We start from the raw sequence: 230,686 nt of genomic DNA on the forward strand, positions 1-230,686 counted from the left end.
TGTTCATCACCAGCTTCAATCGCGTCGAGAAGCCCTGTGTGTTCATCTAGAGAGCAGTTAGAGTGACTGCCAGTTTCATATTGCGCAATCAGTAGTGATGTTTGCGACACAAGGCTACGCTGGAAGGTTAACAATGGCGCATTGTCTGCCATTTCAGCTAATTTTATGTGGAACTCGCCGGACAAACGCAGGCCCGAGCCATAGTCATTCACAGCAAAGGCTTTGTTTTCTTTGGCAACGAGTTTTCGACATTCGGCGATTTGAGCTGGGGTTGCGTTGTTGACTGCTAGCTCAGTGATTGCCAGCTCCATCACTTCTCTCGCCTTAAAGATTTGTTTTGCTTCATCGACAGTAGGCGCTGAAACAATAGCACCTCGATTGGGGCGAATATCGACCACTTTTTCCAATGACAAGCGGAGTAGTGCTCGGCGTATGATCGTGCGGCTAACACCAAAAATTTCGCCTAAGGCTTCTTCGTTCAACTTCGTCGCTGGTGGTAGGCGTTGTTCTAAAATGGCATCAAAGATATGGCAATAGACCACGTCATCTTGGGTTTGCCCCGCCACCTTGGTTTTAATGTTTGTGTTTACAGAGTTTTTCAGGCTTGCCATCAGGTAACAGTACTCGTTTACAAAATATGAACTAATAGAACAATAATACTTCACTTTGTATACAAGTATCTAGCTGAAACGAAAACTGTGATGAGTCGTGCAGAATTTATGAAGAACACCGTGTTAGCAACAAATCACAAAGGCGTGCATAGAATGAAGTAATCAAGCCGTCATGAATGACGGCTGATAATTTGAGCGTTATCTATCGGCGATATCTGAGTCCTCAGTGACTAAACTGTCGTCCAACACGTCATCTTGTTGGTAGTCGTCATCGTCGTCGCGATTCGCTTCAGCTTCAACTGGCTTTTTAGCGTTTAATGTGTGAAATCGTCGTCGATCGCGAGCTAAATGAATATACTTGACCCATGCTTTTTCGAGCTTAGTCTCAGCCTGTCTTTCATCTTGCATGACCAGCAAAAAGTGTTGTTCGACTACGCTTTCAGGTGCTACCTCACCTTGTTCGAGTTGATTCATAGTCGCACCATAACGAATTAAAATCTCTTCTTCGGCTAACGTAAAGTCACCAGATTTTGCAAAGCCACGGCGAAATTTGTTGTTGTCATAAAATGGCTTATTGCCAAGACGAAAATCTACATCAGACATAATAACCTCATGCAATCATGTTAACTGTTTGACACTGACCTAGTATAGAAAGTGTCGACGAAATTGCAGGTTTTTTAACCAGTATTTTCACCCCGATGAAACATAGATTTGCTAACATCTTGGCGAACCATTACTTTTCATTTTTATCGTTAAGAAAATATGATGCTGTGATGACATTTTTATGTTTGTCACGTTTCTATATTCAGTTCCGAAAATGGCGAGTGTAGATGAGAAGGTGCGTTACACTTATTGTACTGATCACGATGACAATTATTGGCATGGTCGTGCAGTACAAGGGAGTTTAACAACAAATGGCGGTATCTTTTAGCGATGTATCAACAGGTAAGTTGTCGATTGGTGAGCATGAAACGTGTGAATCAGAAACACGAGAGAGTGCCTATCATCGGCAATTGCGGTTGGAGCGGTTCCGAGCGGCTCGCTTATCTCGGGATAGTCGATTTGACGGTCAGTTTTTCGTGGCAGTGAAGACAACCTAAGCATATTTTGTCGCCCCATTTGTCCTGCGAATTTACCAAAAGAAAAGAACGTCGAGTATTTTGTTAATGCCCCGATGGCATTGCAGGCTGGATATCGTCCATGCCTGCGCTGTCGCCCAGATAGCGCGCCCAGTTCTTGGGCATGGCAAGGTGTTGAGACGACATTTCGACGAGCAATCCATTTGATCGAGCAAGGCGCGCTGCAACAAAGTAGTGTTGAGCAGTTGGCCGCGAGGCTTGGCATAAGTAGTCGTTATTTAAGGCAAGTATTTGAAAAGCATCTTGGCATGTCGCCAAAGCAGTATGCACAATATCAGCAGCTGATGTTTGCAAAGCAGTTACTACACTGCAGTTCTATGAGCGTAACGGATATTGGTTTTGCTTGTGGTTTCAACAGCACTCGCCGATTTAACGATGCCTTTCAAAAGCTGTTGAAGCTCAATCCGACGACTATGCGACGGCAGCAGCGTGTTGATGGTGTAAGTAACTCGTTGACACTTGCCTACCGCGGTGCTTATGACTGGCATCGGCTTCTGGCATTTTATCAATTTAGAGCGATTGATGGCATCGAGCGAGTGACTGAGCACTCTTATGAGCGTTATATCGAACTGGATGGCACGTTAGGATGGTTTAAAGTTTGGGCAGACTTCGAAAATAAGAAAACTGTTCGTGTCGAGTTCGATGTGGAAGATGCCAGACAGCTGTATTCTATGGTCAGTAATATTAAACGTATGTTCGATTTGAATGCGGATCTGTCGGCGATTGAAAGCCATCTATCAAGCGTTGACGCAAACCTCGTACGCCATAGCGGCATCCGTATCCCGGGGGTATGGTCAACATGGGAGGCAGGAGTCAGAGCGGTGCTGGGCCAGCAAGTTTCTGTGAAAGCGGCGATTGGGCAAGTTAATTTGCTTAGTGATACGGTAAATAAAACCTTATCAGGGCAGAAGGTGTTTCCTGACCCTAGCTCAATTATTCAACATGATTTGAGCTTTTTGCGAATGCCTCAGAGCCGAAAAGACACATTATCGCGGCTCGCTACTGCCCTTAACAATGATGTAAATCTCGCCCCTGATTTGTGGACTGAAATAAAAGGCATTGGCCCGTGGACGATTAACTATGCGAAGCTACGTGGCTTGTCTCAGCCTGACTTGTTACTCGCCACCGATCTTATTGTAAAAAAATACACAGACCTTCACCCATCGTGTGTCGCGAACCGAGTCTCACCGTGGGGAAGTTATGCCACTTTACATTGTTGGAGCCAACATTCATGACATTTTATGCGGTAGTAGATAGCCCATTGGGGCGAGTGACAGTTCAGGCTACGGAGCAGGGGCTCACTGGGTTGTGGTTTGAGGAGCATACCACGCAACCAGAAGAGTTGGGGGAGTTGCAAGCGGACCATCCAATTTTGTTACTTACAAAGCAACAGCTTAGTGAGTATTTTTCTGGTATTCGCAAGACCTTTGATATCCCGCTTGCGGCAAAAGGCACCCCTTTTCAGATGCAGGTTTGGCAAGCGTTATGTGATATTCCTTATGGACACTCAATGAGCTATCAAGAGTTAGCGGATTACATTGGTAACCCTAAAGCGGTGAGAGCCGTAGGTTCAGCAAATGGCAAAAACCCAATTTCAGTGATCGTGCCTTGCCATCGTGTTATTGGAAAAAGTGGTCAGTTAACGGGCTATGCCTAGCGGAGTGGCACGTAAAAAGGCGTTATTGAATCTCGAAAAGAGAGTATAAAAACGTCAGTGTGCAGCATGCTATGACCTCTACAGTGTCAGCTTGTGGTTATTTTATGGTGTCTATCTGTTAGTCATAGGTAATAACGCGGAGTTGCTTGGTGATAAGTTTCATATTTATTTTGCTAATATCGCTTTTTTATCGATTTGCAATAACCAGTGTTTGCATTTTGCTAAATAAATTGCATTATGCAAAAATTATATGAGTATAGTTTATTCAGTTAATAGGAAAACTAAGCAATAACAGTAAAAAAAGGAAGGTTTAAAAGTTGGCACGCTATCTGCATATATCAAAGTGACCCTTATTAAGCCGAGGGTCACCTAGCCAACTGACGTTGTTAGTGAACACCTCTTGTTCACACATGTATATAGCCAGTCACCTTATTTTGTGGCTGGCTTTTTTTCTTTCTAAAGGCTGCGTTATTCTAAAATTATCTCGTGTTGGTCGTCCGATTTTTCATAGCAACTAGGTTTGCGTGGGCAGCCTGCCCCTCGTGAACAAATCAACCGTGCTTCATTGTCTATTCCTCGTTCAATCCAGTTGATATTAAGGATTTTTGAAATAGTGGTGAGATCCTTTTTGATGCTTCTAGGTATTGTGGCACTGCCGCCGCTACTGACGCAAAGCCCTTTTAATTCGTTGGCGATATCCAGTGCATTTCCACCTTGTGCGTCAATGGCGGGGTTGAGATCAATGCCTGCGCAAAGGACTCGATTATTGCCCGCCGGATCGGTCATATTGACAGATTCACAGCAGTAAATTCTTGGTTCACCATTGACGTTTAAAATCGAGAGTTGCGCAGAAGAGCCATTTCTCGGCTCTGAAAGGCGTCTAAATACTGCCCAGTGTTGACATGGGTCATTCACCATTCGCATGTTTCCCCATGGAAGCGGAATTCCGTTTCCGCGATATACCGCTTTTAATTTGCCCGGTCCATAAGCATCGAAGTAATGCCAATGGGGGTAGGGTGATACCACGGTCATTCTACGCATGGCCACAGACGGTGAGACACCAGCATGCTTATGGGCATCAATTTCATAGCCACATCGGTCCAAAAGTTGTCGAAATGGGACTTTTGGACACAACAGAGCGCTTAGCAAAGAAGCTCGATTCAAAGTCTCGCCATGCTTGTAAAATATCTTGTGAGTTGAGCGCCGATGTAGACAGTGAATTCGTTGAATCCTCCCAACTGTTATGATGACCAACACTTAAGACACTCTTTAACCCCTCTTCGCTATGTAACACTCTATGACCAATGTAAACCGCGAGATCGTATTTGAGCCGAGTCGGGTATGCTTTTAAGATCTCATTGAGATAGATAGTGCCTGGAGGCTCAAAAAGGAGGTCACCAATTGCTTGGCATTGATACCCAACTCGTCAACCACATCTTTTGGGGTACGGTTTACCCATTGGACTCGTAGGCCTAAATTTTTAGCAATGTCGATAAGGTCTTCGACGGAAAGATTTAGGCGCTTCAATCCAACCTCTTCTGCAGCTCGCTCTAAATCAGGAAAGTGGTTTTGCAAGCTTTCTTGATGGGCACGAATTAGAAGGTGAGCAAACTGTCGCCCTGTGATCCCAGTTTGTGAGAGCATTTCAGGAATGGCAATTTGCAAAATGTCGTTAGAGAAAAGAAAACTGGGTTCCAGCGCCATGCCGCTGATACCGCCACGGTTTCCTCTAACCGGGGTGATCTCCTCTTGTTCTGGTTCACTGTCTAGAAACCAAGCTGGATTCTTCTGAAAAACCTCTGCGATGACTTCAAGCATATCGATACTTGGCACTCGCTTGCCTCGCTCTATCATCGATAGGTAAGAGACGGATGGCGCGCACTCAGGGTTAACCCGAATACAACGTGTAGAGAGGTCTTCCATTGTTAAATGGTTACGTTTTCTGAGGTTTCGAACTTTAGTCCCCAGAAAGTGAGACTGTCTAATTAGGCTTTTTGACAACGGCATTTTGTAAAATTCACACTGTAAAATTTTTGTTGTGAAATTGTAGTCAAAAAAGCGCTAGTCTACATAGTAAGCAAGATCACAAAACGAATATTAATTTAAACACTTGTTTAGTGTATTTGCTCTATTTGAGACTAGCGGCAGTAAAAGGAAGAGATTATGAACATGCTGACATTCGATAAGACAGAACTACATAAAAACCATTCAACGTTTATCGCAGAAGCTGTGTTCGCCGTAGAAATGGTCAAAGCCGATGAGCAAATTGAAAAACAAAAGATGGCGAAACAATTACTGGATACGTTATTTCCTTTAGACAATGGGTCTCATGAGGATGTCGTCAGCTATGAAATCGACTATAGGCATGTGCAAGCTTATTTTAAAAATGGACAGCATAGCGGGCTTAAGCGAGCGAAACAGTTCGTTGCTTACACGGGTGACAAATGTTCACCAGAGTCGATCCTCTTCAGGGATGAAAGTGGTACTCATGTTGAGGTGATGATTGGGCGTAGAAAAGGGACGGGTCGTTTGGAGTTGGTCGAAATCGATGATGTGCAGTTAGAAACGTGTACGACTTTTGGCCACAGCGAACAGGATAATGCTTCGGGTATTAGGCACTGGGTTAGCTTGGTACAAGGTGATGAGGAAGGTCGTCCAAGCGCGAGCAGCGAAGACAAAGAATATACGGCTAAGAATGGCGAGGACTACACGTTAGGGTTTAGTTTTTCATTTTAGGTACGAGTTAAATAAAAGCAGCAAATAGTGGTTTATCATGAAACGCCTGTGGTGCCACCAAGCTAGGCTGTTTCTCTAAATCCATATTATTGAGAGCATACTGCCTGTCACTCAATTAATGGCCTCCCAACTTTGGTGAGGTCTTTTTATTGGACACCGAAAGGTCAATGAACAAGCTACGTTATACGGTGAGTGAAATACTAGTATCAGCGACATAACTCTATCAGTGACATAACTCTATCGCTGCTTAACCTTACGCCTGCTCTCTCGTTCTTTTACACATCGAACCGTGAGAAGAATAGACGCTTTCTGGACGGTTTCTAGTCACCCGTCGAGCATAATTATCCATTTTTTACTGCCGTTTTGTAAAATTCACACTGTGAAATTTTTGTTGTGAAATTGTAGTAAAAAAAGAGGTAGTCTAGATAGTAAGCAAGTGAAGCGACGAATGTAAAATTGAAATAAGCGCTAGGGAATTTGCTTTAAATGGGATTTATTGCCGTAGAAGGAAAAGACTATGAACATGCAAGCATTTGATAAAAAAGAACAAAACAACCCGCTTTCCTTTATTGCTGAAGCTGTGTTTGCCGTAGAAATGGTCAAAGCTGATAAACAGTTGGAAAAACAAACAAAGGCGAAACAACTGCTGGATACGTTATTTCCTCTCGACAATGGATCTCATGAAGACGTGGTAAGTTACGAAATCGATTATCGTCATGTATTGGCTTACTTCAAAAATGGTCAACACAGTGGCTTGAAACAAGCGAAACAGTTTATTGCTTATGTGGGCGACAAGTGCGCTCCAGAGTCCATTTTATTTCGTGACGAGAGTGGTACGCATGTTGAAGTGACGATGGGATGTCGTCAAGGTACTGGGTATCTTGAGTTAGTTGAAATAGAGGATGTTCAACTCGAAACGTGTACAACGTTTGGTCAAATGGAATCAAGAATCGCGACAGGCATTCGCCATTGGGTGAGTTTAATCAAAGGTGACACTAAAGGTCGCTCTAGTGCTTGCAGCGAGGATAAAGAATATACCGCTAAAAATGGTGATGATTACCTGCTTGGTTTTAGTTATACAGGTTAAGAAAGGAAACAATGAAAGGTTACTGAGTCATGACTAGCTAAGGTTGATTATTGTGTACCACATGGTGCGGCGAGCAATACGTAGTATGTATAGCAATAGTGGACCAACCGATAGTGATGAAGAGTAAATTTGCCTCCCTGATTTAGGGGGCTTTTTTTTATCAATAAAACATTAATAGTAATGGTGGAAGGTTTGCTGTGTTTTTTATGTCAAATATCAATTGTTCTCTTCTCCTACACTCCGTTCTCAACTAGTCTTAGCTTGTGTTAATTCAATATGTTATCCATCATGCCGAACGCTCATAAAAATCAGAAAAAATGCGCCTTACCCCTTCATGTACACATGACGGCCATGTTCGTTATTTTGGTGGTGTTGGTTTGTGGCGTTCAGATTTGGATTACACAATCTAGCCTAAATAAAGTGCTATTGAATGCGAACGAAAATTTATTTGAGCGTATTGCTAGCGAGACTCGCAGTAATATGTCTTATCACTTTGGGCTGGCTTTTAGCATTGTTGATGCCTATTCCGCTGGCGAATTGATCCGAGAGCTTGACCCCAATAAACGCTTTGCGTTTGTACCTGAATTGGTTTCTCTACTCCGAGCGCATCGTCATATTTTTTCAATGAAAGCCGGATTTCCTGATGGGGAATGGTTGGCGGTAGCTCGGGTAAAAAATGATGCTATCCGAGAGAAAATGCAGGTGAATACGAATACTGAGTTCGCCGCCTTCAACTACAGTGTTGTGACTCAAGAATTGGTGGTTAAAAGTTACAATAGCCAATTAGTACTGCTCGAAACGAAGATTATTAACGATCTAAAGCTCGATCCAAGAAAAGGGGATTGGTTTCGCACATCGGTACTGACGACGTCTCAAGTATCGAAACCCTATTTTATGCCGATCTTAGGCCGAACCTAAGCATAACTTTACACAGGAAAGCCACGAATGGCGCTGTCTTTGGGGTGGATATTTTGCTCGACCAAGTTTCTACGGTACTACAAGATTCGGATGAAAGTCGCGATGCGTTAAGAGTTCTATATGACAATAATTATAATGTTTATGCGTATAGCCAACCTGAACTATTTCAAGTGAGAGACGCGTTACGACAAGCGATACCACTAAAACTGACCGACATTGCCCACCCATTAATCGCAAGTACTGCTAATGTGGTCGAATTTGGTGAACAAGCCAAAGAGATCACTTATAAAGGTGAGAAATGGGTAGTAAAAATCGATCGCCTAAAAGGAACCCGTGACCAATTATTTAACTTGGCGATGGCGGTAAAATCGGATCAATTACTTAAGGACGCAAACGCGGTGGCTCAGCGCTCCATTGCAGGTTCATTTTTTGCGTTATTATTGGTGTTACCTTGCATTTATTATATGTCACAGTGGTTAGCGAAACCAATACGTCAGGCGTCAGACAAAGCCAAATCGATACAGCATTTTAAGTTTAATGAGACAACGCAGGAACAAACCCAAGTTTCTGAAATTAAGGTAATGTCAGAGTCGCTCAGTGCGATGCAATTAACGATACAACGATTCTTGTCGTTGACCAATGCAATGGCAAAAGAAGACGATCTAGAGCGAATGCTAGCGCTAGTATGCAAAGAAACCGCGGAAGCGACACTGGCGAATAGTACTTATATATATTTGATCAGCGACGATGAAACTTTACTTGAACCAAGATACATAAACGTGAAAACGCAAGGGGAAGTGGATGTGTCGCAAGCAAGCGCTTTGCCATTAAATGATCCGCGTCTAGTCGAAGAGTCATACCAATTTTTCCAGATGAAACAGCTGGTTTACGTCCCATCAGAGGATGTTTTACCTTATATCACGCGTGAAAAAGACACCGACAATGTCTTATTTATCCCCTTAATAGATAGGCATAAAAACGTGATCGGTGGGCTGGGTTTAGGGTTTGATAGTGCTAATGAGCACCTAGTGCTTGAGGATAACCTTGAATATATTCAAACGCTTGCCGCTTATGCATCGGTCACCATTGAAACTCAGACAATGCTCGCTAAGCAGCGTGAATTGTTGGATTCCTTCATTCAAGTGATGGCAGAAGCCATTGATACGAAGTCACCTTATACTGGGAATCACTGCCAGCGAGTGCCGATTTTAACTGAGATGTTAACCAAAGCCGCAGAAAAGCAAACGACAGGTCCATTTACCGCATTCACAATGACGAAAGCTCAGTGGGAAGAGCTTCATATCGCAGCATGGTTGCATGACTGCGGTAAAGTGACGACACCAGAACACGTGATTGATAAATCGAGTAAGTTGGAAACCATTTACAACCGTATTCATGAGATTCGAATGCGGTTTGAAATACTCAAACGTGATGCAGAACTCAGTGTGTACCACTCTAAGCCAGAGTTCGCCTTAAGCACCGAGGAAAGGGCGGAACTTAAGCGAAGGAAACAACAAATAGATGAGGATTTCGCGTTGGTGGCAAAAGTGAATGTCGGTGAAGGGTATTTGGATGTAGGTACGCGAGATAAATTGGCGACCATTGCCAAGCAATCTTGGATGGCAACGATTAATCCTTATCTAGGGTTGTCATGGGAAGAGCGAGCGCGCTACGGGACGACAGTGTTTACTGGCGAAAAAGCTGAGTGCATTTTGAGTGATGGTGCCCAGCATTTGATAGCGTGGGGGAAAGCACCTGAAAGCGAGGAGCGCTTTGTACTTAAAGCTGGGAAATATCAGAATAATTTGGGCGAGTTGTATAACCTGTCCACCCAGAAAGGCACGCTGAATAAGGAAGAGCGTTATACGATCAACAGCCATATGATCGCGACAGTACGGATGTTAGAACGATTGCCTTTTCCTAAACATTTAAAGAATGTCCCTTTGTTGGCGGGTAGCCATCATGAGAGAATGGATGGAAAAGGATACCCGCTTGGGACAGTAGCCGAACAATTGCCAGTCGCAGCTAGGGCAATGGCGATTGCAGATGTGTTTGAGGCGCTGACGAGTCAGGACAGACCTTATAAGCAGCCTAAAACACTGTCAGAAACCTTAGCCATTATGAAGCATATGGCAAAGGGCGGACACCTAGATACGCAACTCTTTGAATTATTTCTCACTTCGAACGTTTACCTCGATTATGCGCATCAGCATATTTCGCCTCAGCAAATGGATGTTGATGATATTCAGCCTTATTTAATTACTAACACCATGTGAAATGAGCAAAGCTAACCTATTCTTGCTATTAGCATAATAAGAAATAGGGAAGTTGAATGACGGCAAAGCGAAACAATCGCAGTTGGTTCCGATATCCTTTACATATTCATATCTCAAGTTTGTTTTTAGTTGTGGTCTTATCGGTATGTGGGGTTCAAATTTGGTTGACTCAAAATGGTTTGCATCAAGTGCTGCTTGATGCAAATGAGCATCTTTTTGACCGTATAGCGAAAGAAACCCAAGCGAATCTGACGATTCATTATCAACCTGCCTTTGCTACCGTAGAAGCGTTATCTCAAGGCGAACTCGCTAGATACCTTGATGCTGACGATCGTGTGAAAGTCATGCCTGAAATCATTAGTATGTTGTCGTCTAGCCCTTATGTTCTGTCTTATTCCATTGTCTTCCCTGATGGGGATTTTTTGATGGCTTACCAACTTTACGGCCAGAAGATGCGTGCAGCGTTAAAGGTTCGCCCCCATACTGAGTACATTGTTTTTAATTATTCTAGTCATGATGAACGTTTGGTGAGCTATGAGTTTAATCATGTGCACCACTTAACGGTGACAGAGGAGAGAGAAAAGTTACACATTGCCCCGAGAAACCAGGCGTGGTATCAAGAGGCGGCGGTTGACCAATTGTCCTTATCAAACCCATATTACCTCTCTTTAGTTGATAAAATAGGCACAACAATTTCCAAAAGGGCGTCAAACGGTGCAGTTATTGCAGCGGATTTGACGCTAGAGCAAGTTTCTTATGTATTAGCCGAATCCGTAACCCGAGAGTCTTCGTTTAGAGTGTTATTTGATGGCAATAATCGGCTGTACGCCTACAGTAATCCAGCTCTCGTTCAAGTCCAAGAAGAGGTTAGAAGAAGCGCGAATTTACATATTGATGATATTGCCAATCCCATAGTAAAAGAAGCGGTCAGTAAAATCAGTTTGGCGTTAAAACGTTCAATAGAATTTGAAGCGCTAGGGGAGCGGTGGATTGGTCGTATAGAACCATCACCTCAGGCGTCAGGACATGATCTGTATTTGTTGATGGTCGTCAAGTCGAGTGAGCTATTGGGTAAATCGCAAGCTATAGCAAAAACATCGATTTACGCGTCGTTGATTCTACTGGCGGTGGCACTGCCGTTTGTGTATGTGATTGCGCAAAGAATATCGAAACCGATAAAAAGGGCGACGGAGCGTGCGCAGCGGATCGAGCAATTTGATTTTAAAGCGGTCAATGAATCATCATCGCATATTAAAGAGATTCATGACCTTTCCCAATCGCTTTGTGCGATGCAAGTGACGATCTCTAACTTTCTGACTTTGACGCGAAATATTGCCAAAGAGTACGACCTCGATAAATTGCTAGAGTTGCTGCATGTTGAAGCGTTAGCGTCGACTCAGTGCAAGTAAGGCATACATTTACTTATCTGACTCAGAGGAGACGTTAACGCCTCATTGCGCCATGTCTTCTAGTGGTGAAGCATTGTCGGTGGATGCGCTAAAAAGCATTAATTTGAATGAGTCGAATCTACAGGAATTTAGAGAAAAATTTTTGGTCGAGGACACAACACTGGTATACGGCTATCAGGACGCGGCTGAGTTTATTCAAGATATCCAGCCCGGTGAATCTTTCTTGTGCATACCATTGTTTGATAGGCGTGGTTCACTTTTAGGAGGATTTGGCTTAGCCCTAGCATCCGATCAGGTTAATGCGTTGCTTGAGCGCAAATTGCCCTATATTGAATCCCTAACGGAATACACCTCTGTGGCCATTGAAACGAGACAAATTTTGGCCGATCAGAAGGCGCTGATGCAATCTTTTATTGAGGTCATGGCTGGGGCGATTGATACCAAGTCGCCTTACACCTAGCAATCATTGCCAACGTGTTCCTGTTCTAACGGAAATGCTGACGAAAGCCGCCGTGGATACAGATACAGGTGAATTTGCACAGTTTACACTGAATAATGAACAGTGGCAGGAATTGCATTTAGCGGCTTGGTTACATGATTGTGGAAAAGTCACAACACCGGAATATGTCGTCGATAAATCGACGAAACTAGAAACCATTTATAATCGAATTCATGAAATCCGCACACGTTTTGAAGTATTAAAGCGAGATGCTCATATTGACGCATTGAGTCAAGCTTTAGACAAGCCATTAGCCGCTGAATCTATGCAACAGTTAGAAAAACAGTGGCAGCAGCTTGATGATGACTTTGCGTTTGTTGCCGAAACCAATATCGGAGGTGAATTTCTTGATGATAACGCGATTGCGCGAATTCACCTTGTCGCCCAACGACAGTGGGAACAAACGTTAGATCCGCGTTTAGGACTATCATGGGAGGAGCGTGCACGATATGACGATCATCCATTTACTGCAGGGATAAAAAATTCGGTATTAACTGACGCAGAGTCACAAAAAGTGCCGTGGCGAGCTTCACACAAGAATGATGAACGTTTTAAGTTAAAGCGCACTCAATATCAAAATAACCTGGGCGAAATTTATAACTTATCAATTCGACGGGGGACATTAAATGAAGAAGAGCGCTACATCATTAATAATCATATTGTCGAAACGATCCGTATGTTAGAGAGTCTACCTTTCCCGAGAAATATGACCGATGTACCGCGCATTGCAGGTGGGCACCATGAAAAAATGGATGGGACTGGCTATCCGTTGGGTCTAAAAGGGGAAGATATGCTTGATGACGGCGAGGGTGATGGCACTCGCGGACGTTTTTGAGGCACTAACGAGTGCAGATAGACCGTATAAATCGCCTAAAACGCTGTCTGAGTCATTACGTATCATGTCGTTTATGGTGAAAGACCATCATTTGGATGGGGATCTGTTTCGATTGTTCTTAGAGTCAGGGGTTTATCGTATTTTCGCTGAGAAGTTCTTGCTGCCAAGTCAAATTGACGAGGTTAACATCGCAGACTATTTCGTGGTGGAGTGATGTTTGTCAGTGAATGGTAATCGTACTTGAACGTAATGTTCCACTGAAGCGACACAACAGCAAGTTGTGTCAAACTTCTACGTTGTATGTATGGGGACAGGCAGTTTAGTAGGGCATTACACGATTACGCCCCGAGCGTTTGGCATCGTAGAGCTGTTTGTCAGCTTTGCCAACTAAGCTGTCATAGGTATCACCGTCAACAAACTCAGCGACACCAAATGAAGCGGTGACGTTACCCATTTTATTGCCGCTTTTACGATCTTTGATGGCCATTTTTTCAATCGATAACCTTATGGTATCGGCCATTTGACGTGCAACTCGTAGCGATTTGTTTGGGACAATTAGGGCAAATTCTTCACCACCAAATCGGTAAGCGCTAATACCACCACGACAGGCTTGCTTTAGGCGTTGTGCGATCCCTTTCAGTATGGTGTCGCCAAATAGGTGCCCTAGTTCGTCGTTAAATTTCTTGAAATGATCGATGTCGAGAAAGATGAGGCTCATTGGTTGCTTGGCGTCGCAGAACATGGTGAGGTCCGCATCGAATGCGCCGCGATTGTATATTGAGGTTAAGCTATCGAACATTGCATTACATTGTACTTTAGCCAGTTCGATTTTTAGACGACTAATCTCGTCACTGGCGCTTTTCAGCTGATTGTGAATAAAGTCGGTCGAGTGTCGAATGTCATTAGCTTCATCAACCAACTCTTGGATCAATGGCATGACCTCGTCCAAAGTTGGGTTATTGTTGCCCTCGATACTAGAACTTAATCCATCAAAACTCTTAGTGAGCACTTTCGAAAAGTCCGAGGTATCGGCTATCGCGTCTGTCATTGAGCTGGAAACCTCACTGACTAAAGCTTCCATATTTTGCTTAAGGTTGCCAAGATCCACTTCCGCCTTATTGGCAATATGCTCCCTATAAAGCGTATTCGCGTTAACAGGAGGAAGCACATCGTAGTCTTTAAGTAGTGCGTCAACTTGTTCGTTGAGCTCCGGAACGGTTTGATCGACGTACGTATACCATAGCGCATAGTTAGCAGGCGTGGCTGGAACATGATGCTTAACCATAAGAGGAACTGCTTTTTTTAGATTAGCTGCAGATTTCTGGAAATTGTTTTTTTTCATGGTTTTTGCATCCCTTGACTCTATATCAGTGAATGGCATGAACGTTGCCATCTAAGAGTATGTATTTAGTGTTCTTTAGGTCAATTATCTTATGAGTTGACCACATTGTCACTTTTGAAATCTTTGTTTTGTTCTATTGGTTATTGATTAACGTGACCATGCTCCCATTTACCGTGCGCTGTATTTACTTAGTGGATGAATGGATAGAAAAAATAATAACCCATCCTTGGATATTATTTAGCGATGAGTGGATGGTAGTCCCCCTGGTCTATTGTGAACGATCGATAAATCTTACTATGAAATAAACGATTAGGCTTAACCACTCGTACTTAAAGCTACGTTAAAAAAACAGGAAAGTTCTTATGGCGGAGCAAATCGGACTTTATTGGTTTCACAATGACATGCGGTTGCATGATAACCGTTTGTTGTTGCAAGCGAGTATTGAGATGACGAGGATTCATTGTGTTCATGTTGATACAATACGAACCCATTTTGAATCAAGGTTCTCGCCTATTATTTGTTCTGGCCAGGCTAAAGCTCAATTTATCCATCAATCACGAGCACAATTGTCAGCTTCATTGGTCGAGATTGGTCAAGTTCTCCATTTAATTCATGATAAGGATCTTAGCCAGATTATAGGTGAATTAGTCGCGATTATTTCTCGATATCGAGTGACTACCTTGTATGTTGCATTATCTTCGAGTTGGTATGTTGAGTTCATTGTCTCTCAGATTCGCATTCATTGTACCCACATTCATATTACTCGTGACGACAACGCGACTTTATTCCAGCAAGAGTTTCTACCGTTCGAATTTAATTCTTTTCCCGGTAGTTTTTCTCGTTTTAAAAAGCAAGTAGAAACCTTAGAAGTCAATGCGCCTAGCGCGACGGTGACCTTATTACCTCCACCAGTGCAAAGTGTGTTGTCTAGCTCATTGGAAAGGTTGCCAACCTCTTGTTATAACCAACTCGGGGAGTGGGTTTATGGCGGGGAAGACAGTGGGCTTCGACATGTCCAAGCTTACTTTGGCTCGCGTGCGGCATCGTCCTACAAGCAAACGCGTAATGAGCTTGACGATTGGGCGAGTTCAACGAAATTTTCGTTATGGTTGGCTAATGGCAATGTATCACCGAGAACCATTTTGGCACAGTTGCGTGCTTATGAGGCGCGTTACACCGCAAATGAATCGACATACTGGATTTTTTTTGAGTTACTTTGGAGAGAGTATTTCTTTTGGTATAGCAAGGTATACGGTACCAAGCTTTTTGCGTTTGAAGGGGTTCAAGGTAAAAAGCCTCTTACCACTTATAACGCCAGCCTCTTTCGACAGTGGGTCCATGGCACAACCGCTTTCCCTATCGTCAATGCATGCATGAAGCAACTTAACACCACGGGTTATATGTCTAACCGTGGTCGTCAGTTAGCTGCGAGTTGTTTGGTGCATGAACTACGAATTGATTGGCGTTTTGGTGCGAGTTACTTCCAACAAGCACTGATTGACTACGACGTCGGCGCAAATTGGGGGAACTGGCAGTACATTGCAGGGGTAGGTTCTGCTGCAAGAGCTAGTCACCGATTTGATCTATACAAACAGACGCAGCGTTATGATCCAGAGCGAGCGTTTATTATGAAATGGCGAGGCGATAGCAGTCAGAATGCAACCGATGTTGTCGATGCTAGCGATTGGCCAATTGGAGAGGTATAGGGGGGAGACATGAAAAGTAAGACGACGTTACGCCTTATTTTAGGTGACCAGTTGAACCACGAACATTCTTGGTTGGCACAACCTGAAGACAATGTGGTCTACGTGATAGCAGAGCTCAAGCAAGAGTCGGAATACACGACACATCACATTCAGAAACAAGTCGCCTTTTTTTGGCGATGATGTCTTTCGCCAAGCATTTACGCTCAGAAGGTCATCACGTCGACTATCTAGATCTCGATAGAACCGAATGCTTCGATAACCTGACAGATATGCTCACTTCGTTACTTATTCAATATGGTGCGAATGAACTTGAATATCAGCGTCCCGATGAGTTTAGGCTGCGGAAGCAATTAATGGAATTTGACGTCGAGGGCGTCACGGTTACTGAGGTCGACACCGAGCACTTTTTACTGCCATTTTCAGAACTTTCAGAATATTTTCATCCAGAAAAACATGTGGTTATGGAGCACTTCTATCGGAAAATGCGAAAACGCTTTGGGGTGCTAATGGAAGATGAACGTACACCATTGGGTGGGAAATGGAATTATGACGCGGAAAATAGAAGTAAGCTTAAAAAGAAAGACGTTGAAAAAATACCCTCTCCGTTACTGTTTGCGAACCCCACAAGCAACGTTATTGCCCGAATAGACAGACATCATTTAAAACATATCGGAGAAATAGGAGATCAACTTATTTGGCCAGTGGATCGTCCACAGTCTATTTCATTACTGAACCATTTTTGTCAGGTTTGTTTGCCTTTTTTGGGACAATTTCAAGATGCAATGACGGCAGACAGTGACAGTATGTGGAGTCTTTATCATAGCCGATTGTCTTTTGCTCTCAATTGCAAATTGCTTAGTCCTCATGAAGTGATTGACTGTGCTCTGGAAACATACCATCGCTCACAAGGAGCGATATCTCTAGCGCAAATAGAGGGCTTTATCCGTCAAATACTAGGTTGGCGAGAGTATGTTCGTGGTATGTATTGGGCGAATATGCCGCATTACCGTGAAAAGAATGCGCTCAATGCTGTTCGTCCGCTTCCCAATTTTTATTGGACAGGCAAGACCAACATGCGTTGCATGCAACATGCCATTTCACAGTCATTAGAGTGGGCATACGCTCATCATATTCAACGTCTGATGGTGACCGGAAATTTTGCGTTGTTGACCGAGTTGCACCCGAGTCAGGTGGATGATTGGTATCTAGGGATATACATTGATGCAATAGAATGGGTTGAAATGCCAAACACTAGAGGGATGGCACTCTACGCTGACGGCGGGTTAATCGCAACTAAGCCTTATTGTTCCAGTGGTAACTATATCAATAAAATGAGCGACTATTGTGCGGACTGCCATTACGACGTAAAAGCTCGCTCTGGAAAGCGAGCTTGCCCGTTTAACGGGTTTTATTGGCGGTTTATGCATAAACACCGTGACAGCTTGGCAACCAACCCACGTACAGCGATGATCTATCGGACATGGGATCGTATGGCACCTGAGGTGCAGGATGAACACTTGGTGACGGCGGAGTTTAACCTTAACCGTATTGACCGTATTGTAGTTCATTTTATTCGTTTCAGTGCCTATCACATATAAAGCGTAGCGCCTGGTTAGAGCACCTGTTCCGACGCTAGTTTTGACTTATGGAAGCGGGGTTGGCAGACGCGCAGCGTCGTGAGCAATATTTAACATGCTGCCAATTGAGTCGCCACCGTTTGCGCCAAACAAAAGGTTTTTGGCAGTAGGCGCATATCTTACTGGGAAGGTGACATTTCTTATGCATGTATTTTCCTTCGAATGTACTTTGTTGTTGGCGTTGTCAATTTGATACGCCAGCAGATGAAGTAAGATCATGATTCAAAATAATTTCTCCCCTCTCGAGCTATTATTATCTATCCTATAACTAATAGCAGTCACTAAGGAGTCGTTATGCAGTTAGATATCTACCAGGTTAATGCGTTTACTAGCGAGCCTTTTAAGGGAAACCCAGCTGGTGTGTGCATCACTCAAGACCCGCTGCCTGCTTCTTTAATGCTGTCGATTGCCAAAGAAATGGCAATATCGGAAACTGCTTTTCTATCTCTCGCAGATAGGCGCTTGCGTTGGTTTACGCCGCAGGTTGAAGTTGCACTGTGCGGACATGGAACATTGGCTACGGTAAACGTGATGGATGAACTCGGGTTGTTAGTGGATGGAAAAGGCTCTTTTCAAACGTTATCTGGGGAATTACATGCTCAAAAGAGTGGGGAGCGTATTTCGCTCGACTTTCCCTTGTATCGGGCAGAAAATTGCGATCGACCAAACCCCAAAAAATACGAAGCATTAGGTCTTAAAGAAGACGATGTAGCGTATTGGGGTGAGTTTGAAGGGGGCAAAGATTTTGTTGTATTAAAACACGAAGAAACGCTACGTCAACTGACCCCAAATTTTCATGAATTATTGGCGTGTGATGGACGAGCGATGGTCGTGACCGCGCAGTCTAGTCGCCCTGATATTGACTTTATTGCCCGCTACTTTGCTCCTTGGGTTGGTGTGGATGAAGATCCTGTTACCGGTTCAGCTTATTGCGCGCTTGCGCCTTATTGGGCAGAGCAACTTAACAAGTGTTCGTTGATTGGCTATCAGGCGTCAGAGCGCGGTGGCTATGTCGGCATGATGTTGAAAGAAGATCGCATAGAATTAACGGGACAAGCCGTAACTTTAATCAGGGGAACCATTAGTGTTTGAGAAAATATGGCGACCAAAGCTAGTTGAGTTTATACAGCAAGAAATGACCACAGACCCTGCGCATGATTTAAACCATGTTCTGCGCGTGGTGAACACCGCGACGCAACTTGCGGTGGCTGAGGGAGCTAATTTGGACATTGTACTGCCAGCCGCGTTTTTACATGACTGTTTTACTTACCCCAAAGATCATCCTGAGAGAAAGCAAAGTTCATTCATAGCCGCCAATAAAGCCAGCGATTTTTTGTCGACAATTGGCTATCCAGGTCACCATATCAGTGCTATTCATCATGCGATTGTGGCCCATAGTTACTCGGCTAATATTGAACCGACGTCTTTAGAAGCACGAGTGGTTCAAGATGCTGACAGGTTAGATGCTCTGGGCGCCGTTGGTGTGACACGCTGCATTCAAGTTTCGGCAAGCTTAGGGCGAACATTATACTCAGCGAATGATCCGTTTTGTGCAGAAAGGTCGCCAGATGATAGCCAATTTACAATCGACCACTTTTATACCAAGTTATTTTCAATCGCCAAAACGATGCGGACAGAGGCAGGTCGGAGTGAGGCGATGATGAGAATGAAGTTTATGCAGTCTTATTTAACGCAGTTAGAACGAGAGATATCATGATTGAACATCAAATCGAAAGAAAGCGCTTTGTGTACAGTAAAGACGGACAAGAGGGAGTGTTGGATTATAAATTGAATGGCAATAGCGTTAATTTTACTCATACTTTTGTTCCTGATGTTTTCCGTGGTCAAGGTGTCGCGAAACAATTGGTGGCCGAAGGGCTAAACTGGGCAAAGTCACAAGGATATGAGATAGAAGCCGATTGTTGGTATGTGGCGAAAGCACTCTCCTAGTGATTGGCTTGATTCATCGATGGGTAACAATCGTTGACAGGTAACAATCGTTGATGAATAACAATCGTTGATGAATAACAATCGTTGATGGGTAGGGATAAAAAAAGGGATGCTTAGCTGAGTGGCATCCCTTTTGAGTTTTATCCTTGTTGGCTATCTCTTAACTTAGGCAACAACGATAAAGAATAGAGTGGTCGCGATAATACCAATCAGAGCATATGGGAACTGAGTGGTTGCGTGCTGCATGGATGTACAGCCTGAGCCCTGAGCTGACAGTACGGTAGAGTCACTAAAGAAACAAGAATGACTACCTGCCGCAGAAGCGGATAGCATCGCTGCAATGGTCAAGTGCAATGGCACACCAATTTGATTTGCTAGAGGCAAAATGATTGGCATCGCGACTGCGAATGTGCCCCACGATGATGCTGATGCAAAGACAAGTCCACCCGTAATCAAGAAGATAAGAGCTGGAAAGTATTGCGGAGACAAATAAGGGCTCGCGGTATCAATAACAAACTGAGTTAGGCCAAGTGAATCATTGACATTCTTCAACATGAAACCGCCAATAACGGTTGCAAGTGGCAATAGCATGACTTTAATGCCATCGTAAACCGCATCAAATAGCTCATTCATCGTCACGAGTTTTTGGATGCCGTAAAAACAGATAGTAAAGATAATGGCAACAAATACCCCAGCAAGCAGGTCAATCCCAAAGTACCAACTTGCACCCACTAAAACCACCATAGGTAATAGGAAATTAATCAGTCCCATGGTTGGATTTGAGTGGGCTTTGATGTCGGCACCAAAGTCGATATCGGTCGCGCCATCGGGTTTTACTTGACCCGCTTTAGCACGGGCTTCTGCTGCTTTCATTGCGCCTAAATCAGGCATTTTTCCCATCGCGACTAAGAATACAATGATCAATGTTACCCAACCGTAAGCCATATAAGGAATGGCTTCGATGTAGGCGGCAATACCTTGTCCTGGTTCTGCGACGCCATTGGCTTCAAGCAGTGAACTAAAGAAGATTGCCCACGTGGAGATAGGGACTAAGATACAGATGGGGGCAGCCGTGGAGTCCACCATATAGGCAAGCTTCTCACGAGAAACCTGATAGCCATCGGTGATTTTTTTCATCGATGATGAGATGGCAATGGCATTAAGGTAGTCATCAATAAAAATTAAAATACCGAGGAAAAAGGTCATCAAAAGTGATTGATTACGGCTTTTAACTTTATTCACTAGCATGTCGCTGAAGCTAAGGATACTGCCGCCTTTTTCTAGCACTGCAATTAATCCGCCCATTAGGCCACAGACCAAAATGATCCAAGCAATGGTTTCATTCATCATGACATCCATAGAGATGCCAACGATTTGCTCAACAGCTTCAGTAGGATTAATGAGCAAGACACCTGCAATAGTGCCACTAAATAGCGCTTCTACGGTGCGGTGTGTCGTTAAGGCGAAGACCAAAACTAAACTTGTCGGTAATAAACTCATCCATCCATAACTTTCTCCTGGAACGTGATTCAGCCCAATGGTGGTAAAAGTAATGAATAGGAACACGATACTAAGGCTTACCGCCACGTGTTTACTGCTGAGCTTAAACGGCGCATCCAGCGCCTTGGTTTGGGTAGTCATAAAAACAATTTCCTTCTGTTATGCCGAGTGTAACATCCAGTCGATTTCTAGCGGCGTGATGATGCGCTCAAATTCGATGAGTTCACTTTGTTTGCAAGCAAGATAGAGATCGATGAAGTCCTTAGAAAAATACTCACCTAATTCACTGTTTTCGAGTTGAGTTAGGGCATCGGACATGCGCGTAGGCAAGTCGATAGCAGTATCGCTCAGAGCAGGAGGACATTGATCTTGGTTATAGTTATTACTCGCTAGTACTGCTGAGAGTACAACGGCAGCGAGGATGTAAGGGTTAACGTCAGCGCCAGCAATGCGGTGCTCTATACGTCGGTTTTTTCCATCACTGATTGGAATACGCAGTGCAACGCCTCGGTGGTTCTCACCCCAATCGGCTTTGGTTGGAACATAGGCTCCTGGAACAAAGCGACGGTATGAGTTGACGTTAGGACACAGCAGTGCCATCGAGTCAGAAATATGAGACAACATAGCGGTAAGAGTCTGATAAAAAAGCGGGCTGGCAGAGTCGTCTGGCTGAGAAAACAGGTTATTACCTTTATCGTCAACCAGACTGATGTGCATGTGTTGGCCATTGCCCGCTTCTTCAAGGAATGGTTTAGCCATGAACGTGGCATCAAAGCCGTGTTTATGAGCAATTTGTTTGATCAGGCGTTTTGAAAAGATGATTTCATCGCAAACACGCATTACATCTTGGGAGTGGTTGAAGTTAATTTCAAATTGCCCCGGAGCCGATTCAGACAGTGCCCCAGCGGTGTTCAATCCTTGTTGCGCTGCGGCATTGTTTAAATCTGAAAGGAAATCAGCATAATCATCAAGCCCATCGACGTCGTACACTTCGGTATCGCGTTCGCGACGGTTTTTAGTTGGATTAATGGCGGTCTGCAACTCACCGTTTTCACCGCGCACCTTGTCGATAAGGTAAAATTCAAGTTCAAGTGCCACGACTGGAAATTGATTGTTGCTGTGAAGCTGATTCAACATACGCTCGATAATATTGCGGATGAAAAGGTGGTGGGGAGTTTTGCCGTCATCTTCCATCATGCTGAGCAAAATTTGCCCGGTTTGCTCTTTTGCCGTCGGTAATAGGCTTCCTAGAACGGGAAAGCATAGATTGTCGGGTTCACCAAGGTCTTCGCCCAACCCTGCCGATTCAACCACGGCACCTTTTGTATCCAATGTGATAGTTGAAAGAGGAAGTGCGACGCCTTTAGCGAGCTTCTCCAGTGCATTAACTGGAATTCGTTTACCTCTTGGGGTTCCGTTTAGGTCGGTAAATATAAGGTCAACGTACTCAATTTCAGGCCACTTTTGGCGAAAATTTTTAACTTCCTGTAGATATGCTTCCATCTTTACTACTCCTGATAGCCACGTGTAATCAGTGATACTGAGGCTTGATTTAACAACTTCACTACAAAAACCATGCTTAAAATATGGTTAATGACCAAATATCAATTTAACCATTTGATTTTATTTGATATTGGATAAATTCAGTTTGTTTTGCATTTGTATTCTGTTAACTAATTTGTAACAGTTGATCGCCTTTTGCTCAATATTTCGAACGAAATTAGTGTTTTTTTTAACCAAAATAGGGATGGCAATCACATTTTGGCATCTATTTCGAACGAGGGTGTTGATAATTTCGCACATCGCTTGTAGTGTTTTTGTTAAATAAATCGAACATGGATGTGACAATGTCTGAAGTAAGAAAACCAATAATCGGACTCGTAAGTTGCAGGAAGTCACTTGCTGGTTACCAGATACAAGCGCTGAATGAGTTTTATCTTCAGGCAATCAAAGACTTTGGAGGAACGCCTCTTATTCTTCCTTCTTCTATTGAAGCCTCTGAACTTGATCAGGTACTCAGTATCTGCGATGGATTGGTGTTTCCTGGCAGTCACTCTAATGTTGCGCCTCACCGCTATAACGGGACACATGAAGAAGCAAAAAAAGATGAAGACCGAGATGAGTTAGCGATTATGTTGATACGTCACGCCATTGATAAAAACATACCGTGTTTAGGGATTTGTCGTGGTTTCCAAGAAATGAATGTCGCGTTGGGAGGCTCGCTTGATCCTGCGGTGCATGAGTCTGGCTACAACGATCACCGTGAAAACCCCGTTGAAGCATTTGATGAAAAGTATGCTCCTGCTCATCCTGTGTTGGTTGAGGCTGGTGGCGTTATTTCAAAATGGTTGCAGCAAGAACAATGGCAAGATACGTCCTCATTTGAAGTAAATACATTGCACAACCAAGGTGTAAAAAGGCTGGCAAGCGCGCTAAGAGTCGAGGCGAAAGCACCAGATGGTCTCGTCGAAGCATTTAGTTTACCTGGGCAGAAATACTTCGTAGGCGTGCAGTGGCACCCAGAATGGCAAGCAAAAACCAATCATTTCTCACAAATTTTATTTAAAGAATTTATTATGTCCGCTTCAGATTGATTTAAGGACTGAATAATGGACAACCAGCAAATTGGTAAAAATATTGCGCACCTAAGAAAAGAGCGTGGATGGTCACAACGAGAATTGGCAGAAAGAGCAGGTATAACGCACAGTGCGATTTCTTCTATCGAGAATGGCAAAGTCAGTCCATCGGTGAGTTCGTTGCAAAAAATAGTGAACGAATTTTCATTGTCACTTTCTGAGTTTTTTACATTAGAGCAGCAGAGTGACAAAAAAGTAAAAGTGCTGGTGAAGAGTGATGAATTGATTGAAATTGGCAGCAAGTTAGTTTCAATGAAGTTAGTCAGCAATGGCAGTAATAAACAAGAAATTGGATTCCTGATTGAAGAGTATGCACCACATAGCACAACAGGTTCGGCCAATATTAAACATGAAGGTGAGGAAGTCGGCACCGTCTTAGACGGTGAAGTTGAGCTGGAATACGATGGCGAAACTTATCTGATTAAAGCGGGTGAGTCTTACGTTATTGATACCACGATTCCTCACAAATTTACTAACCACTCCGATAAGGCATGCAGAATGATTAGTGCCCACACGCCTAAAGCATTCTAGCGCCTTGAGGTAAGCAAGGAGCGCGTATGAAAACGCAAGAGCAATGGATTGAATTTAAAGACGCATTAGCGATAGAGCAGCGAGCTTTCTTAAATGGAGAGTATCGTGATGCAATACAAGGTGAAACGCTAGAGGTCGTCAATCCAGCGACAGATGAAATTATAGCGACTATTCCTCGCTGTCAATCTGGCGATGTGGATCTTGCGGTTAAGTACGCGAGGCAAGCGTTTATCGAAGGTGAATGGAGCCAGAGTGCCCCTTCACATCGTAAAGCGGTACTAATGAGATTTGCCGCGCTCATTGATGCCAATACAGAAGAGTTAGCCATGTTAGAGACACTGGATACGGGTAAGCCGATATCACACAGTGTGTCTACGGACATTCCAGGCTCCGCCCAGTCCATTCGTTGGTACGCAGAAGCGATTGATAAAGTGTACGGTGAGGTCGCTCCAACTGAAAAAAATGTCCATGCGTTTGTTTCCCATCAAGCCATTGGTGTCGTGGCGGCGGTCGTGCCATGGAACTTCCCACTTTGGCTCGGAAGCTGGAAACTCGGTCCGGCGTTAGCAGCAGGCAACAGTGTCATTCTTAAGCCTTCCGAAAAGTCTTCGCTGAGTGCAATTTTCCTTGGGAAATTGGCCAACGAAGCAGGGATCCCAAGTGGCGTATTCCAAGTGGTCACCGGGTTTGGTCATGAAGCTTAGTGAAGCACTAGCAAGACATGATGATGTTGATTGTATTGCCTTTACAGGCTCGACTCGTGTTGCTGGGCATTTGATGATCAGCTCTGGTGAAACCAACCTCAAGCGAGTGTGGGCAGAAGCGGGCGGCAAAAACGCCAATATTGTATTTGAAGATTATCAAGACCTTGACAAAGCGGCGGCAGAAACGGCAGCGGGATGTTTCTATAACCAAGGTGAAGTGTGTGTTGCAGCCACTCGGTTGCTAGTCCATGAAAGCATTAAAGAGATATTTATTGATAAAGTGATGTCGGCAGCGCAACGCTTTATGCCAAAAGATCCCATGGATCCGTCTTCGTCTATGGGCGCGCTGATCGATCGTGAGCACAAAGAAAAGGTGTTAGGTTACGTAACACTGGCTCAAGACGAAGGGGCTGTTGTGCGTTGCGGTGGTGATGTAGAAGGTGTTGGTGCTTTTGTGGAGCCAATCATTATCGACCAAGTTGATAACAAAATGCGCGTGGCACAGGAAGAGATATTTGGTCCAGTACTGTGTGTGATTTCATTCAAAACTGAGCAAGAAGCCATTCAAATTGCCAATGACTCTAAATACGGACTGGGTGCCGCACTTTGGAGTGATAACCTAAATCGAGTTCACCGTGTTGCTAAGCAGCTAGAAGCAGGCTCTGTATGGGTGAACAACTACAACGAGGGCGATATGACCGTCCCATTCGGTGGATTTAAAATGAGCGGAAACGGACGAGATAAATCGATCCACGCCATTGAGAAGTTTACTGAAACCAAAACGACGTGGATACGTCTCCAACCTTAGGCCAGTAGCGCTTAGTACCGTCATGCTTAGCCCTATCGGGATAAAACAAGCCGTGGCAACAACAAGGAATTGAATAATGAATAAACATACAGATTCATACTACGCGGACTCAATCTTGAATGTAAGTGAGTACCCACAACTACGAGACAATATCGAGTGCGACGTGTGTGTCGTTGGGGCTGGATTTTCAGGTTTGTCGTCGGCGCTACATTTAGCAGAGAAAGGCTTTAAGGTTGTTATTTTAGAAAACGCAAAAGTGGGTTTTGGCGCATCGGGTCGTAACGGTGGACAAATTGTGAATAGCTACAGCCGTGACGTTGACGTAATTGAAAGTCGCTACGGTGAAAAACAAGCAAAAGCACTCTGCGATATGATTTTTGAAGGCGGCAGTATTATTCGCGGCTTAATTGATAAGCACAATATTGATTGCGACTTCAAGCAAGGCGGCATGTTTACCGCTCTAAACGCTAAGCAAATGAAAGGTCTAGAAGAACATAAAAAACACTGGGAACGCTATGGCAACGACCAACTCAGTTTGTTAGATGCAGGTGAAGTAGAGACAGCGGTTGGCACAAAAGCCTATAAAGGTGCGCTACTTGATATGAGTGGTGGTCACATCCATCCACTTAAACTTGCTCTAGGTGAAGCCGCGGCAGTAACGGCTTTAGGTGGTCGAATTTTCGAACAATCAGGGGTAACACGAATAGAGAAAGGCGCTAATCCAGTTGCGCACACCGAGCACGGCAGCGTAAAAGCAAAATATATGGTTCTAGCGGGCAATGCTTATTTAGGTGGCTTGGCACCAAACATCAGTAATAAAGCGATCCCTTGTGGTACGCAAGTAGTGGCAACCGAGCCATTAACTGACGCGCAATTGCAGCAAGTTCTACCGTCAGATTACTGCGTTGAAGATTGTAACTATCTATTGGATTACTTCCGATTGAGCGCGGATAAGCGTCTGCTGTTTGGTGGTGGTGTGGTATATGGCGCTCGCGACCCTGAAAATATTGAATCGTTACTGCGTCCGAAAATGGAGAAAATCTTCCCACAATTGAAAGGGATTGGTATTGATTATAAGTGGACGGGTAACTTCCTACTGACGTATTCGCGTATGCCTCAATTTGGTGCTTTCGCTGACAATATCTATTACCTACAAGGATACAGTGGTCACGGTGTTACGTGTACGCACCTAGCGGGCAAGTTACTGGCTGAAGCCTTAGCTGGCCATGCAGAGCGTTTTGATGCGTTTGCACAACTGACTCATATCGCCTTTCCTGGTGGCCGTCATTTTGCCATTCCAATGACGGCGATGGGCGCAGCGTACTACAACTTACGAGACAAATTAGCCATTTAATTACGCAATAACGAAATTAGTTCAACACTATGAACGACGAATGATGGCAAAACCATAGTCACCGTTCAATAACGTGAAACAAGAAAAAGAAGCGCCTGCAATGACGGGCGCTCATCAGCCAAAATCAACGATAAGATAAAGGAAGATCTCATGAGTAGAGTAGTTAAATTCGCCGCGCTTCAATTGTCCAAAACGTGGGACCTTGATGCCAATATGACCAAAATCAAAGGCGCTATCCGTGAAGCCGCAGCAAACGGTGCAAACGTTGTGGTTCCTCAAGAGCTGTTCGCTGCCCCTTATTTTTGCAAGAAGCAAGAATCGAAATATTTTGAACTGGCGGAAGAGTTTGATACCAGCCCTTTGATTCATACCATGAGTGAACTGGCAAAAGAGCTAAACGTTGTGATTCCGGTGAGCTATTTTGAGAAGGCAGGTAATACGTTTTTTAACTCACTTGTCATGATTGACGCTGATGGCACGATTTTGGAAAACTATCGCAAATCACACATCCCAGATGGTCCTGGTTATAGCGAAAAATACTACTTCAGCCCGGGTGATACTGGCTTTAAGGTTTGGAAAACCAAATTTGGTACATTTGGTGCGGGTATTTGTTGGGATCAATGGTTTCCTGAATTGGCACGTAGTCTTGCGTTAAATGGGGCAGAAGCGATTTTCTACCCAACGGCGATTGGCTCTGAACCACAAGATTTGACGCTTGACTCTCGCGATCACTGGCAGCGGACGATGCAAGGTCACTCTGCTGCGAACTTGGTGCCTGTTGTTGCGGCCAACCGTGTGGGTGTGGAAGTGGATGACGGCATTGAAACGACGTTTTATGGGTCATCGTTTATTACCGACCACACGGGTGGAAAACTGGCCGAAGCGCCACGAGAAGGCGAGACCATTGTTTATGCGGAAATCGATCTTCAGGCGACCACAAAAGCTCGTCATGCATGGGGCTTGTTCCGCGATCGTCGTCCTGATTTATATCAAGACGTAATGAGCATGGCGATATAGCGAGGTCACAATGAGACTCACAACAACACCTAAACAAGACGGGTTTTCTTTTCCAGCAGAGTTTGAGCCAGTGAGAGAAGTGTGGCTAGCGTGGCCCGAGCGAAAAGATAATTGGCGCAATGATGCCATTCCTGCTCAACAGACATTTGCTAATGTCGCGAACGCCATTGCTGATGTAGTACAGGTGACAGTAGCCGTGGCATCTGGGCATTATGAACGCGCTCGCACTTTACTGCATAGCTCAATTAAGCTGGTGGAAATGGATTATAACGACTCTTGGATGCGTGATATTGGACCAACGGTTGTTGTGAATGCATTAGGTGAGCGCCGCGGCGTGAGTTGGAAATTCAACGCGTGGGGTGGTGAGTTTAACGGCCTTTATGACGATTGGCGTGCAGATGATCAAGTGGCAGAGTCGGTGTGTGACGTTGCGGGTATGGATCATTATCGAGCGCCGATCGTGTTAGAGGGGGATCCATTCATACTGATGGGGAAGGCACACTCTACACTACGGAAGAATGCTTGCTTAGCCCAGGTCGTAATCCACAGTTAGAGCGTGAGGACATTGAGCACAACTTGTGTGAGTATTTAGGTGCCGAGAAAATAGTGTGGTTACCGAAAGGGCTTTATAACGATGAAACCGACGGTCATGTTGATAACCTGATTCATGTTATTGGACCAGCTAAGGTGGTACTGAGTTGGACAGATGACCCCTTTGATCCACAATTTAAACTCTCTCGTGAAGCTTATGCTGCACTAGCCAGCCAAAGAGATGCGAAAGGCAGAACGATTGAGGTCATTAAGATCCCTGTTCCAGGTCCCTTGTACTACACACAAGAAGAAGCGGAAGGGATCGAATCAAGTGACGGTATGGTGCGTCAAGAAGGCGAACGCTTAAGTGCCTCGTACGCGAACTTTCTCATGGTCAATGACCACGTATTTCTTCCATTGCTTGATGAACAATTTGATCGCGTGGCAATCGAAATATTAGAACAAGCACTACCCGGTTTTGACATCGTGGGTATCCCAACCAGAGAAGTATTACTGGGTGGTGGCAATATCCACTGTATAACACAGCAGATCCCTGCTTAATAATTTAGGTGTTTTCCGAACAAAGCGTATGGCCTAAGGAAGACAAAAAGAAGGTAAATCACCATGCAGCAAATACAGAATAAAAGCTTACTCTCTTTTATGACTTCTGCGGCTGAGCAGACGGTCACCGTGACAAATCCGGCAACAGGTGAGCTGGTAGGTCAAGCACCCGTGTCGAATGAAGCGGCATTAATGGACAGCATTGAACGCGCCCATGTGGCGCAAAAAGAGTGGGCGAAATTGCCAGCCAAAACTCGTGCTGGCATGCTTAATCGTTGGTATCAATTGCTTCTTGAGAACAAAGATGATCTCAGCGCGTATTATGACGCTAGAACAAGGTAAGCCATTAGCGGAAGCGGCGGGTGAAGTGCTTTATGGTGCCAGTTTTATTGAATGGTTTGCTGAGGAAGCGAAACGCACGTACGGTGAATCCATTCCAGGCCCAACGTCGGATAAGCGTTTGGTGACCATCAAGCAGCCTATTGGCGTAGCATGTGCGATTACCCCTTGGAATTTTCCTATTGCCATGATTACCCGAAAAGCTGGCCCAGCACTTGCGGCAGGCTGTAGTTTTATTGTTAAGCCGTCAGACTCGACGCCGTTGTCGGCATTTGCCGTTGTTGAACTGGCTTATCAAGCGGGCATCCCTCGTGATGCATTGCAGGTCGTTCTAGGTGAAAGTTCTCGTAAGATAGGTGCAATCTTCACATCCCATCCTCTAATTAGGAAATTGTCTTTCACTGGCTCGACTCAAGTGGGTAGCGTATTGATGGCGCAAAGCGCCAAAGACATTAAACGCACCTCAATGGAGCTGGGTGGTAATGCACCCTTTATCGTGTTCGAGGATGCGGACATCGACGCTGCGGTTCAAGGCGCAATGGCATCAAAATTTAGAAACGCAGGACAGACGTGTGTTTGTGCTAACCGTTTTTACGTACACGACGCCGTATACGATGAGTTTGTGACTAAATTTGATGCCGCCGTTCAACAGCTTAAAATCGGCAATGGTTTGGATGAAGGGGTCAATATCGGTCCCGTCATTAACGAGTCAGCAAAGAAAGGTATTCAAGCGCTAATTGATCGCGCAATTGAGCAAGGCGCAACACCGACAACAGAAATTAAGACGTTGGATGGGCTCTTTATGCAGCCCGTTATTTTGAAAGATGTGACGCACAATATGGACATCATTCAAGAAGAAATTTTCGGCCCTGTCGCGCCTATGGTGCGTTTTGAAACTGACGAAGAGCTGATTGAAATGGCTAACGATACGATTTACGGCTTGGCGTCGTATTTCTATAGCCAAAATATCCACCGTGTATGGAAGGTAGCAGAAGCACTAGAGTACGGCATGGTAGGCATTAATGAAGGCATTATATCAACAGAAGTCGCGCCGTTTGGTGGCGTGAAACAATCGGGTATCGGACGTGAAGGCGCAAGACAAGGGATAGACGAATATATGGACGTCAAATACCTATGTTTTGGTGGCAACTAAGAAGGAATGAACAATGAAAAATCAACAACTACACCAAAGAAGAAGCCAAGTGATTGCTCAGGGTATGGGCGCCCTCTATCCCCTTTACGTTGAGAAAGCAGACAATGCCTTTGTTTGGGATGTTGATGGCAACAAATACATCGACTTTGCGGCAGGCATTGCCGTGACGAATACAGGTCATTCTAATAAACGTATTTCAGAAGCCGTGAAAGCGCAGATCGATAATTTCTCGCATACTTGTGCCATGGTTACGCCTTACGAATCGTTTGTAGAGCTTGCAGAAAAGCTGACCGACATCGCCCCTGGCGATACACCGAAGAAAGCGATATTCCTAACAATCCTATGCTGAAGCGGTAGAAAACGCCGTCAAAGTGGCTCGCGCACATACGGGTCGTAGTGGTGTTATTGCCTTTAAAGGCGGATTCCACGGTCGTACCAATATGACGATGGGATTAACGGGTAAAGTTGCGCCTTACAAAGCAGGCTTTGGACCGTTTCCTAACGAAATTTTCCACGCACCTTACCCAAATGCCTATCACGGCATATCAACGGAGCAAAGTCTGCAGGCAATCCACGATCTCTTTGCTTGCGATATTGAACCAAGCCGAGTAGCGGCCATCATTTTTGAGCCAGTACAGGGCGAAGGTGGGTTTTATCAAGCACCGCCAGAGTTTGCTCAGGCATTACGTCAATTGTGTGATGACCACGGTATCATGCTCATTGCCGATGAAATTCAAACCTATTTTGCGCGTACTGGTAAAATGTTCGCAACAGAATACCTAGGTATTGAACCTGACATGATGACAATGGCGAAAGGCATTGCGGGTGGTTTCCCAATTTCTGCCGTAGTGGGTAAAGCGCATGTCATGGACTCGGCATTACCGGGCGGTCTGGGTGGTACTTACGCCTATTCCCCGCTTGGCTGTGTTGCTGGGTTAGAAGTGCTTAAAATTGTTGAAGAAGAGCAGCTTTGTGCGAAAGCGCAGGGCATTGGTGAGGTAGTGAATGCGCGCATTAATAAGCTGAAAGAAACCGTGCCAGCAATTGGTGAGGTTCGCACTATCGGCGCGATGATGGCGATTGAGTTTACCGACCCCTCGACTGGGCTACCAGGTCAAGATATTACGAAAGCTGTAATCAGTAAGGCGCAAGAAAATGGATTGATCTTGTTGTCTTGTGGCGTAAAAGCGAATGTGATTCGTTTGTTGCCACCATTGACGATTGAATCTGAGGTATTAGCGGAGGGTCTTGATAGGCTTGAAGCGATCATTCAAGAAGTGACAAAGTAGCTTTCCTTACACCCTGAGTTCCAATAAGCGGTATGCTATTTTAACTCAATGAGCATACCGCGATAAAGCCAGCCCCTCGATTCGAGCCCGAGGGGGCTTTTTACGCTTTGGGCATTTCTAGTCTCAAATCCGACCAATTATTACCCTGATACCCTCCCTATATCTCTTTGGTCATGCTTTCTAAGCTCTCGTTTCATTCATCACGATCGCCAATATCAGGACATGATAAACATCAGTGAAATCATGTGATATTTAATTTCATTTTGGTAATTAAATTTCATTAATGGCGTAAATAGGCTGATTATTACTCACTTCTGTCGCCATTGGTGTGCCGTTATTACGCTTGATGAGTCGTAATTTTCCTCAAGTGTGATCTCTATCACTAATTATTTTATGGTGGGACATATAGGTAGTGTGATCAATATCACTTGTTATTGATAGTTATTATCACTTGGTATGGCTTGTAATTTATGGACAGGTAAAAGATGTGATATTAATCACCATAAGTCATTTCTTGTGAGTTAATCTTATTGAGCTGCGTCACAAAATGTCGGGTGGTGGTCATTTTTTGAAATCTTGTGTTACTTTTATATGGACTTTTTCAAGACACATTTTTGTCAATAACGACATTGTTCAACGAATAATACAATAACGAGGACACCCTTATGTTATCTCCTGAAGCGAAAATCAAAGTGCAAAACTTTGGTCGTTTCCTATCCAATATGGTGATGCCAAACATTGGCGCATTCATCGCTTGGGGTTTGATTACGGCTCTATTTATTCCTACTGGTTGGATTCCAAACGAGACGTTGAGCTCAATGGTGGGTCCGATGATTACTTACATGCTGCCGCTACTGATCGGTTATACCTAGTGGTAAAATGGTAGCGGGCGACCGTGGTGCTGTTGTGGGTGCAATTACCACGATGGGTGTTATCGTTGGTACTGACATACCGATGTTTATGGGAGCGATGATTGTTGGTCCTTTAGGCGGCGTTGCAATCAAGAAATTTGATGAAGCAGTAGACGGCAAAGTTAAGAGCGGTTTTGAGATGTTGGTGAACAACTTCTCGGCAGGTATCATTGGTATGATCTGCGCTATTCTTGCCTTTATCGTTATTGGTCCAGCAGTAAAAATGCTGTCAACGGGTCTAGCTGGCGGCGTAAACTTCCTCGTTAACGCAGGTTTGTTGCCACTGACGTCAATTTTTGTAGAACCTGCGAAAATCCTGTTCCTAAATAACGCGATTAACCATGGCATATTCTCTCCACTGGGCATTCAGCAAGCAGAAGAAACGGGGCAATCCATCTTCTTCCTTATTGAAGCAAACCCAGGTCCAGGTCTTGGTCTTCTACTTGCTTATATGTTCTTTGGTAAAGGCAATGCAAAAGAATCGGCACCGGGCGCCGCTATTATCCACTTTTTTGGTGGTATCCATGAGATTTACTTCCCGTACGTATTGATGAATCCACGTCTTATTCTTGCGGTGATCGCAGGGGGTATGACGGGGGTATTTACACTGACAATGTTTAATGCAGGTTTAGTTTCTCCTGCGTCTCCAGGTTCAATTTTTGCGATTCTACTGATGACACCAAAAGCGTCGTTCATTGGTGTAATTCTATCGGTTATTGCTTCAACGGTGGTGTCATTCTTAGTTGCTGCGCTTCTGATGAAGACACAAGCTAAAAATGAAAATGAAGAAGATTCTTTAGAGAAAGCAGCAAGCCAAATGCAAGGCATGAAGGCTGCATCAAAAGGTCAAGCAAGTGCAGAACTGAATCTAGCAGAAGTACGAAAAATTATCGTCGCGTGTGATGCAGGTATGGGTTCAAGTGCTATGGGTGCAAGTTTGCTACGTAAGAAAGTTGATGCGGCGAACCTTGATATCTCAGTGACAAATCTAGCAATCAATAACTTGCCTCAAGACGCAGATATTGTCATTACACACAAAGACTTAACAGACCGTGCCCGCACTCATGCAGACACCGCGCATCATATTTCTCTGAATAACTTCTTAGATAGTGCTTTGTACGATGGTCTAGTGAGTGACCTTAGTGCGGCGCAACAAGCAAAAAAGTCTGAAGCGCCAGTAAACACAAGCTCTAGCAATAATGGAACGCTAAAGCTTTCAAATGAAAATATCTTCCTAGGCATGGAACTTAAGTCCAAAGAAGAGGTTATCAAGTTTGCTGGTGAGCAACTCGTGAAGCTTGGTTATGTTGAACCACAATACGTTGCTGGAATGCTAGCTCGTGAAGAATTGGTGTCAACTTACTTAGGCGAGTCTATTGCTGTCCCTCATGGCACGATTGAAGCAAAACAGTTTGTGAAGCAAACGGGCATCGTATTTTGCCAATTCCCTAAAGGTGTTCAATGGGGTGAAGATGAAGATGACGTCGCTAAGATGGTAATAGGTATTGCTGCTCAGGGGGACGAACACATCCAAGTCATTACCGCTATCACTAACTCTTTGGATGATGAAGAAGCTGTAGAGTTGTTGAAGTCAACGACTGACGTCTCTGATGTACTTCGTATTTTGAACGGTAAATAGGGCTATGTATCGCTCCTAAGTGAAAGAGACCAACACCCCCGTGTTGGTCTCATTTTGATTTTTTCTTTTTCTTTTTATTCGTATTTATTTAGGAAATATCTTATGAAAGCTCTCCATTTTGGCGCAGGTAATATCGGTCGTGGTTTCATTGGCAAACTTCTTGCTGACGCAGGTATCCACGTCACGTTTGCAGATGTAAATGAAACAGTGGTGAATGCCCTGATAGAGCGTCAATCTTTTCCTGTGAAAATTGTTGGTGAAGACTGCGTCGTTGAGACAGTAACCAACGTCACGGCGATTAATTCAACCAGCAGTGATGTGATTGATCTGATTGCTGACGTTGATATGGTGACGACCGCTGTTGGTCCTACAGTCTTGAAAATTATTTCCAAGTCGGTAGCACACGGTATTGAAAAGCGACTTGCTGTGGGAAATACTTCGCCGCTTAATATCATCGCGTGTGAAAATATGGTGCGTGGTACGAGTCAGCTGAAAGACATGGTATTTGAACATCTTTCGACACAGGCGCAGCAATTTGCTTCTCAGCATATTGGTTTTGTAGATTCTGCCGTTGATCGTATTGTCCCACTGCATGGGAAGCGGGTGAAACAGATCCACTTGCTGTAACTGTGGAAACGTTTTGTGAATGGATTGTCGATCAAACCCAGTTTGTTGGTGAAATCCCATCGATAAAGGGAATGGAGTGTACTGATAATTTAATGGCATTTGTTGAGCGTAAATTGTTTACCCTCAATACCGGGCATCTAATTACCGCGTATCTTGGTGTACTTGCGGGACATGAAACGATTAAAGAATCGATTGAAGATGCTGCCATTCTTGCTGATGTAACCGCGGCAATGCAAGAGAGTGGTGAAGTTCTGATTCGTCGATATGGATTTGATAAAGAAGCGCATGCCGCGTACATCCAAAAAATCCTTGGCCGTTTCGCTAATCCATATTTACGTGATGAAGTTGACCGTGTAGGGCGTCAGCCTATTCGTAAACTGAGCCCACAAGATCGTTTAATTAAACCGTTGAACGGAACATTAGAATACAATTTGCCGAATAGTCACTTGCTAAAAGGTATCGCCGCTGCGTTTCTTTATCACAACGACGACGATCCTCAGGCGGTAGAATTACAAGCAATGTTCGCCGAACAGGGGTTTGATAAGACATTATCCCATTATTCAGAGCTGAATGTTGACGCAGAAGTTGTTACACTTGCTCACCAAGCGTATCTCGCGCTTAAATGATGCAAGTAACGAGTGCCACTTCTGTGGCACCGTTCGTTTTAAGAGAACTTATGCCGTTACATCCACCTAACGAAACTGAACTATTAGAAGCGTTGTCTGAAGCGAAAGATGCGAGTGAGTGTCTAATGGCGGCTTACGATGCAATAGATGACACCCTTGATGCGCTAATCAATACTATTTTTCATAAAGATGACTACGCTGTGAAGTATGTGGTAGATCCACTATTGAGCGGAGATGGGCCATTAGGTGATATTTTAGTTCGAGCTAAATTGTTGCTAGGGTTGGGCGTTATTTCAAAAGAAGTCTACGATGACATTGATATCTTTGTGACTCTTCGAGAGTGGACTAAGCTTCAGGAAAATAACGTCAACTTCACTGAAGTTGACGTTATTTTTGAACTAAATAAAGTCACTGCAATTCAGAAAATGATGCCGATTGAATACGACGCCAGCATGGCGGAAGGATTAGATCCTGTTATGTTGAAAATGTATCTAGAACGCCATTATCAACGAGTCAAGTCAACGCTAATCCTCGCCATTACTGAGTTGGTGAGCACACTGTGTCGGGATAACCCTCTATTATAGTCACGGCTCTTTAAACAACGCTTTTACCCATATCTAATTGTTAACACTCAATGGCGGTTTATCTTAACCGCCATTATTTTGCCAATAATTCGAGCATTTTACCGCGTACTGGCGTCCTTCTTTTTTGCTCTTGTTGCTTCCTTACTGTGATTAGAAACCCCTCTAACTCCACCCATTCCTTCATGCCCCGTTGGCTTCATTAAGCATTAGGTGCTTGCTTCTTAATCTTATTCCCTTAGTACGACTCACTCTTTTGCACCCGGCTCATTGACAGTGAATAGGCTTGCTATGTTTCGTTTCGTAACTGAGACATAATAGGTAATCTGTAATAAAAATGAGACTTTGAAGGATGGTCAGCGGTTTGCTGCTATCTTGGTTTGCCAATTATCTTCCGTTGTGAAATAATTAATGCAGTTAATAAGTTTTGAAGTGAAACTAATGCGAAAGCGAAATACTCAAGTAAGGCGTCATTCAATTGCCCAGTTGGTGAAAGAGAAAGGACAAGTCAGTGTGGAAGAACTGTCTGCGCTGTTTGATACTTCAGAAGTTACGATTCGAAAGGACCTGACTTCTTTAGAGAATAATGGTCAGCTCTTAAGGCGATATGGCGGTGCAGTGGCGTTGCCACAAGAAGCGGTTGATGAAGTTTTGAACCATTCTATTGAAGATATCGCGGATAAAGAAGGCATTGCCAAAGCTGCCGTTGACTTAATTAGAGATCACAACCGAATCGTGATTGATTGCGGCAGTACGACAGGTGCATTGGTGTCGTGTTTAGGGAGTAAAAAGGGGCTCGTTATTATGACGAACTCGCTGGCGTTAGCCAATGCCGTCAATGAATTAGAAAATGAATCGACACTACTGATGACCGGGGGAACATGGGACAGTCATTCTGATTCATTTCAAGGCAAAGTGGCCGAGTCGGTACTACGATCGTATGACTTTGATCAATTGTTTATCGGTGCTGATGGCGTAGACCTGACTCGTGGAACCACGACGTTTAATGAGTTGACCGGGCTAAGTAATGTTATGGCGGAAGTCGCGCGTGAAGTCATTGTCATGATTGAGTCTGAAAAAATTGGTCGAAAGATACCTAATTTAGAGCTTGCGTGGGATGCCATTGATGTCTTAGTGACGGATAGCGGCTTATCACTTCAACAAAAACAACAAATAGAATCAAACGGTGTAAAGGTAATCTGCGCCTAAATCAAATTTACTCCTCCTAAATAATGACTGGCTTGCGTTCATAGGAGGAAAAAAATAAATGGAGAAATGCTATGTGTGGAATCGTAGGTGCGGTAGCGCAACGTGATGTCGCTGAAATTTTGGTTGAAGGGCTTCGTCGCCTCGAGTATCGCGGCTATGACTCAGCGGGTGTGGCTGTGGTCAATGAAAGCGCAGAACTGACGCGTGTTCGTCGTTTAGGTAAAGTACAAGAGCTTGCTGATGCTGTGAATGCACAAGATGTGATTGGTGGGACAGGTATCGCTCATACCCGTTGGGCAACCCATGGTGAACCTTCAGAAGCGAATGCGCATCCACACGTCTCTGGTGATATTGCCGTTGTGCATAATGGGATTATTGAAAACCATGAAGAACTGCGTAGCCTGCTGCAAGAGCGTGGCTATGTGTTCCACTCTCAAACCGATACAGAGGTTATTGCTCATCTTGTTGAGTGGGAGCGCCGCACGTCTGATACCTTAGTTGAAGCGTTGCAAAAAACCGCCGCTCAGCTGGATGGTGCATACGGCACGGTAGTCGTCGATCGTAAAGACCCAAGCCGCATTGTTGCTGCGCGTTCAGGTAGCCCAATTGTTATTGGCTTTGGGGTTGGTGAAAACTTCTTGGCTTCTGATCAACTGGCGTTACTGAGTGTGACTCGTCGTTTCATGTATCTTGAAGAAGGTGATGTGGCAGAGATTACTCGTCGTGAGGTAAAAGTACTGGATGTCGATGGACAACCTATTGAGCGTGAAATTACGGAATCGAACGCTGAGCATGATGCGGGTGATAAAGGTCAATATCGTCACTTCATGCAAAAAGAAATCTACGAGCAACCGCGTGCGCTTATTAATACAATGGAAGGGCGTATTACCGATAAAGCGGTAGTTACGGAAAGCATTGGTGTCAACGCTGTTGAGATCCTTAATAAGGTCCAACACGTTCAAATTATTGCCTGCGGCACATCGTACAATTCAGGAATGGCAGCGCGCTATTGGTTTGAGTCTATCGCTGGTGTGAGTTGTGATGTCGAAATTGCTTCTGAGTTCCGTTATCGTGATTTTGTTGTACGTCCAAATAGCTTACTGGTAACTCTATCTCAATCTGGTGAAACGGCCGATACATTGGCGGCATTGCGTCTCGCAAAAGAGAAAGGTTACATGGCGGCGATGACAGTATGTAACGTGGCGGGTTCTTCACTGGTGCGCGAATCTGATTTTGCCTTTATGACTCGTGCGGGAACAGAAATCGGCGTAGCATCAACAAAAGCGTTCACCACACAGTTAGCCGCGATGCTAATGATGGTGGTGTCTATTGCTCGTCTCCAAGGCCGTATGACGGAAGAACGTGAAGCGGAAATTGTTAAATCACTGCACGAATTGCCCGCAAATATAGAGAAAGCATTAGCGTTTGATAAAGAAATTGAAGCACTCGCTACCGATTTTGCCGATAAACACCATACGCTATTCCTTGGTCGTGGTGAATACTACCCCATCGCCATGGAAGCGTCTCTGAAGCTAAAAGAGATCTCATACATTCACGCTGAGGCTTATGCGGCGGGTGAATTAAAACATGGTCCTTTAGCATTGATCGACGCGGATATGCCAGTGGTCGTGGTCGCGCCAACGAATGATTTGTTAGAGAAGCTAAAATCGAACATTGAAGAAGTGCGTGCTCGTGGTGGCTTGCTCTATGTCTTCGCCGATGAAAAAGCAGGCTTTGAAGGTGATGAAAATATGAAGATCATCCAGATGCCACACGTCGACGATATTATTGCACCAATCTATTATACGGTGCCGATGCAGCTGCTGTCTTACCATGTAGCCCTTATCAAAGGGACCGATGTAGACCAACCTCGTAACCTGGCGAAAGCGGTGACAGTTGAGTAAGTATCTTGCGTTTAGGTACGTGGTTGTTCAAGAAGAATAATCACGTACCAAGAGCAATATCATAAAAGCGGCGCAGATATAATCAGCGCCGCTTTTTTATTGTGAGAGCAGTAGAGTTTGGTCTGTCGCGGTATTGTTTTTCCTAGCGTATCGTTATCTCTGCTGTCGCTAGGTGAGCAGATGGTTATTGGCGCACGGCTTGTTATATTTAATTTTCGCGCTGGATATAAGAAGATGATTAGTCAATGTCACATGTAATGATGTTTATAGGTGTTTCTGATTTAGTAAAACAGACGTAAGCGCTGCGGGGTTGACGTGGACCAATTTTGATATAGCTTACTTCGTAGCTCGTCTTCGTTGAAAGTGACAGAGCGAGAGGTGGCCTGTTTGCCGTCAAAGTAAGTGGCTTCAAAGGACTGGGCCATGGTATGAGCGACTCGATTGCGGGTATAGGCGGTGGAAAACGTAATGTTCGCACAGCGCATTGTCGCTTGTTGAGTCAATACGACTTGCCTATTTTGTTTGTCTACCAAGCTTTCTTGAATACTAGGCGTAATATCGACAGGTTGAAAAGCGTCAATACTGCAAGATGGTTTTGCTGTCGCGAGCGATGAAAACAGCGCTGTACTGGTTAGACCTAACGTTATTAAGAGGACTCTGAAATTCATAAGATTGTTATCGCTATTATTAGATGTGTTGTTTTTATATACGATATGTGAGTTTAACATTGAGTTCTTACGGAATGGTGTAAGAGTATGTATGGGAGCAAACCAAAGCGAGCAAGCAAAAGGACAGACACCAGAAGTATTTTATTTTTAAGGTTGTCTGTCCTTGTGTACTCGGTTGCTGTTTTGGATTCAGAAGTGATGAGCGAGCTATTTGACGTAACGGTGTTGAACACCGCTTGGACGGATTCAGCAGGCCCAGATACCGATGGTGTCGGCTCTATAGGGTTATTTTCTTGGCTATCAATGGGTCTTTTTGCATGGCTGCGTAGACGTCACGCATGGAAACAGGCATAACGGACAATACTTTACGCGAGACTGACTTATAGAAGGAATTGGCAGGGCGTCGCGCATGCCAGCTTTAATCGCGCTACGCCATTTTTCTCACTGTTAGTTGTCGATTGTAAAAGAGATAGACATCGAAAATATTTATTGAATATCTGTCATAAAACCGCTTGACAACTTACGGAACTCTAGTATTATCCACCTCGCTCTGTTGTTCAGAGTTATTAATGATACATCAAGTAAAGCAATCCTCAGAATTCTTCGTAATAGTTGTTATCCTCAGCGGTTCCCTTAGCTTCATCGTCACATTCAATAATTCAAGCTTTCAGCGCATCGCGAAATCGCGATATTTTTCTAATGAATTTAACTTTATAAGGGACACATTATGTCTACTAAAACAACTGGTATCGTAAAATGGTTTAACGAAGAGAAAGGTTTTGGCTTCCTAACTCAAGACAACGGCGGCGCAGACGTATTCGTACACTTCCGTGCTATCGCTTCTGAGGGTTTCAAAACTCTTGCTGAAGGCCAAAAAGTATCTTTCGAAGTTGAGCAAGGCCAAAAAGGTCTTCAAGCTGCTAACGTTGTAGCTATCTAATTTCGACGTTACCGCAAATGGCCGATGGTCATTTGCGGTAATATTTACTTTTACTCTCTATACTGGAATTTCGAACACAGAAAATACGCAACACCTGCCTTTCACGCATGTCACACGTTTTATTCACTTCGCAATATCAATATAAACACCATAATTTTCATAAAATCAGCAACTTAAAATATCTCATTCATGTGAGTGACGGTATCTTCGTTGCAAAATAATATTAAGGATCTTCTATGTCTCGTTCAATGGGTCGTAAGCGCTTTTGGTTTCAACACTGTAAAAATAATAGCAATAGCAATAGCAATACAAAAAAAGGTAATCAATGACAGTAAATTTTGTTTTATTTAAAAAACCAACTCTCTTGGAGTGTGTTAATACACCAGCTTAACGGCGATATTTTATCGCGCCATGTTATGATGAAAGATAATATGGGTAATGTTGGTATAGACTTTTCCTACTGCGAAAGAACTCAGCAAGGAAGTATTACTAACAGTCTAAATGAATGTATTGGTCGTTTTTCTCTATCCTCTTAACGTCATACAATATCATTCTACTTTTCGCTAAACTCTGAATCATAAATTTTAGAAACGTTGCACTAAAATACTTTTTGTATATGGCAATTACCCCATTATTCTTGCCATGTAGATTCAGACTTATCTTCTAAAATGACAGATTGTTCATTATCTTATGTATATGTTTAACCTAATAGTTAATAATAGAAAGGCAACCGCTTTGCTGCCTTTCTATAAATAAAATCATGGATACGCGTTATTGCTGAGCGTCGAGATTCAATATCGTTATAGCATTGGCTACACTGGTCGCCAAAATGTCTATGGCACCGGTTCGTAGTGCACCAACAATCGCTAATGGTTTGCTAGCTTCCGAAGCGATGGCGATAACTTGTGGGATTTTTTGATAATCGCTGATGGTAAGCCCAACGACTCGATTACTCATTTTTGTATCCTGAACTCTCCCTTTGATATCATAAAAATCATACCCCCCACTTCTCCTACCACGCCTTGTTGAATCCTTGCTTCTACCATTTCTTGAACTGAAAACCACCCTAAGTTCACCATATAACTGCTTTCGCTGAGATCACCTATACCCACCAGCGCGACATCTGCTTTCTTAGCGATATCCAATGTTTGCTGAACGGTTTCATCTTCCATTAGCGCTTGGCGTAGGTTTGGGTCTTTAATAAATGCTGGGGCGTAGAGCGTTTCACTCACTCCATCAAATGTTTTAGCAAAGCGACGTGATATGTGGTCGGCGTTTAGCATGCCTCCTCTTGGGTGGATGCCACCGATACTCGATACAAACGTACACTTTTTTGGATTCACAATGCCAATATGCTCAGATACGGAAGAGACATTTCGCCCTTGTCCTATTGAAACGACCATTCCATCTTTTAGGGTGGAAGAGAGATAGGTAGAGACAACGCTCGGCGAGTAAACTACGTTGCTCGTCTTCTGTCGGCTGGTCAAGGGCGATAAGCGCGCGTTTTAGACCGAATCGTTCTTTTAACTGTTCTTCTAATTTAGCGCCAAATACTGGATGGTATTTAACTTTTATTTCAACAATCCCTTTGTCTCGGGCTCTTTTTAGCAGCCGTCCGATCGTGACTCTGGATTGCCCAAACCGTTTAGAAATTTCTTCTTGAGTCGCTCCATCTTGGTAATACGCTACAGCGATTTCAGTGAGTAGATTATTTTCTTCTGTTTGTTCAATATTTGATAAATCCATATTCCCTTACCGCGTTATTGGGCGCAAATTAAGTTTGCGACAATTTAGGCTGATTTGGCGTGTAATTCACTATTAAGTAATGAAAAATCATGTGTAGATCGAATTTTTCTGATTATACGGCTTTGCCCATGAATCAATAGTGTTTCTGTCGTTAGGTTTTGGCTTCCGGCTTTTACTCCCTCTAGTAAATCACCTTTGGTGATACCCGTTGCTGAAAATATAACATTTTTTGAACTGGCCAGATCGTTTAGCTCGAGCTTGGTATTAGCTTTAACGTGCATTTCTACGCATCGTTGTTGCTCTATCTGTGCGTGCAACTGATTTTCGGTTGATTGGCCTTTAACTTGATCGCGAAAGAGTAGTTTGGCTTGCATGTCCCCACCCAAGGCCTGCATGGCTGCTGCCGTAATCACGCCTTCTGGGGAGCCGCCAATACAGTACATTAAATCAATATCACTTTCCGGCATACAAGTGAGAAGAGAGGCGGCGACATCGCCGTCTGGAAAAGCGTACACTCGCACACCCAGGGATTGCACTTGTTTAATAACGCCGTCGTGTCTAGGCTTGGCTAAAGTCGCCATGACTAACTCATTTATAGGCTTACTTAATGATTGGGCGATACGAGTTAAGTTATCTTCCAAGGATAAGTCCAAATCAATAGCCCCGTGAGATTTCGGTCCTACTACTAGTTTTTCCATATACATATCTGGTGCTTGCAATAAACTTCCTTGCTCGCTAGCCGCAAGCACGGCGATGGCGTTTGATTGCCCCATTGCTGTCATTCGCGTTCCTTCTATTGGATCAACGGCTATATCTATATTGGGGCCACCTTGTCCAAGTTCTTCGCCAATGAAGAGCATAGGAGCGTCATCAATCTCTCCTTCACCTATGACGATTTTTCCATTGATTGCTGCATTGCTTAGTAATAGGCGCATCGCCTCTACTGCTGCTTGGTCTGCATTTTCCTTGTTACCACATCCTAGCCATTGATAACCCGCTAGCGCGGCACCTTCAGTAACTTGGACAAATGTTAAAGCGATATCGGTATTCATAAAAGTTCCATAGTGATTGGGTTGTTCATCTGTTCACTATAAATATCATATGTACACCTACGTGACTGTTGCAGTGCTCTCATTTACGAGTGGCGCTTTTTATTTCTGCATTGAAATAAAAATGAAACACTAATGTGAAACGCTTTATAAAATAGAGTTTAAGCTCTATTTTATAAAGCGCCGAAGTGTATCTAAAATATTGATTTTAATTGTTATTGTGTTTTTTATTGTCTTTTTCAGATAAGAATTGGTTAAAACCTCGCTACCTTGTTTTTGTCATGTGAGGTTGTGGTTTGATCACATTAATGTTGCCAAAATGTAATCAAAGAGTGATTTGTATCTCGTTTGATATAGAAACGCATGTAATTGTTAAGGTGATAAGTGCATTATCATTTGTAACTTGTTTGGTCATATGTACATGGTAGGAGTAAGGAATGATAGCGATTGGATGTGATGATGCTGCCATTGAGCTGAAAGAATGTCTTAAGGCGCACATGCTCAAGAAGGGTATAGAAGTCGCAGATTATGGTGTCGATTCCGATAGTGAGGCGCTTTATCCCGATATTGCAAAGGCTGTCAGTGTGGCTGTGAGTGAGGGTAAACACCAAAGAGGGATCATTTTATGTGGTACCGGAATCGGCGTCTCAATAGTGGCGAATAAAGTTCCTGGTATTAGAGCAGCACTTTGTCACGACACATTCTCAGCTGAAAGGGCAAGAAAAAGTAATGACGCACAAATCATCACGATGGGTGCGCGAGTTATTGGCTCTGAGCTTGCGAAATCAATATTAGATACTTGGCTTGCATCAGAGTTTGTTGATGGGCCGTCAACCCCCAAAGTTAATCGAATTAAGGAGATCGAAAAAGAGTTCATTTCATAGCGAAAGAGACAAACCAACCATCTGATTAATGGAATAACGTGGAAATTTAACATGAAAAATAAAACGCTAACTTATACCAGTATCGCAATTGCAGTAATGATGTCATCTGCCGTAGCGGCAAAAGATCTTAAAGTCGCGACTAGTGCACAACTCGGTTCGTTGCAATACAACACTACGCAGCATTTTGCGGATTATGCCAACGAACAATTCAAGAAATCTGGTCTTGATTACAACCTAAAGTTCTTCGGTGCGGCTCAATTAGGAAAAGATAAAGATGTCCAACAAAAGCTAAAATTGGGCACCATTGATCTTGCATTATTGACGTCAACACTGCCAACTCATGTCCCTGAAATGGCGTTGTTTGAGTTACCTTTCCTCGTATCCGATCGTGAACATGTGGCAAAAATTGAACAGGATGTATTTTGGCCGTATATCGCACCTGCAGCAGAGAAAAAAGGCTACAAAGTGATAGGGTTTTGGGAAAATGGTTTCCGTAATATCACCAATGCACAACGTCCAATTAATACCCCTGCAGACTTAGAAGGTCTTAAGATTCGCACACCTAATAGTTCTTGGCGCGTAAAAATGTTTAAAAACTGGGGAGCAAACCCAACGCCAATGAGCTTCAGCGAAGTTTTCATTGGTTTGCAAACGGGGGTTATTGACGGGCAGGAAAACCCATATACCAATATTTATGCGGCTAAGCTACACGAAGTACAAGGCTACGTGAGTGTCACTAACCACGTGTATACCCCTGCTTACTTAACGGCTGGCGCTCGTCACTACAAAAAATTCCCTTCAGAAGTCCAAGACATTCTAGAAGCTTCGGCAGTAGAAGCTCAGCAGTGGGGCTACAAGGAAGCGGCTCGATTGGAAGGTGAGTTAAAAGACAAATTGGTCGCAGGTGGAATGAAGTTAAATGTGGCTAATCGCGATGCTTTCGTTAATGCCAGTCAACCGATTTACGATGACTTTGTTGAAAATGTAAATAACGGTTCTGCCATGTTAACGAAAGCCATGGCAAGCGCTAAGTAACGATATTGCCATGGCCGACGAGGTCATGGCTTTCTCAGGTGTTTTTACGAGGGATTATGATGTCTTTTCTAGCTGGCATAAATACCATTTCAAATGTACTAGAAAAAGTGCTTATCGCTATTTCATTAACGATATTGCTGTCTCTAAGTGCAATCATCATTGTTGCTGTTTTTTCTCGTTTTAGCGGTGCGTCTTTGTACTGGTATGACGAAGTGTCGGCGATTTTATTGGCCTGGTTAACATTCTATGGCTCGGCACTTTGTGCGCTAAAACGCTCCCACATGGGGTTTGGCGGACTCGTTGCAAGCTTATCGTTAGGGGTAAGAAAGCTGGTCTTCTTACTAAGTGAATTTATTGTCATTGCCTTCTTTGTGGTGATGGCGTGGGCAAGTTACTACCTTTTAGAAATTTTTGGTGATGAGACGCTGACTAGCTTGGAGTTTATTACCTTATCATTCGCGCAATCTGCTTTGCCAATCGGTGCTGTTCTTTTTGTGGTGGCGCAACTTTGCTCTTTTCCGAAAGCATGGGAAATGGTTTGCAAAGGTTCGACGCAAGAGGAAGAAGAAATTCAAGATGCAATTCGTGATGCCAAGAAAGATATGGCAGAAGTGATGGAGGTGGTAAAATGAGTGCACTAATTGTACTGGCCTGTTTAATTGCGTTGGTCATGATTAATGTCCCTATTGCTGTTGCGATTGGTGCGGTAGCGCTAGTAGGCATGGTGGCTACATCGGGTATTGATGCCATATATAATGGCGCCCTAGCGATGTTCGAAGGCGGCTCTAAATTTACGCTGCTATCGATACCTTTATTTGTCTTCGCAGGCGCGTTAATGAACACGGGCGGCATCTCGCTGAGACTGATAAACTTCGTTAGTGCGATTGTTGGTTTTGTTCGTGGCGGATTATCAATGGTCAACGTTGGCGTATCGATGATTTTCGCAGAGATATCGGGCTCAGCAGTCGCGGACGTTGCCGCATTGGGTTCTATTTTGATACCAGCGATGAAAAAACGGGGTTATTCAGCCAGTTTCTCCGCCGCTGTGACTTCTTCATCGGCTTCACTCGCCGTGATTATTCCTCCTTCTTTACCCATGATCATTTACGGTGCGATGGCAGATGTCTCGATCTCTCAGCTATTTGTAGCGGGGATTGTCTCGGGATTGCTTGGCGCTGCGGGTATGTTTGGTGTGTGTTACTACTATGCGGTGAAATATAACTTACCTCGCGAAAATGCCTTTAGTTTGCGTAAATTATGGATAGCGTTTAAAGATGCATTTTGGGCGCTAACCCTACCTTTTGCCATTCTTGGCGGGATATTGTCTGGCTTTATGACTGCGACAGAAGCGGCAGGTATCGCCGTACTTTTAGCGTTGGTGATCAGTGTTTTCATTTACCGAGAAATGGATCTGAAACTGTTTTATAAAGCTGCGATGGAAGGAGTGACAGGGACCTCTGTTGTGATGTTACTTGTTGCGACATCGGCTGTTTTAGGGTTATTCCTAACCGAGCAAGAAGTGCCTCAAACGATGGCCGCTCGGCATTCTGAGCATTTCAGAAAATAAGTATGTGGTATTGATGATGCTGAACGTCATGCTACTCATCGTCGGTATTTTTCTGCACGGTGCTGCCGCTATCATATTAACGGTTCCAATCGTATTACCACTTATTCATGAGCTAGGAATTGACCCTATTCATTTTGGCATCATGTTGGCACTTAATATTTCAATTGGGCAACAAACGCCTCCAGTCGCCAGTGTACTTATTACTGCCTGTTCTATCGCCAAGCGTGATATTTGGCAGGTGACAAAAGTGAATGCCTTATTTATCGGTGTTCTGTTTATCGTACTTCTGCTCGCGACCTACGTACCTGCTTTGTCTGTTGGGTTCGTGGATTACATTTATAACAAATAATTATCAAGGAATGAGAAAATGACGAAACCAACGATAGCTCTTGTATTAGGTGACCCATCGGGTATTGGTCCAGAAGTCGCGGCAAAAGTGCTTAATCAGCCGACCAGTCGGTCACTGGCAAATATTTTGATCATTGCGGATGAATATGAACTGCGAAAGGGTATGGACATTGCTCAAGCTTCTTTTGAATACGATGTGGTAAATACGTTCGAGCAGGCGGAATTTCAAGAAGGTAAGCCAGTGCTTCTTCAATTCAAATCGTCTCACGTTGATAGCATAGAGTATGGAAAAGCGACGCCGCAAGGTGGCACCTACGTTTTGGAAACATTAAAAATCGCCGTCGACCTAACGTTGGCGCATAAAACGCATGGAATTTGCTTTGCTCCGTTAAATAAGCAAGCCATGAGTATGGCCGGGTTAGAGCACAGAGATGAATTGTCATGGTTTGCTGAATTGACGGATTTCCATGACTTTGGCTGTGAGATTAATGTTGTCGATGATATTTGGGCAGGGCGAGTGACGTCTCATATTCCATTTAAAAATGTGGTTGAAAACCTATCCATAGACTCCGTTCTTAAAACCATCGAACTGATGAACAACACCTTAAAATCAGTCGGTTTTGAGGAACCGAGAATTGCCGTTCAGGCATTGAACCCTCACGGGGGGGAAGGGGGGCTGTTTGGCGATGAAGAAATTACCGTGATCACCCCAGCGATTGAAAAAGCCAAAGAAAAAGGCATTCAGGCATTTGGCCCTTTCCCTGGCGATACCACAATGTGGATCGTGGAAAAAGAGAAGATGAATTCGATCGTGTCTATGTATCACGACCAAGGTGCAACCGCCTTAAAAATGATGGGTTTTGATCGTGGTGTCACGGTTCAAGGCGGCATCCCATTGCCAATAGCGACCGCTAACCATGGCTCGGCATTTGATATCTATGGAAAAAATATTGCGGCCATTCCAGCGATGGAAAATGCGTTGAAGCTGACGGTGAAAATGGCCACCAGCTATCAAAATAACGTGTGCAAATAAACGTGAAATAACTGTTAAAAAATAAGTGGTGAACCCATGAGAAAACCAAAAAAACTGATTAATGAGCCGCTTAATGTGGCACAAGAACAATTTGAAGGTCTTCTGTCTGTCATGAGCGGAAAGTTGGAAGCACTTCCGGGTATTACAGCGGCCATTCGTACCGATCTTCCTTCGGATAAAGTGGCCATCTTGACGGGCGGTGGTGCGGGTCATGAGCCTTTATTTGCAGGGTATGTCGGGCATGGTTTAGCGGATGCTGCCGCACTAGGTGATATTTTTGCTGCGCCTCCACCTAATGTTATTTTGCAGACCACAGAAGCGGTAAATAACGGCAAAGGGGTTATCTATATATATGGTAATTACGCCGGAGACAATATGAATTTTGATATCGCCGCAGAGCTAGCAGACGACGATGATATTAAGACGCATACCATTCGAGTATGGGACGACGTGGCGTCAGCGCCGCTAGAAAAAATCACGGAAAGGCGCGGAACGGCAGGGGATGTTTATGTATTGAAAATTGCTGGTGCCGCTTCTTTATCGTATAGCTTCGAAGACGTTGTGAAGGTCACAGAGCGTGCACGAGACAATACGCGTTCAATAGGTGTGGCGTTATCAGCAGGTTCCGTGCCGCAAACCAATACCTTTAATTTTGAGTTACCAGATGATGAACTTGAGATTGGTATGGGGCTACATGGTGAACCTGGCGTGGCGAGAGAAAAAATGTCATCGGCAGATGAGGTTGTGACGAAGTTAATTGATCAACTGTGTGATGACTTACCGTACCAAAAGGGTGATGAAGTCTGTTTACTTGTGAACAACCTGGGCTCATCGACTTATATGGAGCTGTTAATCGCGAGCCGAAAAGCACACGCTTTGCTTGCTGAACGTGGTATTAGCGTTCACCACACGTTAGTGGGGAATTACTGTACATCGCAGGAGATGTCGGGTTATTCACTGACCATGCTCAAATTGGATGAAGAAATTAAATCACTTTACGACCTACCTTGTGACTCTTTTGCGTTAAGGAATTAAGAAATGGATGCATTAACAACGAAAAACATGATGGCTTATGTGGCAGATAAAATGATCGCAAGTGAGCCGGTATTAACCAAATATGACCAAGCCATTGGTGACGGTGACCATGGCATCGGTATGGAGCGTGGCTTTAAAGCGGTGGCCGAATTACTGGCAAGTGATTATCAGCCAGAAGATGTCAGTAAGTTATTACTCAAAATTGGCAGCACTATGATGGCATCAATGGGTGGGGCATCGGGCGCTATCTTTGGTACGTTGTATCGTTCTGGCGCAAAAGCCATTAAAGGGGCAACGGTATTAGATACCCAGACGTTGTCGGCGTTTTTAACCGCGGGATTAGAAGGTGTCTATGAACGTGGTGGTGCAAAGCCCGGTGACAAAACTATGATTGATGCTCTGGTCGCGGCGGTGAAAACATCAGAGTCACTGTCCGGTGATTTAGCGGAACATCTCCCCGCGATTGCAGCGTCAGCAAAACAAGGTGTTGAGGCGACAAAAGAGATGATCGCGACGACGGGTAAGGCAAAAACGTTAGGCGAGCGTTCCCTAGGCCACCCAGACCCAGGCGCCATGTCGATGGCCTTCATTCTTGAATTCATGAGTGAGTTTGCCTGTGAGCAGGTTCCGGCATGAAAAAAATATGGGTAGGGACAAGCTGGAAAATGAACAAGACCGAGTGAGACCGCACAAGATTGGGCTAATGCGGTGTCTACGTCGGTCAAAAATTGCAACGCTGGTGTTCAACCGTTTGTTATTCCTCCTTTTCCTTATATCACTAATGTGGTGAGCCATTTCAGTGATACGAAGATGAAAGTGGGCGCGCAAAATATGTGCTGGCAAGATGAGGGCGCTTTTACTGGAGAGGTTTCGCCAGTAATGCTTAAAGATTGTGGCGCGACGCTAGTAGAAATTGGGCATTCTGAGCGAAGAGGCTTGTTTGGCGAATCGGATAAAACGGTGAACCAAAAAGTACGCGCGGCGTTAAAGCATGGTCTGACACCGCTAGTGTGCGTAGGCGATAGTGCCGATGAAAAACAATGGGGTGTGTCGATTGAATCTGTTGTTAGACAGGTGAAAATCGCGTTGTTTCAAGTGCCGCTTGCCCAAGTTAGTCAGGTCATTATTGCTTACGAGCCTATTTGGGCCATCGGTGAAAATGGCACCCCGGCGACCAATGAGGAAGCGGAAGGTGTTCACCAGGCAATTCGAGAGGCGTTGAGTCGCCAGTATGGAGAGCCAATAGCGCAAGACATGACTTTGCTCTATGGAGGGAGTGTTAATTTGGATAATGCGTCGGAATTACTCGACCAGCCCAATATTGATGGCGTTTTTGTCGGGCGGACCGCATGGCAAGCCTCGGGCTACCTTGAACTGTTGTCTATTGCGCAAAGTAAAGCTAATAGTACCGTGAAGGAGCCTTGCTAGTTTATGGAGCAAGCCAAGTTAATGTCATGGATATTCCTTGGCTTCTTCATTGCTAAAACGGTTCCGCAAGTGACTCAGGTGCGGGTTGACTGGATTCGAAGCTTTGCTTTTAGTTACCTAACCCCGAGTTTGTTTTTTCATCTATTTATCGCGCGGATCTTAATTTACTGCCATCACTGAGCGTTATTGCCACTTACGGAGTTTGTGTCGGCACGCTCTTTTTTGGTTTACGCCATAGTCTGATGAAAAACAAGCTGAACACGGCCGCCAGCTCCAATATTAAAGCTATTTCAGCGATATACCCCAATGCTGTTGGCGTCGGTGTACCATTGATATTCACACTTTATGGCGCGGAAGCTGAACTCATTTTAATGGGTATTGTTGTCACTAACTTACTGGTTGTGCTTCCGTTATTTAACGTATTGATGATTCATTCTGGGGAATCAGGTTTTTATAGTTATCGTAAGGTAGCCACAGACCCCATTCTTATCGCGATTGTGAGTGGACTATTATTGAATTTGTGGGGGATGACGTTGAGCCCATGGGTCGTCAATGGTTTGTCTGCGGTGGGCTGGGTGGCCTTACCTGTTATTTTATGTGTACTTGGAGCCAGTTTAAGCTTCTACCAACTTAGATCGCTTGCCAAAGAAAAAGTGTTGTCACTGTTACTGGTTAAGATACTTTTTTCCCACTTCTAGTATTACTCATTGCCAATTACGTGATTGGTTTAAGTGTATTAGAAACCCAAGTCTTGGTTCTTCTATCGAGTTTGCCCACGGGCATTAATGTATACCTTCTATCGGAAAGGTATCACGTCGCCAAACAAGCCACCGCGAGCGTGATTTTATTTACGACCCTATTCTCCCTGTTATCTCTTTTGGGCTGGGAACGAGTGGTTGGATATATTGTGACTTAAATAAAGGATTATCGTTATGAGTATTATAGAAAGGTTAGCCATAAATACGGCCATATTTGATGGGCATGATTTGAAAACGTCACTGAAGACAATTAGTAAACTTGGCGTTCAATATGTTGAGTTTGCCTTTAATCAAGGGTATGTAGGGCAGCTTGATAGCGATATGTTTTCCAAAAATCATGCTCAGTACTTATTAACACTTTTGGAAAAAGAATCGCTGCAATCAAATGCGTTGGGGTGCACGATGAATTTAGCGGCTCCAAATGCAATCGCAGAGTTTAAAATGCGGATTGATTTTGCGAACCATTTGGGCGTTCGTTTTCTCAATACCTGTACTGGTCCTATCGCTGACCGTCAGGTTATTGTGGATAATTTGAAGATACTTGCGCCCTATGCGGAAGATCTCGGGTGTGTCATTTGTATAGAAAATGGCGGCGATCTTAATTTTAATGCTTTTGCCACTGCGCACGACGGCATAAGAATTTTACAAGAAGTGGGGCACCCTGCTTTAGCGCTCAATTTTGACCCCGGTAATTCGGTATCCCTCGTTCCGAATTTGAGTCCCAGTGAAGAAGCGAAAATAGCGATGCCGTTTTGCCGCCATTTTCATGTCAAAGATGTGCAAGTTCATGATGACAAGTTTACCTTTCCGGCACTGGGCGATGGCATTGTTAACTTTACGCCGATTATTGAGTCATTGGCCATGAGGAAAATGCCTTTTAGTATCGAGAAACCGCTTAGAATGTATCGTCGCAAAGATTCATTTCCCATTCGAGGACGCTCGCCAGAAAGCATTCAAATTATCGCAGACACGTTAGAGCAGAGTGTCTCTTTTATTAAAAATATTGAGAATCAGTAAGGTGTAAGTGCGATGGCAATTAGCAATATAGAAGACGTCATTGAAGATTACCGTCAAGGTAAAATGGTTATTTTGATGGATGACGAAGACCGTGAAAATGAAGGTGACATTATGATGGCGGCGGAAAAAATCACCGCTCAAGACGTCAACTTCATGGCCACCCATGGTCGTGGGCTTATTTGTTTAACAATGACCAAGCAGCGTTGCGACAGATTAAAGTTATTTCCGATGGTACAGAACCCAACAGAGCCGTGGGCAACAGCATTTACCGTTTCCATTGAAGCGGCGGAAGGGGTGACCACTGGAATTTCAGCAGAGGATCGCGCGGTCACCATACAAGCAGCGGTTAGTAAAGAGGCTAGACCGCAAGATTTGGTGCAACCAGGGCATATTTTCCCTCTTGCTGCGAAAGATGGTGGAGTCCTAGTGCGCGCTGGGCATACCGAAGCAGGGTGCGATTTAGCGAGGCTAGCAGGATTTGAAGCCTCTTCGGTTATCGTCGAAATTCTGAATGAAGACGGCACAATGGCGAGACGCCCTCAACTTGAAATTTTCGCAGAAAAGCATGGAATTAAGCTGGGTACGATCGCAGACCTTATCGAATTTCGGAATAATACAGAAACGACCATTGAACGAATCGCCGAATGTCGATTACCGACTGAATTCGGTGAGTTTAATATGGTGACCTATCGCGATACCGTGGACAACCTGGTTCACTTTGCGTTGCAAAGTGGCACCGTGACAGCAGAGCCCACCAATGTACGCGTCCATGTACAAGATACGTTTCATGATGTGTTACTTTCAGCTCGTGAACCTCGCCATATTTGGCCACTGCACAAAGCGATGCAAAAAATAGCAGAAGATGGTGGCGTGATGGTGATTCTTAGCCAACAAGAAAACCAAGAAACTCAGATCAATAAAGTGAAGCATTTTGCCGCGCTTGATAAAGGTGAGGTTTCTCAGAACAGTAAGAAGCTAGATACCTCAAGGCGAGTCGGTGTTGGTTCGCAAATCCTATCGGATATAGGGGTGACCAGAATGAATTTGTTGTCGTCTTCTGATAAGAAATATCATTCCTTGTCGGGATTTGGCTTGACCGTGGTCGATTACATTGAAAGTTAGCATTGGAGACTAGGTTTCCCCTCGTTTTTGGGTTAATGGAGCGAGTGTTTATTATTGGTTGACCTTCCCTAAGGGTAACCTTTATACTCGCTCCGATTATGTTTCTTTAGGTGTGGTATGCGTCTTTCAAATGCTCGCAGAATTTGGCTAACTCTTTTGAGTCTGGTGGCACTCGTTGTTTCAACGTTTGTCTCAGGTATGCCTGCGATGAGCATGATGGGAGGGATGGACGCTATGTCTGCGTCAATACCTTGCGAAATGAATCAAACTGCTATCACGCACCCAATACGTGGTGAGTCACACCATACTAGCCAAGTGGCAAAGACCCACGGTCTAAAACCCAATGTTTTGAATACTGACACTTCAGGCTCTCCTGCCGTGGTTTACCATGAGTCAAGCCGTGTTATGGTAGATTGCTCTGATAGCAGCGATATGGCTCATACGTGCTGTACGACGGCGTGTGGAAACACACTTGGTCTGTCTCCAATCGCACTGATTACCAACGGCCATAGTTCGCGTTTTTCGAAAAGAAACAGTGAGCACTTCCTTCCTATATTAACCCGCATTGAATCATTAGAGCGCCCACCGACCATTTAATCTGATCTGAATTTTCGTTGAACCCTTAGCCTAGCGCTATGGGTTGATTTAATCGTGCTTGTTTTTTAGCACGCAGATTGGAATTTATTGTGAATCAAAGCATTAATGTGGTTGCGCTTGCTGTGAGCGTAATTCTATTCGTGCCATCAACGGTGTATGCAAACCTACCCGTTGTGAGCAAACAGCAGATACAACAACCTTCAGTCACGCTTTCTGAGCTCATAGAGTATGCGATTGCTAATGATGCGAATCGTATGCAGTACTATGCGCAATCGCAGTCAATGCGGGAGTCGGGTATTGCCAGTTCAACGCTTAAGGATCCCGTGCTCAAAGTGGGAGTCGGTGGCTTACCTACTGACAGTTTTGCATTGGATCAAGACCCTATGAGTAACGTTTCGGTAGGGCTGATGCAGCAATTTGGGCGAGGTTCAACGCTTGACTTGCAGAACCAAAAAGCTCAACAACAAGCCAATGGTGTCGAGTATCAAGTGGCTGTGCGAGAACTTGAGGTCGCGAACAGCCTATCTCAGCTTTGGTATGAACTGGGTTTTCAACAACAGTCAGAACGTGTGTTGCGAGAAAATCAGCAACTGATGCGGGAAATGGAGCGGTTTATTCAAACCAATTACGCCATTGGCAATAGTGAGTCACAGGATCTGATTCAAGCTCAGCTACAAGTCAGTAAATTAGATGACAAGCTGCAAGCAAATCGTCAAATGCAGGCGCGTATTGTATCTCAGTTTTCTGAATGGCTAGGGCCTACATGGCTTGCGCAGCAACCTCAAATTACCGCCACCACTTCCTCCGATTGGTATGAGTTGGAGAGACAACTCTCGCTATCAAACCAGCGTGATTATTATCCATTACTCAATCGTCATCCGATGGCTCGCATCGCAGATGTTCAAATATCGGCCAGTGAGACTCAAGTTGCCATTGCGCAAGAGGCGTATAAACCTCAATTTGGTGTCGAGGCGATGTACGCGCATCGTCGAGCCAATAATATGCGTGGTGAACCTGCACCGGATCTATTAAGTGCCTATGTCACTATGGACATCCCCTTATTTACTGGCAACCGCCAAGATAAAAATCACACCGCTGCCGAGTACCAAGTGGTGGCATCGAAATCCAGCAAAGATGCGTTGCTTTCTCAGATGAATGCCAAAGTGAATGCGTTAATGATGGATAGGCAAAATCTCATGGAGCGTACAGAGCGCTATCGTCAGAATCTGTTGCCTCAAGCTCAGTCTAGGACCCAAGCCGTTGAACGTGGTTATCAGAATAATACCTCACAGTTTAGTGATGTGATTACTTCTGCCACGGATGAACTGGCGATGGAATTAGAGGCGCTGAGACTCGAAACAGACTTAAGTTTGGTCAATAGCAATTTGGCTTATTTCTTAGGTGGGTTCGCTTATCGCGTTGAGCAGCCCACGGTGTCGACATCGTCAAATACGAGTCAATAAGTCACCGTTAATAAGCAAAGGCTAATAAACGATAGCGCCAATAAAGTACAAATTCTGAGAAGGTAATGGATATGAAAACGAGAAATATAGCGCTACTTGCTTTAGTTATTGGAGCAGGGGTTGGGGGTGTCGGTAGCCAGTATTTAATCGGGCACGATATGGCTCTGATGCTTGGCAGTCAAAATGGCACCAGTAGTAATGGTAGCGGTGATAGTAATAATAACGGTAATAGTAACGAGCCGTTATATTGGGTGGCGCCAATGGATCCGAATTATCAACGTGATCAACCGGGTAAGTCACCCATGGGCATGGATTTAATTCCCGTTTATGCGACGGATGCAAGCAGTGCTAACGACAAGGCAGGAACGGTCATTATTAATCCTGCCGTAGAAAATAATCTTGGGGTAAAAACAGAACAAGTAAAGCAAGAGAAGCTTTCCCCTCGTATCGAGACCGTCGGGTATATCGCTTTTGATGAAAGTCGCTTATGGCAAACCAATGTACGTGTATCCGGTTGGGTGGAAAAGCTATACATCAATGCGGTTGGTGAGCGAGTCAATAAAGGGGACGTGTTGTTTAAGCTGTATTCACCTGAGTTGGTTAAAGCGCAGGAAGAGTTATTGAACGCTTATCGCACTGGACGAAAGACGTTAGTGACAGGCGCGACGGAACGCTTGCTGACTCTTGGGGTAGACAGGGCTCAAATCAACCAAGTGGTTAAGACGGGAAAGGCTTCTCAGACCATTGATATTAAAGCGTTCGGCAGTGGCATTGTTGCTAAATTAGACATTCGGGAAGGGGATATTTATCACCCGCGCAATGCTTGTGATCAGCGCAGGTCCAATCGATGAAGTGTGGGTCGATGCGGAAGTCTTTGAGCGTCAGGCGCAATGGATTCATGCCGGGAGTGAAGCGGTCATGACGCTTGATGCCCTATCAGGTAAAGAGTGGCGTGGAGCGGTTGACTATGTTTATCCCATTCTTGACCCTGCGACTCGCACCCTAAGAGTTCGCCTCAAATTTACCAACTCGGATTATCAGTTAAAGCCCAATATGTTTGCCAACATTGCGCTCCAGCCGACAAGCCAAGAGTCGGTACTCACGATCCCACGTTCTAGTGTCATTCGCTCTGGTGGAATGACGCGAGTGGTGCTGTCTGAAGGCGAAGGGAAATATCGCTCTGTACGAGTGGAGATTGGACGTGAAGCGAATGACAGGGTGGAAGTGTTAGCCGGGCTGACGTCTGCCGAGCGTGTGGTGACTTCTGCACAATTTATGCTGGATTCAGAGTCCAGCCAAAGTGCGGATCTAGCGCGGATCAATGGTGTTGAAGCCGAGCCAGAAACGGCGTGGGCAAAAGGAGAAATTAGCAGTGTTATGTCGCAGCACGCCATGGTGACGATTAATCATCAGCCTGTTCCTCAGTGGAATTGGCCCGGTATGACCATGGATTTTTCTGTGCAAGAAAACGTGGATCTATCGAAGCTAAAAACAGGTCAGCAGATTGAATTTGCAATGGAAAAGGCTACGTCAGGGCAGTATGTCGTGACGGAGATTAAGATCAGCAGCGACGCACTGGCAGAGCAAGTCTGGGTTGATGGCACGATCACAATGTTAATGGCGGACTTTGGCATGGTGACGCTTAGTCATGATGCGGTGCCAGAGTGGAACTGGGCGCCAGGAGAAATGAATTTCACGACCAATGGTGAAGTGGCGCTTAGCGATTTTTCTGAAGGGCAAAAGGTTCGCTTTTTAGTCAGTAAAAATGGTGCTGAATATGTGCTTTCTGAACTGCAAAGTGGGGAGGGAGCATTATGATAGGCGCGATTATACGCTGGTCGATCAGTAACCGATTTTTAGTGTTGGTTGCCAGCTGCTTATTAACGTTAGCAGGGTTATACAGCGTTAAAAATACCCCGGTTGATGCGATTCCTGATTTATCCGATGTGCAGGTCATTATTAAAACCAGCTATCCCGGTCAAGCCCCTCAAGTGGTGGAAGATCAGGTTACCTACCCGTTAACGACGGCGATGCTGGCTGTGCCGGGCGCAGAGACCGTGCGAGGGTATTCTTTTTTGGTGATTCTTACGTTTACATTATTTTTAACGATAAGACGGATATGTATTGGGCGCGTTCACGCGTGTTGGAGTATCTCAGCCAAGTAGCGCCGAACTTACCCTCACAAGCGAAACCCACGTTAGGGCCGGATGCAACGGGTGTGGGCTGGGTGTATAGCTATGTGCTGCAAGATAAAACCGGACAGCATGATCTCGCTGAGCTGCGAAGCCTTCAAGATTGGTTTTTGAAGTACGAATTACAGACCGTTGAAGGTGTCTCTGAAGTGGCGACCGTGGGTGGCATGGTGAAGCAGTATCAGGTGCAAATTGATCCCGCTAAACTTCGTGCTTATGACTTAACGTTACAACAAGTCAATATGGCGATCAGCAACGGTAACCAAGAAACGGGCGCGTCCGTTATCGAAGTCGGTGAAGCTGAACATATGGTTCGTACCACGGGCTACTTAACCAGTATTGAAGACATCAAAGCATTACCGCTCAAGGTCACAAGCAAAGGCACGCCATTACTTCTAGGGGACGTTGCCGATGTGAACCTTGGCCCACAAATGCGTCGAGGTATCTCTGAATTTAACGGTGAAGGCGAAGCCGTTGGCGGGGTTATCGTGATGCGCTTTGGCGAAAACGCCAGTCAGGTTATTGATAATGTAAAAAACAAACTACAGGCGCTACAAGGTGGGTTACCTGACGGCGTAGAAATTGTTGCGACCTATGACCGCTCAACGCTGATTAATGCAGCAGTAGACAACCTTTGGAAGAAGTTGGCAGAGGAATTTATCGTCGTCGCTGTGGTGTGCGCTTTGTTCCTATTTCATATTCGTTCGTCGCTTGTCATTGCCATCAGTTTGCCTATTGGGATTTTGTCGGCATTTATTGTCATGCATTGGCAGGGTATCAACGCCAACATTATGTCTCTAGGAGGGATTGCAATTGCCATTGGCGCGATGGTGGACGGGGCGATTGTTATGATTGAAAATGTGCATAAGCACATAGAGAAAACCCCGCTCACGGATAAAAACCGCTGGCAAGTGATTAGCAAAGCAGCGGAAGAAGTGGGCGCACCGCTTTTCTTCTCTTTATTAATTATTACTTTGAGCTTTGTGCCTGTATTTGCGTTGCAGGGACAAGAAGGCAAGATGTTCTCGCCCTTGGCGTACACCAAGTCCTACGCAATGGCCGCCGCCGCAGGCTTAGCGATTACGCTTGTGCCCGTACTCATGGGGTACTTTATTCGCGGCAACGTGTTACCAGAGAATAAGAACCCGGTAAATAGAGCGCTGGTGGCACTGTATCGTCCGATGCTGAATCTCAGCCTGCGTTATCCAAAGTCTATGATTTTGGTCGCCGTTGCGCTGATGGGGTCGGCGTATTACCCCACAAGCCAACTAGGCAGTGAGTTCATACCGCCTTTGGATGAGGGCGATCTGATGTACATGCCAACCACCTATCCAGGGATCTCTATCGGCAAAGCGCGCGAGTTATTGCAACAGACGAATAAGCTAATTAAAACCATCCCAGAAGTGAACACCGTTTGGGGGAAAATTGGTCGCGCGGAAACCGCAACGGATCCCGCACCGTTAACGATGATCGAAACCACGATTCAGCTCAAACCAAGAGAGGAATGGCGAGAAGGCGTCACTACAGAATCGTTGCGTAAAGAGTTCGATGACTTGATTCAATTCCCCGGTCTCACTAACGCTTGGGTCATGCCGATCAAAACGCGTATCGATATGTTGGCAATCAGGTATTAAAACACCAATAGGGATCAAGATTGCCGGACCTGATTTATCGGTTATCGAGAAGATTGGTTCGGACATTGAGCCAATATTGAATCGTGTGCAAGGAACGGTTTCTGTTTATGCCGAGCGGGTGGCGGGTGGACGTTATGTCACGATTGATATTAAACGCCTAGCAGCCGCACGCTATGGGCTGAATGTCAGTGATGTTCAGCAAGTCATTTCCACCGCGGTAGGGGGAATGAACGTTGGGGAAACCGTTGAAGGACTTGAGCGATACCCGATAAATGTACGCTACCCACAAGATTATCGAGACTCGGTGGTGAAGTTACAAAATTTGCCATTAGTCACGCCAAACGGGGCAAGAATTGCCTTAGCGGATGTCGCAGATATTCGTTATGAAGATGGGCCTCCGATGATCAAAACAGAAAATGCTCGTCCTAACGGTTGGGTGTTCGTGGACATCGCTGAACGAGATCTTGGTTCTTATGTCAGTGAAGCGCAGAGAGTGGTGAGCGAAGAACTCGTGCTGCCTGCCGGTTATTCGTTGGCATGGTCTGGGCAGTATGAATATATGGAGCGCGCCAAAGCGCGGTTAAGTGTCGTTGTTCCCGTGACGCTGGCCATTATCATGTTGCTACTTTACTTAAGCTTTAGACGATTAGGGGAAGTGTTCATCATCATGGGTACATTGCCGCTGGCGATGGTGGGGGGATTATGGCTGATGCACTTTCTTGGCTATAACTTCTCAATTGCCGTTGGGGTGGGTTTTATTGCCTTAGCGGGCGTCGCGGTAGAAATTGGTGTCATCATGTTGGTGTATCTCAATCAGGCATGGCATGCCCGAAAACTATCCGCTCAAGAACAGCGAACGCCATTGACCGCAGCGATGTTAACGGACGCGATTCAAGAAGGTGCTGGGTTACGTGTACGTCCGGTGATGATGACCGTGCTTACCGTGATCATTGGTCTTATTCCCATCATGTATGGCTCTGGAACAGGTTCTGAAGTCATGCAGCGTATTGCCGCACCGATGATTGGTGGCATGGCGTCGGCGTTGCTACTGACACTATTAGTGCTACCCGCGATTTATCAGCTTTGGAAGGCGAAAGAAATCCAGTCTGACAATATCGCGACAGCTGATGAAATTAACTCAAAGTAAACGATTGATATTATTTAAGAAAGAGGCCGCTTTGCTATCGGCTAGGCGGCAACATCACTATTATAAGGAACAGAACATGAAAAAATCACTACGCGCGTTAACTCACACTTTAACCATAACGATGACACTATTTTCGGCAAGCTCAATGGCTAATGAAATGGACCACTCCAAGATGAATCATGCGATGCCGATGGAGCATGGCTCTATGGATCATGGCTCTATGGATCATAGTTCGATGGATCATAGCAAAATGGATCACTCGATGATGGATGATGCGAAAATGGACCACGGCAACATGATGAACATGAAAGGGTTGTCGGCGGTAGGCATGCCAGCTAAAGGCGCGAAGCCGGATAAAGTGGTTCATGTAGTATTAGGGGATGATATGAAAATCACCTTCAAGCGAAGCGTTGATATTAAGCCGAATGATGTGGTGCAATTTGTCGTAATGAACACTTGATAAAGTCGAGCATCAATTCTCTATTGGCTCAGTGACGGAACAGCTTAAACAGCGCGAGATGATAAAATCGATGCCAGCGTCGCAAGAACTGCAAAAAATGGACAATGTTGTTTATGTGAAACCGGGTAAAGCAGGGCAGATACTGTGGCATTTTCACGGTGAAAAACAAGTAGAGTTTGCGTGTAATATCCCCGGTCATGCTGAAGACGGGATGACAAAAACCATCGAAGTACAGTAATACTGTAGTGCTGAGTGAGCTCTGAGTACGGAATGGCGCGATAGTGGTGAGAAATGTCCTATCGCGTCATTGTCCGGGGTTAACGTAACAAAGCGAGGTTAGCATTAATTGGTTATGTTAAGCTTGCCACGGATAATGGCATATCCACGATGCTTAAATGTCTAACTAAACCAACGAGGCGCGATGTGAAGTCCCTTTTTCTTACTGCAATGCTGATAGCGGCACCTATGTTGATAGTGGCACCTAGGTTGATAGCGGCACCGAGCTATGCAGGCTCTCTGTGTCAGTCGAATGAAGTGGATGTCACAGGCTGTGAACTGAGAAATGGAAAAACCGTCAGTTTCTGTGCTGATAGTGAAGGGTTGATCACTTACCGCTATGGCAAAGCAGCCAAGGTTGAACTGAGTGTCACAGAGCCTAGAGTTGGAGCCATGAAGATAAGCAGTGAGTCCTATTCTCGAGGCGCGGCCTCCGAGTATCAAGCCGTAAATGGTCAATATTACTATGACTTTGTCGATGCATTATATGGAAGCAATGACGCGAATTATTTGCTATTAGAATTGGACCATCGTGGCGTGAATATTCCTTGGTTGAATGAAGGGAGTATGTCGCACCATACCATCAATAAGTCGTTAACCGTGTCCCATGAAACCAAAGGTGAACTGGTTTCGTTGCTGTGTGTTGAAGATAGCCATTTTTACGGAGAGCCTCATAAGCAAGCTGACTATATTCATATTATGAGAGAGGTCAGCGAAAAGTATCGTTATCATTTGCCAGATTCCATCCCTCAATGCCAGGACGAATCCGACTCTTGTATCACCATTTATGAAGATGCCAAACAAGAATTTGTTTTGGTTTATTTTTTGCCGATTGAAAATAGTGCGTTTATAAACAACCGCGCTTATTTGATAAAAGCGGTAACAGGCGCTATCTCAGAAGTTTCATTGTCGCTTCTCACTGAAGTAAAAAAAGATGAAGCGCCGCCAATATTGTCATTGCCAAAGACGTTGCATTTAACGCTTGATAGGCAGCAAACGGTCGTGTCGATTGAAGCACGAAATGACTAAAGACTTCTCAACTAAGTACTTATACCCTCCTACGTTAGTCACACTGTATTAGCCAGAATATCCACGCAATGTTCACTTTATTTACATGATGCCTTGACCTCAACTTAGCTTGAGGTTTTATGCTTACCCCAACAACAACAACAACAACAACAACAACAACAACAACAACAACAACAACAACGAAAAGGGGTAGGTCATGCAAAATAATTATGTCAAAGCACTCGCAACAAAGACTTTTCAGGAAGATATTACCAAAGAGGTTCAGCGAGCACAGCAGCGTCCGTTTCATAGCCCGAGCTTTATTGCTTAGTCTCTTTACCGCAGTAATAGTCGTGAACCTACTTTGAGTCGAGACATTGGCTTGTTGTTATTTATTCCTTTAATTGGATTGACCTGAAACATTACGAGGCTCGTAAAAACGGCAGTGTTTAAATCCATTCGCCGATATTCACGGAGTCATTATGAATCGAATTAATCCAGCTAAGCTGCGCAATAGTAAATGGACAGCAACGAAACCACTGAATCGAGAAAAACATTTTTTGGTAACAGAAGTGGAGTTTGAAGAAGATGGCTCAGTTTTATCGTGTAAATTAGAAGCCGTTTTATCAAAACGCGAATACGCTATTGATTGGGTTATCTTGAAAAATCCTCAGGACTGGCTTCAAGGTTGGAAGTAATGAAGCTTACTCGTTGCACTTTCGCGAAATGTCTCTGTTCATAATTAGGGCAAAGAGAGCGTCATTGCCCTTGTTTCATAAGCTAATCCACACTAGTTTATTCTTTAAGGGCACATCAATAACAAGGCAGAAAGGGACGATGAAAGGATTTCATATTCGAGTGATGGCTAAGGACGAACTAGACGTTGCGGTTGCTTGGGCGGCTGAAGAAGGGTGGAACCCTGGGTTGAACGATGCGGCCAATTATTACTTAGCGGATCCTACCGGCTTTTTAGTTGGTGTGCTTGATGGTGAGCCCATTGCATGTATCTCTGTTGTGAAATATAACAATCGTTTTGGTTTCCTTGGCTTCTATATCGTCAAACCTAAGTATCGTGGTTTAGGCTATGGTTGGAAAATATGGCAACGCGGAATGGCGTATTTGGATGGCTGCAATATTGGCTTAGATGGTGTGGTTGAACAACAGGATAACTATCAGCATTCAGGCTTTGTTTTTTCCCATAATAACGTGCGATATGAAAGTGTCACTCGACGGTGCGACCTTAAGTTAGATGAGGTCATCGCGGCGAATCAAGTCGATGAGTCTACGCTGACTCGCTATGTCGAAGGCTTTTTCCCAGCAGCAAGAGCGGCGTTCTATCGCGCTTGGTTTACTCAACCCGACAGTGTGGCACTTGTTTATTATGATGGCAGTGATATCAAAGGTGTGGGGGTCATACGCGCATGCCACAACGGATATAAAATAGCCCCTTTGTTTGCTGATAATGTAGCGATCGCGAACCAGCTCTACCCTAGTCTCATCTCTGCGGTCAATGAGGGCATGCCGGTTTATCTTGATGTCCCCGAAAATAACAAAGCCGCAATTGAGCTTGCTCAGCAGTATCAGATGACGCCAAGTTTTGAAACGGCGCGCATGTATACAAAATCTTCACCAGATATACAGCTGGGTCGAACGTATGGTGTGACGTCATTTGAAATTGGTTAGTGAGGTTAAAAGCTCTAGCCATTACTTAAAATATTACGAGTCACCTCTCCAAATTAGTGAAACTCATTTCAACACTTGCACCAATATGCGGCGCATCACAATGGTGTGATGTGCTTAATTTGTGCGCCCGAAAAAATAAACCTAATCATTTCAAGTGCTTAAACCTATCTCTGCGCCATTTTTAAAAGTGGCATTTTTCTTGATGTATGAATATTGAATAACTATTCATAATAAGGAGATATCCAGCATGAACATGACGTTCAAACTTAAGCTTGCGGCAATCGGTGCATCACTTGCTTTCACCTCTGGCCTAGCGATGGCCGACGACACGATAAAGGTCGGTGTATTGCATTCACTCTCTGGAACCATGGCGATTAGTGAAACCACACTAAAAGACACGATCCTGATGTTGGTAGAGGAACAAAACAAAAAAGGTGGCTTGTTAGGTAAAAAGTTAGAAGCCGTGGTGGTAGACCCTGCGTCAAACTGGCCATTGTTTGCGGAAAAAGCACGAGAGTTGGTAGAGAAAGAGAAGGTAGACGTCGTCTTTGGTGGTTGGACATCCGTATCTCGTAAATCCATGCTGCCTGTTTTTGAAGAGCTCAACAGTATTCTTTTCTATCCGGTCCAGTATGAAGGTGAAGAGTCGTCTAAAAATGTTTTCTATACTGGTGCCGCGCCAAACCAGCAGGCTGTACCTGCTGTTGATTACTTAATGGAAGAGCTGGAGGTGGAACGCTGGGTGTTAGCTGGTACAGATTATGTGTACCCGCGTACGACCAACAAAATCCTTGAAGCGTATCTGAAAAACAAAGGGGTGAGTGAGCAAGATATCATGATTAACTACACGCCTTTTGGTCATTCTGATTGGCAGTCAATCGTGTCTGATATTAAGAAGTTTGGTTCAGAGGGTAAGAAAACGGCGGTTGTATCGACCATTAATGGGGATGCAAATGTACCTTTCTACAAAGAGCTTGGTGCACAAGGCGTCTCTTCAGAAGACATACCTGTGGTTGCATTCTCTGTGGGTGAAGAAGAGCTCTCCGGTATGGATACGTCCGCACTAGTTGGACATCTGGCGGCATGGAACTACTTCATGAGCGTTGATACCGAAAGCAATAATGAATTTGTTGAAACATGGCAGAAGTTTATTGCGAGTGAAAAACGTGTCACCAACGATCCAATGGAAGCACATTACATTGGCTTTAATATGTGGACTCAGGCAGTCACTAATGCCTGGCACCACAGATGCTGAAAAAGTACAAGACGCACTAATCGGCGTGTCAGTACCGAACCTTTCTGGCGGCTACTCCACCATGTTGCCAAACCATCACATTACGAAACCCGTTCTGATTGGCGAGATCCAAGATGATGGTCAATTTGATGTCGTATGGGAAACCACGGGTTTAGTGGCAGGCGATGCTTGGTCAAATTACCTCCCGGAATCTGCCAAGCTTTACTCAAGTTGGTCTAAGCCATTTTCTTGTGGTGCGTTTAACGTAGAAACCGGTAAGTGTGCAGGTAGCGCAAACTAATTCCTCGGTTATGTTGGTGCTTCTACATAGATATGTAGGAGCACCTTTTCGTTTCTGCCCAGATAAATGATGGATTGTGGGCAGTACAAAAGGACACATTTCATGAAAATTATCATACAGATGTTGAAAGCGGTGGTGTTCCTTATTTTGGGTACGCACGTTGCGTTCGCCAGCGTTAGTGACAGAGAGTCTTTTTCTCAAACGCTTATAGGAAAAAATAACCCCCAGAAAGAAACAGCGATGAATTGGATTATTGGTAACGAGTCAAATGACGTTGCTAAATCTGTTTTGACCGCCTGGTTACAAGGGGACTTGTTCTATTTTAACGACAGGAAAAGTGAACACTTTCAAAGTTTATATATTTCGACAGATATCAAGCAGGCTTCTCACGCACAAAGCGCCTGGAGTGACGACACTCTTGCGGTAGAAAAATCCCGTCTTTTTAAAAAAGTGCGAGTCAATAACAAGTTACGTGGTCTATTACGTTTAGAAATTGCGGCATTAGGGCTAGAACATAGCGACCCAAGTGTACGTTTAAGTGCGGTAAATGCTTTGTTGGGGCAAACCGATGAAGCGATGGTTGCTCGGTTAAGCACACAACTGAATGTTGAAAAAGACCGCGATGTTGCTCATATACTTAACCTTGCCGTAGCCATTGATAATGCGCTAACAGGGGTGACAATAGAACAACGGATATCTGCCATCGAGGTATTGTCTCATTACAAACAGTCTGTGGTATTACAGACGCTAAATAGCGTGCTGAAGTCGGAAGAAGACCCCGCTGTTATTGCTGAAGCCGAGCGAGCACTTGGCCGCTATCAACAAAGCCAGCAACTCTATTCGGGGGTAGAAACGGTCTTTTTTGGCTTGAGTTTAGGCTCCGTGTTGGTTTTAGCGGGTATTGGTCTTGCGATTACTTTTGGCGTCATGGGCGTTATTAATATGGCGCACGGTGAACTGATTATGATCGGTGCTTACACGACCTATGTGATGCAACAGCTTATGCCGAATCAGATTGGCCTTTCTTTGATTTTGTCTATTCCGATGGCTTTTGTTGTATCCGGAATGGTGGGTATTGCAATTGAACGAAGCGTTATTCGTCACCTCTACGGTCGACCTCTTGAGACTCTTCTTGCGACTTTTGGTATTAGCTTAATCTTGCAACAAGCGGTTCGATCTATTTTCTCGCCACTGAATCGCTCGGTCAGCACGCCTGAGTGGATGTCAGGTGCGTTACAACTCAACCCGATGCTGTCGCTAACATACAACCGCCTCTACATCATATTGTTTTGCATCATGGTGTTTCTTGGTCTTGTCATGGTGTTAAAGAAAACCCCTTTAGGGTTGCAAGTGCGCGCCGTTTCGCAAAACCGTGGCATGGCGAGAGCGATGGGTATTCGTTCTGAACGTGTTGATGCGCTGACATTTGGTTTAGGTTCTGGCGTAGCTGGAGTGGCGGGTGTAGCCCTATCTCAGCTGACCAATGTTGGACCTAACATGGGTCAGGCTTACATTATCGATTCGTTTATGGTGGTGGTGTTTGGAGGGGTTGGTAACCTCTGGGGCACGCTCGTTGCCGGGTTGTCTCTGGGCTTATTCAATAAAATCCTTGAACCATGGGCGGGAGCAGTACTGGCGAAAATTCTCGTGTTGGTATTTATTATTTTGTTTATTCAAAAACGTCCACGTGGGCTATTCCCGCAACGCGGACGAGCAGCAGAAGGTTAAGGGTAATTATCATGCAATCAAAATCTTTTGTACTGTCAGCCATGCGCGGCGATAAAGGTGGCCAGCTCACCGTCTTCGCTATTTTGGCCGCTGTAATACTGGTTCCGCTGGCCAATGTCATGTTACCAGTTGGTCACCCCTTACATGTAGAAACCTTTACCATCTCTTTAATGGGCAAGTATCTAAGCTATGCCATGCTGGCGTTAGCCGTAGATCTCGTATGGGGATATTTAGGTATTTTGAGCCTAGGGCATGGCGCTTTCTTTGCCCTTGGTGGCTACGCGATGGGCATGTATCTCATGCGTCAGATCGGCGATCGGGGAGTGTATGGCAATCCGATATTACCGGATTTTATGGTATTCCTGGATTGGCAAGCATTACCGTGGTTCTGGCAAGGGTTTGACCAGTTCTGGTTTGCGTGTTTGATGGCGGTGTTGGCACCGGGAATACTGGCGTATTTGTTTGGTTACTTGGCATTTCGCTCGCGGGTTTCTGGTGTGTATTTGTCGATCATGACTCAGGCATTGACCTATGCACTGATGCTGGCCTTTTTCCGCAATGAGATGGGTTTTGGAGGCAATAATGGGCTGACTGACTTTAAAGATATTCTGGGTTATAGCCTACAACAAGACGCCACTAAGATCGGGTTGTTTATGGTGACGGGCGTTGCGCTTGTTCTCAGTTATTTTGTTTGTCGTAGTGTTATCAGTAGTCGCTTAGGTAGGGTGTCAATGGCAATTAGGGACACGGAATCGCGAACGCGTTTCATGGGTTATGACGTCGATGGGATCAAACTGTGGATCTTTGTATTGTCAGCGGTCATTGCGGGTATTGCCGGGGCATTGTATGTCCCCCAAGTTGGCATTATTAATCCAGGAGAGTTCGCTCCGCTCAACTCCATTGAAATAGTGGTTTGGGTTGCGCTTGGCGGTCGGGCGACCTTGTTCGGTGCCATTGTCGGTGCGTTGGTGATCAACTATGCCAAGAGTTGGTTTACGGTTGAATTTCCAGAAGTGTGGCTGTTCGCCCTCGGTGGTCTATTTGTGCTGTCCACGATGTATTTTCCACAAGGTCTGATCGGTTTTATTTCTGACAAAACTCAATTAGCGAAAAACAAAATTGGTGCTAAAAGAAAGGCATCAGATAACGCGAATAGCAGCAAGGAGGCGACCGTATGACGACGTTAAACCGCGCCCAACAACTGAAGCACTCTGTTCAGGAATTCACTCGTCGCGATGAGGTGTTCTCTTTCTTAAAACCTGAACGTCACCCCCTAATTGATACTCGACACAATGTGTTGTTGTATGTCGAGGGGGTCAACAAAAGCTTCGATGGCTTTAAGGCGATTAACGATCTTAACCTGTATATCAAGGAGGGAGAATTACGCTGCATTATTGGCCCCAACGGTGCTGGAAAAACCACCATGATGGATATTATCACGGGTAAAACCAAGCCGGATACGGGACAAGTCTGGCTTGGCTCGAATATTAATCTTCTTGGTATGAATGAGTCAGAAATTGCGAACGCTGGTGTCGGGCGTAAATTCCAGAAACCGACGGTCATTGAATGCCTATCGGTATGGCAAAACCTTGAATTAGCTATGTCTGGGGTGAGAAGTGTTTGGGGGACGTATACCGCCAAGTTGTCGGGCGAGCAAAAAGACAAATTAGAGTCGGTATTGGAACTCATTCATCTGAAAAACCACGCAGCACTTCACGCTGGAAATCTATCGCATGGTCAAAAACAATGGCTAGAAATTGGCATGTTACTCATGCAAAACCCCAAGCTATTACTGGTGGACGAGCCAGTAGCCGGGATGACTCACCAAGAAATGGACCGAACCTCCGAGCTCCTTAATTCATTAGCTGGAAAGCATTCAGTGGTGGTGGTGGAGCATGATATGGATTTTGTTCGCTCTATCGCCAGTCATGTCACCGTGTTGCACCAAGGTCATGTACTGGCAGAGGGCACCATGGATCAAGTTCAGGCCCATCCAGAAGTCAAACAGGTTTACCTAGGGAATAACATGCTGCAGATCCAATCATTAAATCAATTCTATGGTGAGAGCCATACCCTATGGGATCTGGATATGTCTATTCCAGAGGGCAAATGCACGGTATTGATGGGACGAAACGGCGTCGGAAAAACGACATTATTGCAATGCATCATGGGCTTAGTGAAAGTGAAAAGTGGCGACATTCAATTGAATGGTGAGTCACTGCTCAAACACGATGCTGAATCCCGACCGCGCATGGGCATCGGTTATGTGCCGCAAGGTCGTCAAATTTTCCCAATGTTGACGGTTCAGGAAAACCTCGAAGTTGGATTGCCGATCCGCGCTAAGGGAGATAGAACGATTCCAACATTTATTTTCGACTTATTTCCCGTGCTTAAAGAGATGTTGCATCGCCGTGGTGGCGATCTATCAGGTGGGCAACAGCAGCAGTTAGCTATTGGTCGAGCACTGGTTGTTAATCCTAAGCTACTGATCTTAGATGAACCAACAGAAGGGATACAACCCAACATTGTACAAGAGATTGGCGACATCATTCGTATGCTCAACGAAAAGTGGGGGCTGACCGTGTTGCTGGTCGAGCAAAAGTTACCCTTCGCGCGCAAAGTAGGGGATCAGTTTTGTATTCTTGATCGTGGCAGGCAAGTCGCAGAAGGAGACATGACCGGACTTAATGAGCAACTGATCAAGGAGTACTTAACAGTATGAGTCGTGCAGATACTATCCCTGTGTCGAGTTTACCGCCTGAGCTAGAAGCAACGTTAGGACAGGTCATCGACGCCCACACCGAATGTGGCTGGAAAGCGCGTTTAGCGCTGACCTTTATCGATCGCGGTGACAAAACGGTCCTTAAACACCGTTCTCAACAAGGTCCACTTGCGATTCAGCGCCCACTGTATCCTGAAGGTAATCCTTGTCATAGCTATCTGCTTCACCCACCGGGTGGCGTCGTAGGGGGTGATACCTTGCAAATCACCGTGCAGGCACATCAAGGTGCTAAAACGCTGATTACCACACCGGGAGCCACCAAGTTTTACCGTTCGGAGTCTAAGTACGCCAAACAGCAACAAACGTTGCATGTCAGCAAGGATTCTCGACTGGAATGGTTACCGCAAGAGAACATTTTTTTCCCCGATGCTCATGTTCGTATGGACACGCGAGTGCACCTCGAAACGGGCGCACAATTTTTGGGCTGGGAGATGCACTGTTTTGGTCGACCTGCACTAAATGAGGGATACAGCGCCTAGTCATTTAATCGGAAAAACAGAAATTTACCTCGATGATAAGTTGCTCCTTAGCGAGGGGTTAAATGTTCGAGGTGATGATAAGGATATGAAAAGTAAAGGGTTATTAAATTATCAAATGATGGGGGCGGTTTATATTTCCATTGATGACGATGATTTTTATCAGTTGGTACAGAGCTTGCTCATTAACATACAACAAGAATACAAAGAAGGTGCGGTGCTCATTGCTGCGAGTCAGTTGGATAACTTATTGGTCATTAGAGCATTAGGAAATTGGAGTGAAGTGATCTTGGATTGCTTTCAAAAGGTTTGGCAATTGACGCGTGAGCATTGGACGGAAGAGTGCCCAGAACCACCAAGGATTTGGGCAACGTAATACGCACTCAACACTGATAATAAGGCTTATAAATGGAATTAACTCCTAGAGAAAAGGACAAATTGCTGATTTTTTGCGCGGGAATGCTGGCGAAGCAACGTAAAGATAAGGGCTTGAAACTTAACTACCCAGAGTCAATTGCGTTTATTTCTAGCGCTATCTTAGAAGGGGCTCGTGAAGGCAAAACGGTTTCTGAGCTGATGGATTTTGGTCGAACATTACTGACTACAGAAGACGTCATGGAGGGCATTGCATCGATGATACCTGATGTTCAAGTCGAAGCGACCTTTCCAGACGGAACCAAGCTGGTTACTGTTCACGAACCCATAGTCTAGGAGAGCGTATGAGTACTTCAACGACCAAATATCAGGGGTTTGTTCCCGGACAAGTTGAAACGGCTAAAGGTGACATCGAGCTCAATGTTGGGCGTGAAACCCTCAAAATAAAGGTCGAAAATTTGGGTGACCGCCCAGTGCAAATCGGCTCCCATTATCATTTCTTTGAAGTCAACGCAGCACTCAGTTTTAAGCGTGAGTTAGCGCGAGGCTATCGTCTCAATATCGCGGCCGGAACGGCAACACGTTTTGAGCCAGGTCAGTCACGTACGGTTGAGTTGGTGGCCTTTGCTGGTAAACGCGAAGTTTACGGCTTTCAAGGTAAGGTCATGGGCAAGGTTTAACGAGTTGAAGCCAAATTGAATAGAAGCCAAATCCGGACAGTAACTAACGGTACGGAAGATAATAACAAGGAAGAATAATGGCGAGTATATCCAGACAAGCATACGCAGAGATGTTTGGTCCTACCGTGGGCGACCGAGTGCGTTTAGCGGATACAGAATTATGGCTAGAGGTAGAAAAAGACCTGACTGTGTATGGAGACGAGGTTAAGTTTGGTGGTGGCAAGGTCATTCGTGATGGTATGGGTCAAAGTCAAAGGCCAAGTCGTGAAACGCCAGATCTTGTGATCACCAACGCATTAATTCTTGATTACTGGGGCATCATCAAAGCAGACGTTGCCGTCAAAAATGGTCGTATTCAAGCGATTGGTAAGGCGGGCAATCCCGATATCCAACCGGGCGTTGATATCATTGTGGGTCCGGGTACGGAAGTATTGGCAGGTGAAGGGTCGATACTGACTGCGGGTGGCATTGACTCTCACATCCACTTTATTTGTCCTCAACAAATCGAAGAAGCCTTAGCATCCGGTGTGACGACGATGATTGGCGGTGGTACAGGGCCCAATACCGGCACCAATGCCACAACTTGTACGCCGGGTCCGTGGAATATGCATCGTATGCTTGAGTCTCTTGACCAGTTTCCAATGAATTTCGGTTTGCTTGGCAAGGGCAATGCAAGTCAACCTGAGGCGCTTCGCGAGCAGGTGACGGCGGGTGCTGTTGGTCTTAAATTACATGAAGATTGGGGAACGACGCCAGCCTCTATCGATACGTGCTTGACCGTTGCTGATGAGATGGATGTGCAGGTCGCCATTCATACCGATACGCTCAATGAATCTGGCTTTGTTGAGTCGACATTGGGTGCGATTGGCGACCGCGTTATTCATACTTATCATACTGAGGGCGCGGGCGGTGGGCATGCCCCCGATATCATTAAAGCGGCGGGCGAATCCAACGTACTGCCCTCTTCAACCAATCCCACTAGACCTTATACCGTTAACACCGTAGACGAGCATTTAGACATGCTAATGGTCTGTCACCACTTGTCACCATCGATCGCGGAAGACGTTGCCTTTGCTGAATCTCGCATTCGACGTGAAACCATTGCGGCGGAAGATATTTTGCATGACCTTGGCGCATTTTCGATGATCGCGTCAGACTCGCAAGCGATGGGACGAGTGGGAGAAGTCATCACTCGCACGTGGCAAACCGCCCATAAGATGAAAGTTCAGCGTGGCAGTCTGAAACAAGATTCCAGCTATAGCGATAACTTTCGGCTAAAGCGTTACATCGCCAAATACACCATCAACCCAGCTATTACCCACGGTATGGCGCACGAAATTGGCTCGATTGAAGTGGGAAAATTAGCGGATTTAGTACTTTGGAAACCGGCATTTTTCGGTGTCAAACCTAGCGTCATTTTGAAAGGCGGCATGATTGCTATGGCACCAATGGGCGATCCGAATGCATCGATCCCAACCCCACAACCGGTTCATTATCGCTCTATGTTTGGTAGCTATGGTAAGGCGTCTCAGAACACATCAATGCTGTTTGTTTCTCAGGCTGCGCAAGATGCGGGCATTGCTTCTGAGTTAGGGCTAGGGAGCTTGATTGGTGTTGCTAAACATTGCCGAACCATTAGCAAGGCCGACATGAAGTTAAATGATTGGCAACCCAATATTGAAGTCGACTCGCAAACGTATCAGGTGCGAGCAGATGGCGAGTTATTGGTGTGTGAACCGCACGGAAGTGCTGCCTATGGCTCAGCGCTACTTTCTATTTTAACCACCTTTACCCTAGCACGTCTTTGAATTTTGAGTGATTGAGGACAACACATTGATCGAATTGACAGAAATATCAGAACAACTTACGACGAAGCCTCATGCATTTTTGAGCTTGCCGATTGATAGTCGCATTAAAAGCCGCCTAAAAGTCATCCTTGATGATGGGCGTGACGCAGGCCTCTTTTTGCCGCGAGGGCATATTTTGCGAGGTGGTGAGCAGTTAAAAAGCCGCTGTGGCCTAGTGATTGAAGTGAAAGCCGCACCGGAGAAAGTGTCGTCCGTCTATTGCAGTGACTTGCTTTTACTGACTCGTGTCGCCTACCACCTTGGTAATCGTCACGTGCCGTTGCAAGTGGAGTTTGGTTGGGTTCGTTACCAGCATGACCACGTTTTGGATGAAATGGTCGAAGGTTTGGGCGCGAAAGTGTCGGTCGAGCTGGCATCCTTTGAACCTGAAGGCGGTGCCTATGGCGGGAAAAGTGGAGGGGGTCATCACCACCACTAAATACATAACGTAATTGGTATGACACGCAACTTACAATAGTAAACACAATAAAGAACAAGAAAAGGACATTTCAATGAAATCAACGTTCGTCAAAATTAGCGTAGCCGCTCTTTCTCTTTCTCCTGCAGTGGCGTTGGCCCACCCAGGACATGATTCAACTGCGTTCACAAGTGGTCTGCTTCATCCTGTTACTGGTATTGACCATCTTATTATGTTGGTCGCTTTTGGCTTACTTGTTGGCTGCTTAACCGCCACCAAGAAAATAAAACTAGGCTTATTGGCAAGCGCGTTAATCACTCTTATGGTTGGCTTATTGGCGGGTAAAGTTTTTGGCTTAGTGTCGGGTGTTGAATTGGCGATTGTTGCGTCCTTGTTTATGGTGAGTTTAGCTATCTGGCAAGTATTTAGTGTGTCACAACGTATGGTGAAGTTGGCCGTCGGTTTGTGTATCGGAATGATGTTTTTCCACGGGTATGCGCACGGTGTTGAGGCGCAAGGAACGCTAGGTCAATTCTCTTTAGGTATGGCATTAGGGGCGAGTGCATTAATGGCAATGGGCACTCAATTGGGACAAGGGCTAGCGTCGCGTTGGTTATCGGTTGGTGTTGCAACCGCGAGTTCACTGTTTTTAATGGCTGCTTAGTTTATGACTGTTAGTGCTGCTATTGATAATGATGTGTCGAGTTATCGACTGTTTCAACTCATTAGTCCATCTCTTCCTATTGGCGGGTTTACTTACTCGCAGGGTTTGGAATGGGCGGTAGAGGCCACTTGGGTTACTGACAGAACATCGATGGAACAATGGCTGAGCAATATGTTGTTTAGCAGCGTTGCTACGCTTGAGCTGCCGATTATCGATAGGCTTTATGTCGCCGTTAAAGCAAAGGATACGGCTCAGATCCACTACCTTTCACAAATGCTTCATAGCAGCCGAGAGACGAAAGAGCTTAGAGCAGAGGAAAAACAGCGCGGGTTGGCACTCAATACGTTACTTAATCGGCTAGAAATTGAAGCCGATGGGGTTGAATTAAGTGACTATCCCGCGAATCAACTCCTTGGGTTTTGTGTGGCTGCAGTGCATTGGAATATCGATGTAATGGCATTGAAAAAAGGTTACTTGTGGAGCTGGGCAGAGAACTTAGTGATGGCTGGCGTTAAGTTGGTACCCCTTGGTCAGACTGATGGTCAGATTGCATTGATCAATCTATCCGATCAGTTCACGAAAGCTTTACGGATTGCCGAGCAAACAGAAGATTGGATGATTGGCAGTTTTACGCCTTCTGTGTCCATTGCCAGTAGTCTACATGAAACACAATATACCCGGCTTTTTCGTTCTTAATGAAAAACAGCGAAACAAGATGATGAAATAGGAAATACTATGGAAAGTTACAAACAACCGTTACGAATTGGCATTGGTGGTCCAGTAGGATCAGGTAAAACGGCGTTGTTAGAAGTCTTGTGTAAAGCAATTCGCGACAAGCTCAATATCGCGGTCGTCACCAATGATATTTATACTCAAGAGGATGCGAAGATCCTTACCCGGGCAGAAGCACTTGAGCCAGATAGAATCATTGGCGTAGAAACGGGAGGTTGTCCTCATACCGCTATTCGTGAAGATGCTTCAATGAACCTTGCTGCTGTAGAAGAGCTCGCGAAGCGGCATAAAAATCTTGATGTCGTGTTTGTAGAAAGTGGCGGTGATAATCTAAGTGCCACTTTCAGCCCAGAATTAGCAGATTTAACTATTTATGTCATTGATGTGGCAGAGGGTGAAAAAATCCCTCGTAAAGGCGGTCCTGGTATTACGCGCTCGGATCTACTCGTCATCAATAAGATCGACCTCGCACCTTATGTGGGAGCGTCACTAGAAGTGATGGAACAAGATACGCAAAGAATGCGTCCAACCAAACCGTATGTGTTTACTAACCTGAAAGAGAGTCATGGGCTCGATGTCATTATCGACTTCATTTTGACTCAAGGTATGCTCGAGTTTCATTAGATATGATGTTAGCCATGGTTAACGTGCGCTGTTAACTATGGCTTGGCATTAACGATAGACGAGAATACAAAAAGTGTGTTTATGCTGACGGATTTTGCTTGGCATTAATACTGGCGTAGGTGTGTAGTAGCTCTGTGAGGATTTTTACCCAACCAAAGGCTTCTGTTGGTGGATTGATAAGCAGCGTTTCAACGTGCTCACAATGCGTTTCCAGTGTAATGGCTTGTTCCAAGTTAAATGAGATGGCATAAAAGTGCCAAAGCACCAAGCGCGTCATTCGCTCACTATTTTGTTTAGCATTGTCAGAATCATCAAAGGCTTGCTGGATCTCACATAACGCAATAGCAGTCATACGTAGCGTTGCATCCAACCGTGCCGACATCATACGTTCTTCACTGTCGACTTCTTCATGTTCAAAAGTGAACAGCTCACTCATGACTTCTTCTGGCACCATCTTACTGATCATTCGCATACTGAACTCTTCTAGTTCGTGGCGTGGCATGGTGACAAGGCAATTAAAGGTGTAATCACGAAGCATAGATAAGGTGCTCTAGTTGGCTATTCAATTGAACCCGCATTTTAAGCACTATGGGTGAATTTACCAGCATTGAAATAAAGATTGTCTGGATTTATTGCAATCGTTCGGTTGCTTGATTGAAAAAGCAGAACCATCAACCTTCTATAAGTTTCATTGTTGGCTGTTATTTAGATTAATTTGATACTTACTGTTGCTATATTCTTTTTGACAGCGGTTATACTTATCTCGAGCTTAACCACTCGAACTCAACATATCGAACTCAACAAGTAGGAACGTATTATGAAAGCAATCACTAAGTCGATTATTGCATTAAGTTTTTTAGCGGTTGGATCTGCTCAGGCATTGGAGATCACAAGTAATGATATTCAAGAAGGTCACCCTATGGCGAAAACGTTCGAATATTCTAGCTGGGGGTGTGATGGTGGCAATTTGTCGCCACAGTTGATGTGGAAAGATGCACCAGCAGGAACCAAGAGCTTTGCTATCACCGCTTACGACCCAGATGCACCGACGGGAAGTGGTTTTTGGCACTGGATCGCGTTTGATATTCCAGCCACGGTTAACGAGCTGCCTCGCGGCGTAGATATAAAGAAGCTAGGCGGTATGGAGTCACGCATTGACTATGGCACCGTAGGTTTTGGTGGGGTATGTCCTCCTGAAAATGATGGTATGCACCGCTATCAATTTACTGTTTGGGCACTGCCAACGGACAAATTAAATTTACAAGAAAATACACCAGCGGCAGTAGTGGGCTTTACTTTGAATAGTATGGCACTTGATAAAGCGACATTAACGGCGACGTATACTAGATAACGCGTATAGCAGAGCAGATAACTGTGTATGCCCAATGATAGAACAATGGAGGGGAATGGATGAGCAATCAATATCAAGTGTCGTTCTTTCGCGCTGAACAGCCACAACAATTACGTAATGTGCGGATTCATTCCCCGAGTATTATTCAGATCATTACGGGTAGTAAGCGCTTGTTTTGGAAAGACGCTACTGAGGATATTTTGCCATCTCAAGTGTTGTTATGTGAGGCGTCGGCGTCAATGTGCTTTGAGAACCTTCCTCAAAAAGGGCGTTTTTTATCGAGGATGTTTAGCTTTTATTGCCAGCCTCCAAATACGATGCTGGAACTGAGTACTCAACGAGCCAGCAGGCAAGAGGGTCCGGCGTTAATGATGGATAGCGCCTTGCACGACACACTTAATGCGTTGTTTTCATTCGATTTGAATACCATGAGCCAAGCTACACAGACGTTTTGGGTGATGGGGTTGTTTCAACAATTGGCTGAGAAAGGGGCATTGCATCAACTATTTCGTAATTCTAGCGTGTTTAGTCAGAAACTAAGTTATTACTTGGCTTATGCTCCGGGCAAGGAGCATGCACTGGAAACGGTCGCAGAGCGATTTGCGATGAGTCGAGCAACACTGATTCGTAAGCTCAAACAAGAAGGTACTCAGTATCGTGAAGTATTAGCGGAAGTGCGGCTTAGTCATGCATTGCATCTGATGCAAAATGGTCATGATAATGTCCTTAGTTTAGCGCAACAGTGTGGCTATCAATCGGCGGGCCGCTTTAGCCAGCGCTTTAAAGGTAAGTTTGGTGTGACGCCTGCTGATTACATGAAGACGTTGAATAGGATTGAGTGATTGGAGTTATAGGCGTGTTACTGATTTTGACGGTATATCACTAAAAAAACGGCCTAGCAATGTTTGCTAGGCCGTTAATGCAAATTAAGGCGTTTGCCTAAGTAATAAGCGTGCGCCTTACTCTGTTATTACCCTTTCAAGCGGGTGGTTTTGTTTGATTTGTTTTTAATTGCACGAGCAAAGCGAAGACGACGTTCGGCTGAGCTTTGCTCGTCTGAATTATTGGTACGGCTTTGGCGATCTTTATAGGCGGGTTTGCTTTGCATCTTAGTTAAAAGCGCATCACGACTGGCTGGTTCATAACCCGCCAGTTGAACACGTTTGATTCGTTGTTGAATCAACTTTTCAACTTGAACAAGAGTGAGTTCTTCTTCACGGCTAACAAATGAAACCGCATGACCTTGTTGTCCAGCACGGCCCGTACGACCGATGCGGTGTACGTAGTCTTCTGCAAGGAATGGCATGTCGTAGTTCACCACATGTGGTAAACCTTGAATGTCTAAACCGCGCGCGGCAACTTCGGTTGCCACCATTACGCGGGCTTTACCAGACTTAAATTCGTCTAGCGCACGTCGACGGGCACTCTGTGCTTTATCGCCATGGCAAAGTACCGCGTTGATGCCATCTAGCTTAAGCTCTTTTACCACTTCATTAGCGGTTTCTTTGTAGTTAACAAAGACCAGGACTTGCTGCCAGTTTTTTCTGCCAATTAATTCAGACAGCAGCTCGCGCTTACGGTCTTCATCGACTGGGTAAACAACGTGCGCAACCGTGTCTGCTGTTGAGTTTTCAGCATTAACAATAATACGCTTTGGTTTACGTAATAAATCTTGCGCCAATGCGTTCATTTGTGGCGATGACGTTGCAGAGAAAAGCATGGTTTGTGGGTGCTGAGCGATACCATTCATGATGGTACGAATGGCACTAATAAAGCCCATATCTAGCATGCGGTCGGCTTCATCAAAAACCAAAAACTCGAGACTAGCAAAACTAATGTTACCAAGCTCAAGGTGCTCGATTAAGCGGCCCGGTGTTGCTACAAGGACGTCTACGCCTGCGTTAAGTTTACGTTCTTGAGAGGACATTTTAGCCCCACCAAAAACGGCCGCGACAGAGATATCAACGTACTTCGTGTAGTTCTCAATGTTATGTGCGATTTGGTCAACAAGTTCGCGAGTTGGCGCAAGAATTAGTGCGCGGACTTGTGAGCGGCGGCGTGATTGCGGATTTTCAACCATTTGCTGAATAATAGGCAAAGAAAATGCAGCGGTTTTACCGGTACCAGTCTGTGCATGTGCAAGGATATCAGCACCACGACGAGCGTGTGGGATAGCCTGTTGTTGAACGGGAGTGAGTTTTTCATAACCACACTCAGTTAGTGCGCGCACAATATCAGCTGAAAAACCTTGTGATAAAAATGACATTCTTTGTTCCTAAAAGCAGTGGCTGTTACGGGTGCTTTTCAACACAAAAAGTAGCAAACAGCGGCTGACCAAAAATACGGTCGCTGATTATAGAGGAATAATCAGTGCCTGTGGTGACTAATTTTAGGTGTTGACGCAAATTTGTACAATGACAGGTGTCGGAAGGTAAAAAAGTTTGTTCAGATACAATAAAGATAGATCGTTTTGACGGTATCAAGTCGGATGGGGGAGGTAAGCTAAAGCACTTCTGGGCCTTTATGAACTTGGTGCGGGTATAATCGAATAGTAAAGCCTGTTGTATGACATACTTTTTCTAATATTGGGCTCGCAAAGTATGCAGTCATAGTGACTCATCCACTACAAATAGGAAATTTTCTTGATGCGAAAATCCGATAAGAAGATCGATAATCTGATTAGAGAAGTGTTAACCAAAGTTTGTGAAGATACCCTTAAAGGCTACGACGGTTTTGTTTGGGTGACTCATACGGTTAAATTCTCGTCCTTCCCACAGAGCTTAAAAATCATCTGCGTATTCGAAACGAATCTAGAGAGAACCAATTTTTTAATGGGAGACGGCCAGCAGCATGTCTCAGCAACCATCCAAAAGGCGTTCAGCCAGGCTGGGGTCCAACTAAAGAATGTAGAGAAGCAAATTAGTTACGATGCACAAGAAAAGTTCGAGAGTTGATATAAAGCCAGAAGGCTAATGTCTGCCCTCTGAATCAGTGCGACGAATACTGGTTCACTTATCCCTGATCTGACCGTGGCAAACTTACCTTTGACCTAAAGTATTTTGCACATTTTGTTCATAGACAGTCATCTTATCTGTTCTGATTCCAATTTAGTCACACTTAATACCTATTTTTCTTGCTAAAAAGGTAGAAAAGTTTATGGTGTTATTAAGTTGAAGTAGAGAGTCGACATGTCATTACAGAAAAAACAATCCAAAGTATCACTAAACATTAAGATTTCATCAGACTTAGATTTTCGTCTTAAGCGAGCTAGAAAATCAGCACGTGAGCAGGGGTTGATGTTCAACGTATCTCAAGAAGTTGAAAAATTCCTTGAGAAGGAAGTAAAGAAAGTCGAACGCCACCTATCAATAGATGAAGAGATTAAAAGTAACCTAGAGGAACTTGGTGGACTTAATGTAGATAAATTAATCAAGTCAATGGATTAGGTTTAATTCGATAGTGTTGATTCGATTGACTTACAAACTATAGTTAAGCATGGAGATGATTATGGGAACAATAATTGGGCTATTGATTTTAGCTGGGGTCGATATATTCCTAAAGCGTAAAACAGGACTTCATTTGCATCAGTGGATGGCAAAAAAATATCGAGATTCTCATAAGAATAAATAAACTATTCTTGTGAGAATTACATAATCCATCATTTCACCGATTCGATTTCAAGAAAGCTTGTGGTGATTGTTTTCATTAAGTGATGACGACGCGTGCGGTTAAGTGAGCAAATTCACTAACAGTTTTCCGCGTTTCCCCGCATAATGCGCGCTCAGCTGTCGTAACGTCGATAAGCAGTACGGTAGCGACGATGAATCGTGTCATCAACGGGTAACTAAGAATGCATTATATGAGTTTGCAATTGGATGCGGCAGCGCAAGCTATCGCTTGGTGAATTGCTAGAAGGGTTAGAAAACGAAGAGGGTTGGATCAAAATGACCGCACGAATTGCGGCGCAAATTGACACCAAACTGAATGAAAATGGCTACGTGGGCACCGTTACTTGGTTTAGTGATGAAGACTATATCGAGAGCGATATTGTTTATTCCTAGAGAATCACTCCTAGCAAACTACATTCGGCTCACTTCACCGAATTGATGTCTTTTGTAGAGCACGACTTTTTGACTAGCGTTGGAAAGCCGTGCTCGTTGGTATCGAAACAGAGCGTTACTGTTCCGAACCATTTTCATAGCTACTTTTTAACCACTATTTTTCAACGGTTAAGGTCTTACCAAGTCGGCTGCTTTCCATCGCCAGTTCAATAATTTTTATGGTCCAAATCGCGTCGTTCGCTTCAACAGGTGGGCGACCGTTATTGCGTACCGCCTCTGCCATAGTTGCAAAATAGTGTTGGTAATTGCCTGGCTCAGTAACCACTTTGTTGATGGAATCTGCGTGATACAAATTACCGTGATGCTCCACTGCTTCTTCTGTCCAATTTGGCTCTGATGGCGAAACACCCGCGATCAATCTTTCTTCTTGGGGATCGAGGCCGAATTTTTCATAACTACCTTTCGTACCTTTGACGCTAAAGCGATGATTTGGCGCAGCGCTAAAGAGATCGCCGTGTAACAGCACGACGTGGTTAGGATAATGCAGTGTGACATTGAAGTAATCCACATTCGAGGAGCCTTCTCTTAGCATCAAGCATTGGGCGGTAATCGCGTCCGGTAAACCAAAAAGATCTAAAGATTGATCAATAAGGTGTGAACCTAAATCGAACAGAATGCCGCCACCATTTGTGGTCTGTTCACGCCAGCGTTGACGAACCTCTGGACGAAAACGGTCGAAGTGAGATTCGAAGTGTTTAATGTCGCCAATCTTACCTTCTTCGATGAGCTTTTTGACGGTAAGGAAATCACCATCCCAACGGCGGTTATGATAAACACTGAGTACACGTTGTTGTTTCTCGGCTAGTGCAACGAGAGTCTCGCCATCTTCTACCTGAGTCACAAATGGTTTTTCGATGATGACGTGCTTGTTATTTTCTAGGGCTTTTTTCGCCAATGAAAAGTGCACGTCATTGGGTGCGGTGATAATCACCAACTCTGCATCGCTGTTATTAAGCAGCTCATCGGCGGTGTGATAATGCGCCACGGTCGGCCAGTCATGTGTAATGGACTCCGCTTGGCTGCTGCTAATCGCACACAGATCAAATTCAGCCATGCTGCTGATAAATGGGATGTGGAAAGTTTTTGCTGAAAATCCGTAACCAATGACGGCGGTTTTGATAGGGGTAAAATCCATAGTGTTTAACTCTTCGTCGAAGGGGTCGTAAGAATGATGTCGATATCGTGCTTGGCAAGCTGACTGGCAATGTTAGCGGGCGGGGCTTGATCGGAAACGATCACATCAACGTGCTCAAAGCTGCAGACTTGGAAAAAGTGTTGCTGGCCAAATTTGCTGCTATCACAAACTAAAATGGTCGTTTCCGCTTGTGCGATCATGGCTTGCTTCATCGAGGCTTCGGCTTCGCTGCTGGTGGAAACCCCATGCTCTGATAAGGCGCAAACCCCTATGAATGCTTTGTTAATTCGGTAGCTTTCTAATTGCTTAATCGCATTACTGCCAAGAATGGCGCGATGAAACACGTCAAACTCCCCACCCAAAATATGAACCCCAATCTTTTGCTCTGCATTGTGTATTGAGTCTGCGCCACGAGTGAGTGTTGATAAACAATCGACCGAATTGGTGACGACAGTAAGCGGGGCGCGTAGGTACGTTGCCATTGCAGTTAATGTCGTTCCCGTATCAAGCAGTACATAGTCATTCGCTTCAACTAGGCTGGCGGCGAGTTGGCCGATGTCCACTTTTGCCTGACTGATGGTTTTTTGCTGATAGGCTATTGCATATGGAGTGACCGGAGAAATTATCGCACCACCACGAATGCGTTGTATACCGGGTTGTTGAGCAAGCTTGACGAGGTCACGTCGAGCAGAATCCCGGGAGATCGCAAATTGCTCGCAGAGATCATTAAGGGTAATTTTGCCTTTTTGATTGAGCAAGGTTTGCATTGCTAGTAATCGTTCATCTTGGGTCATAGCTTGTTGTGTCATAGCTTGTTGTGTCATAGCTTGTTGTGTCATAGCGTTTTGCGTCATCGTTATCGGTAGACTCATGTTCAAACCGTGCCATATGAGGCAGTTAACATGATTGTGTTTGTTAAAGTAATGGAATTTACTTAAGTGGTTTTGCGTGATTGTAAGGTATATTAAGTGGTTTTGCACGCGTTAGCTTAGTCATCGTGCAATCTTTGCTGTTCAGTGGGGGCTTCACGATAGAGACGGCCTTTCGGGAGTGGTGTTTTTGATCGCGAGAGGACGAGAGAGAACTTTTTAATAAAGATGGATCTCAAGGGAATAGTCGCCTAAAATTATGGAGTTAGGTAAAGTATTTTCAAAAGCTAGCATCGATAGTCGATAGTCGATAGTCGATAGTTTATGTGCAATGTTGTATTCACACTCTTTTAGCCCCTCTAATTACTAGGTTTTCATAATCCGATGAAAAAATATGAGTTTATCGTTCAAGACGTTATCAGTAAGATCTGTCAGAATGTTATTACGATGAAATTGCCTTCAGAAAGAGAGCTTGCAGAAAGTTATGAGGTATCTAGGTTTACCATAAGAAAAGCACTAGAGAAATTAGAATCTATCGGTATTGTTACCGTGAAGTCTGGTTCTGGTATATTTATTAATGGAGACATTAATAATAACCCTCTTGTGTATAACTCTATTACTGAAAATAGTTTCAAGAGTATGTCGTATAGTAAGCTGACATTGAACAAAAGAGTGATGGATTCAAATGAGAAACGTGTGTTTCTTTTGGACGATGACGATTATATATGGAATGTAAAGCGCTTAAGGCTCATTGATGGAAAAGTCATTCAAGTAGAAGAAGCGAGAATGCCTGAGTAAAACTATTTCCAAAAATGAATGATACGATTATAGAAAACTCTTTGCAAAAGCACGCACTCGACATAGGTTTAGATATTGAACAATATCTCACAACCTACCGCGCCGTAAATACCTCAAAAGAAGAAGCACAACTGCTAGATTGTAAGCGTGGTGCAGCGGCAATGAATATTACCAACCGTGGTTTTCTCTCGAATGGTGAAGTGTTTATTGTCAGTGATATTATAGATATCAATTATCAATGCACGTATCACACCCCATTTAATAGTAAAAACATTCAATATCGAGATAAAAAATAGCCGCAAAGCGGCCATTTTATTCATGGGTTAGAATAGTACCCACCCATTAAGGTGTATGAATACTGCCATCAGGTAAGCGGCTTTGTGTCCATTCATGTGGACGATATTCCACTGGATAGTCAGTAGCAGCTTGGCGGTTCATCTCAACACCAATACCAGGGACTTCAGAGGCATAAAGATACCCATTCTTGGGTTCTTGTGCATTTGGGAACACCGCATGGGTATTCTCTTTATATTCAACATGCTCTTGGATAGCGGCGTTGTGCAAATGAACGTTTAAGTGAGTATTTACTGCGGCACCAATCGGTGTCATATCAGGCGGGCAGTGCCATGCGATACGCACACCAAAGTGTTGACAGAAGTACCCTAGCTTTAGTGCTTAGGTGTGATACCACCAATTTGTGAAACATGGCAGCGGATAAAATCGATGCGACGATTAATAATGAGAGATTTCCATTCCTCGGGATTATTAAATAACTCACCCAGCCCAAGAGATACCGAGGTTTGGCTTCTTATATTATCTAACCACTCGGTTTGACTTGGCGGCAAGATATCTTCAATGAAGAATGGCTTGTATTGCTCAACATCTTTTGCAAATTGCACCGCTTGATTAGGGAATAGGCGCTCATGCACATCATGGAGAATGTGGAATTCATTACCATATTTCTCGCGAAGCGATTTAAACATGGTCAGCGTGTTATCCATATACTGGTCTTGGTCGTAATAGGATCCAGAAGTTGGGTTTTCTGTTGTATGGATATTTTCTGGCACACCACCGTAAAACCCAAGTTGGCAGCGAATATGTTTATAGCCTTGTTCAAGGAAACCATCAACGAGTTTGTAAATACCTTCCATTGAATCACTCGTGGCATGAGTATATACAGGAATAGCATCACGAGACTTACCACCAAATAATTGGTGTAAAGGCATATTAGCAAGTTTGGACTTAATATCCCAAAGTGCCATGTCAACGCCTGAAATAGCATTGTTAATAACTGGGCCATTACGCCAATAAGCATTAACCATCATCATTTGCCATAAATCTTCTATATTATTGGCGTTTTTTCCAATAAGCAGAGGCTTTAAGTATTCATCTACCATCGTTTTAACCGCGAGTGGGCGTTGTTGGAACGTCGCGCAGCCATAGCCAGTGACACCAGCATTGGTTTCAACAATGACAGTGACTAAATTATGCCTGTCTGGTTTGGTAATAATACATTCAATACCAGATATAATGGTTTCTTTCACAATGATGCTGCCTATATAAATTAACTGCTATTATCTAACCGCTAAAAACAGGTTTGATCAAGTAAAAAATAGCCTATTTTTTATTGGTTCATTATTAGTGGTAATAGTTAATGAAAAACAGACCAATTCTGGAAATATCATGAAATGTGCTAAATTCGATGTTGAAGTGTGATTGCTTTCTCACTTTTTCGAGTTGGATTTATAGGCCGTCTCCGTATTATACAAACAGACAAATTCATCATAAAATAATAATTCGGACGATATATGCAAGCGAATGAACCTATGGATGCATTGGATCCAGCAAAGATAGCCTCATCTAAAAATATGAATATAAAAGAAAAAATAGGCCTGTTGGTTGATGCTCTTGGGGGCATTAACAATATTGCAGACTCGACGCATTGTATGACGCGTCTGCGATTCAAATTGAAAAATGAGTCGCTTGCCGATGGCGAAGTGATAAAGAGTATTCATGGTATAAAAGGCGTGGTTTTTCAGGAAGGACAGACTCAAGTCATTGTTGGCGTTGAAGTAGAGCAGTGGTTTAAATCACTGCCTGCTAACACAGCATCTGACGATGATTCCATAGAAGCGATAGAAACGGCAAGTAAAGGCAAATTGTTCCAAGGTGCGATGCGCATCGTAGCGGGTATTTTTGGCCCCGTCGTCCCGGCGATTGCAGGTGCAGGCATGTTGATGGGTCTACTATCGGGACTGATTGCGACCAATGTTATTTCCGAAGATTCAGATACCGTATTCTTTTTCCGCTCTATCTCAGTCGCGGTATTCTTCTTCTTACCGATGCTGGTGTCATTTTCTGCTGCGAAGATGTTTCGAGTCAACGAATACATTGCGTTGGCAGTGGCAGCGGCGATGCTGTCACCAAAATTAGCAGATAAGGCAGCGGCGTTAAACGGCATTGGAGAGCTTGCTGAGCTAAAAGTTATGGGAGTTATCCCTGTTGAACTGCTCAATTATGGCGGTGCTATCGTTCCTGCGATACTTGCTGTTTGGTTGCTGTCTAAAGTGACGCCATTAGTCGATAGATTGATCCCATCTGTGGCAAAACCAGTGTTTACGCCGTTGTTTGCGTTTGCGATTACGTCGACGATTACTCTATCTGCTGTCGGACCTTTAGGTATTTGGTTAAGTAATGGTGCGGGTTGGGTAGTGGGTTCACTATTGGAAATCTCCCCAACGTTAACTGGCTTTGTATTTGGTATTACTCGCCCAATTACAATTGTGTTTGGTATTCATCACAGCATGACGCCGATCAGCTTGAACAACTTTGCGCTGTATAATAAAGATTTGCTAATGCCAATCATGTGTTTAGGCAATCTGGCGATTGCAGGGGCGACCATGGCGATTTGGCACAAGCAACGTAAGACCGTGTCTAAGGAAGAGTCATCAATTACAGTGAGTTCTGGCATTACGGCAATTCTTGGTATTACAGAGCCTGCGTTATTTGGTGTGTTAACGAAGTATACCAAAGCGATGCTGACAGCGAGCTTAGCGGCTGGTATCTTTGGTGCCATTTCTGTGACTATTGATACGCATCTTACTAGCTATATTTTGTCTTCAGTGTTTAGTTTGCCAGCGTATCTATCGGGTGGTACACAAAACTTTATTCAAGCGGTGCTGGGTGTTTGCGGCGTGTTTGCTCTCTCCTTTGTCCTAACCTCGATGTTTGTTAAGTTAGATGACAAGTAAGCTTCTATAGTGACTGGCTGACAATAATAGCCGAGTTCGTGAGTATTCATACACAAAGAGCACGGCTATAAATAGAGGCTAAGCCCGTTCATAAGTGAGCGGGCTTTTTTGTGTGTTATTTGATCGAGTCGCGATGCCGCGTTTTTCATCGGCCAACTCATGAGTGTTGTTGGTATGCATGTATAGACTGTTTGAGGTTAAGCACAGAAAAGATGTGCGAGATCAATAGTTGACTAATTTACTATGGTATTGTGCGACTACTATTTAGCCAACAGATTTAGCCAACAGATTTGGAATCAGACATGACATTATCAATTAAGAAAATTTTTCAAAAGAAAGACGCCCAAGCGACTCAAGAAAAGAAGCCTAGCTCATCGGAAAAGATGGCGGATAAGAATAATGCCGAGGGTAAAGGCAAGCATGATACCCCAACGGGTTGCTGTGGTTCATGCTCGTAACACAATCAAGATAGACCGTTCAAATTAGGGTTGATAAAGTGAATAGCGCTTTGGATCGGAGCTTATCAGAACCACGAGCGCTATCAATTGATGTTACAGAACAGTCATACTAGAAATTATGCGATTCAAGGCAGTAATGCCAATGATCATAATCTCAAAGGCCATCACTAAACAGGTAGCTAAGCCACTTCTCCAGCCCCTTTCACCGACTGTTCACTGTTTTCCACCAGTATTGCGGTTGCCGTTTGTTTAAGCAGTCCCCACTCTTGGTCGTCAACGCTAATACCATTATGCCACGCATTTTGTTGCGCTTGTGACAGTTCATTAGAATCGATATGCAGGCTGTAATCACGCGAAAGCGCTGTTACGTCAAAGTCTTGAACGGACAGCTCTATGATCATGCTATGGTTGCTATGGTTGCTATGGTTGTTGGTGTCTTGAATGTCTAGTGCATCTGATAAGAATAACTCGGGTGCCACACAACCGCGATTTAGGATATACATAGTATGTTTAGGACTGCTGCCATTGGTCCACCTTGCCATACAGGCTATACCTTTTGATGCTAGCTTGACTAATTCACTGTAAGCTAGCCAGCGATTGTGACAATGATTCAGTTCGATAGTCATCGACTTTGAGCCGACCATTTTTTCAATGGCATAGTCCATTATAACTGGCAGGTGGCACGCTAAACTGCAACGGTGAAGATTTACGCTTATCCGTTGTGGCTGCGTGAGCGTAATATCAGCCGGGCGGTCTTGGTCATGACTAATATAGCGACTGGCGTTATTAAAGTGACGCACCCCGTGCAGTCCAACCATTTGTAGATCGGCAACCATGTTGGCAATAACGTCGGCTTCTCCGCATGAGCGACGCATCCCAAGAAATGCCTTGTTGACCGCAGCAACCAGTTCATTGTGAGAGACTAGCATGATACGTTTCCTCCTGATGACAGTTCGTTGCTTTGTAATGATTCGCTGCTCGGTAATAGTGGAAAAATCCAATTATCTTGGAAGGTATTATTGTGAATTTCATCAAGCAGAGGTGCGCCTTGGAAAAAGGTGACGCGAACCCAACGGTCGGAGCGAGGGTCAAATTTTGTTGCGCCAAAGACCGCCAGTTTGCAGCGTAGTAGATGCATTGGTAATGCGTCTTTGTGTAACACATTCATTTGAATATCACCCATTTGTTTATGACCGAGCGTCCAAACGCGCCTTGCAATTGCACGATGCTGTGGATGCTGCACAAGAAACTCAGCCAGTGATAGCTCGGATTCGTGTTGACGTAGGGTCTGATAGAGGCGGTTAACTTGGCGCGCTACGTCCAGCGGCAGTGCTTTGTCTTCACCAAGCTCCACTCCGCGAACGCCAAGTCTAGGTTCTTCTTTGTCCTGCGAGCGATACCAAAACCAATAGTGATTGTCTGCTAGATTGAAATCGATATCGATAGCCCATTGGTAGGCGCGTTCTATGGTCGCCTGCAGATCATGAACTTTTTTGCCACTGGGCAAAAATAAGGTTTCATCGCTGTTCATCTTCTCTTGATAAGTATCGACCAATTCTGGGTAGACCTCCATCAAGCACGACAAAAGGATCTCTTGTGCTTCTAGACTCATGTCGGCGCAATCTTGAATAAGATCGCGCCACGAGGAGTGTTGCGTCATCAAACTAGGCAGTTGACGTGTTAAGTGATTCAAGTCAGCTATCGCGTCAGCGTTGAATTGGCGCTGCTGATCGTTGATGGTGATCACTTGTTGCAAATGCAACGTGGCTTTGTTGAGCAGAGCTTGAAGCGTAGAATATTGCTTATCATCGGTTGGATGCTGCAGTACCGCTGATAGGGCTTGTTCTCTCGTGGTCATCCACTGATCAACAATGGTTGGATGATTAATAAGATAAGGTGCCATGCCCAAACCAGTGGCATTGCCAACGCCTAAGTAACGTTGAAGAGAGGGATGTAGTGATGTGGCGTGTTCGCCGCCTTGCTGAGCCGCAAGGTAATGAACCCAGTCTAAGCTAAATTCACGCAGTAGATAAACCGCACACATTTGAGCGCTAAATGATTGATTAAAATCGGGGTTATTTTCCAGGCGCTTAAAATCAGCGATGCCAAATTTACCATTGCCGTAAACAGCCGTGGTTCTGAGAATATAACCGACTTCTGCCAACTCTTTCGGATTCGGCTGTTCGCCTTTAGCCAGGTAGCGAACGATGTGTTCGAACACTCTCACGCTTTTGTTCGCCCGTGCAAGCACTAAGACGTTATTGGGGTTTCGACCCGCTTCTTGCAATGGAACATTCGCTCTAAGTTGCTCTAGGAGCGCGACGTTGACATCACCGTCCACTAAAGCAAAGGTGACATCCCAGCGCTCAGCAATCACACGATCATTACGATCTTCGTCCGCAATGTCATCGCAAAATACCACCAAGTGGTAGTGATGGTTTGGGGTGGTTAATTTATAGGTAACATGACCAAATCCTTGTGGCGAAAGTTGCCAGTCGGCTTTGGATACCCGCCAATGTTGTTTGGCCATTTTGCGAATGATCGAGCGAACAAAACTGATTCGGTTTTGATGCATTGCGCCTAATCTTTCCGGTGCCATGACGATGTCAGCAGAGCGTAGTGTAGGTTGGGTAGTCGTGTAAGTCGTAGGATGTGCATCCATGTTGCTCACCACCATTTTAATTATAGTTTGTTGATGTTCTAGTCGGAGCGAGATGACTCGCTCCGCTATGCCTGCCGTCTTCAGGTGTATCTTCACCTGTTTGACGAATGTCTTTCATTTATGGCATTCACAGCGGCAGCGTTTTTGCTGCCCTGCAAGTTATAGCCCTTGCTCTTTTGCTAGCTTCATTGCGATTTGAGGAGCGTTCCACAGTGATGGCAGCAAGATGAGTGAAACGGGCACCGCGGTAATAACAATGAATGATTGCAACGCGGAGATTCCGCCGGAACCTAGGGAAATCAGGATTAATGCTGTTACCCCCATCATTACCCCCCAAAAGGTGCGAATAATCGCATTGGGTTCGGTTTCACCACTAATGACGACACTAATGGTGTAAGTCATCGAGTCGTCGGTCGTGACAATGAAGATAGTGGTGAGAATCAAAAATAGAATGGACGTTAGCATTGGAAACGGCAGCTGCTGAGTCATTGCCAGTAGCGCGCCAGGTAAATTAAAGCCTTCAAATGCTTTACTCACGCTACCAGGATCGGCGATTTCAAACGCTAAGCCCGAACCGCCGACAATGGTGAACCAAAAACATGTCACGAGAGGAGCAACGAGGCTGATGATAGAGACCAATTGACGAATGCTGCGACCTTTGGAAATGCGAGCGATGAAAATTGCCATCATCGGGCCATACCCTAGGAACCAGCCCCAGAAAAACACGGTCCACCAACTTAACCACCCTTCATCACCACGATAGGTCGCCATAGGAAGGAAGTTATTGAGCATGCTTCCTACACCTTGAATATAGCCATTTACGATAAAATTGGTTGGCCCGAACATTAGGATGTAAATCATCAGCGCGACCGCTAAGATCACGTTATAACGACTCAGCATCTGCATACCACGATTCAATCCGCTGAGCGCTGACAAGGTATAGAGCACAATGGCAAAACTTACGATGATAAGTTGCGTAGTGAAACCATCTGGAATATCGAACAACGCATTAAGCGCATAACTTATTTGTAAGCCGAGAAAGCCGATAGGGCCAATGGTTCCAGCGGCAACCGCCACGATACAGCAGGCATCAATGAGGGCCCCTGTTTGACCTTTGAGTGCGCGCTCTCCCAGCACTGGGTAGAGTAAGATACGTGGTTTAAGAGGCAATCCCTTGTCGTAGTGTAAGTGCATCACCACTATGGACGTTAAGCTGCCCACAATTGCCCAAGCAAGGAATCCCCAATGCATGAATGATTGAGACAGGGCGTTAACTGCACCTTGATAGGAGCTTTCTTGCGCGCCATATAAAGGTGGTGGGCTAACATAGTGTGCGATAGGTTCTGCTGCCGCCCAAAATACGCCGCCTCCGGCAAGAAGGGTACAGAAGATAATCGCTACCCAGCGGAAGGTGTCCATTTCGGGTTTGTTTACTCCGCCAAGAATGACTTTGCCTGTTCGCCCTGCTGCAAGTGCAAGACCAATAAGAAAAGTCAGAAGTAGCAGCAGTTGCCAATAGGGGCCAAAGACATTCACTGACCAGGCAAAGCCGGTGTTGACGAGATTGGAAAGTAATTTGGCATCGTATAGAGCGATGGCAACAAAAAGACCGATAAAGCCGCCGCTGTACCAAAAGGCAGGGTTACTTAATCCAAGGTTTTCGTATGTACTTGCGTTATCAGTACTGGCTTGTTTGCCACCAGTGGAGGCAGCGGTCATCTCCGCTGGCTGCACTCTCGAAGCTTTGATACTTGTAGCTTTCACTTTATTGGTTAAATCTGACATGCTCTGACTCCAGAGGTTTCTTTGCGTGAATTTCGGGTTCACGACAAAGGATTGAGTTAACACCTGCTTTGTTATTTTTGCTATTAAGCAGGCTGTTCCATGTTTGGGCTACGACTTTACGAAATAGGCTCTAATCCTTGTTGTAAGAAGGTAAACCAGTTCTCGCCCAGTATTTTTCCTGCCTCGGATTCGCTGAATCCATGGCGCATTAATCCGTTGTAAATGTTTTCCATTCCAGCGCTACCGCAAAACCATGGCAGCGCATCGGGCCATCCAGCGTTACTGGCTGATCCTTCCCCATAATCCATGGCTTTAGACCAACGCCCGTTGCGCATCCACTCTAGGACCTCTTGAGGTTGGTTTAGGCACAGATCGCTACCAATACCTAAGTGCTCGACCCCCACCATATCGGCGGTTTTTGCCACCATTTGGCAGAAATCTTCCAACGAGCATTGGCTGCCATTTGGCAAGTGAAAGGGGTATAAACTAAACCCAATTAATCCGCCTCGCGCGGTGAGCGCTTTGATCACGTTGTTGGATTTATTACGTAGTGCGTCAAACGCAAAGCTTGGGTTGGCATGGCTGATGCAAATGGGCCGTGAAGATAAGTCAATCGCTTCAAGCGTTGAACGCTCGGCGCTGTGTGACATATCCACTATCATGCCAACTCGGTTCATTTCTTCGATGGCCTGCTTGCCGAATCGCGTGACACCGCTGTCATGGCTTTCATAGCATCCCGTGGCTAATAGGCTTTGATTGTTGTAGGTGAGCTGCATGATCAGCAACCCTTGCTGACGCATGACCTCAATGAGACCAATTTCATCTTCAATGGGCGAACAGTTTTGCGCGCCAAAGAAGACCCCCACTTTCCCTTGAGCTTTCGCTGTTTCAACGTCGGCCATTGAGTGTACTGGCATAATGAGGTCAGCGTTTTGCTCAAACCTTAAGTTCCACTCGGCGAAGCGAGTGAGTGTTTCTCTGGCATTCTCGTGATAGACCATAGTGGCATGTACGGCAGTGATGCCACTGCGTTTTAGGGTTTGAAAATATTCTCGGTCCCAATTGCAGTACTGCAATCCATCTATAACAATCCGTTGTTGGTACATAGCCATTCCTCACGCTTACGGGTTCGTATCGGGTTTTCGATTGAAGTGGGAGCTTTGCTTTGGCCTTGCATAGCAAAGCTCCACGCACGTGTCTTAGTAAGGACGTTGGTATGCGGTTTTAACGACGGTATAAAACTCTTTCGCGTACTGGCCTTGTTCACGAGGTCCAAAGCTGGATTCTTTACGTCCCCCGAACGGTACGTGATAGTCCGTTCCCGCCGTTGGCAAGTTGACCATGACACAACCGGTTTGTGCTTGTTGTTTGAATAGTGCGCTGCTACGTAGACTCTGCGTGATGATGCCGCCAGTGAGTCCGAAACGCGTGTCGTTTGTGGTTGCGATGGCTTCATCAAGATCAGCAACGCGAATCACGCAGGCCATTGGTGCGAAGACTTCTTCTTGGTTAACATCCCAGTGGTTTTTCGTGTTGAGAAAGAGAGTGGGTGACATGTAGTGCCCATCATGCTTAAGGTTGAGCTTTTCTCCACCAAACGCGAGCTCTGCGCCACATTCGCGAGCTTTGTCTATCCACGCGAAATTGGCGTCCAGTTGATTGCCATCGACAACTGGCCCCATGAATACTCCTTCTTCAAGTGCGTGACCGACCTTAAGTTCGCTCATTCGCTTAATGAGTGCTTCGACGTAAGCATCGTGAATACCGTCCATCACCACAAGGCGTGAGGACGCGGTACACTTTTGTCCCGCACCAGAAAACGAACCTGCGATGGTTGCTTCGACGGCAATTTGGATATCGGCGTCGTCGGCGATGACTAAGGCGTTCTTACTGCCCATTTCTAATTGGCAGCGAACAAAATTAGGGGCCGTCGCAGCCGCAACCTTACGACCTGTTTGTACGGAACCAGTAAAACTAACGCCGTTGATATCAGGCGAGTTAATTAAGGTGTTACCTACCTTGCTGCCACTGCCAAGGACAAGGTTGAACGTCCCTGCGGGAATGCCTTGGCGATGAATGATTTCGGTTAACGCCACGGCACTGGCTGGCGTGAGGTTAGCGGGTTTCCAAATAACACTGTTCCCGAATGCTAGCGCTGGGGCGATTTTCCATGCGGCCGTTGCGGTTGGGAAGTTCCAAGGTGAGATGATCGCAATGACACCCACAGCTTCGCGAGTCACTTCAACTGAGACGCCAGGGCGAACAGAGTCGGCACTGTCACCGATTTGTCTTAGCACTTCTGCTGCAAAATATTGGAAGAATTGACCCGCGCGATAAATCTCGCCGCGACCTTCCATAAACGGTTTGCCTTCTTCTTTAGAAAGCAGCGTGCCGAGTTCATCGCAGCGGGCAATGAGTTCATCACCAATGGCTTGCAATACCGCTTGCTTGCGTTCTATAGGGGTTTTCTCCCATTCTGGTTGCGCGTGCTTAGCCGCCGAGATGGCCTGCTCAACTTGCGCTTCGCTGGCTTGAGCGAACTGCCCCAAGTTTTCACTGATATCAGAGGGATTGATATTGGCAATGGTAGTGATTCCAGATTGCCATTCTCCAGCAATATAAAGTGCATTTTCAGTAGGAAGGGTAGCTAAAGTCATGATGGTGTCCTTGTCATGATGTGGTTGCATGTGAGTCTGGCAACGTCGGTAAAGGTAAAGTAATTCAATAATTAACAGGGCTAGTCGTCAGTCAGCGACATGCTTATGTCTGTGATTTTGATACGGCCGCATAGACAACGAATTCAACCAACATCTCTTCGCGCGCTAATCCAGCAACGACAACGGCGGCTCGGTTAGGATAGGGGGCGTTGAAATGCTCGGCGTAAACCGCATTGACGGTTTTTAAATATTCTCGGTCAGTGACGTAAATCAAGACTTGCAGTACGGAATCGAGAGATTCTCCTGCGCACTCTAATGTATGGGCGAGGTTGGCAAAGGTTTGACGAGTTTGAGCTTCAATCCCCCCTTCAACGACAGCGCCCGTCGTATCAATCGGAATTTGAGCGGTATAAAGCGTACCATTATTGACAATAGCCCATTCAAGCGGTGCTTTTGAGGCGAAAAGTTCAGTCTTAACTGGGCGTTTTTTTGTTTGAATGTCCACGTTTATATCCAACCATGTAACAGTAATGTTTCGAGATGGTTAAATAGTGCCTTCTGATATATGATAAATCTAACGGTAAATATTTTACATTTGATAATAAAAACTTATCACCTTGCGCTAAGTAAGGTAAATAAAGGGCTGGCAAGGGATAGAGCATATGCAGATTAAGCTTCAGCAATTGAATCACTTTGTGATGGTGGTCGAAGAAGGGGGATTTCGGGCCGCCTCCCACCGGGCTAATCGTTCACAGGCTGCACTATCAACATCGATCAAAGAACTGGAAAGAATTCTAGGGCAGCCTTTGTTTGAATCGGGCAACAAATCAACACTCACGCCCTTTGGTGAAATATGTTTGCCAAAAGTACATAAATTCTTAAATGTCTATAAAGCGCTAGATAACGATCTCCGAGCGGCGGCGGCTGGGCAACAAGGCAGGGTGAGAATTGCCAGTGTTCCATCGGTCGCCGCGAAATTAATCCCTAGCGTATTAGGCGCATTTTGTGAAAAGTATCCGCAGGTCGAAGTGAGCTTAATCGATGATAATGCTGCTGGGGTTGAAGCTAGATTGCTTTCAGGGGAAGTGGATCTGGCGTTAGGAAATAGCTCCAATTTAGAACAAGATACGATTGATTTTACCCCCTTAATATCGGATCAAATAGGCGTGGTCTGTTTGAAAGATAACCCCATAGCATCGCAACCTAATGGTATTGAGTGGCAAACGTTATTGAAGCAGCCATTTATTCGTAATGGAACTTGCACACTGCTAGATGCAACCCCGGCACGCGCTTTGAGTGAGCAAGCCTTGTACTCTGTCGAGAATATCACGTCTTTATTCTCGGTATTAGAACTGGGTATTGGTGTTACCACCTTGCCTAAGTTAGCGTTCCCAACGAATGAGACCCGATTGGTTTGGATTCCACTGATTGATCCGCCTCTTGAACGGCAGATAGGTATATTTCGTTTAGCGGAGCGAACCATTTCGCCTCAAGCGCAAGCGTTTTATGACCTGTGTGTGGAATACCTAAATTATCAAGACTCTTGAGGGCTCACCAGAGCGATACCTAGGTAAACGAGCGTGATACAAAATGGTGGTGCAGTACAGTAATGCGGTTTGGTTGAGCTTGCACTCGAAGACATATGTTTGTCATGACACTTGATTATGATTGATGAGCCAATGTTGATGAATAGGATGATTACAATGCGAACCATGCTGGCGGAGCTCATTTTATCACGGTGCGCCTTATTTCGATTGAGTCCAATACTATTAAACCGACCTCGCTCCTTGGGTATCGTTCAATATGCTATGGTGCTGTTGCTCGCTGTACTTTTTGTTATGAGTGTTGGCTCATTAAGTATAGAAGCATGGCTTTACCAGTATTATTCGTTGCCTAGCTAAAGGCGGTAAGTGGTGCATTTTACAAACAGCGATATGGCTATTTTCATGCAAAAAGGACAAGTATAAATTTATGAATGGCGGATACCATTGGTTACATTTAAGGCTATTGTGCTGCTGGTGACTAAGTGATTTACTGTCGGCTCTTAATTACAGAGGAATACCCCATTAATGGACGACCCCTATAGTCGGCTGAACCAATCGATGTACTTCTTTTCTATGGAGTCATCACTATGCTAGAACTTTTCATGATGCCCGAGACCTGGGCCATATTTGCCACACTATTTGCTCTAGAAATCATACTTGGCGTTGATAACGTTGTGTTTATTTCAGTGCTATGTGAACGCTTACCTCAACAGCAAAGAGCACTGGCTCGAAACCTTGGTATCGCCTTGGCCGTAGCGGCTCGAATTGTGTTGGTGTTTTCTATCTCATGGGTTATGTCACTCACTGAACTAGGTACTGCAGTTTGAAACCGTACAGCTAAGTGGTAAAGATTTGATCATGATTGGTGGTGGCGCGTTCTTGTTAGCAAAAAGCGCGAAAGAGTTATGGAGTTGGTTAACTCATAGCGAAGTGGTGCATTCCACTCATGCGAGAACGGGACTCGCAGTCGTATTGCTACAGATTGTAGCGGTTGACGCGGTTTTTTCGATGGACTCGGTCATCACAGCCGTTGGCTTAACAAGTGAGGTGCCTATTATGGTCGCCGCGATACTTGCTTCCGCTGTCGTAATGGTGTTGACGGCTGAAAAAATTAACAGCGTTGTCACTCGATACCCTGGTTTTAAATTGCTTGCTTTACTGTTCTTAGTATTGCTAGGGGCGTTGTTGATGGCAGAAGGTGCTGAGGTATTCACCTAAACAAAGGCTATGTGTACTTTGCGATGGCGTTTGGTTTGGTATTGGAGCTTTGCCATATTCAGTTAAAGAAAAAGCATCGTCGAGTGATTACCGCGATTCGTCGATTGCCTAATTGATACTATTCATTTGAATACGTGTTGTCTTTATTTAGAGTGTGAGGAAAAATGCTGAGCTAGTGATGACTGGCTCAGTTAATTTACTGAAAGGGTGAAATTTGCTGGCTTGTAGGCTCGGTATGACTGCTAACCAGCTACTATCATTGTACTTTTCGAGTGCGAGTTACTTCAAATTGATCTAATACAGTTAACCTATCAAGCAGAATGAGGTAACATCCATGACTATGATGTAAATGCCTGATTAAAATGGAATTGAATAGTTAATGTTGTTGGAACGAATTGCTGAAATCATTGAACTTACAGATAGTGACCATCTCGCTCGGGCGATGGAAATATTTAACCAAAGCGGTTCTGTATCAGATGAGTACTTACCTTTTCTCAATGCCGTCTTTGAACAAGCCCCGGAGCTTCTGGTGACACGGCTGACTAAACTTGGTTTTAAAGGCACTATCGTGATTACTCAAGTGAATCATGCAACAGGTGTTAAAGGTTATGTGCTTTACGATTCTGAGCGCGTTACCAATGTGGAAACGCTAATGCCGAACTTACAAAATACATTGGTATCCTCCACTGAATCAGTCTGATGTTACGGTTATCTTAATCGTTAATCGTTAATCGTTAATTGCTTAGGTTAGCTGTGCGTTGAGTTCTGGTTTTCCTAAGCGTCGACTTGTTTGTTCAAAGCCCTCCTCTCCCTCCTCTCCCTCCTCTCCCTCTTTTTGCCTTCTATGGCACGCGTCTAGGTTCGCCTGTTTTCCTGCATGTATAACGATTAATACTTCTAGCGCGTCTATTTGAGAGTGTTCTCTGCGGTTTTAATCAGTTACTGGTGACGATCACAAAGTTTGCGAAAGATAATCGAAATTAAACGAAAATATAATCGGCTTTTGTTATATTGCTTTTTAATAATTTTCGATATTTGATTTTCGGTATCTTTCATTGTGTGGTTGGAGAACCTCTATGCAAGCTAACTATGGACGCCTAGTGCGACGAGCACTTATATTTTTGCCTTTTCTATTGTTGAGTCAGAGTCATGCAAACCCTTTGCAGTCTCAGATTCTTGCGTTTGAAGAAACGTCATTACCGAGCTGGGTGGAAGCGAATTCGGTCGAGCTAACTTCGACTCGCTCGATTTTAGGGGAACAGTCCTTGCTGTGGCGCTGGAGTCATGGTGATACGTTGGATATCAATCACACTTTTCAGCGCCTAACCGACCGTGAAGCCACCGATGCTTACGGTCGAAAAGCGACGCAAGCGCTGTCTTTTTGGATTTACAACGATATGGCAATTGACGCTGAGTTAACCGTTCGGTTATCCGATAGTCACCAGCAACCTACCAGTGTGACGGAGTTTCCTGTCCAGCTTAATTTCTGCGGCTGGCGAGCTGTTGGCGTGTCGTTGAATTTAGACTTTACTCCAGAAGTGACGCAGAACTTTGCAAAAATTCAGTTAGTTGCTCCTAGCAATCTGCAGGGAGAACTCTACATTGATAGGGTGATGGTGTCGGTCGATGATGAGCGCTATCAATGGTCTGACTATCAAGTGCAAACGCGCTATGACATTCCTGAGATTGATTTTGGTCTGCCAGCTAACATTCCCAATGCCAGCCAAGCCGAAATCGAAGATGCCAATCGCATTAAAGAGGCATTGATCGAAGAGATAAAGGGTTACTCCGGCAATATGGAAGCGCTTGAAAGCAAGTTCGCGGACTTTAATGTCGAGATGGCACCTAACGGCACTATTACTGGTCGTCATATCCTTACCGATAAACAACAGGTTATTTATCAGCACAATCACTTAAGTGCTGAAGATAAGGCATTATTTGATGAGTATGCAATTTTAGGGGACTCAGATGGTGATGGCGATAAAATAGCGGGCTACGCCAAGTTAATGCTTGATATTGCTGCCGCTTACCATGAACCAAGTTTTGCGGCCTATCAGCCTCGATTAGAAGAAATGTATGTCTTGCTAACCCGTCACTTAATTGATCAAGGTTTTGCACAAGGTAGCTCAATGGTGACGACTCATCACTGGGGCTACAGTGGTCGCTGGTGGTACAGCTCTGCGATTCTTATGGAAGACGCGCTTACTGATGCCAATCTGTTATCGCCAACGTATGAAGCATTATTGTGGTTGTCGCGTGAATTTAAAGAAAGTTTCGATATGGAGTTAGATGTTGATAGCTCGAACCTAGATTACTTTAATACCTTATCCATTCAGCACCTTGCTCTAATCTTACTCACTCCTGATGACCATGAGCGCGTTGCATTGTTGAAGAAATTTTCATACTTCTTCTCCGGCGCCGTATCACAAACGCCACCCGGCTATCATGACGGTTTTCGTGATGATGGTACGGCGTGGCGTCATAACGGTCACTACCCTGGATACGCTTTTGCCGCGTTTGAAAATGCCGCCATTGTTATGCACCTACTCTCGGACACGCTTTACCATGTTCAGGATGATGCGTTAAATAAGTTGAAAAAAGTGATGGTCGCGGGCTGGCGTTATAGCAACCCTGCGGTGCCTATCGGGATCTCAGGTCGACACCCGTTCACGACGCTAAGCTCCACTCGTTATGCCTACGGCGTTGAAAGACTCGCCAAGACCTATAGTCCGCTCGATACGGAACTGGCGGCTATTTACCTGCAAATAAGCAACCAAACGGCGGCCGATAGCGTAGGGATTTTTGGTCAACGCATAGAGCCTGCAGCCATCCCGCAAGGTAACTGGAGTTACAACGGTGGTGCGTTTATGGTTCACAGAAGTGGCGATAATTTAGCCTTGGTTAAGGGGTATAATAAAGACGTTTGGTCGGCGGAGATCTATACCAATGATAACCGTTATGGTCGTTATCAAAGCCATGGCGGCGTACAGATTGTTCCTTATGGCGCAAACGCCGACGCTGGACACGTAGAGGCGGGCTGGGATTGGAATAGAAACCCTGGTACGACAACCATCCATGTCGATTTTGATACGTTAGAGAGCCCAAGAACGTCAACCTTGATGCTGCGTTCTGATGAAGGCATCAGTGGCTCAACTTCTCTTGATGAGCAATATGGTGTGTTTGCTTTTAAACATAAAGCGCCCCAGCATTTAGCGAATTTTGAGCCAAGCTTTGTGGCGAATAAATTTGTGCTGTCTTCTCAAGGTAACCTGTACCTAACTGGCGATGGTATCAGTAACCAAGATGGCGCACACCCAACGGAAACAACGTTGTTTCAAGTGGCGTATTCAGACCACTCAAATGGAATTTGGGTCAATGGCATGCATGAAAACCGCTCTCGATTTGAATACACCTTGAGTTCAGGGGATTGGATTATTGATGACAACGGTGTGGGATACTACCTCATTGATGCGCCGGAAGTGACCGTCAAACGTCAGAGCCAATCTTCTCGTCATAACAAAACTAAGCAGCCTACCTCGGGTGAGTTTACTACCGCTTGGATTAACCATGGCGTCGCACCGGATAATGCCAGTTATCAATATGTTGTGGTGATGAACGCGTCACCCTCTGCAATGACGCAACTGGCCTTACAGATGCAAACCGCACCAATCTATGAGGTGGTAGAGCGCACCGAGAGCGGTCAATTAATGGTATCGCACAGCAATGATTTGTATGGCTACAGCAACTTTACTGAGGGTGAATTTACCCAAGGGCCAGTACGTTACATTAGCACCGCAGCGCAAGTCCTGGTTAAAGAGCAAGCTAAACGTTTGTTAGTGAGTATTTCGTCAAGCGAATTAGCCATTCAAGCCGATGATAAGCCGACACCAGCCGTATCGATTGAGGTTGAGCTTGCTGGACACTGGCGAGCCGAAGAAGGGCATAACCCAGCGTTGTACATTCAAGGTGACAATACAATCGTACACACCAGCAGCCAATTTGGACAAGCCACAGAATTAACCCTTTGTCCTGTCGAAGGTGATTGCGATGACTCCGGCTCTGGTGGTGGCGGGACGCCTCCAAGCGAAAGTAAGGGCGCGGGCAGTGTCGGCTTGCTGTCTTTTTCGATGTTGGTGTTACTTCTGCGACGCCGTTTTATTGGGTCAACAAAGTAAATGATAGCGAGATGAGCCATATCGAGCGCGTGAGGGGCGCCTAACGTATATTGGTAACCATGATGGTTAAAATGCGACTTTTCTAAAGTCGCATTTTTTTGTCCATGACTTTCAGCTTTACCCAAGGGGAGTAGGTGATTTGACTCATTAAGAAGTGCTACGTGAATCAAGAGTCGGGGACGAAATAACCAACGGTATCGATAAGTAACCAATTAATGAACCGACGATAGTAAACACACCTTTGCCACTTTTCGTGTTTCAAAACATCCCCTAAAATTACCGTCATTCCCTTGAAAAAGGGAATCTCATTCAACGCATCGTAAACCTAATTTACTCTCACATTTTCAATTGTCTACGTGCTTCAGAAGATCTTCGTTTTCACGAAGATGACGGTCTAGTTAACGTTGTAGGATGGGGGCGATCCTGTAATGGGGTTGTATAGAAACCTTCACAATTGGCACTTCGTAGCTCAGAAATGCCCTAAAATGTTTCAGAAGCAATAGTACAGGCAATAGAATTAGCTAATATGCAAAACACGCATTGCTCATCAAGTAACTACCGAGGAATCCTCGGCAGTTGAACTGTTGTAAAATCAATAAAAACTACCACCGACTCCAATTGTGCATCATTTATCCTTAGCTGAGATTACTCGAATAGCAGCATTTATACAGATGAATAAAATCAATATTCCACTACACTAGATGGACAGGCTGAAATAAGGAAGCCTAAGCAAGAAGAAATTGAAAAATGGAGATAACGCAAAGCGACTATTTTCTTAGTGGCTTTAAGGTCAATATCAGTACTGATGACGATTCTGATTAATACTTTTTAGATTTAGAACACAAAAGGATTTAATGATGAAGTTCTTTACAACGGTAGCTTTTTTATCATTAGCATTAGCTGGATGTAGCCGAAATACCTTGCTAGAAGTTCAGGATTACGAAGGAAATGACGCTAACTTTCTCGGAATTGCAGATCTCATCAATGCTGATAAAGATACGAATATCCTCTTCATACATGGTATGGCGGGATATGTAAGCAAAGATGGAGTAATAGACCCCTGTTATGTTATGAATGATGTAAGAGGTGCTTTCAACCTTTCCCCAAAAGCTTTTGATGTTCACAGCAGTTACTTCTGTAGAGACGAATTTATTACGAATAATAAAAAGGTCTATATGGAGGCTTTGCACTGGAGAAATGTTACATTCTTTGCCAAAGAACATCTCGAAGATATAGATAGTGATGCACTTTTTGCAAATAATCGAGCAGGCTTATCAACCCTCGCAAAGAGCAGTGTCATCAATCAGGGCTTTTCGGATGCACTTCTCTACATCGGTTCTTATCACGAAACTATTCTTGAAAACGTTACTGATAGTATCAGTAGAATTAACCAAAAGAATCCTAATGCAAAGACCGTAATTGTTACGTTTAGCCTCGGCTCTGCAATATTGCTGGACGGCTTGAGAAAGCTACCTGTTTCAGATAAACAACTACTAGCTGGAAACGTAGAAATGGTTTATATGATGGCTAATCAAGTGCCTCTAATTAGCCTAGGAAGAGTTAATCCACCATATAATCTGAATGATATTCAAGGACAAGAGAGAGTCGCTGAGGATTTGCTTAGAAAGGAATACTCAGTCCTGAGCGAGTTCATAACTAGTAATAAGGAGTTAGCAGTAGACAGCTCTATTAAAGTGGTAGCTTTTTCAGACCCAAATGACCTTCTTTCATATCCTCTTGATCCCGAGAGTATGGGTACTTTAGAGCAGCAATATGCAAATGTAGCTATTTCAGTTGCTCCATATACATACTGGGTTCCATTTCTTAAGAAATACAGCTTTGCTAACTATATGACTGCACATACTGGCTATGTTCATAATGATAAGCTGAAACAGTTGCTCATTTACGGTAAAGACTAAGTAACCTGGAGCCTTTCTCCAATTACACACCCAAACCACATATTCACTAGGCGTAGCCATTGCTTTTTCGGAGGAAGACATGAGTAAAACTCTACTCACAGCACTAACGGCAGCTGGATTGTTAACTGGCTGCGAAAGCACCTACTTAGTCGACTCAAAAGACTTAGGTGGCAAGACGAGCTATGAGACCACTTGCGGAAACCCCGTAGCCCAGGAAGGAATTGCACCTGTTGTTACCCCTATTATATTGAAGGTCGGTGAGGTGGCAATCAGCTGGGTTCTAGATGAAGTCACAGATGCTGTTAAATCTGACCTAGATGAACACTCAGAAGCATATGCTCTACTGGGTAAGTACCAGTGTGATATAAGCCAGTTCGACCAGGCTAAGCGCAAACCGTCGTATGTGAAATGGATTATACGTAGTGGCAAAGATGAAACAAAAATCGACCTATTCACATCAATGGCATATGCAAGCATTGATAAATTAAACTCAGATAAAGCTAAAAGGGAAAATGAGAAGAACCCCTTTACTGAAAAAGAGCTCAAAGAATTCGAAGAAGGGATAAAATCCGAGCTTGAGAAAATCAACTCGGGCTCCACGTTTGACCCATTCGCTATAGATCTCAAATTACTTGTACCCAACAATGGAGCTGCCTGGAAAGCATTTGGAGAGGCTGAAGGAGAAGGTCTAAACAATGCCGAAATTGTGTTCACCTTGAAATGGGTGACACTAAACTACAGTCTTGGTAAGTACGAAAGCCACGAAGTGTTCGATGGAGGGATCGGCAGTATTGAATTTAAGGATGGAAAGCTGCAAGACAGGGAAAATAGTACCATCGTAGGCTATGAGGGCTTTACAGAGTTGAAGTTTACTATCCCCTCCCCACCGACGAAACACTCAGATGATTTCAATGGTGAGTTAAATACATATCAAATTCAGAGACCTGTGATTGGCATATCAATCATTGATACTTCAATCAGCACCGAGGCGAAGCAGAAGCTTTACGATGCACTTAATGACAACAAGGATTCTTGGGCAGAAAAGCTGAATGATGAGCTTAAGAAAAAAGTTGAGGGAGAATCATAACACGGAAGGACTATTGCAAAAGAAAAGCCAAGTCGCTCATAGCGACTTGGCTTTATTTTATGCTCCTCGAGGGGGAGCGCTTTGGGGATTAGAGTTTACCGACAGAGCGTAAATACTCGTCAATGGCGCAGTCGCCAGTATGGTTGTGATAGCCCGGCTCATGCGCTGCCCATTTAGGGTCGACATTGATTGCGAGTGCCTTAAAAGGATCGACGGTTTCGCGGCTGTAATCGGCAAACTTCTGGCGATATTCTGCCAGCAATTCAGCATGAGCTGCGTCGTTCGCGAGGTTACGTTTCTCACCAGGGTCATTGATTAAATCGTAAAGTTCTTCGTCTTTGTTTTCTTGATACACGGTGTATTTGTGCGTTTTAGTCCGCAACATACGAGCGGGTTCAATAATGGTTTCGCGGCTGGTATACCACTGTGAAACGACATTGTCGCGCCAGTCAGCGGGCTGCTCTCCACGAATGAGTGGCATCACACTACGGCCGTACAAACCAACAGGAATTTCGATGCCCGCGTAATCGCAAAGGGTTGGGACTAAATCACACAAAGAAAGTAATGCGTCGTTTTGCGCGTTTTCTGGAATGCCCGGGCCAGCCATAACAAATGGCACATTGGTGGTTTCTTCGTAGAAAAAGCTAAACTTGGTGACGTTTTTATGGCTAGTCATTGCGTCGCCATGGTCACTAAAGAATACCACCAACGTGTTGTCAGCCGCATCTGAGTTAGCCAGTGCGTTCAGTACGTTGCGAATGCAATCATCACCCATTTTTGTGTAATGGTAATAGGCCGCTAAGTATTGTTGATAATTTAAATCACTCCAATGCGCCGCTTGGTGCATACGGTGGTGACGACAACACATATATTGAAGAGACAGCGGACGGTTGGTGATGTCATCGTCGTTAACGAAATTGTCTGGTAATTTAGGCAGCGGGCCAATACCTGGAATGTCGCCATGGGGGCCTGCAAATTCACCCACCCAGCCACAAATGTTGTGAGGGTTGTTGAAATCCACTGCCATGACAAACGGTTTATCGTGTTTCTTGTTTAAAAATTCGATGCTCTTTTGTTCGGCATAGACGTCTTCGCGTGAGTCATAATCGACAGGGAAAGCGTCGGGAGCGTCGAGCTCCATTTCAATTTGTTCAGCACATTCAAACCCACTCAGTGAGCCAAAGTCATGTTGTTTACCAAAGTGAACGCATTCATAGCCTTGTTCGGAGAACAACTTGCCAAGCGTTGGCATGGTGGTTGGAATATCAGGGCTATTGTTGCCGTGCACACCATTTTGGTGTGGAAGGCGACCAGTCCAAAACGAGGCACGCGAAGGGCCACATAGTGGGTAAGCGGTAAAGGCTGAATTGAACCGCGTACCTTTATTTATTATCGAGTCGATTGCTGGGGTGTTTGCAACCGTATTACCATAGGCAGCAATGCCTTTTTTAGCCAACTGGTCGGCGGTAATGATGAGGATATTCACCGGTTTACCGTTGACCGTTTGGCCTTTCATTTTCTCTGCTATTTGCTCTGCTGGCGTGTTTGCCGATGCAGAAAAGGTCGTCGCTACACCAGTTGTGACGGCTGCGCCAGCGACCCCTTTTATAAACTTACGTCGGGAAAGAGACATAATTCATCCTATTATTTCAGTTTGTTATTGATTTGGTAAACTTTAAATTGCTCTATCTCTAGGTGGCTTTTCCAAGTTCTGAACCCAAACATACCGCTAGGAATTCGTTCAACATCACTGATTTCATAGAGTTTTTTGTTATTAGCGAAGACGATAGTCTTATCTTCTAGACTGATGATCTTGATATTGGTCATCACGTTCGGCGTGTTCATAAATGCTTTTTCGCTAACGTCGTACTCTGGTAAAAGTGGTCTCGTGCCATCACCTGGATAGTGTCTAAAACGAGTCGTTGAATTGTCGTTAGCGCCATAGCCAATGTAGTAAAGCTTGAAGGGGTCATACTTACGCATATCGCCTTCTCGCCATTGCGAACGTTCGAAGAAACCTTCTCCTTCCGGCGCGTTAGCCATCCAGAAAAAATTCAAATCGGTCCCTCTATCATTAGGTCCGCCTTGAACGACGACAGCGCCGTCAAATTCAATCACAGACGGTGCGGATATTTCGTTTTTAAACCAAACCGTTACGCCAGCACCATCATCAATATCCAGCTTGTTATCGATGATTGAAACGTGTGACGCAGCGGTTTTTTCAATGACCCATTTGTCGAGTCCTTGCTGGAAATTATCTTGATGTATGAGTGTGGTATTTTCCTCTATGAATGTAATGGGATCGGAGATTGCGAAAACGCTAATTGGGGTTAGCGTTGCGGCGATTAAGCCAGCAGTGAGCATCATGTTTCTATAGGTTGTCATTATCTTTTCTCGAAGTCAGTTGAAAACTTTCAATATATTACGCATCGTAAGTAATCGAAGGGGTGTGATCAAGAGGTGTCATTTAAAAGTGTGACTAAAATAACGCCAGATTAAATTAGGCTGGTGGTTGTTACTTTAGTTTCTCGTTATGGCTTTGTTTATTAGTTGTTTATATAGCTTTGTTAGAATAAATCGTCTTCATGTAAAGTGAAACTTGCTGTGACAGCCGTCACTTTCGCTTGAAAATGTGGTTTTCATATACTTTCGTTTTGTTATATTAACGACAAGATTTGAATGACAAATAAAAGAGGCATCACTCATGGCTAAGGCAAATGCTCGATCTACTCGATTTCATATGATGGCTAAGCCAGCAAGCTACCGATGCAACCTAAAGTGTGATTATTGCTTCTACCTCGAGAAAGAAGACATGATGTCGAGTGGGGAGAGTACCGAATCAAGCAATGAAACCAGTGCTCACAATATGTCTGATAGGCTGTTGAAGAAATACGTACGCGACTATATCGCCTCTCAAGATGGCGAAGAAATCGACTTTGCATGGCAAGGCGGCGAGCCGACATTGGCTGGCATCGATTTTTATAAGAAAGTGGTGGAGTACCAAAAACGCTATAGTGGCGGCAAAGTGATCACCAACAGTTTTCAAACCAATGCGGTGGCGATTAATCGTCAGTGGGCGCAGTTTTTTGCAGACAATAACTTTCTTATTGGCGTATCGGTTGACGGTGTCGCCGATGTTCATGATAAATATCGAATTTCCGTTAACGGACGTCCAACCTTTGAGCGTGTGCGAAAAGCCATTGAGCTATTGAAAGAATATAAGGTCGAGTTTAATACGCTAACGGTCATTAATGATCAAAACTGGGACAAAGGAAAAGAAACCTATCATGCGCTTAAAGCACTGGGTTCTGTTCACTTACAGTTTATTCCTATTGTTGAAGTTGATGCTTCTTGCCAGCAAAGTACCACAGGTCATTATTCGCCTAGTGCTGACGCCAAATTAACCTCCTTCTCTGTGCCTTCTCATGGTTATGGTCAGTTTATGACGGAAGTGTTTAATGAGTGGGTTAAGGAAGATGTAGGCACTATTTTCATTCGCATGTTTGACAGCATGTTAGCGACTTGGATGGGCTACCCTGCTTCTATTTGCGTTCAGTCGAAAGAGTGTGGTCAGGCGCTAGTGATTGAATCTAACGGCGATCTCTATTCTTGTGACCACTATGTCTATCCTGCCAACAAATTAGGCAATATCGAAGAGACCGATATTGCAAAACTAGCCACAAGCAAGCAGCAAAAACGCTTCGGTGCCGCTAAGTTTTCTCGTCTAACCACACAATGCCAACAGTGCCAATTTCAAGCACTGTGCTACGGCGGGTGCCCAAAACATCGCATTATTTCTAAAGAAGGCGAAAAGCATAAACAGAACTATTTATGCGAGTCCTATGCTCAAATTTTCAATCATACCGCGCCAGTTATGCACTTAATGGTGCAGGAAATTCAGCGGGGCGGGATTGCAGCAAACGTCATGCCTATGTTGGCTGGCTATCGATAGATTCACAGTATTCATATTAACAGGAGATAACAATGAAACTGTCCTCGTTTAAGAAGACGGCTGTAGCGGGCATTGTGGCGGCAGCATGCGCGACTGTGCCATTTACATCCACAGCGAATGACCAAACAGAGCAACCTAATGTACTGGTCATTGTGATGGATGATCTCGGTATAGCACAAATGGACTTTATGCTTGATACGGTAGATAAAAATACGCTGAAGAAACGGCCCGTTCCTATGAGGTATGACGGTGATTTCGAGAAGTTATATGACGCTGCCAAACGCTCGATGCCCAATGTGACACAGTTAGCCAATGATGGTGTTCGTATGACGAATGCTTACGTGGCAACGCCCGTGTGTGGGCCTTCTCGCGCTGCGATGATGACGGGACGAAATCCTCATAGTTTTGGCACCTACAGTAACGATGATGCATCGTTAGGTATTCCAAAAGACATTACGCTTTTACCTGAAGTCATGAACGATAATGGTTACGCGACAGCCAACATTGGTAAGTGGCATAACGCTAAGGTTCGCAAAGAGAAAATCGCTGAAAACTTGCGTACCCGTGACTACCATGACAATGAAATTTCTATCGCAGAACCAGGCTTTGGGCCTGAAGAGCGCGGCTTTGATTATTCCTATAGCTTTTATGCTTCAGGGGCTGCGTTATACAACTCACCATCGGTATTTGAAAATGGCGTCAATGTACCCGCGCCAGGTTACTTAACGAAAAACTTAACAGATAAAACGATTCAGTTCATCGAAAGCCAAGCGAAAGACAAGCCATTCTTCGTTAACTTGGCATTAAGTGTGCCGCATATCCCGTTGGAGCAACACGCTCCTGCAAAGTATATGGACCGATTCGATACCGGTAATGTTGAAGTGGACAATTATTATGCCCACGTTAACGCAGCGGATGAAGGCATTGGTCAAATTATCGATAAGCTCAAAGAGTTGGGTGAATTTGACAATACGTTAATCTTCTTCCTTTCAGACAATGGTGCGGTGTTTGAATCACCAATGCCAATGAATGGAATGGATCGCGCCTTTAAGGGCCAGCGCTATCGTGGCGGTGTACATGTCCCATTTGTGGTGCATTGGAATGGCGTGATTCCAAAAGGCCAAGTTAATGACACGATGATTTCGGCGATGGATATCATACCAACGGCGATGGGAGCGGCAAATATTGATGTTCCTAAGAGCTTAGATATTAACGGACAAAATATCTTGCCGTTGCTAAAAGGTGAAGATCAAAAGCCTCATGAGTATTTATATTGGGCGGGCCCAAGAGCGCATCACTATGACGCGACTAATGCGGAATTTTGGAGCCATTACTGGCAGTGGATTACTTATAACGAGAACGAGTTTGTTCCAAGTAAGCATATTGAAAGACTGTCGAAAGGTGAGTGGGCGATAAAAGACCAAGAGTGGTCGCTGCATTATTATGATGATGGTAAGGCTGAATACGAACTTTATCATTATGCACAAGATCCAGCAGAGTCGAAAAACCTTGCCGATAAACACCCGGAAAAAGTCGCAGAGCTTAAGGCGGCGTTTTATGAGTGGATCAAAGAGAAGCCTGCACCTGTCAATTGGGGGCAAGATCGCTACGAAGTGCTAACTGAGTCAGCAAAATAGCCTGAAAAGTCAGTCTCATTGCGATGAGGCTGACTTTTTTGTTGTGCCTTTAATTATATCTAGAGCCGATTTTCGTGAGAGTGTGATATCTCGGATAACGGCTGTTCACTTTCACCCCTTGGAATACTAGTAGGTTGCGTCATGTCAAAATTCATTGCTTCTACCCCTCGCCCTGTTATCGCATACGAACATCCCGACTTTAAAATGCACCTTGCTACGCTGCGAGAGCATGTCATTCGTCAATGTAAAAAACGAACGGCATTGAATCGGAATGATGAAGCGATTCAGGCAGCCTTTTCTGGGGAGAAAATGATCTGAAAAAGCAGTGCGAAGCGTTGCTTAAATATTTTGCCGAGGCGTTTGTCCATTATTCGGTTTGGGATCACAGCCATGCCTATTATCCAGGAAGACCTAGCCAACAAAATGCTCGAACTGATGCACTAGAAGGCTGTTCTCGATTGCTTCCTCTGTTGGCGGCTTGGCTGAATCAATCTTCTACTCAGTCGCCGTATTTAACCGGACTCAACGGTGAGAGTTTTAACGTTGTTGAGATCATTAAGAAAGCATTTTTAGCGGGCACCAACCCAAAGCATGCAGGCTATTGGGGCACCCTCACTGATTACGACCAAAAGGTGTGTGAAAGTGCCGATCTTGCGTTAACGCTATGGCTGTGTCGGCGCTGGGTTTGGAAAACATTGAAAGCGTCGCAACAACAACAGATTGCGGATTGGTTTTGGCAAGTGAATGACTGTAAAACCGTGGATAACAATTGGCACTTGTTTCCGCTTACCGTACAAGTGGTCATGAAAAGTTTGACTGGGCAAGACCGAGTCCAGCGAGAACGGTACCGTCGCGTGAAAGAATTCTATGTTGGTGATGGTTGGTTTAGAGATGGTGCCAATGGCAATTACGATTATTACAATGCGTGGGGATTTCACTACTCTCTCTATTGGATCGATCAAATTGATCCCACGTTTGATGCGACGTTTATACGCCGTTCAGCGGTTGAGTTTACCAATAACTATCGTTATTTCTTTTCTCCGCACGGATTTCCATTTTTTGGGCGCAGCGCGTGTTACCGACTTTCGGCGCCTGCGCCACTGTTATCCGTTCTTGAGTACGCCGATTCAAAAGTGTCGGTTAGGCAAGCAAAGCGAGTGTTCTCCTCTTGTTTGAATACCTTTATCAGTAACGGGGCTCTTAAGTCAGGCTTACCGACTCAAGGGCTTTATGGTGATGACGTTCGTTTGGTGGATAACTACAGCGGTCCTGCGAGTAGCCTGTGGTCGCTGCGAGCTTTGATTATCGCTTTTTACAATGGGGAGAAGACTGGGTTGTGGTCTGCCTACGAAGGAAAATTAGATGTTGAACTTGCTGATTTTTGTTTTCATATCGAAAGTATTCAAGCCATGGTATCAGGCTGTCAGAAAACTCAAGAAGTTGTGGTGACCTTCCAGCATGACTATACCCAAGAGCAGTCGCCGTTCACCCGTGCACTCAAAAGCCAGTCATGGCTTGATCGTACTCAAGAAAAGCTGACCGGGCGCGCGCAAAGACCCAAGAACAATCTATTACGTCAAGGTGTCACTACTTACTCTTCAAAAATGAATGGTTTCTTTTAGTTTCATTTTTCTTTAATTCGAAAGTATTTGTGTGATCTTGATCCTCTAATTTGCTTTTGTTTTCGGGTAGTATGCTATTTGAAAGCTAACGAAGGATTCTTTTGGGGTAATTTATGTTTTTAGTCTCTTCGCGAGAAATGTTATTGAAAGCGCAACTGGGTGGCTATGCTGTCCCTGCGTTTAATATTCACAACTTGGAAACCGTTCAGGTTATTGTTGAAACCGCGTCTGAAATGGGTTCCCCAGTTATTCTAGCGGGTACACCGGGCACGTTCTCTTATGCGGGCACTGACTATCTAGTGTCTATCTGTCGACAAGCTGCGGTGAAACATAAGATGCCGATAGCGTTGCACTTAGATCATCACGAATCATTTTCAGATATCAAAACGAAAGTGGAAGCGGGTATTAAGTCGGCAATGATTGATGGTTCACACTTTGATTTTGAGCAAAATATCGATTTAGTACGTCAAGTTGTACAATTCTGCCACGGCTGGGATTGCTCTGTTGAAGCAGAGTTGGGTCGCTTGAGCGGTCAAGAAGATGACTTGATCGTTGATGCAAAAAATGCGTTGTTTACCGACCCTGACGCAGCGGTTGAATTTATTAACCGTACTGGTATTGATTCACTTGCTATCGCTATCGGTACTGCTCATGGAATGTACAAAGAAGACCCTAACCTAGACTTTGACCGTCTTGGCGAGATTCGCAACAAGACCGATCTTCCATTAGTTTTACATGGCGCATCGGGCGTGCCTGATGAAGATGTACGTCGTTGCATCGAGCTCGGCATTAATAAGGTAAACGTTGCGACAGAGCTTAAGATTGCGTTCTCTGATGCAGTGAAAGGGTACTTTGCAGAAAACCCAACCGCGAACGATCCAAGACACTACATCATCCCTGGTAAGCAAGCGATGAAGGAAATTGTTCAGCAGAAAATTCGTGTCTGCGGAAGCGAAGGTAAGTTGTAATTTTCGGTTAGCGCTGCATTAACGCGATTGTTTTACTAACGCTATCGCCTTATTAGCAATAGTGCACCCATCACAGACTTTAAGCGGGATTGATTATCAATGCCGCTTTTATTTTTCCCAAATAAAAAAATCAGAATCTCGCTGAAGAGGTTGGAGTGACAATCATGACTAAGGTTCAAGCCACTAACCCAGTTAAAACAGTAGCAGTATTACTTGCCGATGGCTTTGAAGAAGCGGAGGCCGTCGTATTTATAGATATAATGCGCCGTCTTGATATTAGTGTTGATGTGCTGTCTTGCATGGAAACAACAGCGCTGAATAGCTATTTCGAAACTCGCATCTCTGCGGATGATTTGTTAACGAACAAACTAAACGAAAGTTATGATGCGGTTATGATGCCTGGTGGTCCAAAAGGGACGGATAACCTTACCGTTAATACTAACGTGCTATCGTTTCTGAACAATCATATCGAGCAGGGCAAGCTCATTTGCGCATTGTGTTCTTCTGGTGCCAAAGTGTTGGCTGCCAATGGACTGCTGCAGGGACGAAATTATACAACAGGTGGCGGTCTAGAGAAGAAATTTGAAGACGGTAACTTTGTTGACAAGAAAGTGGTGATTGATGGCAACTTTATCTCAGGTAAAGGGCTTGGCGTGAGTTTTGAATTTGCGTTTACTGTTGCGAAAATGCTGCTAGCGGACAATCAGGAAAAAGTGGATTGGCAAGCACAGCATATTTATTTTGATCATTGGCCCGTTCAAGAATAGCAGCGTTTATCGAGAGTTTACCTTAACTAGATTACTCCGTTCATAGGGTCTCAGTTCTTGGGTAAGTACGGGTAAGCAAAGCATGTAATAGCGTTGTCCGTTAACAACGAATCATAAATAACAAAACGGCAGTGGAGACGCTGCCGTTTTGTTATTTGAAAAATGGAAATTAGTAGCAGTAACAGTAGCAGTGGTATAGGGGAAATAAAAACCTCAGCGTTGGTTTGCTGAGGTTTGGATGTTACGTTGGCAGTGAACGCTATTAGCGACGGAGCTCGCTATAATAGGGTTACGTATAGGCGTTGAGTACGTGCTCTGGAACCTCCGTTGGTCGCCATGGATCAACAGAGTACGTTCTAGCCATGGAAGTAACTCTTCTTTCACTAGTTTTTCTACAACTTCTGGTTGTTGATCTGCGACGTTTTGCATTTGATAAGGGTCATTGGCCATATCGTGCAGTACGTAATTGAGTGGCTTACCCACTTTCCTGTCAATGACTAATGTGTAGTCGCCAGTTCTCACGCCGCGACGACCATAAGATTGTCCACCGTAAGGCATGAAAGTATAAAGTTGGGATGTTGGTTTTTTATCGCCAGCAATGCCTTTCACGGTATTGGCAAAGTTGCTGCCTTCTACCGTACCAGGGATGTGTTCTTCTAACCCTAACAAGCCCATTAAGGTTGGATAAATATCCGGAGCTGAGAATAAAATATCATCTTGGTTTGGATTCAGTGTCCCTGGCCATCTAAAGACCATAGGAATACGCATGGCTTCTTCATAATGGACATTCTTAGTTGGATGGCCGTTGGAGCCAAGGCAGCAACCATGGTCTGAGAAGAACACCACCAGCGTATCTTCTGTGAGTTTTAACCTGTCGAGTTCATCGACAATACGACCGATTTGCTCATCAACACCGTAGACCATAGCAAGGTACTCTTTGAAGTACTTAGGTCCATAGCCTTCATCATAGTCTTTATCCCATACGACATTCTTACGAATGTTAAGCGATTCGGACGTTTCGCCTTCAAATTTGTCGAGATACTTTTGAGGAACTTGATCATAAGGCGAGTGAGGTGGGTTCATCGAAACCACAAGCGTAAACGGCTTGTCATTGTCACGATACTTACCATCGGTATTACGAAGGTAGTTGATGGCAATATCCGCTTCATGTTCCGCACTCCATTGGTCAATAAGCAGTGGCTTATCTCTTGGCGTGTCATTGGTCCAGTACATCGGATTCATATGCAGATCATACGTACCATAGCTGTACCAGAAGTCAAAACCATGACGGCGATCGGGTGCTGTCCAATCATTCCAGTAGCGTCCACCCATTGGGTTGTTATAGCCAGGAACAAATGGCGCTTCCGGTGCATCTAAATGCCACTTGCCAATGTAGCCCATGCTGTAACCTTGATCTTTTAGAACGTCAGACCAAGTAATGTCATTTCTCTTTAGTTCAATACCAAAGTCGTGTCCGCCAAAGTTGCCAGGGACACCAGTGTGACTGTTGCCTTGAATACCATTTCGATATGGATATTGCCCTGTCATGAGCATGCCACGAAACGGAGTACAAAGCGGGAAGTTTGAAACCGCCTGTCTAAAGAACACACCTTGCTTAGCCAGTTTGTCCATATTAGGCGTAATAGAACGGTCTTGTTTCATAAAGCCAAGCGATTGTGTGCGAAGCTCATCTGGAAATAAAACAAGTAGGTTTGGTTTTTTTTGCGAGGCTCCTTCCTTTTTTTCGGATAGTTCGGAAGCGGTGGCTTTCGGAGTGAAAGAAGAACAACCCGCGAGTGAGGCTGCTAACCCTCCCGCCCCAGTAATTGCAATGCCTTTGAGCATGTTTCGTCGTGAAATTGACATAATAATTCTCACATATTGAGTTTTTGCTTGTATTCCTGCATGGAAGTTTTATTCTATTCGAAAACGTGGTTAGTTTACGTTGATGTCCATCGCAAGATAACGAAAGTTACACTTTTATTAATAACGACAAGAAGCAACGTCAATTGCGTGCGTTAAAAGGTGACTTGATGGTTACATTGTTTACTGCTCAATCTAAGTAAAGCAAAGGTTGAAGGGCAAACGAGTAACGTGATGACCATTGTCATTATGACGATAGTTAGAACTTTCTTTTAGTAAAAGATCGGAATCATACGAAAGATTGTGAAAGAGATCTCAAGTTTTCACCTTTCGAGTTGTTACGGTGTTTTTTGGGTGTAGTATTAATTTCGAAAGCAAACGAAGGTTTGTTTTCCGTAGGAGACTAAAGAGTGAAAAGTGCGATCGAAAGGCGGATGGAAATCGTTGATGTTATCAACAGCGACGGTAAAGCGCGTGTAGAAGATTTAGCATCCCGATTTGGTGTCTCGAGTGTCACTATTCGAAGTGACCTGAGTTTTTTGGAAAAGAATGGCTATGTCGTGCGTTCGCACGGTGCCGCGATTCCAAATACTGGGGTTTTAGCTGAGTTGACTGTTCAAGAAAAACGCCATCAAAACGCAGGTACGAAAGGCTTGCTTGGCGCAGCAGCAGCAGAGCTTATCAATAATGGTGACACAGTCATTCTAGATTCTGGTACTACCACGCGAGAAATCGCGTCAAACCTCAAAAGTGTTGAGGATGTGGTAGTCATGACCAATGGTCTGGATGTCGCGATGGAGTTGTCATCATCTTCGGGTGTAGAAGTATTGATGACGGGTGGAGTCCTTCGAAAGAAGGCGCTATCTTTTCAGGTTCACAAGCAGAAAGCAGTTTAAAGAATTATCGCTTTGACAAAGTCTTTTTGGGCGTGGATGGATTTGATTTACGAACCGAGTATTTCCACATACAATGAGCAAGAAGCCAGTTTAAACCTAGCTGATGTGTGAAATTTCCGAACAAGTGATTGCAGTCGTCGATTCAAGTAAGTTTGGCAAGCGTAGTTGTCATATGATTCGAGCTTTTGGCGATATACATACACTGATTACCGATACCGATATTCCTCATGAGTATGTTCAGGGGTTACGCGAGTTAGGTGTAAATCTTATCCTAGTTGATAAAAAGTAGTTAACCCTCCCTATTAAACTAACTCCATAGCAGGCATTCATTCCTGATTGTGGAGTTAGTACATGAACACCCTTTTAAATATTATTCAACGTCATAAGCAGGGAGAATGCAACGGCATCTATTCCGTTTGTTCTGCTCACCCGCTTGTTATTGAAGCTGCGTTACTGCAAGCCAAAAATGACAACTCTGTATTATTGATCGAAGCTACGTCAAATCAAGTCGATCAGTATGGTGGCTACACTGGAATGACTCCAGAAGATTTTCGAAACTTCGTTTTTGAATTAGCTGAAAACTGTCAGTTCCCCCTATCTAATCTTATTCTAGGCGGTGACCATTTAGGTCCAAATCGCTGGCAAGACCTGCCTGCCTCTGAGGCAATGGTTAAAGCTGATGCATTGATCGCTGCGTATGTCGCGGCTGGATTCAAGAAAATTCACTTAGATTGCAGCATGTCATGTTCGGATGATCCGGTGCCGTTGAACGATGAAATTGTCGCTAAACGTGCGGCTCGATTGGCGAAAATTGCTGAAACGACCGCGACTCAAGAGTTTGGTCAAAGTGATGTGGTTTACGTCATTGGTACTGAAGTGCCAGTTCCTGGCGGAGCAGCTGAAGAGCTTGAAGAGCTTGAAGTGACGACTGCGGAAGCCGCAACGGAAACCATCAATAGCCATCGCGTTGCATTTGAAAATGAAGGCATCTCTGACTGTTGGTCACGTGTTGTTGGACTCGTGGTCCAACCTGGTGTTGAGTTTGATCATACGTCAGTTATTGACTATCGCCCAGAAAAGGCGACTGAGCTTAGCAACATGATAGAGCAACATGAGCACATGATTTTTGAAGCTCATTCTACCGATTACCAAACATTGCAAGCCTATCAAGATCTTGTCCGTGACCATTTTGCCATCCTTAAAGTGGGGCCTGCATTAACGTTTGCTATGCGTGAAGCGTTATTCAGTCTTTGCAATATTGAAGAAGAAATTGTCACAAAAGCACATTGCTCACACCTTAAAGAGCAAATTGAACAACAAATGTGTTTGAAGCCGGATAACTGGAAAAAATATTACCAAGGTGACACTCATCAACAACGTTTCGCCAGAAGCTACAGCTTTAGTGACCGTATTCGTTACTACTGGCCTGATGAAGCTATTGGTGTGGCACAAAACAAACTGTTTGAGAACTTAACTCAATCAGGGTTGCCTTTCCCGCTTTTAAGTCAGTACCTACCTGACCAATTTAATGCCATTCGTAGTGGTGCACTACAAGGCACGCCAAAAGCGGTTGTTATCGACAAAATTCAGCAAGTACTTCGTTCTTATGCGAAGGCCTGTAAGCTTCAAAACTAAGGAAAATCAATGAACAGTTATCTAGGTTATACCGAATCTGAACTTAACGAAAATAAAGGTTACTGGACTGCAAAAGAAGTCATGCAGCAACCACAATGCTGGCGTAAAACATTCGATATCGTTAATGAGTGTCGTACTGCGCTTAATGACTTTTTAAGCCCAATCATTAATCAACCAAACTTTAGAATCATTCTAACGGGGGCGGGTACGTCGGCTTTTGCAGGACGTGCAGTGGCGCCAGCATTAACCAAAGTCACAAAGCATCGTATCGATGCCATTGCGAGTACTGACCTTGTTTCTAATCCAGCAGAGTACTTTTCTGAGGATCACCCAACGTTATTGGTTTCTTTTGCTCGTTCAGGCAATAGCCCTGAAAGTGTGGCAGCTGTAGAGCTGGCAGATCAGTGCTTAACTAATTGCTATCACTTGTTCTTAACTTGTAATGCAGAAGGTGAGCTTTATAAAAGCAGCTTAAATAACGAAAAACGTTTCGCATTGGCAATGCCGGAAGAAAGTAATGACCAATCTTTCGCCATGACCTCAAGTTTCACTTCGATGATGCTTTCACTATGTATCGTTTTTTCCGAAAATACTTTCAATAAACAAGAAATCGAAAATATTTGCGTGAATTCTGAGGCATGGATCAACGAAATTAATCCGGTATTGACTAATATGTCAGGCGAATATGTTGAGCGAGTAATTTACCTTGGTAGTGGGGGATTACAAGGCTTGGCACAGGAATCTTCGTTGAAGCTTCTAGAGCTGACTGCGGGCAAGATTGTGTCTTGTTTTGACTCTCCACTGGGCTTCCGCCATGGACCAAAATCTATCGTTGACGATAAAACAATCATCTTTGTTTTTGTTTCTAACGACCCCTATACGCGTAAATATGATCTTGATTTGATTGCTGAATTACGTCGAGACAACATTGCCAAGCGGGTGGTTGCAATCACGGCTCAAGCCGATGATATCTCTGTCGATGAAAATTGCTCTCTTGTCCCAGGCATGTCTGCAGCTGCCGATGTACAACTCTTATTCCCTTATATCACTTTTGCCCAAATCTATGCATTCCATAGCGCATTGGGCCTTGGAAATACCCCCGATAACCCTTGTCCAACCTAGTGAAGTAAACCGCGTGGTTCAAGGTGTGAATATCCATAAATTAAATAATTAATAAAGGTATGACTATGACTTCACCAAATATTGTATGGACCCGTATCGACGAACGTTTGCTACATGGCCAAATTCGTATTACTTGGGGTAAACACACAGAAGCGAACTTAATCCTAGTGGCGAATGATGACGCCGCTGAAGGGCCAAACGCAGCCTTTATGCAAGCAGGCATGAAAGCATCAGCAGGTGGCGAATACGCCGTGCGTTTTTCTCTATTCAAAAAACCATTGAGGTGATTCACAAAGCCTCGCCAAAACAAAAGATTTTCGTTTTATGTAATACCCCTGAAGATGTTGCTCGCCTTGTTGAAGGTGGTGTGCCAATCACGCACTGCAACGTGGGCAACATGCATTTCCATGAAGGAAAACAGCAAATTGCAAAAACGGTATCAGTAGATGCTAAAGACATTGCAGCGTTTGAGCGTTTAACTGCGAAAGGCGTGACATGCACGATTCAAAATACACCCGACCAAACACCAATTGATGTTTTGGAACAAGCGAAAGCGACGGCATAACCGAGGACTTAGACGATGGTAATGGAAGCACTTCTGGTCGCACTTTGGGCGTTTTTTTGTGGTATCGATAAATACGATGTCGCATTAAACATCCACCGACCACTAATTACAGGCCCTGTAGTGGGCCTGATCATGGGAGATATGCAAATCGGCCTTATCGCTGGTGCAACTCTTGAACTTGCATGGCTTGGCTTAGTGCCAAACGCAGGAGCTCAGCCGCCTGATGTCACGCTAGGTACGATTGCAGCAGTTGCGTTTGCAGTGATGACAGGTCACTCAGCAGAAGTGGCGATGGGTGTCGGTATGCCGATCGCGGTTCTTATGCAAATGCTAGTAATTGGTTTCTTTGCGATGACATCATTCACGATGGGTAAAGCAGACCGATTTGCGGAGCGGGGGAATAGTGGCGGCATAGATATGTTGTTGATTGTCACTATCACGTTACGTGCCCTACTTTACGCTGTGGTTGCATTTGTCACTGTTTACTTCGGTGAGCAAGGGGCGAAATGGATTGATGAGAACGCGCCAACGGTCATTCTTGAAGGCCTAGGTATCGGTGCTCGTATGGTTCCGGCAATTGGTTTCGCGATGCTTCTTAAAATCATGTGGTCGAAAGAAGTGGCGGGTGTGTTCTTTATCGGTTTCGTTATGACAACGTATTTAGAACTACCAATTATGGCAGTAGCGGTAATCGGTGCATCAATCGCGGCTCTGTACTACTTCTTTAGCGGCAATGGCGACTCTAACAATAACAACCAGGTTGAGGAATTTGAAGATGGCATCTGATACCACACTACTTGACACTTTGGACGTGAAAACGGGCAAAGAAAATGACCAACACGTAAGCCTTATTGACGACGTTGATGGTTATGAAGATACAACGGTTAGACAGGTTATTAGCAAGAAAGATTTGTGGATTTGTTCAATTCGCGGACTTTTCATGGAAGGTAACTTTAACTTTGAGCGTATGCAAGCTAGGTGGTTTCGCTTACTCAATTATCCCAGCACTGAAAAAAATTCACGGCAATAACAAGCGTGACTTTGCTAAAGCACTAAAGAACCACCTTCAGTTCTTTAACGCGAGTCCAAAACTATTTACGTTCCTATTAGGTACTGCGATAGCGATGGAAGAGAACAAAGAAAAGCCGTCTACGGTTAACGTGGTTAAAGTCGCAGGCATGGGGCCAACAGGCGGAATCGGTGATGCGATTGACCATATGACGTTAATGCCACTGACCCTTGCTTTAGGTGCATCGATTGCACTTGAAGGGTCGATTGCTGGTCCGTTTGTGTTCTTTATCTTATACCAAGCCGTGCACTTTTTTGTTTACTTCTGGTTGATGTTCATGGGTTACAAGGCGGGTACAGCTGCCATGGTGAACCTAAGTGGCGCCACGGAGAAGTTGGCTAAAGCAGCGAACATTATGGGTATCTTCGTTATTGGGGCCTTGTCCGCCACCTTTATACGGGTACAGACCACCGCCACCTTGGAGTTGGGAGGGGCAGTGGTTAATCTGCAAACCGATCTCTTCGACAAGATAATGCCAAACTTATTACCGCTTGGTTTGGTGTTCTTAATGTTCAAAATGGTGAAAGGAACAGGCTTCTGGGCTAAACCACCTGTTCTTATCTTCTCAGCCTTGATCGGTGGTGTCATCGGTCACGCTCTCGGTATTTTGTAAGTGTTATAGAGGGGCGTTCGCCCCTCTCTTTTCTTGAGGTTTTATTATGATAGGTCTGGTTATCTCCGGTCACCTAAACTTTGCGACGGGTATGCAATCTGCAATGCGTGCAATCGCTGGTGAACAGCAACATGTTGAGTTCGTCGATTTTCTTGAAACAATGTCTACTGATGACCTTGAAGTTCAGTTAAGAGCGGCACGAGATAAAGTGGAAACGGGTAGTGGTGTGTTGTTTCTAACAGACATTCCAGGTGGTTCGCCGTGTAATCGTGCAATGACGATTATGATGGATACGCCTAATGTTGAATTGCTGGCTGGCGTAAACTTACCGATGATTGCCAATGCTGCTTTTGAACGCGAAGACACAACGTTAAACGAGCTAGTTGAGACGTTGCAAGAAATTGGTATCAGCTGCCTTCAAGACATGCGTAAAGTGCTTGAAGAGTCTATGAAAGCAGAGCCAGTGTTGTGCGATGAGGAAGGATTATAAGTGATGACTTTTGCTGTGAAGTGTGCACGAACATTTACTGGCGCTGGTATTGAATCAGACAGTTATGTTGTGATAAATAGCGGCAAAGTCGAAGCGATAACTAAGCAGAAACCAGAAGGTATGCCTGTGCATACCTTCCCAAATCTCTCTTTATTGCCTGGCTTTATCGATATTCATATTCACGGACGCGGTGGTTCGGATGTTATGGATGCCTCCACCGAGTCTTTACAAACGATAGCCAATGCACTTCCTGAAACGGGTGTTGTTGCATGGGTAGGAACGACGGTCTCTGCGCCATGGCAGGATATTCTTGATGCATTGAGTAACGTTAAGCGCTACCTGACTGAAGACCAGAAACACGGCGCTCGTCTCCTTGGTAGTTTCTTAGAGGGGCCTTATTTCACTGAACCCAATCGAGGTTCTCACCCAACTGCGTTTTTAAAGTCGGCCACCATTGCTGAATTGGATGAGTTGGTCGCTGTTGCTGATGGCACGCTAATGCGTGTGGCGATTGCGCCCGAAACAGAGGGTGCGATGGATTGTATCGAATGGTTAAAACAGCGAAATATTCAAGTTTCTGTCGCCCATACCGCTGCCGATTATGCCCAAGTCACAGAAGCTTTCCATAAAGGCGCCGATTGTGGTGTTCATCTGTTTAATGGCATGAGTGGCTTGCATCACCGTGAACCGGGCTGTGCTGGCGCTATTCTTTACCACGACATGCTAGCGGAATTGATTGCCGATGGCGTTCACGTCAACCCTGTCATGATGCAACTCGCTTATCGCATGAAAACCTATCAAGGCATTGCCCTTATTACAGATTGTATGAGAGCAGGTGGTCTAGAAGATGGAGACTACCAACTGGGCGCGCAAACCGTTTCAGTCAAAGATGGCCAAGCCAGAACAAAATGCGGTTCGTTAGCGGGCAGCACTTGTAGCATGGACCAAGCCGTTCGCAACATGATCTTTAGCGCGGGCGTTCCTGAATGGGAAGCGGTTCAGATGGCGAGCTCGGTACCGGCTAAATACCTTGGTCTAGACAATCAGCTTGGCAGCATTGCTGTTGGTAAGAACGCCTCGTTTACCTTGGTCGACAACGACCTAAATATACATCACACCATGATTGATGGTGATTGGGCATACCAATCCGTAAGTAAATAAAATTTCAGGGATAATTATGAATATTCGTCAACCGATCCACAGTGATCATGCTAAGCAACTGGATACCGCGGGGATCCGTGAGCAATTCTTGATTGAAGACATGTTCCAGCCAGATGCGATCAATCTGACATACAGCCACATTGACAGAATTATTGTTGGTGGCGCAGTACCTACGGTTAGCGCATTGGCGCTGCAAGGTGGCAAAGAGTTAGGCGTTGATTTCTTTTTAGAGCGTCGTGAATTGGGTGTGATCAACATTGGTCAACCAGGGATCATCACGGTTGATGGCGTCGAGTATGAGATTGGTACTCGCCAAGCCCTTTACGTTGGTAAAGGGGCAAAAGATGTCCAATTTAGTAGCGTATCGGCAGAGTCTCCAGCGCGTTTCTATATTAACAGCGCACCTGCCCATCAAACTTACCCAACGCGTAAAATTGGCGTTGAAGATGCGTCGGTAGAAACGTTAGGTTCTCCTGAGAATTGTAACGTGCGAACCATCAATAAGTATTTGCACCCAAGCGTACTGCCGACGTGTCAGCTATCAATGGGCTTAACAGAACTCGCACCAGGAAGCCTTTGGAATACCATGCCATGCCATACCCATGAGCGTCGCATGGAAGTCTATCTCTATTTCAACATTCAAGCGGATAACTTGGTATTCCATTACATGGGCGAGCCACAAGAGACTCGTCATATTGTGGTTCGCAATGAACAGGCGGTAATCAGCCCAAGCTGGTCGATACATTCCGGTGTCGGTACCGCGGCGTACACGTTCATATGGTCAATGGTCGGTGAAAACCAGACATTCCATGATATGGACCATGTAAAAATGAGCGACTTGAAATAGCAAAAAAGTAACGACTAGCGTGAGGAAATAACGCTGCTCCCTTTTTAATCTGTTATTTGAAAGTCATCTCGTAGATAGAATTATTAATTTTAAAGAACAGTAATAAGGGCAAATACAGCTTGTTGGTTTTACTGTTTCTTTAGATAAGGATTGAATGATGAGCTTAGGAACAAAAGAAGAAATTTTGGCGACGATGAAGCGTGTGTATCGCTATCAAGCCAACAATCAAACACGTAGTGTTATTCGTCGTAGTGGTAAAACGCGCTTTATTAAAGATACCGATTGGGAGCGTGGTGTGTTTTGGTCGTGTACATCGGCGGCTTGGAAAGCAACGGATGACAATGAATATCTTGAAGGTGTTTTAGATTACGCCCTTCATACTCGGTTTCAGAACGGGCCCAAATGCCCGCTTTGCGGATGACCATATCTGTTGCCAAGCGTATATCGATGTATACCCAACGGTGGATCAAATTGAAGCGCTAGAACCAACCATCAAAGCACTCGATATTATGGTTAACGACCCAGCGCCTGGCCGTAAAGACTGGTGGTGGTGTGACGCACTGTTTATGGCTCCACCTTCCTTTGCGGCGCTCTCTCAGCAAACGGGCGATGAGCGCTACCTAAACTATATGCACACCGCTTATTGGGATAGCGTTAATCATCTATTAGACCCTGAAACCGGTTTATTTTACCGAGATCACCGTTATATTCCAGACGGCAAAGGTGGAGAGCTACGTGAAAGCAATGGCGAAAAAGTATTTTGGAGCCGTGGTATTGGCTGGGTGTTAGCGTCAGTACCTCGTTTAATGGAGCGTATGCCAGAAGATTTTCATGGCAGAGAGCAGTACTTGGCCATATACAAAGACCTTGCGGCTGAAGTGATTAAGTATCAGCAGGCAGATGGTTTTTGGCGAACAAGCTTGCTAGACCCAGAAAGCTTCCCAGCACCAGAGAGCAGTGCTACATCATTGTTCTGTTACGGTTTAGCGTGGGGCATCAATAATGGTCTTTTGGACCGTGAAATCTACATGCCAGTGGTAGAAAAAGCATGGACAGCGCTACAGCCATGTATCCATGAGAATGGAATGATGGGATGGGTTCAACTGCCAGCGTTCAATCCACGAGATGTTAAGTTTGAGCACAATATTGACTATGGTGCGGGTGCCTTTATGTTGGCGGCCTCTCAAGTCGCAATATTGAGCGAGTAATTACATAGTTAGCGTTTACAAGGCCGATTTTGACTTGATTGAAATCGGCCTTTTTATTAGTAAAGGAAATAAATATGATAAAGAAATTAGCACCAGCGTTACTGCTCCTTAGTGGTTCACTTATTGCTGCTGAAAAAACTAACGATATTGAAAATATTTACCAAATCCAATACACAAAAATAACGCCACAACTCGGTGATAAAGACAGTAATACACTCTGGGAGAGTGCCAATACGTTAACGAGCTTTACATTACCTTGGCGAACGACTACACCACCAAAAACTCAATTTAAAGCACTTTGGAACGAAGACGCTATCTATATTCGTTATATCGTAGAAGATCGCAATGTTGTCATTGGAAGTGATCCACAGCGTGGCGCATTAGATTCTGATCGTGTGGAAATCTTCTTAGCGCAAGACCAAGCAGTTAACGAATTACTATACCTTGGAAGTGGATGCCACCACCCAGTTTTACAGCATGCACGCTCAATATGATCAAGAAGCGAAAAAGATCGGCAGTCGCGATGATGTCTGGCATTGGGACAAGGTTGAAACTTATGGTGACACCACACCTGATGGTTATCATGTAGAAATGAAAATCCCACTAGAAACGATTTCAGATCTCAAGCTTTGGCAAAATGATGATCAAACCCAACTTCTGTGCGCTCTGATGAGGGCGGAGTTTTCCAAAATGGAGAATGGTGACATAGACATGGCGTGGATGACTTGGATCGATCCGAATACCCCAAAGCCTAACTTCCATAATCCAGGCACATTTGGTGAATGTCAGTTAGTCAAATAGTGGACCGTCTCTGATATAGATTGCCACTTGTAATCGTAAATAAGGGTCGCTTGGTAGCGACCCTTATTAATATAGTTAATAGTTAATAGTTAATAGTTAATAGTTAATAGTTAATAGTTAATAGTTAATAGTTAATAGTTAATAGTTAATGGCTAATAGCTAGCTAGGATGAATTAGCGAGAAAACAGTAATGAAGATTCTTGGCTTAAATTGGTCAAAAGAAGCGTTTTGTTGTTTACGATGTCCACTCGGCGACTTTGTTGCGCTTCAATTTTCAGAAATTGCATGATAATAGCGAGTTGCGATTTAGTTAGTGGCTCGGATGGGTTAACGCTCGTATCTTTAAACTCATGGGGAGAGACTAACAGATAATTATCGGTCACTTTCCACGTACCAAACTCAGATATTTTTATCAGTGATGCCTCTTTTGAGGAATCAGTTGACCACTGCATTGACGATTCTCGAAAGTATTCGCCATTGGGTAAGTAGCGAACGTTTGCCGTGATTTTCAAGTGACGTAAGGGGACGATTTCAGTGTCCAGATAGTGATGCTCATTGACCACGCCTGAAATATGAGTTTGCCATTCATTGGCCGTGAGGGCTCGCTCTATTTTTCGATCGCTCTTGTTATATAGCCAAAAACTGAATATCGCCGAGGTGAAAAATAAAGCGAAGACATACGACCGTTTCATATTATACGTCTCGTGTACATATATTATTTAGAAGGCCGGATGTGGTGCTAAATAGATGCATAGTTGTATTCTGGCTTGACTGCTCAACGGAGTGAATGAAGTTGAGAGCGAGTTGGGCACTTTTTCCACCAGTGACGATGACTTCGGTTGGACGTTGGTCCTGCGGTATCTCTTGAGTGTAGTTGGTTACGCATCGTTCAATGGTTGAGTGCCACTGAGACAGCGTAGCGTGTGGCGTAGAAGTGACGATGTTTATGCTATCAATTTGGCCAAGCGATTGAAACGATTGGGTTGGTGAATCTGCATAGGCGTAGGCCAAAATTGGCAATAGTAGGGTTGCAACGATCACCGCCCACATTGCACGTAGTGACGAAGGCGGTTTAATGGCTGGAACAATATCGACTACTGGTTCTGATTTCATGACGGTAGTTGATGCCCAATTTTGGTTTTCCACCACGGAGTCACACCAATCGGGAACGGTCGTAGAAAGTGGTATTGGTGCTGCCTGAAATGATGCAGTTTCTTCGGAAAACTCGTCCGTTTCTGAAGGTTGAATAGACGCGATGAGCTTATAGCCTCGTCTTGGAACTGTCTTAACAAAAAGTGGTGTTTTTGTTGGGTCTTTTAGCTGCTTTCTAAGTGTGGATATGGCTTGAGTTAGACTTGAATCTTCCACTTCAATTCCTTGCTCACGCCAAACAAAGTCATGAAATTCACTGCGGCTTATGATTTCATTAGGGCGTGCAATGAGCAGTTGTAAAATACGGTTTTCGTTGTTGCCCAGCTTTACTTCTTTATCGTTGTTGGTTTGATCCACAAGTGAGTGGTTAACTGGATTGAATAGATAAGTTTGGCCGAGAATGAATGTCTTCCCTGAATGATTCATGATGTTTTCTCGCTATTTGAAAGTGATTAATTCTGATAATTGAAATGGTACAAATAATAAAAGTCGTAAAGCTAAATAAGCTAGCCTATTGAATAAGCTAGCTTTTATGGTTTTTTTATAGGTTAAACTTGTAGCTTAGAGCAAACTTGGTTGCGGTTCTGTCACCACGGTTCGGGAATGGGTCATTGTCAATGACGCCAGCCATCGTATCGTCAGGTCTAAAGAAGGCTTGTTGCAGATTAAAGACGACACCTTTGAACATACCAGTGCGTGGGCGGTAACGGATCGTGATTGCGTGTTCTTCTTCACGGCCGTAGTCTGTCCCACCTGATATCTTGTTCATGACCGGAGCTTCGCCCCAGTGATAACCATATTCAATGAACAGATCGGGCTGACCAAAGTTACGGAAGTCATATTTGACTTGCACAACTCGAGCATCCTCACCATCACGTCGGAATCCATGGTAGTTACCGTTGGTTGGTAGGTTGAGGTAACCTTTTGCGTTACCAAAGCCGTAACTAAAGGAGCCGTTACCACCTTGTTTAGGAGCATCGATATGGGTGAAACCGTACATAAATTCAAAGGCATCGTGCTGAACGCGGAATTCGTAGGTAGCGGCGGACGCGTAGCTATCGAAGGCTGCCATGCCTTTCTTGACATCTTCTTCCCATAAATCGCCTGCGGCTTGGTTATAGTAGTATTGCCCTTTCATATAGACATTGGTCATGGCAGATAAGTTATGGCGATACCACACTTCCGCATGAGAACGTCTTAGGTAATCTTGTGCTTCACCATATGCCGCACGATAGCCTGCATTTTGGTAGTTTTTACGTATTCTCATCGTGTATAGATAGTCGTACGTGAGTGGGTTGGGGTCGTAATAGTTGGAGTTACCCGTTAGGTTGCCCATCTTGGCTTCATTACCACCCATAAAACCGGTGACGAAACCTGCGTCAAAGGTATAGCCGTTTTGCGAGTGCTGCATCATGGCGCCACGGTAGCTTGATAGTAGTGCACTGTCCAAGTCTGCCGACGTAATCATACCGGTATTAAAGAAACCATCACCGACGCGAGCGTAACCACGATCTCGTCCTTTACCCCAGTCGAGTCGGACGTTGGCAACAGCAAGCTTGCCATAGCCACTACTATCATTACATTTGTATTGTCCTTTATAGGGTTCACCGCCTGTCCAAAAACAGTCTTCACTGATGAATATTTTTTCACCAGCGTTCCAGTTATGAACGTCACCTGGATAAGAGGCACCAAGCTTAAACATGTGGTTGTAGCCCAAATCAAAGCTCATCGCGAGAGTGTTGTCTTTGGAAAAGCCCGCTTTGCCTGAACTGTAAAATAAACCGACCGATTGCCCCCACTCATATTGGCGATACATACCATCCACATTTGCATCTGGATAGCGAGTATATCTTTCAGTTGTTTTCAAATGATTCAAAAAGGTCATTGAAACTTGTTGCCCAGCAACAAGTTCATTATAAAATTGGCCAACTGTTGTTGCAGTTGCCGTGGGAATATTTGATAACAAGGTTATCGCAGCTGTCATGGCAAAAGCATTAACCTTCATGGTTTTGCTCCTTTCGCTGCCTGCTTTTAAAAACATGGGTTACATAGTCTCCACAATTTTCTTAATCCAAAAATCGAATTCGCCGTTAATGGTTCATTGGATGCCAAAATCTTGTGGATAATCTTACATTATGTTTTCGAAATCTTTCGTGTTATCCATCACGAAAATAAAAATAAGGTATAATTCAAAAATAACGTCGTGATCACTGAAAATATAATTGAAATATTATAGATTGAAAGCATGTGAAAGCTTTGGTTCATTTGACGCTTTTAATTACGGAATTATTAACAAGTTTAACTTTTGTTTTATTGCACGAGGAATTCATGATGGCAGTACAGCATGCCAGCCAGATATCATCACGGTCTAAACTATCAATCGCGGTGTTGTTTGGTTTATTTTTTGTTTCAGCTCAATCTAATGCTGAAAGCAGTACACACTCATATGACGCATTACCGTCGACAACGCTTTATTCATTGGCGAATAAAGGCGGGGTTACTGGTGAAGCCGCTTGGTCTCAATATCAAGTGGCTGCGACTTCGAGTTCTGTTGTTGATTCTGCAATTAGAGGTGGCGCAGATTCAACCGAAGCTTACGTATTAAATACATTGCTAGAGCAAGCGCAAGCGAGTGGCAATACCGAGCTACTTGCTTTGTTGTCATCGGCAACCACCGATGAAGAAGCGGCTCGTTTAGCTCGAACCATCACACCAGATCGCAGTGGTGCGAATGTTTATGCCGTACTTCAATCGCAAGAACTGTTTGCCAATGCCATAAAGAAGCGAACTCGCGACAATATTCTTGGTATTCCAGCGCAATCGAACTTTTGGGTTAGTGCGTTAGGCAACGACCAAACCTCTTATGTTACTTCTGATGGCGCAAATCGATACGATGGGTTTAATTCTTCATCAGCGGGTGCGGCATTGGGTTTTGATAAAATTCTAGCCAGTGGCAGTCTTGTTGGTTTGGCATTTAGCCATCAATACATTGAAACTGGTTCACGTATGTCGACGAGTTCTTCCGATATAGCGACGTTTCAAGCCGCAGTCTATGGTCAAACCATGTGGCAAGATGTGAACTTTTCTGGCCGAGGCATTATTGGCCGCGGTGCGCACAAAATGACGCGTACCATCGAAGGCGGCTCAAGCTTTGCTGGGCATGATAATGCTGATGGGCGTACTCATAGTACGACTACCGCTTTTCAGTTAGATATGAGTTACCCACTTTATGTCTCAAGCTTCTCTATCGTTCCTGTGATGTCTGCCAGTTATAACACCGTGATGTTGGACGGCTATTCCGAAGATTATGTTCGTGAGTACAACAACAACGGCGTGTTAACAAAGTCGACAGGTTCCGCTGCGGCACTTGTCTATGACACTCAGTTTTACGACGAGTTATTGCTTGGCGTTGGCTTAGAGCTGGGTCATACCTGGTTTACCGGTATTGGCGCGATTCATACTAGGCTAGGTGGCCATGTTAACTACGACACGCTGGATAAGGATTTAACTGTTACGGCGCGTTTAGCGAGCGGTGGCGATAGCTTTACTGTCAAAGCAAACTCTAGAGAAAATATCCGTTATCAAAGTTACCTCGATATGATGCTAGAAACGGATGGACGCTTTTCGTACAGCCTAGGTGTTCAGTATGACTGGGATGACACATCAAAAAATGCCATGGCGTACGGTCGTGCGATTTACTCCTTTTAATCCCCCATTAAAGACAGACTTTTGTATAAATGAATATGTATAAATTATCTAAATTAGCATTGGTTATCGGTTCTATCACTTTGATGGGGTGCGGTGACAACGAAGCAAATAAAGAGACGTTAGACAACCAGTCGTACTTACAGCCTGGTGGCTATATGTACTTCTTTGAAAAGGGGATGCCAGATACGATTCATCCTTCTGAAAAAGACTCGCTAGTATTGAATCAGAAATACGCCAAAGATGGTGAGCATAGTTTAGCTTGGAGCTTTACTCCGGGAGCGTCACTTAATTTTGACCAGCCAGTTGGCTACCGACACTTTGTTGCTAATGACACCGATCAGTCAATCAGTACGTTCTCGACTTGGGTTTATAACGCCGTCGCGCAGGAGGAATCGGTTCGCTTTAATTTCGGTACCGACGGCGAAGCGCAAGTGTATTTCGACATAGACTTCAACTTTACGGGTTGGCGCCATTTGCTGATTCCTTTTAGAGACATGACTGGCTCGCCACAAGAAGGAATGAACTTCTTACGAGTCGATGTCCCTGAAAGCATTCAGCCAGGCACGCTTTATTTCGATCAACTCATGCCAAGTATTCCAGTTGATCCGCGTTGGCCTACTCGTGATAACGTGGTTTCTTTTATCAACTTAGCTGCTGATAGCGCTCCAAACCGTCACTGGTTGGCTCATTATTTATATGATGGCTACATGCGAGACGGATTAAGTGGTGCTAAAAATGCTCCGATTGATGCGGCGAGTGTCGAAAAGGTCAGCACACGTCTGGAGTCGTTCATTTTACAAGGCGGCAAGCGTACGGTTGATCTTACCGATATTCAGCAACGCTATGACGAATTCGGCCTTCAAGATATTGATGGTTACGTATCGGGTACCACGATTGGCAACGGCAACCGCCTTAAGATCTTCCTTGATAAAGGCGTGAATAAGGGGCTGCTAAATGAAGATGGCTTTGACACGCTTTTTGATGTTATCGATGTGCGTCAGTACAGCGATCTTGTGCTGCAAATTACTCGCGCGTTACATAGCGATATTTCAGCGCAAGAAAAAGCAGAGTTAACGCAAAAATACCTATTGTTGACGCGATTTGCCTTGGATCAAGGCTATGAGTCGGGCAGCGGTTTGGGTACTTCTCACCATATTGGCTATGGTTTTAGACCTTTATTCGAAGCGCACTTCCTAAACCGAGAACTGCTAGAAGAGCATGGCTTGTTAGGCGATGTAAGCCAAATGATGGCTTGGTTCTCAAATGCAGGCCGTATCTACACGCCAGACAATGAGTTGACCAATTTCAACGTTGATATCATGAACACCCAATTGCGCGCCATGCTTTATAGCATTTTGATGCAACCGAATGACCAGGTGCAAGCGACGTTGTTAGCGCAGTTCTCCGCTTGGTTATCACAGTCAATCATCACTTCGGAAGGGATGTCTGGTGGCTTTAAAGCGGACGGTTCAGTGTTCCACCATATCCAGCATTACCCTGCGTATGCCAGCGGTGCACTTAAGGGCTTAACCCCTGTGGTTGAAGCATTAAGCAAAACCACTTACGCAATAGATAGGCCTGCTCATGAGCAACTGAAACATGTTGTCGAGATGGGAGAAATCTATAGCCAAGATATGCACACCTTAATGTCCGTTTCGGGCCGTCACCCAACGGGTAAGCAAACGATCGATTTAGAACCATTCCAACACCTTGCCAACGCAGGTTCTCCTGATGGCAAGCAAGCCATTGATGTTGAAATGGCGCAAGCGTATCTACGTTTGGCTCCGGCAAAAAATCGCTATCGTCAGCAGCTGCATGAGCTGGGCATTGAAGAAGCGCCTATTGCTAGCGGAAACTGGGCGATGAACTTTGCAAGCCTCTCTATTCAGCGTCGTGCTGACTGGGTTGCTGCGGTTCGAGGTTTCAGTCGTTATTTAGTTGGTAATGAAAGTTACGCTAACGCTAACCGTTACGGCCGCTATATCAATTATGGTCAGTTAGAGATCATGTCCGGCGACGCCGAAAATCGTGCCTTTAGCCATGATGGTTGGGATTGGAATCGCTGGCCGGGTATTACGTCGGTTCAATTGCCTTTTGAAGCGCTTAACGCACAGCTGCGTAACGTTGACCGATTCAGCGGCCTAGAAGAGATGTTGTTAACTGAACAAACGTATGTCGGTGGATTAAGCCACAACGGCAATGGTTTGTATGCATTAAAACTTCAAGGCCACCCTAAATATGATGCCTCTTTCTATGCCAACAAATCGGTGTTTTTCTTTGATGATCGCATTGTAGCGCTCGGAACGGATATCGCGTCTAAAGATGCTCGTTATCCAACTCAGACGACCTTATTCCAGCATGCTATTCGTCACGAAGGAGAGGCTGCCATCGTCAATGGTACGTCATTCCCTGCTGATGGCCGCAGAGTATCGACGACTGAAGAATCGCCAACGGTATTGATGGATCCTGCCAATAACGCTTACGTCGTTCCAAATGGGCAATTTGTACAGGTAAATCAGGGCGAGCAAGCCTCTGTGCATCAGAAAACCAGTAAGCCAACGACGGGTAAATTTGCTACTGCGGTAATTGATCACGGTAATGCCCCAGAGTCAGCCAGCTACCAATACATCGTCTTGGTTGATACTGACCAAAAAGTGGCGGAGCAGTTTGCTGAGCAAATGATGTTGGAAGACAGCCCAATGGATGTCTTACAGCAGGATTCGACGGCGCATATCGTGTGGGACAAAGCAACAAACACAACCGCATATGCGATGTTTGAAGCGAGCACGAAGCTTGATGATGATTTGATACGCAGTATTGATGCGCCCGCTATGTTGATGGCATCGCCGAACGGCAGCGCGCTTTCACTATCCATCGTCAATCCAGACTTCAGTTTTTACCAAGGTAAAGATGAGAGTCAGTACGACGAAAATGGTGTACTTCAAGAAGTTAGCATTTACTCACGTCCGTGGAAAGACCACCCATCACAACCAGTTGTCACCAATGTTTTGCTAAATGGTCAATGGCAGTTAACGCAGCCAATTGAAGGGGTATCTGTCACGGCAAACAAAGCGGGTAATACGCTATTGAGTGTAACAACGGTTAATGCTGAAAGCGTGCAACTGAATTTAAAACGCATCTAATTATCATCGCTTAACATGAGCCAAATAACATTAGCTTGGCTCAATTACAAAGGTGAGGAGAACCTCACCTTTGAAAAGGAATCTTATATGAAGACGAACGTATCTTTATTGAAAACAACGCTGAGAGCTATGCCATTTAGAGCTATGCCATTTAGAGCGACACCGATTGCAGCGATGGTTTCTTCATTGCTTCTGTGTGGTGTCGCGATAGCGGAACCTGTGGTAACAGAAAAACCAGCACAAGAAGTGCAAAATGTACAAGATCTACCAAAAGGTCAAGAGATCCAAAAAGTTGGCGAAGAACCACAAGTTCAAGAGACAGCAGTAGAGGTTGTCGAACACAACCCACTTGAATCTCAAATTATTGGCTTTGAAGAAGAGACGCTTCCAGATTACATCACCGTCAATGAAGACTCTGCGATTGAATACACCAAGAAACGCTCCATTTATGGTGAACAATCACTGAAATGGAATTGGAAAAGTGGCGATGAGTTACACATCGATCACACCTTCAACTACTACACTCCAGAAGAGTCGTTCCGCGCCTTTGGCCGTGGCGCATCTTCTGTCTTCTCCCTATGGGTTTACAATGAAAAAGCCAGCGATGGCGAGTTGAAATTTGAGTTTGGCTCAAGTAGCAGTAACTTCACAATGAAACTTAATTTCACGGGTTGGCGCACTGTTGGTTTGGCGTTCCATCGTGATATGCAAGGGTCGCCTTCTGCAAAAATGAAAGGTCTGACAGTGACGGCGCAAAACTCTGAGGAGGGAGGCGAAGTCTACATCGACCGTATGATGGTGAGCTTGGATGATATTCGTTATCAATGGTCGGACGATATGGTCACGACTAAGATTACGCTACCTGAAATTGACTATGAGTTGCCAAGTGAATTGCCAGAGCCAACAGAGCAAGAATTGGCGGCACTCGATAGAATTAAAACGGAATTGATTGATTACCATGTGGCTAACATGGGATCTGGCAAACGTGTTATCGAAGAGATCCGTAATCAGTACGACAAGTACAATTTACGCAAAGAAGATGGCGTAATTACGGGTGCTCACTTACTGACTCAGAATCAGATTAAAATCTATTTGCCAGAACATCTCAACGAAACTGATGCTGCTTACGTTGGTGAATATCAGCGCTTACGTAGTTATGCCGAGTTGATGGAGCGTGTTGCCCGTCTTTGGAAAGTCACCAAAGATCCAGAAATCAAGCAAGAAATGCATGACAAATACATGCTAATGACCGAGCACCTATTGGATCAAGGTTTCCAAAAAGGAGCGAGCTTGGTGGCAACGCACCACTGGGGTTACCCAACACGTGGTTGGTACGCTTCTGTGTTATTAATGGAAGAGCCGATGCGTGAAGCTGGGCTATTAGAGCCAATTCACGATTCATTGATGTGGTTCTCACGTGAATTTAGAGAGCGTGGATTTGCCATGAAGGTCGGGCCGAAAAGTTCAGATATGGACTATTACAACACCTTGCTATTGGCGCAAATGATCATGTTGCTGCTTGAAGATGATGTAAAAGAGCGCGTTGCCTTGTATCACAAATTCTCTGGTTTTATTTCCGGTAACTTAGCGCAAACACCTGTGGGTTATGCGGATGGTTTCCGACCAGATGGTACAGCATGGCGACACCGTGGTAACTACCCTGGCTACTCATTTGCGGCATTACGCTTTGCATCATTTGGTGCCTATTTGTTGCGTGAATCGCCATTTGAGCTGTCTCAAGAGTCGCGTGATTACCTCAAGCACGCCATGATGTCGGCGCGTATTTACAGTAACCCTAACCCAGGGGTTGGTACTAATGGTCGTCGTCCTTTCTTTGGCGTGTCTATTGAGAGAGTCGCGAACGGTTATGAGTGGCTCGCAAAAGCGGGGGTTCATGGTGAAGGCTTTGATAGAGAACTTGCTCAAGCTTACCTGCGAATTACGGATAAATCCGCAGAAGAAGGGAAAGCAATTTTTGGTGCTGACGTCGCACCAGAAGCTCACCCACAAGGTGCGTATACGTATAACTACGCCGCAATGGGAATTTATCGCTTCCAAGACAAGATGGTCACAATGAAAGGCTGGAACCGCTATGTTTGGTCTTCTGAGATCTATCAAAAAGCCAACCGCTTTGGTCGTTACCAAAGTCATGGCAGCGTGCAGATCCACAAGTGGGGTGATGAGAAAGAGTATGGTTTTTATGAGGACGGTTGGGACTGGAACCGCATGCCTGGTGCAACAACCATCCACTTACCATGGGAGCTGTTAAATTCACCTCGTGAGCACACGACCATGTTGCACAATGAATCCCGATTCAATGGGGCAACCGATCTAAAAGGCCAATATGGTGCGTTTGGTTTTACCCTAGAAAACCCAACACGTTGGCCTGAGTTTATCGACCCAAGCTTTACGGCGAAGAAGTCGGTGTTTAGTTTTGATAATCGCCTGATTTTGGTCGGCAGCAATATTAGTAATGGTCGCTCTGCTTACAATACTGAAACGACGTTGTTCCAGCACGGTTTAACGGATAAAACGCAAAGTATGTACGTGAATGGTGAGCTCATCACCGACTTCCCATATGAAGCGACCCTTTCTCAAGGGGATTGGGTCATTGATGGGATGGGGAATGGTTATTATGTGGTCAAAGGTGGGGATGTCCATGTACGACGTCAGCACCAAGAGTCACTTGATAACCAGCGAATGAAACCCACAGAAGGCAGCTTCTCATCTGCGTGGATTGACCATGGTAAAGCACCGAAGGGTGAGGAGTATGAATATATAGTGATTCTTGATGCGACGCCTGAAAAAATGGCTGAAGTTGCAAAAGAAATGACCTATTCACCGAGCCAACCATACGAAGTGATACGTAAAGATGGTAATGCGCATATTGTTCATGACAAAGAAACTGGCGTAACCGGTTATACCGCTTTCGGTTTTGTCCGCACGAACGATAAATGGGTACGTGCAATCAGCACGTCTGCGGTGGTCATGGCAAAAGGTGAAGATGACAAGCTGGCGCTTAGTGTCGCAAACCCAGATTTGAACATGGAACGACACACATTAAGTCGAGTCGCGCCTGTAGCGGTCACCTTGATCGGGGCTTGGCAACTGAGTGAGCCTATGGATAACGTGACATTGCGCCGTAAAGGGCCAACCACGGTTGTAAGCGTAAACTGTAAAGATGGGCTGCCTGTTCAAATTGATTTGATTAAGCAATAAGCAACAAATAGCAGTTAGAAAACACAATGTAATCATCAAAATAGCTTCCTTTGGAGGCTATTTTTTTTGCTTACGAGATCTGAATAACACATTTTCAATAACTATCATTTCCAGATCACACATTTCGCTATGAAAGCTAATCGAATAAGTGTGAAAGCTCGTATAATGCAATCAAAAGCAAGTGAAAGTATGGTCGTGTCAGTTGATCATGAAATAATTTAGCGGAAGAGAAATATATGAAGTTTAGAAAAAGTGCCCTAGCAGTAGTGGTGATGACAGCCTTAATGGGTTGCTCTGAAGACAATATGGATATTGGTGAAGGTAATAATACCTATCCTCCACGCGCAACAGAAGTGTCTAGTCCGGCGTTGAACGTAGGGGAGAGAGTAGAAGGGGTCTATACCTATTTTGACCCGAACCCAGAAGCGAGACCAGAAGCAGATAGCCGTTACCAATGGGTTAATGAATTGGACGAAGTGCTGGGCACTGAACGAGAGCTTCTACTAATGAATGCTCATAAAGGTGACATGGTTCAATTTTGTGTGACTCCGGTAGCACGTGGTTCAGTGAACAGTGTCGGTGAAGAAGTTTGTAGTAGCGCAAGAGAAGTGAGTGAGCCACTCGGTGAAGAACCAGAAGCGAGCAACGTTGTGCTAGATAACACGGATCCTGCTATCGGTGATACGGTGACGGGCAGCTATGACTACTTCCATCCAGAAGATATTCCGGAAGGAAACAGTGTGCTGGAATGGCAAGCGAACATGACGCCCATTGCGGATGAAACATCAGCAACGATTACTTTGACTGCCGAAAACTCAGAAAATAAAGCGATTCGCTTCTGTGTCACGCCAAAGACTCAGCAAAATGTGCCTATTATTGGTCAGCAAGTGTGTTCTGATGCCACAGGCATTATTGTACCCGTACCAGGATCGGCGCCAGAGGCGAGAACGGTTGTTGCGGGTGGTGAACCTTACGTTGGCGCACGAGTAACGGGCAGTTACGAGTTCCATGATGAAGATGGTGATAAAGAAGGCCAATCGACGTATCAGTGGCAACGAAATAGTACCGCGATTGATGGTGCGACGGATCTTTCTTATAACGTCGTCGATCTCGATGACAAAACTCGATTGTCATTCTGTGTGACACCAGTATCCGCAATCGGTACTCCAACGCATGGCGCAGAAACGTGTGCTCCGATGGATGAAGATATTTCGGTTAAACTAGAGACGCCTCCGACAGCAACCGATGTGGCGTTTACCGGGACTCAAGAAGTGGGCGAGACGATCGTAGGTACTTATACCTATGTTCAAGCGGATGATGCCCCTGAAGGCGACACTGTCGCGTTTTGGGAAATTGGCGGTGTACCACTAGACGATTGCACTAGCTCAACAAGCTGCGAGCTGACAGTGACACAAGAGCATGTGGGTAACTCTCTGATGTTCTGTGTCGAACCTAAAACTCAACTTGGCACGCCATCTGATACCAGTTTCTGCTCTGCACCTGCAGACGCAATGGGCATCGTTTTGACTGGCGCGCTTGAGTATGACAAAGAGCTCACTGCTGTGGTTCATGGCTATCAAGAGTCGGCATCAACGGGCGTTTGGAATGTTGCGACAGACAATCAAAATGGCCCTGCGGGTGATAGCGCTGGTACCGAGCAGCACACAGGCAATATCTATAAGATCGGCTTGCGAGATAACGTCACCGATTCAAACGGTAATAGCGTGATTGATGACTACGACTGGCTTGCTGACGGCACTCAAACCGTCGATGTTCGTAACTTCGTTGGCAAAAATGTTAATTACTGTCTTACGACCGAGTTTGGTGAGCGCTGCGTATCAAGTGCTGCTGCAAAAGGTGTGACTGGTGGTCTTTACTTTGACGCGGCTGATGCAACTAAACGTGGCATCGAACCTATTCGTGAGATGGAGATTGGTGCGCTTGCCTACCACCGTCCACTGTCTGTCGCCGAAACAAAGCTGAAAGATCAAGCAAACTTAGGGGCATTGATTCCAGATGCCCATGCTTCTGAAACCATCAATGGTATTGAATGGGCGCTTTATAATCACGTTGGTCTAGATACTGATCCTCAGATAGTCAAAGCTTGCCGCAATTTATACACTGAAAATAGCCAATGGTATTTGCCGATGGGGACGAGAAGTACTGTCTACAGCAATAACTTTTATGAGAGCAGTGGTAATGCGGGCGTGCCTGAATTCACGAACAAGCTTGACGGGATGATTGATTTGACGACAACAATGATCAGCGCTAATGGCGATACCAATTACCAAATGGGTCCGGTAACGGGTTGGCCAGTCAGTACAAGTGCAAATGCAGGCTCTGATCGTAGAATCTATACCAATGCCACTAGACGTACTGACCCAGGTCATGCTCAAGATGGAAACTTCTATGCGCTACGTTTTTATGTTGGTGCATCAGGTAGTAATACACAGACAACGACGGTCGATACGGCTGGTTACGTGACTTGTGTGAAAGTACGTTAGTGTTCAGCTAAATTCGCGGTTAATCGCAACCGTTCATTTGGTGCAGTATTCAAGAAAGAGCAGGTATTTATCTGCTCTTTTTTGTTTTCCCTCTCTTCTTGTTGTCGCACTTCGCTAGATTCGATATGTTTATTCCTTGTTGATAAAACGAAAAAGGAAGAACGCTGATGAAGCTAGTTTCCCCTTCCATGAAATTCGAAGCGGCTTTTAGTGAGTTTTATAGCGATTTCTCAAAGCATGATGTGAGCAACAGTGATTATTACCGTGAGGGCGTGCTGGACTTCTCTGGTTATGTGCAACGCTTGTTGGACGAAGCTCAAGGCGTGAACTTAAAGCAAGGGTATGTGCCCTGCAGTCATTTTTGGTTCGTGAATCAAGGCACTATTGTGGGTGCCATTCGGATTCGGCATCGCATTGACACGCCATTCCTTTCGCTTGAAGCTGGGCACATCGGGTATGATATAGCGCCAAGATTCAGGGGAGAGGGTTAGGTAAGCGTATGTTGGCTGAAGCTTTACCTAACGCGCGGCAGCTTGGCTTGACCCAAGTAATGATCACCGCAGATGAAGACAATATGGCGTCTCGCGGTGTAATTGAAGCCAATGGCGGGGTATTGCAGGATATAGTGATGGGCAAGGTTTTTCCTCATCTTTTGGCAAGATATTGGCTGAGCTGCAACAAATCATCATCAAGCCTGCTCTGAGTAGAAGACTGTTGACTGGCATTAGGGAGAGCAATGGATATTACTATTACGACTAACCCGTCCGATGAAGATGTCGCGGATATTAGAAACGGCGTGATTGCCCACAATGTGGCGCATTTAGGGGATGTGTTTTTTACTGAGTTTGCGTGTTTCACGTATTATGAAAATGGCACCAAATCGGGTGGTCTGACGGCTGAGATTTTGGGTCAATGGCTGAGTATTAAATTTCTTTGGGTTGATGATGGCGCTAAAGGGAAGGGAATTGGTAGTCAGTTACTGAATGAAGCGGAACAATTCGCTAAAGAGCACCATTGCCATTCCAGTTTGCTAGATACCTTTAGTTTTCAGGCGAGACCGTTTTATGAGCGCCATGGCTACCAGGTAAAAATGACATTACACGAGCACCCTTTTTTGTCGAATGAACGATATTTCTTAACGAAAGCATTGAAATAAACAAAGCGTTAAAATCACATGCACTGAGTAAATAGCACGCGAGTCAAGGTGGAATAAAAAGCCAGAACATTTGCCTGGCATCTTAAGGAAATTAACGCTGGGGGCTTTAGGCTTTTTTTGCGTTATGCGCGTAGTTTAAACTTGGTGCCGTCGAATTTTAGTAAGGACAGCAGTTCTTTAGCGTTACTGGTGCCAAGCTCATCAAATTTTATTCCATAGCCATTGTAGTGGTTGGATTTTTGGACATTACAAATTGGGCCTGATAATGCTGGGAATGAGCGCCCCTTATGGTTTCGGATTGCACGACAAGTGTAACAGGCTCTCCAATCGTCAGGTGTTTGCTTAATGCTGGCAGAATAAATCGACAGCCACTTTTCGACATGTCGCGGACTTCACAGCGAACACGCCTTTCTCCCACTTCTAGCATGGCGCCTAAATTCACCTCATAGCGTGCTTCTTTACGTAAATTTGTGATGGTCATTGATTGGGGAATGCTCAGTACCAACATCGAGACGGGCTCATCAATGATGTGTAGCAATTGCGAGCGAAACTGTACTACACCCCCTTCACCGCGTTGTGAAATAGCGCGAACGATCAACCAGAACCCCTCTTGATAGAAGTCTTTGAGGTCAGATTCAGAAATACGCGGCATTTCCAGTAAAATTCGGTGATCAGAATGGGCACCAATGAACTTAGAGGCGCAACGAAAAGACGTGCCAACAGGGGTTGTGACAGTAAGTGTGACGTCACTACCGTGTTCTATCATGGCTAAAGCGTCTGTGCTATTTAAGGTGTGCGTGCTGCGCGGAGGCGTACTTGGGCTTGTTTTTTTAGTATTTGTTAGCGTCACTGCTCGTTAATTCCTGACGTTTAGTTTTTGGGCACCGATTATAATAGGACTGCGTGTTAGCGAAGTCTGAATCAAGCTAGGCCTGATTTTAGTTAGGGCGGATGCTGGCGAAATATTAGGGGCACATCTCATCAGATGCAATGAAAAAACCACAACAACAGTCAAAATATTGACTTAGTTGTCAATTTTGTCACTTTATTTAATATTTCATAGCTTTAACCATAAATTTTGTAGTGTGTAATCTCACGCAGTTAGGCGTATGCTCAATTGAGAACCATTGAATTGCAGAGAGATTGATTATGAATTCTATTGCCTTTTTTAGTGCCAAATCTTATGACCAAGCATCGTTCAGTAAAGTTAATCAAGCGTTTGACTTTGATTTGCACTTTCACGACTTTAGGCTGACCCCAAAAACCGCCAAAATGGCACGCGGCAGTGAGGTCGTGTGTGCGTTTGTTAATGACGACTTGTCGCGAGAGGTGTTAGTTGAGCTCAAATCTGAAGGTGTGAAGTTGGTGGCTATGCGATGTGCGGGGTTTGATAAAGTTGACTTATTAGCCGCGAAAGAGCTTGGACTGCAAGTGGTGCGGGTTCCTGCCTATTCACCTGAAGCCGTAGCAGAGCATGCTGTTGGTCTTATGATGACGCTAAACCGACGCTTTCACAAAGCGTATCAACGCACCCGAGATGCAAATTTTTCCCTGGATGGGTTGGTTGGGTTTAATTTGCATGGCAAAACGGCGGGTATTATCGGTACTGGTAAAATTGGCATTGCGACCATGCGCATTTTAAAGGGGTTTGGTATGAAACTGCTGTGCTTTGACCCCTACGAAAACCCGGCAGCTCTTGAGCTTGGCGCAACGTATTGTAGTAAAGATGCCTTATTTAAAGCCTGTGATGTCATCTCTTTACATTGCCCAATGACAGAAGATAATTTTCACCTCTTAAATGAACAGGCCTTCAATTCAATGAAGGCGGGAGTCATGATCATTAATACCAGCAGAGGAGAATTGTTGGATTCTTCGGCGGCTATCGAAGCACTCAAATCTGGAAGAATTGGTTCACTTGGGTTAGATGTGTACGATAATGAAAAAGACCTTTTCTTCCAAGATAAGTCTAACGACGTCATTGTTGATGATGTGTTTAGGCGTTTATCAGCCTGCCACAATGTTTTATTTACAGGGCACCAAGCTTTCCTCACTCATGAAGCACTAGAGAGCATTGCAGAGACCACATTAAATAATGTCGGTTGCTTTATGACCAATGAATTGTCGGGCAATGAATTAGTATCGGCTTAATCTCGCAAATTTATGAGTGTGTGACATCGCATTGAGCTCTTGAGGCAGTGGTCGAGAGCTCTAATTGCCTCGATCACCGCTTTGCGAGTCCCTCCTTTCTGTTATTTCTCTCACCCATCACTTGGCTGGGATTCATTCTTGATGTTTATAAATGTATTGAAAATCTAGCGTAGTGTATATATCATGACCTGAAATCATTAATGAGGTCTATTATGAACGAGAGCGCTAAAAATGAGTTTGGTAGGTTATTGGTTAATCAAGACGCGCTATTGGAGGTTCTCTCTAAAAGTCATGGGTCGTTGACAGACTATCCGGAACTTCAGGAATACTTAGCGCGTAAGAACCCTAACGTCGCGCAGTACTCTAAAGCATTACGAGAAGGCGAATTTACTAGGCAAGAATACCTCGATGAGATTGGCGAACGACTCAATTGGCTTGCTTACGAGTTACAATCTCATATTGATATGGAATTTTTGGTGAATCGTGTCGCGTCAATTGTTGGGGACGATCTCAATAAGATTAAAACACTAACAATTGAAGATATTGGAGCAGATTGCTTATCAAAATTAGTCAACCTGATTGGTCATGCGGTTTATTCTACGCAGCAAACAAAACCAAGTTATCCGTTTCTTGCCACTAAAGGGCAGGTTGACCATCTGTTCTGGAAACAGTCGCATATTGCTTATGATGCTTGGGTTGACGGTTATCAAAGTCACTACAAGTTAACCAATTACTGCCAGGATCAACTGGATTGTAAAGCACCACAAAGTTCTGTTCGTTTCTTCCGTCAATTTGGTGATCCTCGTGACATTGCTGAGTGGCGAGAATACGCGGGCTTTACGTTTGAAGCGAGTAACTAAACGCGGGATTAATCGGTGTTTTCTACGATGAAAGTGCAATGGAAGTGCACTGAATCCAAAGCTCTAATTCATGCTCCCAAAAAATAAAAAGCCCCAGCAACCCGCCAAGTGTTTTATGATGCGTTCCTATTCATACTGTCACGTCACTCGATGACCCTTATACTTAATGGATTCTTTGAACTTTCCGATAGATGGACCAGTCAGGGTCATTACACTACAAACAACGGTGCGTATCTTATCCTTGATCGTTCAAGGAGCCGTTTCCGCCAACTAGGTCTCTTTGGATAAATAGGTAGCAAGTTTTATGATTGAAAAATCGCTTTCTAAAGAATTATCAATAAATGAAGGAGAATGGACGGACCTCCCGAATGGAAGCGTGTTGTGGATTCCCAATTTTATTAACCCACTGGAATCGAACAGTGTGTTTGATGCGCTTTATCATGACTTAACGTGGCGAGAAGATAAAGTTCTGATGTTTGGTAAGCGGGTAACGATTCCTCGCTTACAAGCATGGTATGGCGACGCGAGCTATCAGTATTCGAATTTAAAACTGGATCCTCTTCCTTGGATTGATGTACTACAAGACTTACGCCATCGTTGCGAAACGGTGGCTGAGTGTCCATTTAACTCCGTCCTCGCGAATCTATATCGGACAGGTCAAGATTCGAATGGATGGCACAGCGATAATGAACCTGAACTCGGAGAGCAACCTGTGATTGCGTCGTTAAGCTTTGGCGCAACTCGTCGATTTTCCTTAAAACATAATGCCACTAAACAAAAAGTTATTATTGACTTGCCTGCTGGTAGTTTACTGGTCATGGCAGGGGAGTTACAACGTCACTGGAAGCATTGTGTTCCAAAGACAGCTCGATATGTTGACCCCAGAATTAACCTTACTTTTCGCCAAATATACAAATAAAAAAGCGTCTGCTATTTAGCTAGACGCTTTGATTACATTTCTTTTTCCCCAATAGCGAGGGATTATATCTTGTCAGAGCTACGGGGAGATACGCGGCGAGCTACTGGCTTTTTGGCCGCAGCTTTTTTGGCCGCAGGTTTTTTTGTCGCCGTTTTGGTTGCCGACTTAGTCGCAGTTTTTTTGGCTGTCACTTTACGAACTGGCTTTTTCACTGGAGCCATTTTCTTTTCAATCTCAGCTTTTGCTTTTACAAAACGCTCTGGAAGGATTTGCGTTGCAAATACATCTTCTACTGTTTCTGCGCGTTTGATTAGCTCAGCTTCACCGTCTTTAACCAGTACCGTTGCAGGGCGTGGTAGCGAGTTGAACTGGCTTGCTTGAGACTCTGCGTAGTGACCCACATCCATAATAGCCAGTACGTCGTTTGGTACCAGCTTAGGCATGCGTGCGCCGCTTTCCCAAATAGATGGGATGCAGATAGGGCCTGCGATTTCAGTGGTTCTATCAACAAGCGGTTGTGTCATCTTGTTCGCTGGAAGTACTGGGTTCTTAGACTCTTGAGATTCCACTAGCGTTGCTAGGTAAGTCGACGCGTCCACCATGGTGTACGTGTAATCCATCTCTTGGTCATCTTTTACCACGTAGACAGACGTTAGCAGTGTACCGATGTTACCTGCAATGTAACGGCCAGGCTCAAGCCACAGTTGTGGCACTTCAAAGCCTTCTTTGTTGAACTCTTCAAGCATACTCAGGCACAGACGATTTTCGCGTAGTCTTCGATAGTATTTGAGTTCATCATATGCTCTTTGCTGCGACACTCTGGCTCACGCTCACGTGGCCAACCGCCGCCTAGGTCACATTGGAAAGGTTGCACGCCACACTCACGAGAGATCTCAATGATGTTACGTGCGTATTCGCGGTAAAGCGCATCCCAACCTTCAGGCTGCTTAGAGAAGCGACCTAGGTGAGTGTGGAAACCGTAGAATTCAAATACATCGATTTCTTTCACGCGGTTAACAATCTTCTTCGCTTCTTCTTTAAGAAGGCCGAATTTGATCCATTTCATCGCGCCGATGAAGTTAGGGAACGGGTAAGCATCTGGTTCGAAGTCGTTAAAGAAATCGTCAGGGATCACTTTTAGGCGAACCGCGATGCGAACTTTTTCAGTTGGCTTCACGTCGCGAGCAATACGCTCAACAATTTCAATTTCTTCGTAAGAATCTAGGTGAACCGCGTAGCCGTATTCAATCGCTTTACGGATAGCAAGCTCAGGCTTAACCGTGCCGTTAAGTGCAATCGTTTTTGGATCCGCGCCAGCGTAGTGAGTCGCTTCCACTTCACCAGGACCAAAACAGTCACCGCCTACGCCTTCTTCGTTACAAATAGCACGAACCGCGAAGTTAGTGTTTGATTTGATAGCAAACATAACGTTTACAGGCTTTGGCCAGTAGTTGCCGAAAGCGTTCTTAACACGACGTAGGTTGTTACGCAGTGTGTCTTCGCTTAGCACGAAAAGCGGGCTACCGTATTGCTCGATAAGATCAGAGGCTTTGCAACCGCCGATGTATAGGTCGTCGCCTTGAGTGGTGAGCTCGTCAGTAGGAGTAAGAATATTATCAAGACGTTCAGCGTAGTTCATATTTGCTTTGTGTTCTTTAAGAAGCTGCTGTTGTTCTTCTAGGACAATGCTTAAGTGGTTTACCGATTCTGCTAAACGATCTTGATGCTTCATATGCTGCCTCTGTCGAATTGGAGTTCAAATTCATTATTGATTTAACTGCTGACAATTCTAGCGATTATCTGTATTAGCAACATGTCACTCAGCGTCAAAATAACTTACTCACTCCGAGTTTTCTTGTTACTAAAATGTTGGGCCTGCCATCATTTGGGCTTATGAGTTGTATTTTATGTGCATTGTATTTGAGTATTTTACTTACATTGTAACGGTATCTTGTATACGTTATACCTTTGTAACTCAGTGCTCTCTGAGTTATGGTGATTTTTGTCGCTAACATCTTATATTCTTATGTATGTCAAATTTCCAACCCGATTTAGATCACAAATACGTTACATTTCGTTCAATAATATTGACGCTGGGTGACGTTACTCTCGCAGTCTATTCGATTAAATTGCAACCACTCTCTTGAAGTGCTCAACGGATTCCTAACTTCAATTGAAGGCAATTGGCCAGTTTAAGGCTAAACGAATTAACTACAGTGCCTAGCCACTGAATCTTTATGAGGTAATGACTATGTCTTTTGATATCAATAACGCTAAAGGTGTATTCGCGACAGTGGATGCTGCGATTGAAGCAACTCACAAAGCTCAAGTAGAATTTTACGCAACGTCGACAAAAGAAAGCCGCGAAGCCATCCTGACTGCCATTCGTGGAGCAGTATTGGCGCGTGCAGAAGACTTTGCAAAAATGGTTCGTGAAGAAACAAAGCTAGGCCGTGTAGAAGAAAAAGTGGCGAAGCATCAATTGGCGGCGCTAAAAACACCGGGTACAGAAGTACTAGAAACGAAAGTATGGTCAGGTGATCACGGTATCTCTCTAGAAGAGCGTGCACCATACGGGGTGATTGGCGCAGTGACGCCAGTGACTAACCCAACAGAAACGATCATTAACAACGCTATCTCTATGCTTGCGTCTGGTAATGCGGTCACGTTCAACGTTCACCCATCTTCAAAAGTGGTTTCAGCGGTGATGATCGACATGCTAAACAAGACGATCGTTGAAGCGGGCGGCCCTGCTAACCTCATTACGATGGTAAAAGAGCCTACGCTAGAAACATTGAATGAGATTGCTAAATCGCCACTTATCAACATGCTCGTTGGCACGGGTGGCCCTGGTCTAGTAAAAGCGATTCTACAATCTGGTAAGAAAGGTATCGGTGCTGGCGCGGGTAACCCACCCGTCATCGTAGACGCTTCTGCTAACTTAGACCTAGCAGCGGCTGGTGTATACGGCGGCGCTTCATTTGACAACAATCTACTATGTATTGGTGAGAAAGAAGTTTTCGTTGAAGATTCAGTGGCTGATGAGTTCCTAGCGAAACTCGAAGCAACAGGCGCTTATGTACTTTCTGCAGAAGAAGCCGAGAAGTTAACTTCTGAAATTCTAACGATGGATGAAATCGATGGTGCTAAGCCTTGTACCGCTCAAGAAATTGCACGCGTATGGCACCCAGTTAAAGAGCACGTTGGCCAAGATGCTAGTGATATTTTGAAATCTATCGGTATAGAGTCTGAAACTCGCCTTGCAGTTATGGTGGTAGAGAACGATCACCCACTGGTGCACGTTGAGCAAATGATGCCAGTACTTCCAGTGGTTCGTTGTGCCAATATCGACGAAGCTATCGAGCGCGCAGTCGCGGCAGAGCGTGGCAACAAGCACTCTTCTTGTATCTACTCAGGTAACATTGAGAATGTGACTAAATTTGGTCGCGCAATCAACACAACTATCTTCGCTCACAACGGCCCAACATTATCTGGTGTTGGTTACAACGCAGAAGGTACGTCAACGTTCACAATCGCAGGCCCTACTGGCGAAGGTATCACCAACGCGCTGTCTTACACACGTGCCCGTCGTTTTGCTATCGCTCAAGGCGGTCTACGTATCGTTTAATCGATAACAATGTAGAATTTCATCGACTCTTCCCAAGCGATGACATACCAAAGCCGAGCGAAAGCTCGGCTTTTTTTACGTTATGGGACGGTAGGAGTTAAGGAAGGCGGCATTCCGCTATGAGCAAGCAAAGGCTATGAATCTTCTGAAATAGGTTAGCACGCCAGTGCTAACCAGTATTTTTTGGACGCGAGAATGACTATTCACCCAATGACGTCGATGCACGGCGTCGGTCTGACGCGCCGTAAATTTTACCGTCTTTTAGCTCAATGGCATTCAGCCCACTCACAACAGGAATAACGTGAACCTTGTATCCCATCTCAGTAAATTCAGGCACAAGTGATTCAGCAAAAGTGCGTTTTTCAACCAATAGCCCAGTTGGGTTGTAAGGTTTGGTTCGGTCAATCTTGGTGCCGTATTGAATATTGGGTAAGTCGATAGCGGCTTGAGCTGACAGATCCCAATCTAACACCCCCACAATGGTTTTCAGTACGTAGCCAGGGATCTGTGAACTACCTGGGCTACCAACAACCAATCTTAGTTTGCCGTCTGGATCCATCACCATAAGAGGGGTGATGGCTGATCGTGGGCGTTTACCTGCTTCAATGGCATTTTGAACTGGCTTACCATTAAGCGTTGGGATAGAAGAAAAATTGGCCATTTGCGCATTGAGTAATACACCATCAACCATCACACCCGAACCCATCCCGGTGCCAACAGTACTGGTCATGGCTATGGCATTGCCTTCACTATCGACAATCGATATATGCCCGGTATCTTGGCTTTCAAATCCTTCATGATTAGCAGGAACCGTATCGCTCACCTTTCCAGGTGTGATGTCTTTGGATTTCCCTGCGCCTTCTTCTGGGATCATTTCATAGCGGTCATCGATGTAACCCTCGGCTAGCAGCTCTTTTACTGGTGTATCGACATAGCTAGGATCCCCGGCGTAGGCGATGCGATCTTCTTTTGCAAGTCGCATGGCTTCAACCATCAGTCGCCATGGTTCGGCATTGGTATAGGGCATATTGGCAATGTCGGACTTTTCCAACATATCCAGAGATTGAGAAACCAATACTCCCCCTGAGGCAGGGTAACCAAAGGAGACGATGTCGTGCCCACGGTAACTGGATTTCACAATATCGCGCTGCTTCACTTTGTAGTCGGTGAAGTCTTTTAGGGTGAGCTTGCTCTCGTTGTCTTTGAGGCGAGCGTTGACGGTGTCGACGATATGCTGTCCAAGTGCACCTTGGTACATGTAACTGTCACCTTCAGCGGCAATCTTTTTCAGTGTTGCCGCCATTTTTGGGTTGGTCATTTTCGTGCTAGGTTGGGCGTATTTCTTTATCGTCCCAATACAGCGTCTTGATTTCTGGGTCATGAATGAGTCGCGTTTTCTCTCGGACCACAATGTCATAGGTATAGCTGTTCATCGCGTAGCCATTTTCAGCGTAGTTGATGGCGGGTTGTACCAATTGTTGCCAATCGAGTTTGCCATGTTCCTTGTGCGTGCGGTAAAGCAGTTTGAGCGTGCCAGGAATCGCGACAGAACGTGGCCCAAGAATATCATTACGGCTGATGGCTTGACCATTGCTGTCTAAAAACATATCCGGCGTTGCACTGGCGGGCGCCGCATCACGGCCGTCGTAAGCGGTGAAGCTTTTGTTTTTATTGTCATAGTAAAGAGCAAACGTGCCGCCACCAATGCCGGTCATATCCGGTTCGACCACACCCATGACAAGCTGCATGGCGACCATTGCATCAATCGCATTGCCCCCTTGTTTCAAAATAGAATAGCCAGTACTCGTGACATAAGGGTTGGTGGCGCTCACCATAAATTTGTCACCTTCACTATTCGGCAAGGTGGGAAAGGGAGCAGGTTTTGCTATCACGGCACTAGAAACGATAGACAAAAGAAGAAGGCTTCGTACAGACATGTAGACCTCAAATAAACGCGTGTGGATAGTTATTAGGCTAGTGGATATGAGTAACATATCCAGTCACGATGAAGTTAAAGTAATGTCAGAGAATGTGCCGAACTTTGTGAAAATACAGTGAATGACAATGCTAAATAACCGTGGTTTATAGGTAAGTGTTAAAAAAGAAATAGAGCGTAATAGATACCGAGCTAAATATAACAAAGCGTCGTACGATAATTTGAGGTACTCGTTGCGAGAAATGCGCAGCAAAATACCCACCGGTCAGTGTACCGAGCATCACAGCAATACCAGAATACCAATCAAGTAAGTCAGAAAAGATGAAAATGATAATGGCCATTGCCGATGCACAAGTCGAGATAAGCAGCTTAAGGCCGTTCATTAAGTTGATATCTCGGTACCCAGCAATGGCTAAATAACTGAGCCCAATGACACCTAATCCCGCGTTAAAAAAACCGCCAAATACGCCGACACAGAATAGAAACAGCGATAAAAAAAGCGCAATGAAACCAGTATGGTTGCTACCTTTGGATATTCGCTGCAGTGCTTGGTTAGCTTTCTCGCCAAAAATAAAAAGTAATGTCGCAGCAAGCAATAACCAAGGTACCGCGTATAAGAATTGTTGCTCACTGGTGTAAATCAAAAGTAAGCTACCACTGAATCCCCCCATTATACTGAGTAGGATGATCTTAAGTAGGTTAGCCCGATCTTTCAGTATTTCACGGCGAAAAGCGAAGGTCCCACTTAAGTAGCCCGCACACGAGGCAAAGGTATTGGTGGCATTGGCAATAATCGGCGGAACGCCGACAAAAATTAACGCCGGGAAGGTAATAAAACTGCCACCACCCGCAATTGAATTAAGTACCCCGCCAAAAATACCTGCGATAAAGAGTAACAGAAGCTGCAGTATATCCAGTGACATAATCAGGGCACCTAAATGGGGGAAGAAACAACTTATTAACAATACGGGATTTTATTTCGGTAGGCAATGGGGTGACGAAGTGAATGAGATCCGGATGCTCTGTGTTGCATTATTAGCAGGCGATGCGCTCTATTTGACCGACAAATGCCATCATGGGAATTAGCGCTCTATAAATACTGGGCATATATAGAGCGTTATTGCTACGAAATACCCATTAGTAATTTAGGTAAGTAGAGGGATATCTGAGGAAAAAAAGTGACAATGAAGACGACGGGAAGGTGTCCGAATGCCAGCAAGGTTATTGTTGGTTTGAAGTATTGATCCAGTCGTAGTTTGCTTATACCTCCCGCCATATACAGCATAGGTGCGCAAGGTGGAGAAACATTACCCAACCCTAAGTTGACACCAACTATTGCAGCGAAATGAATAGGGTGTATCCCTAAAGCCTGAGTAATACAGTAAAAAAATGACCGCTGCCAATATGCTTCCTGAAATGTCATCAACGATCATACCGATCAGCAAAAGCAGAATGTTGATCATAAAGAGAATCACATATTTATTGTCACTAAGGCCCAGCATCGCCTCGGCAAGTTCAGACGGAATCTTTTGCATGATCATTGCTCGACTCATGACAAACAAAAAGAAAAGTACTGCGATGATCGAACCCGTTATGACCGATGCCCTAAGCGCCACACTACCTAGTTGCTTAAACGTCATTCCACGATAGATGAATACACTCACGACGGCGGCATAAACCACTGAAATAGCTGCCGCTTCCGTTGGGGTTGCCATGCCGCTATAAATCACGCCCAAAATGATGATCGGCATTAATAAAGCAAAAGAGGCGTTATACCCGGAGTGCAGAACTTCTTTGAATGACGCAGAAAGTGTCGTCTTGGGTTGAACCATAATACGGTCATTTTTTCTCAACAGTATAAAGTTTAGAATGCAATACCAAATTGCGAGGAAGATACCGGGAATAATGGTTGATAAAAACGCAGCACCGACTGACAAACCGCCCGTTATTGAGAAAATGATCATAGGAATGCTTGGAGGGATTAATAACGCTAACACAGAAGAAGAGGCGACTAAGGCAGTGGCGTACCCCTCTGGATAGCCTTCGCGAATCATTCTGGGTATCATAATTTGACCGATCGCAGCAATGGCTGCCGAAGAGCTTCCCGAAATGGCTCCAAATAAGGCACAAGCTAACACGGTGACCGCCCCAAGCCCGCCTTTCACTCGACCTACTATTGCCGATACAAAGTCCAATATTCGTTCAGAAATGCCGCCCTCCGCCATGATGGATCCTGCCAAAATAAATAGAGGTAAGGCGAGCAACGCAAAACTTGCCGTTGTGTTGTATCCATGTGGTAACAAAAATGCTACGTCGCTGCCAGTAAACCAGCTGAATAATAAAGCCCCAACACCAAATGAAAATGCCACTGGTGTCCCTATGAGTAAAAGTACGACGATGAGGAGAAGCGAAATGAGGAAAGTGATCATATGGATGTCCCTTTATTTTCTGGACCAATATCGCGTGTATCAATATTTTCTTTAAGTGCTTTCATCGCTAATATTGCATTCCATTCACGTAGGGAATTCAGACAGAAATAGGTGAGCATCACGATAAATCCAAATGCCATTGAGGTGCTCCATAAATATCTAGGCCAGCGAAGACTAATGCTAACTCTACCTTTGTCGAAGACACCATAAGCATATTTAACGGCGAAATAGCAAAATACAGTAGCGGCAAAAATACTAATAATAGAAATGATGAATTTAATGATAGACAGTACATATTCATCTTTGACTAATAACTCTACGATACCACCGTATATATGGTCGTTCGTTTTTGTGGCGTATCCCATAGCAGGAAAATAGATCCAGACACCCAATAGGATGGCAACTTCTTCGATGCCCGGAAACGGGGAGTCAAAGAAATAGCGGGTAATCACTTGCGTAAACATTAATATAGATAAGCCAACGGAAGCTATGATTATTTGCATTCGAATTATGGATTCGAGTATCTTTCCCGTGCGCGAATAATTCTGCTCACTCATACACCCTCACTTTAATTACTTCGATGTTATTTAATAGTGCCTGATATGGACTAATAAAAGTCCGATATGATTAAGAGAACACCCATAAGACCCTCAACCATACAAGACTTGTTCATAGTTAGTTCAGTGGAACCAATAAGACAATTCGGGGATCTTATTAATACTGACTAATACTTGGCTATTGCTGGGTGATGGCCGTCACTTTCTTCATAATATCGACACCAACCAGTTTCTCCATTTTTGGCCACTCATTTTTGTAAATAATGCTTTTTGATTTGTTCATTTGGTCATCTGTCAGTTCAACGACTTTGATGCCGGAATCTTTTACTTTTTGTAGGTACCCTTCATCAATGGCTTGTGCTTCATTCCATACCCAAGTCATTGTTTTATCTGCGGCTTGTTGGAATTTCGCTTGTTCATCTGAAGGTAGGTCTTCCCACCAGTCTTTATTGACGAGGAAAAACGCTTGCTCAAAGTAATCTTTGGTTAGGATATAGGTTTCAAGAACATCTCGCATTTGCCAGATTTCAACTGCCGGGGCGGTTGCACGAGCATCGATAACACCGAGTTGTAAAGAGGTGTATAGCTCGCCATATGGGATAGGTACAGCAGCAAAGCCAAGATCATTGAATCGGTCAACCCCAATTTGAACGGTCGCCGTTCTCATCTTGATGCCCTTACCATCTTCGGGGAAGTTTACAGGTACCTTTCCCACACCCTTACGTACGGCAATAGAACCAAAACCAGTCGGGACGATCCCTAACGCATGTAGACCGATGTCATTAAAAATTTCATTATAGATATCTAACATGTCGCCATTTGGACCATAGGCCACTTTGGCGCTTTCCCAGTCATCAACGACGTAGCCTAACCATGTTAAATCGAGGCGGCTATCGAACTCAGAAGCGCCATAGCTAATGGTCATTGGAATCACGCCATCTATGGTTTGTTCGAATTGAGCTTCCCAACCTCCTAGGTCACCGCCGGAATGATAAGAAGGCTTGAACTGAGAGCCTGTCGAGTCGAGGTTAGACATGAAGTTTTGAGCCGTCATGTGGAATATATGATCGGTCGGATAGGATTGAGACAGTATAAAGTCTTTCGCGTATACGGAGGATGTCGCTAATGTTGCTGTCGCTAATGTTGTAATAACGGTCCCCACTAATAATTGAGATAAGGCTTTTTTGGTCGTGTGTAATTGAAACTGCATAGACGTTATCCTTAACATAAATGATATTATGCTTTGCTGTGGTAAAAGGACTAACCCCAATTGGTATTAGGGTTAGTGGTACAGGAACAGCTTAACTTGGGAATGAGAATTTGATGCCTTCACGGACACCGTTTGAAGGCCAACGTTGAGTGATGGTTTTTCTCTTGGTATAAAAGCGGACAGCGTCGGGGCCGTAAGCTCCAAGGTCTCCAAACACGGAACGCTTCCAGCCACCAAAGCTATGGTAGGAAACAGGGATCAAGCAACGGGATATTAATCCCAACCATGCCTACTTCAATATTCTTACTAAAGTATCGTGCGGCCTCACCGTCTCTTGTAAAAATACAAGTGCCATTTCCATATTCATGTTCGTTGACTAAACGCATTGCGTCTTCCATTGAGCTGACACGTACGATTTGAAGCACAGGGCCAAAGATTTCGGCTTGGTAGCTAGACATCTCAGTTGTCACATTATCGATGAGTGTGCCGCCAACGAAATAACCATTTTCGTAACCGTCTACTTGTGTGTGACGACCATCGATTAATATCTTCGCACCTTGCTCTTCAGCGCTGTTGATATGTGCGACCACAGCATCACGGTGCTCAGCACTGATCACAGCACCAAAGTTGGCGCTATTGTCATGGTAAGGACCTACTTTAAGTCCTTCCATTGCCGTTGAGAGTTTATCAATGAGCCTGTCAGCAACGTCATCGCCAATGGCTACGGCGACAGACAGTGCCATACAGCGCTCGCCAGAGGAACCAAAGGCGGCACCAATGAGTTGTTCTACTGCATTATCCAAATCAGCGTCGGGCATGACGATGGCGTGATTCTTTGCGCCGCCTAATGCCTGACAGCGCTTGCCATTATCGGCAGCAGTCTTATAGATGTACTCAGCAACATTCGTGGAACCCACAAAACTAACGGCTTTGATGCGATCATCGGTGAGAAGGGCATTGACCACCTCATGGTCACCATTGACGACATTCATGACGCCATCAGGTAAGCCAGCCTCTTTCAACAACTTAGCGATGAATAGTGGTGCCGAAGGGGCTTTCTCCGAGGGTTTTAAGATAAAACAGTTGCCACATGCAATGGCGATGGGATACATCCACAACGGCACCATGGCAGGAAAGTTGAATGGGGTAATACCTGCGACGACACCGACAGGTGCAAATTCACTCCACGAGTCAATATCAGGTCCCACATTGTTAGAATGTTCTCCTTTGAGCTTTTCAGCGATACCCAGCGTGTATTCAACATTTTCGATACCGCGAGTGAGCTCACCGAGCGCATCATGGCCAATTTTTCCGTGTTCTTGACCAATAAGCTCGCAAATGGTGTCTTTATTTTCATCCAGCAACAGTTTGAAGTTCTGCATGACCTTAACGCGTTTCGTCAGCTGGAGTATCGCGCCATGCTGGAAAGGCATTGGTGGCTTTTTCAATGGCATGTTTTACTGTTTCTAACGAGGCGGCGGCAACCGTATTATCAACGCCACCAGTTGAGGGGTTGTATACTCGAGTATTTCTCTTAGTGAATCAGAGACTAATGCACCACCAATAAAGTGTCCTATATTCGCCATGTCTTTTCCCTTTTAATGTAATTTAGTGATGTGTAATGTAATTTAGTGACGTGCGCCAAAGCGCTATTTAATTGACTTGCTCGATACTTTCGCCAAGCGCATTAACCAAAGAATCAATTTCATCAGACGATGACATGAAAGGAATGCCGAGCTGAATAGTGTCGCCGCCAAAGCGGGTATAGAAGCCCTTCTCCCACATCTGCATAGCGATTTCATAGGGTCTATCGGTTGGCATTCGACCAGAGGAGTCGATAGTGAGACCAGCGGCTAGGCCATAATTTCGAATATCCAATATTGAGTTGAGGTTGCCTAATGAATGTACTTTTGATTCAAATTCAGAACTTAACGCTTCAACCTGACTGATCACATTGTTAGATTGAATGTAATCAAGTGTCGCTAAAGCAGCCGCACAGCCGATCGGGTGCGCTGAATATGTGTAGCCATGCGGGAGCTCAATGGCAGATTCAGCTCCGCTGTTATTCATATAGCAGTCATAGATTTCTTGGCGTGCGAGTACCGCCCCTAATGGAAAAACACCGTTGGTAATTTGTTTCGCGGTTGTCATTAGGTCCGGGGTAACGCCAAATGCTTCGGCAGCGCTATAAGCGCCCATGCGTCCAAAGGCGCAAATCACCTCGTCAAAAATGAGCAAGATATCGTGTTCAACGCATATCTCTTTCAGTCTTTCCAGATACCCTGCTGGGGGAGGGATGACGCCTGCTGAGCTAAGCAACAGGTTCAACAATGACTGCTGCAATCGTAGAGCTATCATGCAGTGCGATAATATCAAGCAGCTCATTTGCGAGACTTGCACCATTCTCTGGTTGCCCTTTATTAAAGGTACCAGCGGCCTGCATAGTGTGGCTCAGATGGTCGGTTTCAAGACCCTGCCCGAAGAGTGAACGGTTGCCGACAATGCCCCCAACACTAATGCCGCCATAGTTGACACCATGGTAGCCTTTCATTCGGCCCACAAAGCGCGTTTTTGATGCTTGGCCTTTCTTGCGCCAATACCCTCTGGCAATTTTTAACGCACTTTCAACCGCGTCAGAGCCGCCCGTGGTAAAGAAAACTTTATCGAGCCCATTAGGCATGATTTCAAGTATTCTTTCTGCTAGCTCAAAAGACTTTGCATGCCCAAACTGAAAGCCTGGCGCATAATCCAACGTTTTTAATTGCTTGCTGATGGCATCATTGATTTCGATTACATTATGACCCAGACCGCACGTCCATAAGCCAGAAAGGCTGTCATAGATTTTCCTTCCTTTGTCGTCCGTAAAGTAGTGACCCGATGCTGATGCGAAAATACGTGGATTGTTTTTGAATTCTCTATTGCTCGAAAAAGGCATCCAATGAGCGTCAAATTGAGATTGGGTCAATGACATAGTGTGTCTCCCTGTTTTATGTTGGTTTCTATGACAGCAATCTACACACGACGAAATAGGAGATAAATCACCAATTACGAAACCTTACGTTAACAATGTGTAAACATGCGGCCATTTGGTGCTACATTATCCCCATTCAAAATGGATGGATATTCCCCTCATGAGCAGAGATTATTTTAGGCAGTTAGCCAATATGGACTTAAGAACGATGAGAATTTTCTGCAAAGTGGTGGAATTGTCGGGCTTTACTCAGGCGGCGGGCGAACTCAATATTAGTCGCTCAGCGGTCAGTATTGCTATTTCGGACTTAGAGACCAGAACGGGACTTCACCTTTGTAATCGGGGGCGAGGAGGTTTCTCTTTGACGAGTGAAGGGGAGCAATTTTATTCACACGTTCAGGATCTGCAAATGTCGATTTCAAATTTTTGCAGTGAAGTGAACCGAATACATAATAAAGCGGCAGGTGAGATCTATCTTGGAATTACCGATAATTTTATTAACCATAAAAAAATGGTTATTACGGACATGATTACTCAGATGCGAGATAGATTTCCAGATGTGGCGGTTCATTTGCAAATGATGCCATCGAAAAAGGTGGAGATTGATCTGCGTAATAATTTATTGAATGTTGGTGTTATTCAGGTAGGAAAGAAGGTCGATTGCTTTGATTATTTCCCGCTCTATTCTGAAATTGAGAACTTATATTGTGGTGTAGGCCATCCTCTATTTTCTGTTAAATCAGTGGATTACAACATTGACGATATCAGCCATTATCCAACGATTCAATCCAGCTCCACAGCGAATATCGACTGGTCACTGTTTAATGTATGCGCAGAGTCACCAGATAGAGAAGGCGCGGCATTTCTGGTGCTAAGTGGCAGTTATCTTGGTTTCTTACCTGACTTTTATGCAGAGCAGTGGGTCATCAGTGGTCGCATGCGGCGACTGAAAGTTAAGGAACTTGAAAATCAAATTTCTTATGAGATGGCGATTAATAAATCAAATTCTAAAAGTTTAATCATGGATTATTGGATGGAACTGTACAGTAAGATGGTCGAGCCCTCAACGCGGCACTAAAGGTGCGCTAGGATTTGATAGGAACAATATAATCAGCTAGCCAATACAATGCGATGTTTTGAATGTAAGTACCAATAAAAAAGGAGCCGAGGCTCCTTTTTTATTGGTACTTACGAAGACGAGTGGTGTGCTAAATAGCTTTCACTAGTTCGGCTAGCTCATCCCATTTCCCTTCATTGATTAAGCTTGTTGGTACCATCCATGTACCGCCACAGGCAAGCACAGCGGGTAACGCTAGGTAGTCTTCCACATTACTTGGGCTAACGCCCCCCGTTGGCATAAATTCAACCGGGTAAACCGCAGACAGCGCTTTTAGCATTGGCACACCACCTGACGGTTCTGCTGGAAAGAACTTAACGGTTTTTAGCCCCAGCTCCATGGCTTGTTCAACCAAGCTGGGATTATTGACGCCAGGAACAATGGCAATACCAACTTGTTGGCAATATTTTACCGTTGTTGGGTTCAACCCCGGGCTAACGATAAAATCTGCACCCGCTTCTTTGGCAATATCAACCTGTTGTGCATTCAACACCGTGCCTGCACCAATAAGGAGCTCAGGGTAGGCTTCACGCATTAAGCGGATTGACTCGGCAGCCGCTTCCGTTCGAAATGTCACTTCCGCGCAAGGTAGGCCATTTTCGACCAATACTTTGGCGAGCGGAACCGCGTGCTGCGCATCCTCGATGGCGATAACAGGAACGATTCGAATGTCTTCTAGCTGTTGTTCTAGCGTTTTCATAGTAAACCTTAAAGGATAAAGCTGAGTGTCGCGACGATAGCAAACGCAATCGTACCAAGTAATGTTTCCATCACTGTCCATGTCTTAAGTGTCGTTTTCTCATCCATTTCAAGTAGGCGAGATACTAACCAGAAGCCTGAGTCATTGAAGTGAGAAAGTACGGTTGCACCGCCTGCAATAGCGATCACGATGAAACATAGATCTAATTCACTTAGGCCAGTGGTTGCAGCAACCATTGGTGCAACAAGGGCAGCCGTTGTTGTTAACGCGACCGTTGCAGAGCCTTGGGCAACACGAAGACAGGTAGAGATAACAAAAGCCGCAACAATAACAGGCATACCAGTGTCAGCCATCACGTCTGCTAAAGCATCGCCGATACCGCTGGCACGTAATACACCACCAAACATACCGCCAGCACCTGTTACTAGGATAACAGCACAGATAGGGGCTAAAGAGTCACCACATAGGTTTTCCAGTTTCTTCATGCCGTAGTCTTTGGCAAAAACAGCCAAACAAACCAGCAATGTAATTAATAATGCAACGGGTGTTTTACCCAGCATTCTTAAGAATTCAACGAGTGGTGATGTACCGTCAATCACGCCAGCAACCGCAAGCGTGTTTAGACCCGTATCCATAAAGATAAGGAATACAGGGAGTACAAGAATCATGAGTACTGTTGCGAAGTTTGGCAGTTTAGACTCGTCGATGATCGCGTCAGAGTTAAAGAAGGCTTTAGACAGTGGGATATCGAATTTTTTACCCGCGTATAAGCCAAATAAGTACGCACCAAAGTACCAAGTAGGAATCGCAACTAAGATACCAACAAATAATAATAGACCGATGTTAGCGCCAAGAAGATCGGCCGCAGCAACTGGCCCTGGGTGTGGCGGGACAAAGGCATGCATTACGGCAAACGCGCCAGCAGAAGGTAGGGCGTATTTGATTGGTGAACCACCAAAGCGTTTCGCAACACTAAAGATGATTGGCATCATCACGACCAGACCCGCATCAAAGAAGATAGGGAAACCAAATAGCAAAGAAGCGACACCTAAAGCAAAGGGGGCTTTCTCTTCTCCAAATCGACCAATAAGCGTATCGGCGAGGACTTTTGCGCCCCCCGTCACTTCTAAAATCTTACCAATCATGGCGCCTAAGCCAACTAATAAAGCAACGGAAGCTAGTGTGCCACCAAAGCCACCCATCATGGTTGGTACGACTTGGTCAGAAGAAACACTTGGTCGCGATCGCAGTGCCTAAACTCACGAGTGTTAGGGACGCAAATGCATGAATTTTGAGTTTAATAATAAGCAGTAACAATGCCGCGACTGCAAGCACCGCCACGGTCAATAGGTAGGTAGGATCTGTACCTTGGGCTAGTTGTTCCATGTGTTCACCTTTAGGAATATTAATTGTGTTATAGTTCACATTTATTTAAGTTACGGGTAACATGTTACCGATAACACGAATAAGATAAACCCATATTTACGAGTTAATTCAAAAATTGGGATCCAGCGCAAACTTGGATAGGAGAAGAGATTATGGCGGGTAGTAGTGTAATAGTGATGGGCGTATGTGCATCAGGGAAAAGCACCATTGGAGCAATGCTAGCGCAGAAGCTAGGTCGAAAATTTATTGATGGTGATGATTTACACCCACGAGCAAACATTCAAAAAATGGCATCGGGTGAACCACTCAATGATGATGACCGTGCCCCGTGGTTAGAGCGCATTCGTGATGCGGCTTATAGCCTAGAGAGTAAAAATGAGCATGGCATTATTGTTTGCTCCGCATTGAAACAACACTACCGCGATCAAATTCGGGAAGGGAATGAACATGTTACCTTCTTATTCCTTGATGGCAGCTATGACCTTATTCTTGAACGTATGCGTAATCGCTCTGGTCACTTTATGAAAGAAAACATGGTGAGAAGCCAGTTTGATGTTTTAGAGCGCCCTGATGCGGAGCCTCAGACCGTTATTGTGGATATTGATTGCACGATGGAAGAGGTCGTTGAACGAGCGGCGGTTGCTTTGGAGGTTGCGCGTGACTAATCAAGTAGTAAGAGAAGTAACGGCTCGCATTATTGAGCGTAGTAAAGTACTCCGTGGGCAATATCTTGAAGCGATGAAGCGTCAGGAGTCGCTAGGCAAAGGCCGAACTCAGTTGTCGTGCGGTAACTTGGCTCATGCGGTTGCCGCCTCTTGTCAGAGTGAAAAGGACCAAATACTTAATTTTACTCGCTCTAACGTCGGCTTAGTGTCGTCGTACAATGATATGTTGAGCGCCCATCAGCCATACTTAGGCTACCCACAAGAAATTAAAGTGGCGCTGGCTGAATACGGGCATACGGCGCAAGTTGCGGGTGTTGTACCAGCTATGTGTGATGGCGTAACTCAAGGTCAACCGGGCATGGACATGTCACTTTTCTCGCGCGATGTGATTGCACAAGCCACGGCGATTTCGCTGAGTCACAATGTATTTGATTCAACATTACTGTTAAGTATCTGTGACAAAATTGCCCCAGGGCAATTGATGGGGGCATTGACTTACGGTCACTTACCCACGGCTTTTGTGCCTGCAGGACCAATGAAAACGGGCATAAGTAACGAAGAAAAAGTCGATGTTCGCCAGAAATATGTTTCGGGTGAATTGGGTGACGATGCGTTATTAAAGATGGAATGCAGCGCCTATCATTCACCGGGAACCTGCACCTTTTATGGTACTGCCAATACCAATCAGCTTGTTTTTGAATCCATGGGATTGATGTTACCAGGCTCTGCGTTTGTTCAACCTGATACCGCGCTGCGACATGCACTGACGAAGTCTGCGGCAGTATCAATCGCCTCAATGGCGAAGGCAACACCAAATTATCGACCGTTATACAAAGTGGTGGATGAAAAGAATATCGTTAATGGTGTTATCGCACTGCTTGCGTCTGGCGGTTCAACGAATCACACCATTCATATGGTCGCGGTGGCAAAAGCGGCAGGTATTATTCTAACGTGGCAGGATATGAGTGATCTGTCGGATGTCGTGCCATTGCTAGTGAAGGTGTATCCCAATGGTCCTGCTGATGTGAATGCCTTCCATGACGCGGGTGGGGTGCCTGCGTTACTGAAACGTCTAGATTCGGAATCCTTACTGCACCGAGATGTTCAACCTGTGTTTGGGTCATTTGCAGACCAAATGTCACTACCGAGTTTACAAGGTGAAGAGTTGGTTTGGACACCCGTTGAGGAATCGACGGATGGCGGCGTGATCTCACGATTTGATGAGCAGTTTAGTCAAAGTGGTGGGACGAAGGTACTCAATGGGAACTTGGGTACGTCTGTCATTAAGGTCTCTGCGGTATCGGAAGATTATCGGGTGATTGAAGCGCCTGCTAAAGTGTTTCGATCTCAGCATGATGTTGAAAAAGCGTATCATGATGGCGAGCTTAACCAAGATTGCATGATTGTGGTGACGCATAATGGCCCAGCCGCCAACGGTATGCCTGAACTGCATAAGTTGATGCCGATTCTAGGTAATATTCAAAAAGCAGGACACCAAGTGGCACTGGTGACTGATGGCCGTCTCTCGGGCGCCTCAGGTAAGATTCCATCGGCCATTCATATGTCACCAGAAGCGGTGCGTGGTGGCGTGATCGGGCTAGTACAAGAAGGTGACATTATTCGCTTAGATTGTCACACAGGAACCTTAGAAAACCTGACCGACATGACAGGACGAACGCCGAGCAGTGATCGATACAGAATCCCAACAACAAGAGTGGGGACGCAACCTATTCTCAGTGATGCGCAATACCGTATCGAGTGCGCAAGAAGGCGCGAGCTTTATCGTATAGAAAGCGTTTGACTAACCGTCCATATATTCAACTATCACAGAGTCAAACGAGCCCGCTGTTTGTCTGACCTATTTGAAGAGCCTGCTTAAGTTTATTTTGGCAGGCTCTTTTGTTTATTTTGGGGGGCATGCGTCATGATCTTGCGTAACCATCCTGCGCAATAGCCTTTACGTGATCGTTTTCAGTCGCTTTGTTCTGTACATCGTAGGAAAGTTGCTATTCAGGCTTGCTCAATGCGTCATTTCTTGGGATCATCACAGCAGATGAACACATTTTTATAGGCCTGTTATTTTATGTCCAAACTAAGTCTCCAAGAGCAGATGCTAAAAGCTGGTTTAGTCAACGAAAAGAAACTGAAAAAAGCCAAGAAAGGCTCAAAAAAATCTCGAGTACAAGCTCGTGAAGCCAAAGCTGCGGTAGAAGAAAATAAAGCGGCGCAACTCGAGCGTGATAAACAGTTAAACAAAGAGCGTGACGCACTGGTTCTGAGTAAAGAGATGCGTGCTCAAGTTAAGCAATTGTTGAATATGAATAAAATCGACAATAAGAACGGCGATATTAAGTACAACTTTACCGATGATAACTTGGTTAAGTCGTTGTATGTAGAGCAAGAAACACGTGATCAATTGGCGAAAGGCATTCTATCGATTGCGCGTTATGAAGATACGTATGTCGTCATTCCAACGATTGTTGCGAAGAAGATTGCTGAGCGCGATACTGAAACCGTCATCGAGAATGACGTGAAAGAAGAAGTTGCAGCAGAAGATGATCCATATGCAGACTTTGTCGTTCCAGACGATTTGATGTGGTAAAGGATCTTTTCAAGATAAACAAAAAGACCGCTGATATTCAGCGGTCTTTTTTATGTTTACTCTAAAGTACGGCTATCTTTAGAATTTGTACGAAGCACCTAGGTAGAGACCACCAACAGCGAATGTGTTAGTAGCAGTGCTGCTAGGATCTTGAACGTTGAATGCATCTGCTTCGTAAGCCAAGCGCATAGCTAGACCATCGATCATCTGTGGAGCATACTCAACACCAACGCCGTAGCGGAAACCTGTCGCTGAATCTTTTTCAGAATCAGAGTTTAGTTTGAATTCCATACTTACGTGCGATAGACCCACTGTTGCGAATGGGCGAATACCGTTATCAAACGTGTAACCAAGATTTGCCGCTACAGAGAGTGCAGTTGGAGTCGCAGATAAACCAGGCGCAGCAGGGTGTGTGAACTTACCGTAGTTCGTGTAACCTGCTTCAACAGCAACGATGCGGTTGAACTGGTAGCCACCGTAAACTTTTAGTGCGCGTTCGCCGTCAAAGGTTGGAAAGCTAGAATCATCTAGGTTGTTCAACTTGCTTTCAGTTAGACCGAAACCACCACCGATGTAGAAACCTGGATCTGTTGCAGCTGCGTAAGCGCTTGAGGCAAAAACGGTACATAGTGCTAGAGCGATTGCTTTTTTCATTCTGAAACCTATATTTTTATAAGTGGTATTTATAAGGGGCTTAATAATTCGACGTGCAATGTAATAGTTTGCGACTAAAACATCCATGAGAGAAATGTCTGACAATGTAGGAAATGTCGCGAATTGTCAGAGATATGTCATGGCGTACATTCGACCTCTCTGATGAGAGATAAAGCGATCTGTCACTGATCGCGTTTTGGGGGAAGGGGAGCTAAAGAGTCATGGTTAAATGAAAGAACAAGGTGTGAGAGAAGAGAGCAAGTACTAACCGTTACAGACTCTCACCTTCTGTTATTCGATAGCCCAAATCAAAGCTACGCTGCGTTGGTGCATTGCCTTTCAAAGTTGCAATCAATAACTCAGCACTTTTTTCGCCAATGTCATAACGAGGCGTATCGACGCTTACGAGTTTAGGATGAATAGTTTGGCCAATATCCAAGGCGTTATAACCCACGACGGCAAGTTGCTGCGGTACCGCAATGCCGCGTTGCTGAGCGGTTAAAATGGTACCAATAGCAATATCATCATTGGTACAAAATACGCCATCTATATCAGGGTGCTGCCTCAACGCCATATCTAGGAGCTCGGAAGCCAGAGAAAAACTAGAGTGCGATTCAGTGAGGATATGCTTAATTTCCAGGCCCGCTTCATTCATGGCTTTGTCATAACCTTGCATACGCAGTTGAGTACGGGTGTCCAAACGAGCACCAAAATAGGCAATCGACGTCCGCCCTTTTTGTATCATCTGTCGAACCGCTTGATAGGAGGCTTCCACGTGGTCTAACCCTACCGCCATATCAATAGGTGTTGCGGGTAGCTCCATGGTTTCAACAATAGGTATATCCGCGGTTTTAATCATTTGCAATGTGCGCTGAGTATGATGACTCTCGGTAAGGATTAAAGCATCAACTTGATAAGACAGTAGTGAAGCGATTTTATGTTCTTCCTCTATTTCATCATAGCCAAAATGGGCTATAAGGGTTTCATAACCATTGGCCTTGGTGACCGCTTCAATACCTTGCACAAAAGAGGCAAAGATTTGGTTTGATAAAGAGGGAAGAAGAATACCAATGGCTTTACTCGATGATTTAGAGAGCATCGCTGGGGCGCGGTTTTCAATGTAACCTACCTGTTCTATGACAGCCGCAATTTTATCACGCGTTTTTTGAGCGACAGAATCTGGATTGCGCATAAAGCGAGAGATGGTCATTTTTGTTACGCCCACTTGATCGGCAATGTCTTGTAGAGTGGGGCGCCCTTTTCGTTCAGTTGTCATTATCTTTTACTAACCAATGGTAATGTTACATGTAACATTACCATTGAATCTGTTATAAATCCAAGAGGTTATGCATCATGTCAGGTATTGCACCAAATTAACGTTGCCTTATTTTAGGGGCGCATACGATTGCGTGGTCTTTTGCGTGTGCAAGGGTTTATGGATTCGTGTATGTTTGTCGGTTAAAGCATGAACTACACGGTTTAAAAATAAGTTCGTGACAGAGTATTAACAACACCAAGCAGAAGTCTAAAGCGATATATCTAAGGTTTACGTTAGTCAGTCTTTTAAAGAGATCGTTTTTTAAAAAGAAGAGTGAGAGTCAGAATGAATTACCACGAATTACCAAAAATTGATCTGCATTGTCATCTAGATGGCAGTGTTAGACCTGAAACCATTATTGAGTTGGCTGCGCATCAAGGCGTGTCGCTACCAAGTACTGATGTAGAAGTGGTTCGTGATCTAATGATTGCTCCAGAAACATGCCCAAATTTACTCGAGTACCTAAAACGATTTGATTTACCACTTTCTGTGATGCAAACCAAAGAAGCCATTGAGCGTATTGCTTTTGAGGTTTATGAAGATGCCGCGTTAGAAAATGTTCGATATATGGAAGTGCGTTTTGGCCCACTTTTGCACCGGGAACAAGGCCTGTCTATCGAAGATATTATCGGTAGCGTGGTGGCGGGAATGAAACGTGCTGAAACGGCACATGGTATTAAAGGTAATGTGATTTTGTCACTGCTACGTCATATGCCAACGGATGAAATTAAAGACGTGATTGACGTTGGCGCACAATATCTTGGAAAAGGTGTCGCAGCGTTTGATCTTGCTGGTGGTGAAGAGCCGGGTTTCTGCGAGAAATTTATTCCTTTTGCGCAATACGCAAAGGAAAAAGGTTTGAATGTGACGATCCATGCTGGTGAGCAAGGCGAAGGACAAAATGTCTTTGATGCCATCACCATGCTTGGCGCTGAACGAGTGGGACATGGTATCCATATTGCGACCCATCAGCAGGCTTTTGACCTTGTGCACGACAAGCAAGTCGCTCTTGAAACGTGTCCAAGCAGCAATGTACAAACCAAAGCGGTAGAGAGCTTAGACGTTCACCCGATTGAGTCTTTCCGTAAGCAAGGCATTCCAGTGACAATTAACACTGACAATCGCACAGTATCGAATACCACCATGACAAAAGAAGTACAAAAAATCATTGAGCAGTTCAACCTATCGGCTGATGACTATGCTCACATCTATCGTAATAGTGTTGAAGGCGCATTTACCGACGCTGAGACTAAGCAATGGCTGTTGGCACAAATTTAACGCATTGATGAATGGGGTAGTCCCCTGAATCATTACCACTGAAAAAGAGTAAAAGCCCTGAGAGTATCTTCACTTTCAGGGCTTTATTTTATCTATTGTGACGGCTTAAAAGTCGAGTTCGTACCCTAGGCTAAAGGTTTGTCCTCGGCCAGAGAAGTAGTAACTTGAGTGATTACGGATCTGGCTGAAGTAGTTGATGTACTGCTCGTTAAGCAAGTTTTCAACGGCAAAGCTTACGCGACCATAGCCGTTCATGTCATAAAACATTGATATGTCCATCAGTCCATAGCCTTCGAAGTGTTGCGCAGCGCCAGCACCGTTGGCTTCTTTTGAGCGAGAAAACATATGGTTGTACTGAACACGCCCATTCAAGCGGTCTGAAAAGCTATGGTTAACCGCAACAAGCAGGCGGTCTGGGGATAAGTTTTTAAGATCCATATCGCTATCAACGCTACCATTTCCTGTGCTATCTACTTGTCCTTGTACGTGAGAGTACAACGATTGGATAGATGTGGTCGGTAATACATTGTAGGTCGCAGTGAGTTCATAACCTTTGATATCGGTACGTTGGCGTGTGACATCATAGGTACCACCACTGTTTAATGACAAGTTCGCACCATCTTTGGCGATAGACATATAAGTACTGCCGCTCACATGCAGTTTGTCATCGCTGTAGCTCAAGCCTATTTCATAGTTGTCAGTTACAACGGGTTTCACCGCTGGCATAGTATTGAAGTCGATCGGTGCTCCGCCAACAGGTGCAGTTGATGGGCCGCCAATCCAGTTACCGCGTAACACTCGGCCGATATCAGGTAACCCGAAGCCTTGGCTAAAGCCAACAAACGAGCTGACAGATGGGGTAAAGTCGTAAACCGCGCCAGCATTAAACACCGCTTGGCTAAAGTTTTGCTCACCACCGATGATATCAACTTGGCGATGACCCGCATTGCCGTATCCCCACAGGGTTTGCCCGTCCGCGACTTTAACTTTGGTGTTTTCTAGACGAACGCCACCGGACAAACGTAGGGAGTCTGAGACAAGAAAATCACCTTGAACAAAAGGCGCGAGGCTTTGATACATCATATCCGGTGTGACATCTTTGCCTGATTGCATCAATTTTTGCTTTGTCGCGTCTTCCATGCCATCTAAGCCAACTACCCAGCTGTCGTCCCAGCCTAGGATGTCGGTTCTTACATAGCTGAGCTTAAACCCTTTCTTAGACGAGACGATCGCGCCTTGATCCATTTGTTTGTCAGCAGTAGGCCACCATGATGCTTGGCCATAAACCGCTTCGAACTCTTGGTAAAACGCTTGGAATTTCAATTCACCACCCGCGAAGTTGTAGTGGTCATAACCGAAGTTATAGAGCTCAGCATAGTTAGAGGTTGGAACGCCATCTGGTGTGCCACGCACAACCGTACCCGGCGTGCCGTTTACATGGTCACCTTTCACTGGGATGTAATTTTGGTTACTTTTCAGCTGAAAACGGCTGGCACTAAAGCTGACTCGTTGATCGCCACCATCAAAGTTATAGCCACCCTTAGCTAAAAAGTTCGTCGCATTTGAGTCTTGAGTTTCACCTTGAATGGCATTCATGCCGATAGGGTTGCCGTTACCGTCATAGTAAAGCCCTTGTTGCTCCCAAGAGCCGCCAATGAATAGGTCGTAGTCTTCGTCGTACTGCTTCAGGTTGTAGTAAACCTTGCCGCCCGTGCCATCGTCTTTTAGGTTAGAGGTGACTCGCGTACCAATCGTTTGTTTCCAGTGATCGCCCGGTTTCGCACTTTTAGTGACGTAGTTGATGATACCGCCTGTTGCACCATTGCCTTGGACGGCGCTCGCGCCCTGTACAACTTCGACACGTTCAACCATTGAAGGATCAACCGTATAACCGTAGCGGTTACCGTTACGTAGTGGGTTATTTTGTGGTACGCCATCAACCATTATCAGTGCGGTTCGACCACGTAAATTCTCGCCTTGATTAGAAAGCTTCTGGCGGCTAGGCGTCATACCCGGAACAAGATTTGCAATGACACTGGTTAAGTCATCACTTACCGCTGTCTGTTGCTTCAGCTCTTCGCTAGAGATGACGTGAATAGACCCTGGGATTTTATCGGTATCCTGGCTGTAACGCGTCGCCGTGACCACCATGGTTTCAGCCGCTTTCGATTCACTCGGCGCTGCCTGCGTCGTGTCTTCCGCTGTTTTGTGAGACGTGTGATTTTGAGCTTGATCCAACGGTGCATTTTCAGCGTACGCACTGTTTATTGATAAAGCTAAAAGAGACAAGGTAAATAGACTTGTCTTAACGGAGTGAGACGATTTCAAAATAGTGTCCTTATACTGCTTGGATAAATTGTTGGTTTTTATTATTAGAGTGATTCGTATTACTCTATCGAATTAAAGTCGCGTGCAGTCGAGCACCACCGGGAGGACAATCAATGATTCCTAGATAATGGTTTGACTTGCCTTCACAAGGGGAGCGGCCCCGCTCGGTTACCGTGCAATGCACATCGGTGACTGGGAAATAGGATCGGAGATGATCATTGCGTCGAGGTTAAACACTTGCTGCAATAATGACTCAGTGAAAACCTGCTCTGGTGAGCCTTGAGCAATGAGTTTGCCTTTTTCAAGGACCACCAAATGATCACAATAGCGACAGGCCTGATTGAGATCATGGAGTACAACGATGACCGTTTTCCCTCGACGATTCATCTCATGCATTAGGTTCATCAGATCAATTTGGTGAGAAAGGTCGAGATAGGTGGTCGGTTCATCGAGCATGACAATGTCGGTATCTTGCGCCATGATCATCGCGATCCACGCACGCTGCTGTTGCCCACCTGACAGGCTGTCTACCGGGGTGTCGGCAAGATCAGTTACGCCCGTTGATGCCATAGATTGCTCAACAATACGTTGGTCATCTGCTGTCAATTTACCCCAATGAGAAGTGTAGGGTGCGCGGCCATAGCCCACCAATTTTCGTACACTGATCCCTTCTGGGGTAGTGTGGATTTGCGGCAGCAACGAAAGACGTTGCGCTAACTGCTTAGTGGGAATTTGCTCAAGCGCGACGTTATCAAGAAGTACGTTTCCTGATTTGGCTTTGTTAATGCGCGCTAAGGTTTTTAGTAGCGTAGATTTCCCACATCCGTTAGGACCAATTAGGGCGGTAATTTTGCCTTTTGGAATAGACAGGTTGAGATCGTCGATAATTACTTTGTTACCATAGGCAACTTGCAAATGTTGAACAGACAGCATTACCAACCCTTATAGCGTTGTAGTAAAAAGATAAAGTACGGCGCACCAATTATGGACGTCAATACGCCAGCAGGCAGCTCAATGGGTGGTTGGATACCACGAGCAATGGTATCGGCGGTGAGTACAAGGAGTGCACCGATTAAACTGGATCCAACGAGCAGAGCCTTGTGGTGGTGTCCAAAAATAAGTCTGGCTAAATGGGGAGCGAGTAAACCGACAAAGCTGATGGTACCAGCGATAGCGACACTGATACTTGCGAGTACGATGGCACAAAGCAGTGCGATACCTTGAACCTTATTGAGGTCAACGCCCAATGAAATGGCGGTATCGTCACCCAAGCCTACAACATCTAGTCGCCATGCCAGCCATAATGTCACGGGCAGAAGTAGCGCTAGCGTCATCCAAATATACGGAACTTGTTCCCAGTCTCTTCCCCATAGACTCCCCGTCAACCACACCATCGCGGTGTTGATTTCGATAGGGTGTACCACGAGTAAGTAATCAATACCACTGGCAAGAAATGCACTGATAGCAATGCCGACAAGCGCCATTCTCGCTGGGGTGAGGTGAGCGTAGTGAGTGATGACTAGTAGTGATGTACCCGTTGCTATTCCCCCAATCACCGCCGCAATAGGAAGCACATATAATGGCGCATTGGGGTAGATCGTTAATACGAGAGTGGCAACAAATCCTGCACCTAGGCACTAATACCAATAAGGTCAGGAGAGGCGAGAGGATTACGGATGACCCCCTGAACCAACGCGCCAGATAGTCCAAGACCTGCGCCAACACCAATAGCAAGAAATAAGCGAGGTAGTCGGTAGTGATTGACAACAAAATCGTAATCACCGCCATGCATCACGGTCTGGATAACGTCTGGTAGGGATAAATCCGCGACGCCAACCATCAAACTTATGATGCTAGCCAGTAAAATAACTACCGCGAGCGTCAGCCATGGTAAGTATTTTGTGTGGTGAAGAGTGACACTCATGAGTTCAAGCGACCTCGAATAGACAGTAAAATGAAAAATGGCGTGCCGATAAGCGCAGTGACAATTCCTACGGGCGTTTCAGTAGGAAAAGCAATCGCTCTAGAGAGCATATCTGCTAGTGTCATCAGTAGTGCACCAAGGCATGCGCTGGCAGGAATGATTAGCCGATAATTTTGTCCAACAAGTTTTTTAGCAATGTGGGGAACAAGTAATCCAACAAAGCCAATAGGGCCTGCTGTTGCGACGCTGACACTGGTCAAAATGACGATCGCGAGACAAGCAAGTAAACGTACAAGGCTGGTATTAACACCAAGATTGGTGGCAACATCATGCCCGAGAGAAAGTAGATTGAGTTGGTGCGCTAACAGCCATGAGAGGGTAAGCGCCGCTACGCTTATGGGCATCATTTGTGTGAATAGGGCCCAGTCTAGGTTACTGATTGAACCTATCAACCAAGATTGAATACTATAGGCCATATCATCGGCCAATATGATAGAAGCGCGCGTTAAGCCAAGTAGTAAAGCATTGACGGCAATACCCGCAAGAACCAGTTTTAAAGGGTGAGGTCGATGGTCAAAGAAGCCACCTAAGTAGATGACGATAAGGCCACTTAGCATACTGCCTATCGCGCCCATGAGCATGGTGGGTATTGGCAGGGTAATAAGGCCAACACTGCCAATGACGATACACAGCGACGCACCAGCATTGATTGCAAGTACGGATGGCGAGGCTAACGGGTTACGGGTAAGGCCCTGCATGAGTGCTCCTGCTACCGCCAAGTTAGCGCCAATGACCGCACCACTCAACGCTCTTGGCATTCTTAGTGTCGCGATGATTTGCTGTTCCATACTCGTTTCATCGAAGTGGAGCCAAAAATTCCAAAGTGTTGCCATCGATAGGTCGAAACTAGACCAAGCGATCAGCGATAGATTGAATGTGATAACTAAGGCGGCGCTCAATGCAAACCAAAGCGCAAGCCCTTGGGGTTTTAATGTCGTCAACATTACTTTTTGGTTAACAGTGTTTGCAGATTTTTGGCGATGCCTTCGGCCGCGAGCATGCCTCGATTTAGTGACCATAATTGCGGAGAGACCCGCACGGCTTGCTGTTTTTGTGACACCTTAAGTAGTTTGCTTAATGGTTGTTGTTGCCAGTCATCATACACAGTATGCGGCTTATATGGACCGAGCAGTAACCAGTCTGGGTTTACCTTTAATAGCTGCTCGAAGCTGACTTCAATGTAGGCTTTATCATGGTTTGGCAACGTTGGTCCTTGCAGACCAAGCGCTGTAATGACACCACCAGCATAGGAATTAGGGCCATGCAGCCACATCCCTTTGTCGGTGACAACAGCAAATTGTATGGTTTCCGCGCTTGCTAATGTCTGTTTGTACGATGCCATGTTGGTTTTGTGCTGCGAAATTCGCTGTTCCATTTGACTCTGTTTATTGATCGCAATGCCAATTTTTAACGCTGAAGCTAGGTTTTCTTGATAGGTTTCACCGCGGCTTTTAAGCAATAGCGTTGGGGCGATGGTGCTAAGATCCTTGTAAACCGTGGCATGTCGTTCTGCATCAGCAATGATCAGGTCCGGTTTGAGTTCAGAAATGGCTTCTAAGCTAGGTTGCGGTCGCATTCCCACAGACGTCCATGGTGAAATAAGGGCGCGGACTTCAGGAAGAATACGCTCAATGTTTTTATCATCAGCAACGCCAATAGGCGAGACACCGACAGAAGCCAGAGCGTCGATAAACGAGTATTCAAGTACGACGATTCTCTGAGGCGTACCGAAAACAGTGAGTTCACCATGTTCATCTTTAATGGTTCGAGCTTGTTCCGCCGCTGATAGTAATGGTGTGGCAAATATAAAAACAACGACAAGTAATCGACGGAGCATCGTTAGGGGGCCAAGTCTTGAAGCAAGATGAGGTTTGCAAAGAGTGGATTCAAAGGCTTTAGATTTTAACTGTTTTATTGCTAACAACTTGACACCGTCGAGGTTTTGAAAAGAAAAACGGATACTAAAGTAATTACGAATTATTATCAATACTATTAATAATTACTAAAGTGAATATAACAGGTGCACAGATTAACCTTATTTATATAAAGGTTAATTGGCTTGTTAACAAACCCTATTAACGTAGTGCGATAAACAAAAATAAGCGGATAATGGTAGCGGGTTCAGGTATTAGATTTGGTGTTCTGATAACTGTGAACTACACCTATTAGGTACAAAAAATCAAAGGAGCGCGATATGAGAGCTGGAATCAGTGGTTTATTGGCCTTAATGTTGGCCTTTCCCGCGACAGCAGGGTGGATACTAGATAATGAGGCATCGTCATTAAAGTTTGTTTCAACGAAAAAAATGCTGCGAGTGAAGTTCATCATTTTGAGGCGATGTCTGGCACCATATCGGATGATGGGAAAGCGACGGTGATATTGGATTTAAGCAGTGTGGAAACCAATATCGCAATTCGAAACGAACGAATGAAAAGTATGCTATTTGATGTGGCATCATTTAAAACGGCGACGATTACCACGGTCATCGATATGAGCGAATTAGATGGCGCGGATATTGGTGGTATTTATTCAGCGACATTCGATGTTACCGTTGATTTGCATGGTAAACAAAAGACCTACCCAGCTAATTTGACCGTGATGAAAATGTCTGATGATAAAATTGTCGTGGTGGCTAATGATCCACTCATTGTCAAAGCGGCTGATTTTGGTTTAGAGAAAGGGATTGAAAAACTGCGAGAAGTGGCTGCTTTGCCTTCGATAGCGACGTCAGTTCCCGTGACGTTTGTTTTGGTTTTCGATCAAAAATAGCCTCTGTTTGCTCCCTAATTGTATTTTAGGGAGCGTATAAAACATCACTTTGATAGCTTTTTCCTATCGAAGTAATTTACAAGTCCCATTATATTTCAGGCTTATGTTTCATTATTCTGTCACCAGTATTGATGATGAGAGAGAAATGATGAATAACAGTGCATTGATTGTAGAGGGTGGGGCAATGCGAGGTGTTTTTGCAAGTGGTGTGCTCGATACCTTTATGAATCATGATTTTATGCCTTATGATTTTGCAATTGGTGTTTCTGCAGGGGCATCGAATTTAGTTGGTTATTTATCAAACTCTCCTCAACGTAGCTTTGAGGTCATCACTAAAATGGCGACGAACAAGCGGTTTTTTAATCCAGCGCGCTTTGCCAAAGGCGGAGATTTGGTTGATGTAAAGTGGTTATGGGATGAGTCTAATCAACGCTACCCACTAAACTGCGAGGCGCTTTTCTCCAGTATCCCCATGTTTGCAGCTGTAACGAATATTGATAGCGGGCTTGCGGATTATTACCGAGTGGAAGCCCATTCATTATCCAACATTATTGAAGCCACAACCGCGCTTCCGATTGCCTATCGTCGTCCACCTTGTTTTTCTGGTGGTTGTTATACTGATGGCGGTGTCGCGGATTCTATTCCCGTAAGAGAAGCCTACCGCCGCGGTGCACGTGATATTACCGTGATCTTATCGCATCCACTGAGTTATGAAATGAAAGCCAGTCGTTCGGCGTGGTTGGTTCAGGCCTTATTAGCGAAGTATCCAAGTATTGCTCAAGCGATGAAGGTACGAGCTGAAAACTACAACCAATCGTTAGAATTTATTCGGCATCCCCCGAAAGATGCGACGATCAGAGTGATCACACCTCCAGAAGACTTTGCGGTGAAGCGATTAACGATGAACCAGAAGACTTTGCACCAAGGGTATAAGATGGGGTTAGCGGCGGGAGAGGAACACTTGTCTATTCGTCGCGGTGAATACGGGTTACACCAAGAAAATTGTCATTTCTGTGTTTAGATTATTGATGAGAGCGAAGCGCGATGGAGAAAAGGCTGTCGTGAGAAGGTGATAATAACAACGCTACATAGTCAGCTAACTACTATGTAGCGCTCGATAATTTTTAATTAAAATTTAAAGTAAGCCAGTTTTTGTGATAACTCGTCCGATGCTTGCGCCATCGTTTGAGATTGCTGGGCTAAATGTTGACTCGTTTGTTTTATCTCACTAATAGAAGTGTGCACAACAGTGACATTCTCATTCACGTCATTCGCGACGATCCCTTGCTGCTCTGCTGCCGCCGCAATTTGAGTCACCATGTCATAAGTTTGGTTTAGGCTGCTAACGGCACCATCAAGTTGCTCTTGTGTTTTTGTGGCGAGTTGAACACTGTGGGTGATCTTTTCTTGATTGGTCGCCATGACCGATAAGACACTGGTTGTACGTTTGTTTAGATCGTCGATAGTGCTTTGTACTTGCGTGGTGGATTCTTGCGTTCGGCTAGCAAGATTTCTAACCTCATCGGCAACGACGGCAAAGCCGCGACCTTGCTCACCAGCCCGAGCGGCTTCAATCGCTGCATTTAACGCCAGTAAGTTGGTTTGTTCAGAGACTTCGGTAATTACACCAACAACGTTGCTAATGTCAGCGACGCCTTGCTTCAAAGATGTCATGAGTTCATAAGTATCGGTAATGTCGTCTGAGATGGTGGCAATGTTGTCCAACGTGTATTCCATGCTTCGGCTACCATCACCCGCTAGCACTTTGCTTTGCTCTGTGGTGGTAGAGGTGCGCTCTGCATTTTCGGCGATATCTTGAATGGTGGATGACATCTCACTCATCGCTGTCGCCAACTGCTCAAGCTGCTCAGTTTGCGAATGGATACACGTTGCCGTTTCCTCGCTGGTGGCTGCAATAGAGGCTGACAGTTGACCTGAATGACTGGCCGATTCTTTCGCCACCGATATAGTGTCACGTAACGTGTGCATCATTCGATTGAGCTCGCGGCTTAATATGCCAATTTCATCTTTGCGTTGCGTCGTTAAGTTTCGGCTAAGATCGCCATCGGCAACATGGTGAACACTTGTGACGAGATCTTCGATGGGGACAACGATGTTTCGCGCAATGGCACCACATAATAGAATCAGGAACATTGCCGCGATGCCATCAATAATCAGTTCTTTGATCATCGCTGATTTGAAGCTGTCATCGATATCAGACAGAGGAACACCAGAACCAATGATCCAGTTCCATTGAGGGATATGTGTCACATAGGTGATTTTTTCAGATTCTTCGCCGGAGGCTTCCTTCCAGTAATATTGCACGAAGCCTTGTCCTTGAGTGGTCGCTAAGTCAATAAGTTGCTGCATGAAAGGCTTACCACGTGCATCGGTGATCGTTGTGGTACTCATTCCCTCATAGTGAGGTTGGGTTGGGTGCATGACGATCTTTTGATCGGAGCTTGCTATCCAGAAATACTTATCGTGGTCAAAACTCAGTTGACGCACTGCCGCCATGGCTCGAGCTTTTGCTTCCTTGTCACCAATATCAGCGCTGAGCGCAATGTAGTGATCGATAAGGGTTTTCGCGATATCCACACTTGCCTGAATGCTGCTCTTGCGCTGTTCGTAGCTATTGGATTTTTGTATGTTGAGATTAAACACACCAATAGATAAAAGGATAATCACGGCAATGATAACAATGCATTGCAGTTTGGTTCGAATAGACAGGTTGCTGAGATTCACTTAGAGGTCCTCGGGATGGGCTTTGTCATTTGATGACTTTTATGTGCAGTACTAAGGCGTTATCGGCATGTTAACGCAGATGTTGACGCTCGTGATGGGGGAAGTATTGGCAGTGTGAATGCTTGATTAAGGCTACTATTGGTTGTTCGAAGATAACGGAAGGTGTTATTTGCCTGGTGTATGGTTGGTGTGTCTTATATATCTATAAGGCTTGAGGAAGAATGGGTTTTCTTTAGTCATTGATATGACCAGTTAAGAAAACCCGCTGTTTTTATGATAGTGGTAAATTTTCTTGGTCTTGAGTTCGGCTTATCTCAGCGTCATTACCGCTTTCTTCAATGCAGCATTCGTCTTGCAAGAAGCCGATAACACCTTGTAAATGCTCATATTGTGCAACGCAATAAAGGGTGCGCCCTTCGCGTCGTTGAGTCAGTAAATTCGCTGACGTTAAACTTGAAATATGATGGGATAACGTAGAGCCTGGGATATCAAGACGCTCTTGGATTTCGCCTACTGGAATGCCTTGATGACCCGCGCGAACGACTTGGCGATAGATCGCTAAACGCGTAACGTGACCCAGTTCTTTTAGCGCTTTCGCGGCGGTAGTGATCTGCATAAAGGTTCTCCCGAATAGTGTATTTCGATAATAATGGAAATTACGACTACGCTCTAGTAATTTCTACACGTTTACTCAGTCTTTTGCCTTTTTAACCATTTATCAAACAAAGGGTAAGTCATCGGGATAACGGCGTACAACAGTAAACCAAACAACATAGAGCCAAATAAGTCGATAGGGCGGTGCATACCAAGCCAGAGTCGACTCATAGCCACGCTCGATGCCCAAATTATGGTCAGAGCGGCCAGTAAATAGCGGCCATTACTTAGCAGTAGACCCCCAAAAAATAGTACGCAGATACTTGCAAAAATGGTGTGTCCAGAAGGGAATGAATAGTCCGTTTCCCCCATCCAGTGCATGGTTCTCCAATGACTAACTTGCTCGGACACTTGCTCTATCGCCTGATCTTTTTCGGCTACTTTTAGGGTGTAAAAGTCTCTGGGATTTTCAATGACATGCTGCTCAGCAAGTAGGTGAGTATAGGGTCGCGGGCTTTCTGTTACGTTTTTTAACAGCGACTTAGCACCAAAACTTAGCACGAGTAATAGACCTAATTGAATAAGGAGGTGCAGTTTGATAGGGGATTTCTTAATGACCCATGCTGTGGTAAGGCAAAACACACACAAGGTGATTAAAAAGCCTTGGTGCCCTGCGGAATAGGTGAGAGTTTGCATCGCCTCGCCTGTCATTGCTTCGACGTGACCTCGTAAAGACAAGGGGTAAAAGAGTAGGGTAAGGGCGAAGGTGACGGTAGCGAAGGCTGCAAGGCAAAGCATGCCGGAAGTTTTGGTGTCTTTGATTGAAATAAGTGCCATATTATCCGTCTACTGAATTGAAGAGCGAGCATCATAATGGATAGTTGGGCGATTTCTAACAGAGTAATGTCATAATGTGACATTGAGAGGCATGGTTGAGCTTTATTGTCGCCAATGCTCAGCACACCTGTTTCAAGGTATGCTGCTCATAAACGACATGAGTCGAAACGTCCAACGTACCGCTGCCGACATCAGGCTATAGATCGCGCATCAATATTTCAAATTCATCATTAGCACGCAAAATTAATGCATTTAGCTCGCGGGCATCCTGGCAATGTAAAGGAAGATTCCAGAGCTGCTTATTGTGTTGATCGACGCCCTGAATATGGGTCACGGCGCCAGCATGCTTGAACGTCACTTGTTCAAACTCTGAATCATGATGTTCTTTTGATTCAATGATATCAATATCGAGATGCCCTATCGGGTTGATATCAATATTGACGTGGTAGCCGTTTGATTCAGGGAGTAAAAAATTACGATGTGTCTTGATCATGTTCCTCTCCTTGGTTGCGTGTATCTAAGGGATGCTTACTATTGCTAGCTATCGGCGGTAAGCGTCCCGTGTGGTGTTTTATTTGCTAACGCGCTTAGTTAAAGTTTAGGAGAAAAACAAAGGATAAAAATGAAAGTGTTATGAATATTGATTTATATCAATTGGGTCGTCAATTACGTTGTTATACCGCTGAGAGATACTGCGCCTTCCAACGGCATTTTCTTGAATATGTTCAACGGTAGAGAGGTTATTTGGTGGTGAAGTGCTCACTTAATGCAGAGCGACGGTTCTGACCTGGGCTATAACCATCCATTGGTACGGTATGTTCGAACCCTTGTAATATGAATCGTTGTGGCGGTAGAGCGGGAGTAATACGGCGTAATTGAGGTGAACGCGGTGTGCCGACTTTCTCGTAGACCCAAGTCCCACTGCTTGGCTTTTAGTTTCACAATACGACCATCAAACTCATATTGAGTGGCGATAAGGCGATGATTTCGTTGTACGCCGTGAGAGGCAAATGTGAGGATTTCGGTACTTTGTTTTGGTGCGCCGATTTCAATCCAATTGCCATAGACTTGTGTTGGGGAGATGTGTTTCTGATGGCTGTTATAAAAGGCAAACCCTAGTACAGATGCAAGCGTAATAGAGACCAACAAAATGATGATGAGTATTACACTATCATTTGTCTTTGTGTGCTTTCCTCTACGTGATGCCATTCACCGCTCCCTTATATAGCCTGTAAATACAATATCGACCAGCTTAGCTATAACTTGAGCTTACGTTGACCTACCCATCAATTGTAGGCTTAGATTGTAACAGTTTATCCTTTTGTGACAGATATTTATGCGCATCGCATTCAGTAAATGTTCAGTCACTATTGACACGATAGGGTTCAAACAGAGAATGGACGTCGACCGTTGCATTGAGTCGTGCCGCGAGCAGGTAGAGCCCACCTATTTTTCGGTGTAAGAATAACGCATCTGCTGGCGGAGTGTGCCAATAGCCTTTTTCCATGCTCAAAATTGTGCCTGCTTGGCTAAGACGCTGCGGCAAATTGCTGCTACCAAAGTGATAGGGCCCTTGTTGCTTCAACGGCTCACAAGCCAGTCTGACAAGATCAAAAATAGCGGTTTTTTGATCCGCAAGAATCTCTTGGTTAAAGAAGCCGATTTGAGCCAAAGCGTGGTCAAGGGCGTCATCGTTCTCATCTAGAATGGCGGAGAAAGCGCGTCGATACCCATTGCTGATATTCTCGTCATAACGGCGGGTCGCACCAAAATCCAGTAATACGACTTTTTGTTGGGCGGAATCGTAAAGAAAATTAGCAAAATTGGGGTCAGTTTGAACCAATTTAAAATCGAAAATTTCTTTAAACAACAAGTCTAGCAACAGCTGAACGACTCGGTCTCGCGTTTGTTGGTTGGCACTGGTTAAAGACTCAATAGGGTCGCCATGGACGAAGGTCATTGCCAGTACGTTGTCAGTGGTGAGATCAGCGATGACAGAAGGTAAAATGAAGTTGTTATTTCCATCAAGGTGCTGATGATATTGATTCAGTAATGCAGCTTCAAGTCGGTAATCCGCCTCAGCGTGTAATTGCAATTTAGCCTCTTCTAACAGGCCTCGGTAATCCACCCCTTTAGGAATTAACCCTACGACATTGAGTAAGGTACCGACATTATCGACATCACTGTCGATACTTTTTTTAATACCGGGGTATTGCACCTTGATGGCGAGTTTTGTTCCGTCCTCAATATGGGCTTGGTGCACTTGTCCAATGGAGGCGCTAGCAATGGGTTTGAAGTTAAAGGCAATAAAGTGCTGCTTCCAATTGACGCCGAGCTCTTGAGTTAACACTGCTGCGAGTTGCTTTGAAGGCATCGGTGCCGCGTCAGAACGAAGCCGCGCCAATATTTCCGCAAGTTCTGGGCTGATTAAATCCCCCGCATCCATGGACATCAGCTGTCCGACTTTCATGGCAGCGCCTCGTAAATGAGCGAGCTGATCCGCTACGCGCTTTACATTGCTGGGGGTTAACAACAGATCTTTGGCGCTTGGTCTTTTGCCTTGAGAAAGCTGTTTAGCACCTTCAGTCACCATGGCGCCAGTCACGCGAGTGGCCAAAGAAGCAAGCTTACCAAACCGTGAGACACGATTAGTAGGCACTTTACTCTCGTACTTAGACATAAGAATTCTCCGTTGCATGAATCGTTATTTGAGCAGATGAATGCTCATGACTACCTTGTTATACCAATTAAGCTGCGTTATTGATCAATAACTTGTTTTACGTTAAATAGTGCGGTAAAACCATGTTTTATATTAGATACTTAAACAAGGAAGTCCCATGATAAAAGAAAATACCTATTTTGACGGTGGCGTTAAATCGCTTGGTTTTACTCAAGCGGACGGTGATAGCAGTGTTGGCGTAATGGCTGCGGGTAGTTACACCTTTGGCACGGCAGCAGCGGAAAAAATGACCGTGGTGAAAGGTGCGTTAACGATTAAACGCAGCGCTGACGCTGACTGGGTAACGTTTAGCGCTGGCGAGAGCTTTGATGTGGAAGGTGACTCGAGTTTTGATGTGAAAGTTGACACATCAACCGCTTACTTATGTGAGTACTTGTAACCTTGGCTTTTTACTCACCTCGGTACTTTACTAATGTGAGTCTTTACTGATGTCAGTGCCTAACTGATTAAATGGTCTGAGTGAGTTCAATACGGATTAGCCGTGATCGTTTGACCAATAAAATGACGCATCGACAACGTGTCGATGCGTGACACATTGGCAGTGAACATCGTGTCTACGTGTTTTCCGTGATGCTTGGTTAGGGCTCCTCTACCATCCTCACCCGTTAACGCTGTAAAGCGGCTTACCTCAATGCAAAGCAGTTCTCAATAATCCTAGAGCGGTATTAGTACGTTTCAAACAGCCCGGCATTATAATCATCAATAGCTTGTTGAATCTCTTCCTTAGTGTTCATGACAAATGGGCCATAGTGAACCACAGGTTCGTTAATCGGCTCACCAACAAAAACGAGTACCCCTGAGTCAGAATGAGCGGTGAGTGACAGTAATTCCCCCTTTGATAACAGTGCCAGCTCGCCTTGACTTACTGTTTTTCCTTCTACGCTTGCTTGTCCTGAATAAACGTAAACCATCGCATTGTGATTGGGCTCTAGCTGCAATTGAATACCTTGCCCTTTGTCGGCTTGCCAGTCCGTGACTGAGAGGGGGACTCCCGTAGTTTGTAACGGGCCCTTGGTCTTGGCGCCGTCAATACCGATGTCACCAGCGATAACCCGAACGGTTCCACTCTTATCAGTGGTTGATTGGGTAATCGTTTCAGGCTGAAAGTCATGATATTGAGCTAGTATCATTTTGTTTCGTGCTGGTTGGTTTATCCATATCTGGAAACCGTGTAGCGCGCCTTCTTCCATAATGGGCATTTCGCTATGAATGACCCCTTGCCCTGCCGCCATCCATTGTGCGCCACCCGATCGTAATTCACCCACGTTGCCCATATGGTCACGATGTTGGAAGTGCCCTTGGCGCATGTAGGTTAAGGTTTCTATCCCTCGATGAGGATGCGGAGGAAAGCCACCCACGTAGTCTTTTTTGTCGTCTGAACGGAGCTCATCAATCATCAAGAAAGGCGAAAATGCCTGATTATCAAACCCGTGAACACGACGAATTTTCACGCCATCACCATCAGAAGTGGCGTGGGAAGGAATAATATGTTGAACATTTCGATAGGCGGTCATAATGAATCTCCTTGGTTGAGAGTCACTATAGAACTCAAGTTGAGTCTGTTGCAGGGGAAAGAAGTGATGAAGTCGTTCAAAAAAATTGAATGACGTCTTGGTGGTTTCTACGCAGAACAAGTGCGTCAACTCGTTAGAAATCAGCAGTAGTCATCGCCCATTTGTTCCGTATAATGGCAATCGTTTGCTTCGTATAACCCCAATAATCTGGTTTGGGGGTCTCTACCAGTACCCTGAAAGTGCTGATTACGAAGAGTTAGGATCACAATTGTGTTCTTACTCTTTGTATTGGTGCTGATTCAGTGAGGACTCAATCGTTCTAGATCTGAGTCTGATTGATAAAAGTCGCGCTGACTTTCGAAAAAATCAGCGATCCCTTCCATACTAAGAGTAAGTGCACCCACAACACGAACTATAAAGGTGGAATATGAACGCATTTATTCAAGGTCTTCCAAAGGTAGAGTTGCATTTACATATCGAAGGTTCACTCGAACCTGAATTACTCTTTACCCTTGCTCAACGTAATAACATTAATTTGCCATACTCTTCACCAGAAGCGCTGCGCAAAGCCTATGAATTTGATGATCTTCAGTCATTTTTAGATATTTATTACCAAGGGGCCAATGCGCTGATTACTGAGCAAGATTTTTACGACTTAACTTGGGCTTATTTGCAGCGCTGTCATTCAGATAAGGTTATGCATACCGAGATATTTTTTGATCCTCAGACACATACCGAGCGCGGGATTGCGTTTGATACCGTGATCAACGGCATTTATCGCGCCTTGCAAGATGGTCAACATAAACTCGCTATTTCCTCCCATATCATTATGTGCTTTCTTCGCCATTTATCAGAAGAGTCGGCGATAGACACCTTAAAACGTGCACTTAATCATAAGGATAAGATCATTGGTGTGGGATTAGATTCATCAGAGCAAGGGCATCCACCGAAAAAATTTCAAAACGTGTTTACACAAGCAAGAGATGAAGGGTTCTTGACGGTGGCGCATGCAGGGGAAGAAGGTCCGGCGCAAAATATCGTGGATGCAATCGATATTCTAGGCGTGAGTCGTGTCGATCACGGGGTACGCTGTGTTGACAGCCCAGAGCTGTTAGATTCACTTGTTGAGAGTCAAATGCCACTTACCGTTTGTCCATTATCGAATATTAAATTACGCGTGTTTGATGATATGTCTCAGCACAACATTGTGGAATTACTTCGTAGAGGGGTTGCGGTGACGATTAACTCCGACGATCCAGCGTATTTTGGCGGTTATATGACGGACAACTTCCAAGCGGTGAGTGCGGCTCACGCGATGACGTATAACGAATTAGCTCAGTTTACACTTAATGCCATTGATGCCAGCTTTATTGACCCGTCACTGAAACATGAATATCGTCGTCGTGTTGAAGAATACCTTGGCAAGAGTATTTAATGGACTGTGTATAAGAAACATCTTAATGAAGTCGTCATTCCGAAGGTGGCAGCCTAAAAAGGAATGACGACTTTTCGTTACTTACATCTATGCCTAGACATAAGAACGATAGTATTAAAGGGAAAGTGGCAATGATTCAATGTGTTGTCGTTTGTTTGTGAGTCTTTTGTCATTGAATGTGATTGATTTCAAATTTGATATATTGAATTAATCGCTGTCCTAGCAGCCAGCAAGCGAGTGACGAGCTATGCTTATAATCATGGTTTGATTGATGGATTGCGCTGGCTCTTGTGAGGTGACTGTAGTCTTGATACAAGGTGTCTTATGAAGCAACGCTTACGGTATTGGAGACAAATGGAGACGAGATGTTAGGGAGAGGGCACGGAGAAACGTAAATGATAAAATATGGATTGGTGTTGTGTTTGTGCCTGCCATTGTCGTCGTTGGCAATGAATCGTTCATGGGAAGAAGTTACTCTACCCAGTGACGGGGAATCAAACTCGATTGGCAGTTATGCCAATGGCTGCTTGGCTGGAGGCGCAGAACTTGCGCCAGCAGGTACGGGTTATCAAGTGATTCGGACACAACGAAATCGCTATTACGGTCACGCCGATATGATTGATTATCTGACGTCACTTGCGATTCGTGTCGACGCATTGGGGATAGGTCGTATTCTAGTGGGTGATATCGCCATGCCACGTGGTGGACGTTTTGCTTCTGGGCATGCTAGCCACCAAACGGGATTAGATGCCGATATTTGGCTGCGACTACCAGCAACCCCCTTGAGTGTTGAGCAACTTTCCACGCCTAAGCCTTATTCGGTTGTTGATCTCAATAGCTACCGTTTAGAAAAAGAAAAATGGACCGAGAGTCATGCGCTGTTAATTCAAACCGCAGCGGTTGATGAGCGGGTGGCTCGAATTTTTGTTCATCCACTTATTAAGCAGCAATTGTGCGACACTGCTTGGAAGGATAATTCATGGCTTAGGAAGGTTCGGCCGTGGTGGGGGCACTATTCACACTTTCATGTTCGCTTGCATTGCCCTGAGGGCGATAGCCAATGTGTGGCGCAATCGCCACCACCGAAAGGTGATGGTTGTGGTGCAGAATTGGCATCTTGGAAACCCAATCCGTATATTGCGCCTAAACCCGCGAAAGCCGTGGTAAAGCTCGCCGATAAACCGAAGAAAAAACCAGCCAAACCTAAATATCAAGAATGCGTGGCGCTACTTAATCAGTAACAAGCGCCATGCTCGTTGTCAGTCTTTGGCAGGTTCACAAAGTCAACTCTGCGACGCTGACTTATCATGCATTCAGTCTGCACCCGTTTATAGCGAATCAGGTTACTGAACTCGATATTCAATGATGACTTGATTACCATCGATCCGCACGTTGGTGATTTCTCCATCAATCGTTAACTTCGTATTAAACAGGCGTTCGTCGATCGCAGCAACCCGAACCGAGCCTTTTAGTGATGGTAGGTGATGGTTAGGATTGATATGCAGTAACTTACAAAACCGATCAATAAAGGGCGCATCTAATGGATGTTGACCGTTTAGGCGATTGGAAAGCTCAACCTGACTAATGCTCAAGCGCTTAGCGACTTCCATTTGGGTAATGTGCATTTTTGCTTTTTGTGACATCCAGACGCTGTAGAGTGCTTCTGTATCTTGTAGTGTGTAATTCATGATGTGTTTAACCCTGCAATGATTAAGAGGACTGGTGCCCCTTTATTTATGCGCAGTATTCAACCGTAAATAGTGATTATTGATGTCAGTGCTGAGAAAGCTAGGTAAGGGTTAGGTCGGAATAATGACAAATTCTGGCAAAATTGATTCAAGTTGAGATACTCTTCTAATATCGTCAACTCTGATATGCGCATAATATTATAGGTAATTGGTTTTATATTGCCCTGTTGTTGCCTTGTGCTATTCATACCTCATATCTAGCTTCCTCCTGCAAATATTAGTGAGCTCACTCGCACTTTTGAGTTGCAATAAAGATTCATTACGTAATTATTCTAATATGCATCTTATTAATAACTGCGCTGAATGATTGACAATTATTCCGAATCACAGAAAAGGTTGGCACATGGAAGTGTTTTCTTTAGATATGAGAACGCTAAATTTTATAATGATTCTCTTTAGCTGTATCTATTGTATTGGTTTGTTGCTTTACCAACGTCCTAACGAGCTTCATCCCAACCATTTACACCCTAGAAATTCGGGTCCTAGCGCTTTGAGTCGTACTCATTTGCGGGATAACACCCAGCGCTCGACTAACTCGGTGAAGGGGCTTAAGGTCTTTGCTTTGGCGCTTTTAGCGATGGGAGCTGGACCGTTATTAATCAGTTTCAGAGGTTTTGTATCGGAATGGTTTAGTATCGTGGTTGCCAATATGCTGATTGCCTTCGCGTTTCAGATGCTTCTCCATGGTTTGTGTTCATTTCGGGAGTCTACGTTTCGATATTCTTATGCTTGTATGACGTTGATCCCGATTGTTTTTGGTCTATTTGTTTATTTCACCTATATCGAACCATCAATCAGTGCACGTATTGTCGTGATTGCAAGCTATCTGGTTATCGTTTCATTTGCATCCGTTAAGGCGCTACAAAGCGGGACTCGGTATGATCTCCCTTTAGCGGTGAAGATGATGTCGGGTACGTATTTCCTGTATGGCTTATTTATGCTATTTCGTGGTTATCACACGATAGCCAGTGCAAGTGTGACTGAATTTATGAGTGCAGGTTTGGTCCATCAGTTGACGTTTTTGTTTAGTATTTTTCTTATTGTTTCTATTAGCTTTTGTATGCTTTGGATGATTAATGCAAGGCAACTACACGCGATCAATGAACTCTCTTTTTATGACTCTCTCACCAAAATAAGAAACAGGCGCGCACTAGATCTATTTGTACATGATTTAAAGGATCGAAAAGATAAGACGCCGCGACCAATGAGTCTAATTATGCTCGACATCGATCACTTTAAATGTATCAATGATGAATATGGACACGTTGTGGGTGATAGAGTAATTCAAACGGTGTCCGGCGTTTTACGTAATACATTACCATCTCATGGTTCGATGTTTCGTTATGGTGGAGACGAAGTGATCATTGTGCTTGACGATCACGATATAAAAGTGACCGCGAATCTTGCAGAGCGGTTACGACAAAAAATTGAACATGCCCCCTATGTCGATAATCTTGCCGTCCAACCTACCTGTAGTTTTGGGGTCGCGCAAATTCATGGCGATGAAAGTTGGGACAGTGCGGTTAGTCGTGCTGACAAAGCGCTGTACCAAGCGAAAAAATGGAAGAAATACGGTTTATATTTCTCCCATGGCGCAGCTAAAACAAGTTTATGCCTGATTTTTCTCATTCTAGCGACTATCAGATAATTGAGGCATGGTGTATTTAGGATGAAGTCACCCATGCCTTTGTTCTGGATTATCCTTATGCACAAATACAGAAATAGTTAAATACAGAAATAGTTAATTACATGACTGAACGTACTCACTTAGCTCGCGGCTGCGCAGCCTCATCGACAAGATATAAAATAGACTGATACGGTATTCCACTATGATGTGCGAGACCAATTTCACACGTAATACTATTGCTAAATCCTCGTTGGCAATCGGAAGGTACTTGTTCTTTTAGTGGTGCCGTCGCCGCTTGGTTAAGCTCTGGGGTGGTGAAGCCTTTGTCTCCTGCCCAGCCACAGCACTGAATGTGCTCAGGAATAATCACATTGGTCGCACATTGCTGTGCGAGCTTAAGCATACTTGACTCCAATCCCATTCGTCGTGAGCTGCAGGTGACATGTAGCATGACAGATTCGTTGAGTGGCGTTAATGATAGGTGAGGCAGCAGGTAGCGACTGACAAAACCGACGGGTTCGGTAATGTTTAACGGTTTAGTAAAGTGTTCAATACTGCGTTTAGCACACGGACTCGTATCCATCACTATCGGGTATTCCCCTTCTTTACTGGCTGTCCATAGTGTTTCTTCAAGCTGCAATGACTTTTTGTCGGCAAGTTCAGTCATTCCTTTGCTGTCATAAGGCATCCCACAACATTGTTCTGTGAGCTCGCGTGGGGTGATTACTTCAAATCCTGCCTTTTCAATCAGTGACAGTGTCACCTCTGTTAGAGGACGTTGATCGTTGGCATTTGGCTGGGCGGCCATATTCCGACTGGCACAGGAAGGCAGATAAACCACTTTACCTGTCGATGAAGAGCGTGGCTTTTCGACTCCGGTAAAGTGGTTGGTTTTTGGTGTTTGTGCTAGCCATAGCGGTGTGCGCTGTTTAGTGACTGACCGCATCTGCCCGGCAAGTTTCTCGACCCGTTCAGCGCCGAGTAGATTGCTGGCGATTTCGCCAGTTTTTAGACCAAAGCGGGCAATGGAGGCGGTAGTGGCGAAGTGTTCAGCGGTCCATCGTGCGATAGGCTGGAATTTTTGATATCGCGATGCTCTGAGTTGTTTGACGAGATCACCCGTGTTGATCCCTACTGGGCAGCGATCAGCGCATAAGTCGGTTGCTGCGCAGGTGTCTAAACCTTGATATTGAAATACGTCTTCGAGCTGCATTTGGCTTTCAGACGTCTCGGTATCTGCTGGACGGCTGCGACGTTGGCGCTGGATCTCCCGGTATAGCACGATGCGCTGACGAGGCGACAGCGTAAGTGTACGTGAGGGACAAACGGGCTCGCAAAAACCGCACTCAATACAGCGATCGATAAGATCATCCGCGGCGGGCATGGGTTTTAGGTTTTCGATATGAGAATGTGGATTGTCATTAATGATCACGCCAGGGTTAAGTAAACCCTGAGGATCAAACAAGGCTTTGATCTGTTGCATTAATTCGTAGCCATCTCGACCCCATTCAAGTTCAACATACGGTGCCATGTTGCGACCTAGTGCCGTGTTCTGCTTTGAGTGATCCTTGGTATTTTACCGCCACAAGTTCTGCGACATCATCCATAAACCGACCGTAGCGCTGAATCTCTTTCTCGCTATCAAAACCTTGTGTGAAAACGAAGTGCAAGTTGCCTTCCAGTGCATGCCCAAAAATAATGGCTTCGTTGTAATGGTAACGGTCAAAGAGCTGCTGAAGATCTCGAACGCCTGCGGCTAGGTTTTCGACAGGAAAGGCGACATCCTCAATGATCACCGTTGTTCCCACTTCTCGCACTGCGCCGACCGCAGGGAACATGCCCTTACGAATACCCCAGAGCGTAGCGACAGTGCTAGGGTCGGAGGTGAAGGGGACCGATTCAATAATAGTAAAGTCGCTGAGTGCTTCCATAACCATAGCGTTAGAGTGTTGAAGGTCAGCGTCATGTGACGCGTGGACTTCAATCAATAACGCGGCAGCTTCAAGATCGAGATGTTGGATAAAAGCAGGCATGCCAGGTTGATCGGCAACGGATCGAAGTGAGCGACCATCCATCATTTCTACGGCTGCGACAGGGGTATCAGCGATGATAGTGACGGCTTGACTGGCTTCTTCAATGCTGGCAAAGGTTAGTAGGGTAGAGGCTTTAAATGGGTGCTCTATCACGGTGTTGTATGTAATGTCGGCAATAAACCCTAACGTACCCTCTGAACCTATCATAAGGTGCTCTAGAATTTCGATGGGGTCTTGAAAGTCAACCAAGGCGTTGAGTGCATACCCGGTGGTATTTTTTAGGCGATATTTATGGCTGATTTTTTCTGATAATGTGACGTTTTCTTGGGTTTGCTTAGCTAGGGTTTGTAGACCTGTGACAATATCGGAACGCGTTTCTTTGAATCGAGCAACACTGTGACTATCGCTCGTGTCTAGAATGGAGCCGTCAGCAAACACGATTTTCATGCTATCAACGGTTTTATAAGAATTTTGAGCGGTACCACAACACATTCCACTAGCATTATTTGCCGCAATGCCACCAATTTTACAGGTGTTGATCGACGCTGGGTCGGGGCCTATTTTTCGTTGATAGGGCAATAGATACTCGGTTTGCATCCGCCCCGATAACCCCTGGCTGAAGGCGGATCTTGTCGCCTTCATTTAAAATTTCATGTCCACGCCAATCATCGGTCAATGTGATCAAAACAGAGTCAGAAACAGCCTGTCCAGACAGGCTTGTTCCCGCCGCTCTGAATGTGAAGTGAATCCCAAGGTTCCCACACTGTTGAATCGCGAAGATGACTTCGTTGAGACTGTTTAGTCGCAGAACAATCTGTGGAATCAGGCGATAAAAACTGGCATCGGTGCCATAAGCCAGTCGCTCCGGTTCGCCAGTGATGATTCGCTGTGTTGGTATTTTTTCGGCGAGGATAGTTTGCAGCGCTTGGTAGCGATCTATCGTCGAGTCATACTTGGGGGTGCTCATTACTATCATCCTTTAATGTTATTCATCTTCCAAGAAAATGACGACCAGCTGACTAGGGCCGTGCGCGCCATACGCTAGGGTTTGTTGGATATCTGCCGTCTTGGATGGCCCAGACACTAACAATGCGTTGGTTGGCATATAATGATTCCATTGATTGTTCGCCATAGCTTGTTGAAAGTGGCCAAACAACATCGATTTTTTGACGAATGCAATGTGACAAGGAGGAACCAGAGAGAGGGTTCTCGGTTCATGCTCATTGGGCCACAATATGATGGCACCAGTATCGGCAATTCCGCCTGCGGTGTGTGTGATGCCAGCATCAACTTGGTCAAAAAGTTCGGCTTTCCAATGCTCTATGCTCTGGCTAAATTCGGTCACTTGCACAAGAGCCGTTGCTTCATGGCAGGCATCGATGAATTCACCAGCGGTGCCAATGGCAATGTGATGAAGCTGATATTCCGATATAACGGCCTGAAGGGTGGGGACGAGCGCCGCGCGAGTGGTCACTTTAACATCGGTATGATTGGCGGTCATCATGGCTATAAAGCGTTCTGCTTTGTCATCCATACTGATCGCTGAATCACTCCCCCATGGACGATAAACGGGTTCATCGCCTTGATAAGCGGTACGTGGTGCGCGCTTGAGGCGATTAAGGATGTTTTCTTTACTACTGCGTGTATCCATTGTTATCGCCTCATTTCGGATTATTCGTTTGACGCTTACGGTCGGTCATTCTCTGACGACCTTTGATACGCTGGTGCAGCGTTTTGTCGGCAGGCTTAGGGCGTGTGCGACATTGCGTCCATGCACCAAGGTTACTGGGAATAAGGTGCTGCAGCTTACTGGTAAGAAAAGTGGCCGAGTGATAAAGGGCTGGCGATGATGCGGCTAACGCATAACCGGACATGAGCGCAGACTCTATCGTGCTATGCGCGGTGTTTTGCCCTTTTAATGGGGCACGCTCCTTGCGTGCTGGGTGCTTGGCTTCCTGTCTTAGCCGTAACAGCATATCAGGAATAGGGATTTTAACCGGACAGACTTCACCACACGCGCCACATAAGCTTGATGCCGTCACAAGGTCTTTGGTTTTATCCAAGCCCAATAAATGCGGTGAAATGATCTTCCCTATTGGGCCGGGATACACCGTCCCATAAGCGTGCCCCCCTATTTTGGTGTAGACGGGACAGTGGTTCATGCATGCACCACAACGTATGCACTGTAAAGTTTTACGCAATTCTTCATCTTGATAGGCTTGGCTACGACCGTTGTCTAGTAAGATGAGGTGAACCTCTTCAGGTCCATCTTTTTCGGCATATTTTCGTGGTGAACTGATCATATTGAAGTAGGTGGTAATAGCTTGCCCGGTTGCACTGCGGGTCAATGCACTATACAGAGGTGGTACATCTGCCAGAAACTCGACAACTTTCTCAATGCCCGTAATGGCAATATGCACTTTAGGCACGGTGGTGGACATTCTGCCATTTCCTTCATTTTCAACTAAGCAGAGTGTGCTTGGTTTCGGCTACCGCAAAGTTCACTCCTGATAGGCCAATATCCGCCTCAAAAAACTTACGTCTTAGGCGAGTACGACCCGTTTGAATAAGGCTATCAACATCGTCAGTCGGGGTGAAGTTCTCCAAATGGGTACTAAAGGTGTCGCTGACTTCTTGCTTGTTTTTGTGGATGGCAGGCATGATGATGTGTGAGGGCTTGTCACCATCAAGTTGTACAATGTATTCGCCCATATCACTTTCTAGGCAGTGGATCCCAAGCTTTTCCAACGTATGATTCATTTCTATTTCTTCGCTGACCATCGACTTACCTTTGATGATCAGTTTGGCATCGTGCTGAGCAGAAATATCAGCAATCAAAGCATTGGCTTGTTGTGGTGTTTCCGCCCAGTGCACTTGTATTCCGTTTCGATAACAGTTGAATTCTAGTTGCTCTAAAAGTTCGGGTAGTTTGCTTAAGCAGCGCTGGCGAATGGATTCTGCAATATTGCGGATATTCTCTTCTTCTGCTGGATCATCAAACGCCGTCTTTCTTTTGTCGCGTAAGTAATCCATCGCGCCACGAAAATTGTCGCGAAGCTGAGCATCATCGAGCGCTTCTTTGGTTTGCTGATGAAAGTTGTTAGGTTGTTGGCTCATGAATTTACCTCCTGCGTACGCTCAAGTAAGAAAGACGCAAGGTGGCGACCAATGATCGGTTTCTGTTGGTATTCGAACGCACCGTTGATATTAAGTAAACAGCCCCAATCAGCACTGACGAGAATATCAGATTGTGTATTGCTGATATGGCGAGTCTTATCTTCTACCATCGCTTGAGAGATGTCTGGATGACGGACCGAAAAGCTTCCCCCAAATCCGCAACACTCGCTTTCGTAATCTTGTACCCGTAGTTCGACATTGGAGAGCTGCGAGAGAAGCTCTGTTGAGGTGGTATGGACATTCATTTCTCGTCGTGCCGCGCATGAGGTATGCATCACTACTGAGGTCGGTTGCCCTTGATCGGTTAGCTTAACCCGGCAGACATTGACTAGGAACTCAGTCAGTTCAAACACTCGGTCACAGAAGGCCTGTACCTTGGCTTCTTGACGGTCACCTTTGAACAGCTTTGGGTAGTGGTGGTGCATCATGCCACCGCAAGACCCTGATAACACGATAATGGGAAAAGGGTCCGGAAATAAGTCAATCTGGCTTTGAGCGACGTGCTTTGCCTCTTTGGTATAGCCGGAGGTATAAGCGGGTTGACCACAACAGGTTTGCTTTTCGACAAAAATGACGTTAATGCCTTGTTGCTCGAGCAAAGTGATGGCGTCGAGTCCAGCATCGGGATCAAACACATCCACTAAACAGGTAGCGTAGAGATAGACTGTTGATGGTTTTGGTGGGTAGATGCGCATGATAGGACTCCAACGTTTAACTCATGTTATGCCGTGTTGTAATCGGGCTGTTAATAAAGTGTGAAGTTAACGCTTCCAATTTTCTTTATACAGAGAAATAATGAAAATGATTATTTCCAAAAATGACCTAATATGATGCGTGCAGATGATTTGATCTTGTTCTATCAGGTAGTTGAACTGGGGGCTTTTAGTCGAGCAGCTGAGCAAAATAACCTGACAAATTCGGTAGTTAGTAAAAGGATTGCGCGGCTAGAAGATGAACTCGGCGTACAATTATTATATCGAACAACGCGTAAATTAACGTTAACTGAAGCGGGTAAAGCCTTGCTCCACAGTGCTAAAAATGTGACCCAAGCGACTATGGAAGCTGCAGCGTCTGTCTCAGGCTTTGGTGAGAATATTAGTGGTCATATCAAAATGTCGGTGCCGACGATTTCCGGTGATTTGATTTTAGCCGATGCCGTGGCGGAATTTTGTAATATGTATCCGGGTCTCAGCGTCGATATGTCGCTAGACAATCGTTTTGTCGATTTGGTAGATGGTGGGTATGACTTAGTGATTCGCACTGGCTACTTAGAAGATTCAAGTTTGATTGCCCGGCACATTTTGGACTCCCAATGGGTGGTATGCGCCTCACCCTCTTACATTGCCAAAAATGGTAAGCCGTTAAAACCGCATGATTTAACGCAGCATAATTGCTTGCAATACGCCTACCAAACAACAGGGGCGTCGGATTGGGAGTTTAAAGCTGGACAGAGTGGCAATGAAATTATTAAGGTCTCGGGTTCGTTTTCAACCAATAATGCTGGAGCATTGAGAAAGGCAGCACTGGGAGGGCATGGTATTGCGTATGTACCGCGTTGCCTTGTGTATCACGATGTAAGAAACGGACAGCTGGTGGATATATTTCCGGAACAAGTTGGGAAAAAGTTGGGTATCTATGCGGTGTACCCTTTTACTCGGCAGCCGCCAAATAAAGTCCGTCTATTAATTGAACATATACGCACAAGATATTTAACCATATCCCATTATTTTTAACCATATCCCCAATTTTTAAACGCGGTGAAACGCAAAGGAGCCAGGAGGAACGAGCTTGAAAATAGCGCTATTTAGCGAGCAACCGCACCCCCAAGGGTGAGGTTTGTTGGCCATTTTGTAATGTGATTACCGCCAAGAAAGATATTTCCGTCAACGGTGAGTCTAGCCGGAAGGACGGTAATATTTGAGCCACCGATATACAAACTACCTTTGACGATAAGATTATCTGGTAGCTCTGATAGTGGGGTTCGAATCAAGCCTAAATCACCATTGACGATCATGCCATCAGGAAGCTTAGCTACAGGCGTATCGGTTAAGTTGATATACCCTCCGGGCGTGACGCCTTCAGGCCATGCCTTTAATTGGCTGCCAAGAAGATTCGCATAACCTGTGATTTTCGTTCCTCTTGGGATATATGCCACTAAACTATTGGAAGCGTCTAGGCTACCTTGGACATCTAAATTATTGGGTAACGCTTCTATAGCGGTTTTTGCGATGTTGAGGTTACCTTTGACTACTAGCCCATCAGGTAATGCAGTGTAGGGTTTGTTGCGAAGGTGGAGGTTGCCATAATTATCAAGATGGTTGAGAATTTTATGGTGATCCAGTGATGTCGCGTTAAGCTGGCTAGTAGAAACAAGCCACATGGTAATAAGTAAGCAAACGCGCATCATAGAAAACAGAGCCGAAAATTAATGACAATACAGGTAGTGTGCAATGGATAGTCAACGAAAACAATGGAAAACGTGGCGTAAAATTTCAAAATTAACGGCAATCGCGATCGTTACAGTCGGTGTGCCGCTGTCATTAGTGAATGCAAAAGTGATTACGACACCGGGCGTGGATGTAGGGGCTGCGGTGCTGCTCTCAGATTCGAAGTTAGGTAAACGAGTGTGCTATTACAATGATAAGGCGTTTTCATTGGGATCTGTGATCACCGTTGAGGGTGTCATCTTACAGTGTGTGGCTGAGCAAGACTTCGAGATGAATGGTGAACTGAAGTGGAAGCGTCTAAAAAGCGAGCAATAGTGCTCGCTTTGGTCTCATGGTATGAATGAACTCATTCATACTCTTGCTTAGTCGTGCTTAGCCAATTTCTAAATAGTAGCCAAACGATGAAGGCTAGCGTGAGATTGAACGTGTTTTAAGTTCAAAAATAAGCTTTTCTGCACTGACTTCGAATTTGAAACGAGCGTGAAGTTCGGTTGAGTCTTCTTCGAGGGCAGAGATGTCGTATTGAACTTCTTTAGAGACTGACTGCGCAAGATCGATATACTTTTGAATCTCTTGCTCTAACAGGGCTTTAGATTCAGCAAAGAGCTGAACTTCAGCCACATCGTCACCTTCTTTGATGATGAAGCCCATTTCTCCGGAGACGCCACATGCGTCACATACCGCTTCTTCTTTGTACGTGTTTGACATAACAATACCTCTTACTAATTATGAGACCATTCTATAACTGTGGTTTTCAGGTAGCCAGAAAAAAATTGGTGGCGTTAATGTTACCGCAGCGGGCTACCCCGCTGTTACTGTGATTCAATCACGTAATAGTCGCCCGTTATAGGTTGTTAATACATCAACGGGTTAATGGACTAGTGGCATATGCATTCTTGCGCTCAATGGTATTGTGTTTGCTATGTGATTTAATTATGCAAGTGATTTATTTGTAATGTGATTGATGTCTCAAAAACGAGACCAGTGTCCTAGCGATAGAGTACACAATTGTATTTACTGAACGGAGAAGTGGTAGACTTTATAAGTTATAAATCTATTAATGATTTTTTATAATATTTCAATTGTATGCATATCTAATATCCGCGAATGGGTGTAACCCTTGATGCCGTAAACAAGGGTTAATAAATATTCATGTTATTTTATTAGATTAATTTACAGAGAATTGCTTTAATTATGGTATAGCATACAGTCAATGCACCACAGCGATAAGAGAAGAGCGTCAAATGCCAAAGCGTAGTAAAGAAGATACTGAAATCACTATTCAGAAGATTATGGAGGCGGTTGTCGACCAAATTATCCGTTTGGGTTACGACAAGATGTCTTACACGACTTTGAGTCAGCAGACAGGTGTATCAAGAACAGGGATTAGTCACCATTTTCCAAAGAAAACGGACTTTACAGCAGCGCTCGATGGACGCATTTTCAAGATGTTCGTTGAGCACCTTGAGTTTGAAGGTGGGCTAGATAGCTTTGTAAATAGTTGGTTGGCGGCACTGAAAAATGATGAATTTTTGGCAATTTTGAAATTGCTCTTTCATCATATTGTGACTTCAGAAAATGCGCATGAGTTTGCCTCTAAAGGTATCGACCGTTTATACAAATTGGTGGAAACTCAATACGGCGCAGGAAGTGAAAAAGAATTGGAGTGGCTGTTGGGCCGTTCATTGATTCAATTAAGTAAGTAGTGTATCGCTCATACTTATCTTGGTACGATCGTTAGCTTGCAGCCCCGCAAGTTGTGGGTTGTACATTCACTAAAAATACCGTGACTAATTAATAGTCGCGGTATTTTTTTGCCCAAAAATCATCTTATTTTAAATAAATAGCGTTCATTCAGTATATTTTCTCTATTTAACTACCGTGATATTACTAACGGAAAGCCCTTTTTAGGGTGTTCAGTAATAATGACGTCATAGCCATAAACGTCTGAGATCATTTCACTGGTAATGGCATCCCATGGTGAGCCATCAGCAACGATTTTTTGTTGGTTCAATACAATGATCCGATCTGAGTATTGAGAGGCTAGGTTTAAATCGTGGAGGACGACAATGACGGCTGCGTTATTCTTGGTTGCCATCTCTCGTGCCAGAGCAAGGGTATTGTGTTGGTGAGCAAGATCGAGTGCTGACGTCGGTTCGTCAAGCATGAGGATGGTTTGCCCTTTAGCATGGTGAAGCTGACTCAGGACTCTTGCAAAGTGGATACGTTGTTTTTCCCCCCAGATAAACTTGGATAGGGACGTGAGGCAAGCGGCAACATATCGACAGTGTTGAGGTAGTGTTTTGCTAACGCTTTGATCTCTCGATTAGACAACTTAAGTGGTATGGCTCCTAACTCAACGACCTCCGAAGCGAGAAATGGAAAGCTTAACGTACTGTGTTGTGGCACTAGACCGAGATGCATAGCGAGCTTAGCAGGCGTCCAGACGTCGCGTGATTGACCAAAATAGCGAAGGTTAGCCTTTGTTTTTAGTTCCCCACTTAGCACTTTTAATAGTGTGCTTTTCCCCGCGCCATTTGGGCCGAGTAGTGCGGTGACTTCACCGGGGTTCAGGTTTATTGAGACGTTATCTAAAATAGTCGTGTCGGCAAACTTAACTGAAATATGGTGAGCAGAAATGGCGTATTTAGATTCGTTTGTCACAGATTTTCCTATCGTGGTCTCTTGATATGTCATTACAGAATCTTCCCTTTTTGCTGAAAAAGAAGATAGAGGAAAAACGGGGCACCGACGATCGCAGTAACAATCCCGACAGGTAATTCTGCTGGCGCAACTACGACTCTGGCAATCATGTCAGCTGCCGTCATTAACAATGCACCAAGTAGTGCGGATACTGGCAACAGAGTTCGGTGATCAGGGCCTATGAGCATCCGTCCTAAATGAGGGATGACTAAACCGATAAAACCGATAGGGCCAGAAACACTGACGGTGACTCCGACACCGACGGCGGTGAGCAGTATCAATTGACGTTTGAGACGCTGTACGGCAATACCGAGGTGCATTGCTTCAGACTCCCCAAGAAGCAGTGCATTAAGTGCCATCGCCTTCTTGGAAAAAAGTATGATTAGAACCAGAAGCGTCAATGTGGCAAGTGATATTTTTTCCCATGTTGCACCAGCAAGAGAACCCATTGACCATAGAGAAAGATCGCGAAGCATTTGGTCATCGGCGACAAAATTGAGAAAACCGATCCCTGCCCCAGCTAGAGCACTTATTGCCACCCCGGCTAACAGCATAATAGTCACTGATGTGCCAAATTTCCCAGAGCCTAATTTGTAGACTAAAACGGTGGTCAATGCACCGCCAAGGAAAGCGAAAACGGGGACGACGGCGAGGTTCATCAATTCAGGGAATTGTGTGCCGAGTGTAGAAAAACAGACGATGGCAATCGCGCCACCCAACGAGGCACCAGCCGATACACCGATGATACCGGGTTCCGCAAGGGGATTGCGAAATAACCCCTGCATGACAGTGCCACAAATAGCTAAAATTGCGCCAACGACGAGACACAATAGTGTGCGAGGCAGACGGATATCATTGACGACTAAAGGGATGTGAGGCGCGAGTTCATTAGAGCGGGTTGTCAATGCGATCAAGCTATCGGAGAAGGAAATCGACATTGGTCCTACCGTTACGGAGTAAACAGTGGTGACGACAAGTAGGCTAATAAAGCCGACGAAAATAATCGGAAGAGAGTAATGTCTAAGCATAAGTTTACAAGAGTCGCTAAAAGTTAAGGTGCATCCAATTTAATGCAGAGCAGTTAAAAGAAAGGAATGAGAATGAATCGGCGACAGCCAATGACGCGTAATATTTGATGCGCCTCATTGGCTGATATGCGGTTATTTTGGATAAATCTTCTCGTTCAATCTTTGTGCTTCTGAGAGACTTTTTAAACCTAGCCCGCCGACCAGCGCGTGACCATCAATAGTGACAAACTGTTGATTTTGTCCAGCAGGCGTAGCCGCGAGCATCGGCAGAGCTTTTAGTAAGGCATCGGGGCCGCCTAATTGACGATAGCTGCGGTCACTGACCAAAATGATGTCTGGCTGCATTTCAATGATGGCTTCATTTGATAATGGCTTATAAGCATTGAGTTGTTTAGCAGCAGGATTAATGCCCCCAGCAAGCGAGATAATGGCATCGGGCGTGGTACCACTGCCAGCCACATTAGCAGGTCTACCCTCATGGATAAGTAAGAACAGAATCTTTTTCTTTTCGTCTGATGTTGACGGTTGGTTAGCGGTGAGGGCATGGAGTTGGGCATCAATTTTATTATTCAATGCGGCAACGTTATCTTGGGTATGAGTTAACGACGCTATTTGGTCGATTCTTTTTTTAAGCCCAGTGATGCTAGCAGATGTATCAACAACCTCAACGTTAACACCCGCTTGTTTTATCTGATCCAGGGTCGGTTTCGGACCCATTTCATCAGTGCCAATGATGAGAACAGGGTGCATCGCGAGTAAACCTTCTGCCGACAGTGCACGATGATAGCCCACTTTAGGTAATACAAGAGATGGGGGTAATACACTTGTTACATCAACTGCGACCAATTGCTGTTGAGCGTTAAGGGCAAGTAGCAACTCGGTAACCGATGCCCCTGCACTGATGATGTTCTGTGTCTCTTCAGGTAATACCGTCGCTTCTACTTGAGTGGACTGAGCAAAGACACTAAAAGCCATCATGGATGTGATAGCACTGACGATTAACGTTTTACGTAATGGTTGAAACATAATATGTACATTCCTAGTTATTTGGTTGAGTCTTCCGTTAGGAGCTGCGTTGCCGGAATACCGTTATCTTGCATAAAGGCGAGCAGCTGGACTAAATGTTGAACATCAGCCGTTTTGTCGGCTGCAATGATGATCGGTTGGGCAGAGGATTTAGACTCTTCCAGTAACGCAATTTTAAAGTTGTCCCAGTCGATATATTGTTTGGTATTTAAAGCCCAATATGGGGAATCGGCTAGGATATTGACGGTAAGAGATTGGTTAGCTACTTCTGATACGGCATTGGAATCCGTTGCCGGTAGTTCAACGTTTAATGACTCCAAACGAACTGAGGCGGTAAGCATCAAAAACACCATAACAATAAAGATGATGTCTAATAACGGCGTAAGGTCCGGGTAAATGGGCGTGCTGGATGAAGTATCACTGACTTTGATCATGATGCATCCGTGACTGATAATTTATCGAGGTTGCGGGTCTGTACTGGATCTTTGTCGGAATGCGGCATTTCAATACCCTCGAGCCACAGGTTGACAAAGTTAAGGGTGTGCTCCAATTTCGTGACGATTCTTTCTGCCCATAAACCAATAAGTTGTGCGCCAGCGATGGCGGGTAGAGCGATCATAAGACCAGCAGCGGTTGTTCGCATAGCAAGGCCAAGACCTTGTGCGAGGTCGTTTGGTGTGACATTGCCGGAAGCCGCCGCAATACCTTTAAACATCTCTATCAGCCCAAGTACCGTTCCTAGTAAGCCAATCAATGGGCTGATAACACCGATTAGCGATAACAGTTTTAGCCCTGAGTGAAGTTGATGCCGTTTATCTTGTAGCCAAATACTGGCGGCGTCTTCACGCAGTGACTTGGCAAATGAGTGATGGGCCAATAGCATGGCGACACCGCGGTATAGTAGTGGTCGTTTGTCAGATAAGACGGTAGCAAGTTGTTCTATATCTTTAGCGTTAATAGGTGAGATTTGATTCAAATTTTGACGAATAGCTGTCATCCCAACGCCAGTGCTGATGACGATTTGGAAGAGTCGTTCGATGATGATCATCGCAGTTAACGCAGAGCAAATAAGTAATGGCCAAGTCATTAGCCCAAGTTGCTGTTGTAGATAGTGTAGTGGTTCCATGATTAATCCAATTTAAAACGAACAGGAATTTGAATACGATGGGCGACCGCGACCCCTTTAACGGTATAGGCGGAAAATTGCCATTGTTTAATAGCGTCAAGTGCGGTCTTATCCAAAATTGTGGCGCCAGATGAAGAGACAAGCACTTGTTTTGTCTGGTTTCCGGATTCATCAAGCCAGATTTCATAGGTTGCAGTGCCTTCAATTCCGCGCTTTCTGGCAATTCTCGGATATCGAGGTTGCACAGGTGTCGTAGTGAAAGAAGGGGTGTTTCTTAGCACGGGTTCATTACTTACCCCTTGATTAACGACGGCTGGTTGCGCCGAAGTGGGCGCGGAATCGTTCCCCGATGTTTTTGTTTCTGTAATTTCTTCTTTAGGTTCACTTTTTTTAGGAACAGGATTTGATTGCTCCTTCGGTGATGTCTTTGGGATCGTCGATGTGCTTTTCGGCGCCTTGTTAACAGCCTTTTCCCGTTTTACAGGTTGCTTTTTGTTTTTTGTCACCGATGAACGATTCGCTTTCGTTACGGCTTTCTGAACAGAGCGACGTTCTACGGGCTTATTGTCAGTAGAGTTAGTCTTAGCAGAAGTGGTCTCAGAGGAATGAGGTGGTACAGGTGCTTTTTCTGCCGTGTCCGGTGGAACGTCTGTATCACTTGGAGGTGTCGATGATGCCGCTGCAGCCGAAGATTGAGCGATAAAATTGAGTGATACCGATGTAGAGTGGCTACCTGACGGCATTGCAAAGACTTGTTGTGTGTCGTCGACAAGCATAAAACCAATATGGAATGCCACAGATAAGCTTCCTGCAACGACATACCTTTTGATGTTCATAACCCAACCTCTATTCACTTAAATTCTCGACTGACGACCGAGCGCTTTCTCTTGTCATTTACTGTTTCACTAACGAGAGAAGGCGATTATGTATCACAATGAAAATAAGATCAATTATCAATTGCATTATCATTATCACCAATTTATGATCGTGAATATCTTCTACGACCCCTAATTACGGGGGTGATCGGAAACAGAGAATAGATATGCAAATCGACTTAACTCATCTTGATGCGACACACTTCGGTGTTTCTTCGCCCGATCCGCTGCGCTTCGCTTTTACTCAGAAGACGTCGCCTCATGCTAGTGGTATGGGCACGCCGATAGAAACCGCGCGTTATGAGTCTCTATTTCAATCACTGACTTCTGTGTCTTCAAAGCGCTCGAGCAAGCGCTGCCTTTACATCCATATTCCTTTTTGCCGAGTACGTTGTACGTTTTGTAACTTTTTTCAAAACGCAGCAAGTCGGCAGTTAGTCGATGATTATTTTAAAGCGTTGCTTAAAGAGATAGAGCTGAAATCTCGACTTGCTTGGACTCAAACAGGTTTGTTTCATGCCGTTTATATTGGTGGTGGAACGCCAACGGATTTGTCCCCTGATCAGATACAAAGATTGGGTAAAGCGATTCGTCGCTCGTTTCCTTTAGCGACGGATTGTGAAATGACGCTAGAAGGAAGAACTAACCGATTTAGCGATGAAATGTTCGATAAAGCATTGGAAGGCGGGTTTAATCGCTTTTCCTTTGGTGTGCAGAGTTTTAATACTAAAGTAAGACGCAGTGCCAAAAGACTAGATGATCGTGAGGTTGTGCTTGAACGGGTCTCTCACTTAAGTTCATTGGACGAAGCCCCCATTATCATCGACCTACTCTATGGACTCCCATATCAAACACTCGAAGTCTTTGCCCAAGACCTTGTCGACTTTAAAGATTCAGGCGCGCATGGCGTTGATCTTTATCAGCTTGTTGTTGGTGGTAACGCGCCAATGCTTAATATGGTCGAGAAAGGACGTATAGAGCCACCAGCCAATTCTGCGCAGAAAGCTTCTATGTACGAATACGGTGTCGCATTCATGAATGAACACTTTATTAAGCAACTCAGTGTTAATCACTGGGCACGAGACAGCAGAGAACGCAGCCAATACAACAGTGTTGCAAAGACCTATGCGGAAGTGTTGCCAATCGGGTGTGGGGCTGGTGGCAATATAGGTGGCTATGGAATGATGAACCATCGATCATTAGATTCGTATATGTCTGCGATGCGTTCAGGCGATACAACTATTGCGATGATGAGCAAACACCATTCACTGGAGTCAGTATTTGCGAGTTTGAAAGCTGGGTTTGATAGTGGCGTAGTGCGTCGAAGCGTATTAGCCATGACTCAAGGGCACGATACTTTTGAGTTGCTTACACCTCTGTTTCAAGTGTGGGAGCAAAATGGTTTAGTTGAACTCAAAGGGGACTACTTGCTATTGACGCTAGCGGGTAGCTTTTGGGCAGTAACCTTAGCTCAAGGGGCGATATCTGCCTTGTCGACGTTGAGTCATGGGCAGCATTCCGTTTCATCACCGCTGTCTCATGGTAATAAAAAGTTGCATTTCGTCGCCTAATTGACGAAATGCGATGATGAATCATCAGATTAAATAGGAACAATAAATGACGTTAAAGCAAAAAGTTGCAGCGATTCTGGCGGACGAACCTAAATTACTACCCGCTGCGATTGCAGATAAACTCGCGGTAAGTGAGTGTGAAGTAGTGTGCGCATTACCTAGTGAAATGGTTGCTGTCTCAGGAGGGAGTATTGCCCAAGAAGTCTTGGAATCTATCACCACGTGGGGACCTGTGACAACGATTGTCCACTCGTTCGGCTCCATCTTTGAGGTTAAAGCCCCGTTTCCAAAGGGTAAAATGGCACGAGGCTATTATAATCTTATGGGTAAAGACGGCGAGTTACATGGACATCTCAAGTTAGATCTGATTACTCATGTTGCGTTAGTGAGTAAGCCTTTTATGGGCAATGAAAGCCACTACTTTGGCTTTTTTGATGCACTTGGTCATAACGTGTTTAAGATTTATCTTGGGCGTGACGACAAGCGTCAACTGTTGCCAGAGCAGGTGACTCGTTTTAAAACGATGCAAAGTAAATTACGCCAATAGTACGATACGGCAGCGAAAAACCCACTTTATAACACGATAAAAATAATCAAAGTACAGTCAGAAAAGGAACAGAAAATGGATCAGCAAGTTAAGCAAGAGCGACTACAGGGACGATTAGGTCCTGAAATCAAAGAGTTTCGCCAAACGCGTAAAACGATTCAACTTGCTACCGTCGATGGGGAAGGTTGCCCGAATGTTAGCTATGCACCATTTGTCCAAAATCAAGATGGCTACTTTGTGCTGATTTCACAAATCGCACGTCATGCCCGTAATTTACAAGTGAACCCAAACGTATCCTTGATGATGATTGAGGATGAATCTGAAAGTAAGCAGTTGTTCGCTCGTAAGCGTTTGACGTTTGATGCCGTTGCAACCGTAGTTGAAAGGGACACACAGCAATGGCATGCAGTGGTCGCTCAGATGCAAACGCGTTTTGGTGAGATTATTGATGGCTTAAGTCAGTTGCAAGATTTTGTATTATTTAACCTAAAAGCGGAACAAGGGTTATTTGTTAAGGGGTTTGGTCAGGCGTATCAGGTATCTGGTGAGGACTTAGTCGACTTTGTCCACTTACAAGAGGGGCATCGCCGCATAGAAAACAGCGATACCGTAGAGTAATGGTTTTATAGTCAATACAATGATCGATGCAGAATCTGTTATGAGGCCGCTTTGGATTCCACAAAGGTTTCGGCGCCTCGTAACATAGCCTCAATGAGCTCTCCTGCATTGAACTTTACTAACGCTTCGTGTGCGCCCACCTGCCTTGCGCGATCGGTACACATCTCGCTAGATAAAGAGGTGTGTAGGATTCGATAGGCGCGGTTCAATGATGTGTCATTTTGCACTTCAAAAACGAGCTCATAACCGTCGAGTCCTGGCATTTCAATATCACTGACAAGGATGTCGATTGCTTGAGGGGAGTGCGCTTTTTCACGCATAAAAGCCAACGCGCTGTTGCCATCTTTGCAGATCTCAAAGGGGATATTAATTTGGTTCAGCGCATCGCCAAGCTGTTTTCTTGCGATAGATGAATCATCCACAAGTAATACGTTCAAGGCCTTCATTCGCTCTCGTTGCACATCTGTGAGCATCGGGATTTTAGTATCAGCGTATTGTGGGTAAATTTTCGACAATAGTAACTCTACATCGAGTAGCTGGACGATGTCGTCATTAAACTTAGTGACTCCGGTAACGAAAATATTCTTTCCAGAACTTTCTGGCGCTGGCTCTATTTCCTTCCAATTACACTCTATGATTTTATCGATTTCTCTCACCATAAAGGCGACCACGGTGCGCAGACAGTCGGTTACAACAAGATACGTCGTCGAATACTCTTCGGGAGTAATCGGTCTAAAGCCAATGGCCGCTGCCATATCGATGACGGGAACGGTTAAGCCACGGATGCTTACTGTGCCAACCACATGACGATGAGAGTAAGGGATTTGTGTTGTAGGCAAAAATGGCACGATTTCTCGCACTTTAAGTGTGCCGATGGCAAAGCGCTGTTTCTGCATATTAAGCGTAAATAGCAACATACCTTGTGCTTGATTGGCTTTACTTATTTTTGTCGACATTGGTATTCATACTCTAGGTTGGTGACAGTCTAATTCTATAGAATAGTTTTAGTTTTCCCTAACTTATCTGCGGCAGATCAGAATAAAGTTGAAGTGGCTTGGATTGTAAACGTGATTTCGCTCTCATTTTGATTTACACTTTGCGCTATTAGTAGCATCTCTTCATTTTGTATTAGGGTAGACACGTTATGGCAAGAACCGCACACGCACTTCACATCCTTGTTAAGCATAAAGACAAAGCAGACGACATTATGGGTCAGTTGAAAAAAGGTGCTAAATTTCAGGCTCTTGCTAAGAAATATTCTACGTGTCCTTCTGGCAAAAAAGGAGGAGACCTCGGTGAGTTTAGAAAAGGTCAAATGGTTCCACAATTTGACAAAATCTGCTTTACCGGAGAAGTGTTAACGCCTCACCTAGTGAAAACAAAGTTTGGCTGGCACATCGTAAAGGTTCTATACCGTACTTAAACTTAACAGCATGCGTGGGGAGTCTGTGATACACTCCGCGTCCGTTTTATTCATTCGTATACTAGGTTCAGATTACAATGAGCATGAAAAAAGAAATCCAAACACTTAAAAACCGTCTTGATGCTTGTCGTCATAAGCTAAACAGTGCTCAATCTCGTAGTGACAGCGAGATGATCTCTAAATTTACGGATGAAATTGATAAGCTGACAAAGAAACTGGCTCAGCTTCAGCATAAAGAAAGCTATGACATGAACAAAGAGCGTAAGAGCTTGCTGGACATGCCGTTCTACCGTGAAATCACGAAAGCAGAACAAGCGGATTTAGGTAAATTGAAAAAGAGCGTGAAAGGCTTAGTGGTTGTTCACCCAATGACGAAGATTGGTAAAGAGCTACGCCTAGATGTGATGACAGGCTTTGCACCTAAGAAGTTTTAACTCTTTTCCGATAGACGAGTAGAGATATTAACGCGCCCTCAACGGCGCGTTTTTTTATGTCCAACATTTAGATGGTAGTGGTGATAGACGCCGTTAGTTATCTACAACGAGGTAGTTATCTATAATGAGTTAGCTATCTACAACGAGTTAGTTATTTAGTACCTAATAGTCGCTACGCCTAGCTCCTCATACAACAGAAACCGAGTAGAGGAGGATTTGGCGGTGATGAGTTTCGATATAATGGCAAACAGAGTAACACACGCATTATTGACAGGAGTCAACATGTCACATTCGGCACTGAGCCAGAGTAATGTCATTTTGCATGCCTTTGATTGGCCATATGCATTGGTAACAGAAAGAGCACAAGAGATTAAAGCTGCGGGCTATAAGACGATACTGGTTTCGCCTCCGATGAAATCATTTAGACAATCTACGTCTGTTCAATGGTGGCAGCTTTATCAACCGCAAGACTATCGAGTGATTGATAATAAACTGGGTAATACTGAAGACTTTAAGGCAATGATGGTAACCCTTAATGCACTTGATTTATGGGTATATATCGATGTGGTTTTTAATCATATGGCCAATGAATCCGGCGCTAGATTAGACCTGCAGTATCCGAGTTCCGAAGATTTAGCACGCTATCGCTCTCATCATCAGTATTTTGAACAACAGAAGTTATTCGGAGATCTTAGCGAGCCACTTTTTGATGAAAATGACTTTGTTGAGGCATTTGGTATTAAAAACTGGAAAGATCGATGGGAGGTTCAAAATGGCCGCCTAACGGGAGGACCAAAGGATCCTGGCTTGCCAACCTTAAGAACCAGTAAGCGGGTGATAGACCAGCAACAAGCGTATTTACGAGCGATGAAGGGTCTTGGGGTTCGAGGGTATCGTATTGATGCGGCAAAGCACCTCAGCCTTGAACATATCCAGGCGGTATTTACCGATGATATAACAGATGGAATGCACGTCTTTGGCGAAATTATTACCGATGGTGGTGCAACCAAAGAAGAGTATGAACTGTTTTTGCAGCCTTATTTGAAAGCAACTCGTCTATCGGCGTATGATTTTCCATTGTTTAATACCTTATTTGAGGTTTTCCAAAGTGATGGGAGCATGGCTTCGCTTATTGATCCTTACTGCTTTGGTCAAGCACTTACCAATGCACGTTCGATCACTTTTGCAACCACCCATGACATTCCCAACAATGATGTATTTCAAAATTTGGTATTAACAGAGCAAAATGAATGGCTTGCGTATGTCTATATTTTAGGTCGAGATGGTGGGGTTCCGCTCATTTATTCAGACTTGGATCCTAGTGGGATCACCAATCAACAAGGGCAACCAAGGTGGGTTAATAGCTGGAACGATCCTAAACTATCACGGTTGATTGAGTTTTATCATCGTATGCATGGTGAGAGTTTTGAGGTGATAGAAGCGAATGATGACATTCTTGCCTTTACTCGTGGCAGTAAAGGGTTGGTCGTGATTAATAAGTCTCAACGTGATAAGACTATATCGATTGATCCGACGATTCAGTTAGTGTCCGCCTTTGATGCTCGTCAAAATGCGACTCAAGGAGAGGTGCGAGTTGCAAGGTGTAGTGCAGAAGTCTTCTACATCGAGGTGCAGGACGATATCTAAGGGCAAAGTGAGTGACTTAGTGGGAATACTTAACGGTTAGTATTTCTGGTCTAGTGCTTGAATCGCCGATTGAATAAAAAAACGGAAGAAGCGAACGCTTCTTCCGTTATTAATGAACGCAATTAAATGGGTTATCTCGTTATTTTGTGTATCGAGTTAGCACTTCTAACGCGTATTGCATACGTTCACGATCAATCTCTTGTTCTGGTAGCAGTCGGTTGCTGCCGTCCCTGACTTCGTATAGCCCGTTACCTTTCAACGAGAAGATTTTATCTTCAGACACAATAGAGTAGTCACCATAGTCAGCAACGATGGTAAACGGTCGATCAACCGCTTCTCCTAAGAGGTCTTCACCAATGGTGTAGTCTTTTAGATCATTAGTCACGCCTAAATAGTTCTTCATCAGCGTTGGCACTAAATCAAAGTGGGTGGTCATCATACCCGCGGGCCATTGGTTGCTTGCTTTGTCTATACCAGCGCCGAGCAAGATAAATGGCACTTTGATTTGCGCCTCGGTAAAGTTACCGTTGTGACCCCAGAAGTTTTGTCCGTTGTCGTTAAACTCTTCACCATGGTCACTGCAGTGACAATGATTAATGTATCGTCGTACGTGCCTTCCGCTTTAAGCTTCTCAACCACTTCTTTAATTTTACTGTCAACAAAGTGTGTGCTGGTGCGATAACGATTTAACACTGGCTCTGGATCCGAGTCATTACTGCGAACAAACGGGTTATTAGGTCCAGACATTGGCTCAAATCTTGGCTGGTAATCTTTAGGGAATACGAAGCCATGTGGCGCATCAAAGAACATGAATGAAAAGGTGGGTTTGTCGGTACGGTTGTCATACCACGTTTTCCAATCTTCCACGAGTTCAATGTCTCTGTCCGACGCATCACCTTTTGCTTGACCACGAAGACGTAAGTTAGGGATCTTGGCAAAAATGGTACGATTGAACTCAGGCGACTCAATGTGCGCAGAGGTAAACACACCAATTTGATAGTCGAGTTGTTGCAATCTATCCATCAATACGGTTGGACGCTGGTTGGCTAGCATTGGGTGCCAGTATGGACCCGGCAGTCCGTAGAACAGACCAAATGTGCCCATGCGGGTTGCGTTACCCGATGCGTAGTGTTTATCAAAAGATACGCCTTCTTTAGACATCTCATACACGGTTGGCATGTATTGCGGTGTGACGGTATCTGGTCGCCATGAGTCAATCAGGATCAACATGATGTTTTTTGGTTGGGCTGGAGCGTCGCCGACCAATGGATGGACAGGGTAGTTCAAGCCGCCTTGGATTTTTGGTGTTTTTGCCTGACTTTGTTCAAGCTCTTCTCGGTCAAGCCATCCATGTTTGATTAGGAAAGAGTTGGCGATTGTTGGGTAAAACACAGGTAGATATTGGTTTACAAATGTTACTGCACTGATAGGTTTTAGCCGATGCCCAGATGTGAATGCCATGACTGGTTAAAGTCGTGACTAAAAACAGTGGGAAAAAGATTTTACGCAGTGATTTAGTAAAGCCAAAGGATTGGCTTTCCATACGACCTAGCGCCCACCATTGCAGTGCAAATACACCGCCAAGTCCGGCAACAAGCATTGCCCATGCCGATAATGGGAACTCTACAATTTGCCCTGACATTACCAGTGATAGCACTGGGTAGTTTAGGTGGAATCGGTAGAATCCAAACACCATGGTGTCGACGAACAAAAACGTCAGGCCTAAGGTAGCCATTAGGGCAAGGATAGGTCGTTTAACCTTTAGGGGGAGGACGCAAAGCACTAACCCGAGTAACCAAAACACTAACGCTAGTAGGCTCATGTGGCTAAAGAGACTGGTTGCAGCAAATGTGGTTTGGATGCCATCAAATGGCAACTCTGGAAAATATAAGAAGTAGCGAACGCCAATCAGCGTTGCTAGCAACGCGTTGAGAATAAGGAACTCGTAATAAGCACTTAAGCGCGTTTTAAAAAGTTTAAACATTTTGATTAACCAATTTACTAAGTAACATCAATACAACAGGCCGATAACCTGAGATTAGGATGGGGCACATTGTAGGGGAGTGAGGCAAAAAACTGAAACGAAAAAGCGTCATTAGTGACAAATCGTTACGTTTCGCCCCAACCGTTCAGTGACTTAGAGTAACGGATTTACTGTGGCAATAGACTCATGCGTATCACATGCGCTTATTGCTTTTTTGTATATGGTAAGTCTAAGGGGGAGTCAGTAAAAAGCCACTCAATGAGAGTGGCTAATGCCGTAGTTCGTCAACCTAATTGTTATTTTATAGTGATATCTAGGCGTGTTAAATTGAGTAGAAGTAGTAAAGCTGCGACTTCATTCTCAGTATGATACCTCTTATGACATCAAGGAAACCAAGAAACGCGATGGGTTTTTCCCCACTGATCCAAGCAAGGCCAACGGCACCAACGGGAATGTCATAGCCTTCTGTTTCATATACTTTTAAACGAACGAAGTGATGCTTGTTATTTAGGTTTTTTCCAGTTGTTGCTCGTACGGATTGATCCAGACCGAGTAATGTTCCTTGAGATTCGCCCGTAGCTTCAATAATCCCTTCTACCTCAGCAGCAAAGACGTGACCAGGATAGACAGACGTAGAAAACTCAGCGGGTTGACCGGGTTTGATATTTCGGATTGCTTGATGGTTGACACGCATTAACACGTATTTCTCGTTGGTGTACATCTGTATTCTTGGTACTCGAGATAATAATTGTCCTTCACGCAGAATAAAGTTGGTGACAAAACCATCGCTGGGAGCGGAAACTTTAGTGCTGTCCAGATCCCACTTAGCGCGCGCGATTGACTCGTTGGCCGCTTTTAAATCGTTATTTCTGCTTTCAACCGCTAACTGTGATTTATTGATGGATAGGAAAGCTTTTTCGGCGTCGATCTTTTTCTTGTCAAGTTGTGAGCTAATGGTTTTAACCTTATGTCTTGCCATTTCAACCAAACTGATTTGTTTATCAATATCGCTTTCCGTGATGGTGTTGCTGACGACTGAATTTTGTTCCTGGTAACGTTTGAGCATCTTAGTTTGCAGTTCATATTCAACGGTTGCAGAGCGAAGCTGACTCTTTGATGTCTGGACACTTTTTAGCATCGAGTCATAATTGGATTCTGCGATGTCAACATCCTGAATGGCACTGTCATAGGCGCCTTTTGCAATGTCACGTTGAATAAGGGATTGGTCATAAGCAATTTGATATGGCTTAGGGTTAATTTCATAGACTAATTGTCCCTTGTCTAATTGTTGGTTGGGCTTAATATGCAGCTTGATGATTTTCCCAGAGACATTGGAAGAGTCGGGGCGTAATTGGATGTGTGGCGCTTGTACCAAGGATCCTCCGGATAAGTCCATAGGTGTGTAATTGATGAGTCCAACCCAAACGAAAAGCAGCCAACTGACGCCGCCAATGTAAGCAAAGCCTTTGGAAAGTTTATTCCATGGCATACCCACTAATCGTAGTAAGTATATAAATAGCGCCCATACCGCTAAACCCTCTAGCATGCTGTGTCCTCCTCGTTGCCTTTGTTGTCTAACCAAATATCTCTAAAACGAACGATGGCTTTTTCCATATCCACAAACGCGATGATAACCGCGATGACCCACACCCAGTGCCAAACAAAGCCAATCCAAGTGAGTGTGGTGATTAAGCCTAATTGATGATGGTCATGGCGATGAGCTTTGTTAATAGGCAGTTCATGAATTCTCCAGAAACCGTAAATAGCGGCACCAATTGTGGTGATTAGCATTACAGCAGACACAATGTGCAACGCGGTATCGGCTCCAGTCCCGACAAACGGGACACTTAATAAACTCATTGTTCGATCTCATGTTCATACGAAGAGTGCAGAGTCTATGCGACGATGAAATATTGATTTACAAAATGATTGATTTCATCAAGAATCATGAATAATTGATGAGATCGATGAGTGTGGAGTCCCTCATGTTTGAGAATGTACACTTTGTACGGGCAATAGCGATGAAAGGGCTGATGGAAGGATTGTTTGCCACATATGGTGTTAGATCCACCGCATTTGGCATTCCTAGTTCGGTGTTTGACTCGCCAATGACGTTAATCCCAGTTTCAGTTCTTAATCACTACTATGAAAATATCGAGGCGCTGACAGGTGATCCTGATGCCGTTCTTAATTTGGTTCGTAGGGGGAACCTTGAGCAGTTGGGGTCGATCAGCCGTTGGTTTTTTCAGGTCATGATTTGGCGTCTGCTATTCGTCGGATTAATTTTGGAGTGACCTGTATCCAATCTGGCGCGTTCTTTAGAGGGGAAGCTGTCGGACCGTTGATTAAATGGACCTATCTAAATGACTCAATTTCAGCTCAGGGCAAAGTGCACGATGGCATTCGAGTGGCTAATTTTATGTGCAACGTACTGATGCGGTATCTGGGCAATCAATTTACGCCCGATCGAATTTGTATACCGGGATCACGGGTGAACAGTCAAAAATACCAGGCGTATTTTGGCTGTCCTATTGAGTGGGGGCACGATCAAGTCGAAGTCTGGTTACCCAATAAACTGCGACTTGAAGGAAGTAAAGTACCCTCGATAGCGGTAGACAAATTATCGATGAGTTTTGCCGATCTTGATAACTATTTGAATATGCCTGATCCGCAAGATCATATGAAGGTATTGTATGAAGTGGTGAATTATGCACGCCATTCTGGGTTGCCGACCTTAGCTAAGGTGTCTGGTCTTCTATCTTTGTCTGAGCAGCAATTGCAGCGGCGGTTGCAATCTTCGGGGTTGAATTTTACGTCGATTGTCGGCTTTGTTCTTTCAGGAGAAGCGGCAAATATGATTATTCTAGGGATGCCCTTTGAACAGATCGCCGCTCGTCTTGGTTATCGTAACCTGACAAGTTTTAGTCGTATGTTTAAAAAGTACCGCGGCATCACCCCTACGCAATACCGCCAGAATTACCTGTCGGCATACTAGAAAAAGGGAGCGCCATTAATGATGGTGAGGGTGAAATGACGCGATGATGTGGCGTCATTTCATTTGAATATTGGGCTTGAGGAGTGGTTAGTTTCTGCGTATTTTGATTATCCCAATCTGACAGAGTGCGGTTGTCGCACCCCATGATTGCAGCGCTGATAAATACCGCGAGATAAAACACAAAAGCAACCATTTTTCGGCTGTGCCGTGCTTTTAACCGCTGCGGCTGGCTATTTGGTTGAGACGTTTTCATATTCACCTTCGATAGTCGCTCCAGGGGCGGCGTCTTGGCGGAATGGTTGGCTGTTTAATTGCTGTTCCATCTGCTTTTTAATACGGTTGCCAGTAATAAATGCGGCGATGGCCAGTGGGATTGCCATTAGCAAACTGAATATCATCGCAAAGAAACCAATGATCAACGCGCTAATGGTAATAAGTAAGTTTTTCATAGTAACCTCTGATAAAAAGCGAGTAGGGGGCTAGCATACCGTTTTGATTCTGAATCAAACATGAACAACTGAATACGGTTTGTATTAATACTGTGAAAGTGGGTATTTTGGTTAATCGGATATTGGTCGCATGAGTCGTGAGAAGATCGAAAAAGCTGCACGAATGCAGCTTTAGAATTATTTGCGGGATTTACCTAATACTCATGGTTGGCATAAAGCCTATAAGCACGGCTAGTCACCTAAAGGTTGGCGATCACTGCCTGTTCGATGCGAATCAAGAGCCAGTTTAAGCCGTCGCAGGCGATCTCGGGAGCGACGTTTGTGATTCACCGCCAACTCCATAGAAAGCACGTCGACCAGCGCTAACATGGCATAGCGAGAAGCGGATGGCTTATAAATAAAATCCGTTTCTTGGTGAATGATGGGCAGCACTATGTCGCAGGTATTCGCCAATGGAGAATCGGCTGGTGTAATCGCGATCAATTTAACACCATATTCTTTTGCAATCACTGCAGATTCAATCACTTGTGGTGTATGTCCTGTCGCTGAAATGAGCACCATCACGTCATTAGGATCGGCGGTTGCAGCGACCATCCGAGTTAGCAAACCATCATTATAGGCAACAACCGGGTAGCCTAAGCGAAACAGGCGGTGTTGTAGTTCTTGGGAGGTAATGGTGGACCCGCCACCCACACCGATCGCAATGACTTGTCTTGCTGAGTGAAGCATGGCTACGGCTTGAGTTATGTCTTGCTCGTTGATGAGCGCTCGGTTGATGTCGAGCGCTTGTTTAATCGACTCATAAATACCTTGATGGCTAGTATGATCGGGTGGCTCAATAATGAACCGCTGGCCAACGGCGAGAGACTGGGCAAGCTTAATCTTGAGATCACGAACATTGATACATCCAACCGCTTTTGCGAAGCGCGTAATGGTCGCTTCACTGACATTCGCCTGTTGAGCTAACTCGGTGATGCTGGCGTTAGCGGCACTACTGACATCATCCATCACTAAATCGGCTACTTTTTTTTCTGCATCACGAAGCGCGCTATAGCGCTCAGTTATTTGCGAAATAATATCGACGTCTACATTCACAGTTTTTTCCTTAGAAAGCCGTTTCAACCCATTGTTCTACAACGTGTTCATCATTACTGATGGCAATATAACGCCACTTGTCAAACGTTAGGCATGGATGCGAAGTTGAAAAAGCTATCATATCACCAACTTGGATATCTGAGTCAGTTGGAATCGCCAAAAATGTATGTTGATCCATGACATTAGTCGTGGTGATATCATTTACCGGTAGTGCCTTCCCGTTACGATAGCGGCGTTCAGCGGTTGGCAGTCCTGCGTCAAAGGCGACATCCCGTTTACCCAACCCAACCACGGCTTTATTGGGTTCTGGCCTTGAAATAACGTAAGCCCAGACCTCAAGAGAAGAGGTAAGGTCACCTCCTAAATCACAGGCAAAACCACTATTTTTTTGCGCTCGTGCCATGACTTTTTCTTGTGCTTCCAGATAAATACCCGTGTCATGGATAACATAACAGCCAGGGCGAATGATGGCTTCAAAGTCATCGAGGTTTGCCAGCGTTTCTGCAACGACGTCATACCATGCCGACCCAGCTCCAGTGAGAATGGGTAGCGGTGGAAGAAGCTTATCGCTGAGTAACTGGCGACCTAATTGGATGGTGGATGTTAATAGGTCACGAACTCGTTGTTCTTCATCTCCGCCATGAATCACCCCTTCATAAACTTCGATCCCAACGAGTTTGACATTGGGTTTACCTTCGATGTATTGCGCCAACGTCATGACATCATCGTGGCTTCTTACCCCGCATCGACCACCTTCCACGCCTAGCTCAATGAGTACGTTAATCGTTTGGCCTTTTGCCGCAAAGAAGGTATTGAGTTGATCAACGTTGGTTTGGGAATCAACACAGCATATGACTTGGCTTTCCGTCTCTTCGATTAGGCGAGAAATCATCGCCATATTGGTTTTTCCGACAAGCTGGTTCGCCATAATAATATTGGTCATACCGCTGTGAGCGGCTACTTCTGCTTGTGGCGCGGTGGCAACGGTAATCCCCCAAGCGCCTTTTTCCTTTTGTTGTTGAAAAAACGCGGGTGTCATGGTGGTTTTCCCATGCGGACATAGCTTTACGTTATGGTGGATCGCAAATTGTTGCATCCAGTCCATGTTGTGTTCTAGAGCTCGCTTATTGATGACGGCAACGGGCAAACTAATGTCCTCGTTAGTCACGTGGTAACGGTGCTCCTGGTGAGTGGTAATAGGTAATCCTTTCATACCTCTAATGGATGAGAAATCCAATGTTTTGTGATTGTTTCTATCATTCATAATATTTCCCCCGGACAAAAAATGTTAGATAACTTAGTGTAAGTTATTGTTTTTAGTGGTTTGATTAGGAGTATATTAAGTGTTGTGTTAGAAACTATCAAACTTCATGGTGATAATTGTGTGTTTGGTCACTGAAATGTTTAAGGATAGTTTCTAACATAGGCTTCGTGAAATGAATGGGAATAAGAGAGATGACTATGTTGTTCGACATCATTATAAAAAACGTAGAAATTGTCGATGGAATGAGCTCTAAAGCGTATTTTTCGGATGTGGCAATTCTTGGTGATCGAATTGCTGAGATTGCACCAATGGATGCAGGGTTAGCTAAGCATGTTATTGAGGGGCAGGGAAAAGTACTCAGCCCTGGTTTTATCGACGTTCATACCCATGATGACACGAATGTTATTCGCTACCCAGAGTGTCTGCCTAAAATTAGTCAGGGTGTGACGACTGTGATTGTGGGAAATTGTGGCATTAGTGCGTCTCCGGCAGTGTTAGCGAATGAGCCACCCGATCCAATGAATTTATTGGGTCAACAAAAGGATTTTAAGTATCCAACGTTTGCGCATTATGCCGATGCCGTAATGACGGCACAGCCAGCTGTAAACGTTGCTGCACTTGTCGGTCACACCACGTTACGAAATAACGTCATGGATGAATTGCTTCGTGAGGCAAGTGAAAGCGAATTATTGTCAATGAAAGCCACGCTTTCGCAAGCGTTAGAGCAAGGGGCACTTGGTCTGAGTTCTGGTTTAGCTTATGCCAGTGCCAAACAAGCGACCGCTGAAGAAGTCATGAGCCTCGCAGAAGTACTCGCCGATCATGGTGGCATCTATACCACACACATGAGAACCGAATTTGAGGCGATTTTAGAAGCGATGGAAGAGGCCTTTGAAACCGTAGAACATGCCAAGGTGCCTGTTGTCATTTCTCACTTGAAGTGCGCAGGTGCGGGAAATTGGGGGAGAACGGTTGAGGTTTTGGAGTTGATGGAGGAAACCGTCAAAAATCAAGATGTTTCTTGTGACTGCTATCCATACTCTGCTAGCTCTTCGACGCTTGACCTTAAACAAGTAACCGATGAAATTGATATTTTCATTACGTGGTCAGAAGCGTTACCAAAGTTTGCGGGGCAAATGCTAAAAGACATCGCAAAACAAATGGATTTACCATTACTTGAGGCGGCAAAGGCATTGCAACCCGCCGGGGCGGTTTATCATTGTATGGATGAAGCGGACGTTGAGCGGGTTCTTAAGTACCGTTTGACCATGGTGGGTTCTGATGGTTTGCCAAATGACCCTCATCCGCATCCTCGATTGTGGGGGACGTTCCCAAAAGTACTGAGTCATTATTGTCGAGATAGAAAACTATTCTCACTTGAAGAAGCTGTACATAAAATGACTGGGTTGTCTGCACAGCGATATAATTTGAAGCAACGTGGAATAATCGAAAAAGGCGCATTTGCGGATTTAGTAATATTTGATAAAAATCGAATTAAAGATACGGCAACATTTGAAGATCCAATATCAGTTGCTGATGGAATAGATTGTGTTCTAGTTAATGGTCATATTAGCTATAGCAATAAAGAAGTGGCAAAGAATAGGTTTGGTCGATTTATTTATCGACATAAAGAGTAATATTGATGCAATCAATATTTAGGTAAGTAATTAAGTATAAATTTTGGAGTTAAAATGACTATTAAACGTTACGGTGTTGAAGGTGGAGTGGGTACTGGTGGTCAGCATCTTCCGTTTGCGAGAGCAACAGAGGCGGGCGGTTTTCTATATGTTTCAGGTCAAACACCAATGACCGATGGTGAAGTGGTCGAAGGGGGCATTATTGATCAGTCTCGCCTTGCTATCCAAAACTGTGTCGACATTATGGAAGAAGCGGGCTACGGCCTTGAGGATGTGATGCATGTTAAAGTTGTGCTGACAGATTCTCGTTACTTCCAATCGTTCAATAAAGTATTCCGCGAGTTTTTTGGTGCGAACCCTCCAGCTCGTATCTGCATGGTTTGTGACTTAGTTGTTGATGTAAAAGTAGAAGTTGACGTGACCTGCTATCGCTCAGATCGTGCTTAGATGTTACTCCTATTAATATAATTAATGGGAAGTATATTAAGTAACATTGGAAGGGCATGATGATGCCCTTCACATAACAATAAAAATTCACTTTGAATTAAAATTATTCAACCAATAAATGTTACTTTTAGATAATAACGTAAAACAATAAGTGGTTAATGCACGCCACAATTATATTTGGAGATGTTCAATGAACAGTACACTCTTTTTAACTGGTTTCGGAATATATGTGTGTTTTCTTATTTGGTTAGGGTGGTTTGTATCACGTAATCAAAAATCTGGGGAAGACTTCCTTTTGGGTGGCCGCGGCTTACCTTTGTTTCTTGTTTTAGGTACCACGGTTGCCACCATGGTAGGAACCGTACTCAAGTATGGGCGCGGTCGGCTTTGGTTATGCTAACGGTTGGGCGGGTGCTTTGTATGGCATTGGTGGTGCGTTAGGTATTTTACTGTTAGCTCTATGGTTTGCCCCTGTACGTAAACTCAATTTCATGACCATGAGTGAAGAACTGGCGTATTACGTTGGCGCCAATCGCGTGGTGAAAAATGTGGTTGGTGTGCTGATTTTTATCGCCTCTATTGGTTGGTTGGGTGCCCATATTCTTGGTGGCGGGATGTATCTCGCATGGATCGCTGATATTGATTTAAACGTTGCCAAAGTGATTATTGCCGCAGCCTTTACGATTTACGTCGTCATTGGTGGTTACACGGCTGTGGTTTGGACCGATACCATTCAAGCTATTATTTTGTTTGTTGGCTTTATTTTAATGGCAGTGATGTCAGTGCAATACATTGGTGGTCTTGATAACCTTTATGCTGCGATGGACCCTGCCGCGACAAGTTTCTTAGCCATCGAAAAGTTAGGTGTGGTACCTGCTGTCTCACTTGCGGTTGTGATTGGTGTTGGTGTATTGGCTACGCCGTCGTTCCGTCAGCGCATATACTCAGGTAAAGATGTCTCTACCATTCGCCGCTCATTTGTAATGTCTGGTGTGCTGTATCTATTCTTCTCCATCATTCCTGCCATTATTGGTATGGCTGCTCATGCGATTGACCCATCGCTAGAAAACCCGAACTTTTCATTCCCTTATGTAGCTGCGACGGTATTGCCAGTCGGCGTAGGCATGATTGTATTGATTGCAGGTCTTTCGGCTACGATGTCGAGTGCGAGCTCTGATGCTATTGCTTAGTGTGTCGATTCTTCTTCGTGATGTGTACGTGATGTTTACTGGTCGTATGCCTAACAAAGAATCCATGCTGAATTATTCTCGTTTAGCGCTGATTGTTGTCATTGGTTTTGCACTGTTATTCGCGTTAACTTCAAACGATATCATTGGCTACATCACGAAAATGATTTCAACCGTAATGTCTGGGATGTTTGTCTGCGGCATGCTAGGACGTTTCTGGAAGCGTTATAACTGGCAAGGTGCCATCGCGACTTTGATAGGTGCGTCATGTGCATCATTCACAGTAATGCTAAGCCCAACATTGACAACGTATTGGGGCAACCCGGTTATTCCTTCTGTGTTAGTGGCGACGCTAGCCGGTGTGGTTGTGAGTTTGCTCACTCCTGCTAATACGGTGACTCCTGAGCAAGCGCAAGCGATGCTCGATGCGGAAAGAGCGCAAATGGAACTGAGTGATACTTCTGGCTCCACAATTAAGTCATCTCCTGTGACAGAGTAATTAAGCGGAATGGAGCGTTGCAATACGCTCCATATTTTTCACCTATTTATCTTAGGTAATGCTCCTAAGCTATTTTTCCCAAGGTATAAACATGAAAATAGCGTTTTTTGGCGAGTGCATGGTTGAGCTTAGTGGTGAACCGCTGAGAAAAACATTCGGTGGTGACACGTTGAATACGGCTCTATATCTGGCCCGACTCGGCCAGCGAAGAGGCATTCAAGTTTCTTATGCTACTGGTCTGGGTGATGACCAACTTTCATCTGACATGAAGTCACATTGGCAAGATGAACAGATTGAAACGAATTTAGTCGAAACCATAGTTGGTAAACAGCCTGGATTATATCTGGTCGAAACCGATGCGTCAGGTGAACGAACCTTTCTGTACTGGCGAGAAAACAGCGCAGCAAGGCATTATTTTTCTTTAGTAGCGACAAAATTAGAGATCGCATTGGCGACGAATCAATTTGATGCATTCTATGTCAGTGGAATCAGTATTGCGATTCTTGATGACTCCGCGAGAGAGCGATTACTTTCCGCAATCACGTCTTTTAAATCTCGTGGCGGGAAAGTGATTTTTGATAATAACTTTCGTCCACAACTCTGGAGCACTGCAGAAGCTAAACACTGGTACCAAGCCATATTGCCACATGTTGATATCGCGTTAATGACAGAAGATGACGACGTGATGATTTGGGGTAATGAGGAGTCGGTAGAGAGTCGTTGTCAACGTTTGGGTGTATCAGAGCTGGTGATTAAGCGTGGGCATGAGCCGTGCAAGGTTGTTGCAGATTTGCAGTCAGGCGTCCCGACGGCAAGCTATGTTGCTGCGTCCCTCGTTGCAAACGTAGTCGACACGTGCGCAGCTGGGGATTCGTTTGCCGCTGGGTATTTAGCGGCTCGGTTGTCAGGTGAAAGTGGCGATGATGCCGCGTTATTAGGGCACAAATTGGCGTCTACGGTTATTCAACACCCTGGTGCCGTTATTCCGTTGGGTGCTATGGACCATTTAATATAAGAGAAGTGTCATGTCGTTAATAGATAAACTAAAACAATTTAAAGTAATACCCGTTATTCAAATTAACCATGTTGAACAAGCTATCCCGTTGGCAAAAGTATTGGTTGAAAATGGCTTACCAGTTGCAGAAGTCACATTTAGAACGGAAGCCGCTGCTGACGCAATCCGAGCAATGAGAGCAGCTTATCCTGAGCTATGCATTGGTGCGGGTACGGTGCTGACGACTGAGCAAGTCGATACCGCGATAGATTCCGGAGCTGAGTTCATTGTTGCTCCCGGCCTGAACCCGACAACCGTTAAGTACTGCCAAGAAAAAGGTATTGCCATCGTCCCAGGGGTTAATAACCCGAGCCAGGTAGAGCAAGCATTAGAGTTGGGATTGAGCTTTTTGAAGTTTTTCCCAGCCGAGGCTTCAGGTGGCTTACCAATGATTAAATCGTTGTTAGCGCCTTATGGAGAGGTCGCCTTTATGCCTACTGGTGGCATCAGTAAAGCAAATATTAATGATTATCTTGCCATTGATCGCGTGCACTGTTGTGGTGGTACGTGGATGGTGTCACCACAATTAATTGATGACGAGAAATGGGATGAATTGTCGAACCTAATTCAAGACGCCGTTAATTGTGTTAAATAGCTCGAATAAAAATATCTAAATAATAAATCAGGTAATGCAGTTGCTATAATTTATACAGCTGTATTATATGCGAAACATTTTTTGTGATGGCATTTGTCGTGTGAATTCAATATGGCACGTCACAACTCAAATTTAATAGAAACTTATTATGAATAAAATCATACCTTCTGCGTTACTTATATTAATGTCCTCTTCAGCATATTCTGCGACTACGTATCTTGATCTAAGGCACGAATACCGAGATCCGTCAGACCGCCATCGTAGCCGAGTTATTTTAGGCCACCATTTTGATAACGGCTATGGTATTGAGATGCTGACCAATGTGAACCACGGGACTTACGGCGATAGCTTTGGCAGTAACTTACGTTTGTCGAATACAGAAATTACCAACTATTACACCTATGCTGTCAATGATAACTTCGTTCTAAATCCCGGTTTAACCATGAACTTTATGAGTTCAAATACCTTTTATATGCCGTATCTAAAGTTAAATTATAACTTTGACAGTGGATTCTTTATTCACGGACGTTATCGATATGACTTTTCAAGTGCAGAAGCCAAAAATGCAGCAGGAGAAAACGAAACTATCCGTCGCAACCGTTACGATATGTGGACAGGATATAACACGGATAAGTATACGTTCTCTTATGCCTATACCTATTTCGACCAAATAACGAATCACCCTGGTGAGCTTGCTAATGGTGAGCAAACTGCGAGAGAGCATACGTTTAAGTTCTTATATAAATACTCTAGCTTCATGAGACCGTATGCTGAAATTGTTGATGCTGATAAAAATATTTATATTCCAGCGCCAAATACTGGCGAGACGGAATGGCGCTATAGAATTGGATTAAACTTTGTATTCTAAGGAAGTAAGAATGAAAAAGAATGTATTATCATTGCTCGTCGCTGGCTCATTGATGTCAGCAACGGCATGGGCGGCGGCACCAAACACGGATCTTAATTTGATGCCTTACCCACAATCGGTCGAATTGGGAACCTAGTCAAGTTGAGCTCACAAAAGATTTTAGTATTTATATTAAAGGTTATCGTTCTGAGCGAGTTGACTTTACCGCTAAGCGATTCATTGAACGTCTAGAAAGACAAACCGGTTTGCCTACCTTAAATTGGAACGCTGATTCTGAGAGTTCGGCAACGTTTGTTATTGATATTGCGGATGCGCCTCAAAACGATGTGCAAGATATGGATGCTGATGAGTCCTATCAGCTAGTCGCGAAAAATGGTCAAATTACATTAAAGGCTAATCGTCCTTACGGGGCAATCCGAGGTATTGAAACATTGCTTCAGCTTGTTGTCACGGATGCAAAAGGCTACCACGTACCGGAAGTCAATATTGACGATGCACCGCGTTTCCCTTGGCGAGGGGTTTCTTATGATACATCTCGTCATTTTGTTGAAATGGAAGTCATTTTACGACAGCTTGATGCGATGGCATCGGCAAAAATGAACGTGTTCCATTGGCACCTATGGGATGATCAGGGCATACGTATTCAACTCGACAACTACACCAAGCTGTGGGAAGACACCACCGATGGTGATTACTACACCAAAGACGACATTCGCCATGTCGTTGAGTATGCGCGTCAGCGTGGTATTCGTGTTATTCCAGAAATCTCGTTGCCAGGCCATGCTTCCGCTGTCGCTCACGCTTATCCAAACTTAATGTCTGGTATGGGTGAACAAAGCTATGAACAGCAAAGAGAGTGGGGGGTATTCGAACCGCTAATGGATCCGACTAACCCTGACTTGTACGTGATGTTAGAGAGCGTGTTTGATGAGGTAGTTGAGCTATTCCCAGATGAGTACTTCCATATCGGTGGTGATGAGCCAAATTATAAGCAATGGCAAGAAAACCCGTCGATTCAAGCGTTTATCAAAGAAAATAAGTTGGATGGTGAACGTGGTTTGCAATCTTACTTGAACGCGAAAGTTGAAAAGATGCTAGAGCAACGAGGCAAAAAAATGTCTGGTTGGGATGAAATTTGGCACAAAGATCTACCAAAATCCATCGTGATTCAAAGTTGGCGTGGTCACGATAGTATTGGTCGTGCAGCACAAGAAGGTTACCAAGGTCTACTATCAACAGGCTACTACCTAGATCAACCACAACCAACAAGTTACCATTATCGAAATGATCCAATGCCTCAAGGCATTACCGTTGATGATCAGCTTCATGAAGGTGAACGTTTCGTTAGTTATCAATGGGAAAAGCCGCGCACCAAAGGTGGTCCACGTAAAGGTCTACTGACCATCATACAAGCAAAAGACGGCAAAGTTCGTGCATTCACAGACTACAATGGTAAATCACGTACTGAAGTTAACATCATCGAGTACACACCAGGGGAAAGCTTCCGTGGTCACTTTGACAACTTTATGTCGTATACCGAATTTAATCTTAATCTGTCAGGCGAGCAGTTAGCTGAAGGTAGCTACCAGTTAATTGGTAATGTTCGTTGGCCGACTAACGGCAAGATTGTGGCGTCTTCTTCTAAAGAAGGCTCGTCAATTCCGGCGCCAACTGGTGGCTACCCAGCTGAGCTTACCGATGATGAAAAGGCCCTAATTCTTGGTGGTGAAATTACGGTATGGGGTGAGAACTACAATTCACTCACGGTTGAGAATCGTATCTGGCCTCGTAGTTATGTTATTGCAGAACGTTTATGGTCTGACGAATCGTTAACCGATGAAGTAAGCATGTATAAACGCATGCGAGCGATAGACACGTGGTCTGAAATTTCAGTGGGCTTACGTCATCATGCTAATGCCCGCTTACTGATTGAAAGATTGGCCAATGGTGCGAATCCTGACCCATTGCTGACTCTGGCTGACTATACCGAACCAGCTCAATATTATGCACGTAACTGGGAGAAGTGGATTCAAACTGAAACGCCAGGTGATTTGTATAATCAACATGAGCGTTTAAACCGTTTTGCCGACGCACTCGCGGTAGAAAGTTATGCCGTCTATGAAATGAACGATTTAGTACAAGCCTATCAGTTGGGTGATAAAGCCGCATTAGACGGATTAGAGCTGCACTATGTAAAGGTCGCGGCGGCAGCTGAAACTTCAGCCACGATTTTTGCTAATAACATTGCTTCTATCGATACGGTTGATGTCGCCAAGTCGACGGTGAGCATCGCGCAGCTAGGACAGACTTTGATCGAGCGCGCACGTAATCAAGACGTGTTATCTTCAGCAGATATTAGAGAGTATCAGAAGATGATCGATGCGGTAGCGGTAATCAAAGATGAGACGATTGTTGCGATTACAGTCCCAACAGAAAGGTTGCTTCATGCGTTAGCCAATAAGTAGCGCGTTGTTTAACTGGTATTAATTTGAGCGCTCCTATCGAGGGGCGCTTTTTGATCAAGAGTTAGGGGAGGAGGACTTCTAAGTTGAATGGGGTAATTTCAGGGAATCCGTGAAAATCTACCTATATACCTATCATTTGGTTTGTGATAACGGTCTGAAATACGGGTTGTGCTGCTTGTTTCCGCTGACATCCAAGTGGAAATAGAGCACATATCGACTAGTTTTAAATGAATGAAGGCTAAGAGAATCATGATGTCATGCAACCACCACCTATTCCTGCTAACGAAGACTATAGAATCCATCTTCTTCGCCAGCTCAAGATCTTAGATACCCCGCGAGAAGAGCGTTTTGATCGGGTGACTCGCTTGGCTAAACGTATGTTTAACGTCGATATAGCACTAGTCAGTTTGATTGATGAACAGCGGCAGTGGTTTAAATCAGGGGTTGGGATTGATGCTACCGAAACTCATCGAGATATTTCATTTTGTGGTCACGCGATACTAGGTGATGAGCCATTTATCGTTCCGGACGCATTGGCGGATCGTCGCTTCTGGGATAACCCATTGGTGAAAGGTGAGCCTAACATACGTTTTTATGCGGGCGTGCCACTGAAACTGGCGGAGGGCGCTAAAATTGGAACCTTGTGTATTATAGCTCGTGAACCGCGCCACTTTACCGATCAAGAAGTACACGACTTAATTGATCTCGCCAAACTGGCAGAAGGTGAACTCGTTGCTAATCTAAACTCCACCATTGATGAATTGACCCAGATCTCAAACCGCCGCGGTTTTAATGAACTCGCAAATAAGGTGATCAGTAAGTGTCGGTTTCTCATGGAGCCCTACAGTTTAGCGTATTTTGATTTGAACGATTTTAAGCGGATCAACGATACGTTAGGTCACTCTATCGGTGATGATGCGCTGACCTCTTTTTCTCGATTGTTAATTGATAACTTTAGAGATTCTGATGTGATAGCTCGTATTGGCGGAGATGAATTTGCGGTCCTAATGTCGGGCACGACCGGAGTGGACGCCCGCTATCCTATGACCCGATTTGACGAAGAGATTATGAAGTTTAACAGTGCCCATCCTCGTATTTACAAACTGGGTTATAGTGTTGGGGTTGTCTCTTGTTCACCGTTGGAAGATATCGATCATAACGAGCTTTTAGATCGTGCTGATAAAGCTATGTATCAATATAAGCGAGATTAGATAATACGCGAGACTACGGTTCGACTATAAGTGACTCTAAATCACGTTAACGCGCTTTGAGCCACTCGAGCAGCCCTTTGAGTGATGGAAAAGAAAAGTTAGCCTCATGAGGTATACCCACTTCAACGTTATCGTTAGCAATGAAACAGCTTTGACACCCCGCGTTTTGGGCTGTTGCAATGTCGTAGTAATGGTCACCTACATAAAGTATTTCTTGTGGGGCAAGTTGCCACTGATTCATGAGGTGATATAACGCGTCAGGAGCTGGTTTAGGAGCAAACTCCTCTCTTGTGAGCAAATGTTCGATGGGCAAGCGATGAGTGGTAATTTTGGTCATCGCCGCCTGACGACAGTTTCGAGTCACCACGCCAGTATAATATCGTTTTTGCTTTAGCCAACGAATCAACTCTACCGCGCCAGGCATCAGAGTACTGTTTACCGCATCTTTAATTTCGCATTCTCGAATGATGTTGGATAATCGATTTTGTTCTTGACGATCAAACTGCTCCAAATGTTTGAGTAGATCACGATCTTGTGGGCAATTAAGATGTTGGCGTAGCTGAACAAAGTTGATATCTGAAGATATGAGAGTGTTGTCTAAATCAAATACGATCGCTTTTAGCTTATACAGGCTCAAGGATAGTGTACCAAAGCAGTTTTAGATGATTGCAGGATAGGCGAGCTTAATCGGCTTGGGTAGTCGTTGATAATATAATTGTGAGATTGCTATCCATCAATATGTTTTTTTTGCGGGGTAATAGCCAGTAAATCAGACCTGTTCTCTTGCATATTTTGTTGATCAAGAATTCGTATGGCTTGGTGAATATTGACTTCAACCAAATTAATGAGGGACTGCATATCATTGAGACTAGGTTGTTGACCGCTTTCAAGAAAAGCGGTCAGCGTCGCGAGCTTACTTTCAACCAAACTGAGGTTGAGCTCGCTAATTTCACTCTGTAGCGATGTGAGAGATGCTAATATTTCTGGTATGGATTTTTCAGGGTAAACTTTTACTAATACGTCGAGACACTTTTCGGCCACATTTTTAAATTGGGTGATTTGAGGAATATCAATTGGGTTCCCTAAGTGTGAATGTGACGTCATCCGTAGTTCAGCTTCGGTGTTGCTAATCCCATCCAGTTTAGTGACGTCATGCCTAATTAAGTGCAGAATATTTGGATGAGTATTCTCCTTGGACGGAATCATCAATTGATGACGAAAGCGCTGAAGTGCGTCGATAAAGCTCTCTTTTTGCAACGGTTTTGTTAGAATATGGTTCGCACCTGCTGCCATGAAATTATCATGGGCTTCTTTAAATACATCTGCCGTACATCCAAAAATAACAGTATTGCATTTGAGTTGCTGTCGAATGATTCTAGTGGCCTCAATACCATCCATCACAGGCATATGGTTATCCATAATGATCAAGTCGTAAGCACTGTTTTGGACACGTTCAACGGCAATCTCGCCATTTTGGGCGACATCAACTTGATGGCCTTGTTTGGTACAAAACGTTTTTGCCACCAACGCATTGACCTTATTATCCTCGACAAGAAGAATGTTCAGCGAACAGGCAATTGCTTGGTCGTCAAGAGACACGCTTTTTTCTTTAGTGGCTTGAACAGCCTGAATTGGCATCAGTTTTAGGTTTACGGAGAAGACGCTTCCCTTACCGAGAGTACTGGTGACATTGACATCGCCTCCCATTAAATTCGCGAGTTGTTTGACAATCGCTAGCCCCAATCCAGTCCCTCCAAACTGTCGAGTTGTTGATGATTCCGCTTGAATAAAAGGATCGAATATGGATTTCAAGCGGTCGTTGGGGATACCAATCCCGGTATCGCTAATTGCAATGACGAGTGTTTCAATATTGGATTGATTATTAGGACGAGAAGCAACGTCAATGGTAGAGGGGGTATCTTGACTTAAGGTGATGGTGACACTACCTGTTTCAGTGAATTTGACAGAGTTGCTGAGTAGATTAAATATGATTTGGCGAATTCTAGATTTGTCACCGCGGTACGATTTTCCGGGTGACAGTTGATTAATTAAATGAAAACTAATGCCTTTTTCTTTGCAAAGAGAAGTATAAGTACTGACTATTGGGTCGCAAATATCTTCGATAGAAAAGTCTAAAACCTCGAGTTCTAGCTTACCTTCTTCAATCTTTGAAATATCGAGAATATCATTGAGTAATGAGAGTAAGTGATTGCCTGATTCTAGGAGAATATGCAGTTGTTGTTGGTGCTGAGCATTGGTTACCGAAGATTCAAGAATCTGGGCCATTCCTAGAATGCCGTTGAGTGGTGTGCGTAACTCATGGCTCATAGTGGCTAGGAATGTTGACTTTGCTTGATTGGAAGCATCCGCTCGTTCAACGGCGTGCTCTAGGCTTTTTTGAAGTTGTTTACGTTCACCGCTGTCACGCTCGACAGCAATAAACTGTTCAATTTGGTTATCTGCATTGAGAATTGGAGTGATGACAATATCGATCCAATACGGTTGCCCATTTTTGTGATAATTGATGAGTTCTGATTTGACAGTATTTCCAAGTTTCAGTTCTTTTGAGATACGACGAACTTCGCTTAGCGAGGTACCTTCCCCTTGTAAAATGTCACCGGGCTTTTTACCGATTACCTCATTGAGGCTGAATCCGGATATTGTTTCGAATGCTGCGTTGACCCAGGAGGTATAGCCTTGTTTATCCGTTATGATGATCGCATCACTTGCGTGTTCAACAACCATAGCGAGGTGAGAACGTTCTTTTTCTTTAACGAGAAGATCGGCGATTAACTTCCGTTCTCTATATTGTTGTATCTGTTGTTTTCGATATAGATAACAACCTATTGATAGTATTAATAATATTAAAGCAATGGAAATATGAACTTTAGTTGATAGTGAGCGCTCAAGCCAAAAATTATTGGTTTCATTCATGAGAACATGAATTTCACTATCGACCAGCGCCTGTTTCTCCAAGCGGATACTATTTTGAACTCTATTATGAAGCTTGATATACCCATCAAGTGCTAGCAGGTCATTGTTCTGTTGGAGTTCATTTGGAATGACAGCGATCGATTGTGCTAAGTCGAGGTATTGATAAATGGCGAGTTTGTCTTCGGCTGAATACGTGTTGGACATTAGGTTATTTTTTAGGGCCTTAAGGGTGTTACTCGAATACTCCAACGACACTTTTGCGCTCAGCAGACGTTCAAGTCGTTGAGTGAAAATGAGAACGTTGTTTTTCACACTTTGTGCATATGAGACGCTTTCGGTTGGTATTGGGCTGATAAAAGAGGGGTAGCCTTGGCTGTTTGCTTTCATGTTGTCATAGAGCTGTTCAGAAAGTCGCTCTAATTCGACTAACTCATTTGAAAACCTATCGTAGGTCTTAGTCGTACTATATTCGAAAGAATATATTTCTTCGAGGCTATGGGTAATGTTCTGCGATAGGGAGAGAAACGCTTTTTGATATGAATCGCTGACGTAAGTGCTAACGGCACTGACGATGAGCCACAATGCTGAAAGAAAAATGACCGTGATGTAAAGAAATTCGGCTCTACGTTTTGTCAGCAGTCGGCTCTTCATTGGGTCGCTCCTTGAGATAACTCCTCGAGATAGGGTGGAGGTGGGGCGGAAAGCGAGTGTAAAAATGCGCTTATCTCTATGACGGTGGTTGCATCTAACTCTTGACCAAGTTGAACCTTTGCCATGGTAATGATGGCATCTTCTAGCGTTAAGCTTCGTCCGTCGTGAAAGTAGGGCGGTGTTTTTGCCACGTTAC

General features: G+C 44.8%; 183 protein-coding genes, 39 pseudogenes and 1 riboswitch (2 of these 223 only partly in view). Of the genes and pseudogenes, 139 read left to right on the plus strand and 83 right to left on the minus strand.

The features are described 5' to 3' along the window. Positions 1-611, minus strand: the 5' portion of a protein-coding gene (locus tag AC0L66_RS20385; protein WP_473570656.1) for a GntR family transcriptional regulator. 124 nt of this gene lie to the left of the window's left edge; the window shows 611 of its 735 coding nt (coding positions 1-611); the start codon lies at positions 609-611; its stop codon lies beyond the left edge, outside the window. 198 nt (positions 612-809) lie between these two features. After that, complete coding sequence (locus AC0L66_RS20390; protein ID WP_473570657.1) at positions 810-1,214, minus strand: MaoP family protein; 405 nt, start codon at positions 1,212-1,214, stop codon at positions 810-812. A gap of 476 nt (positions 1,215-1,690) precedes the next feature. On the opposite strand from AC0L66_RS20390, the pseudogene AC0L66_RS20395 reads away from it, so the two are divergent. Further along, positions 1,691-2,985, plus strand: a pseudogene (locus tag AC0L66_RS20395) (DNA-3-methyladenine glycosylase 2 family protein). Further along, a pseudogene (locus AC0L66_RS20400) lies at positions 2,982-3,456 on the plus strand (methylated-DNA--[protein]-cysteine S-methyltransferase). The pseudogenes AC0L66_RS20395 and AC0L66_RS20400 overlap by 4 nt, the downstream one beginning before the upstream one ends. A gap of 419 nt (positions 3,457-3,875) precedes the next feature. Here the strand turns inward: AC0L66_RS20400 and AC0L66_RS20405 are convergent. Continuing rightward, positions 3,876-5,330: pseudogene (locus tag AC0L66_RS20405) on the minus strand (DUF3612 domain-containing protein). A gap of 240 nt (positions 5,331-5,570) precedes the next feature. Here AC0L66_RS20405 and AC0L66_RS20410 point away from each other — a divergent pair. From AC0L66_RS20410 to AC0L66_RS20445, 8 genes are all read left to right on the plus strand, one after another. Continuing rightward, positions 5,571-6,143: an aldolase/citrate lyase/malate synthase family protein gene (locus AC0L66_RS20410; RefSeq protein ID WP_265674321.1), complete on the plus strand. Its 573-nt coding sequence runs from the start codon at positions 5,571-5,573 to the stop codon at positions 6,141-6,143. Positions 6,144-6,660: 517 nt separating this feature from the next. Further along, on the plus strand, positions 6,661-7,230 hold the full coding sequence (locus tag AC0L66_RS20415; RefSeq protein WP_265674320.1) for an aldolase/citrate lyase/malate synthase family protein: 570 nt from the start codon (positions 6,661-6,663) through the stop codon (positions 7,228-7,230). Positions 7,231-7,518: 288 nt separating this feature from the next. After that, a complete protein-coding gene (locus AC0L66_RS20420; protein WP_473570659.1) occupies positions 7,519-8,148 on the plus strand; it encodes a hypothetical protein in 630 nt (209 codons plus the stop codon). After that, on the plus strand, positions 8,073-10,424 hold the full coding sequence (locus tag AC0L66_RS20425; protein ID WP_473570661.1) for an HD-GYP domain-containing protein: 2,352 nt from the start codon (positions 8,073-8,075) through the stop codon (positions 10,422-10,424). The genes AC0L66_RS20420 and AC0L66_RS20425 overlap by 76 nt, the downstream gene beginning before the upstream one ends. Positions 10,425-10,480: 56 nt before the next feature. Continuing rightward, positions 10,481-11,833, plus strand: a complete 1,353-nt coding sequence (locus AC0L66_RS20430) for a methyl-accepting chemotaxis protein (protein WP_473570663.1) — start codon at positions 10,481-10,483, stop codon at positions 11,831-11,833. A 52-nt stretch (positions 11,834-11,885) separates the two neighbouring features. Continuing rightward, positions 11,886-12,293, plus strand: coding sequence for a hypothetical protein (locus tag AC0L66_RS20435; protein WP_473570665.1), 408 nt, complete (start codon positions 11,886-11,888; stop codon positions 12,291-12,293). Between the two features lie 34 nt (positions 12,294-12,327). Beyond that, a complete protein-coding gene (locus AC0L66_RS20440; protein ID WP_473570667.1) occupies positions 12,328-13,167 on the plus strand; it encodes an HD domain-containing phosphohydrolase in 840 nt (279 codons plus the stop codon). Then, the gene (locus tag AC0L66_RS20445; protein WP_473570669.1) at positions 13,145-13,381 is read left to right on the plus strand and encodes an HD domain-containing phosphohydrolase; all 237 of its coding nucleotides are present in this window, start codon (positions 13,145-13,147) and stop codon (positions 13,379-13,381) included. The genes AC0L66_RS20440 and AC0L66_RS20445 overlap by 23 nt, the downstream gene beginning before the upstream one ends. A gap of 105 nt (positions 13,382-13,486) precedes the next feature. Here AC0L66_RS20445 and AC0L66_RS20450 read toward each other — a convergent pair whose 3' ends face one another. Further along, the gene (locus AC0L66_RS20450) at positions 13,487-14,509 is read right to left on the minus strand and encodes a GGDEF domain-containing protein (protein WP_265674317.1); all 1,023 of its coding nucleotides are present in this window, start codon (positions 14,507-14,509) and stop codon (positions 13,487-13,489) included. Positions 14,510-14,871: 362 nt separating this feature from the next. Between AC0L66_RS20450 and AC0L66_RS20455 the strand changes: the two genes are divergently transcribed. Continuing rightward, on the plus strand, positions 14,872-16,215 hold the full coding sequence (locus AC0L66_RS20455; protein ID WP_473570671.1) for a DASH family cryptochrome: 1,344 nt from the start codon (positions 14,872-14,874) through the stop codon (positions 16,213-16,215). 9 nt (positions 16,216-16,224) lie between these two features. Then, positions 16,225-17,813: pseudogene (locus AC0L66_RS20460) on the plus strand (cryptochrome/photolyase family protein). Between the two features lie 34 nt (positions 17,814-17,847). Here the strand turns inward: AC0L66_RS20460 and AC0L66_RS20465 are convergent. Continuing rightward, entirely contained in the window at positions 17,848-18,000 is a 153-nt protein-coding gene (locus tag AC0L66_RS20465; RefSeq protein WP_265674314.1) for a DUF2256 domain-containing protein, read from the minus strand. Positions 18,001-18,146: 146 nt separating this feature from the next. Between AC0L66_RS20465 and AC0L66_RS20470 the strand changes: the two genes are divergently transcribed. The 3 genes from AC0L66_RS20470 to AC0L66_RS20480 are packed head-to-tail and all read left to right on the plus strand — an operon-like array spanning position 18,147 to position 19,802. Continuing rightward, positions 18,147-18,944, plus strand: a complete 798-nt coding sequence (locus AC0L66_RS20470) for a PhzF family phenazine biosynthesis protein (protein ID WP_473570673.1) — start codon at positions 18,147-18,149, stop codon at positions 18,942-18,944. Positions 18,945-18,987: 43 nt separating this feature from the next. Continuing rightward, complete coding sequence (locus tag AC0L66_RS20475) at positions 18,988-19,569, plus strand: HD domain-containing protein (RefSeq protein WP_265674352.1); 582 nt, start codon at positions 18,988-18,990, stop codon at positions 19,567-19,569. Beyond that, complete coding sequence (locus tag AC0L66_RS20480) at positions 19,566-19,802, plus strand: GNAT family N-acetyltransferase (RefSeq protein ID WP_265674312.1); 237 nt, start codon at positions 19,566-19,568, stop codon at positions 19,800-19,802. The genes AC0L66_RS20475 and AC0L66_RS20480 overlap by 4 nt, the downstream gene beginning before the upstream one ends. A gap of 165 nt (positions 19,803-19,967) precedes the next feature. Here the strand turns inward: AC0L66_RS20480 and AC0L66_RS20485 are convergent, their stop codons facing one another. Together AC0L66_RS20485 and AC0L66_RS20490 are read right to left on the minus strand one after the other, a co-directional pair. Continuing rightward, positions 19,968-21,443 carry a Na+/H+ antiporter NhaC family protein gene (locus tag AC0L66_RS20485; protein ID WP_473570675.1) on the minus strand — a complete coding sequence of 492 codons (1,476 nt, stop codon included), beginning with the start codon at positions 21,441-21,443 and terminating at the stop codon, positions 19,968-19,970. Between the two features lie 18 nt (positions 21,444-21,461). Next, complete coding sequence (locus tag AC0L66_RS20490) at positions 21,462-22,805, minus strand: glutamine synthetase family protein (protein ID WP_265674310.1); 1,344 nt, start codon at positions 22,803-22,805, stop codon at positions 21,462-21,464. A gap of 344 nt (positions 22,806-23,149) precedes the next feature. Between AC0L66_RS20490 and AC0L66_RS20495 the strand changes: the two genes are divergently transcribed. The 14 genes and pseudogenes from AC0L66_RS20495 to glmS all read left to right on the plus strand — a co-directional run bounded on the left by AC0L66_RS20495 (position 23,150) and on the right by glmS (position 39,722). Then, entirely contained in the window at positions 23,150-23,896 is a 747-nt protein-coding gene (locus tag AC0L66_RS20495) for a gamma-glutamyl-gamma-aminobutyrate hydrolase family protein (protein ID WP_265674309.1), read from the plus strand. 15 nt (positions 23,897-23,911) lie between these two features. Continuing rightward, positions 23,912-24,469 (plus strand): HTH-type transcriptional regulator PuuR, encoded by a 558-nt coding sequence (gene puuR, locus AC0L66_RS20500; RefSeq protein WP_265674308.1) that lies wholly within the window; start codon positions 23,912-23,914, stop codon positions 24,467-24,469. A 26-nt stretch (positions 24,470-24,495) separates the two neighbouring features. Beyond that, positions 24,496-25,981 (plus strand): annotated as a pseudogene (locus AC0L66_RS20505) (aldehyde dehydrogenase). A gap of 76 nt (positions 25,982-26,057) precedes the next feature. Next, the gene (locus tag AC0L66_RS20510) at positions 26,058-27,335 is read left to right on the plus strand and encodes an NAD(P)/FAD-dependent oxidoreductase (protein ID WP_265674306.1); all 1,278 of its coding nucleotides are present in this window, start codon (positions 26,058-26,060) and stop codon (positions 27,333-27,335) included. A 150-nt stretch (positions 27,336-27,485) separates the two neighbouring features. Then, the gene (gene aguB / locus AC0L66_RS20515) at positions 27,486-28,352 is read left to right on the plus strand and encodes an N-carbamoylputrescine amidase (protein WP_265674305.1); all 867 of its coding nucleotides are present in this window, start codon (positions 27,486-27,488) and stop codon (positions 28,350-28,352) included. A 10-nt stretch (positions 28,353-28,362) separates the two neighbouring features. After that, a pseudogene (gene aguA / locus AC0L66_RS20520) lies at positions 28,363-29,444 on the plus strand (agmatine deiminase). A 63-nt stretch (positions 29,445-29,507) separates the two neighbouring features. Further along, positions 29,508-30,936, plus strand: a pseudogene (locus AC0L66_RS20525) (NAD-dependent succinate-semialdehyde dehydrogenase). Between the two features lie 13 nt (positions 30,937-30,949). Next, positions 30,950-32,225, plus strand: a pseudogene (gabT, locus tag AC0L66_RS20530) (4-aminobutyrate--2-oxoglutarate transaminase). Between the two features lie 665 nt (positions 32,226-32,890). Next, positions 32,891-33,097 carry a hypothetical protein gene (locus AC0L66_RS20535; RefSeq protein WP_473570678.1) on the plus strand — a complete coding sequence of 69 codons (207 nt, stop codon included), beginning with the start codon at positions 32,891-32,893 and terminating at the stop codon, positions 33,095-33,097. A gap of 52 nt (positions 33,098-33,149) precedes the next feature. Further along, positions 33,150-34,775: a PTS mannitol transporter subunit IICBA gene (locus AC0L66_RS20540; RefSeq protein WP_473570932.1), complete on the plus strand. Its 1,626-nt coding sequence runs from the start codon at positions 33,150-33,152 to the stop codon at positions 34,773-34,775. Between the two features lie 102 nt (positions 34,776-34,877). Beyond that, positions 34,878-36,028, plus strand: a pseudogene (locus AC0L66_RS20545) (mannitol-1-phosphate 5-dehydrogenase). A 50-nt stretch (positions 36,029-36,078) separates the two neighbouring features. Beyond that, entirely contained in the window at positions 36,079-36,612 is a 534-nt protein-coding gene (locus AC0L66_RS20550) for an MltR family transcriptional regulator (protein WP_265674299.1), read from the plus strand. Positions 36,613-37,050: 438 nt separating this feature from the next. Next, on the plus strand, positions 37,051-37,818 hold the full coding sequence (locus AC0L66_RS20555) for a DeoR/GlpR family DNA-binding transcription regulator (protein WP_265674298.1): 768 nt from the start codon (positions 37,051-37,053) through the stop codon (positions 37,816-37,818). 71 nt (positions 37,819-37,889) lie between these two features. Further along, positions 37,890-39,722 (plus strand): glutamine--fructose-6-phosphate transaminase (isomerizing), encoded by a 1,833-nt coding sequence (glmS, locus tag AC0L66_RS20560; protein WP_473570680.1) that lies wholly within the window; start codon positions 37,890-37,892, stop codon positions 39,720-39,722. A 281-nt stretch (positions 39,723-40,003) separates the two neighbouring features. Here the strand turns inward: glmS and AC0L66_RS20565 are convergent, their stop codons facing one another. Continuing rightward, the gene (locus AC0L66_RS20565) at positions 40,004-40,390 is read right to left on the minus strand and encodes a hypothetical protein (RefSeq protein WP_473570681.1); all 387 of its coding nucleotides are present in this window, start codon (positions 40,388-40,390) and stop codon (positions 40,004-40,006) included. An 87-nt stretch (positions 40,391-40,477) separates the two neighbouring features. Here AC0L66_RS20565 and AC0L66_RS20570 point away from each other — a divergent pair, with 87 nt between their 5' ends. Together AC0L66_RS20570 and cspE are read left to right on the plus strand one after the other, a co-directional pair. Continuing rightward, the gene (locus AC0L66_RS20570) at positions 40,478-40,744 is read left to right on the plus strand and encodes a hypothetical protein (RefSeq protein ID WP_473570683.1); all 267 of its coding nucleotides are present in this window, start codon (positions 40,478-40,480) and stop codon (positions 40,742-40,744) included. 373 nt (positions 40,745-41,117) lie between these two features. Continuing rightward, positions 41,118-41,330: a transcription antiterminator/RNA stability regulator CspE gene (gene cspE, locus AC0L66_RS20575; RefSeq protein WP_250619120.1), complete on the plus strand. Its 213-nt coding sequence runs from the start codon at positions 41,118-41,120 to the stop codon at positions 41,328-41,330. Positions 41,331-42,101: 771 nt separating this feature from the next. On the opposite strand, the pseudogene AC0L66_RS20580 reads toward cspE, so the two are convergent. The 3 genes and pseudogenes from AC0L66_RS20580 to glpX form a co-directional block, all read right to left on the minus strand. Beyond that, positions 42,102-42,733: pseudogene (locus tag AC0L66_RS20580) on the minus strand (sugar-binding transcriptional regulator). After that, positions 42,687-43,076 carry a hypothetical protein gene (locus AC0L66_RS20585; protein WP_473570684.1) on the minus strand — a complete coding sequence of 130 codons (390 nt, stop codon included), beginning with the start codon at positions 43,074-43,076 and terminating at the stop codon, positions 42,687-42,689. The pseudogene AC0L66_RS20580 and the gene AC0L66_RS20585 overlap by 47 nt, the downstream one beginning before the upstream one ends. 44 nt (positions 43,077-43,120) lie before the next feature. Next, positions 43,121-44,128 carry a class II fructose-bisphosphatase gene (glpX, locus tag AC0L66_RS20590; RefSeq protein WP_265674283.1) on the minus strand — a complete coding sequence of 336 codons (1,008 nt, stop codon included), beginning with the start codon at positions 44,126-44,128 and terminating at the stop codon, positions 43,121-43,123. Positions 44,129-44,562: 434 nt separating this feature from the next. Between glpX and rpiB the strand changes: the two genes are divergently transcribed. The 34 genes and pseudogenes from rpiB (at position 44,563) to ureG (ending at position 76,673) form a co-directional block, all read left to right on the plus strand. Next, on the plus strand, positions 44,563-45,009 hold the full coding sequence (gene rpiB / locus AC0L66_RS20595; protein WP_265674282.1) for a ribose 5-phosphate isomerase B: 447 nt from the start codon (positions 44,563-44,565) through the stop codon (positions 45,007-45,009). Between the two features lie 51 nt (positions 45,010-45,060). Then, entirely contained in the window at positions 45,061-46,044 is a 984-nt protein-coding gene (locus tag AC0L66_RS20600) for a TRAP transporter substrate-binding protein (RefSeq protein ID WP_265674281.1), read from the plus strand. Positions 46,045-46,100: 56 nt separating this feature from the next. Beyond that, positions 46,101-46,676, plus strand: coding sequence for a TRAP transporter small permease (locus AC0L66_RS20605; RefSeq protein ID WP_265674280.1), 576 nt, complete (start codon positions 46,101-46,103; stop codon positions 46,674-46,676). Further along, on the plus strand, positions 46,673-47,611 hold the full coding sequence (locus AC0L66_RS20610) for a TRAP transporter large permease (protein WP_473570686.1): 939 nt from the start codon (positions 46,673-46,675) through the stop codon (positions 47,609-47,611). Before AC0L66_RS20605 ends, AC0L66_RS20610 begins: the two co-directional genes overlap by 4 nt. A gap of 13 nt (positions 47,612-47,624) precedes the next feature. Continuing rightward, on the plus strand, positions 47,625-47,960 hold the full coding sequence (locus tag AC0L66_RS20615; protein ID WP_473570688.1) for a TRAP transporter large permease subunit: 336 nt from the start codon (positions 47,625-47,627) through the stop codon (positions 47,958-47,960). 18 nt (positions 47,961-47,978) lie between these two features. Continuing rightward, positions 47,979-48,992, plus strand: a complete 1,014-nt coding sequence (locus AC0L66_RS20620; RefSeq protein WP_473570690.1) for a 4-hydroxythreonine-4-phosphate dehydrogenase PdxA — start codon at positions 47,979-47,981, stop codon at positions 48,990-48,992. Between the two features lie 36 nt (positions 48,993-49,028). Beyond that, complete coding sequence (locus tag AC0L66_RS20625) at positions 49,029-50,027, plus strand: dihydroxyacetone kinase subunit DhaK (RefSeq protein WP_265674277.1); 999 nt, start codon at positions 49,029-49,031, stop codon at positions 50,025-50,027. A 3-nt stretch (positions 50,028-50,030) separates the two neighbouring features. Then, positions 50,031-50,663 (plus strand): dihydroxyacetone kinase subunit DhaL, encoded by a 633-nt coding sequence (gene dhaL, locus AC0L66_RS20630; protein ID WP_265674276.1) that lies wholly within the window; start codon positions 50,031-50,033, stop codon positions 50,661-50,663. A 72-nt stretch (positions 50,664-50,735) separates the two neighbouring features. Further along, a complete protein-coding gene (locus AC0L66_RS20635; protein WP_473570692.1) occupies positions 50,736-51,455 on the plus strand; it encodes a triose-phosphate isomerase in 720 nt (239 codons plus the stop codon). A 242-nt stretch (positions 51,456-51,697) separates the two neighbouring features. Beyond that, positions 51,698-52,153 carry an AEC family transporter gene (locus tag AC0L66_RS20640; RefSeq protein WP_473570693.1) on the plus strand — a complete coding sequence of 152 codons (456 nt, stop codon included), beginning with the start codon at positions 51,698-51,700 and terminating at the stop codon, positions 52,151-52,153. A 20-nt stretch (positions 52,154-52,173) separates the two neighbouring features. Then, positions 52,174-52,371 (plus strand): AEC family transporter, encoded by a 198-nt coding sequence (locus AC0L66_RS20645; protein ID WP_473570694.1) that lies wholly within the window; start codon positions 52,174-52,176, stop codon positions 52,369-52,371. A 16-nt stretch (positions 52,372-52,387) separates the two neighbouring features. Further along, a complete protein-coding gene (locus AC0L66_RS20650) occupies positions 52,388-53,230 on the plus strand; it encodes a sugar phosphate isomerase/epimerase family protein (RefSeq protein ID WP_473570696.1) in 843 nt (280 codons plus the stop codon). A gap of 12 nt (positions 53,231-53,242) precedes the next feature. Then, positions 53,243-54,352, plus strand: a complete 1,110-nt coding sequence (gene ribB, locus AC0L66_RS20655) for a 3,4-dihydroxy-2-butanone-4-phosphate synthase (protein ID WP_473570698.1) — start codon at positions 53,243-53,245, stop codon at positions 54,350-54,352. 117 nt (positions 54,353-54,469) lie between these two features. Beyond that, positions 54,470-54,949, plus strand: coding sequence for a hypothetical protein (locus AC0L66_RS20660; protein WP_473570700.1), 480 nt, complete (start codon positions 54,470-54,472; stop codon positions 54,947-54,949). Positions 54,950-55,038: 89 nt separating this feature from the next. Further along, the gene (locus tag AC0L66_RS20665; RefSeq protein WP_473570702.1) at positions 55,039-56,412 is read left to right on the plus strand and encodes a TolC family protein; all 1,374 of its coding nucleotides are present in this window, start codon (positions 55,039-55,041) and stop codon (positions 56,410-56,412) included. A gap of 71 nt (positions 56,413-56,483) precedes the next feature. Further along, positions 56,484-58,230 (plus strand): annotated as a pseudogene (locus AC0L66_RS20670) (efflux RND transporter periplasmic adaptor subunit). Continuing rightward, a pseudogene (locus AC0L66_RS20675) lies at positions 58,227-61,385 on the plus strand (efflux RND transporter permease subunit). The pseudogenes AC0L66_RS20670 and AC0L66_RS20675 overlap by 4 nt, the downstream one beginning before the upstream one ends. 76 nt (positions 61,386-61,461) lie before the next feature. After that, positions 61,462-62,083 (plus strand): annotated as a pseudogene (gene copI, locus AC0L66_RS20680) (copper-resistant cuproprotein CopI). A 185-nt stretch (positions 62,084-62,268) separates the two neighbouring features. After that, a complete protein-coding gene (locus tag AC0L66_RS20685) occupies positions 62,269-63,150 on the plus strand; it encodes a hypothetical protein (protein WP_473570704.1) in 882 nt (293 codons plus the stop codon). Between the two features lie 461 nt (positions 63,151-63,611). Continuing rightward, a complete protein-coding gene (locus tag AC0L66_RS20690) occupies positions 63,612-63,827 on the plus strand; it encodes a TIGR02450 family Trp-rich protein (protein WP_265674265.1) in 216 nt (71 codons plus the stop codon). 139 nt (positions 63,828-63,966) lie between these two features. Continuing rightward, entirely contained in the window at positions 63,967-64,812 is an 846-nt protein-coding gene (locus AC0L66_RS20695; protein WP_265674264.1) for a GNAT family N-acetyltransferase, read from the plus strand. A 247-nt stretch (positions 64,813-65,059) separates the two neighbouring features. Further along, positions 65,060-66,347, plus strand: a pseudogene (urtA, locus tag AC0L66_RS20700) (urea ABC transporter substrate-binding protein). Between the two features lie 102 nt (positions 66,348-66,449). Next, entirely contained in the window at positions 66,450-68,075 is a 1,626-nt protein-coding gene (urtB, locus tag AC0L66_RS20705; protein ID WP_473570706.1) for an urea ABC transporter permease subunit UrtB, read from the plus strand. Positions 68,076-68,086: 11 nt separating this feature from the next. Beyond that, positions 68,087-69,253, plus strand: coding sequence for an urea ABC transporter permease subunit UrtC (urtC, locus tag AC0L66_RS20710; RefSeq protein ID WP_265674261.1), 1,167 nt, complete (start codon positions 68,087-68,089; stop codon positions 69,251-69,253). Then, positions 69,250-70,095: pseudogene (gene urtD, locus AC0L66_RS20715) on the plus strand (urea ABC transporter ATP-binding protein UrtD); the annotation flags it as partial. The gene urtC and the pseudogene urtD, both read left to right, overlap by 4 nt. 6 nt (positions 70,096-70,101) lie before the next feature. Then, positions 70,102-70,797, plus strand: a complete 696-nt coding sequence (gene urtE, locus AC0L66_RS20720) for an urea ABC transporter ATP-binding subunit UrtE (RefSeq protein ID WP_473570934.1) — start codon at positions 70,102-70,104, stop codon at positions 70,795-70,797. Next, positions 70,794-71,709 (plus strand): annotated as a pseudogene (locus AC0L66_RS20725) (urease accessory protein UreD). The gene urtE and the pseudogene AC0L66_RS20725 overlap by 4 nt, the downstream one beginning before the upstream one ends. A 32-nt stretch (positions 71,710-71,741) precedes the next feature. After that, positions 71,742-72,044: an urease subunit gamma gene (gene ureA, locus AC0L66_RS20730; RefSeq protein WP_265674257.1), complete on the plus strand. Its 303-nt coding sequence runs from the start codon at positions 71,742-71,744 to the stop codon at positions 72,042-72,044. An 8-nt stretch (positions 72,045-72,052) separates the two neighbouring features. Next, the gene (locus AC0L66_RS20735) at positions 72,053-72,388 is read left to right on the plus strand and encodes an urease subunit beta (RefSeq protein ID WP_265674256.1); all 336 of its coding nucleotides are present in this window, start codon (positions 72,053-72,055) and stop codon (positions 72,386-72,388) included. A 77-nt stretch (positions 72,389-72,465) separates the two neighbouring features. Next, a pseudogene (gene ureC, locus AC0L66_RS20740) lies at positions 72,466-74,170 on the plus strand (urease subunit alpha). A 51-nt stretch (positions 74,171-74,221) separates the two neighbouring features. Next, entirely contained in the window at positions 74,222-74,674 is a 453-nt protein-coding gene (gene ureE, locus AC0L66_RS20745) for an urease accessory protein UreE (RefSeq protein WP_265674255.1), read from the plus strand. A 73-nt stretch (positions 74,675-74,747) separates the two neighbouring features. After that, positions 74,748-75,317: a HupE/UreJ family protein gene (locus AC0L66_RS20750; protein WP_473570708.1), complete on the plus strand. Its 570-nt coding sequence runs from the start codon at positions 74,748-74,750 to the stop codon at positions 75,315-75,317. Positions 75,318-75,320: 3 nt separating this feature from the next. Next, the gene (locus AC0L66_RS20755) at positions 75,321-76,013 is read left to right on the plus strand and encodes an urease accessory protein UreF (RefSeq protein ID WP_473570709.1); all 693 of its coding nucleotides are present in this window, start codon (positions 75,321-75,323) and stop codon (positions 76,011-76,013) included. Positions 76,014-76,052: 39 nt separating this feature from the next. Then, positions 76,053-76,673, plus strand: a complete 621-nt coding sequence (gene ureG / locus AC0L66_RS20760; protein WP_244354128.1) for an urease accessory protein UreG — start codon at positions 76,053-76,055, stop codon at positions 76,671-76,673. A gap of 79 nt (positions 76,674-76,752) precedes the next feature. Here the strand turns inward: ureG and AC0L66_RS20765 are convergent, their stop codons facing one another. Further along, on the minus strand, positions 76,753-77,211 hold the full coding sequence (locus AC0L66_RS20765; RefSeq protein ID WP_265674252.1) for an exoribonuclease R: 459 nt from the start codon (positions 77,209-77,211) through the stop codon (positions 76,753-76,755). A 279-nt stretch (positions 77,212-77,490) separates the two neighbouring features. On the opposite strand from AC0L66_RS20765, the gene AC0L66_RS20770 reads away from it, so the two are divergent. Then, positions 77,491-78,024: a YbhB/YbcL family Raf kinase inhibitor-like protein gene (locus AC0L66_RS20770; protein WP_265674251.1), complete on the plus strand. Its 534-nt coding sequence runs from the start codon at positions 77,491-77,493 to the stop codon at positions 78,022-78,024. 59 nt (positions 78,025-78,083) lie between these two features. Next, on the plus strand, positions 78,084-78,866 hold the full coding sequence (locus tag AC0L66_RS20775) for a helix-turn-helix transcriptional regulator (protein WP_473570711.1): 783 nt from the start codon (positions 78,084-78,086) through the stop codon (positions 78,864-78,866). 128 nt (positions 78,867-78,994) lie between these two features. Here AC0L66_RS20775 and AC0L66_RS20780 read toward each other — a convergent pair whose 3' ends face one another. Then, positions 78,995-80,290 carry a DEAD/DEAH box helicase gene (locus tag AC0L66_RS20780; protein ID WP_265674249.1) on the minus strand — a complete coding sequence of 432 codons (1,296 nt, stop codon included), beginning with the start codon at positions 80,288-80,290 and terminating at the stop codon, positions 78,995-78,997. 379 nt (positions 80,291-80,669) lie between these two features. Between AC0L66_RS20780 and AC0L66_RS20785 the strand changes: the two genes are divergently transcribed. The 4 genes from AC0L66_RS20785 to AC0L66_RS20800 all read left to right on the plus strand — a co-directional run bounded on the left by AC0L66_RS20785 (position 80,670) and on the right by AC0L66_RS20800 (position 82,085). Then, positions 80,670-80,978, plus strand: coding sequence for a Fis family transcriptional regulator (locus AC0L66_RS20785; RefSeq protein ID WP_265674248.1), 309 nt, complete (start codon positions 80,670-80,672; stop codon positions 80,976-80,978). 234 nt (positions 80,979-81,212) lie between these two features. After that, positions 81,213-81,470 (plus strand): hypothetical protein, encoded by a 258-nt coding sequence (locus tag AC0L66_RS20790; protein WP_428751999.1) that lies wholly within the window; start codon positions 81,213-81,215, stop codon positions 81,468-81,470. A gap of 61 nt (positions 81,471-81,531) precedes the next feature. Continuing rightward, the gene (locus AC0L66_RS20795) at positions 81,532-81,654 is read left to right on the plus strand and encodes a hypothetical protein (RefSeq protein ID WP_473570713.1); all 123 of its coding nucleotides are present in this window, start codon (positions 81,532-81,534) and stop codon (positions 81,652-81,654) included. Positions 81,655-81,899: 245 nt separating this feature from the next. Further along, positions 81,900-82,085 carry a hypothetical protein gene (locus AC0L66_RS20800; RefSeq protein WP_473570715.1) on the plus strand — a complete coding sequence of 62 codons (186 nt, stop codon included), beginning with the start codon at positions 81,900-81,902 and terminating at the stop codon, positions 82,083-82,085. Positions 82,086-82,239: 154 nt separating this feature from the next. On the opposite strand, the gene AC0L66_RS20805 is transcribed toward AC0L66_RS20800, so the two are convergent. Further along, a complete protein-coding gene (locus AC0L66_RS20805) occupies positions 82,240-83,280 on the minus strand; it encodes an oxidoreductase (protein ID WP_473570717.1) in 1,041 nt (346 codons plus the stop codon). 5 nt (positions 83,281-83,285) lie between these two features. Beyond that, on the minus strand, positions 83,286-84,152 hold the full coding sequence (locus AC0L66_RS20810) for a DeoR/GlpR family DNA-binding transcription regulator (protein ID WP_473570719.1): 867 nt from the start codon (positions 84,150-84,152) through the stop codon (positions 83,286-83,288). Positions 84,153-84,533: 381 nt separating this feature from the next. Between AC0L66_RS20810 and AC0L66_RS20815 the strand changes: the two are divergent. Beyond that, positions 84,534-85,243, plus strand: a pseudogene (locus AC0L66_RS20815) (GntR family transcriptional regulator). Positions 85,244-85,289: 46 nt separating this feature from the next. Here AC0L66_RS20815 and AC0L66_RS20820 read toward each other — a convergent pair. Next, positions 85,290-86,491 (minus strand): annotated as a pseudogene (locus AC0L66_RS20820) (enolase C-terminal domain-like protein). Positions 86,492-86,755: 264 nt separating this feature from the next. Between AC0L66_RS20820 and AC0L66_RS20825 the strand changes: the two are divergent. Beyond that, on the plus strand, positions 86,756-88,198 hold the full coding sequence (locus AC0L66_RS20825; protein WP_265674242.1) for a PTS transporter subunit EIIC: 1,443 nt from the start codon (positions 86,756-86,758) through the stop codon (positions 88,196-88,198). Between the two features lie 302 nt (positions 88,199-88,500). Further along, positions 88,501-88,656 carry a CCGSCS motif protein gene (locus AC0L66_RS20830; RefSeq protein ID WP_265674241.1) on the plus strand — a complete coding sequence of 52 codons (156 nt, stop codon included), beginning with the start codon at positions 88,501-88,503 and terminating at the stop codon, positions 88,654-88,656. A gap of 179 nt (positions 88,657-88,835) precedes the next feature. Here the strand turns inward: AC0L66_RS20830 and AC0L66_RS20835 are convergent, their stop codons facing one another. The 6 genes and pseudogenes from AC0L66_RS20835 to AC0L66_RS20860 all read right to left on the minus strand — a co-directional run bounded on the left by AC0L66_RS20835 (position 88,836) and on the right by AC0L66_RS20860 (position 96,265). Then, entirely contained in the window at positions 88,836-89,585 is a 750-nt protein-coding gene (locus AC0L66_RS20835) for a DUF3726 domain-containing protein (protein ID WP_473570721.1), read from the minus strand. Continuing rightward, entirely contained in the window at positions 89,579-91,318 is a 1,740-nt protein-coding gene (locus tag AC0L66_RS20840) for a hypothetical protein (protein WP_473570723.1), read from the minus strand. The genes AC0L66_RS20835 and AC0L66_RS20840 overlap by 7 nt, the downstream gene beginning before the upstream one ends. Before the next feature lie 159 nt (positions 91,319-91,477). Continuing rightward, a pseudogene (locus AC0L66_RS20845) lies at positions 91,478-92,989 on the minus strand (BCCT family transporter); the annotation flags it as partial. A 230-nt stretch (positions 92,990-93,219) separates the two neighbouring features. Then, complete coding sequence (locus AC0L66_RS20850) at positions 93,220-94,209, minus strand: membrane dipeptidase (protein WP_265674237.1); 990 nt, start codon at positions 94,207-94,209, stop codon at positions 93,220-93,222. Positions 94,210-94,302: 93 nt separating this feature from the next. Next, entirely contained in the window at positions 94,303-95,760 is a 1,458-nt protein-coding gene (locus tag AC0L66_RS20855; RefSeq protein ID WP_473570725.1) for an aldehyde dehydrogenase family protein, read from the minus strand. Between the two features lie 103 nt (positions 95,761-95,863). Then, complete coding sequence (locus AC0L66_RS20860) at positions 95,864-96,265, minus strand: RidA family protein (protein ID WP_473570727.1); 402 nt, start codon at positions 96,263-96,265, stop codon at positions 95,864-95,866. A gap of 157 nt (positions 96,266-96,422) precedes the next feature. Here AC0L66_RS20860 and AC0L66_RS20865 point away from each other — a divergent pair, with 157 nt between their 5' ends. The 6 genes and pseudogenes from AC0L66_RS20865 to AC0L66_RS20890 all read left to right on the plus strand — a co-directional run bounded on the left by AC0L66_RS20865 (position 96,423) and on the right by AC0L66_RS20890 (position 105,703). Then, a complete protein-coding gene (locus AC0L66_RS20865; RefSeq protein WP_265674234.1) occupies positions 96,423-97,307 on the plus strand; it encodes a LysR family transcriptional regulator in 885 nt (294 codons plus the stop codon). Positions 97,308-97,891: 584 nt separating this feature from the next. Next, positions 97,892-98,638: pseudogene (locus AC0L66_RS20870) on the plus strand (TerC family protein). A 263-nt stretch (positions 98,639-98,901) separates the two neighbouring features. Continuing rightward, a complete protein-coding gene (locus tag AC0L66_RS20875; protein WP_473570730.1) occupies positions 98,902-99,222 on the plus strand; it encodes a hypothetical protein in 321 nt (106 codons plus the stop codon). A gap of 376 nt (positions 99,223-99,598) precedes the next feature. After that, entirely contained in the window at positions 99,599-102,697 is a 3,099-nt protein-coding gene (locus AC0L66_RS20880; protein WP_473570731.1) for a chondroitinase family polysaccharide lyase, read from the plus strand. A gap of 854 nt (positions 102,698-103,551) precedes the next feature. Continuing rightward, entirely contained in the window at positions 103,552-104,616 is a 1,065-nt protein-coding gene (locus AC0L66_RS20885; protein ID WP_473570732.1) for a hypothetical protein, read from the plus strand. Positions 104,617-104,695: 79 nt separating this feature from the next. Continuing rightward, entirely contained in the window at positions 104,696-105,703 is a 1,008-nt protein-coding gene (locus AC0L66_RS20890; protein WP_473570734.1) for a hypothetical protein, read from the plus strand. An 88-nt stretch (positions 105,704-105,791) separates the two neighbouring features. On the opposite strand, the gene AC0L66_RS20895 is transcribed toward AC0L66_RS20890, so the two are convergent. Then, positions 105,792-107,336 carry a sulfatase family protein gene (locus tag AC0L66_RS20895; protein WP_473570736.1) on the minus strand — a complete coding sequence of 515 codons (1,545 nt, stop codon included), beginning with the start codon at positions 107,334-107,336 and terminating at the stop codon, positions 105,792-105,794. Between the two features lie 11 nt (positions 107,337-107,347). Beyond that, positions 107,348-108,088, minus strand: coding sequence for a DUF6250 domain-containing protein (locus AC0L66_RS20900; RefSeq protein ID WP_473570737.1), 741 nt, complete (start codon positions 108,086-108,088; stop codon positions 107,348-107,350). Between the two features lie 319 nt (positions 108,089-108,407). On the opposite strand from AC0L66_RS20900, the gene AC0L66_RS20905 reads away from it, so the two are divergent. The 6 genes from AC0L66_RS20905 (at position 108,408) to AC0L66_RS20930 (ending at position 114,649) form a co-directional block, all read left to right on the plus strand. Beyond that, entirely contained in the window at positions 108,408-109,655 is a 1,248-nt protein-coding gene (locus AC0L66_RS20905) for an anaerobic sulfatase maturase (protein WP_473570739.1), read from the plus strand. Positions 109,656-109,687: 32 nt separating this feature from the next. Continuing rightward, the gene (locus tag AC0L66_RS20910) at positions 109,688-111,292 is read left to right on the plus strand and encodes a sulfatase family protein (protein WP_473570741.1); all 1,605 of its coding nucleotides are present in this window, start codon (positions 109,688-109,690) and stop codon (positions 111,290-111,292) included. A 141-nt stretch (positions 111,293-111,433) separates the two neighbouring features. Further along, entirely contained in the window at positions 111,434-111,610 is a 177-nt protein-coding gene (locus AC0L66_RS20915) for a hypothetical protein (RefSeq protein ID WP_473570743.1), read from the plus strand. A 17-nt stretch (positions 111,611-111,627) separates the two neighbouring features. After that, positions 111,628-112,914, plus strand: a complete 1,287-nt coding sequence (locus AC0L66_RS20920) for a DUF2264 domain-containing protein (protein ID WP_473570744.1) — start codon at positions 111,628-111,630, stop codon at positions 112,912-112,914. Positions 112,915-113,027: 113 nt separating this feature from the next. Then, positions 113,028-113,882 carry a tagatose bisphosphate family class II aldolase gene (locus AC0L66_RS20925; protein WP_428793985.1) on the plus strand — a complete coding sequence of 285 codons (855 nt, stop codon included), beginning with the start codon at positions 113,028-113,030 and terminating at the stop codon, positions 113,880-113,882. Between the two features lie 164 nt (positions 113,883-114,046). After that, the gene (locus tag AC0L66_RS20930; protein WP_473570746.1) at positions 114,047-114,649 is read left to right on the plus strand and encodes a DJ-1/PfpI family protein; all 603 of its coding nucleotides are present in this window, start codon (positions 114,047-114,049) and stop codon (positions 114,647-114,649) included. A gap of 213 nt (positions 114,650-114,862) precedes the next feature. Here AC0L66_RS20930 and AC0L66_RS20935 read toward each other — a convergent pair whose 3' ends face one another. Continuing rightward, positions 114,863-116,515 (minus strand): sulfatase-like hydrolase/transferase, encoded by a 1,653-nt coding sequence (locus tag AC0L66_RS20935; protein WP_473570747.1) that lies wholly within the window; start codon positions 116,513-116,515, stop codon positions 114,863-114,865. Positions 116,516-116,922: 407 nt separating this feature from the next. Between AC0L66_RS20935 and AC0L66_RS20940 the strand changes: the two genes are divergently transcribed. The 14 genes and pseudogenes from AC0L66_RS20940 to AC0L66_RS21005 all read left to right on the plus strand — a co-directional run bounded on the left by AC0L66_RS20940 (position 116,923) and on the right by AC0L66_RS21005 (position 126,919). Further along, complete coding sequence (locus AC0L66_RS20940; RefSeq protein ID WP_473570749.1) at positions 116,923-117,408, plus strand: DeoR family transcriptional regulator; 486 nt, start codon at positions 116,923-116,925, stop codon at positions 117,406-117,408. Positions 117,409-117,511: 103 nt separating this feature from the next. After that, positions 117,512-117,697 (plus strand): hypothetical protein, encoded by a 186-nt coding sequence (locus AC0L66_RS20945; protein WP_473570750.1) that lies wholly within the window; start codon positions 117,512-117,514, stop codon positions 117,695-117,697. 62 nt (positions 117,698-117,759) lie between these two features. Continuing rightward, complete coding sequence (kbaZ, locus tag AC0L66_RS20950; protein ID WP_473570752.1) at positions 117,760-119,043, plus strand: tagatose-bisphosphate aldolase subunit KbaZ; 1,284 nt, start codon at positions 117,760-117,762, stop codon at positions 119,041-119,043. 9 nt (positions 119,044-119,052) lie between these two features. Next, positions 119,053-120,217: pseudogene (locus tag AC0L66_RS20955) on the plus strand (SIS domain-containing protein). A gap of 13 nt (positions 120,218-120,230) precedes the next feature. After that, positions 120,231-120,730 (plus strand): annotated as a pseudogene (agaV, locus tag AC0L66_RS20960) (PTS N-acetylgalactosamine transporter subunit IIB). Positions 120,731-120,745: 15 nt separating this feature from the next. Next, positions 120,746-121,516 carry a PTS N-acetylgalactosamine transporter subunit IIC gene (gene agaW / locus AC0L66_RS20965; protein WP_428751970.1) on the plus strand — a complete coding sequence of 257 codons (771 nt, stop codon included), beginning with the start codon at positions 120,746-120,748 and terminating at the stop codon, positions 121,514-121,516. Further along, positions 121,506-121,760, plus strand: a complete 255-nt coding sequence (locus AC0L66_RS20970) for a hypothetical protein (protein ID WP_473570754.1) — start codon at positions 121,506-121,508, stop codon at positions 121,758-121,760. The genes agaW and AC0L66_RS20970 overlap by 11 nt, the downstream gene beginning before the upstream one ends. Beyond that, on the plus strand, positions 121,690-122,412 hold the full coding sequence (locus AC0L66_RS20975; RefSeq protein ID WP_473570755.1) for a PTS system mannose/fructose/sorbose family transporter subunit IID: 723 nt from the start codon (positions 121,690-121,692) through the stop codon (positions 122,410-122,412). The genes AC0L66_RS20970 and AC0L66_RS20975 overlap by 71 nt, the downstream gene beginning before the upstream one ends. A gap of 46 nt (positions 122,413-122,458) precedes the next feature. Further along, positions 122,459-122,902, plus strand: coding sequence for a PTS galactosamine/N-acetylgalactosamine transporter subunit IIA (gene agaF, locus AC0L66_RS20980; protein ID WP_428751968.1), 444 nt, complete (start codon positions 122,459-122,461; stop codon positions 122,900-122,902). Positions 122,903-122,905: 3 nt separating this feature from the next. Then, positions 122,906-124,063, plus strand: a complete 1,158-nt coding sequence (nagA, locus tag AC0L66_RS20985) for an N-acetylglucosamine-6-phosphate deacetylase (RefSeq protein ID WP_473570936.1) — start codon at positions 122,906-122,908, stop codon at positions 124,061-124,063. Positions 124,064-124,079: 16 nt separating this feature from the next. Next, positions 124,080-124,910: a 5-dehydro-4-deoxy-D-glucuronate isomerase gene (kduI, locus tag AC0L66_RS20990; RefSeq protein WP_473570756.1), complete on the plus strand. Its 831-nt coding sequence runs from the start codon at positions 124,080-124,082 to the stop codon at positions 124,908-124,910. Positions 124,911-125,067: 157 nt separating this feature from the next. Continuing rightward, positions 125,068-126,118, plus strand: a pseudogene (locus AC0L66_RS20995) (glycoside hydrolase family 88/105 protein). A gap of 74 nt (positions 126,119-126,192) precedes the next feature. After that, the gene (locus AC0L66_RS21000) at positions 126,193-126,612 is read left to right on the plus strand and encodes a sugar-binding protein (RefSeq protein ID WP_473570758.1); all 420 of its coding nucleotides are present in this window, start codon (positions 126,193-126,195) and stop codon (positions 126,610-126,612) included. Next, complete coding sequence (locus AC0L66_RS21005; protein ID WP_473570759.1) at positions 126,596-126,919, plus strand: sugar-binding protein; 324 nt, start codon at positions 126,596-126,598, stop codon at positions 126,917-126,919. The genes AC0L66_RS21000 and AC0L66_RS21005 overlap by 17 nt, the downstream gene beginning before the upstream one ends. 173 nt (positions 126,920-127,092) lie before the next feature. On the opposite strand, the gene AC0L66_RS21010 is transcribed toward AC0L66_RS21005, so the two are convergent. The 3 genes from AC0L66_RS21010 to AC0L66_RS21020 all read right to left on the minus strand — a co-directional run bounded on the left by AC0L66_RS21010 (position 127,093) and on the right by AC0L66_RS21020 (position 130,076). Continuing rightward, positions 127,093-127,611 (minus strand): regulatory protein ToxS, encoded by a 519-nt coding sequence (locus tag AC0L66_RS21010; protein ID WP_473570761.1) that lies wholly within the window; start codon positions 127,609-127,611, stop codon positions 127,093-127,095. Position 127,612: 1 nt separating this feature from the next. Further along, entirely contained in the window at positions 127,613-128,497 is an 885-nt protein-coding gene (locus tag AC0L66_RS21015) for a winged helix-turn-helix domain-containing protein (RefSeq protein WP_473570762.1), read from the minus strand. A gap of 115 nt (positions 128,498-128,612) precedes the next feature. Beyond that, the gene (locus AC0L66_RS21020) at positions 128,613-130,076 is read right to left on the minus strand and encodes an OprD family outer membrane porin (protein ID WP_473570764.1); all 1,464 of its coding nucleotides are present in this window, start codon (positions 130,074-130,076) and stop codon (positions 128,613-128,615) included. 323 nt (positions 130,077-130,399) lie between these two features. Here AC0L66_RS21020 and AC0L66_RS21025 point away from each other — a divergent pair, with 323 nt between their 5' ends. From AC0L66_RS21025 to AC0L66_RS21050, 6 genes and pseudogenes are all read left to right on the plus strand, one after another. Beyond that, entirely contained in the window at positions 130,400-131,779 is a 1,380-nt protein-coding gene (locus tag AC0L66_RS21025; RefSeq protein ID WP_473570766.1) for an autotransporter outer membrane beta-barrel domain-containing protein, read from the plus strand. 29 nt (positions 131,780-131,808) lie between these two features. Further along, positions 131,809-134,922, plus strand: coding sequence for a chondroitinase family polysaccharide lyase (locus AC0L66_RS21030; RefSeq protein ID WP_473570767.1), 3,114 nt, complete (start codon positions 131,809-131,811; stop codon positions 134,920-134,922). Positions 134,923-135,009: 87 nt separating this feature from the next. Further along, the gene (locus tag AC0L66_RS21035) at positions 135,010-138,141 is read left to right on the plus strand and encodes a chondroitinase family polysaccharide lyase (protein WP_473570769.1); all 3,132 of its coding nucleotides are present in this window, start codon (positions 135,010-135,012) and stop codon (positions 138,139-138,141) included. Positions 138,142-138,377: 236 nt separating this feature from the next. Further along, positions 138,378-140,645 (plus strand): hypothetical protein, encoded by a 2,268-nt coding sequence (locus AC0L66_RS21040; protein ID WP_473570770.1) that lies wholly within the window; start codon positions 138,378-138,380, stop codon positions 140,643-140,645. A gap of 167 nt (positions 140,646-140,812) precedes the next feature. Continuing rightward, positions 140,813-141,348, plus strand: a pseudogene (locus AC0L66_RS21045) (GNAT family N-acetyltransferase). Positions 141,349-141,381: 33 nt separating this feature from the next. After that, positions 141,382-141,801, plus strand: a complete 420-nt coding sequence (locus AC0L66_RS21050; RefSeq protein ID WP_473570771.1) for a GNAT family N-acetyltransferase — start codon at positions 141,382-141,384, stop codon at positions 141,799-141,801. A 122-nt stretch (positions 141,802-141,923) separates the two neighbouring features. Here AC0L66_RS21050 and AC0L66_RS21055 read toward each other — a convergent pair. After that, positions 141,924-142,651, minus strand: a pseudogene (locus AC0L66_RS21055) (PilZ domain-containing protein). A gap of 299 nt (positions 142,652-142,950) precedes the next feature. Between AC0L66_RS21055 and AC0L66_RS21060 the strand changes: the two are divergent. The 3 genes from AC0L66_RS21060 (at position 142,951) to AC0L66_RS21070 (ending at position 145,728) form a co-directional block, all read left to right on the plus strand. Continuing rightward, positions 142,951-143,949 (plus strand): 2-hydroxyacid dehydrogenase, encoded by a 999-nt coding sequence (locus AC0L66_RS21060; RefSeq protein ID WP_473570773.1) that lies wholly within the window; start codon positions 142,951-142,953, stop codon positions 143,947-143,949. A 212-nt stretch (positions 143,950-144,161) separates the two neighbouring features. Further along, positions 144,162-144,809 carry a hypothetical protein gene (locus tag AC0L66_RS21065; protein ID WP_265674217.1) on the plus strand — a complete coding sequence of 216 codons (648 nt, stop codon included), beginning with the start codon at positions 144,162-144,164 and terminating at the stop codon, positions 144,807-144,809. Positions 144,810-145,113: 304 nt separating this feature from the next. After that, entirely contained in the window at positions 145,114-145,728 is a 615-nt protein-coding gene (locus AC0L66_RS21070; RefSeq protein ID WP_473570774.1) for an alpha-ketoglutarate-dependent dioxygenase AlkB family protein, read from the plus strand. 62 nt (positions 145,729-145,790) lie between these two features. On the opposite strand, the gene AC0L66_RS21075 is transcribed toward AC0L66_RS21070, so the two are convergent. Together AC0L66_RS21075 and AC0L66_RS21080 are read right to left on the minus strand one after the other, a co-directional pair. Then, complete coding sequence (locus AC0L66_RS21075; protein ID WP_473570776.1) at positions 145,791-146,474, minus strand: hypothetical protein; 684 nt, start codon at positions 146,472-146,474, stop codon at positions 145,791-145,793. 2 nt (positions 146,475-146,476) lie between these two features. Then, entirely contained in the window at positions 146,477-147,460 is a 984-nt protein-coding gene (locus tag AC0L66_RS21080) for a hypothetical protein (protein WP_473570778.1), read from the minus strand. Positions 147,461-147,979: 519 nt separating this feature from the next. Here AC0L66_RS21080 and AC0L66_RS21085 point away from each other — a divergent pair. Beyond that, positions 147,980-149,356: an aldehyde dehydrogenase gene (locus AC0L66_RS21085; RefSeq protein WP_265674209.1), complete on the plus strand. Its 1,377-nt coding sequence runs from the start codon at positions 147,980-147,982 to the stop codon at positions 149,354-149,356. Positions 149,357-149,555: 199 nt separating this feature from the next. Here the strand turns inward: AC0L66_RS21085 and ggt are convergent. From ggt to AC0L66_RS21130, 9 genes and pseudogenes are all read right to left on the minus strand, one after another. Next, positions 149,556-151,293 (minus strand): annotated as a pseudogene (gene ggt / locus AC0L66_RS21090) (gamma-glutamyltransferase). Positions 151,294-151,438: 145 nt separating this feature from the next. Further along, complete coding sequence (locus AC0L66_RS21095) at positions 151,439-152,215, minus strand: sulfite exporter TauE/SafE family protein (RefSeq protein ID WP_265674207.1); 777 nt, start codon at positions 152,213-152,215, stop codon at positions 151,439-151,441. 200 nt (positions 152,216-152,415) lie between these two features. Beyond that, positions 152,416-152,715 (minus strand): TRAP transporter large permease subunit, encoded by a 300-nt coding sequence (locus AC0L66_RS21100; protein WP_473570780.1) that lies wholly within the window; start codon positions 152,713-152,715, stop codon positions 152,416-152,418. Continuing rightward, positions 152,600-153,721: a TRAP transporter large permease gene (locus AC0L66_RS21105; protein WP_473570782.1), complete on the minus strand. Its 1,122-nt coding sequence runs from the start codon at positions 153,719-153,721 to the stop codon at positions 152,600-152,602. Before AC0L66_RS21105 ends, AC0L66_RS21100 begins: the two co-directional genes overlap by 116 nt. Further along, on the minus strand, positions 153,718-154,278 hold the full coding sequence (locus AC0L66_RS21110) for a TRAP transporter small permease (RefSeq protein ID WP_473570783.1): 561 nt from the start codon (positions 154,276-154,278) through the stop codon (positions 153,718-153,720). Before AC0L66_RS21110 ends, AC0L66_RS21105 begins: the two co-directional genes overlap by 4 nt. 178 nt (positions 154,279-154,456) lie before the next feature. After that, positions 154,457-155,488, minus strand: a complete 1,032-nt coding sequence (gene dctP / locus AC0L66_RS21115; RefSeq protein ID WP_473570785.1) for a TRAP transporter substrate-binding protein DctP — start codon at positions 155,486-155,488, stop codon at positions 154,457-154,459. 91 nt (positions 155,489-155,579) lie between these two features. Then, a pseudogene (locus AC0L66_RS21120) lies at positions 155,580-157,074 on the minus strand (CoA-acylating methylmalonate-semialdehyde dehydrogenase). A gap of 67 nt (positions 157,075-157,141) precedes the next feature. Beyond that, positions 157,142-157,816, minus strand: a complete 675-nt coding sequence (locus AC0L66_RS21125; RefSeq protein ID WP_473570787.1) for an aminotransferase class III-fold pyridoxal phosphate-dependent enzyme — start codon at positions 157,814-157,816, stop codon at positions 157,142-157,144. Continuing rightward, complete coding sequence (locus tag AC0L66_RS21130; protein WP_473570790.1) at positions 157,800-158,459, minus strand: aminotransferase class III-fold pyridoxal phosphate-dependent enzyme; 660 nt, start codon at positions 158,457-158,459, stop codon at positions 157,800-157,802. Before AC0L66_RS21130 ends, AC0L66_RS21125 begins: the two co-directional genes overlap by 17 nt. A 160-nt stretch (positions 158,460-158,619) precedes the next feature. On the opposite strand from AC0L66_RS21130, the gene AC0L66_RS21135 reads away from it, so the two are divergent. After that, positions 158,620-159,537, plus strand: coding sequence for a LysR family transcriptional regulator (locus AC0L66_RS21135; RefSeq protein WP_473570791.1), 918 nt, complete (start codon positions 158,620-158,622; stop codon positions 159,535-159,537). A gap of 130 nt (positions 159,538-159,667) precedes the next feature. Here AC0L66_RS21135 and AC0L66_RS21140 read toward each other — a convergent pair whose 3' ends face one another. Both AC0L66_RS21140 and AC0L66_RS21145 read right to left on the minus strand, forming a co-directional pair. Continuing rightward, positions 159,668-160,276 (minus strand): bifunctional 4-hydroxy-2-oxoglutarate aldolase/2-dehydro-3-deoxy-phosphogluconate aldolase, encoded by a 609-nt coding sequence (locus tag AC0L66_RS21140; RefSeq protein WP_473570793.1) that lies wholly within the window; start codon positions 160,274-160,276, stop codon positions 159,668-159,670. A gap of 8 nt (positions 160,277-160,284) precedes the next feature. Beyond that, a pseudogene (locus AC0L66_RS21145) lies at positions 160,285-161,662 on the minus strand (GntP family permease). Between the two features lie 152 nt (positions 161,663-161,814). Between AC0L66_RS21145 and AC0L66_RS21150 the strand changes: the two are divergent. The 3 genes and pseudogenes from AC0L66_RS21150 (at position 161,815) to AC0L66_RS21160 (ending at position 164,929) form a co-directional block, all read left to right on the plus strand. After that, the gene (locus AC0L66_RS21150; RefSeq protein ID WP_473570795.1) at positions 161,815-162,327 is read left to right on the plus strand and encodes a gluconokinase; all 513 of its coding nucleotides are present in this window, start codon (positions 161,815-161,817) and stop codon (positions 162,325-162,327) included. Next, a pseudogene (gene edd, locus AC0L66_RS21155) lies at positions 162,320-164,117 on the plus strand (phosphogluconate dehydratase). The gene AC0L66_RS21150 and the pseudogene edd overlap by 8 nt, the downstream one beginning before the upstream one ends. 293 nt (positions 164,118-164,410) lie before the next feature. Continuing rightward, on the plus strand, positions 164,411-164,929 hold the full coding sequence (locus AC0L66_RS21160; protein ID WP_428753091.1) for a DUF2058 domain-containing protein: 519 nt from the start codon (positions 164,411-164,413) through the stop codon (positions 164,927-164,929). A 78-nt stretch (positions 164,930-165,007) separates the two neighbouring features. On the opposite strand, the gene AC0L66_RS21165 is transcribed toward AC0L66_RS21160, so the two are convergent. Continuing rightward, positions 165,008-165,583: a porin family protein gene (locus tag AC0L66_RS21165; protein ID WP_473570796.1), complete on the minus strand. Its 576-nt coding sequence runs from the start codon at positions 165,581-165,583 to the stop codon at positions 165,008-165,010. A 271-nt stretch (positions 165,584-165,854) separates the two neighbouring features. Next, positions 165,855-166,859 carry a LacI family DNA-binding transcriptional regulator gene (locus AC0L66_RS21170; protein WP_473570798.1) on the minus strand — a complete coding sequence of 335 codons (1,005 nt, stop codon included), beginning with the start codon at positions 166,857-166,859 and terminating at the stop codon, positions 165,855-165,857. A gap of 327 nt (positions 166,860-167,186) precedes the next feature. Here AC0L66_RS21170 and add point away from each other — a divergent pair, with 327 nt between their 5' ends. Further along, positions 167,187-168,179 carry an adenosine deaminase gene (gene add, locus AC0L66_RS21175; RefSeq protein ID WP_473570799.1) on the plus strand — a complete coding sequence of 331 codons (993 nt, stop codon included), beginning with the start codon at positions 167,187-167,189 and terminating at the stop codon, positions 168,177-168,179. Between the two features lie 105 nt (positions 168,180-168,284). Here add and AC0L66_RS21180 read toward each other — a convergent pair whose 3' ends face one another. The 5 genes and pseudogenes from AC0L66_RS21180 to AC0L66_RS21200 form a co-directional block, all read right to left on the minus strand. Then, positions 168,285-170,507 carry a TonB-dependent receptor gene (locus AC0L66_RS21180; protein WP_473570800.1) on the minus strand — a complete coding sequence of 741 codons (2,223 nt, stop codon included), beginning with the start codon at positions 170,505-170,507 and terminating at the stop codon, positions 168,285-168,287. Between the two features lie 168 nt (positions 170,508-170,675). Beyond that, a complete protein-coding gene (fecE, locus tag AC0L66_RS21185) occupies positions 170,676-171,440 on the minus strand; it encodes a Fe(3+) dicitrate ABC transporter ATP-binding protein FecE (RefSeq protein ID WP_473570802.1) in 765 nt (254 codons plus the stop codon). Then, a pseudogene (locus AC0L66_RS21190) lies at positions 171,440-172,431 on the minus strand (FecCD family ABC transporter permease). The gene fecE and the pseudogene AC0L66_RS21190 overlap by 1 nt, the downstream one beginning before the upstream one ends. Further along, on the minus strand, positions 172,428-173,435 hold the full coding sequence (locus AC0L66_RS21195) for a FecCD family ABC transporter permease (protein WP_265674194.1): 1,008 nt from the start codon (positions 173,433-173,435) through the stop codon (positions 172,428-172,430). The pseudogene AC0L66_RS21190 and the gene AC0L66_RS21195 overlap by 4 nt, the downstream one beginning before the upstream one ends. After that, positions 173,435-174,328: a Fe(3+) dicitrate ABC transporter substrate-binding protein gene (locus tag AC0L66_RS21200; RefSeq protein ID WP_265674193.1), complete on the minus strand. Its 894-nt coding sequence runs from the start codon at positions 174,326-174,328 to the stop codon at positions 173,435-173,437. The genes AC0L66_RS21195 and AC0L66_RS21200 overlap by 1 nt, the downstream gene beginning before the upstream one ends. A 500-nt stretch (positions 174,329-174,828) precedes the next feature. Here AC0L66_RS21200 and AC0L66_RS21205 point away from each other — a divergent pair, with 500 nt between their 5' ends. Both AC0L66_RS21205 and AC0L66_RS21210 read left to right on the plus strand, forming a co-directional pair. Then, on the plus strand, positions 174,829-175,260 hold the full coding sequence (locus AC0L66_RS21205; RefSeq protein WP_473570804.1) for a YceI family protein: 432 nt from the start codon (positions 174,829-174,831) through the stop codon (positions 175,258-175,260). A 148-nt stretch (positions 175,261-175,408) separates the two neighbouring features. Beyond that, positions 175,409-176,281 (plus strand): patatin-like phospholipase family protein, encoded by an 873-nt coding sequence (locus tag AC0L66_RS21210; RefSeq protein ID WP_265674215.1) that lies wholly within the window; start codon positions 175,409-175,411, stop codon positions 176,279-176,281. A 107-nt stretch (positions 176,282-176,388) separates the two neighbouring features. Here AC0L66_RS21210 and AC0L66_RS21215 read toward each other — a convergent pair whose 3' ends face one another. The 6 genes and pseudogenes from AC0L66_RS21215 to AC0L66_RS21240 all read right to left on the minus strand — a co-directional run bounded on the left by AC0L66_RS21215 (position 176,389) and on the right by AC0L66_RS21240 (position 182,116). Beyond that, positions 176,389-178,005, minus strand: a complete 1,617-nt coding sequence (locus AC0L66_RS21215; protein WP_473570806.1) for a methyl-accepting chemotaxis protein — start codon at positions 178,003-178,005, stop codon at positions 176,389-176,391. 271 nt (positions 178,006-178,276) lie between these two features. After that, positions 178,277-178,621, minus strand: coding sequence for an ArsR/SmtB family transcription factor (locus tag AC0L66_RS21220; protein WP_265674190.1), 345 nt, complete (start codon positions 178,619-178,621; stop codon positions 178,277-178,279). Between the two features lie 71 nt (positions 178,622-178,692). Further along, the gene (locus AC0L66_RS21225) at positions 178,693-179,436 is read right to left on the minus strand and encodes a phosphatase PAP2 family protein (RefSeq protein ID WP_265674189.1); all 744 of its coding nucleotides are present in this window, start codon (positions 179,434-179,436) and stop codon (positions 178,693-178,695) included. Between the two features lie 196 nt (positions 179,437-179,632). Further along, a complete protein-coding gene (locus AC0L66_RS21230) occupies positions 179,633-179,929 on the minus strand; it encodes a hypothetical protein (RefSeq protein ID WP_473570808.1) in 297 nt (98 codons plus the stop codon). Positions 179,930-180,176: 247 nt separating this feature from the next. After that, positions 180,177-180,645: pseudogene (locus AC0L66_RS21235) on the minus strand (DUF2850 domain-containing protein). Between the two features lie 151 nt (positions 180,646-180,796). Continuing rightward, positions 180,797-182,116 carry an ABC1 kinase family protein gene (locus AC0L66_RS21240; RefSeq protein ID WP_473570810.1) on the minus strand — a complete coding sequence of 440 codons (1,320 nt, stop codon included), beginning with the start codon at positions 182,114-182,116 and terminating at the stop codon, positions 180,797-180,799. A gap of 157 nt (positions 182,117-182,273) precedes the next feature. On the opposite strand from AC0L66_RS21240, the gene ppnP reads away from it, so the two are divergent. Continuing rightward, the gene (gene ppnP, locus AC0L66_RS21245; protein WP_265674185.1) at positions 182,274-182,555 is read left to right on the plus strand and encodes a pyrimidine/purine nucleoside phosphorylase; all 282 of its coding nucleotides are present in this window, start codon (positions 182,274-182,276) and stop codon (positions 182,553-182,555) included. 286 nt (positions 182,556-182,841) lie between these two features. On the opposite strand, the gene AC0L66_RS21250 is transcribed toward ppnP, so the two are convergent. Further along, complete coding sequence (locus AC0L66_RS21250) at positions 182,842-183,690, minus strand: pirin family protein (protein ID WP_473570812.1); 849 nt, start codon at positions 183,688-183,690, stop codon at positions 182,842-182,844. A gap of 169 nt (positions 183,691-183,859) precedes the next feature. Continuing rightward, a riboswitch (purine riboswitch) is annotated at positions 183,860-183,959 on the plus strand. A gap of 158 nt (positions 183,960-184,117) precedes the next feature. On the opposite strand from AC0L66_RS21250, the gene AC0L66_RS21255 reads away from it, so the two are divergent. Both AC0L66_RS21255 and mepA read left to right on the plus strand, forming a co-directional pair. After that, positions 184,118-185,125 (plus strand): adenosine deaminase, encoded by a 1,008-nt coding sequence (locus tag AC0L66_RS21255; protein ID WP_473570814.1) that lies wholly within the window; start codon positions 184,118-184,120, stop codon positions 185,123-185,125. 395 nt (positions 185,126-185,520) lie between these two features. After that, entirely contained in the window at positions 185,521-186,366 is an 846-nt protein-coding gene (gene mepA / locus AC0L66_RS21260) for a penicillin-insensitive murein endopeptidase (protein WP_279348231.1), read from the plus strand. Between the two features lie 102 nt (positions 186,367-186,468). Here mepA and AC0L66_RS21265 read toward each other — a convergent pair whose 3' ends face one another. Then, positions 186,469-186,813 (minus strand): helix-turn-helix domain-containing protein, encoded by a 345-nt coding sequence (locus AC0L66_RS21265; RefSeq protein WP_265674182.1) that lies wholly within the window; start codon positions 186,811-186,813, stop codon positions 186,469-186,471. Between the two features lie 403 nt (positions 186,814-187,216). Here AC0L66_RS21265 and AC0L66_RS21270 point away from each other — a divergent pair, with 403 nt between their 5' ends. After that, entirely contained in the window at positions 187,217-188,521 is a 1,305-nt protein-coding gene (locus tag AC0L66_RS21270; RefSeq protein WP_473570817.1) for a GGDEF domain-containing protein, read from the plus strand. A gap of 115 nt (positions 188,522-188,636) precedes the next feature. On the opposite strand, the pseudogene AC0L66_RS21275 reads toward AC0L66_RS21270, so the two are convergent. The 4 genes and pseudogenes from AC0L66_RS21275 to AC0L66_RS21290 all read right to left on the minus strand — a co-directional run bounded on the left by AC0L66_RS21275 (position 188,637) and on the right by AC0L66_RS21290 (position 194,405). Continuing rightward, a pseudogene (locus tag AC0L66_RS21275) lies at positions 188,637-191,500 on the minus strand (FAD-binding and (Fe-S)-binding domain-containing protein). An 18-nt stretch (positions 191,501-191,518) separates the two neighbouring features. Further along, entirely contained in the window at positions 191,519-192,184 is a 666-nt protein-coding gene (locus AC0L66_RS21280; RefSeq protein ID WP_265674179.1) for a LutC/YkgG family protein, read from the minus strand. 10 nt (positions 192,185-192,194) lie between these two features. Continuing rightward, a pseudogene (locus AC0L66_RS21285) lies at positions 192,195-193,650 on the minus strand (LutB/LldF family L-lactate oxidation iron-sulfur protein). Continuing rightward, positions 193,647-194,405: a (Fe-S)-binding protein gene (locus tag AC0L66_RS21290; protein ID WP_265674177.1), complete on the minus strand. Its 759-nt coding sequence runs from the start codon at positions 194,403-194,405 to the stop codon at positions 193,647-193,649. The pseudogene AC0L66_RS21285 and the gene AC0L66_RS21290 overlap by 4 nt, the downstream one beginning before the upstream one ends. A 135-nt stretch (positions 194,406-194,540) precedes the next feature. On the opposite strand from AC0L66_RS21290, the gene AC0L66_RS21295 reads away from it, so the two are divergent. Then, the gene (locus AC0L66_RS21295) at positions 194,541-195,443 is read left to right on the plus strand and encodes a LysR family transcriptional regulator (RefSeq protein WP_428753226.1); all 903 of its coding nucleotides are present in this window, start codon (positions 194,541-194,543) and stop codon (positions 195,441-195,443) included. Positions 195,444-195,514: 71 nt separating this feature from the next. On the opposite strand, the gene AC0L66_RS21300 is transcribed toward AC0L66_RS21295, so the two are convergent. Then, positions 195,515-196,114: a hypothetical protein gene (locus AC0L66_RS21300; RefSeq protein WP_390902903.1), complete on the minus strand. Its 600-nt coding sequence runs from the start codon at positions 196,112-196,114 to the stop codon at positions 195,515-195,517. A 46-nt stretch (positions 196,115-196,160) separates the two neighbouring features. Here AC0L66_RS21300 and AC0L66_RS21305 point away from each other — a divergent pair, with 46 nt between their 5' ends. Next, the gene (locus tag AC0L66_RS21305; RefSeq protein ID WP_265674176.1) at positions 196,161-196,472 is read left to right on the plus strand and encodes a DUF1496 domain-containing protein; all 312 of its coding nucleotides are present in this window, start codon (positions 196,161-196,163) and stop codon (positions 196,470-196,472) included. Positions 196,473-196,565: 93 nt separating this feature from the next. Here the strand turns inward: AC0L66_RS21305 and AC0L66_RS21310 are convergent, their stop codons facing one another. Further along, positions 196,566-196,865, minus strand: a complete 300-nt coding sequence (locus AC0L66_RS21310; protein WP_265674175.1) for a YfcZ/YiiS family protein — start codon at positions 196,863-196,865, stop codon at positions 196,566-196,568. Between the two features lie 536 nt (positions 196,866-197,401). Here AC0L66_RS21310 and AC0L66_RS21315 point away from each other — a divergent pair. Beyond that, positions 197,402-197,863, plus strand: coding sequence for a TetR family transcriptional regulator (locus AC0L66_RS21315; RefSeq protein ID WP_265674174.1), 462 nt, complete (start codon positions 197,402-197,404; stop codon positions 197,861-197,863). A 170-nt stretch (positions 197,864-198,033) separates the two neighbouring features. Here AC0L66_RS21315 and AC0L66_RS21320 read toward each other — a convergent pair whose 3' ends face one another. From AC0L66_RS21320 to AC0L66_RS21350, 7 genes and pseudogenes are all read right to left on the minus strand, one after another. Then, the gene (locus AC0L66_RS21320; RefSeq protein ID WP_473570820.1) at positions 198,034-198,324 is read right to left on the minus strand and encodes an ATP-binding cassette domain-containing protein; all 291 of its coding nucleotides are present in this window, start codon (positions 198,322-198,324) and stop codon (positions 198,034-198,036) included. Positions 198,325-198,359: 35 nt separating this feature from the next. Next, positions 198,360-198,740, minus strand: a pseudogene (locus AC0L66_RS21325) (ATP-binding cassette domain-containing protein); the annotation flags it as partial. Between the two features lie 113 nt (positions 198,741-198,853). Next, the gene (locus tag AC0L66_RS21330) at positions 198,854-199,888 is read right to left on the minus strand and encodes a FecCD family ABC transporter permease (protein WP_265674172.1); all 1,035 of its coding nucleotides are present in this window, start codon (positions 199,886-199,888) and stop codon (positions 198,854-198,856) included. A 132-nt stretch (positions 199,889-200,020) separates the two neighbouring features. Next, positions 200,021-200,914 carry a heme/hemin ABC transporter substrate-binding protein gene (locus AC0L66_RS21335; protein WP_473570822.1) on the minus strand — a complete coding sequence of 298 codons (894 nt, stop codon included), beginning with the start codon at positions 200,912-200,914 and terminating at the stop codon, positions 200,021-200,023. A 17-nt stretch (positions 200,915-200,931) separates the two neighbouring features. Further along, the gene (locus AC0L66_RS21340; RefSeq protein WP_473570823.1) at positions 200,932-201,348 is read right to left on the minus strand and encodes an ExbD/TolR family protein; all 417 of its coding nucleotides are present in this window, start codon (positions 201,346-201,348) and stop codon (positions 200,932-200,934) included. Next, the gene (locus AC0L66_RS21345) at positions 201,345-202,040 is read right to left on the minus strand and encodes a MotA/TolQ/ExbB proton channel family protein (protein WP_265674169.1); all 696 of its coding nucleotides are present in this window, start codon (positions 202,038-202,040) and stop codon (positions 201,345-201,347) included. Before AC0L66_RS21345 ends, AC0L66_RS21340 begins: the two co-directional genes overlap by 4 nt. A gap of 2 nt (positions 202,041-202,042) precedes the next feature. Continuing rightward, positions 202,043-202,876 carry an energy transducer TonB gene (locus AC0L66_RS21350; protein ID WP_473570825.1) on the minus strand — a complete coding sequence of 278 codons (834 nt, stop codon included), beginning with the start codon at positions 202,874-202,876 and terminating at the stop codon, positions 202,043-202,045. Positions 202,877-203,082: 206 nt separating this feature from the next. On the opposite strand from AC0L66_RS21350, the gene hutW reads away from it, so the two are divergent. The 3 genes from hutW to hutZ all read left to right on the plus strand — a co-directional run bounded on the left by hutW (position 203,083) and on the right by hutZ (position 205,651). Next, positions 203,083-204,486, plus strand: a complete 1,404-nt coding sequence (hutW, locus tag AC0L66_RS21355) for a heme anaerobic degradation radical SAM methyltransferase ChuW/HutW (protein ID WP_473570827.1) — start codon at positions 203,083-203,085, stop codon at positions 204,484-204,486. A gap of 46 nt (positions 204,487-204,532) precedes the next feature. Continuing rightward, positions 204,533-205,033: a heme utilization cystosolic carrier protein HutX gene (gene hutX / locus AC0L66_RS21360; protein ID WP_473570828.1), complete on the plus strand. Its 501-nt coding sequence runs from the start codon at positions 204,533-204,535 to the stop codon at positions 205,031-205,033. A gap of 75 nt (positions 205,034-205,108) precedes the next feature. Further along, positions 205,109-205,651: a heme utilization protein HutZ gene (gene hutZ, locus AC0L66_RS21365; RefSeq protein WP_428753133.1), complete on the plus strand. Its 543-nt coding sequence runs from the start codon at positions 205,109-205,111 to the stop codon at positions 205,649-205,651. Between the two features lie 38 nt (positions 205,652-205,689). Here hutZ and AC0L66_RS21370 read toward each other — a convergent pair whose 3' ends face one another. After that, positions 205,690-206,607 (minus strand): chemotaxis protein, encoded by a 918-nt coding sequence (locus AC0L66_RS21370; RefSeq protein ID WP_265674164.1) that lies wholly within the window; start codon positions 206,605-206,607, stop codon positions 205,690-205,692. Positions 206,608-206,795: 188 nt separating this feature from the next. On the opposite strand from AC0L66_RS21370, the gene AC0L66_RS21375 reads away from it, so the two are divergent. The 3 genes from AC0L66_RS21375 to AC0L66_RS21385 all read left to right on the plus strand — a co-directional run bounded on the left by AC0L66_RS21375 (position 206,796) and on the right by AC0L66_RS21385 (position 209,155). Continuing rightward, positions 206,796-207,074: a peptidylprolyl isomerase gene (locus tag AC0L66_RS21375; RefSeq protein WP_250616217.1), complete on the plus strand. Its 279-nt coding sequence runs from the start codon at positions 206,796-206,798 to the stop codon at positions 207,072-207,074. A gap of 77 nt (positions 207,075-207,151) precedes the next feature. After that, positions 207,152-207,508 carry a YibL family ribosome-associated protein gene (locus AC0L66_RS21380; RefSeq protein WP_265674163.1) on the plus strand — a complete coding sequence of 119 codons (357 nt, stop codon included), beginning with the start codon at positions 207,152-207,154 and terminating at the stop codon, positions 207,506-207,508. 282 nt (positions 207,509-207,790) lie between these two features. After that, complete coding sequence (locus tag AC0L66_RS21385; protein WP_265674162.1) at positions 207,791-209,155, plus strand: alpha-amylase family glycosyl hydrolase; 1,365 nt, start codon at positions 207,791-207,793, stop codon at positions 209,153-209,155. Between the two features lie 139 nt (positions 209,156-209,294). On the opposite strand, the gene AC0L66_RS21390 is transcribed toward AC0L66_RS21385, so the two are convergent. The 5 genes and pseudogenes from AC0L66_RS21390 to AC0L66_RS21410 all read right to left on the minus strand — a co-directional run bounded on the left by AC0L66_RS21390 (position 209,295) and on the right by AC0L66_RS21410 (position 212,999). Further along, positions 209,295-209,654: a hypothetical protein gene (locus tag AC0L66_RS21390; RefSeq protein WP_473570830.1), complete on the minus strand. Its 360-nt coding sequence runs from the start codon at positions 209,652-209,654 to the stop codon at positions 209,295-209,297. Further along, positions 209,624-210,385, minus strand: a complete 762-nt coding sequence (locus AC0L66_RS21395) for a sulfatase-like hydrolase/transferase (RefSeq protein WP_473570865.1) — start codon at positions 210,383-210,385, stop codon at positions 209,624-209,626. The genes AC0L66_RS21390 and AC0L66_RS21395 overlap by 31 nt, the downstream gene beginning before the upstream one ends. 93 nt (positions 210,386-210,478) lie before the next feature. After that, positions 210,479-211,139: pseudogene (locus tag AC0L66_RS21400) on the minus strand (DUF3413 domain-containing protein); the annotation flags it as partial. 322 nt (positions 211,140-211,461) lie between these two features. Further along, positions 211,462-212,685: an HlyD family secretion protein gene (locus AC0L66_RS21405; protein WP_473570831.1), complete on the minus strand. Its 1,224-nt coding sequence runs from the start codon at positions 212,683-212,685 to the stop codon at positions 211,462-211,464. Further along, a complete protein-coding gene (locus tag AC0L66_RS21410; protein ID WP_265674159.1) occupies positions 212,679-212,999 on the minus strand; it encodes an MFS transporter in 321 nt (106 codons plus the stop codon). The genes AC0L66_RS21405 and AC0L66_RS21410 overlap by 7 nt, the downstream gene beginning before the upstream one ends. A 125-nt stretch (positions 213,000-213,124) precedes the next feature. On the opposite strand from AC0L66_RS21410, the pseudogene AC0L66_RS21415 reads away from it, so the two are divergent. Next, a pseudogene (locus tag AC0L66_RS21415) lies at positions 213,125-214,134 on the plus strand (helix-turn-helix domain-containing protein). Here the strand turns inward: AC0L66_RS21415 and AC0L66_RS21420 are convergent. The 4 genes from AC0L66_RS21420 to AC0L66_RS21435 form a co-directional block, all read right to left on the minus strand. After that, positions 214,097-214,387: a hypothetical protein gene (locus tag AC0L66_RS21420; protein WP_473570833.1), complete on the minus strand. Its 291-nt coding sequence runs from the start codon at positions 214,385-214,387 to the stop codon at positions 214,097-214,099. The pseudogene AC0L66_RS21415 and the gene AC0L66_RS21420 sit on opposite strands and share 38 nt — an antisense overlap. Then, a complete protein-coding gene (locus AC0L66_RS21425) occupies positions 214,365-214,583 on the minus strand; it encodes a hypothetical protein (protein WP_265674156.1) in 219 nt (72 codons plus the stop codon). The genes AC0L66_RS21420 and AC0L66_RS21425 overlap by 23 nt, the downstream gene beginning before the upstream one ends. Before the next feature lie 231 nt (positions 214,584-214,814). Then, positions 214,815-215,678 (minus strand): MurR/RpiR family transcriptional regulator, encoded by an 864-nt coding sequence (locus tag AC0L66_RS21430; protein ID WP_265674155.1) that lies wholly within the window; start codon positions 215,676-215,678, stop codon positions 214,815-214,817. Between the two features lie 10 nt (positions 215,679-215,688). Beyond that, positions 215,689-216,942 carry an amino acid deaminase gene (locus AC0L66_RS21435; RefSeq protein ID WP_473570835.1) on the minus strand — a complete coding sequence of 418 codons (1,254 nt, stop codon included), beginning with the start codon at positions 216,940-216,942 and terminating at the stop codon, positions 215,689-215,691. Positions 216,943-217,139: 197 nt separating this feature from the next. On the opposite strand from AC0L66_RS21435, the gene AC0L66_RS21440 reads away from it, so the two are divergent. The 8 genes and pseudogenes from AC0L66_RS21440 to AC0L66_RS21475 all read left to right on the plus strand — a co-directional run bounded on the left by AC0L66_RS21440 (position 217,140) and on the right by AC0L66_RS21475 (position 226,905). Beyond that, positions 217,140-218,579 (plus strand): N-acyl-D-amino-acid deacylase family protein, encoded by a 1,440-nt coding sequence (locus tag AC0L66_RS21440; RefSeq protein WP_473570866.1) that lies wholly within the window; start codon positions 217,140-217,142, stop codon positions 218,577-218,579. A 54-nt stretch (positions 218,580-218,633) separates the two neighbouring features. Continuing rightward, complete coding sequence (locus AC0L66_RS21445) at positions 218,634-219,026, plus strand: RidA family protein (protein WP_265674154.1); 393 nt, start codon at positions 218,634-218,636, stop codon at positions 219,024-219,026. Between the two features lie 190 nt (positions 219,027-219,216). Further along, a pseudogene (locus AC0L66_RS21450) lies at positions 219,217-220,712 on the plus strand (sodium:solute symporter family protein). A 91-nt stretch (positions 220,713-220,803) separates the two neighbouring features. Beyond that, positions 220,804-221,727 carry a sugar kinase gene (locus tag AC0L66_RS21455; RefSeq protein WP_473570837.1) on the plus strand — a complete coding sequence of 308 codons (924 nt, stop codon included), beginning with the start codon at positions 220,804-220,806 and terminating at the stop codon, positions 221,725-221,727. Between the two features lie 10 nt (positions 221,728-221,737). Then, positions 221,738-222,361, plus strand: coding sequence for a bifunctional 4-hydroxy-2-oxoglutarate aldolase/2-dehydro-3-deoxy-phosphogluconate aldolase (locus tag AC0L66_RS21460; RefSeq protein WP_473570839.1), 624 nt, complete (start codon positions 221,738-221,740; stop codon positions 222,359-222,361). Between the two features lie 148 nt (positions 222,362-222,509). Continuing rightward, positions 222,510-223,229, plus strand: coding sequence for an oligogalacturonate-specific porin KdgM family protein (locus tag AC0L66_RS21465; RefSeq protein WP_473570841.1), 720 nt, complete (start codon positions 222,510-222,512; stop codon positions 223,227-223,229). 10 nt (positions 223,230-223,239) lie between these two features. Further along, a pseudogene (locus AC0L66_RS21470) lies at positions 223,240-225,694 on the plus strand (family 20 glycosylhydrolase). 257 nt (positions 225,695-225,951) lie between these two features. Then, positions 225,952-226,905 carry a GGDEF domain-containing protein gene (locus tag AC0L66_RS21475; protein WP_265674148.1) on the plus strand — a complete coding sequence of 318 codons (954 nt, stop codon included), beginning with the start codon at positions 225,952-225,954 and terminating at the stop codon, positions 226,903-226,905. A gap of 46 nt (positions 226,906-226,951) precedes the next feature. Here the strand turns inward: AC0L66_RS21475 and AC0L66_RS21480 are convergent, their stop codons facing one another. From AC0L66_RS21480 to AC0L66_RS21490, 3 genes are all read right to left on the minus strand, one after another. Continuing rightward, complete coding sequence (locus AC0L66_RS21480) at positions 226,952-227,542, minus strand: HAD family hydrolase (protein ID WP_473570843.1); 591 nt, start codon at positions 227,540-227,542, stop codon at positions 226,952-226,954. 89 nt (positions 227,543-227,631) lie between these two features. After that, a complete protein-coding gene (locus tag AC0L66_RS21485; protein WP_473570844.1) occupies positions 227,632-230,490 on the minus strand; it encodes a PAS domain-containing hybrid sensor histidine kinase/response regulator in 2,859 nt (952 codons plus the stop codon). Then, on the minus strand, positions 230,487-230,686 hold the 3' portion of the coding sequence (locus tag AC0L66_RS21490) for a cytochrome-c peroxidase (protein WP_473570845.1). The gene runs 850 nt beyond the window's last position; only the last 200 of its 1,050 coding nucleotides appear in the window; the start codon falls outside the window, past its right edge; the stop codon is at positions 230,487-230,489. Before AC0L66_RS21490 ends, AC0L66_RS21485 begins: the two co-directional genes overlap by 4 nt.

It is taken from the genome of Vibrio sp. GJ43-1 (genome assembly GCF_055808835.1).

Bases quoted from the DNA above. Each gene is read 5' to 3' on its own strand.
- AC0L66_RS21205 (WP_473570804.1), top strand. From the start codon at position 174,829: ATGTCTGGCACCATATCGGATGATGGGAAAGCGACGGTGATATTGGAT.
- AC0L66_RS21410 (WP_265674159.1), bottom strand. From the start codon at position 212,999: ATGAGTTTATTAAGTGTCCCGTTTGTCGGGACTGGAGCCGATACCGCG.
- AC0L66_RS20810 (WP_473570719.1), bottom strand. From the start codon at position 84,152: ATGAGTCTACCGATAACGATGACGCAAAACGCTATGACACAACAAGCT.
- AC0L66_RS21475 (WP_265674148.1), top strand. From the start codon at position 225,952: ATGCAACCACCACCTATTCCTGCTAACGAAGACTATAGAATCCATCTT.
- AC0L66_RS20770 (WP_265674251.1), top strand. From the start codon at position 77,491: ATGAAAGCAATCACTAAGTCGATTATTGCATTAAGTTTTTTAGCGGTT.
- AC0L66_RS21385 (WP_265674162.1), top strand. From the start codon at position 207,791: ATGTCACATTCGGCACTGAGCCAGAGTAATGTCATTTTGCATGCCTTT.
- AC0L66_RS20930 (WP_473570746.1), top strand. From the start codon at position 114,047: ATGACTAAGGTTCAAGCCACTAACCCAGTTAAAACAGTAGCAGTATTA.
- AC0L66_RS20830 (WP_265674241.1), top strand. From the start codon at position 88,501: ATGACATTATCAATTAAGAAAATTTTTCAAAAGAAAGACGCCCAAGCG.
- AC0L66_RS20690 (WP_265674265.1), top strand. From the start codon at position 63,612: ATGAATCGAATTAATCCAGCTAAGCTGCGCAATAGTAAATGGACAGCA.
- AC0L66_RS21200 (WP_265674193.1), bottom strand. From the start codon at position 174,328: ATGCTCCGTCGATTACTTGTCGTTGTTTTTATATTTGCCACACCATTA.
- AC0L66_RS21100 (WP_473570780.1), bottom strand. From the start codon at position 152,715: ATGACATTTCAGGAAGCATATTGGCAGCGGTCATTTTTTTACTGTATT.
- AC0L66_RS20900 (WP_473570737.1), bottom strand. From the start codon at position 108,088: ATGACAACCTATAGAAACATGATGCTCACTGCTGGCTTAATCGCCGCA.
- AC0L66_RS21240 (WP_473570810.1), bottom strand. From the start codon at position 182,116: ATGTCTAAGTACGAGAGTAAAGTGCCTACTAATCGTGTCTCACGGTTT.
- AC0L66_RS21305 (WP_265674176.1), top strand. From the start codon at position 196,161: ATGGATAGTCAACGAAAACAATGGAAAACGTGGCGTAAAATTTCAAAA.
- AC0L66_RS21250 (WP_473570812.1), bottom strand. From the start codon at position 183,690: ATGACCGCCTATCGAAATGTTCAACATATTATTCCTTCCCACGCCACT.
- AC0L66_RS20565 (WP_473570681.1), bottom strand. From the start codon at position 40,390: ATGAATTTCAGAGTCCTCTTAATAACGTTAGGTCTAACCAGTACAGCG.
- glmS (WP_473570680.1), top strand. From the start codon at position 37,890: ATGTGTGGAATCGTAGGTGCGGTAGCGCAACGTGATGTCGCTGAAATT.
- agaF (WP_428751968.1), top strand. From the start codon at position 122,459: ATGATAGGTCTGGTTATCTCCGGTCACCTAAACTTTGCGACGGGTATG.
- urtB (WP_473570706.1), top strand. From the start codon at position 66,450: ATGAAAATTATCATACAGATGTTGAAAGCGGTGGTGTTCCTTATTTTG.
- AC0L66_RS21050 (WP_473570771.1), top strand. From the start codon at position 141,382: ATGGATATTACTATTACGACTAACCCGTCCGATGAAGATGTCGCGGAT.
- AC0L66_RS21225 (WP_265674189.1), bottom strand. From the start codon at position 179,436: ATGGCACTTATTTCAATCAAAGACACCAAAACTTCCGGCATGCTTTGC.
- AC0L66_RS20775 (WP_473570711.1), top strand. From the start codon at position 78,084: ATGAGCAATCAATATCAAGTGTCGTTCTTTCGCGCTGAACAGCCACAA.
- mepA (WP_279348231.1), top strand. From the start codon at position 185,521: ATGATAAAATATGGATTGGTGTTGTGTTTGTGCCTGCCATTGTCGTCG.
- AC0L66_RS20660 (WP_473570700.1), top strand. From the start codon at position 54,470: ATGCGTCTTTCAAATGCTCGCAGAATTTGGCTAACTCTTTTGAGTCTG.
- AC0L66_RS20435 (WP_473570665.1), top strand. From the start codon at position 11,886: ATGTCTTCTAGTGGTGAAGCATTGTCGGTGGATGCGCTAAAAAGCATT.
- AC0L66_RS20855 (WP_473570725.1), bottom strand. From the start codon at position 95,760: ATGACTTTAGCTACCCTTCCTACTGAAAATGCACTTTATATTGCTGGA.
- AC0L66_RS21110 (WP_473570783.1), bottom strand. From the start codon at position 154,278: ATGAGTGAGCAGAATTATTCGCGCACGGGAAAGATACTCGAATCCATA.
- AC0L66_RS21420 (WP_473570833.1), bottom strand. From the start codon at position 214,387: ATGAAAACGTCTCAACCAAATAGCCAGCCGCAGCGGTTAAAAGCACGG.
- cspE (WP_250619120.1), top strand. From the start codon at position 41,118: ATGTCTACTAAAACAACTGGTATCGTAAAATGGTTTAACGAAGAGAAA.
- AC0L66_RS20880 (WP_473570731.1), top strand. From the start codon at position 99,599: ATGCAAGCTAACTATGGACGCCTAGTGCGACGAGCACTTATATTTTTG.
- AC0L66_RS20640 (WP_473570693.1), top strand. From the start codon at position 51,698: ATGAAAAACAAGCTGAACACGGCCGCCAGCTCCAATATTAAAGCTATT.
- AC0L66_RS21220 (WP_265674190.1), bottom strand. From the start codon at position 178,621: ATGCAGATCACTACCGCCGCGAAAGCGCTAAAAGAACTGGGTCACGTT.
- AC0L66_RS21130 (WP_473570790.1), bottom strand. From the start codon at position 158,459: ATGTCATTGACCCAATCTCAATTTGACGCTCATTGGATGCCTTTTTCG.
- AC0L66_RS21135 (WP_473570791.1), top strand. From the start codon at position 158,620: ATGAGCAGAGATTATTTTAGGCAGTTAGCCAATATGGACTTAAGAACG.
- agaW (WP_428751970.1), top strand. From the start codon at position 120,746: ATGGTAATGGAAGCACTTCTGGTCGCACTTTGGGCGTTTTTTTGTGGT.
- AC0L66_RS21105 (WP_473570782.1), bottom strand. From the start codon at position 153,721: ATGATCACTTTCCTCATTTCGCTTCTCCTCATCGTCGTACTTTTACTC.
- rpiB (WP_265674282.1), top strand. From the start codon at position 44,563: ATGATAGCGATTGGATGTGATGATGCTGCCATTGAGCTGAAAGAATGT.
- AC0L66_RS20430 (WP_473570663.1), top strand. From the start codon at position 10,481: ATGACGGCAAAGCGAAACAATCGCAGTTGGTTCCGATATCCTTTACAT.
- AC0L66_RS20925 (WP_428793985.1), top strand. From the start codon at position 113,028: ATGTTTTTAGTCTCTTCGCGAGAAATGTTATTGAAAGCGCAACTGGGT.
- AC0L66_RS20570 (WP_473570683.1), top strand. From the start codon at position 40,478: ATGTATGGGAGCAAACCAAAGCGAGCAAGCAAAAGGACAGACACCAGA.
- ureA (WP_265674257.1), top strand. From the start codon at position 71,742: ATGGAATTAACTCCTAGAGAAAAGGACAAATTGCTGATTTTTTGCGCG.
- AC0L66_RS20835 (WP_473570721.1), bottom strand. From the start codon at position 89,585: ATGCTAGTCTCTCACAATGAACTGGTTGCTGCGGTCAACAAGGCATTT.
- AC0L66_RS20410 (WP_265674321.1), top strand. From the start codon at position 5,571: ATGAACATGCTGACATTCGATAAGACAGAACTACATAAAAACCATTCA.
- AC0L66_RS20890 (WP_473570734.1), top strand. From the start codon at position 104,696: ATGAGTAAAACTCTACTCACAGCACTAACGGCAGCTGGATTGTTAACT.
- AC0L66_RS21315 (WP_265674174.1), top strand. From the start codon at position 197,402: ATGCCAAAGCGTAGTAAAGAAGATACTGAAATCACTATTCAGAAGATT.
- AC0L66_RS21440 (WP_473570866.1), top strand. From the start codon at position 217,140: ATGTTGTTCGACATCATTATAAAAAACGTAGAAATTGTCGATGGAATG.
- AC0L66_RS20390 (WP_473570657.1), bottom strand. From the start codon at position 1,214: ATGTCTGATGTAGATTTTCGTCTTGGCAATAAGCCATTTTATGACAAC.
- AC0L66_RS20915 (WP_473570743.1), top strand. From the start codon at position 111,434: ATGTCAAAATTCATTGCTTCTACCCCTCGCCCTGTTATCGCATACGAA.
- AC0L66_RS20605 (WP_265674280.1), top strand. From the start codon at position 46,101: ATGATGTCTTTTCTAGCTGGCATAAATACCATTTCAAATGTACTAGAA.
- AC0L66_RS21070 (WP_473570774.1), top strand. From the start codon at position 145,114: ATGATTGAAAAATCGCTTTCTAAAGAATTATCAATAAATGAAGGAGAA.
- AC0L66_RS21025 (WP_473570766.1), top strand. From the start codon at position 130,400: ATGATGGCAGTACAGCATGCCAGCCAGATATCATCACGGTCTAAACTA.
- AC0L66_RS20600 (WP_265674281.1), top strand. From the start codon at position 45,061: ATGAAAAATAAAACGCTAACTTATACCAGTATCGCAATTGCAGTAATG.
- AC0L66_RS20695 (WP_265674264.1), top strand. From the start codon at position 63,967: ATGAAAGGATTTCATATTCGAGTGATGGCTAAGGACGAACTAGACGTT.
- AC0L66_RS21445 (WP_265674154.1), top strand. From the start codon at position 218,634: ATGACTATTAAACGTTACGGTGTTGAAGGTGGAGTGGGTACTGGTGGT.
- AC0L66_RS20885 (WP_473570732.1), top strand. From the start codon at position 103,552: ATGATGAAGTTCTTTACAACGGTAGCTTTTTTATCATTAGCATTAGCT.
- AC0L66_RS20535 (WP_473570678.1), top strand. From the start codon at position 32,891: ATGTTATCTCCTGAAGCGAAAATCAAAGTGCAAAACTTTGGTCGTTTC.
- AC0L66_RS21455 (WP_473570837.1), top strand. From the start codon at position 220,804: ATGAAAATAGCGTTTTTTGGCGAGTGCATGGTTGAGCTTAGTGGTGAA.
- AC0L66_RS21030 (WP_473570767.1), top strand. From the start codon at position 131,809: ATGAATATGTATAAATTATCTAAATTAGCATTGGTTATCGGTTCTATC.
- AC0L66_RS20455 (WP_473570671.1), top strand. From the start codon at position 14,872: ATGGCGGAGCAAATCGGACTTTATTGGTTTCACAATGACATGCGGTTG.
- AC0L66_RS21015 (WP_473570762.1), bottom strand. From the start codon at position 128,497: ATGAATCATTCAGGGAAGACATTCATTCTCGGCCAAACTTATCTATTC.
- AC0L66_RS21035 (WP_473570769.1), top strand. From the start codon at position 135,010: ATGAAGACGAACGTATCTTTATTGAAAACAACGCTGAGAGCTATGCCA.
- AC0L66_RS21010 (WP_473570761.1), bottom strand. From the start codon at position 127,611: ATGAAACGGTCGTATGTCTTCGCTTTATTTTTCACCTCGGCGATATTC.
- AC0L66_RS21370 (WP_265674164.1), bottom strand. From the start codon at position 206,607: ATGTCGACAAAAATAAGTAAAGCCAATCAAGCACAAGGTATGTTGCTA.
- AC0L66_RS21345 (WP_265674169.1), bottom strand. From the start codon at position 202,040: ATGGAACCACTACACTATCTACAACAGCAACTTGGGCTAATGACTTGG.
- AC0L66_RS20415 (WP_265674320.1), top strand. From the start codon at position 6,661: ATGAACATGCAAGCATTTGATAAAAAAGAACAAAACAACCCGCTTTCC.
- AC0L66_RS21320 (WP_473570820.1), bottom strand. From the start codon at position 198,324: ATGCTTGACGAACCGACGTCAGCACTCGATCTTGCTCACCAACACAAT.
- hutW (WP_473570827.1), top strand. From the start codon at position 203,083: ATGCAAATCGACTTAACTCATCTTGATGCGACACACTTCGGTGTTTCT.
- AC0L66_RS20510 (WP_265674306.1), top strand. From the start codon at position 26,058: ATGAATAAACATACAGATTCATACTACGCGGACTCAATCTTGAATGTA.
- add (WP_473570799.1), top strand. From the start codon at position 167,187: ATGAATTACCACGAATTACCAAAAATTGATCTGCATTGTCATCTAGAT.
- AC0L66_RS20840 (WP_473570723.1), bottom strand. From the start codon at position 91,318: ATGGATGCACATCCTACGACTTACACGACTACCCAACCTACACTACGC.
- AC0L66_RS20625 (WP_265674277.1), top strand. From the start codon at position 49,029: ATGAGAAAACCAAAAAAACTGATTAATGAGCCGCTTAATGTGGCACAA.
- AC0L66_RS20825 (WP_265674242.1), top strand. From the start codon at position 86,756: ATGCAAGCGAATGAACCTATGGATGCATTGGATCCAGCAAAGATAGCC.
- ppnP (WP_265674185.1), top strand. From the start codon at position 182,274: ATGATAAAAGAAAATACCTATTTTGACGGTGGCGTTAAATCGCTTGGT.
- AC0L66_RS20800 (WP_473570715.1), top strand. From the start codon at position 81,900: ATGCGGCAGCGCAAGCTATCGCTTGGTGAATTGCTAGAAGGGTTAGAA.
- dctP (WP_473570785.1), bottom strand. From the start codon at position 155,488: ATGCAGTTTCAATTACACACGACCAAAAAAGCCTTATCTCAATTATTA.
- AC0L66_RS21310 (WP_265674175.1), bottom strand. From the start codon at position 196,865: ATGTCAAACACGTACAAAGAAGAAGCGGTATGTGACGCATGTGGCGTC.
- glpX (WP_265674283.1), bottom strand. From the start codon at position 44,128: ATGAATACCGATATCGCTTTAACATTTGTCCAAGTTACTGAAGGTGCC.
- puuR (WP_265674308.1), top strand. From the start codon at position 23,912: ATGGACAACCAGCAAATTGGTAAAAATATTGCGCACCTAAGAAAAGAG.
- hutZ (WP_428753133.1), top strand. From the start codon at position 205,109: ATGGATCAGCAAGTTAAGCAAGAGCGACTACAGGGACGATTAGGTCCT.
- AC0L66_RS21485 (WP_473570844.1), bottom strand. From the start codon at position 230,490: ATGAAGAGCCGACTGCTGACAAAACGTAGAGCCGAATTTCTTTACATC.
- AC0L66_RS20440 (WP_473570667.1), top strand. From the start codon at position 12,328: ATGCTGACGAAAGCCGCCGTGGATACAGATACAGGTGAATTTGCACAG.
- AC0L66_RS21075 (WP_473570776.1), bottom strand. From the start codon at position 146,474: ATGCTTGAAGAGTTCAACAAAGAAGGCTTTGAAGTGCCACAACTGTGG.
- AC0L66_RS21060 (WP_473570773.1), top strand. From the start codon at position 142,951: ATGAATTCTATTGCCTTTTTTAGTGCCAAATCTTATGACCAAGCATCG.
- AC0L66_RS20780 (WP_265674249.1), bottom strand. From the start codon at position 80,290: ATGTCATTTTTATCACAAGGTTTTTCAGCTGATATTGTGCGCGCACTA.
- AC0L66_RS20735 (WP_265674256.1), top strand. From the start codon at position 72,053: ATGAGTACTTCAACGACCAAATATCAGGGGTTTGTTCCCGGACAAGTT.
- AC0L66_RS20420 (WP_473570659.1), top strand. From the start codon at position 7,519: ATGCCGAACGCTCATAAAAATCAGAAAAAATGCGCCTTACCCCTTCAT.
- AC0L66_RS20785 (WP_265674248.1), top strand. From the start codon at position 80,670: ATGCGAAAATCCGATAAGAAGATCGATAATCTGATTAGAGAAGTGTTA.
- AC0L66_RS21160 (WP_428753091.1), top strand. From the start codon at position 164,411: ATGTCCAAACTAAGTCTCCAAGAGCAGATGCTAAAAGCTGGTTTAGTC.
- AC0L66_RS20480 (WP_265674312.1), top strand. From the start codon at position 19,566: ATGATTGAACATCAAATCGAAAGAAAGCGCTTTGTGTACAGTAAAGAC.
- AC0L66_RS20795 (WP_473570713.1), top strand. From the start codon at position 81,532: ATGGGAACAATAATTGGGCTATTGATTTTAGCTGGGGTCGATATATTC.
- AC0L66_RS20475 (WP_265674352.1), top strand. From the start codon at position 18,988: ATGACCACAGACCCTGCGCATGATTTAAACCATGTTCTGCGCGTGGTG.
- nagA (WP_473570936.1), top strand. From the start codon at position 122,906: ATGACTTTTGCTGTGAAGTGTGCACGAACATTTACTGGCGCTGGTATT.
- AC0L66_RS20910 (WP_473570741.1), top strand. From the start codon at position 109,688: ATGAAACTGTCCTCGTTTAAGAAGACGGCTGTAGCGGGCATTGTGGCG.
- AC0L66_RS21380 (WP_265674163.1), top strand. From the start codon at position 207,152: ATGAGCATGAAAAAAGAAATCCAAACACTTAAAAACCGTCTTGATGCT.
- fecE (WP_473570802.1), bottom strand. From the start codon at position 171,440: ATGCTGTCTGTTCAACATTTGCAAGTTGCCTATGGTAACAAAGTAATT.
- AC0L66_RS21330 (WP_265674172.1), bottom strand. From the start codon at position 199,888: ATGCTTAGACATTACTCTCTTCCGATTATTTTCGTCGGCTTTATTAGC.
- AC0L66_RS20650 (WP_473570696.1), top strand. From the start codon at position 52,388: ATGAGTATTATAGAAAGGTTAGCCATAAATACGGCCATATTTGATGGG.
- AC0L66_RS21405 (WP_473570831.1), bottom strand. From the start codon at position 212,685: ATGCTAGAGGGTTTAGCGGTATGGGCGCTATTTATATACTTACTACGA.
- aguB (WP_265674305.1), top strand. From the start codon at position 27,486: ATGAGTAGAGTAGTTAAATTCGCCGCGCTTCAATTGTCCAAAACGTGG.
- AC0L66_RS21080 (WP_473570778.1), bottom strand. From the start codon at position 147,460: ATGAAGCATCAAGATCGTTTAGCAGAATCGGTAAACCACTTAAGCATT.
- AC0L66_RS21195 (WP_265674194.1), bottom strand. From the start codon at position 173,435: ATGTTGACGACATTAAAACCCCAAGGGCTTGCGCTTTGGTTTGCATTG.
- urtE (WP_473570934.1), top strand. From the start codon at position 70,102: ATGCTGCAGATCCAATCATTAAATCAATTCTATGGTGAGAGCCATACC.
- AC0L66_RS20750 (WP_473570708.1), top strand. From the start codon at position 74,748: ATGAAATCAACGTTCGTCAAAATTAGCGTAGCCGCTCTTTCTCTTTCT.
- AC0L66_RS20485 (WP_473570675.1), bottom strand. From the start codon at position 21,443: ATGACTACCCAAACCAAGGCGCTGGATGCGCCGTTTAAGCTCAGCAGT.
- AC0L66_RS20495 (WP_265674309.1), top strand. From the start codon at position 23,150: ATGTCTGAAGTAAGAAAACCAATAATCGGACTCGTAAGTTGCAGGAAG.
- AC0L66_RS20490 (WP_265674310.1), bottom strand. From the start codon at position 22,805: ATGGAAGCATATCTACAGGAAGTTAAAAATTTTCGCCAAAAGTGGCCT.
- AC0L66_RS20945 (WP_473570750.1), top strand. From the start codon at position 117,512: ATGTGTGAAATTTCCGAACAAGTGATTGCAGTCGTCGATTCAAGTAAG.
- AC0L66_RS21395 (WP_473570865.1), bottom strand. From the start codon at position 210,385: ATGTTGATCCTGATTGACTCATGGCGACCAGATACCGTCACACCGCAA.
- AC0L66_RS21065 (WP_265674217.1), top strand. From the start codon at position 144,162: ATGAACGAGAGCGCTAAAAATGAGTTTGGTAGGTTATTGGTTAATCAA.
- AC0L66_RS21140 (WP_473570793.1), bottom strand. From the start codon at position 160,276: ATGAAAACGCTAGAACAACAGCTAGAAGACATTCGAATCGTTCCTGTT.
- AC0L66_RS20905 (WP_473570739.1), top strand. From the start codon at position 108,408: ATGGCTAAGGCAAATGCTCGATCTACTCGATTTCATATGATGGCTAAG.
- AC0L66_RS20450 (WP_265674317.1), bottom strand. From the start codon at position 14,509: ATGAAAAAAAACAATTTCCAGAAATCTGCAGCTAATCTAAAAAAAGCA.
- AC0L66_RS21435 (WP_473570835.1), bottom strand. From the start codon at position 216,942: ATGAATGATAGAAACAATCACAAAACATTGGATTTCTCATCCATTAGA.
- AC0L66_RS21290 (WP_265674177.1), bottom strand. From the start codon at position 194,405: ATGCGCATCTACCCACCAAAACCATCAACAGTCTATCTCTACGCTACC.
- AC0L66_RS20970 (WP_473570754.1), top strand. From the start codon at position 121,506: ATGGCATCTGATACCACACTACTTGACACTTTGGACGTGAAAACGGGC.
- dhaL (WP_265674276.1), top strand. From the start codon at position 50,031: ATGGATGCATTAACAACGAAAAACATGATGGCTTATGTGGCAGATAAA.
- AC0L66_RS21005 (WP_473570759.1), top strand. From the start codon at position 126,596: ATGCACGCTCAATATGATCAAGAAGCGAAAAAGATCGGCAGTCGCGAT.
- AC0L66_RS20445 (WP_473570669.1), top strand. From the start codon at position 13,145: ATGGCACTCGCGGACGTTTTTGAGGCACTAACGAGTGCAGATAGACCG.
- kbaZ (WP_473570752.1), top strand. From the start codon at position 117,760: ATGAACACCCTTTTAAATATTATTCAACGTCATAAGCAGGGAGAATGC.
- AC0L66_RS20615 (WP_473570688.1), top strand. From the start codon at position 47,625: ATGATGCTGAACGTCATGCTACTCATCGTCGGTATTTTTCTGCACGGT.
- AC0L66_RS21230 (WP_473570808.1), bottom strand. From the start codon at position 179,929: ATGATCAAGACACATCGTAATTTTTTACTCCCTGAATCAAACGGCTAC.
- AC0L66_RS21295 (WP_428753226.1), top strand. From the start codon at position 194,541: ATGCGTGCAGATGATTTGATCTTGTTCTATCAGGTAGTTGAACTGGGG.
- AC0L66_RS21095 (WP_265674207.1), bottom strand. From the start codon at position 152,215: ATGTCACTGGATATACTGCAGCTTCTGTTACTCTTTATCGCAGGTATT.
- AC0L66_RS21085 (WP_265674209.1), top strand. From the start codon at position 147,980: ATGTCTTTTGATATCAATAACGCTAAAGGTGTATTCGCGACAGTGGAT.
- AC0L66_RS21255 (WP_473570814.1), top strand. From the start codon at position 184,118: ATGAACGCATTTATTCAAGGTCTTCCAAAGGTAGAGTTGCATTTACAT.
- AC0L66_RS21335 (WP_473570822.1), bottom strand. From the start codon at position 200,914: ATGTTTCAACCATTACGTAAAACGTTAATCGTCAGTGCTATCACATCC.
- AC0L66_RS20755 (WP_473570709.1), top strand. From the start codon at position 75,321: ATGACTGTTAGTGCTGCTATTGATAATGATGTGTCGAGTTATCGACTG.
- AC0L66_RS21170 (WP_473570798.1), bottom strand. From the start codon at position 166,859: ATGACAACTGAACGAAAAGGGCGCCCCACTCTACAAGACATTGCCGAT.
- AC0L66_RS21460 (WP_473570839.1), top strand. From the start codon at position 221,738: ATGTCGTTAATAGATAAACTAAAACAATTTAAAGTAATACCCGTTATT.
- AC0L66_RS20555 (WP_265674298.1), top strand. From the start codon at position 37,051: ATGCGAAAGCGAAATACTCAAGTAAGGCGTCATTCAATTGCCCAGTTG.
- AC0L66_RS20610 (WP_473570686.1), top strand. From the start codon at position 46,673: ATGAGTGCACTAATTGTACTGGCCTGTTTAATTGCGTTGGTCATGATT.
- AC0L66_RS20805 (WP_473570717.1), bottom strand. From the start codon at position 83,280: ATGGATTTTACCCCTATCAAAACCGCCGTCATTGGTTACGGATTTTCA.
- kduI (WP_473570756.1), top strand. From the start codon at position 124,080: ATGAATATTCGTCAACCGATCCACAGTGATCATGCTAAGCAACTGGAT.
- AC0L66_RS20550 (WP_265674299.1), top strand. From the start codon at position 36,079: ATGCCGTTACATCCACCTAACGAAACTGAACTATTAGAAGCGTTGTCT.
- AC0L66_RS21150 (WP_473570795.1), top strand. From the start codon at position 161,815: ATGGCGGGTAGTAGTGTAATAGTGATGGGCGTATGTGCATCAGGGAAA.
- ribB (WP_473570698.1), top strand. From the start codon at position 53,243: ATGGCAATTAGCAATATAGAAGACGTCATTGAAGATTACCGTCAAGGT.
- AC0L66_RS20585 (WP_473570684.1), bottom strand. From the start codon at position 43,076: ATGGATTTATCAAATATTGAACAAACAGAAGAAAATAATCTACTCACT.
- urtC (WP_265674261.1), top strand. From the start codon at position 68,087: ATGCAATCAAAATCTTTTGTACTGTCAGCCATGCGCGGCGATAAAGGT.
- AC0L66_RS21300 (WP_390902903.1), bottom strand. From the start codon at position 196,114: ATGCGCGTTTGCTTACTTATTACCATGTGGCTTGTTTCTACTAGCCAG.
- AC0L66_RS20465 (WP_265674314.1), bottom strand. From the start codon at position 18,000: ATGCATAAGAAATGTCACCTTCCCAGTAAGATATGCGCCTACTGCCAA.
- AC0L66_RS21350 (WP_473570825.1), bottom strand. From the start codon at position 202,876: ATGAACATCAAAAGGTATGTCGTTGCAGGAAGCTTATCTGTGGCATTC.
- AC0L66_RS21375 (WP_250616217.1), top strand. From the start codon at position 206,796: ATGGCAAGAACCGCACACGCACTTCACATCCTTGTTAAGCATAAAGAC.
- AC0L66_RS20895 (WP_473570736.1), bottom strand. From the start codon at position 107,336: ATGTCTCTTTCCCGACGTAAGTTTATAAAAGGGGTCGCTGGCGCAGCC.
- AC0L66_RS20935 (WP_473570747.1), bottom strand. From the start codon at position 116,515: ATGTCAATTTCACGACGAAACATGCTCAAAGGCATTGCAATTACTGGG.
- AC0L66_RS21020 (WP_473570764.1), bottom strand. From the start codon at position 130,076: ATGAAGGTTAATGCTTTTGCCATGACAGCTGCGATAACCTTGTTATCA.
- AC0L66_RS20620 (WP_473570690.1), top strand. From the start codon at position 47,979: ATGACGAAACCAACGATAGCTCTTGTATTAGGTGACCCATCGGGTATT.
- AC0L66_RS21270 (WP_473570817.1), top strand. From the start codon at position 187,217: ATGGAAGTGTTTTCTTTAGATATGAGAACGCTAAATTTTATAATGATT.
- AC0L66_RS20790 (WP_428751999.1), top strand. From the start codon at position 81,213: ATGTCATTACAGAAAAAACAATCCAAAGTATCACTAAACATTAAGATT.
- ureG (WP_244354128.1), top strand. From the start codon at position 76,053: ATGGAAAGTTACAAACAACCGTTACGAATTGGCATTGGTGGTCCAGTA.
- AC0L66_RS21340 (WP_473570823.1), bottom strand. From the start codon at position 201,348: ATGATCAAAGTCAGTGATACTTCATCCAGCACGCCCATTTACCCGGAC.
- AC0L66_RS21210 (WP_265674215.1), top strand. From the start codon at position 175,409: ATGAATAACAGTGCATTGATTGTAGAGGGTGGGGCAATGCGAGGTGTT.
- AC0L66_RS21040 (WP_473570770.1), top strand. From the start codon at position 138,378: ATGAAGTTTAGAAAAAGTGCCCTAGCAGTAGTGGTGATGACAGCCTTA.
- AC0L66_RS20875 (WP_473570730.1), top strand. From the start codon at position 98,902: ATGTTGTTGGAACGAATTGCTGAAATCATTGAACTTACAGATAGTGAC.
- AC0L66_RS21000 (WP_473570758.1), top strand. From the start codon at position 126,193: ATGATAAAGAAATTAGCACCAGCGTTACTGCTCCTTAGTGGTTCACTT.
- AC0L66_RS21280 (WP_265674179.1), bottom strand. From the start codon at position 192,184: ATGGATACACGCAGTAGTAAAGAAAACATCCTTAATCGCCTCAAGCGC.
- AC0L66_RS20470 (WP_473570673.1), top strand. From the start codon at position 18,147: ATGCAGTTAGATATCTACCAGGTTAATGCGTTTACTAGCGAGCCTTTT.
- AC0L66_RS20865 (WP_265674234.1), top strand. From the start codon at position 96,423: ATGCAGATTAAGCTTCAGCAATTGAATCACTTTGTGATGGTGGTCGAA.
- AC0L66_RS20850 (WP_265674237.1), bottom strand. From the start codon at position 94,209: ATGTACCAACAACGGATTGTTATAGATGGATTGCAGTACTGCAATTGG.
- AC0L66_RS21165 (WP_473570796.1), bottom strand. From the start codon at position 165,583: ATGAAAAAAGCAATCGCTCTAGCACTATGTACCGTTTTTGCCTCAAGC.
- AC0L66_RS21465 (WP_473570841.1), top strand. From the start codon at position 222,510: ATGAATAAAATCATACCTTCTGCGTTACTTATATTAATGTCCTCTTCA.
- AC0L66_RS20765 (WP_265674252.1), bottom strand. From the start codon at position 77,211: ATGCTTCGTGATTACACCTTTAATTGCCTTGTCACCATGCCACGCCAC.
- hutX (WP_473570828.1), top strand. From the start codon at position 204,533: ATGACGTTAAAGCAAAAAGTTGCAGCGATTCTGGCGGACGAACCTAAA.
- AC0L66_RS20540 (WP_473570932.1), top strand. From the start codon at position 33,150: ATGGGTGTTATCGTTGGTACTGACATACCGATGTTTATGGGAGCGATG.
- AC0L66_RS21265 (WP_265674182.1), bottom strand. From the start codon at position 186,813: ATGAATTACACACTACAAGATACAGAAGCACTCTACAGCGTCTGGATG.
- AC0L66_RS21425 (WP_265674156.1), bottom strand. From the start codon at position 214,583: ATGAAAAACTTACTTATTACCATTAGCGCGTTGATCATTGGTTTCTTT.